The sequence below is a fragment of the Bradyrhizobium sp. SZCCT0231 genome, assembly GCF_018130245.1.
GTDB classification, from domain to species: Bacteria; Pseudomonadota; Alphaproteobacteria; order Rhizobiales; family Xanthobacteraceae; genus Bradyrhizobium; species Bradyrhizobium japonicum_F.
This window is the reverse complement of the sequence record NZ_JAFCKP010000007.1, coordinates 1-222822: the sequence shown is the minus strand read 5'-3', so window position 1 is coordinate 222822 and position 222822 is coordinate 1. Positions and strand designations below refer to the sequence as shown.

Annotated in this window: 223 protein-coding genes, 2 tRNA genes, 3 pseudogenes and 1 riboswitch (1 of these 229 only partly in view); of the genes and pseudogenes, 120 read left to right on the top strand and 108 right to left on the bottom strand. The window is 64.4% G+C overall.

Features of this window, described 5'->3' with window-relative positions; genetic code table 11:
• The 3 genes from JQ566_RS19305 to JQ566_RS19295 form a co-directional block, all read right to left on the bottom strand.
• Positions 1–1166, bottom strand: the 5' portion of a protein-coding gene (locus JQ566_RS19305) for an acyl-CoA synthetase (RefSeq protein ID WP_212374504.1). The gene continues 445 nt to the left of window position 1, outside the view; only the first 1166 of its 1611 coding nucleotides appear in the window; the start codon lies at positions 1164–1166; its stop codon lies beyond the left edge, outside the window.
• A gap of 313 nt (positions 1167–1479) precedes the next feature.
• Positions 1480–1935: a GatB/YqeY domain-containing protein gene (locus JQ566_RS19300; protein WP_128923677.1), complete on the bottom strand. Its 456-nt coding sequence runs from the start codon at positions 1933–1935 to the stop codon at positions 1480–1482.
• 58 nt (positions 1936–1993) lie between these two features.
• A complete protein-coding gene (locus tag JQ566_RS19295; protein WP_212374502.1) occupies positions 1994–2695 on the bottom strand; it encodes an alpha/beta fold hydrolase in 702 nt (233 codons plus the stop codon).
• A 146-nt stretch (positions 2696–2841) separates the two neighbouring features.
• Here JQ566_RS19295 and carA point away from each other — a divergent pair, with 146 nt between their 5' ends.
• On the top strand, positions 2842–4032 hold the full coding sequence (carA, locus tag JQ566_RS19290) for a glutamine-hydrolyzing carbamoyl-phosphate synthase small subunit (protein ID WP_212374500.1): 1191 nt from the start codon (positions 2842–2844) through the stop codon (positions 4030–4032).
• 41 nt (positions 4033–4073) lie between these two features.
• Here carA and JQ566_RS19285 read toward each other — a convergent pair whose 3' ends face one another.
• Positions 4074–4289: a hypothetical protein gene (locus JQ566_RS19285; RefSeq protein WP_212374498.1), complete on the bottom strand. Its 216-nt coding sequence runs from the start codon at positions 4287–4289 to the stop codon at positions 4074–4076.
• Positions 4290–4440: 151 nt separating this feature from the next.
• Between JQ566_RS19285 and JQ566_RS19280 the strand changes: the two genes are divergently transcribed.
• The 3 genes from JQ566_RS19280 to JQ566_RS19270 all read left to right on the top strand — a co-directional run bounded on the left by JQ566_RS19280 (position 4441) and on the right by JQ566_RS19270 (position 6253).
• A complete protein-coding gene (locus JQ566_RS19280; RefSeq protein ID WP_212374496.1) occupies positions 4441–4962 on the top strand; it encodes a cupin domain-containing protein in 522 nt (173 codons plus the stop codon).
• 107 nt (positions 4963–5069) lie between these two features.
• Positions 5070–5603: a hypothetical protein gene (locus tag JQ566_RS19275; RefSeq protein WP_212374494.1), complete on the top strand. Its 534-nt coding sequence runs from the start codon at positions 5070–5072 to the stop codon at positions 5601–5603.
• Positions 5604–5677: 74 nt separating this feature from the next.
• Positions 5678–6253 (top strand): TetR/AcrR family transcriptional regulator, encoded by a 576-nt coding sequence (locus JQ566_RS19270; RefSeq protein WP_212374492.1) that lies wholly within the window; start codon positions 5678–5680, stop codon positions 6251–6253.
• Positions 6254–6335: 82 nt separating this feature from the next.
• On the opposite strand, the pseudogene JQ566_RS19265 reads toward JQ566_RS19270, so the two are convergent.
• A pseudogene (locus JQ566_RS19265) lies at positions 6336–6641 on the bottom strand (Dps family protein); the annotation flags it as partial.
• A gap of 158 nt (positions 6642–6799) precedes the next feature.
• Here JQ566_RS19265 and JQ566_RS19260 point away from each other — a divergent pair.
• Together JQ566_RS19260 and JQ566_RS19255 are read left to right on the top strand one after the other, a co-directional pair.
• The gene (locus JQ566_RS19260; RefSeq protein WP_212374488.1) at positions 6800–7501 is read left to right on the top strand and encodes a class I SAM-dependent methyltransferase; all 702 of its coding nucleotides are present in this window, start codon (positions 6800–6802) and stop codon (positions 7499–7501) included.
• Positions 7502–7555: 54 nt separating this feature from the next.
• A tRNA-OTHER gene (locus JQ566_RS19255) sits at positions 7556–7631 on the top strand.
• Positions 7632–7714: 83 nt separating this feature from the next.
• Here the strand turns inward: JQ566_RS19255 and JQ566_RS19250 are convergent.
• A complete protein-coding gene (locus tag JQ566_RS19250) occupies positions 7715–8092 on the bottom strand; it encodes an ArsR/SmtB family transcription factor (protein ID WP_026312112.1) in 378 nt (125 codons plus the stop codon).
• Positions 8093–8208: 116 nt separating this feature from the next.
• Here JQ566_RS19250 and JQ566_RS19245 point away from each other — a divergent pair, with 116 nt between their 5' ends.
• The 3 genes from JQ566_RS19245 (at position 8209) to greA (ending at position 13673) form a co-directional block, all read left to right on the top strand.
• A complete protein-coding gene (locus JQ566_RS19245; RefSeq protein ID WP_212374486.1) occupies positions 8209–9378 on the top strand; it encodes an MFS transporter in 1170 nt (389 codons plus the stop codon).
• 143 nt (positions 9379–9521) lie between these two features.
• Complete coding sequence (gene carB, locus JQ566_RS19240; protein ID WP_212374485.1) at positions 9522–12986, top strand: carbamoyl-phosphate synthase large subunit; 3465 nt, start codon at positions 9522–9524, stop codon at positions 12984–12986.
• Positions 12987–13199: 213 nt separating this feature from the next.
• Positions 13200–13673: a transcription elongation factor GreA gene (greA, locus tag JQ566_RS19235; RefSeq protein WP_035710309.1), complete on the top strand. Its 474-nt coding sequence runs from the start codon at positions 13200–13202 to the stop codon at positions 13671–13673.
• Positions 13674–14058: 385 nt separating this feature from the next.
• On the opposite strand, the gene JQ566_RS19230 is transcribed toward greA, so the two are convergent.
• On the bottom strand, positions 14059–14538 hold the full coding sequence (locus JQ566_RS19230; protein ID WP_027534298.1) for an Lrp/AsnC family transcriptional regulator: 480 nt from the start codon (positions 14536–14538) through the stop codon (positions 14059–14061).
• Between the two features lie 267 nt (positions 14539–14805).
• On the opposite strand from JQ566_RS19230, the gene trxB reads away from it, so the two are divergent.
• The 5 genes from trxB (at position 14806) to JQ566_RS19205 (ending at position 18754) form a co-directional block, all read left to right on the top strand.
• Complete coding sequence (trxB, locus tag JQ566_RS19225) at positions 14806–15771, top strand: thioredoxin-disulfide reductase (RefSeq protein WP_212374483.1); 966 nt, start codon at positions 14806–14808, stop codon at positions 15769–15771.
• 4 nt (positions 15772–15775) lie between these two features.
• Positions 15776–16699, top strand: coding sequence for a LysR family transcriptional regulator (locus JQ566_RS19220; protein WP_027575284.1), 924 nt, complete (start codon positions 15776–15778; stop codon positions 16697–16699).
• A gap of 444 nt (positions 16700–17143) precedes the next feature.
• A complete protein-coding gene (gene dapA / locus JQ566_RS19215) occupies positions 17144–18052 on the top strand; it encodes a 4-hydroxy-tetrahydrodipicolinate synthase (RefSeq protein ID WP_212374481.1) in 909 nt (302 codons plus the stop codon).
• Positions 18053–18321: 269 nt separating this feature from the next.
• Positions 18322–18477: a hypothetical protein gene (locus JQ566_RS19210; RefSeq protein ID WP_212374616.1), complete on the top strand. Its 156-nt coding sequence runs from the start codon at positions 18322–18324 to the stop codon at positions 18475–18477.
• 130 nt (positions 18478–18607) lie between these two features.
• Entirely contained in the window at positions 18608–18754 is a 147-nt protein-coding gene (locus JQ566_RS19205) for a hypothetical protein (protein WP_212374479.1), read from the top strand.
• Positions 18755–18836: 82 nt separating this feature from the next.
• Here JQ566_RS19205 and JQ566_RS19200 read toward each other — a convergent pair whose 3' ends face one another.
• From JQ566_RS19200 to JQ566_RS34880, 3 genes are all read right to left on the bottom strand, one after another.
• Complete coding sequence (locus JQ566_RS19200; protein WP_100233799.1) at positions 18837–19514, bottom strand: ParA family protein; 678 nt, start codon at positions 19512–19514, stop codon at positions 18837–18839.
• Positions 19515–19947: 433 nt separating this feature from the next.
• Positions 19948–20298 carry a hypothetical protein gene (locus tag JQ566_RS19195; RefSeq protein WP_212374477.1) on the bottom strand — a complete coding sequence of 117 codons (351 nt, stop codon included), beginning with the start codon at positions 20296–20298 and terminating at the stop codon, positions 19948–19950.
• Positions 20299–20939: 641 nt separating this feature from the next.
• Positions 20940–21074 carry a hypothetical protein gene (locus JQ566_RS34880; RefSeq protein ID WP_283814359.1) on the bottom strand — a complete coding sequence of 45 codons (135 nt, stop codon included), beginning with the start codon at positions 21072–21074 and terminating at the stop codon, positions 20940–20942.
• A gap of 370 nt (positions 21075–21444) precedes the next feature.
• On the opposite strand from JQ566_RS34880, the gene JQ566_RS19190 reads away from it, so the two are divergent.
• Positions 21445–22941: a hypothetical protein gene (locus JQ566_RS19190; RefSeq protein ID WP_212374476.1), complete on the top strand. Its 1497-nt coding sequence runs from the start codon at positions 21445–21447 to the stop codon at positions 22939–22941.
• A complete protein-coding gene (locus JQ566_RS19185) occupies positions 22938–23321 on the top strand; it encodes a hypothetical protein (RefSeq protein ID WP_212374474.1) in 384 nt (127 codons plus the stop codon). The genes JQ566_RS19190 and JQ566_RS19185 overlap by 4 nt, the downstream gene beginning before the upstream one ends.
• A gap of 139 nt (positions 23322–23460) precedes the next feature.
• On the opposite strand, the gene JQ566_RS19180 is transcribed toward JQ566_RS19185, so the two are convergent.
• From JQ566_RS19180 to JQ566_RS19165, 4 genes are all read right to left on the bottom strand, one after another.
• Complete coding sequence (locus JQ566_RS19180; RefSeq protein ID WP_212374472.1) at positions 23461–24570, bottom strand: hypothetical protein; 1110 nt, start codon at positions 24568–24570, stop codon at positions 23461–23463.
• A 158-nt stretch (positions 24571–24728) separates the two neighbouring features.
• Positions 24729–24805: transfer RNA gene (locus JQ566_RS19175), tRNA-His, on the bottom strand.
• 69 nt (positions 24806–24874) lie between these two features.
• Positions 24875–25060, bottom strand: a complete 186-nt coding sequence (locus JQ566_RS19170; RefSeq protein ID WP_212374470.1) for a hypothetical protein — start codon at positions 25058–25060, stop codon at positions 24875–24877.
• Between the two features lie 198 nt (positions 25061–25258).
• Complete coding sequence (locus tag JQ566_RS19165) at positions 25259–25693, bottom strand: phasin (RefSeq protein ID WP_212374468.1); 435 nt, start codon at positions 25691–25693, stop codon at positions 25259–25261.
• 906 nt (positions 25694–26599) lie between these two features.
• Here JQ566_RS19165 and JQ566_RS19160 point away from each other — a divergent pair.
• Positions 26600–30034, top strand: coding sequence for a PAS domain-containing sensor histidine kinase (locus tag JQ566_RS19160; protein WP_212374466.1), 3435 nt, complete (start codon positions 26600–26602; stop codon positions 30032–30034).
• Positions 30035–30361: 327 nt separating this feature from the next.
• On the opposite strand, the gene JQ566_RS19155 is transcribed toward JQ566_RS19160, so the two are convergent.
• Positions 30362–31534, bottom strand: a complete 1173-nt coding sequence (locus JQ566_RS19155; RefSeq protein WP_212374464.1) for a thiolase family protein — start codon at positions 31532–31534, stop codon at positions 30362–30364.
• A 132-nt stretch (positions 31535–31666) separates the two neighbouring features.
• A complete protein-coding gene (locus JQ566_RS19150; RefSeq protein ID WP_212374462.1) occupies positions 31667–32596 on the bottom strand; it encodes a LysR family transcriptional regulator in 930 nt (309 codons plus the stop codon).
• Positions 32597–32718: 122 nt separating this feature from the next.
• Between JQ566_RS19150 and JQ566_RS19145 the strand changes: the two genes are divergently transcribed.
• Complete coding sequence (locus JQ566_RS19145) at positions 32719–33885, top strand: hypothetical protein (RefSeq protein ID WP_212374460.1); 1167 nt, start codon at positions 32719–32721, stop codon at positions 33883–33885.
• An 84-nt stretch (positions 33886–33969) separates the two neighbouring features.
• Here JQ566_RS19145 and serA read toward each other — a convergent pair whose 3' ends face one another.
• The 9 genes from serA to JQ566_RS19100 form a co-directional block, all read right to left on the bottom strand.
• Complete coding sequence (gene serA, locus JQ566_RS19140; RefSeq protein ID WP_212374458.1) at positions 33970–35559, bottom strand: phosphoglycerate dehydrogenase; 1590 nt, start codon at positions 35557–35559, stop codon at positions 33970–33972.
• Positions 35560–35787: 228 nt separating this feature from the next.
• Positions 35788–36960 (bottom strand): phosphoserine transaminase, encoded by a 1173-nt coding sequence (locus tag JQ566_RS19135; protein ID WP_212374456.1) that lies wholly within the window; start codon positions 36958–36960, stop codon positions 35788–35790.
• A gap of 79 nt (positions 36961–37039) precedes the next feature.
• Positions 37040–37231, bottom strand: a complete 192-nt coding sequence (locus JQ566_RS19130) for a hypothetical protein (protein ID WP_249139563.1) — start codon at positions 37229–37231, stop codon at positions 37040–37042.
• A 173-nt stretch (positions 37232–37404) separates the two neighbouring features.
• The gene (locus JQ566_RS19125) at positions 37405–37869 is read right to left on the bottom strand and encodes a GNAT family N-acetyltransferase (protein WP_212374452.1); all 465 of its coding nucleotides are present in this window, start codon (positions 37867–37869) and stop codon (positions 37405–37407) included.
• A 17-nt stretch (positions 37870–37886) separates the two neighbouring features.
• Positions 37887–38477 (bottom strand): glutathione S-transferase family protein, encoded by a 591-nt coding sequence (locus JQ566_RS19120; RefSeq protein ID WP_212374450.1) that lies wholly within the window; start codon positions 38475–38477, stop codon positions 37887–37889.
• Positions 38478–38552: 75 nt separating this feature from the next.
• Complete coding sequence (locus tag JQ566_RS19115) at positions 38553–39434, bottom strand: outer membrane protein (RefSeq protein ID WP_212374448.1); 882 nt, start codon at positions 39432–39434, stop codon at positions 38553–38555.
• Between the two features lie 167 nt (positions 39435–39601).
• Positions 39602–40432 (bottom strand): outer membrane protein, encoded by an 831-nt coding sequence (locus JQ566_RS19110; protein WP_212374446.1) that lies wholly within the window; start codon positions 40430–40432, stop codon positions 39602–39604.
• Positions 40433–40986: 554 nt separating this feature from the next.
• Complete coding sequence (gene glmM, locus JQ566_RS19105; RefSeq protein ID WP_212374444.1) at positions 40987–42330, bottom strand: phosphoglucosamine mutase; 1344 nt, start codon at positions 42328–42330, stop codon at positions 40987–40989.
• Between the two features lie 221 nt (positions 42331–42551).
• Positions 42552–42719, bottom strand: coding sequence for a hypothetical protein (locus JQ566_RS19100; protein WP_212374442.1), 168 nt, complete (start codon positions 42717–42719; stop codon positions 42552–42554).
• A 115-nt stretch (positions 42720–42834) separates the two neighbouring features.
• Here JQ566_RS19100 and JQ566_RS19095 point away from each other — a divergent pair, with 115 nt between their 5' ends.
• Positions 42835–43971, top strand: coding sequence for an alpha-hydroxy acid oxidase (locus tag JQ566_RS19095; protein WP_212374440.1), 1137 nt, complete (start codon positions 42835–42837; stop codon positions 43969–43971).
• Between the two features lie 119 nt (positions 43972–44090).
• On the opposite strand, the gene JQ566_RS19090 is transcribed toward JQ566_RS19095, so the two are convergent.
• From JQ566_RS19090 to JQ566_RS19060, 7 genes are all read right to left on the bottom strand, one after another.
• On the bottom strand, positions 44091–44717 hold the full coding sequence (locus tag JQ566_RS19090) for a hypothetical protein (protein ID WP_212374439.1): 627 nt from the start codon (positions 44715–44717) through the stop codon (positions 44091–44093).
• A gap of 56 nt (positions 44718–44773) precedes the next feature.
• On the bottom strand, positions 44774–45613 hold the full coding sequence (locus tag JQ566_RS19085; RefSeq protein ID WP_212374437.1) for a shikimate dehydrogenase: 840 nt from the start codon (positions 45611–45613) through the stop codon (positions 44774–44776).
• A 66-nt stretch (positions 45614–45679) separates the two neighbouring features.
• Positions 45680–47422: a SulP family inorganic anion transporter gene (locus JQ566_RS19080; RefSeq protein ID WP_212374435.1), complete on the bottom strand. Its 1743-nt coding sequence runs from the start codon at positions 47420–47422 to the stop codon at positions 45680–45682.
• A 112-nt stretch (positions 47423–47534) separates the two neighbouring features.
• Entirely contained in the window at positions 47535–47807 is a 273-nt protein-coding gene (locus JQ566_RS19075) for a helix-turn-helix domain-containing protein (protein WP_212374433.1), read from the bottom strand.
• A 556-nt stretch (positions 47808–48363) separates the two neighbouring features.
• A complete protein-coding gene (locus JQ566_RS19070) occupies positions 48364–50412 on the bottom strand; it encodes an elongation factor G (protein WP_212374431.1) in 2049 nt (682 codons plus the stop codon).
• A 223-nt stretch (positions 50413–50635) separates the two neighbouring features.
• Positions 50636–51250 (bottom strand): SDR family NAD(P)-dependent oxidoreductase, encoded by a 615-nt coding sequence (locus JQ566_RS19065; protein ID WP_212374429.1) that lies wholly within the window; start codon positions 51248–51250, stop codon positions 50636–50638.
• Positions 51251–51252: 2 nt separating this feature from the next.
• Positions 51253–52164, bottom strand: coding sequence for a class I SAM-dependent methyltransferase (locus JQ566_RS19060; protein WP_212374427.1), 912 nt, complete (start codon positions 52162–52164; stop codon positions 51253–51255).
• Positions 52165–52438: 274 nt separating this feature from the next.
• Between JQ566_RS19060 and JQ566_RS19055 the strand changes: the two genes are divergently transcribed.
• From JQ566_RS19055 to JQ566_RS19035, 5 genes are read left to right on the top strand one after another with little or no spacing between them, the layout of a single operon-like run.
• Entirely contained in the window at positions 52439–52891 is a 453-nt protein-coding gene (locus JQ566_RS19055) for a MaoC/PaaZ C-terminal domain-containing protein (RefSeq protein WP_212374425.1), read from the top strand.
• A 22-nt stretch (positions 52892–52913) separates the two neighbouring features.
• Positions 52914–54701 carry an HAD-IIIC family phosphatase gene (locus tag JQ566_RS19050; protein ID WP_212374423.1) on the top strand — a complete coding sequence of 596 codons (1788 nt, stop codon included), beginning with the start codon at positions 52914–52916 and terminating at the stop codon, positions 54699–54701.
• Complete coding sequence (locus tag JQ566_RS19045; protein WP_212374420.1) at positions 54701–54940, top strand: acyl carrier protein; 240 nt, start codon at positions 54701–54703, stop codon at positions 54938–54940. Before JQ566_RS19050 ends, JQ566_RS19045 begins: the two co-directional genes overlap by 1 nt.
• Positions 54941–54943: 3 nt before the next feature.
• A complete protein-coding gene (locus tag JQ566_RS19040) occupies positions 54944–56371 on the top strand; it encodes an MBOAT family O-acyltransferase (RefSeq protein WP_212374419.1) in 1428 nt (475 codons plus the stop codon).
• Complete coding sequence (locus tag JQ566_RS19035) at positions 56340–57500, top strand: hypothetical protein (RefSeq protein ID WP_212374417.1); 1161 nt, start codon at positions 56340–56342, stop codon at positions 57498–57500. Before JQ566_RS19040 ends, JQ566_RS19035 begins: the two co-directional genes overlap by 32 nt.
• On the opposite strand, the gene JQ566_RS19030 is transcribed toward JQ566_RS19035, so the two are convergent.
• On the bottom strand, positions 57497–57976 hold the full coding sequence (locus JQ566_RS19030) for a DUF992 domain-containing protein (RefSeq protein WP_212374415.1): 480 nt from the start codon (positions 57974–57976) through the stop codon (positions 57497–57499). The genes JQ566_RS19035 and JQ566_RS19030 overlap by 4 nt on opposite strands.
• 175 nt (positions 57977–58151) lie before the next feature.
• The gene (locus tag JQ566_RS19025) at positions 58152–59354 is read right to left on the bottom strand and encodes a pyridoxal phosphate-dependent aminotransferase (RefSeq protein WP_212374414.1); all 1203 of its coding nucleotides are present in this window, start codon (positions 59352–59354) and stop codon (positions 58152–58154) included.
• 647 nt (positions 59355–60001) lie between these two features.
• Here JQ566_RS19025 and JQ566_RS19020 point away from each other — a divergent pair.
• The 5 genes from JQ566_RS19020 (at position 60002) to JQ566_RS19000 (ending at position 62701) form a co-directional block, all read left to right on the top strand.
• Positions 60002–60652, top strand: a complete 651-nt coding sequence (locus JQ566_RS19020; protein ID WP_212374412.1) for a glutathione S-transferase family protein — start codon at positions 60002–60004, stop codon at positions 60650–60652.
• Between the two features lie 154 nt (positions 60653–60806).
• Complete coding sequence (locus JQ566_RS19015) at positions 60807–60983, top strand: hypothetical protein (RefSeq protein WP_167407246.1); 177 nt, start codon at positions 60807–60809, stop codon at positions 60981–60983.
• Positions 60984–61068: 85 nt separating this feature from the next.
• Positions 61069–61215 (top strand): hypothetical protein, encoded by a 147-nt coding sequence (locus JQ566_RS19010; protein ID WP_212374614.1) that lies wholly within the window; start codon positions 61069–61071, stop codon positions 61213–61215.
• A 128-nt stretch (positions 61216–61343) separates the two neighbouring features.
• Positions 61344–62156, top strand: a complete 813-nt coding sequence (locus tag JQ566_RS19005; RefSeq protein WP_212374410.1) for a PAS-domain containing protein — start codon at positions 61344–61346, stop codon at positions 62154–62156.
• An 86-nt stretch (positions 62157–62242) separates the two neighbouring features.
• Positions 62243–62701, top strand: a complete 459-nt coding sequence (locus tag JQ566_RS19000; protein ID WP_212374408.1) for a GNAT family N-acetyltransferase — start codon at positions 62243–62245, stop codon at positions 62699–62701.
• Between the two features lie 168 nt (positions 62702–62869).
• Here JQ566_RS19000 and hmuQ read toward each other — a convergent pair whose 3' ends face one another.
• From hmuQ to JQ566_RS18985, 3 genes are all read right to left on the bottom strand, one after another.
• Positions 62870–63193: a heme-degrading protein HmuQ gene (gene hmuQ, locus JQ566_RS18995; RefSeq protein WP_212374406.1), complete on the bottom strand. Its 324-nt coding sequence runs from the start codon at positions 63191–63193 to the stop codon at positions 62870–62872.
• 167 nt (positions 63194–63360) lie between these two features.
• Positions 63361–64578 (bottom strand): DUF1501 domain-containing protein, encoded by a 1218-nt coding sequence (locus JQ566_RS18990; RefSeq protein WP_212374610.1) that lies wholly within the window; start codon positions 64576–64578, stop codon positions 63361–63363.
• Between the two features lie 2 nt (positions 64579–64580).
• The gene (locus tag JQ566_RS18985) at positions 64581–66131 is read right to left on the bottom strand and encodes a DUF1800 domain-containing protein (protein ID WP_212374404.1); all 1551 of its coding nucleotides are present in this window, start codon (positions 66129–66131) and stop codon (positions 64581–64583) included.
• 114 nt (positions 66132–66245) lie between these two features.
• Between JQ566_RS18985 and JQ566_RS34630 the strand changes: the two genes are divergently transcribed.
• Positions 66246–66449 (top strand): cysteine-rich CWC family protein, encoded by a 204-nt coding sequence (locus JQ566_RS34630; RefSeq protein ID WP_249139562.1) that lies wholly within the window; start codon positions 66246–66248, stop codon positions 66447–66449.
• Positions 66450–66548: 99 nt separating this feature from the next.
• Here the strand turns inward: JQ566_RS34630 and JQ566_RS18980 are convergent, their stop codons facing one another.
• The 3 genes from JQ566_RS18980 to JQ566_RS18970 all read right to left on the bottom strand — a co-directional run bounded on the left by JQ566_RS18980 (position 66549) and on the right by JQ566_RS18970 (position 68519).
• Entirely contained in the window at positions 66549–67244 is a 696-nt protein-coding gene (locus JQ566_RS18980; RefSeq protein ID WP_212374402.1) for a glutathione S-transferase family protein, read from the bottom strand.
• Positions 67245–67512: 268 nt separating this feature from the next.
• A complete protein-coding gene (locus JQ566_RS18975; RefSeq protein ID WP_183243019.1) occupies positions 67513–67743 on the bottom strand; it encodes a hypothetical protein in 231 nt (76 codons plus the stop codon).
• Positions 67740–68519: a TSUP family transporter gene (locus tag JQ566_RS18970; RefSeq protein WP_212374400.1), complete on the bottom strand. Its 780-nt coding sequence runs from the start codon at positions 68517–68519 to the stop codon at positions 67740–67742. Before JQ566_RS18970 ends, JQ566_RS18975 begins: the two co-directional genes overlap by 4 nt.
• Positions 68520–68714: 195 nt before the next feature.
• Between JQ566_RS18970 and JQ566_RS18965 the strand changes: the two genes are divergently transcribed.
• The 4 genes from JQ566_RS18965 (at position 68715) to uvrB (ending at position 73248) form a co-directional block, all read left to right on the top strand.
• Positions 68715–69629: a LysR substrate-binding domain-containing protein gene (locus JQ566_RS18965; RefSeq protein ID WP_212374398.1), complete on the top strand. Its 915-nt coding sequence runs from the start codon at positions 68715–68717 to the stop codon at positions 69627–69629.
• 117 nt (positions 69630–69746) lie between these two features.
• A complete protein-coding gene (locus tag JQ566_RS18960; RefSeq protein ID WP_035710417.1) occupies positions 69747–69971 on the top strand; it encodes a hypothetical protein in 225 nt (74 codons plus the stop codon).
• Between the two features lie 55 nt (positions 69972–70026).
• Positions 70027–70254, top strand: a complete 228-nt coding sequence (locus tag JQ566_RS18955; RefSeq protein WP_212374396.1) for a hypothetical protein — start codon at positions 70027–70029, stop codon at positions 70252–70254.
• A gap of 93 nt (positions 70255–70347) precedes the next feature.
• On the top strand, positions 70348–73248 hold the full coding sequence (gene uvrB / locus JQ566_RS18950; RefSeq protein WP_212374395.1) for an excinuclease ABC subunit UvrB: 2901 nt from the start codon (positions 70348–70350) through the stop codon (positions 73246–73248).
• An 83-nt stretch (positions 73249–73331) separates the two neighbouring features.
• On the opposite strand, the gene JQ566_RS18945 is transcribed toward uvrB, so the two are convergent.
• A complete protein-coding gene (locus JQ566_RS18945) occupies positions 73332–73712 on the bottom strand; it encodes a hypothetical protein (protein ID WP_212374393.1) in 381 nt (126 codons plus the stop codon).
• Between the two features lie 382 nt (positions 73713–74094).
• Between JQ566_RS18945 and JQ566_RS18940 the strand changes: the two genes are divergently transcribed.
• The 5 genes from JQ566_RS18940 (at position 74095) to JQ566_RS18920 (ending at position 77672) form a co-directional block, all read left to right on the top strand.
• A complete protein-coding gene (locus JQ566_RS18940; RefSeq protein WP_212374391.1) occupies positions 74095–74541 on the top strand; it encodes a nuclear transport factor 2 family protein in 447 nt (148 codons plus the stop codon).
• 232 nt (positions 74542–74773) lie between these two features.
• Positions 74774–75214, top strand: coding sequence for a nuclear transport factor 2 family protein (locus tag JQ566_RS18935; protein ID WP_212374389.1), 441 nt, complete (start codon positions 74774–74776; stop codon positions 75212–75214).
• Between the two features lie 281 nt (positions 75215–75495).
• Positions 75496–76404 (top strand): hypothetical protein, encoded by a 909-nt coding sequence (locus JQ566_RS18930; RefSeq protein ID WP_212374387.1) that lies wholly within the window; start codon positions 75496–75498, stop codon positions 76402–76404.
• Between the two features lie 329 nt (positions 76405–76733).
• A complete protein-coding gene (locus tag JQ566_RS18925; protein WP_212374386.1) occupies positions 76734–77156 on the top strand; it encodes a hypothetical protein in 423 nt (140 codons plus the stop codon).
• Positions 77157–77534: 378 nt separating this feature from the next.
• Positions 77535–77672, top strand: a complete 138-nt coding sequence (locus JQ566_RS18920) for a hypothetical protein (protein WP_212374384.1) — start codon at positions 77535–77537, stop codon at positions 77670–77672.
• Between the two features lie 39 nt (positions 77673–77711).
• Here JQ566_RS18920 and JQ566_RS18915 read toward each other — a convergent pair whose 3' ends face one another.
• The 3 genes from JQ566_RS18915 to JQ566_RS18905 form a co-directional block, all read right to left on the bottom strand.
• Positions 77712–77858 carry a hypothetical protein gene (locus JQ566_RS18915; protein WP_212374382.1) on the bottom strand — a complete coding sequence of 49 codons (147 nt, stop codon included), beginning with the start codon at positions 77856–77858 and terminating at the stop codon, positions 77712–77714.
• 199 nt (positions 77859–78057) lie between these two features.
• On the bottom strand, positions 78058–78537 hold the full coding sequence (locus JQ566_RS18910) for a MaoC family dehydratase (RefSeq protein WP_212374380.1): 480 nt from the start codon (positions 78535–78537) through the stop codon (positions 78058–78060).
• The gene (locus JQ566_RS18905; protein ID WP_212374378.1) at positions 78537–78989 is read right to left on the bottom strand and encodes a MaoC family dehydratase; all 453 of its coding nucleotides are present in this window, start codon (positions 78987–78989) and stop codon (positions 78537–78539) included. Before JQ566_RS18905 ends, JQ566_RS18910 begins: the two co-directional genes overlap by 1 nt.
• A gap of 194 nt (positions 78990–79183) precedes the next feature.
• Between JQ566_RS18905 and JQ566_RS18900 the strand changes: the two genes are divergently transcribed.
• Positions 79184–79480, top strand: coding sequence for a DUF4282 domain-containing protein (locus JQ566_RS18900; RefSeq protein ID WP_028134403.1), 297 nt, complete (start codon positions 79184–79186; stop codon positions 79478–79480).
• A 145-nt stretch (positions 79481–79625) separates the two neighbouring features.
• Here the strand turns inward: JQ566_RS18900 and ychF are convergent, their stop codons facing one another.
• From ychF to JQ566_RS18880, 4 genes are all read right to left on the bottom strand, one after another.
• Positions 79626–80723, bottom strand: coding sequence for a redox-regulated ATPase YchF (gene ychF / locus JQ566_RS18895; RefSeq protein ID WP_212374376.1), 1098 nt, complete (start codon positions 80721–80723; stop codon positions 79626–79628).
• Between the two features lie 5 nt (positions 80724–80728).
• Positions 80729–81334, bottom strand: a complete 606-nt coding sequence (pth, locus tag JQ566_RS18890) for an aminoacyl-tRNA hydrolase (RefSeq protein ID WP_212374374.1) — start codon at positions 81332–81334, stop codon at positions 80729–80731.
• Between the two features lie 58 nt (positions 81335–81392).
• Positions 81393–82112, bottom strand: coding sequence for a 50S ribosomal protein L25/general stress protein Ctc (locus tag JQ566_RS18885; protein ID WP_212374372.1), 720 nt, complete (start codon positions 82110–82112; stop codon positions 81393–81395).
• A gap of 322 nt (positions 82113–82434) precedes the next feature.
• Entirely contained in the window at positions 82435–82686 is a 252-nt protein-coding gene (locus tag JQ566_RS18880) for an accessory factor UbiK family protein (protein ID WP_212374370.1), read from the bottom strand.
• A 197-nt stretch (positions 82687–82883) separates the two neighbouring features.
• Here JQ566_RS18880 and lgt point away from each other — a divergent pair, with 197 nt between their 5' ends.
• The 5 genes from lgt to JQ566_RS18855 all read left to right on the top strand — a co-directional run bounded on the left by lgt (position 82884) and on the right by JQ566_RS18855 (position 87595).
• Complete coding sequence (gene lgt, locus JQ566_RS18875) at positions 82884–83729, top strand: prolipoprotein diacylglyceryl transferase (protein WP_212374368.1); 846 nt, start codon at positions 82884–82886, stop codon at positions 83727–83729.
• A gap of 21 nt (positions 83730–83750) precedes the next feature.
• Positions 83751–84869 carry a class I SAM-dependent methyltransferase gene (locus JQ566_RS18870; protein WP_212374365.1) on the top strand — a complete coding sequence of 373 codons (1119 nt, stop codon included), beginning with the start codon at positions 83751–83753 and terminating at the stop codon, positions 84867–84869.
• Positions 84866–85633 carry a peptidoglycan editing factor PgeF gene (gene pgeF / locus JQ566_RS18865; protein WP_212374363.1) on the top strand — a complete coding sequence of 256 codons (768 nt, stop codon included), beginning with the start codon at positions 84866–84868 and terminating at the stop codon, positions 85631–85633. Before JQ566_RS18870 ends, pgeF begins: the two co-directional genes overlap by 4 nt.
• A gap of 184 nt (positions 85634–85817) precedes the next feature.
• Positions 85818–86447, top strand: coding sequence for a hypothetical protein (locus tag JQ566_RS18860; protein ID WP_212374361.1), 630 nt, complete (start codon positions 85818–85820; stop codon positions 86445–86447).
• Between the two features lie 194 nt (positions 86448–86641).
• Positions 86642–87595, top strand: a complete 954-nt coding sequence (locus JQ566_RS18855) for a ribose-phosphate pyrophosphokinase (RefSeq protein ID WP_212374359.1) — start codon at positions 86642–86644, stop codon at positions 87593–87595.
• 120 nt (positions 87596–87715) lie between these two features.
• On the opposite strand, the gene JQ566_RS18850 is transcribed toward JQ566_RS18855, so the two are convergent.
• Positions 87716–88276 carry a 6,7-dimethyl-8-ribityllumazine synthase gene (locus JQ566_RS18850; RefSeq protein WP_212374358.1) on the bottom strand — a complete coding sequence of 187 codons (561 nt, stop codon included), beginning with the start codon at positions 88274–88276 and terminating at the stop codon, positions 87716–87718.
• A gap of 77 nt (positions 88277–88353) precedes the next feature.
• A riboswitch (FMN riboswitch) is annotated at positions 88354–88512 on the bottom strand.
• Between the two features lie 429 nt (positions 88513–88941).
• On the opposite strand from JQ566_RS18850, the gene JQ566_RS18845 reads away from it, so the two are divergent.
• Both JQ566_RS18845 and proC read left to right on the top strand, forming a co-directional pair.
• Positions 88942–89442 (top strand): type III secretion system chaperone family protein, encoded by a 501-nt coding sequence (locus tag JQ566_RS18845; protein ID WP_128923607.1) that lies wholly within the window; start codon positions 88942–88944, stop codon positions 89440–89442.
• A 138-nt stretch (positions 89443–89580) separates the two neighbouring features.
• Positions 89581–90456 carry a pyrroline-5-carboxylate reductase gene (gene proC, locus JQ566_RS18840; protein ID WP_212374356.1) on the top strand — a complete coding sequence of 292 codons (876 nt, stop codon included), beginning with the start codon at positions 89581–89583 and terminating at the stop codon, positions 90454–90456.
• A gap of 96 nt (positions 90457–90552) precedes the next feature.
• On the opposite strand, the gene JQ566_RS18835 is transcribed toward proC, so the two are convergent.
• The 4 genes from JQ566_RS18835 to JQ566_RS18820 form a co-directional block, all read right to left on the bottom strand.
• Positions 90553–90957, bottom strand: a complete 405-nt coding sequence (locus JQ566_RS18835; protein ID WP_212374354.1) for a thioesterase family protein — start codon at positions 90955–90957, stop codon at positions 90553–90555.
• 196 nt (positions 90958–91153) lie between these two features.
• On the bottom strand, positions 91154–91402 hold the full coding sequence (locus JQ566_RS18830) for a tautomerase family protein (RefSeq protein WP_212374352.1): 249 nt from the start codon (positions 91400–91402) through the stop codon (positions 91154–91156).
• 55 nt (positions 91403–91457) lie between these two features.
• Positions 91458–92855: a histidine--tRNA ligase gene (gene hisS / locus JQ566_RS18825; RefSeq protein WP_434057828.1), complete on the bottom strand. Its 1398-nt coding sequence runs from the start codon at positions 92853–92855 to the stop codon at positions 91458–91460.
• A 177-nt stretch (positions 92856–93032) separates the two neighbouring features.
• Positions 93033–94115 carry a branched-chain amino acid aminotransferase gene (locus JQ566_RS18820; RefSeq protein ID WP_212374348.1) on the bottom strand — a complete coding sequence of 361 codons (1083 nt, stop codon included), beginning with the start codon at positions 94113–94115 and terminating at the stop codon, positions 93033–93035.
• Positions 94116–94453: 338 nt separating this feature from the next.
• Between JQ566_RS18820 and JQ566_RS18815 the strand changes: the two genes are divergently transcribed.
• The 3 genes from JQ566_RS18815 to JQ566_RS18805 are packed head-to-tail and all read left to right on the top strand — an operon-like array spanning position 94454 to position 97133.
• Positions 94454–94996 carry a MarR family winged helix-turn-helix transcriptional regulator gene (locus JQ566_RS18815; protein WP_212374346.1) on the top strand — a complete coding sequence of 181 codons (543 nt, stop codon included), beginning with the start codon at positions 94454–94456 and terminating at the stop codon, positions 94994–94996.
• A complete protein-coding gene (locus JQ566_RS18810; RefSeq protein ID WP_212374344.1) occupies positions 94993–95724 on the top strand; it encodes a response regulator in 732 nt (243 codons plus the stop codon). Before JQ566_RS18815 ends, JQ566_RS18810 begins: the two co-directional genes overlap by 4 nt.
• Before the next feature lie 20 nt (positions 95725–95744).
• A complete protein-coding gene (locus JQ566_RS18805) occupies positions 95745–97133 on the top strand; it encodes an ATP-binding protein (RefSeq protein ID WP_212374342.1) in 1389 nt (462 codons plus the stop codon).
• A gap of 114 nt (positions 97134–97247) precedes the next feature.
• Here JQ566_RS18805 and JQ566_RS18800 read toward each other — a convergent pair whose 3' ends face one another.
• Positions 97248–97778, bottom strand: coding sequence for a DUF3617 domain-containing protein (locus JQ566_RS18800; RefSeq protein ID WP_212374340.1), 531 nt, complete (start codon positions 97776–97778; stop codon positions 97248–97250).
• Positions 97779–97820: 42 nt separating this feature from the next.
• Complete coding sequence (locus JQ566_RS18795; protein ID WP_212374338.1) at positions 97821–98120, bottom strand: hypothetical protein; 300 nt, start codon at positions 98118–98120, stop codon at positions 97821–97823.
• A 183-nt stretch (positions 98121–98303) separates the two neighbouring features.
• Here JQ566_RS18795 and JQ566_RS18790 point away from each other — a divergent pair, with 183 nt between their 5' ends.
• The 4 genes from JQ566_RS18790 to JQ566_RS18775 all read left to right on the top strand — a co-directional run bounded on the left by JQ566_RS18790 (position 98304) and on the right by JQ566_RS18775 (position 101090).
• Positions 98304–98765: a hypothetical protein gene (locus tag JQ566_RS18790; protein WP_212374336.1), complete on the top strand. Its 462-nt coding sequence runs from the start codon at positions 98304–98306 to the stop codon at positions 98763–98765.
• A gap of 133 nt (positions 98766–98898) precedes the next feature.
• Positions 98899–99591 (top strand): ribonuclease T2 family protein, encoded by a 693-nt coding sequence (locus tag JQ566_RS18785; RefSeq protein ID WP_212374334.1) that lies wholly within the window; start codon positions 98899–98901, stop codon positions 99589–99591.
• 170 nt (positions 99592–99761) lie between these two features.
• Positions 99762–100622, top strand: coding sequence for a 23S rRNA (adenine(2030)-N(6))-methyltransferase RlmJ (locus JQ566_RS18780; protein WP_212374332.1), 861 nt, complete (start codon positions 99762–99764; stop codon positions 100620–100622).
• Between the two features lie 252 nt (positions 100623–100874).
• Positions 100875–101090: a cold-shock protein gene (locus tag JQ566_RS18775; RefSeq protein WP_008544396.1), complete on the top strand. Its 216-nt coding sequence runs from the start codon at positions 100875–100877 to the stop codon at positions 101088–101090.
• Positions 101091–101160: 70 nt separating this feature from the next.
• Here the strand turns inward: JQ566_RS18775 and JQ566_RS18770 are convergent, their stop codons facing one another.
• Positions 101161–101784: an outer membrane protein gene (locus JQ566_RS18770; protein WP_212374330.1), complete on the bottom strand. Its 624-nt coding sequence runs from the start codon at positions 101782–101784 to the stop codon at positions 101161–101163.
• Positions 101785–102034: 250 nt separating this feature from the next.
• On the opposite strand from JQ566_RS18770, the gene uvrC reads away from it, so the two are divergent.
• The 7 genes from uvrC (at position 102035) to JQ566_RS18735 (ending at position 108339) form a co-directional block, all read left to right on the top strand.
• On the top strand, positions 102035–104095 hold the full coding sequence (gene uvrC / locus JQ566_RS18765; RefSeq protein WP_212374328.1) for an excinuclease ABC subunit UvrC: 2061 nt from the start codon (positions 102035–102037) through the stop codon (positions 104093–104095).
• A gap of 108 nt (positions 104096–104203) precedes the next feature.
• The gene (gene pgsA / locus JQ566_RS18760; RefSeq protein WP_212374326.1) at positions 104204–104821 is read left to right on the top strand and encodes a CDP-diacylglycerol--glycerol-3-phosphate 3-phosphatidyltransferase; all 618 of its coding nucleotides are present in this window, start codon (positions 104204–104206) and stop codon (positions 104819–104821) included.
• On the top strand, positions 104818–105069 hold the full coding sequence (moaD, locus tag JQ566_RS18755) for a molybdopterin converting factor subunit 1 (RefSeq protein WP_212374324.1): 252 nt from the start codon (positions 104818–104820) through the stop codon (positions 105067–105069). Before pgsA ends, moaD begins: the two co-directional genes overlap by 4 nt.
• Positions 105070–105073: 4 nt before the next feature.
• Positions 105074–105541 carry a molybdenum cofactor biosynthesis protein MoaE gene (locus tag JQ566_RS18750; protein ID WP_212374323.1) on the top strand — a complete coding sequence of 156 codons (468 nt, stop codon included), beginning with the start codon at positions 105074–105076 and terminating at the stop codon, positions 105539–105541.
• Positions 105541–106500: a 50S ribosomal protein L3 N(5)-glutamine methyltransferase gene (prmB, locus tag JQ566_RS18745; protein WP_212374321.1), complete on the top strand. Its 960-nt coding sequence runs from the start codon at positions 105541–105543 to the stop codon at positions 106498–106500. Before JQ566_RS18750 ends, prmB begins: the two co-directional genes overlap by 1 nt.
• Positions 106501–106591: 91 nt before the next feature.
• Positions 106592–107209, top strand: coding sequence for a phage holin family protein (locus JQ566_RS18740; RefSeq protein WP_212374319.1), 618 nt, complete (start codon positions 106592–106594; stop codon positions 107207–107209).
• Positions 107209–108339, top strand: coding sequence for a YihY/virulence factor BrkB family protein (locus JQ566_RS18735; protein WP_212374317.1), 1131 nt, complete (start codon positions 107209–107211; stop codon positions 108337–108339). The genes JQ566_RS18740 and JQ566_RS18735 overlap by 1 nt, the downstream gene beginning before the upstream one ends.
• Positions 108340–108387: 48 nt before the next feature.
• On the opposite strand, the gene JQ566_RS18730 is transcribed toward JQ566_RS18735, so the two are convergent.
• A complete protein-coding gene (locus JQ566_RS18730) occupies positions 108388–109227 on the bottom strand; it encodes a class I SAM-dependent methyltransferase (RefSeq protein ID WP_212374315.1) in 840 nt (279 codons plus the stop codon).
• A 346-nt stretch (positions 109228–109573) separates the two neighbouring features.
• Between JQ566_RS18730 and JQ566_RS18725 the strand changes: the two genes are divergently transcribed.
• Together JQ566_RS18725 and JQ566_RS18720 are read left to right on the top strand one after the other, a co-directional pair.
• The gene (locus JQ566_RS18725) at positions 109574–111049 is read left to right on the top strand and encodes an EAL domain-containing protein (RefSeq protein WP_212374313.1); all 1476 of its coding nucleotides are present in this window, start codon (positions 109574–109576) and stop codon (positions 111047–111049) included.
• A 15-nt stretch (positions 111050–111064) separates the two neighbouring features.
• Positions 111065–111919 carry a TIGR01459 family HAD-type hydrolase gene (locus JQ566_RS18720; RefSeq protein ID WP_212374311.1) on the top strand — a complete coding sequence of 285 codons (855 nt, stop codon included), beginning with the start codon at positions 111065–111067 and terminating at the stop codon, positions 111917–111919.
• 139 nt (positions 111920–112058) lie between these two features.
• On the opposite strand, the gene JQ566_RS18715 is transcribed toward JQ566_RS18720, so the two are convergent.
• The gene (locus JQ566_RS18715) at positions 112059–112454 is read right to left on the bottom strand and encodes a response regulator (protein WP_008567674.1); all 396 of its coding nucleotides are present in this window, start codon (positions 112452–112454) and stop codon (positions 112059–112061) included.
• Positions 112455–112683: 229 nt separating this feature from the next.
• Here JQ566_RS18715 and JQ566_RS18710 point away from each other — a divergent pair, with 229 nt between their 5' ends.
• Entirely contained in the window at positions 112684–113655 is a 972-nt protein-coding gene (locus tag JQ566_RS18710) for a bifunctional riboflavin kinase/FAD synthetase (RefSeq protein WP_212374309.1), read from the top strand.
• Here JQ566_RS18710 and JQ566_RS34625 read toward each other — a convergent pair whose 3' ends face one another.
• The 3 genes and pseudogenes from JQ566_RS34625 to JQ566_RS18700 all read right to left on the bottom strand — a co-directional run bounded on the left by JQ566_RS34625 (position 113656) and on the right by JQ566_RS18700 (position 114502).
• Positions 113656–113826: an RES family NAD+ phosphorylase gene (locus JQ566_RS34625; RefSeq protein WP_249139606.1), complete on the bottom strand. Its 171-nt coding sequence runs from the start codon at positions 113824–113826 to the stop codon at positions 113656–113658.
• A gap of 16 nt (positions 113827–113842) precedes the next feature.
• Positions 113843–114094, bottom strand: a pseudogene (locus tag JQ566_RS34620) (RES family NAD+ phosphorylase); the annotation flags it as partial.
• Positions 114095–114103: 9 nt separating this feature from the next.
• The gene (locus JQ566_RS18700; protein WP_212374307.1) at positions 114104–114502 is read right to left on the bottom strand and encodes an MbcA/ParS/Xre antitoxin family protein; all 399 of its coding nucleotides are present in this window, start codon (positions 114500–114502) and stop codon (positions 114104–114106) included.
• Positions 114503–114767: 265 nt separating this feature from the next.
• Between JQ566_RS18700 and ileS the strand changes: the two genes are divergently transcribed.
• From ileS to arfB, 6 genes are all read left to right on the top strand, one after another.
• A complete protein-coding gene (gene ileS, locus JQ566_RS18695; protein ID WP_212374306.1) occupies positions 114768–117776 on the top strand; it encodes an isoleucine--tRNA ligase in 3009 nt (1002 codons plus the stop codon).
• 10 nt (positions 117777–117786) lie between these two features.
• On the top strand, positions 117787–118281 hold the full coding sequence (gene lspA / locus JQ566_RS18690) for a signal peptidase II (protein WP_212374304.1): 495 nt from the start codon (positions 117787–117789) through the stop codon (positions 118279–118281).
• Positions 118282–118378: 97 nt separating this feature from the next.
• On the top strand, positions 118379–119101 hold the full coding sequence (locus JQ566_RS18685) for a hypothetical protein (RefSeq protein WP_167407202.1): 723 nt from the start codon (positions 118379–118381) through the stop codon (positions 119099–119101).
• A gap of 201 nt (positions 119102–119302) precedes the next feature.
• Complete coding sequence (locus tag JQ566_RS18680; protein ID WP_434057827.1) at positions 119303–120697, top strand: M16 family metallopeptidase; 1395 nt, start codon at positions 119303–119305, stop codon at positions 120695–120697.
• Positions 120694–122082 (top strand): M16 family metallopeptidase, encoded by a 1389-nt coding sequence (locus JQ566_RS18675; protein ID WP_434057826.1) that lies wholly within the window; start codon positions 120694–120696, stop codon positions 122080–122082. The genes JQ566_RS18680 and JQ566_RS18675 overlap by 4 nt, the downstream gene beginning before the upstream one ends.
• A 545-nt stretch (positions 122083–122627) precedes the next feature.
• On the top strand, positions 122628–123044 hold the full coding sequence (gene arfB, locus JQ566_RS18670; RefSeq protein WP_212374300.1) for an alternative ribosome rescue aminoacyl-tRNA hydrolase ArfB: 417 nt from the start codon (positions 122628–122630) through the stop codon (positions 123042–123044).
• Positions 123045–123107: 63 nt separating this feature from the next.
• On the opposite strand, the gene JQ566_RS18665 is transcribed toward arfB, so the two are convergent.
• Positions 123108–123404, bottom strand: coding sequence for a hypothetical protein (locus JQ566_RS18665; RefSeq protein ID WP_212374298.1), 297 nt, complete (start codon positions 123402–123404; stop codon positions 123108–123110).
• 300 nt (positions 123405–123704) lie between these two features.
• On the opposite strand from JQ566_RS18665, the gene JQ566_RS34615 reads away from it, so the two are divergent.
• From JQ566_RS34615 to JQ566_RS18645, 4 genes are read left to right on the top strand one after another with little or no spacing between them, the layout of a single operon-like run.
• Positions 123705–123878, top strand: a complete 174-nt coding sequence (locus tag JQ566_RS34615; protein WP_249139559.1) for a hypothetical protein — start codon at positions 123705–123707, stop codon at positions 123876–123878.
• Positions 123879–124274 (top strand): VOC family protein, encoded by a 396-nt coding sequence (locus tag JQ566_RS18655; protein WP_212374297.1) that lies wholly within the window; start codon positions 123879–123881, stop codon positions 124272–124274.
• 45 nt (positions 124275–124319) lie between these two features.
• Positions 124320–124868, top strand: a complete 549-nt coding sequence (locus tag JQ566_RS18650) for a gluconate 2-dehydrogenase subunit 3 family protein (RefSeq protein WP_212374295.1) — start codon at positions 124320–124322, stop codon at positions 124866–124868.
• A gap of 27 nt (positions 124869–124895) precedes the next feature.
• Positions 124896–126464, top strand: coding sequence for a GMC family oxidoreductase (locus JQ566_RS18645; RefSeq protein WP_212374293.1), 1569 nt, complete (start codon positions 124896–124898; stop codon positions 126462–126464).
• Positions 126465–126692: 228 nt separating this feature from the next.
• Here the strand turns inward: JQ566_RS18645 and JQ566_RS18640 are convergent, their stop codons facing one another.
• Positions 126693–127010, bottom strand: coding sequence for a ribbon-helix-helix domain-containing protein (locus JQ566_RS18640; protein WP_212374291.1), 318 nt, complete (start codon positions 127008–127010; stop codon positions 126693–126695).
• A gap of 241 nt (positions 127011–127251) precedes the next feature.
• On the opposite strand from JQ566_RS18640, the gene mutL reads away from it, so the two are divergent.
• Complete coding sequence (mutL, locus tag JQ566_RS18635; protein ID WP_212374289.1) at positions 127252–129066, top strand: DNA mismatch repair endonuclease MutL; 1815 nt, start codon at positions 127252–127254, stop codon at positions 129064–129066.
• Positions 129067–129184: 118 nt separating this feature from the next.
• Here mutL and rsmD read toward each other — a convergent pair whose 3' ends face one another.
• Complete coding sequence (rsmD, locus tag JQ566_RS18630) at positions 129185–129739, bottom strand: 16S rRNA (guanine(966)-N(2))-methyltransferase RsmD (protein ID WP_211414245.1); 555 nt, start codon at positions 129737–129739, stop codon at positions 129185–129187.
• 2 nt (positions 129740–129741) lie between these two features.
• Positions 129742–131769, bottom strand: coding sequence for a pseudouridine synthase (locus JQ566_RS18625; RefSeq protein WP_212374287.1), 2028 nt, complete (start codon positions 131767–131769; stop codon positions 129742–129744).
• Positions 131770–131888: 119 nt separating this feature from the next.
• On the opposite strand from JQ566_RS18625, the gene JQ566_RS18620 reads away from it, so the two are divergent.
• On the top strand, positions 131889–132347 hold the full coding sequence (locus tag JQ566_RS18620) for a nucleoside deaminase (protein ID WP_212374606.1): 459 nt from the start codon (positions 131889–131891) through the stop codon (positions 132345–132347).
• A gap of 144 nt (positions 132348–132491) precedes the next feature.
• Here JQ566_RS18620 and JQ566_RS18615 read toward each other — a convergent pair whose 3' ends face one another.
• Positions 132492–133394: an alpha/beta fold hydrolase gene (locus JQ566_RS18615; protein ID WP_212374285.1), complete on the bottom strand. Its 903-nt coding sequence runs from the start codon at positions 133392–133394 to the stop codon at positions 132492–132494.
• 219 nt (positions 133395–133613) lie between these two features.
• Entirely contained in the window at positions 133614–134897 is a 1284-nt protein-coding gene (purD, locus tag JQ566_RS18610; protein WP_212374283.1) for a phosphoribosylamine--glycine ligase, read from the bottom strand.
• Between the two features lie 407 nt (positions 134898–135304).
• Here purD and JQ566_RS18605 point away from each other — a divergent pair, with 407 nt between their 5' ends.
• The 4 genes from JQ566_RS18605 to JQ566_RS18590 all read left to right on the top strand — a co-directional run bounded on the left by JQ566_RS18605 (position 135305) and on the right by JQ566_RS18590 (position 139786).
• Positions 135305–135733, top strand: coding sequence for a hypothetical protein (locus JQ566_RS18605; RefSeq protein ID WP_212374281.1), 429 nt, complete (start codon positions 135305–135307; stop codon positions 135731–135733).
• On the top strand, positions 135730–136290 hold the full coding sequence (locus tag JQ566_RS18600) for an endonuclease domain-containing protein (RefSeq protein WP_212374279.1): 561 nt from the start codon (positions 135730–135732) through the stop codon (positions 136288–136290). The genes JQ566_RS18605 and JQ566_RS18600 overlap by 4 nt, the downstream gene beginning before the upstream one ends.
• A gap of 120 nt (positions 136291–136410) precedes the next feature.
• Positions 136411–138189: an NACHT domain-containing protein gene (locus JQ566_RS18595; RefSeq protein WP_212374278.1), complete on the top strand. Its 1779-nt coding sequence runs from the start codon at positions 136411–136413 to the stop codon at positions 138187–138189.
• Between the two features lie 175 nt (positions 138190–138364).
• Positions 138365–139786 (top strand): DUF6035 family protein, encoded by a 1422-nt coding sequence (locus JQ566_RS18590; protein ID WP_212374276.1) that lies wholly within the window; start codon positions 138365–138367, stop codon positions 139784–139786.
• Between the two features lie 130 nt (positions 139787–139916).
• Here the strand turns inward: JQ566_RS18590 and JQ566_RS18585 are convergent, their stop codons facing one another.
• The 3 genes from JQ566_RS18585 to JQ566_RS18575 are packed head-to-tail and all read right to left on the bottom strand — an operon-like array spanning position 139917 to position 141297.
• Positions 139917–140216 carry a winged helix-turn-helix domain-containing protein gene (locus tag JQ566_RS18585; RefSeq protein ID WP_212374274.1) on the bottom strand — a complete coding sequence of 100 codons (300 nt, stop codon included), beginning with the start codon at positions 140214–140216 and terminating at the stop codon, positions 139917–139919.
• Between the two features lie 2 nt (positions 140217–140218).
• Positions 140219–140770 carry a hypothetical protein gene (locus JQ566_RS18580; protein WP_212374272.1) on the bottom strand — a complete coding sequence of 184 codons (552 nt, stop codon included), beginning with the start codon at positions 140768–140770 and terminating at the stop codon, positions 140219–140221.
• The gene (locus tag JQ566_RS18575) at positions 140767–141297 is read right to left on the bottom strand and encodes a DUF2306 domain-containing protein (protein ID WP_212374270.1); all 531 of its coding nucleotides are present in this window, start codon (positions 141295–141297) and stop codon (positions 140767–140769) included. Before JQ566_RS18575 ends, JQ566_RS18580 begins: the two co-directional genes overlap by 4 nt.
• Positions 141298–141477: 180 nt before the next feature.
• Here JQ566_RS18575 and xseA point away from each other — a divergent pair, with 180 nt between their 5' ends.
• A complete protein-coding gene (xseA, locus tag JQ566_RS18570) occupies positions 141478–143100 on the top strand; it encodes an exodeoxyribonuclease VII large subunit (protein ID WP_212374268.1) in 1623 nt (540 codons plus the stop codon).
• A 274-nt stretch (positions 143101–143374) separates the two neighbouring features.
• On the opposite strand, the gene JQ566_RS18565 is transcribed toward xseA, so the two are convergent.
• Both JQ566_RS18565 and JQ566_RS18560 read right to left on the bottom strand, forming a co-directional pair.
• A complete protein-coding gene (locus tag JQ566_RS18565) occupies positions 143375–143524 on the bottom strand; it encodes a hypothetical protein (protein ID WP_212374266.1) in 150 nt (49 codons plus the stop codon).
• A gap of 311 nt (positions 143525–143835) precedes the next feature.
• Positions 143836–144633: a dienelactone hydrolase family protein gene (locus JQ566_RS18560; RefSeq protein ID WP_212374264.1), complete on the bottom strand. Its 798-nt coding sequence runs from the start codon at positions 144631–144633 to the stop codon at positions 143836–143838.
• Between the two features lie 195 nt (positions 144634–144828).
• Here JQ566_RS18560 and JQ566_RS18555 point away from each other — a divergent pair, with 195 nt between their 5' ends.
• Complete coding sequence (locus JQ566_RS18555) at positions 144829–145053, top strand: DUF2093 domain-containing protein (protein ID WP_212374262.1); 225 nt, start codon at positions 144829–144831, stop codon at positions 145051–145053.
• A gap of 151 nt (positions 145054–145204) precedes the next feature.
• Here JQ566_RS18555 and JQ566_RS18550 read toward each other — a convergent pair whose 3' ends face one another.
• The gene (locus JQ566_RS18550) at positions 145205–145510 is read right to left on the bottom strand and encodes a hypothetical protein (protein ID WP_212374260.1); all 306 of its coding nucleotides are present in this window, start codon (positions 145508–145510) and stop codon (positions 145205–145207) included.
• Positions 145511–145586: 76 nt separating this feature from the next.
• On the opposite strand from JQ566_RS18550, the gene JQ566_RS18545 reads away from it, so the two are divergent.
• The 4 genes from JQ566_RS18545 to JQ566_RS18530 all read left to right on the top strand — a co-directional run bounded on the left by JQ566_RS18545 (position 145587) and on the right by JQ566_RS18530 (position 148443).
• Entirely contained in the window at positions 145587–146963 is a 1377-nt protein-coding gene (locus JQ566_RS18545; RefSeq protein ID WP_249139558.1) for a pilus assembly protein TadG-related protein, read from the top strand.
• A 74-nt stretch (positions 146964–147037) separates the two neighbouring features.
• Positions 147038–147478, top strand: a complete 441-nt coding sequence (locus tag JQ566_RS18540) for a TadE/TadG family type IV pilus assembly protein (RefSeq protein ID WP_349643338.1) — start codon at positions 147038–147040, stop codon at positions 147476–147478.
• Entirely contained in the window at positions 147475–147852 is a 378-nt protein-coding gene (locus JQ566_RS18535; RefSeq protein WP_349643337.1) for a TadE/TadG family type IV pilus assembly protein, read from the top strand. Before JQ566_RS18540 ends, JQ566_RS18535 begins: the two co-directional genes overlap by 4 nt.
• 411 nt (positions 147853–148263) lie before the next feature.
• Positions 148264–148443 (top strand): hypothetical protein, encoded by a 180-nt coding sequence (locus JQ566_RS18530; protein ID WP_249139557.1) that lies wholly within the window; start codon positions 148264–148266, stop codon positions 148441–148443.
• A gap of 272 nt (positions 148444–148715) precedes the next feature.
• Here the strand turns inward: JQ566_RS18530 and JQ566_RS18525 are convergent, their stop codons facing one another.
• From JQ566_RS18525 to JQ566_RS18495, 7 genes are all read right to left on the bottom strand, one after another.
• Positions 148716–149051: a GYD domain-containing protein gene (locus tag JQ566_RS18525; RefSeq protein WP_212374254.1), complete on the bottom strand. Its 336-nt coding sequence runs from the start codon at positions 149049–149051 to the stop codon at positions 148716–148718.
• Positions 149052–149388: 337 nt separating this feature from the next.
• A complete protein-coding gene (gene lpxK, locus JQ566_RS18520; protein ID WP_212374252.1) occupies positions 149389–150405 on the bottom strand; it encodes a tetraacyldisaccharide 4'-kinase in 1017 nt (338 codons plus the stop codon).
• A complete protein-coding gene (locus tag JQ566_RS18515) occupies positions 150398–151744 on the bottom strand; it encodes a 3-deoxy-D-manno-octulosonic acid transferase (RefSeq protein WP_212374250.1) in 1347 nt (448 codons plus the stop codon). Before JQ566_RS18515 ends, lpxK begins: the two co-directional genes overlap by 8 nt.
• On the bottom strand, positions 151707–152420 hold the full coding sequence (locus JQ566_RS18510; RefSeq protein WP_212374248.1) for a lysophospholipid acyltransferase family protein: 714 nt from the start codon (positions 152418–152420) through the stop codon (positions 151707–151709). The genes JQ566_RS18515 and JQ566_RS18510 overlap by 38 nt, the downstream gene beginning before the upstream one ends.
• A complete protein-coding gene (locus tag JQ566_RS18505; RefSeq protein ID WP_025033794.1) occupies positions 152417–152659 on the bottom strand; it encodes a DUF4170 domain-containing protein in 243 nt (80 codons plus the stop codon). Before JQ566_RS18505 ends, JQ566_RS18510 begins: the two co-directional genes overlap by 4 nt.
• A 61-nt stretch (positions 152660–152720) precedes the next feature.
• Positions 152721–153539 (bottom strand): 3'(2'),5'-bisphosphate nucleotidase CysQ, encoded by an 819-nt coding sequence (locus tag JQ566_RS18500; protein WP_212374246.1) that lies wholly within the window; start codon positions 153537–153539, stop codon positions 152721–152723.
• A complete protein-coding gene (locus JQ566_RS18495; protein WP_212374244.1) occupies positions 153526–154929 on the bottom strand; it encodes a TldD/PmbA family protein in 1404 nt (467 codons plus the stop codon). Before JQ566_RS18495 ends, JQ566_RS18500 begins: the two co-directional genes overlap by 14 nt.
• Before the next feature lie 262 nt (positions 154930–155191).
• On the opposite strand from JQ566_RS18495, the gene JQ566_RS18490 reads away from it, so the two are divergent.
• A complete protein-coding gene (locus JQ566_RS18490; protein WP_212374242.1) occupies positions 155192–155710 on the top strand; it encodes a DUF6101 family protein in 519 nt (172 codons plus the stop codon).
• 103 nt (positions 155711–155813) lie between these two features.
• On the opposite strand, the gene ubiA is transcribed toward JQ566_RS18490, so the two are convergent.
• Together ubiA and JQ566_RS18480 are read right to left on the bottom strand one after the other, a co-directional pair.
• A complete protein-coding gene (gene ubiA / locus JQ566_RS18485; protein ID WP_212374240.1) occupies positions 155814–156746 on the bottom strand; it encodes a 4-hydroxybenzoate octaprenyltransferase in 933 nt (310 codons plus the stop codon).
• Positions 156743–157417: a hypothetical protein gene (locus JQ566_RS18480; protein WP_212374238.1), complete on the bottom strand. Its 675-nt coding sequence runs from the start codon at positions 157415–157417 to the stop codon at positions 156743–156745. The genes ubiA and JQ566_RS18480 overlap by 4 nt, the downstream gene beginning before the upstream one ends.
• A gap of 211 nt (positions 157418–157628) precedes the next feature.
• Here JQ566_RS18480 and JQ566_RS18475 point away from each other — a divergent pair, with 211 nt between their 5' ends.
• From JQ566_RS18475 to JQ566_RS18445, 7 genes are all read left to right on the top strand, one after another.
• Positions 157629–158399: a 16S rRNA (uracil(1498)-N(3))-methyltransferase gene (locus tag JQ566_RS18475; RefSeq protein WP_212374236.1), complete on the top strand. Its 771-nt coding sequence runs from the start codon at positions 157629–157631 to the stop codon at positions 158397–158399.
• 597 nt (positions 158400–158996) lie between these two features.
• Positions 158997–159338, top strand: coding sequence for a hypothetical protein (locus JQ566_RS18470; RefSeq protein WP_212374234.1), 342 nt, complete (start codon positions 158997–158999; stop codon positions 159336–159338).
• A gap of 211 nt (positions 159339–159549) precedes the next feature.
• Positions 159550–160701 (top strand): ATP phosphoribosyltransferase regulatory subunit, encoded by a 1152-nt coding sequence (locus JQ566_RS18465; RefSeq protein ID WP_212374232.1) that lies wholly within the window; start codon positions 159550–159552, stop codon positions 160699–160701.
• 3 nt (positions 160702–160704) lie between these two features.
• Complete coding sequence (gene hisG, locus JQ566_RS18460) at positions 160705–161682, top strand: ATP phosphoribosyltransferase (RefSeq protein ID WP_212374230.1); 978 nt, start codon at positions 160705–160707, stop codon at positions 161680–161682.
• Positions 161683–161781: 99 nt separating this feature from the next.
• The gene (locus JQ566_RS18455; protein WP_212374228.1) at positions 161782–162888 is read left to right on the top strand and encodes a glycosyltransferase family 2 protein; all 1107 of its coding nucleotides are present in this window, start codon (positions 161782–161784) and stop codon (positions 162886–162888) included.
• Positions 162885–163730 (top strand): ChbG/HpnK family deacetylase, encoded by an 846-nt coding sequence (locus JQ566_RS18450; RefSeq protein ID WP_212374226.1) that lies wholly within the window; start codon positions 162885–162887, stop codon positions 163728–163730. Before JQ566_RS18455 ends, JQ566_RS18450 begins: the two co-directional genes overlap by 4 nt.
• A gap of 126 nt (positions 163731–163856) precedes the next feature.
• The gene (locus tag JQ566_RS18445; protein WP_212374224.1) at positions 163857–164678 is read left to right on the top strand and encodes a DUF2076 domain-containing protein; all 822 of its coding nucleotides are present in this window, start codon (positions 163857–163859) and stop codon (positions 164676–164678) included.
• 639 nt (positions 164679–165317) lie between these two features.
• Here the strand turns inward: JQ566_RS18445 and JQ566_RS18440 are convergent.
• Positions 165318–166130 carry a L,D-transpeptidase gene (locus JQ566_RS18440; protein ID WP_212374222.1) on the bottom strand — a complete coding sequence of 271 codons (813 nt, stop codon included), beginning with the start codon at positions 166128–166130 and terminating at the stop codon, positions 165318–165320.
• A 315-nt stretch (positions 166131–166445) separates the two neighbouring features.
• On the opposite strand from JQ566_RS18440, the gene JQ566_RS18435 reads away from it, so the two are divergent.
• Entirely contained in the window at positions 166446–167231 is a 786-nt protein-coding gene (locus tag JQ566_RS18435) for a protein phosphatase CheZ (protein WP_212374220.1), read from the top strand.
• 204 nt (positions 167232–167435) lie between these two features.
• Here JQ566_RS18435 and JQ566_RS18430 read toward each other — a convergent pair whose 3' ends face one another.
• Positions 167436–167957, bottom strand: a complete 522-nt coding sequence (locus JQ566_RS18430; protein ID WP_212374218.1) for a hypothetical protein — start codon at positions 167955–167957, stop codon at positions 167436–167438.
• 315 nt (positions 167958–168272) lie between these two features.
• Here JQ566_RS18430 and JQ566_RS18425 point away from each other — a divergent pair, with 315 nt between their 5' ends.
• The 3 genes from JQ566_RS18425 (at position 168273) to JQ566_RS18415 (ending at position 171728) form a co-directional block, all read left to right on the top strand.
• Positions 168273–168569, top strand: a complete 297-nt coding sequence (locus JQ566_RS18425) for a co-chaperone GroES (protein WP_008544107.1) — start codon at positions 168273–168275, stop codon at positions 168567–168569.
• Between the two features lie 113 nt (positions 168570–168682).
• On the top strand, positions 168683–170314 hold the full coding sequence (gene groL / locus JQ566_RS18420; protein WP_212374216.1) for a chaperonin GroEL: 1632 nt from the start codon (positions 168683–168685) through the stop codon (positions 170312–170314).
• A 202-nt stretch (positions 170315–170516) separates the two neighbouring features.
• On the top strand, positions 170517–171728 hold the full coding sequence (locus JQ566_RS18415; protein WP_212374214.1) for a hypothetical protein: 1212 nt from the start codon (positions 170517–170519) through the stop codon (positions 171726–171728).
• Between the two features lie 125 nt (positions 171729–171853).
• Here the strand turns inward: JQ566_RS18415 and JQ566_RS18410 are convergent, their stop codons facing one another.
• Positions 171854–172252 (bottom strand): META domain-containing protein, encoded by a 399-nt coding sequence (locus tag JQ566_RS18410; protein WP_212374212.1) that lies wholly within the window; start codon positions 172250–172252, stop codon positions 171854–171856.
• A 131-nt stretch (positions 172253–172383) separates the two neighbouring features.
• Positions 172384–174048: an L-lactate permease gene (locus tag JQ566_RS18405; RefSeq protein WP_212374210.1), complete on the bottom strand. Its 1665-nt coding sequence runs from the start codon at positions 174046–174048 to the stop codon at positions 172384–172386.
• A 313-nt stretch (positions 174049–174361) separates the two neighbouring features.
• Here JQ566_RS18405 and JQ566_RS18400 point away from each other — a divergent pair, with 313 nt between their 5' ends.
• Positions 174362–176119 (top strand): ABC transporter ATP-binding protein/permease, encoded by a 1758-nt coding sequence (locus JQ566_RS18400; protein WP_212374208.1) that lies wholly within the window; start codon positions 174362–174364, stop codon positions 176117–176119.
• A 284-nt stretch (positions 176120–176403) separates the two neighbouring features.
• On the opposite strand, the gene JQ566_RS18395 is transcribed toward JQ566_RS18400, so the two are convergent.
• From JQ566_RS18395 to JQ566_RS18375, 5 genes are all read right to left on the bottom strand, one after another.
• Entirely contained in the window at positions 176404–177414 is a 1011-nt protein-coding gene (locus JQ566_RS18395) for a TorF family putative porin (RefSeq protein WP_212374206.1), read from the bottom strand.
• A 402-nt stretch (positions 177415–177816) separates the two neighbouring features.
• Positions 177817–178191, bottom strand: a complete 375-nt coding sequence (locus JQ566_RS18390) for a histone (protein ID WP_212374204.1) — start codon at positions 178189–178191, stop codon at positions 177817–177819.
• 84 nt (positions 178192–178275) lie between these two features.
• Positions 178276–179598 carry a glycolate oxidase subunit GlcF gene (gene glcF / locus JQ566_RS18385; protein ID WP_212374202.1) on the bottom strand — a complete coding sequence of 441 codons (1323 nt, stop codon included), beginning with the start codon at positions 179596–179598 and terminating at the stop codon, positions 178276–178278.
• On the bottom strand, positions 179599–180834 hold the full coding sequence (locus tag JQ566_RS18380; protein WP_212374601.1) for an FAD-binding protein: 1236 nt from the start codon (positions 180832–180834) through the stop codon (positions 179599–179601).
• A gap of 52 nt (positions 180835–180886) precedes the next feature.
• On the bottom strand, positions 180887–182380 hold the full coding sequence (locus tag JQ566_RS18375; RefSeq protein WP_212374200.1) for an FAD-linked oxidase C-terminal domain-containing protein: 1494 nt from the start codon (positions 182378–182380) through the stop codon (positions 180887–180889).
• A gap of 229 nt (positions 182381–182609) precedes the next feature.
• Between JQ566_RS18375 and cycA the strand changes: the two genes are divergently transcribed.
• A complete protein-coding gene (cycA, locus tag JQ566_RS18370; RefSeq protein ID WP_212374198.1) occupies positions 182610–183005 on the top strand; it encodes a cytochrome c-550 CycA in 396 nt (131 codons plus the stop codon).
• Between the two features lie 116 nt (positions 183006–183121).
• Here the strand turns inward: cycA and JQ566_RS18365 are convergent, their stop codons facing one another.
• A complete protein-coding gene (locus tag JQ566_RS18365; RefSeq protein ID WP_212374196.1) occupies positions 183122–184078 on the bottom strand; it encodes an alpha/beta fold hydrolase in 957 nt (318 codons plus the stop codon).
• A gap of 327 nt (positions 184079–184405) precedes the next feature.
• Here JQ566_RS18365 and JQ566_RS18360 point away from each other — a divergent pair, with 327 nt between their 5' ends.
• Positions 184406–184588, top strand: coding sequence for a hypothetical protein (locus tag JQ566_RS18360; RefSeq protein ID WP_212374194.1), 183 nt, complete (start codon positions 184406–184408; stop codon positions 184586–184588).
• A gap of 91 nt (positions 184589–184679) precedes the next feature.
• Here JQ566_RS18360 and JQ566_RS18355 read toward each other — a convergent pair whose 3' ends face one another.
• From JQ566_RS18355 to ykgO, 3 genes are all read right to left on the bottom strand, one after another.
• Positions 184680–184940 carry a hypothetical protein gene (locus JQ566_RS18355; RefSeq protein WP_212374192.1) on the bottom strand — a complete coding sequence of 87 codons (261 nt, stop codon included), beginning with the start codon at positions 184938–184940 and terminating at the stop codon, positions 184680–184682.
• Positions 184941–185063: 123 nt separating this feature from the next.
• Positions 185064–185696, bottom strand: coding sequence for a tetratricopeptide repeat protein (locus JQ566_RS18350; RefSeq protein ID WP_212374190.1), 633 nt, complete (start codon positions 185694–185696; stop codon positions 185064–185066).
• Between the two features lie 120 nt (positions 185697–185816).
• Positions 185817–185942: a type B 50S ribosomal protein L36 gene (gene ykgO / locus JQ566_RS18345; RefSeq protein WP_006611362.1), complete on the bottom strand. Its 126-nt coding sequence runs from the start codon at positions 185940–185942 to the stop codon at positions 185817–185819.
• Positions 185943–186255: 313 nt separating this feature from the next.
• On the opposite strand from ykgO, the gene JQ566_RS18340 reads away from it, so the two are divergent.
• Positions 186256–187140, top strand: a complete 885-nt coding sequence (locus JQ566_RS18340; protein WP_212374188.1) for an amidohydrolase family protein — start codon at positions 186256–186258, stop codon at positions 187138–187140.
• 74 nt (positions 187141–187214) lie between these two features.
• Here the strand turns inward: JQ566_RS18340 and JQ566_RS18335 are convergent, their stop codons facing one another.
• A complete protein-coding gene (locus JQ566_RS18335; protein ID WP_212374186.1) occupies positions 187215–187949 on the bottom strand; it encodes an SDR family NAD(P)-dependent oxidoreductase in 735 nt (244 codons plus the stop codon).
• A 159-nt stretch (positions 187950–188108) separates the two neighbouring features.
• Between JQ566_RS18335 and JQ566_RS18330 the strand changes: the two genes are divergently transcribed.
• The 5 genes from JQ566_RS18330 to JQ566_RS18310 all read left to right on the top strand — a co-directional run bounded on the left by JQ566_RS18330 (position 188109) and on the right by JQ566_RS18310 (position 193791).
• Positions 188109–188480: a winged helix-turn-helix transcriptional regulator gene (locus JQ566_RS18330; RefSeq protein ID WP_212374599.1), complete on the top strand. Its 372-nt coding sequence runs from the start codon at positions 188109–188111 to the stop codon at positions 188478–188480.
• A 175-nt stretch (positions 188481–188655) separates the two neighbouring features.
• Positions 188656–189063, top strand: coding sequence for a RidA family protein (locus JQ566_RS18325; protein ID WP_249139554.1), 408 nt, complete (start codon positions 188656–188658; stop codon positions 189061–189063).
• 476 nt (positions 189064–189539) lie between these two features.
• Complete coding sequence (locus JQ566_RS18320; protein ID WP_212374182.1) at positions 189540–192038, top strand: autotransporter outer membrane beta-barrel domain-containing protein; 2499 nt, start codon at positions 189540–189542, stop codon at positions 192036–192038.
• A gap of 511 nt (positions 192039–192549) precedes the next feature.
• Positions 192550–193281, top strand: coding sequence for a haloacid dehalogenase type II (locus JQ566_RS18315; RefSeq protein WP_212374180.1), 732 nt, complete (start codon positions 192550–192552; stop codon positions 193279–193281).
• 42 nt (positions 193282–193323) lie between these two features.
• Positions 193324–193791, top strand: a complete 468-nt coding sequence (locus JQ566_RS18310) for a YbaK/EbsC family protein (RefSeq protein WP_212374178.1) — start codon at positions 193324–193326, stop codon at positions 193789–193791.
• A 6-nt stretch (positions 193792–193797) separates the two neighbouring features.
• On the opposite strand, the gene JQ566_RS18305 is transcribed toward JQ566_RS18310, so the two are convergent.
• Both JQ566_RS18305 and JQ566_RS18300 read right to left on the bottom strand, forming a co-directional pair.
• A complete protein-coding gene (locus tag JQ566_RS18305) occupies positions 193798–194145 on the bottom strand; it encodes a hypothetical protein (RefSeq protein ID WP_212374176.1) in 348 nt (115 codons plus the stop codon).
• Between the two features lie 96 nt (positions 194146–194241).
• Positions 194242–194550, bottom strand: a pseudogene (locus JQ566_RS18300) (tripartite tricarboxylate transporter substrate-binding protein); the annotation flags it as partial.
• A gap of 119 nt (positions 194551–194669) precedes the next feature.
• On the opposite strand from JQ566_RS18300, the gene JQ566_RS18295 reads away from it, so the two are divergent.
• Positions 194670–194927: a hypothetical protein gene (locus tag JQ566_RS18295; protein ID WP_212374175.1), complete on the top strand. Its 258-nt coding sequence runs from the start codon at positions 194670–194672 to the stop codon at positions 194925–194927.
• Positions 194928–195187: 260 nt separating this feature from the next.
• Here the strand turns inward: JQ566_RS18295 and JQ566_RS18290 are convergent, their stop codons facing one another.
• Positions 195188–195688, bottom strand: coding sequence for an REP-associated tyrosine transposase (locus JQ566_RS18290; RefSeq protein ID WP_212374173.1), 501 nt, complete (start codon positions 195686–195688; stop codon positions 195188–195190).
• Between the two features lie 136 nt (positions 195689–195824).
• Positions 195825–196760, bottom strand: coding sequence for a LysR family transcriptional regulator (locus JQ566_RS18285; protein ID WP_212374171.1), 936 nt, complete (start codon positions 196758–196760; stop codon positions 195825–195827).
• A 116-nt stretch (positions 196761–196876) separates the two neighbouring features.
• Between JQ566_RS18285 and JQ566_RS18280 the strand changes: the two genes are divergently transcribed.
• The 3 genes from JQ566_RS18280 to JQ566_RS34875 all read left to right on the top strand — a co-directional run bounded on the left by JQ566_RS18280 (position 196877) and on the right by JQ566_RS34875 (position 198470).
• Entirely contained in the window at positions 196877–197575 is a 699-nt protein-coding gene (locus JQ566_RS18280) for a pirin family protein (protein ID WP_212374169.1), read from the top strand.
• Between the two features lie 59 nt (positions 197576–197634).
• Positions 197635–198234 carry an NAD(P)H:quinone oxidoreductase gene (gene wrbA, locus JQ566_RS18275; RefSeq protein WP_212374167.1) on the top strand — a complete coding sequence of 200 codons (600 nt, stop codon included), beginning with the start codon at positions 197635–197637 and terminating at the stop codon, positions 198232–198234.
• 101 nt (positions 198235–198335) lie between these two features.
• Entirely contained in the window at positions 198336–198470 is a 135-nt protein-coding gene (locus JQ566_RS34875; protein ID WP_283814358.1) for a hypothetical protein, read from the top strand.
• Between the two features lie 4 nt (positions 198471–198474).
• On the opposite strand, the gene JQ566_RS18270 is transcribed toward JQ566_RS34875, so the two are convergent.
• Together JQ566_RS18270 and JQ566_RS18265 are read right to left on the bottom strand one after the other, a co-directional pair.
• The gene (locus JQ566_RS18270) at positions 198475–199359 is read right to left on the bottom strand and encodes a protein-L-isoaspartate O-methyltransferase family protein (RefSeq protein ID WP_212374165.1); all 885 of its coding nucleotides are present in this window, start codon (positions 199357–199359) and stop codon (positions 198475–198477) included.
• 115 nt (positions 199360–199474) lie between these two features.
• Complete coding sequence (locus JQ566_RS18265; protein ID WP_212374164.1) at positions 199475–199951, bottom strand: Lrp/AsnC family transcriptional regulator; 477 nt, start codon at positions 199949–199951, stop codon at positions 199475–199477.
• 122 nt (positions 199952–200073) lie between these two features.
• Between JQ566_RS18265 and JQ566_RS18260 the strand changes: the two genes are divergently transcribed.
• Positions 200074–200613, top strand: a complete 540-nt coding sequence (locus JQ566_RS18260; RefSeq protein WP_212374162.1) for an RBBP9/YdeN family alpha/beta hydrolase — start codon at positions 200074–200076, stop codon at positions 200611–200613.
• Between the two features lie 15 nt (positions 200614–200628).
• Here JQ566_RS18260 and JQ566_RS18255 read toward each other — a convergent pair whose 3' ends face one another.
• The 3 genes from JQ566_RS18255 to JQ566_RS18245 all read right to left on the bottom strand — a co-directional run bounded on the left by JQ566_RS18255 (position 200629) and on the right by JQ566_RS18245 (position 204354).
• Entirely contained in the window at positions 200629–201774 is a 1146-nt protein-coding gene (locus JQ566_RS18255) for a GNAT family N-acetyltransferase (RefSeq protein WP_212374160.1), read from the bottom strand.
• 120 nt (positions 201775–201894) lie between these two features.
• A complete protein-coding gene (locus JQ566_RS18250) occupies positions 201895–203247 on the bottom strand; it encodes an O-antigen ligase family protein (protein ID WP_212374159.1) in 1353 nt (450 codons plus the stop codon).
• Positions 203248–203250: 3 nt separating this feature from the next.
• Positions 203251–204354: a glycosyltransferase gene (locus tag JQ566_RS18245; RefSeq protein ID WP_212374157.1), complete on the bottom strand. Its 1104-nt coding sequence runs from the start codon at positions 204352–204354 to the stop codon at positions 203251–203253.
• 244 nt (positions 204355–204598) lie between these two features.
• Between JQ566_RS18245 and JQ566_RS18240 the strand changes: the two genes are divergently transcribed.
• The gene (locus JQ566_RS18240) at positions 204599–205591 is read left to right on the top strand and encodes a glycosyltransferase (RefSeq protein WP_212374155.1); all 993 of its coding nucleotides are present in this window, start codon (positions 204599–204601) and stop codon (positions 205589–205591) included.
• A 9-nt stretch (positions 205592–205600) separates the two neighbouring features.
• Here the strand turns inward: JQ566_RS18240 and JQ566_RS18235 are convergent, their stop codons facing one another.
• The gene (locus JQ566_RS18235; RefSeq protein WP_212374153.1) at positions 205601–206629 is read right to left on the bottom strand and encodes a glycosyltransferase family 2 protein; all 1029 of its coding nucleotides are present in this window, start codon (positions 206627–206629) and stop codon (positions 205601–205603) included.
• 323 nt (positions 206630–206952) lie between these two features.
• Between JQ566_RS18235 and JQ566_RS18230 the strand changes: the two genes are divergently transcribed.
• The 5 genes from JQ566_RS18230 (at position 206953) to JQ566_RS18210 (ending at position 212785) form a co-directional block, all read left to right on the top strand.
• On the top strand, positions 206953–207753 hold the full coding sequence (locus JQ566_RS18230) for a class I SAM-dependent methyltransferase (protein ID WP_212374152.1): 801 nt from the start codon (positions 206953–206955) through the stop codon (positions 207751–207753).
• Positions 207754–208032: 279 nt separating this feature from the next.
• Positions 208033–210405: an exopolysaccharide transport family protein gene (locus JQ566_RS18225; RefSeq protein WP_212374150.1), complete on the top strand. Its 2373-nt coding sequence runs from the start codon at positions 208033–208035 to the stop codon at positions 210403–210405.
• Positions 210398–211201, top strand: a complete 804-nt coding sequence (locus JQ566_RS18220) for a WecB/TagA/CpsF family glycosyltransferase (RefSeq protein ID WP_212374148.1) — start codon at positions 210398–210400, stop codon at positions 211199–211201. The genes JQ566_RS18225 and JQ566_RS18220 overlap by 8 nt, the downstream gene beginning before the upstream one ends.
• A 19-nt stretch (positions 211202–211220) precedes the next feature.
• The gene (gene galE, locus JQ566_RS18215) at positions 211221–212213 is read left to right on the top strand and encodes a UDP-glucose 4-epimerase GalE (RefSeq protein WP_212374146.1); all 993 of its coding nucleotides are present in this window, start codon (positions 211221–211223) and stop codon (positions 212211–212213) included.
• A gap of 230 nt (positions 212214–212443) precedes the next feature.
• The gene (locus JQ566_RS18210) at positions 212444–212785 is read left to right on the top strand and encodes a hypothetical protein (protein WP_212374144.1); all 342 of its coding nucleotides are present in this window, start codon (positions 212444–212446) and stop codon (positions 212783–212785) included.
• Here the strand turns inward: JQ566_RS18210 and JQ566_RS18205 are convergent.
• Both JQ566_RS18205 and JQ566_RS18200 read right to left on the bottom strand, forming a co-directional pair.
• Positions 212759–216865: a bifunctional diguanylate cyclase/phosphodiesterase gene (locus JQ566_RS18205; protein ID WP_212374142.1), complete on the bottom strand. Its 4107-nt coding sequence runs from the start codon at positions 216863–216865 to the stop codon at positions 212759–212761. The two genes, JQ566_RS18210 and JQ566_RS18205, sit on opposite strands and share 27 nt — an antisense overlap.
• 339 nt (positions 216866–217204) lie before the next feature.
• Positions 217205–217660, bottom strand: coding sequence for an Lrp/AsnC family transcriptional regulator (locus JQ566_RS18200; RefSeq protein WP_212374140.1), 456 nt, complete (start codon positions 217658–217660; stop codon positions 217205–217207).
• Positions 217661–217813: 153 nt separating this feature from the next.
• Between JQ566_RS18200 and JQ566_RS18195 the strand changes: the two genes are divergently transcribed.
• Positions 217814–221263, top strand: a complete 3450-nt coding sequence (locus tag JQ566_RS18195; protein ID WP_212374139.1) for an indolepyruvate ferredoxin oxidoreductase family protein — start codon at positions 217814–217816, stop codon at positions 221261–221263.
• Between the two features lie 58 nt (positions 221264–221321).
• Entirely contained in the window at positions 221322–222740 is a 1419-nt protein-coding gene (gene iaaH / locus JQ566_RS18190; protein WP_212374137.1) for an indoleacetamide hydrolase, read from the top strand.
• Positions 222741–222822: the final 82 nt, after the last annotated feature.

Genomic DNA, 222822 nt, shown 5'->3' with positions numbered 1-222822 from the left:
GGCTGGCGCACGCCGATGATGCCGCGCTGGCCGCGCGGCAATTCCTCGCCCTTGTCGTTGACGATGCGGACATCGAAGCCCGGCGTCGCCTTGCCCATCGAACCGGGGCGGATCGGAAACAGATTCGAGTTGCTGCCGATCACGAGGTTGCACTCGGTCTGGCCGAACACCTCATGTGCGTCGATTCCGAAGGTCTCGCGCACCCAGCCGAGCAGCTCGCCGCCGAGCGACTCACCGCCGGTGAAGATGCTGCGCAGCTTGACACCCGGATGCTTCACGCCGGCCTGCCGCATCAGCTTCAGCGCGGTCGGCGGCAGGAAGACGTTGCGCACGCCGAGATCGGCCATCATCTGCATCGCCGCCTGCGGCTCGAACTTTCGCGCGCGATGGCCGACCAGCGGGATGCCGTGATACCAGAACGCCAGCAGGCCGTTGACGAGGCCGCCGATCCAGGCCCAGTCCGCCGGCGTCCACATGAGATCGCCGGGCCTGGGTAAGAAGTTGTGGCACATCTCCACATTGGGCAGATGGCCGAGCACGACGCGGTGCGCGTGCAGCGCGCCCTTGGGATTGCCCGTCGTGCCGGAGGTGTAGATGATCAGCGCGGGATCGTCGGCCGAGGTGTCGACGTTTGCAAATTCCTCGGACGCGGTTTCGATCGCGGACCAGAACGGCTTTGCGCCGGCGTGGACGGCGCCGCTCGTGACATAGATATCCTGCAGATAGGGCAGCCGATCGCGGATCTTCGTGAGCTTCTCCCAGCCGGCTTCATCGGTGATGATCGCCCTTGCCTGCGAGTTCGACAGGCGGAATTCCAATGCGTCCTCGCCGAACAGGGCAAACAGCGGGATCGAGATCAGCCCGGAGCGGAACGCGGCCATATGTGCGATTGGCAATTCCAGCGACTGCGACAGGAACACCGCCACGCGATCGCCGCGGACAAGCCCATCCGCCTTCAGCACATTGGCGAAGCGGCGCGACATGTCGGCAACCTCGTCGAAAGAGGTGCGCGTGACGACACCATTCTCGTCGACATAAACCAGCGCGAGACGGCCGGTGCCGTCGGCATGGCGGTCGCAGCACGCTTCCGCCATGTTGAAGCGCGCGGGGATGTCCCAGCGGAAGTTATGACAGAGCTCGTCGTAGGTTGCGGCTTCGGTCAGCATGGCTCGGCGTTCCACGGTCTCGGCGTCACGGCCGGACTAGTTCCGGCCATCCACGTTCTTCTTGCTTGCAGGCAGTTTAAGGCCGTGGATGCCCGGGACAAGCCCGGGCATGACGACGGAGGCGCTCACCGCACGGCGAGGACGTCGTCGCTGATGGCGATGCGGAACGGTTTGATGGCGTCGGTCATCCTGCCTCCCCTATCTCCCTCGTCATTCCGGGGCGCGCGGAGCGCGAGCCCGGAATCCATTTCGCAACAGAGCCAGTGGCACGATAGATTCCGGGTTCGCGCTCCGCGCGCCCCGGAATGACAGCTCAGCCCGACAGCGCGGCCTTCACCAGGCCGCTGGCCTTGCCGAAATCCATTTGTCCTGCGTATTTCGCGCGCAGCACGGCGATCACCTTGCCCATATCCTTCATGCCGCTAGCGCCGGTCTCGCCGATCGCATCAGCGATCGCCTTCTTCACCTCGTCCTCGGCCATCTGCTTGGGCAGGTACGCCGAGATCACCGCGATCTCCTCGCGCTCCTGCGCGGCAAGCTCGGCGCGGCCGCCCTTGTCATAGAGCTCGACCGCCTCCTGGCGCTGCTTGATCATCTTCTGCAGCACGGCGAGCAGGTCGGCGTCCGACAGCGGCGGCTTGCCCTGCCCGCGGGCGTCGATGTCGGCGTTCTTGATGGTCGAGTTGACCATGCGCAGCGTGGACAGCTTGCGCTCGTCCTTGGCCTTCATGGCCTCCTTGACCGCATTGTTGATGTCGTCGCGCAACATGATCGTGATCCCTTCGATATAGACGCCTGATCTAGGCCGTTTGCGGCCTTCACACAACCTAGCTCGCGAGCCATTCCGTCAGCGCCCGCACTGTCGCCTCCGGCTGTTCCGGTTGCGGCAGGTGCCCACAGCGATCGAGGACCACGAGCCTCGCGCCGGCGATGCCCTCGGCCATTTCCTTCGAGAGCGCATTCGGGATGGTGTTGTCGGTATCGCCCGTCAGCACCAGCGTCGGGCATGTGATCGTCGCCAAGGTCGGCCGAGAATCCACCCGGGCGATGATCGCGGTCTGCTGCCGCAGATAGCCCTCGACGCCGACGTCCTCATCCTGCGCATGCACGAGCTTCAGAATATCGGCATCATCGCGCCGCGACGGATGCACGAGCTCCGGAAAACTCTCCTCGCGCACGGCGCGCAGCTCGCCGCGCCTGGCACGCTCCATCAGGCCAAGACGGCGCGCGGTCGCTTCCGGCGTATCGGGCCGCGCCTGGGTGTTGATCAAGGCGAGCTTCGCCACCCGCTCGGGCGCCTGGCGCATGATCTCGAGCGCGATGTAGCCGCCCATGGAATGGCCGGCGAGCGCGAAACGCGGCGGCGCTTCGCGCAGCACCCGGGCGGCGATCGCCGCCATGCTGTCGTCGCGGATATGGTTGGCGACCATGACCGGGCCGAACCGCCAGAGCGCCGGGATGACGGGGGCATAGATCCGGGCCGAGGAGGCCAGCCCCGGAACCAGCACAAGGGGGGTGATCTGGTCCATTATTGCCTCGCAAGCCCAGGAAATTGCCGGAAATTGTGCGGCCGAGCTTAGGGGCGGGAGGAGGCCTGTCAAATATGCAAAAACGCATGTGAATCGGCTCTCTCCCGCTTTGACGGGCACGCGCGGGGGGCTTATGAAGCGGGCTCATGACACAACATGACAACGATCCCGCTTGGCCGGACCACAAACCGACCGCGCTCCTCGTGCTTGCCGACGGCACGGTGCTCGAGGGCTTTGGTCTCGGCGCCGAAGGCCATGCCGTCGGTGAGGTCTGCTTCAACACAGCGATGACGGGCTATGAGGAGATCCTGACCGATCCCTCCTATGCCGGCCAGCTCATCACCTTCACCTTCCCGCATATCGGCAATGTCGGCACCAACGAGGACGACATCGAGACGGTGAACATGGCCGCGACGCCGGGCGCGCGCGGCGTGATCCTGCGCACCGCGATCACCGATCCCTCGAACTATCGCGCCACCAAGCATCTCGACGCCTGGCTGAAGGCGCGCGGCATCATCGGCCTCTCCGGCATCGACACCCGCGCGCTGACCGCTCTGATCCGCTCCAAGGGCATGCCCAACGCCGTGATCGCGCATTCCAGGACCGGCGAGTTCGATTTGCATGGCCTCAAGGAAGAGGCACGCGAATGGCCGGGCCTCGAGGGCATGGACCTCGTGCCGATGGTCACAAGCGGCCAGCGCTTCACCTGGGACGAGACGCCGTGGCTGTGGGACAAAGGCTTCGGCCGGCAGGACAAGCCGGAATTCAACGTCGTTGCCATCGACTACGGCATCAAGCGCAACATCCTCCGCCTGCTCGCCGGCGTCGGCTGCAAGGTAACGGTGGTGCCGGCAACGACGTCGTCCGAAGACATCCTGGCGATGAAGCCGGATGGCGTGTTCCTGTCCAACGGTCCGGGCGATCCGGCTGCGACCGGCAAATATGCCGTGCCTGTGATCCGGGACGTGATCAAGTCGGGCACGCCGACATTCGGCATTTGCCTCGGTCACCAGATGCTGGGCCTTGCCGTCGGCGCCAGAACCAAGAAGATGCATCAGGGCCATCACGGTGCCAATCATCCGGTGAAGGACGAGACCACCGGCAAGGTCGAGATCACCTCGATGAACCACGGCTTTGCCGTGGACGAGACGACGCTGCCGAAGGGCGCGACGCAGACCCACATCTCGCTGTTCGACGGCTCCAATTGCGGCATCCAGCTCGACGGCAAGCCGGTGTTCTCGGTGCAGTACCACCCCGAGGCCTCGCCCGGCCCGCGCGACTCGCACTATCTGTTCCAGCGCTTCGCCGACCTGATGCGGCAGAAGAAGAGCGCGTAAGGCGACCCCACCCGGCGGATGAGTCCGCCGGGGCCCGGCCGTCACGGACGCATGAACATGAAGTCCGTGTCGGGATCGCAGTTCTCGGCGATGAAGCGCAGCTCGGCCTGGATGTCGGCGACCGACCTCGTCTCCAGATATTTCGCAATCACCAAATTGAGCAAGGCCCGGCAGACGGCTTCGTGCCCGAGGCCGGTTGTCTCTGCCTCGTCGACGGCCGCCGAGAAATGACGCTGCGCAACCTCGGATGCATACATGGCGTTCCCTCTTCTTCTTCGCTTTGATTTGCGTGCCCGCCAATGGCCGACTGCGCCTTGATCTCCGTCAAGCCGGCGTATGGAGTGTCATAAGGAACAAGAGGCCTTGCGCTTTCTTGATTCGAGGTCTGTTGCCAGTGGGAGCCCTGCCATGTCCGTCGTCCGCGACAAGGCCGAGCCGCTCGCCATCGCTTTCGAGGATGACGGGCTCGTGCCGAACAACATCCTGCCGTTCCTGGTCTACCGGGGCGCGGTGACGCTCGACCCGAAGCGCCCGGAAGAAACCATCGAAAATCTCTTCGAAGCGAACGGCTGGGGCGGGACATGGCGCAACGGAGTCTTCGATTATGTGCATTATCACGCGACGGTGCATGAGGTGCTCGGCGTCGCGCGCGGCAGCGCCCGCGTCCGTTTCGGCGGCGATCGTGGCGAGGAGCTGGAAATCAAGGCCGGCGACGCCGCGATCCTGCCCGCCGGCACCGGACATCAATGCATCAAGGCGAGCGACGATTTCTGCGTCATCGGCGCCTACCCGCCGGGATCGAAGATGGAAATCACGCGGGCGACGCCGGAGAACTACGCGAAAGCGCTGAAGACGATTCCGCAAGTCGCGCTGCCGCCCGCCGATCCGGTGACGGGGAAAGATGGGGCGATGATGCGGTTGTGGCGGTAGCCAGAGGCGTAGCGCATGACGCAGTCGAATTAGATTGGCGCCTAAGGCGTAATCTGCCGCATGGTTTAGCGCCTTCCTGATCGCCTCGATGTTCAGACTGCGGCGAAGTGCTGCGCTATTTGATGTCCGGCGTTTGCCGGCATCTCTCGGAAAATTTGTCGCGGGAATTGGCAAGGCAATGCTTGATCGTGAGTGGAAAGAGCCCACCGCATACGTTCTTCATTTCCAACTGGCACATTTGGGCCGTTTCCCAAAAGGCCTGGCATACGGGAGATAGCTTCGAACGATTGTCCTGTGCGCATTCCATGATGGCGTCAGGCGTAAGCCGCCACGGTCGCAAGCAGAGCGATCTCATTTCCGCGCCGCATTGTTCTTTGACTGCAGGCGAGGGAGTGGCGGCGGATGCGGCTTGCGACGACATGAAGATAACTGCCACCGTGGCCGCCGATAGCCGTCGCAACCGTCGTGCAAAGTTGAGCGGCACGGAGGCGCATCCAGCAGCCATCAGGATCAGCGGCAGCAAGAGGCAGATCACCCTCAAGCTGGCCGCCTGCGCGCGGATGCTCGCCGGGGATGCGAGGGATCCGTCTCCTCGCAGCCTTGAAGGGGACGGTGTTGTCACATCGCGGTTCCGAGCATAAGATGCATTCACGCATCTAATTTGACCAGCGGGACCAAGTCAAGATGCATCGATGCATCTTATTGGAGCGCATGCATGGCCGAGCGACGTCGGGGCGAAGAACTGGAACGTGCGATCCTCGAGGCCGCATGGCTCGAATTGACCGCACGCGGTTACGCCGGGCTGACCACGGAGGCGGTGGCCGAGCGGGCTGGCACGAGCCGTCCTGTGCTCGCGCGTCGATGGGATGGCAAGGCGTCGCTCGCGATCGCGGCCATCCGGCAGAAATTGGCAACGTATCCGATCGAAGTGCCGGATCGAGGCAATGTGCGCTCAGAATTACTGGAGTGTCTGGACCGTTTGTCCAGTCGCGCGGCCGGAATTGCGGCCGCGTTCACGTTGTTCTCAAGCGAATATTTCGCGGAAACCTCCTCAGCGCCGAAAGATCTGCGCGCCGCACTCATCCAGGGCCAGGTGCAATCGATCCCCGTGATTTTGGAGCGCGCTGTGAAGCGCGGCGAAGTTGATCCGAAAAAGCTGGTCCCTCCCGTCGCTTCTCTGCTGAGCACTCTATTTCGGGAGTACGCTATCATGAACTTCTCGCCGCCGCCGCCTGCACTGCGGAAGGCTTGGGTCGACACCGTGTTCCTGCCGCTGGTCAAGGTCAGCTAGAAGGCCGGATTGGCCCAACGAATCCCGCGCGAAAGCGCGGCCCGATGACGAGCTCCGGCGCAATCCAATCTTCCCAACTCCCCTACGCCGCGTTGCTGCCTTCCTGCCGGGTCGCCTCGAACAGGAACCAGGTGCGGCGCTCGGTCTCGTCGATGAAGTTTTCGAGGATGCTGGCGCTGGCGACGTCGCCGGCCTCGTCGCAGACCTCGTGCGCCTTGCGCATCGCGGCTGCGACGTGCTTGTTGTCCTGCATCAGCTCGCGCAGCATCTCCCGCGGCGGGACATAGTCCTCGTTGTTGTCCTTGATGGTCTGGAGCTTTGCGATCTGGCCGATCGACTTCAGCGTGGTGCCGCCGATCTTGCGGACGCGCTCGGCGAGCTGATCGGTGGGGGTGTCGAGATCGGGCGAGACCTTGTTGTTGGTTTTGCTCACGGGAGACCTTCCTGTTAGGACGCGGACATTGACGGCGCGCCGCCGCACCCCTAACGCAAGCGGGCAGCGCCGGTTCCTCCATCGGAACCGTTTGGCCGGGACCTTCGAATACCATGGACGATTGGATCGATTATTACGACTCGACGCATACGATCTATGTCAGCAAGCTGCATCGCGACTTGCACTTCCAGATCATTGCGCGGGACATCATCGGCTACATCCCCTCGCCCGATGCGACGGTGCTGGACTATGCCTGCGGGGAAGCGCTGTCGGCGAGCCAGGTGGCAGCCGCCTGCGGCAAGCTGATCCTGGCCGAGCCCGCGCCGGGCGTGCGCGGCCGGCTGATCGCGCGGTTCGCCCCGAACACCAAGATCCGCGTCCGCTCGCTCGACGACGTCCGCAAGATGCAGGACCAGTCCATCGACCTCGTCGTGATGAACTCGGTCGCGCAATACATGACGCCGGAGGAGCTCGATGCCGCCCTCCTCAACATCCGCCGCATCCTGAAGCCCTCCGGCAAGCTGGTGCTTGGCGATATCCTCCAGCCCAATGTCGGCATGGTCAGGGACGTGACGGCGCTGCTCGGTTTCGGCCTGCGCCACGGCTTCCTGAAGGACGCGCTGATCGGCCTGATCAGCACCGCACTATCTGATTACCGTCAGCTGCGCACGCGCATCGGGCTCCAGCGCTACAGCGAGGACGAGATCGCCGCCAAGCTGAAGGCGGCGGGCTTCGCGGTCCAGCGCGCCCACAACAACATCGGCCATAATCGCTGGCGCATGACCTTCGTCGCGCGGCCGCCTTTGGTTCGTTAAGCATAACAATTAGCCGTTGTAGCTTGTCGCACCGCAATCGGTAATGTTCGCCCCGGCCCGGTGGCGGAAGCGTCTACGCGAGGGCGGTGCAACGCTCTTTATCCTGGTTCAAATCCAGGCCGGGTCTCCAGCCTTCGCTGGCTCCGCCAGCTTCGGCTAGGCAAGCCAGCCTTGCCGCGCCATAGCTCGCAGAGCGGCGGCGGGGCAACCGTCTCATTTTCGGTCAACCTCGACCAATTCGCAGCCGGACACGAGCGGAAGCCGGTCGGCATCCTTGGCTGCGGAGCTGAGCACGGCATCGAGCAGGCCCGGAAAGCGCGCCTCCAGATCCTCTCGTCGCAGCCGCATGAAGCGGTTGGTGCCGGCCACGCGGGTCCGCATCAGGCCGCAGTCGCGCAGCTTGGCGAAGTGATAGGCGAGGTTCGACTTGCCGCTCAGCGCGCTGAAGTCGCTGCAGCGCAGTTCGCTGCTGACACGTTCCTGCTGGGCGAGCTGGTAGACGATCGCCAGACGGATCGGATCGCTCAGGCAATCCAGGACCATCGGCAGCTCGATCTGCTCGCGGGTGGGATGGTGCGGCGTGCGGCTCATGGTCCGGGAATCATAGCGATGCGACCTCAATGTTCAATAGTTCTTGAACCAATTGACACCGAAATCGCTTCGTTTGATAGTTCAATAAACGTTGAACATAGACAGGGACTTTTCCAATGAGCGTGTTCTGGCTGGCCCTGGCGGCCTTTGCGATCGGCACCGAAGGGTTTGTCATTGCGGGACTTTTGCCGGCAATCGCCACCGATCTTTCGATTTCGGTCTCGGCCGCCGGGCAATTGGTCACCGCCTACGCCCTCACCTATGCCGTTGGCTCGCCGGTCTTGGCGGTGGTGCTGAACAATGTCGACCGCCGCAGCGCGCTGGCTTTGGCGCTGACGACCTTCATTGCCGGAAATATCGCGGCGATGGTGGCATCCAACTACGCCCTGCTGCTGGCCTCGCGGATGCTGATGGCGCTGGGCTCGGGGCTGTGCATGCCCACGGCGCTCGCGGTGTCGGTCGCCGTCGCCTCCCCCGAACGGCGCGGGCGCGCGGTGGCGCTTGTCACCGCCGGGCTCACGGTCGCGACCGTGGTCGGCGTTCCCTTCGGCAATCTCGTCGGCAGCCTGCTCGGTTGGCGCGCGACCTTTGCCATGGTCGCCCTGATCGGCGCGGTCGCGCTCGCCGGCCTGTTGCTCGGCCTGCCCAGAGGCCTGCCGCGCAATATGGCCTCGCTCAGCGAACGGCTGGCGGTAGCGCGCCACGGCCACGTTGTGGTCGCGCTTCTGATCACGATGTTATGGGCGCTGGGCGGCTTCACGGTGTTCACCTATTTCGCGGTCCCGCTGCGCGGCCTCGGCTTCGACGCCTCGCAGATCAGCCTTGCTTTGCTGGTGTTTGGCGCCGCGGCCGCGATCGGGAACATGCTTGGTGGCGTCCTGGCCGACCGGCTCGGCACGCTCGCGACCGCAGGCCTCGGGCTCGCCGGCATGGCGGGCGCCCTGATCCTGCATTCGCTGGTCCTGAAGCTGATACCCGGCCAGGCGCATTACGCGGTGCTGGGCGCGATCTTCCTCTGGGGCCTCTCGGGCTGGGCGTTCTATCCGGCCCAGCTCGCCAGCATCATCCGGATCGAGCCGCAGGCTTCGATGATCGCGCTCTCGCTCAACGCCTCGTCGATGTATCTCGGCTTCGCCATCGGCGGAGCGCTGGGCGGCGCGGTGCTGGCCACCCTGTCGCCGACCGACCTCGGCTGGATCGGCGGAACGAGCGTTGCGGCCTCGCTTCTGGTGCACCTCGCCCGCGGCTGGCAGGCTCGGCCAAAACCCGTCAAAATTGCCGGTTGATGGGCGTTTTTCGGGGTTTCGCCGCCCCGAAAACTGGTCTAAGACCCACCCGCGCGCGAGGGAGACCACCGCGCTCTCGGCCACAGGGACGCGCAGCAAGCGCGCCCTTTTTTTGTGCCAAATTTCCACTTCGGCGAGAGTTGATGCCCAAACGTACAGACATCACCACCATCCTGATCATCGGCGCCGGCCCCATCGTGATCGGCCAGGCCTGCGAGTTCGACTATTCGGGCACCCAGGCGGTGAAGACGCTGAAGGAAGAGGGCTATCGCATCGTCCTCGTCAATTCCAACCCGGCCACCATCATGACCGATCCGGAACTGGCCGATGCGACCTATATCGAGCCGATCACGCCCGAGATCGTCGCCAAGATCATCGAGAAGGAACGTTACGTCATTCCCGGCGGCTTCGCGCTGCTGCCGACCATGGGCGGCCAGACCGCGCTGAACTGCGCGCTGTCGCTGCGCCGGCAAGGCACGCTGGAGAAGTTCGACGTCGAGATGATCGGCGCCACCGCTGACGCCATCGACAAGGCCGAAGACCGCCAGCTGTTCCGCAACGCCATGGAGAAGATCGGGCTGCAGACGCCGAAGTCGCGGCTCGCCAATGCGTCCGAGCTGAAGAAGTCGTTCCGCGATAAACACCAGGCCGAACGCGAGAAGCTGTCGGGCGCGGCGCTCGAAGAACTCGACCGGCAATGGACTCTCGGCGAAGGCGACCGCCGCAAGCGCTATCAGGAATATGCGCTTGGACAGGCGATGATGGCGCTGTCCGAGATCGGCCTGCCCGCGATCATCCGCCCCTCCTTCACCATGGGCGGCACCGGCGGCGGCATCGCCTACAACAAGGAAGAGTTCCTCGACATCATCGAGCGCGGCTTGGACGCGTCTCCGACCAACGAAGTGCTGATCGAGGAATCCGTGCTCGGCTGGAAAGAGTACGAGATGGAGGTGGTGCGCGACAAGAAGGACAATTGCATCATCATCTGCTCGATCGAGAACCTCGATCCGATGGGCGTGCACACCGGCGATTCCATCACGGTGGCGCCGGCGCTGACGCTGACCGACAAGGAATACCAGATCATGCGCGACGCCTCGCTGGCGGTGCTGCGCGAGATCGGGGTCGAGACCGGCGGCTCCAACGTGCAATTCGGCGTCAATCCCGAAGACGGCCGCATGGTCGTCATCGAGATGAATCCGCGCGTGTCGCGCTCCTCCGCGCTGGCCTCGAAAGCCACCGGCTTTCCGATCGCGAAGGTCGCCGCCAAGCTCGCGGTCGGCTACACGCTCGACGAGATCGCCAACGACATCACCGGCGGCGCCACGCCGGCCTCGTTCGAGCCGACCATCGACTACGTCGTCACCAAGGTGCCGCGCTTTGCCTTCGAGAAATTCCCGGGCGCCTCGGCCACGCTGACCACGTCGATGAAATCGGTCGGCGAAGTCATGGCGATCGGCCGCACCTTCCAGGAAAGCCTTCAGAAGGCGCTGCGCGGGCTCGAGACCGGATTGACCGGCCTCGACGAGATCGAGATCGAGGGTCTCGGCCGCGCCGACGACAAGAATGCGATCCGCGCCGCGCTCGGTACGCCGACGCCGAACCGCATCCTTCAGGTCGCCCAGGCCATGCGGCTCGGCTGGTCGAACGAAGACATCTTCAACTCCTGCAAGATCGATCCGTGGTTCCTCGGCGAGATGCGCGGCATCGTCGACATGGAGGAGAAGGTCAGGAAAAACGGCCTGCCCGGCAACGCCTTCGGCATGCGCACACTGAAGGCCATGGGCTTCTCCGACGCGCGGCTCGCCGTGCTGGCCGAGACGACGGAGGCCGAGGTCAAGGCGAAGCGCCACGCGCTCGGCGTTCGCCCGGTCTACAAGCGCATCGATACCTGCGCGGCGGAGTTCGCCTCGCCGACCGCCTACATGTACTCGACCTATGAGGCGCCGTTTGCAGGCGCAACGGCGGACGAGAGCATGCCATCCGACAAGAAGAAGGTCATCATTCTCGGCGGCGGCCCCAACCGCATCGGTCAGGGCATCGAGTTCGACTATTGCTGCTGTCATGCCTGCTTCGCGCTGCACGATGCCGGCTATGAATCCATCATGGTCAACTGCAATCCTGAGACGGTGTCGACCGACTACGACACCGCCGACCGGCTCTATTTCGAGCCGCTCACCGCCGAGGACGTGCTGGAGATCATCGCGACGGAGCGCAGCAAGGGCACGCTGCACGGCGTGATCGTGCAGTTCGGCGGCCAGACGCCGCTGAAGCTGGCGCGTGCGCTGGAAGCCGCCGAAGTGCCGATCCTCGGCACCTCGCCCGACGCCATCGACCTCGCCGAGGACCGCGACCGCTTCAAGCGCGTGCTCGACAAGCTTCGTCTCAAGCAGCCGAAGAACGGCATCGCCTACTCGGTCGAGCAGGCAAGGCTCGTCGCCGCCGATCTCGGCCTGCCGCTGGTGGTCCGCCCGTCCTACGTGCTCGGCGGCCGCGCCATGCAGATCATCCGCGAGGAGAACCAGCTCAACGACTATCTGCTCGGCACGCTGCCGGAGCTGGTGCCGGCCGACGTCAAGGCGCGCTATCCGAACGACAAGACCGGGCAGATCAACACCGTGCTCGGCAAGAACCCGCTGCTGTTCGACCGCTATCTGTCTGACGCGACCGAGATCGACGTCGACTGCCTCTGCGACGGCAAGGACACCTTCATCGTCGGCATCATGGAGCACATCGAGGAAGCCGGCATCCACTCGGGCGACAGCGCCTGCTCGCTGCCGCCGCACTCGCTCGAGCCTGAGATGATCGAGGAGCTGGAGCGCCAGACCCGCGAGCTCGCGCTCGGCCTCGACGTCGTCGGCCTGATGAACGTGCAATACGCCATCAAGGACGATGAGATCTACGTGCTCGAAGTCAATCCGCGCGCCTCGCGCACGGTGCCGTTCGTCGCCAAGGTGGTCGGCACGCCGGTCGCGAAGATCGCCGCGCGCATCATGGCGGGCGAGAAGCTCGCCGACTTCAAGCTGAAGAAGTCGGCGCTCAAGCACGTCGGCGTCAAGGAATCGGTGTTTCCGTTCGCGCGCTTCCCCGGCGTCGACACGGTGCTTGGCCCCGAGATGCGCTCGACCGGCGAGGTCATGGGCATCGACCGCAACTTCGAGGTCGCCTTCGCCAAGAGCCAGCTCGGCGGCGGCACGCGGGTACCACGCAAGGGCACGGTGTTCGTCTCGGTGCGCGAAAGCGACAAGACGCGCATCGCCGACGCCGTTCGCGAACTGCATTCGCTCGGCTTCAAGGTGCTGGCGACGTCGGGCACCCAACGCTTCCTGACCGACCGGGGCATCCCGACCGAGAAGGTGAACAAGGTGCTGGAGGGCCGGCCGCACATCGTCGATGCCATCACCAATGGCGACGTCCAGCTCGTCTTCAACACCACCGAAGGCCCGCAGGCGCTGGCGGACAGCCGTTCGCTACGGCGCGCGGCCCTCTTGCATAAAGTGCCATATTACACCACTCTTTCCGGGGCCGTGGCGGCCGCGCAGGGCATCCGCGCCTATTTGGGCGGGGATCTTGAGGTTCGTACCCTGCAGAGCTACTTTTCGGAAACCTGATCGCTAGCGGCGGCGAAGCTTCCGCTAAGTGATTGGCAATGAAGCCACAATGGCCGCAGGAACTGTCCGGCCGGGTGGTGGTTCTGTTCCGGCGCCAAGCCCATATCTGTCAACGTTCCGGCTGTCCTTGCGTTGGACTCTGGAAACACTGACGAATCAAGGTTGCGGCGTCCATCCGCGTTTGGGGCGCACGATCGAAGGACGAGAGAGACGATGGAAAAGGTTCCGATGACCCAGGCCGGCTTTGTCGCGCTCGGGGAAGAATTGAAGCAGCGCCAGTCCGTGGACCGTCCGCGGATCATCGAGCATATCGCGGAGGCGCGCTCGCACGGAGACCTGTCGGAAAACGCGGAATATCACGCCGCGAAGGAAGAGCAGTCCCACAATGAGGGCCGCATCGCCGAGCTCGAGGACAAGCTCGCGCGCGCCGACATCATCGACATCTCGAAACTGTCCGGCGACACCATCAAGTTCGGCGCCACCGTGACGCTGGTCGACGAGGACACCGAAAAGAAGACGGTGTGGCAGATCGTCGGCGAGGTCGAGGCCGACGCCAAGAAGGGCCGCATCTCCATCACCTCGCCGCTCGCGCGCGCGCTGATCGGCAAGAAGAAAGGCTCGACCGTCGAGGTCAATGCACCCGGCGGCGCCAAGGCGTATGAGATCACCAAGGTGGAGTGGCGGTAAGCGTTTGCCGCTGCGCTGAGACGATATTTTCGAAAAGGCCGCGCAGTGCGCGGCCTTTTTGTTTTGGCGTTTTGCCTGCACATGGCGAAGCACACTCTCACCGCCCGTCATTGCGAGCGCAGCGACGCAATCCAGAATCTTTCCGCGGAGACAGTCTGGATTGTTTCGCTGCGCTCGCAATGACGGAGCGTCGAGCAACAGCATACACCGCTCTCGTGTCCCGGACGCGCTGCAACGCCCTTAGCGTTGCTGCGCAGAGCCGGGACCCATAAAGCAACACGGGAAGGCGCGGTGAGATGGGCCCCGGCTCTGCAGCGCACCGCACCGGACGATGCTTCGCATCGCCGGGAGCGCTGCGCTGCGTCCGGGACACAAGAGCAGCACCCTACCGCCGCCCCTTCACGTCCAGCGGCACCGCCGCCTCGTACTTCGAATTGTGCAGCACCAATGACGTTCGCACGTTGCGGACATGGGGCGCGGCGGTGAGGTGCGTGACGAAATCCTGGAAGGTCGCCATGTCGGGCGCGACGCATTTCAGGATGAAATCGACCTCGCCCGACAGCATCCAGCATTCCCGCACCAGGGGCTCGGCGCGGACGAATTCCTCGAACGCGCGCAAATCCGCCTCGGCCTGGCTGGACAGGTGCACGGCGGCGAACACGGTGACGTCGAAACCGAGCTTGCGCGCGTCCAAGAGGCCCCGATAGCCGTGGATATAGCCCTCCTCCTCCAGCGCGCGGACGCGGCGCAGGCAGGGGGGCGGCGAGATGCCGACGCGCTTGGCCAGCTCGACATTCGTGATTCGACCGTCGGCCTGAATCTCGGCGAGAATTTTGAGGTCGATCTCGTCTAGGTTCCGCGACACGTGATTGGAACTCCTGCCCTTTACGGCGGTATGGGGTGATTTTGTCGAAATCCTCATAGCCCAGTCCACATGTCCGGCGCAATTTTATTGCGCGCGCGGCGCAACCGACTTTTGTTCCCTGTTGGAAAAATCCGCCGAGAGGGAATGCAATTCTTGCATGGCTCACCAGAACGCTTAGATTAGCTCTGACATTTCAGCGCCTCCGCGAGGCCTCCCGGCACGTTCCGCGCCCGCGCTGCAAATCCCCCGTGAAAGGCGTCCATCGAAATGTCCGCTCCTGTTCATGCAAAGGTCGTCATTATTGGCTCTGGCCCCGCCGGCTACACCGCGGCGATCTACGCCGCGCGCGCGATGCTTGAGCCGATCCTGATCCAGGGCATCCAGCCCGGCGGCCAGCTCACCATCACCACCGACGTCGAGAACTATCCGGGCTTCGCCGACGTGATCCAGGGCCCCTGGCTGATGGAGCAGATGGAGAAGCAGGCGGTCCATGTCGGCACCAAGATCGTCACCGACCTGGTCACCAAGCTGGAGGCTGGGCAGCGGCCGTTCCGTCTCACCTGCGACAGCGGCGACGTCTATCTCGCCGACAGCGTGATCCTCGCCACGGGGGCGCAAGCGCGCTGGCTCGGGCTGCCGTCCGAGGCGAAGTTCCAGGGCGGCGGCGTGTCGGCCTGCGCCACCTGCGACGGCTTCTTCTACCGCGGCAAGGAAGTCATCGTGGTCGGCGGCGGCAACAGCGCGGTCGAGGAAGCCCTGTACCTCACCAACCATGCCTCGCAGGTCACCATCGTGCATCGTCGCGATCACTTCCGCGCCGAGCGCATCCTGCAGGAGCGCCTGTTCAAGCACCCCAAGATCAAGGTGATCTGGGACTCCGCCGTCGACGAGATCTGCGGCACCGAGACCCCCAACAAGGTCACCCATGTCCGGCTCAAGAACGTCAGGACCGGCGCGCTCAAGGACGTGAAGGCCGACGGCGTCTTCATCGCCATCGGCCATGCGCCGGCGACCGAACTCGTCAAGGGCCAGGTCAAGCTGAAACCGTCGGGCTATGTCGAGGTCGCCCCGAACTCGACCGCCACCTCGGTGCCCGGCCTTTTCGCCGCCGGCGACGTCGCCGACGAGACCTATCGCCAGGCCGTGACGGCCGCCGGCCTCGGCTGCATGGCCGCACTCGAAGCCGAACGTTTCTTGGCCCTTCGCGCCAGCGAGCGCGCGGCAGCGGAATAGAATCATGCCTCGAACACGCGACGGATTTACGGATATGGACTGGGACAAGCTGAAGGTGTTTCACGCGGCGGCGGAAGCGGGCAGCTTCACGCATGCGGGCGAGCAGCTCGGCCTGTCGCAATCGGCGGTGTCGCGCCAGGTCTCGGCGCTGGAGCAGGAGCTCTCGGTCTCGCTGTTCCACCGCCACGCCCGCGGCCTGATCCTCACCGAGCAGGGCGACCTCTTGTTCCGCACCGCGCATGACGTGTTCATGCAGCTGCAGGCGGCGCGCGCCAAACTGACCGACAGCCGCGAGCGGCCGAGCGGCGATCTCAAGATCACCACCACGCCCGGCGTCGGCATCAACTGGCTGATCCCGCGGCTTGGCGAGTTCACTGCGCTCTATCCGGAGATCCGCATCTCGCTGATCGTCACCGACGAGGAGCTCGATCTGTCGATGCGCGAGGCGGACGTCGCGATCCGCACCCGCAAGCCGACACAGCCGGACCTCATCCAGCGCAAGCTGTTCGCGATGGGCTTTCACGCCTATTGCTCGCCGGAATACATCAAGCGCTTCGGCACGCCGCGCACGCTGGAGGAGCTCGACTCCCACCGCATCATCACGCTCGCCGACGGCAACTTCGCGCCGCATCTGCAGAACCGTAACTGGCTGGTCGAGGCCGGCCGCAACGGCTCGGGTCCGCGCGAGGCTTATTTCAAGGTCAACAACATCCTCGGTCTCGTGCGCGCCTGTCAGCAGGGCCTCGGCATCGCCGCTCTGCCCGACTACCTCGTCGAGGAGCAGAGCAAGCTTGTGCAGCTGTTCGGCGAGTCGGACTCGATCCAGCTCGACACCTACTTCGTCTATCCCGAGGAGTTGAAGACGGTCGCGCGCGTGCAGGTGTTCCGCGACTTCGTGGTGAGCAAGGCGCAGCGCTGGCCGTCCTGATTTCCGCATGACTGACATGCGGCCTCGGCTGTTGCTGCATGGCACTCGGCAAGCCCATAATGTTTGCACGCTGAGCCTTCGCGTTGCGCATTTGTCCCCCTCCTCCAGTGGCGCGGGAGTTCAGTAATCCCTCTTGGAAGGTGATTGTGTCGGCCTCACGTGGCCAATACCTAAGCCGGGCCCTCGGGTCCGGCTTTTTTTCGTCAAGAAGCGGCTTCGCCTTCCGCGTGTATTGACAGTTCCAGGCATACCCCGCATCATTTCCACATGATCACGAAGTCGTGCGCAGTCATCTCGAAAAAAGGCCCCCATCCCGGGGCCTCGGATTTTTGCGCGCACTAGCTGACTTCGTCATCGCGAACAAATCCCGAAAACCCCGCCGCCTGGACGGGGTTTTTTCATGCGCCCTCCGTCTCAGGCTTTGTCCCGAGAAGGAGATGGAACATGACCGGACTACGAGATCACTTGCACGGGCTGTGGCTGCCGCTGGTGACGCCGTTTCAGGACGGCGCGCTGGACGAGAGGTCGCTGCGGCGGCTGACGCGGCACTACAGCGCGCACGGCATCGACGGCTTCATCCTGGGAGCGACATCCGGTGAAGGCATGACGCTGCGCGAGGCCGAGCTCGAACGTCTCGTCGCCGTGGTGCGCGACGAGATGGCGGCCAGCGGCCGCACCATGCCGATCTGCCTCGGGCTCTCGGGCGCGGACACCTCGCGGCTGCAGGAGCGCCTCGACGAGACCGCGGACTGGCCGATCGACGGTTACCTGATCGCCAGTCCCTATTACGTGCGGCCGTCGCAGCGCGGGCTTCTGGCGCATTTCGAGGCGCTCGCCGACCACGCCGCCTGGCCGCTCGCGCTCTACAACATTCCCTATCGCTGCGCGGTCAACATTACCAACCAGACCATGCTGCGGCTCGCCGAGCACAAGAACATCGTCGGCCTGAAGGATTGCGGCGCGAGCCGCGAGCAGTCGATCGCGCTGCTGCGCGACCGGCCGAAGGACTTTCGCGTGCTCACCGGCGAGGACGCCAGCTATCTCGAGGCGCTTACCGACGGCGCCGACGGCGGCATCGTGCTGTCGGCCCATGTCGAGACCGCGACGTTTGCAGCCGTGTATGCCGAAGCGAAGCGCGGCAACCACGATGCGGCGCTGGCGCGCTGGCACGAGGTCGCCGAGCTGACGCGGCTGTTGTTCACAGAGCCGAGCCCCGCGCCGGCGAAGTACTGGCTGTGGCGCAGCGGCCTGATCGACAGCCCCGAAGTGCGCCTGCCGATGGTGGAAGTGAGCAGCGAGCTCGCGGCGGCGATCGATCGCGAGCTCGAGCGACGGACGAAGGTCGCGGCGTAGCGCGGGCGGGGTGGGGTGACGGTGTCCCCGCGACGAACAGTGCCCGCGTGGAGAGATCACCCCACCCCGTCACGCCATCTCGCTTCGCTCGTTCGCGTGCCGACCCTCCCCCTCCAGGTCCCCGGTCTGAACACCCCTCCAGGGGAGAGTAAGACGTGCGCCATGGTTAACCGCTTCCCAACGGCCTTCGCTGTTGCCGCATGGCGCATCCACGGCTCGTTTACGCAATCGGGCCTATCGTTTCCGCAACGGACCTTCCACGGAGGGGAATGACCATGGGGCATCGCATCCGGCCGACGGCCGCGCGGCAATTCGCGCCGGCCGATCTCTTGCAGGGCATTCTGGTGGTGTCGTCGTTCGGGTTCTGGGCGGTGATGCTCGGCCTGATGCCGGTGCTGCTGTTTCGCGTCTGGCTGGTCGGCTGACGCAAGGCGAGCGCGGGATGGTTAACCCGTGGGTCACGGCTGTGCTCAAATGCGCAGGTAGCGGTGACCCGGATCTTAAAACATCCCGGCTAGCGTTGACGCCATAAGCGAAGAAATCGCGGAGGCGTTTGTGAATAGTCATAATGAACTGGCGTCGCATTGCGACGCCGGACAGCAGGGCTTTAGCACCGAGGACATTCTCTGGGCGACCGGCATCTGGTCGGTGATCCTCACCTTGTCGCCGGTCATCGTGTTCTACATGCTGTTGGTGGCGTGAGGTTCATTTCAGTTGAAGGCAGAAACGCAAAACGCGCGGCTCGCCCGCGCGTTTTTCGTATCCAGGAAATGACCAATTAAAATCAAGCCGCCTGCTTGTGCATTGCGCCGGACGCCGACGCCGTGCCGCGAATAGCCTTCACCGAACGCTCGATCGCCGCCCACAGCCTTGCAATTTCCTGAGCCGCGCGGCTCTCGGCCTGATACTCGCGCGCGCCTTCGCCGTGGCTCAGCGCCATCAGCAAATCCGAACGGTTGGTGATCTGGCCGCCCCACACCGGAGCGCGGAATTTCGCCAGCGCTTCGCGGGCGATGGTGACGATCGGACTTTCGGCATCGTCACGGCGCGCCGGCGCACCGTTGAGCACGACCGCGTAGGGCTTGCGCGCGGCGCGGCACATCTGGATGGTTTCCTGCACCGCGTTGACGTCGAACACGCCGGGCCGCGCCGGAATGATCACCATCGTCGCGTTGCGGATCGCATCGTCGACGACGGCCGACAGGTTCGGCGGCGTGTCGATCAACACCCATTCATATCCATCGCGCTTGGCAGCGGAGACGATGCCGCTGACGGAGTTCACGGCAGCCTTGATCGGCGGCTCGTTGGTGCCACGCAGCTTGTGCCACAGCGTGAGCGAGCCCTGCGGATCCGCATCCACGAGCATGACCTGCTTGCTCGCCTTGATCTGCGCGGCGAGATGTGCAGCCAGGGTACTCTTGCCCGAGCCGCCTTTACGCGATGCAAAAACAATAACGTTCATACCTTCGGCCTCCAGATTGACCCCAGGCCGCGAAAATGAATCAGCGCGGTGATTCGGGAAAGAAAAATTTATCGAAGGTTGCGCTGGAGCCACGAAATAACAAGGCGTGTTGGCTTTTGAGTCACACTGCTTCGTGTGACGTCACACACACAAGCTGCCATGAAGCGGCGCGGCAGGGGCAATCGGGCATTCTTTGAGCAATGGAAGCGGGAAAATGCGGATCGCAACCTGCCCGCGCAAAACCTGCCCCGGCTCCTTTTCATCCTGTACAGGCGCAATTGCCGCAAGCATGCGTGCGAACAAAACGAGTCCGGAGGGTTTCGCCGAGCTGATGTCGCGGCACGGAGCGAGGCGGAACGCAGCGGCCTGGCGCGATGGTGCTCACCTTCCCGGCACCACGTAGGGTTTCAAACCGGGAACGCGGCGCCCGCGCTCAGCCTTCGCTGGATTTCTTTCTGGCCACCTTCGGCGCCGGCTTGGTGGCCTTCTTGGCAGCCTTGGGCGCGATGTTGGTCGGCTTGCCGGCGCGTAACTCACCCGGCTCGGGGCCGGGGCGGAAGAACACCCGGCATTGCGGCGAGAGCTGCGCCTTCTTCTTGATCATGCAGGCGGTGATGGCATCGACGTTCGGAACGAACTCGCTGCACAGCCGCATCGCGTCCGGCGTGCAGGCCTGCTGCTCCTCCTGGGTGTAGGCGAAACCGGCCCGCGGCAGCGCCAGGACGGCCAGGGCAAGCGCGAGGCTCGCGACGGCCAATGACTTCTTCAGGCGAAATGCCGGCATCGATCCCCCCACATGACGAGTCAGGGAGATAGTGGGTGAATGGCGGTTCGTTGGCAACCGAGGGGGGTGCGAAAGCCGGCAGCTGTGCGGTCTCGGCAACAGGGGCGGCCAGCCAGCCACCTTCTCCGCTGTCGTCACCCGTATTCCAGAGACGCCGGACGTCCCCCGAGAAGCCGCGGCGTACTGGATCCCCGCTTTCGCGGAGGATGACAGCTGTGGGCGGGGAGACACCGCAGCTGACCCTTTGGCGGAACCTGCGAGATGGCGCTCAGGCGGAGGCTTGGGAGGCCTCCAACACAAAACTGCGAAAACAACCCCATGCACAGTAGCCAAGTCACGACAATCCCTCAGCATTTCACTATTTAGGATTTTTCGAATCAGAATTTGACTCGTCGGGCAAAACAGGAGCATGATGGCATCGTCGAAAGATGCGCGTGGAGTGGCTGGCTTGTCTCCTGCGCTGATCAAGAGCTGAGCGGGAGTGGAGGCGATCGCATGACCAGCGCTTCAGATAGCGCGCCGCGCAGAGATTAGTGCATTGTCAGATCATGGTGGTGGGGTAGCGCCGCGCCGACAGAAACTCAGCTGCTGGGTTTACGGTGCTCGGCATGACCAATCGAAGGCGAGCATTTTGACTCAGCCTAGGCAGCCCAGTCCATGATCGCGTCGATGAAGGTCTGAGCCTGGCGGATCGCATCGAGCCTCGACGCACAGACACCGACCGACACTGTTCGGCCCTTTCCGACAGTCCACTTCCAACCGGAAGGGTAGCTCATTTCAACGATCGAGAAGCTTACGCCGCGATGTTCCACGGAGAACCTCCGCTAACATGTTGCCGTGTCCGAGAAGGCTACTCCAAATGGCGAATTTGTCCAGCCGAACGCAGGCCCACAATTCGCTCGCGCGGCTTGGATATAAGCGTTCAGGAGAGCGCATGGAGACTTTCCGGGAAACTCAAGCGGGAATTGCGGTGACAGTGCTGTCACTGTAATTCTGAGATAATTCGCGCTGAGGAGGCCGCCCCCGAGGCGTTACGTTAGCAGTGCTGGACCAAACGCTGTAATTCCATTTCAGAAAATGCCCTTGAGATGTTCCAATTTCTACATTAAACTAGAGATTGCAATGCGCTTCTGCGAGGGAGTTGTCATGCTTGATCAGCTGCAGAGCATGAATGTCGCTTCGATCAAGCAGGTCGGATGGCGCAACTGCCCAGAACCCCTCCGACTGGCTCTTGCAGCTGTTCATACCAAAGGACCGGCTTTTCGGCGACAAATTCTCGGAAAAGCGATCAATCCAATTGCCGCGCCGCCCTTTGAGGTCGGACTAGACCCTCGTCCTGTCGTTTACCTAGCTTGGCAACTCGAAGAACGTGAGACGCGTTATCGATCTATCTGCGCGGGGCTGGTAACCGCGGCAATCGCTGCGTATTTCGCCGCCGCACCGCCATTTGCGTTTTTCGTTTTATTCATTATTGCCGCAGGCTACTGCGGATTTCACAACTCGCGGATAGATACCTCGCCCGAGCGCTTCTCAAAAGGCAGATTTAACCTAGCTACGGCCGACGAGTTGCTAAGTGAGGGGCACGCAAAGGAATTGGACTTCGGGGTGTCTCCTCCGAACCAACGGGTTATTGTTCACAAGAACTTTAATCCATTCGGATCGCTGGGCATATCAACCGGAAAATGGGCTTTCACCGTCGACGTTGGCAGACCCGCAAATACGGCCAGTGGCCGGGCAGAACTTCTGCCAATATCACTTTCTGAAATTCATTCGACTTTAGTAAGTGAGATCCCCAAGAGTGACTTCGGCGCAATTACCATAACAGATGTTATCGCAGTCAGAGGAGAAGATGCACCGATCCTCCCAATGAGACCGCGCATAATCCCCACTGAGGATATTGTTGACGAAGCGCCGCTGTCTCAGCAACCACGCGTGAATCTGGATGATATTGAGATATCCCGAGTATGTGAACGGCATCCAAATCTCTCTCGCAGATATCTGCTTTTCCACGACGTACGCTGGAACGGAGAGCTAATACTCACCCATGTCGTACGCACAAATTTGCAGGGTCGAACATTCTACATCGAGACTAGCCGGTTCGTTCTTACTCCACCCTCCAAGGAATTTAAGGCGATCGATCGAAAGACCTTCCGCTACGACTATGACCTTTTTAATCTCGAACTAGGAAAATTCCTTGCATCTGCAATCGCCAGCCCATTGATCGCTATTGCCGCAGCATACAACTTGTTCGCAAGTATCACTTTGTGGCGCTCGTCGAACAGCACTATCAGGAGCTATAATAGGAGCTTGAAGGAAGATCCGATCTATAATTATGGCTCCGACGAGAGCATTCGTCGCGAGATGATGGACGCTCAATTCGATCATTTTTCCCAAAAAGCGGATCTCGATTTTGCCGAAAAGGCCTTTGACCAAACTATCGTTGAATTGATCTTTGGATACATGGAAGAACATGGAGTCGATATATCCGACCTCCGTAATAAGGTGATGACCATCAACAATTCCGGCATCATAGTGCAGGGTGGGGACGTGACAGCTCAAGCAATGGCCGTTGGCCAAGGGGCAAGCGCACAATCCGCGCCCATCGTCAAAAACCCCCTCAACACCAAGGCTCAGGCATCATGAGCAAAGAGCATAGCGACGCAAACAAGGGGATCATAGCGGGGAGTGTCCGCTCCGAGGTCATTGCAGTTGGCGACAACGCAACTGCCGTTCAACACCGATCGTCGGTTGACGTTCAGCAGTTCCGATCGTCAGTCAGTGAGTTGCGCGGAGCGCTCGATGGACTTCGGCTACCAGAGAGCACCAGGACCGCCCTATCTGAGCATGTAAGCCAGTTAGAACATGAGGCTGAGAATCCAACTCCTGACCGGAGCCGGGTGGAAGGTGCCCTGAAGGCACTCTCTTCCTCTGTGAAGATGCTCGGCGAGTTCGTCTCTAATGCCAGCATTATTTTGGGGCCTATTGCCAAAATTGCCGGACTTTTCGGGATCACCCTGCTTTAATCGTGCCCATGTTCGTGCTCTCTACTACCGTGACAGTGCACGAAATTGAGATGGGTTAATGTTGTGGAGTTTCGTGCACTCGCCGTATTTTCTCAAAGCACTCACGTCTGAGCAGCAGAGTCGCGCGTAAGCCAAACGATCATCGGGGGGTAAGAGCGCGCTTGAAAACGGCTTCCTCAGGATTAGTCAAAGCTGACAAGATATTCTCGGCGACCTTTTCGATCAACTTCTGCCCCCAGAAGGGGTCGCTAACGTTGTAGTAGATCACCCGAATATGCTTGAGGTCGAACGGCACGTCATCTTCGTTGGATGATACGAGAACAACTGGCTTGTCGAGAGCATGAGCTAGCCCTAGCTCGTAAAAAACATTGGGATTTCGAGTCGTGAGCTCGGCTACTAGGACCTTTGCTGCGTTAATCCCTTCCCAGATCTGATCAATGATTTTTCCCGTACCGAAGATATCCGCATCCGCACGCACGGGACGTAAGCCGGCTTTCCTAATTGCAGTCTCATATATCTGCGAGTAGTACTCTCCAATAGGAGGACCGAACGGCATCAAAACAAAGCAGCTATCGCTGGCGCTCACATTCGCAGTCGTGCTCAATTTCTTTATAGTGGTAGTCGCGCTATCTTCGGACGCACTCTTCGTGTCCAAAATTCGATACTTGTTGTCCTTCTTGTCAACCAGCTGTGCGCTTTGAAGTGATGCGAGGAAGATCTCCTTGAACTCGGGCACCTTCTCAGCAGGTATTGAAAATTTGTCTTCAAGAGCGTGCTCAAAGAATCCATCGTCAGGAAGATATTCACCGCGATAGTGCTTATAAACCTCTGCGATATCAGGAGCGTCCAGCACTGCTGCACGAAATGCTTCAATATCCTCGCCAGCCTTTTGAGGCCGAATGGCTTGCCTTGCGCGATCAGTAACAGCGATCATGCCAGGGCTTGGCCGGTCCAAAAATCCGTACTTAATCGCCGAGCTTATCTCGACACGGTAGGGACCATTGAATCCTACGCCGACATAAGTGGCGCTATCCCTGTCGGAACACGCGTGTCCCGCATTCTGCTCGATAATTGCGCGTGGAATGCGCAAGGCCTTCTCGACCGAATGCCTTGGAAACTTGGCCGCAGCCCCAATAACTTCTGCTTTGCGCTTTGCGGCCCTCTTGGAGGTTTTCGCCCTTTTCTTCTTTTTCGTGGTCGTCTTCTTGGAGACCGCAGCCTCCGACTCATTCACATCCTCATCGCTCATGCACGCTCCCTCTGCCCAGACTGCAATCTACGCGGGCATGAGGCGACAATCCAGTCGAGACCGGAGCAAACCACTAATGGCCTAGTCTAATTACCGCGAACATGCCTCGGGCTCCGAGGGACGAACAGACCGACTTGGCAGTAAATAGCTGAACTTATTGGTACAGTTGGGTGGGCTCGAACCACCGACCTCCTGTTCCACAGACAGGCGCTCTAACCAACTGAGCTACAACTGCATCCTGGCGAGCCGCGCCTCGGGACGCCCTTAAGAGGGCCGGTGCCGAGGAGGCTGGACGGGGCGGAAACTAGGTGCAACGGGCGTTTTTGGCAAGGCCGCAGAGGGACGAAAAACCAGCGGAAATCACATTCGGTGCGATGAAATCGGGCTTGATGGCGACCATAAGGGTGTTGGGCTCCCTTCTTCCGCTTGCGGGCAGGGCCATCGCATATGACGCCGACGCTTCGGCCCGCTGAAGCTTCCACATCGTCATGGCCGGGCTTGTCCCGGCCATCCACGCCTTTGCCCGCGGCACCAAGACGGGCCTTAGCCGCGCCGAAGCGGCTCTCCGGCCGCGCAGGCGGGACAAGCCCGGGCATGACGACCTTCCTGGATTCCCATATGCGGGAGAGGCAAAGAAAAACCCGGGCCTTTCGGCCCGGGTTTCTTTGGCTCAAACCGGCCTCACCGCTCAGGCGGCGGGCTGGTAGAACTTCGAGGCGCTCGCCTTGATCGGCTCGGCGGTCTCATTGGCGACGCGCTGGCTGAGCTCGACCAGCTCCTTGGCCTGGGCCTGGAAGGTCTCGAGCTGCTTGCGGGTGTGGCCGGTCCACAGCTCCAGCGCTTCCGACGGCGACTTGGCGCCGAACAGTTGCTGGGCGAAGTCGAGCTGGGCGCTCGAGTTGGCCTTCATGAACTCGACCAGCTTGGCTGTGTACTCGCTCGCGCCCTTGGAGGCCGAGGTGAACACGGCCTCGACGGTGCCGTTGTGGGTTTCGGCGGCGTCCTTGAACTTGGCGTAGTTTTCGCGGGCCTGCGACACGCCCTTCTCGGCGAACGCACGCACCTGCTCGGGGACCTCGAACGGGATGATCGAGGCAGAAAACGGATCAGTCGCACCTGTCATGGTTGTCCCTCACGCTAATTGTAAAAAATGGAGTGAGCCTTCTGGCGCGCCCGCCGGCCCCGATCGTGGACCCTGGCATTGAGCGGGAACGAAAGACTGGAAACGCGAAACAATCGAGATGGCTCGCCCAGCGCCAGCACTATGGCTGCCTATCATGTCAACATTGTGCATCGCAATGCATCAGGAGGGTGCGCCGCGAAATTTAATCTCGGGGAGGGTGAAGTTCCCCGTCGGGGGAACCGGGGGTTGAGGTAGTGGGGTGCGGCACGGACCCTTTTTCTTACCCTCCCCTGGAGGGGTCCGGGACGAGCGTAGATCGCCCGTGGTCGATCGCGCGCAGCGCGAGCGGGGTGGGGTGATCTCTCCACTCGGGCACCGCCTATGTGGAGGGACTGTCACCCCACCTCGGTTCGCATTTTGCTTCGCTGCATGCGAACCGATCCTCCCCCTCCAGGGGAGGATGGGCACCGCTGATGCCGCTTGCCGCTCCGCGCCGCAAATCCTGCGGCGGAGCTGCGCTCTTACCCTCCCCTGGAGGGGGAGGGTCGATCGCGCGCAGCACGAGCGGGGTGGGGTGATCTCTCCACTCGGGCACCGCCTATGTGGAGGGACTGTCACCCCACCTCGGTTCGCATTTAGCTTCGCTGCATGCGAACCGATCCTCCCCCTCCAGGGGAGGATGAGCACCGCCTATGCTGCGCGAGCCTATGCCAACCCTTCGAATCCCTTGGATGCAACATCGGCTCGGCTTGCGGGCCTGGGCACATTAAGGTTATCGCCGCTAGGGTCGCCTTTCCGGGCTTGCGGCCGTGGACCTGCCCGCGCCTTCCGGGCGATACTAACCCTTTCTTAAGGCTGCCATTCCCGGCAGCCGCCACACCTGATGCGTGAGCGACAGCCGGCCTTATGACGCGTTCGGATTTCCAGTTGCGAGGTGTGGGCGATCCGCGGCTGGCCGTGCATGCGACCTCTCCTCTGCCGGCCTGGCTGTGGTCGATCGACGGCGCGCGCGTGCTGTGGGCCAATCCGGTCGGCGCAAGGCTGTTCGGCGCGGCGAATAGCGCAGGCCTCGCCGACAAGGTGTTCGGCCCCGCCGACAGCCATCGCCGCCAGGTCGCCCGGCTCGCCCGCCAGCTGCCGGCGAACGGCGCCGTGCGGCTCGAACGGCTGCGCGGCTTCGGCGCCCGGCTCGGCACGCTGATGACCTGCGCCTGCGCGCGGCTCGACTTTGCCGATGGCGTCCATCTCTCTGAAAGATCTGCCGTGCTCGTCATCGCGATGGACCCGACGCTGCGCACGATGCCGCTGGTCGAGCGGCTGCATCGTCTCGTTGCCGGCGCCGAGGTGCCGATGGCCGCGTTCGCGCCGGACGGACTGTTCGTCGGGGCGAGCGATGCCGCCCGCTCCCTGCTCGGCTTCCGCGATCTCTCTGAGGCCGGCCTCGACCGGGCGCGCAGCGATGCGCTGGCAACCGGCCGCGCCGCGACGCCGATCGGCATCGGCCAGATGGTGCTGCAACGGGTCGGCCTCGGGGCCGATGTCGGCCTGGTCGCGCTGATCGAGCCTGCCGCCCATGCAGCGGCTGCGGGCGCTGCCGCGCCCAAGGTCGCACCCGTCGAGCCTCCGGCTGCAGTGCCGGAGAACGCACAGCCTGCGCCGCCAGACGCGGCTCCGTCCGTGTTCGCGCTGTTCGACGCTTTCACCGATCCGGTCGAAACACCAGCCGAGACGATCGCGCCCGAGCAGCCGGCCTGCGAGGCAACACCGGACGTCGTGCCGGCCCAGAGCAGCGAAGAGACGATCGAGCAGGTCGTCCCGGTAACGGCCGACGCCGCGGCCAAAACTCCGGTTGAAAACCGCTGCTCGGCCCTTGTGTCGCCGCAGGCTGCGCCGATCACTGTCGGCATGGTCGAGCCGCCGTCGGGCCAAGGGTTGTCGGGCCAAGAGTCCTCGGACCAAGAGTCCTCGGGCCAGCAAGAGCCGCCCGCACCGCGTCAGCATCCGCTGCGCTTCCTCTGGCAGATGGATGCAGAGGGCCGCTTTGTGCTCGGCTCCGATGAATTCATCCACCTGATGGGCGCGCACACGGCCGCCGGCTTCGGCCGCCCCTGGCGCGAGATCGCCGCGGAGTTCTCGCTCGATCCGGAGGGGCGCATCGCGCAGGTGCTGGAAAGCAAGGACACCTGGGCCGGCATCACCGTGAACTGGCCCGCCGATGGCGGCGAGCACATTCCGGTCGAGCTCGCGGGCCTGCCGGTCTACGACCGGATGCGCAACTTTGCCGGCTTCAGGGGATTTGGCGTCTGCCGCGATCTCGACGGCCTCAACCGGCTCGAGGCGCTCAGGCGCTTCGAGCTGCTCGTCGAACCGCCGGCGCAGCAGGGCCTCTCCGCTGAGGTCGCCGAGCCCGATGCGGAGCCGGAGGCCGAACCCGAAGCAGCGGCGGCGCCTCCGCCAAGCGAGCCACCCGCGCCCGAGCCCGAACTGCCAGAGCCCACAAGCGACGCGACTTCACACCCAACCGATCTGGACACGCCCGTGGAAACGCCTCCCAATGTCGTGCCGTTCCGCCCATCCGGCGATACGCGCCCCCCGACGCTGACGCCGGTCGAGAACAGCGCGTTCAACGAGCTCGCGCGGCAATTGTCCGAGCGGCTCGAACGCGAGCGCGAGACCATCGCGACTGACGCGGCCGAGCCGGCGGCGGATATCTCGGCCGAACCGGCGGAGCCCGAGCCGCCGCAGGCTGCAACCGAATGGCTGACCGAGCCGGCACCGCCGCCGCGCGGGATGAGCGCGCGCGACCGCACGCTGCTCGATCTCTTGCCGACGGGCATCCTGATCTACCGGCTCGACCGCCTGCTCTACGCCAACCCCGCCTTCCTCGCGCGCATGGGCTATGCCAGCCTGAATGCGCTGGAGAATGCCGGCGGGCTGGATGCGCTCTATGTCGAGCCGGGCGTGTCGCCGGCCAGCAGCACGTCGCAAGGCGGCACGCCTGTGACGATCAGCGCAACGGTCGCCAATGGCGAAGAGCCGCTTGCGACGACGGACGCGCATCTGCACACGATCGACTGGGACGGCGAGAACGCGCATGCACTGATCTGCGCGCTGCCGCAGGCGGCCCCCATCGCCGCAGCGCCTGTCATCGCAGAGACCTTCATCGCCGAGTCTGTTATTGCAGAGTCCGTTGTCGCCGAGTCCTATCCCTACGAACCCGAGCCCGCGGCCGGCGAAGCCGAGGCGGAGGATCTCGCCGCGATCCTCGATACCACGGCCGAGGGCATCGTCATGTTCGATGCCGAAGGCAACATCCACGCCTGCAACCGCAGCGCGGAGGCGCTGTTCGGCTATGACGGGCAAGAGCTGCTTGAGCAGAACCTGATGACGCTGTTCGCGCCCGAGAGCCAGCAGATTGTCGCCGACTATCTCGAAAGCCTGAAGAGCCAGGACATTTCCAGCCTGCTCGACCACGGCCGCGAGGTGCTCGGCCGCGAGAAGAAGGGCGGCGCGATTCCGCTCGCGATGATCATGGGCCGCACGCGGCCGGACGGGCCGAACTTCTTCGCCGTGTTCCGCGATCTCTCCCAGAGCAAGAAGGGCGAGAGCGAATTGACCCAGGCCCGCCGCCTCGTCGACGGCGCGGCCAATGCCAAGGCCGACATGCTGGCGCGGATCAGCCACGAGATCCGCACGCCGCTCAACGCCATCATCGGCTTTGCCGAGGTGATGATCTCCGAGCGCTTCGGCGCGCTCGGCAACGAGCGCTATGGCGAATACATGAAGGACATCCGCGCTTCCGGCGAGCGCGTCATCGCCATCATCGACGATTTGCTGGAGCTGTCGCGGATCGAGACCGGCAAGCTCGATCTCAATTTCGCCAACCTCAACCTCAACGACCTGGTCGAAGCCTGCGTCACGGTGATGCAGCCGCAGGCCAATCGCGAGCGCATCATCATCCGCACCTCGCTCGCCCATGCGCTGCCGCAGGTGAGCGTCGACGCGCGCGCGATGCGGCAGATCACCATGAACCTGATCTCGAACTCGATCCGGCTCGCCAGCGCCGGCGGCCAGGTCATCGTCTCGACGGCGCTGACCGACCGCGGCGAGATCGCGCTTCGCATCCGCGACACCGGTCACGGCCTCAGCGAGCGCGAGGTCGCCGCCGCCATGGAGCCGTTCCGCACGCCGCCGCCCGAGGATGCCGCCGACAGCTCGGCGCTGAGCCTGTCGCTGACGAAAGCGCTGGTCGAAGCCAACCGCGCGCGGTTCAACATCAAGAGCGCCGGCCACGGCACGCTGATCGAGGTGGTGTTCGCCCCGGCTCTGGCGAGGGCGTAGAGCGGTCTTAACCTCTCCCCGCTCTTTGCGGGGAGAGGTCGGATCGCGCCCGGCGATGCGCAGCATCGTCCGGTGCGATCCGGGTGAGGGGCCAGGCAATCTGGTGCCGCAGCCGATGCTCCATCCGACATCTCCGATCGCCGTCGAGCGCGTCACACCTACGATTCAGATCGAGCCCACGGAGACAGCCCCTCACCCCACCCTCTCCCCGTAAGAACGGGGCGAGGGAGTGAGAGAGTGGTGCGTCCCTTACCGTTCGGCCGTCAAAGCTCCAAGCAAAAAGGGCACGGCTTGCGCCGTGCCCTTTCGCATTCATGCAGGCCTATCTCAGCTGTAGATCTCGAACAGGCCGGCGCCGCCCTGGCCGCCGCCGATGCACATCGTCACCACGCCCCACTTGGCCTTGCGGCGCGCGCCTTCCTGCAGCAGATGGCCGGTGAGACGGGCGCCGGTCATGCCGAAGGGATGGCCGATCGCGATCGAGCCGCCATTGACGTTGTACTTGGCGGGATCGATGCCGAGCTGGTCGCGGCAATACAGGCACTGGCTGGCGAAGGCCTCGTTGAGCTCCCACAGATCGATGTCGTCGATCTTGAGGCCGGTGCGCTTCAGGAGCTTCGGGATCGCGAACACCGGGCCGATGCCCATCTCGTCGGGCTCGCAGCCGGCGGTGGCCCAGGCGACGAAGCGGCCGAGCGGCTTGAGGCCGCGCTTCTCGGCGTCCTTGGCTTCCATCAGCACCACGGCGGCGGCGCCGTCGGAGAGCTGGCTGGCATTGCCGGCGGTGACGAACTTGCCGGGGCCCTTCACCGGCTCGAGCTTTGCCAATCCTTCCATCGTGGTCTCGGGCCGGTTGCACTCGTCGCGATCGACGACGTAGTCGACGATGCTCTCGGCCTTGGTCTGCTTGTCGACGACCTTCATCTGGGTCTTCATCGGGACGATCTCGTCCTTGAACTTGTTCGCCTGCTGCGCCGCGGCCATGCGGCGCTGCGATTCCAGCGAGAACTCGTCCTGGTATTCGCGGCTGAGCTTGTAGCGCTCGGCGACGATGTCGGCAGTGTCGATCATGGCCATGAAGATGTCGGGGGCGACCTTGAGCAGCTCCGGATCGATCGATTCCTTCGGTGTGCCGCCGCCGGGAACCGAGATGCTCTCGACGCCGCCGGCGACGATGCAGTCGGCGCCGTCCGAGCGGATCGAGTTGGCGGCCATTGCGATGGTCTGCAGGCCCGAGGAGCAGAAGCGGTTCACCGAGACGCCGGCGGTGGTCTTCGGCAGGCCCGCGAGCAGCGCGGCCTGGCGGCCGATGTTCGGCGCGCCATGGGCGCAATTGCCGAGATAGCAGTCCTCGACGTAGTCCTTGTCTACGCCGGAGCGGCTCACAGCATGCTTGATGGCGTGGGCCGCGAGCGACATCGGTGGCGTGATGTTGAACCCGCCGCGGCCGGACTTTGCCAGGCCCGTGCGCGCATAGGAAACGATGACGGCTTCACGCATTGTTCTCTCCCTTGTCGAACGATTTTGAACGGAGCGTCCTGGCCGCCATTGGTACACAAAGTTTGACGGGTGCGGGAAGGAAAAACGCCGGCCTCGATGTCGGCGGCGGCGCTCGTTCCGCAGATTGGAATATCACCGACGCGAACGCTGCTTCGCACCGTTGGGATGCACGAGCAGGCCGAACAACCATTCGATGCCCGCATCCATCATTGCGGCTTTCGGGACGACGGCGCGAAGCTGAAAACTGCGCATCGGCAGCGGGGAATCGACGCCGACGAGGCCGAAGCGAGCCCCATAGGCATCGAGAAGTCCCTTCGGCAGCGCGGCGACGAGATCGGTTTCGGCGACGACCGCGAGCATGAGCATGAAGCTCGGAACGGTCATCGCCACGCGGCGGGACAGACCTCTGCTGGCAAGGACGTCGTCCACATAGGCGCGCGTATCGCCGCCAGGCGAGACGATGACGTGCTGGATCTCGCAATAGCGCTTCAGGGTCGGGCTGTCCGCGAACGGATGACCGCAACGCGCGGCAATCTGGAAACGGTCCTCGAACACGATCTTGGAGACGAAGCGGGCGGGAACGTCGTCGATCGGCACGACGGCGATGTCGACGCTCCGTGCATCAAGCTCGGCAAATGCCGCATCGCGCAGCACGTAGCGCAAGGACATGTCGATCGACGGCGCGTGCTTCTGAACGACCGCGAGCAGTTGCGGCATCATGACAGCGGCAATCGCGTCCGGCGCGCCGAGCGTGAAGCGGCGTTTCGAGCGCGCGGGGTCGAACGGCTCTGCCGCGCCGACCACGCGCCGCGCCCGCGCCAGGACGTCGGCAATGGCATCGGCGAGCTCGAGCGCGCGCTCGGTCGGAACGACGCCCTTGGGCACCTTGAGGAAGAGCGGATCGTTGAACTGCTGGCGCAGGCGATTGAGCCCGTGGCTCACCGCCGAGGGCGTGACGTGCAGACGCGCCGCCGCCCGCGCCACGTTCCCCTCCGCCAGCACGGCTTCGAAGACCGGAAACAGGTTCAGGTCGACCCGATCGAGCTGAATTTCTCTCATCATATTCGTGAAATTATATACGGAAACTAATTTCGGAACAATGGCGACCAACCCACATGCAGCCGAAACACAGCCCGCTGCAATACGTAAAGCAATGTCAATTCAAACCCTTATGGAGTACTACAATGCCGATTACCCCACGCTTGCTGCAAAGTGCAGCGGCCTCGATCCTCCTGTTGACCGCCGCCAGCAGCGGCGCTCATGCGGCCCGCACGAACGTCACGATCGCCGGCAACGGCTTCAGCTCCACCATCCTGAAGGTCGTTTCGGAGAATGGAACGTCGTGGACCAAGATCGAGGGCAGCACCATCAGCCTGCCCGTCAAGGTCCACATCACGTCGTCGTATCCCATCGTGAATTACAAGGTGCGTCAGCTCAGCCACCCCGAAGGCATGTACTTCGTCAACGTGTCCCCCGATAAAAAACACGACGATGAGGTGAACTTCTCGACCACCTATGAAGGCTCGACCGACTTCATGACGGCGGCGGAAAAGCAGGCCGTCATTGCGGCCTGCAACAAGAAACTCAGCGAAGGGAAGGGCATTCGCGAAAGCCACAACACGTTCGGCTCGGTCGGCGTCGAGCTGATCGCCTCGTTCCTGACCCCGAGCAAGGATGTCGGTCCGCTTCCGTCGGGCGGACTGGGACCGACGGACAAGCACACCGCCAACGTGGTCGTGCCGGTGGAATGCGAAGGCAAGCATGGCAAAGCCGACGACGTCGCCGCCAAGGAGCCGAACTTCAGCGTCAAGGACATCCACCTCCGCTTCATGACCTCTGCCGGCCATGTGACGAGTCCCAATGCCGGGGCGAAATGCCAGATGACCCACGCTCGCGTCCGCGTCGGCACCAGCAAGGCGGGTGGGGTCAAGTTCAAGCTCTGGACCAAGGTCGGTAACGAGCCGATGCAGAGCCAGTTCGTCGAGGCTTGGTCGTCGTTCGTTTCGCCGGGCAAGTACGAGGCGGTCTTCACCAAGAAGATCTCGGTGTCGAAGACGACGAGCGTGCAGGCGATGGCCGAAGACAAAACCAACCCGATCGGGCAGTCGACCGGATGGAAGCAGGTCTCGCTCGACTGCACGGGTGCCGGCGGCGGCGGCTTTGCGAGCACGCCCAATCCGGTCCGCCCGTCCGACAGGCCATTGCCAGGTCGCCTCGTCGGCCACGAGACCCGCCCGGTGCCCGTCATCGCGCCGGTCCGGCCGGGGTTTGGCGAAGCCAGGCCCGCGCGCCAGGCTCATGCGACGGGCGCAAAGGAGCAGTTCTCTCGCGCCAAGCCGCACGTCAACTGAGAGTTCTGGGACGTCGATGTCCATCGCTCCCGGGCGAACCTCGACCTGATCGTCGAGGTTCGTCCGGCGTCTTGAAGCGGCAGCTCAGAACGTCAGCGCCTTGGCCTGCTTGACCTGCGGCAGGGCCAGCACCTTGGCGAGCACGTCGGCCGGCACCACACCGTCGACCTCGACCAGCGCAATGGCATCGCTGCCGGGCGCGACACGGCCGAGATGGAAGGTGGCGATGTTGATCTTGGCGTCGCCCAGAAGGCCCGCGAACTTGCCGATGAAGCCCGGCTTGTCCTCGTTGGTGACGTAGATCATCGACTTGCCGAACTCGGCGTCGACGCGGATGCCCTTGACGTCGACGAGGCGCGGCTTGCCGTCGTGATAGACGGTGCCGGAGACCGAGCGCTCCTGGCGTTCGGTCGCAACCGTGACGGTGATCAGGCTCTCATAGTCGCTCTGGGCGGCGCGCACGATCTCGTCCACCACCATGCCGCGCTCCTTGGCGACGACGGGTGCGGACACGACGTTGACCTCGCCGAGCATCGGCCGCAGCAGGCCCGACAGCACCGCGGAGGTGATCGCCTTGATCTTCATCTCGGCGACATGGCCCTCATAGGTGATCTCGACCTTGAGGATGCCGCTCTCGGTGAGCTGGCCGGCGAACGAGCCGAGCTTCTCGGCGAGCGCGATGAACGGCTTCAGCTTCGGCGCTTCTTCCGCCGTGATCGAGGGGAAGTTGACGGCGTTCGAGATCGCGCCGGTCAAGAGATAATCCGACATCTGCTCGGCGACCTGGAGCGCGACGTTCTCCTGCGCTTCGGTGGTGGAAGCGCCGAGATGCGGCGTGCAGATCACGTTGGGATGGCCGAACAGCACGTTCTGGGTCGCGGGCTCCTCGACGAAGACGTCGAAGGCGGCGCCCGCGATGTGCTTGGAATTGAGCGCATCGACCACCGCCTGCTCGTCGACGAGGCCGCCGCGGGCGCAGTTGATCAGGCGCACGCCCTTCTTCATCTTGGCGATCGCGGCTGCATCGATGATGTTCCTGGTCTTGTCGGTGAGCGGCGTATGCAGCGTGATGAAATCGGAGCGCTTCAGGAGGTCGTCGAGCTCGACCTTCTCGACGCCGATGTCCTTGGCGCGCTCCGGCGACAGGAACGGGTCGAACGCGATCACCTTCATGCGCAGGCCGAGCGCGCGGTCGGCGACGATCGAGCCGATGTTGCCGCAACCGACGACACCGAGCACCTTGCCGGTGATCTCGACGCCCATGAAGCGGTTCTTCTCCCACTTGCCGGCCTGGGTCGAGGCGTCCGCCTGCGGGATCTCGCGGGCCAGCGCCAGCATCAGGGTGATGGCGTGCTCGGCCGTCGTGATCGAATTGCCGAACGGCGTGTTCATCACGATGATGCCCTTGGCCGTGGCGGCGGGAATCTCGACATTGTCGACGCCGATGCCGGCGCGGCCGATCACCTTCAGCCTGGTCGCCTTGTCGAGGATCTTGGCGGTTGCTTTCGTCGCCGAGCGGATCGCAAGGCCGTCGTAATTGCCGATGATCTCGGCCAGCTTGTCCTTGTCCTTGCCGAGATTGGGCTGGAAATCGACCTCGATGCCGCGGTCTTTGAAGATCTGCACGGCGGCGGGCGAGAGCGCGTCGGAAATGAGAACTTTGGGTTTGGTCATGGGATGTCTTCCTTCACACCCTCCCCTGGAGGGGGAGGGTCGGCGCAAAGCGCCGGGGTGGGGTGAAGCTGCAACAAAGAAAATTGCCGGTGCGCCGTGTGGAGAGATCACCCCACCCCGCCGCACCTGTTTGTTTGAGCATGATCTTGTCGGAAAACCGGAGACCCACTTTTCCGGATCATGCTCGCCGGTGCGTCGACCCTCCCCCTCCAGGGGAGGGTCAGAACATCAGGCCGCCTTGGCGAGCTGCGCCTTGGTGTCGGCGAAGGCCCAGTCGATCCACTGCGTCAGCAGCTCGACGTCCTTCGCTTCCACCGTGGCGCCGCACCAGATGCGCAGGCCCGCCGGCGCATCGCGGTAATAGGCGAAGTCGTAGCCTGCGCCTTCCTTCTCGACCAGCGCGACCAGCTTCTTGGAGAAGTCGGCCTGCGCATCCTCGGAGAGCGAGGTGATCGCGGGGTCGGTGAACTTCAGGCACACCGAGGTGTTGGAGCGGATCGAGGCGTCCTTGGCCAGGAAGTCGATCCAGGGCGTCTTCGCCTTCCAGTCGGCCAGCACCTTGGTATTGGCGTCGGCGCGCGCGATCAACGCCTTGAGGCCGCCGATCGACTTGGCCCAGTTCAGCGCATCGAGATAGTCCTCGACGCAGAGCATGGATGGCGTGTTGATGGTCTCGCCGACGAAGATGCCTTCGTTGAGCTTGCCGCCCTTGGTCATGCGGAAGATCTTCGGCAGCGGCCAGGCCGGCTTGTAGGTCTCGAGCCGCTCCACCGCGCGGGGCGACAGGATCAGCATGCCGTGCGCGGCCTCGCCGCCGAGCGCCTTCTGCCAGGAGAAGGTGACGACGTCGAGCTTCGGCCAATCAAGAGCTTGCGCGAATGCAGCCGAGGTGGCGTCGCAGATGGTCAGGCCTTCCCGGGTCGCGCTGATCCAGTCGGCGTTCGGCACGCGCACGCCCGAGGTGGTGCCGTTCCAGGTGAAGACGACGTCGCTCTTGGGATCGACCTTCGACAGATCGGGGATCTCACCGTAAGCCGCATTCAGCTTGGTGACGTCCTTGAGCTTCAATTCCTTGACGATGTCGCTGACCCAGCCCTCGCCGAAGGATTCCCAGGCGAGCGTGGTGACGGGCTTTGCGCCGAGCAGCGACCACAGCGCCATCTCGACCGCGCCGGTATCGGAGGCCGGCACGATGCCGATGCGGTAATCGGCGGGCACCTCGAGCACTTCGCGCGTCAGGTCGATCGCGAGCTTGAGCTTGGCCTTGCCGATCTTCGCGCGATGCGAACGGCCGAGCGCTGCGTCCTTGAGATTTTGGGCGTTCCAGCCGGGGCGCTTGGCGCAGGGGCCGGAGGAGAAATGCGGCACGGTCGGCCGCGAAGCGGGCTTCGCTACAGTCATGATCTACCCTTCCAGATAGTAAGCCTCCCGTTGGGGGGAGGTGTCCCGCCGCGGCTGATACGGGAAACGGGAAGGTCCGTCAAGGAAGTTCCGGGGCCTCACGCGCCAGTGATGGCGCCTCCGGTGCAATATCAGGGGATTCGACAACAGCGAGCGCATTCAGCAAGTCCGTGGCATCGCTGATCAATTGCGCGGCCTTGCGGCGGCTGCGGACCTTCAAAATGCATTTGTCATTGGCCTGCACGACGTAGTCGTTGCCGACCTTGATCATTGAATAGCTTGTCATCGAAATCCCCGAACCGACCGAGCTCGGTGCCGGAAGCTGCCGTAGCACCGTTCGGTCCCGGTTCAACATAAACGACGGCCGGGTAGTTTATCAGCTCTTAAGATGAACGAATGCGCGATCCGAATTTGCTGATCGCGCAAGGCTTGCGAGATGCTGCTTCAAAAGCGGACAGTCATGCCGACGTGACTCGCTGTGAATCCCAGCCGCTTGTAGAAGCGCTGCGCATCTGTTCGCGTGTGATGCGTGAGCAGTTCAACCAGATTGCAGCCGCGCACCTTTGCTTCCGTCACGGCCCATTGCACCAGCTGCTCGCCGATGCCGCGGCTGCGACAATCGGAGGCGACGCGCACGTCCTCGAGCAGACCGCGGATGCCGCCTTGCGAGCTGATGCCCGGCAGGATCGCAAGTTGCAGGCAGCCGACCACCCTGCCCGCGCTCTCGGCAACCACGAGCGTGAGATTCGGATCGCGCTCGACCCGCGCGAATGCGTCGTAATAGGAGGCCGGCAACGGATCCTCCACGCGCTCGCGCGCGCGGCCGAGATGATCGTCGGCGAGCATTGCCACGACCGCGGCGACGTCCTCGCGGCGCGCGGGACGGATGAAGACGGCTTCGGCGTTCATGTCAGACAACTCCGGACTCAGCGCGCCGGCGAAAGGCCGAGAAACGCTTCGACGTCGCCGATCCAGCGGCGGACGGACGCATGGCGGCCGAGATCGAAGCCGCCTTCATGCGCAACGCGGGTATAAGCGAGCAGCGAGACATCCGCGAGCGAAACCTCATCGACCGCGAAGAAGCGATTGGCGGAGAGATGCTGCTCCATGCGGTCGAGCGCCGCATAGCCGCGCTTGACCTTTTCAGGATCGAGCTCGGATACGTCCTTGCCGAGGTAGACGATGAGGAAACGGCACACGGCAATATAGGGCTCGTGGCTGTACTGCTCCCAGAACAGCCATTCATCCATCTTCGCCGTGGCGAAGGCATCGCGTGGGATCAGCGCGCTGTCGCGGGCGAGATAGCGGATGATGGCGTTGGACTGTGCCAGCGTACGGCCGTCGTCGAACTCAACGGTGGGCACCTGGCCGGCGCCGTTCATCCTCAGGAATTGCGGCGTGCGCGTCTCGCCCTTGCTTGTGTCGATCTCGATCCATTGGTAGGGCACAGCGAGCTTGTCGCAGACCCACTTCACCTTCAGACAGTTGCCGGAATTGCTGTCGCCGTAGATCTTCATCGCTACCGCCCCGCTATGGGGCGACAGAGCATCAGGACGGCGTGAATCTGTCAACCACGGCGGGGCGCAGCGGTGTCAGAATTTGTAGCCGAGGCCGAGGCGCGCGTTGTTCAGCGTGACCTGCGTGTTCATGACAGGCGAGAATCTCACATACTCGTATTCCACGCGTGCGAACAACCCGTCCCAAATGCAATATTCGAGCCCGAGGCCCGCGGTCCAACCGACAGCGAAAGTGTTGGTCCTGTGCTGGCTCTGAGTCTGCGACTGCGCCGGAACAGCATAGGTATTGCTCGTGGTCGTCGTAACGCCGCCGACCGTTGTCGATACGATCTGCGTGAGTGTCACATCGCTCGTCACCGTGCGGGAGACGTCCATCCGCCCAACCGCGGCGCCGAAGAAGGCATACGGCATGAAATCGCCGCCATCCCAACCGACGCGGCCACGGAGCGAAATCATGTCCTTGACCTTCGCCGCGGCGGTGCCGGTCAAGGTCACGTTGTAATTGTTGGTCGTTCCCTCGGGCGGGTTATCCCCGGGCGGGTTGGTGATAACGAGCGAGTTGTAACCGCTCGTCTGAGTGTAGAGATTGTCGAAGTAGCTGTAGGTGCCTTCAAGACCGAGAATGGCATCGTACCATTGCCAGTTGCGGCCGATGAAGCCACCGAAATTGACGCCTTGCGTGTTGGCTTTGTTGAGGAGCGACCAGTTCGCGGTCGGTTGCTGCAGGACGCTGTCGCGAAAGATGTAGTTGGTGAGGCCGACCACGCTCTGGCTGAAATCGGTCGCGTCGGTCGTGTAGCCGGCGTTGCCGCCGACATAAGCGCCGTCCCAATTGCGGCTCGTCTTCGACAGACCGTCGGTGAAGCCGCCGCGCAGCACGGGCAGGTCCGGCATGTCGGCCGCTTGCGCGGCAGACACCGTCCCCAACATCGCCGCTGCCAACACCAGCCTACGCATCACCACGCTCCATCGGACTCGAACTGTTGCGATGATCATCGCCTGTTAACCTTAACCAATGGTTGCGGCAGGCGCTTTCGTCGCTGCTCGCCATGAAAAATACGCAAAGTAAAACGGCGCGGGATGATCCCGCGCCGTTAAGGGACGTTAAGCGATGAGGCTGCCGATCAGCCCTTGGTGACGAGCGGCGGCGGCACGTAGGCCGGCGGGCTGCTGAGATCCCAGCGCACGCCGAGCTTCAGGTCGTGCGAGGTGAGCTCCTTGAGCTTGATCGAGGTCGGACCGGAGGCACTGTTGTCGAAGAGCCGGTAGTTGCCGGGCGCCGCGTCGCCGAGGTTCATGTAGCTGTAGGCCAGTTCGACGGTGAACCCGGGATTGACCTTGTAGGCGAGACCGGCGTGAGCGGCCCAGGCAAAGTTCCACTTACCGTTGTCGGCGAAGTAAGCGACGCTGTTGTTGAGCGCCGGGCTGTACGACACGCCGTCGTCGCGGAAGCTGCTGATCTTGTTGTACGAGCCGCCGACACCGGCGCCGATGAACGGAGTGATGCACCACCAGGTGCCGAGATCGACGTAGGCATTCGCCATGACGACCCACTCGGACTTGCTGCCGCTGTAGTTGTTGACGCCGACGAAGCCGGGTCCGACGACGGTGTCGCTGCCGTGCAGAGTGGCTTTGCCGCGGTACTGGCCGATCACGTCGGCACGGAACCAGTTGTTGAAGCGATAGCCGACGCCGAGATCGAACAGCGGCGAGGAGTCGAAGCCGAGGCCTTCCGTCGACTTCGAATAGCCGGCCGGCAGGGCACTCTCGATGCTCTTAGCGCTCTGGTTGGTCATGCCGATGTCGCCACGGAGATACCAGCCGCCGAAGTCTGCGGGCGGAGCGGGCGGCGCGTACATGGGAGGGGGCGCGGCGATCGGCATGTCGGCGGCGAACGCCATCGAGGAGATCAGGGTTGCCGCACCCGCGGCAAGGAGAGACTTAACGCTACGCATTGGCTTCGTCCTTATGGCCGGTGAGGCAAAATGCAGACGCCTCACGTTCTGGAAACTCACGACCCGGACGATGGCAGCAAATGTTTAAGCGCCACTTAACCCTAATTTTTAAGGTTGATTTTTTCTCTACCCACACGCGCGCGTCGCGCGAGCGTTGCAGAAATGCCGCGCCAAACGAATCATCCTCGGCGCATTTCCTAACGATGTGTGAAGCCGCAAGGCGGCGGGACGGGTGCGGGGTATCACTCCGCGCGTCGAGCTAAAGCGCAATGAGATGGGGGTTGATCGCTGCGACGACGGTAATGACCCCCTCTTCCGCTCTTGTCCGCCGAAGCCTTGGCGAAGGCGGATGCGGGAGAGGGTTGGGGAGAGAGTGCTTCCGCAATGGGACAATCCCCAAGAGTCCGATATCGTAGGGTGGGCAAAGGCGCCCTTGCGCCGTGCCCACGATCCTTCCGATACGGCGACAGACGCGTGGGCACGCTTCGCTTTGCTCACCCTACGATACTGCGCGTGGGGTGAGATCACCACACCCCGCTCGTGCTTGAAAGACCTTACGCCGCCGCTTGTCCCAGCGCCAGGACGATGGTGTCGACGACGTCCTCGACCAGAATGCGGTCCTCGCCTTCGCCCATGACGCGGATCACCGGCTCGGTGCCGGAGGAGCGGATCAGGAGGCGGCCGTGGCCGTTGAGGCGCTTCTCGCCGTCGGAGATCGCCGACTTGACGTCGGAATCGTCGAGCGGCTTGCCGCCCTTGTGGCGGACGTTCTTGAGGATCTGCGGCAGCGGATCGAAGCGGTGACAGACCTCGGACACGGGGCGGCGCAGCCTCTGCACCACGGCCAGCACCTGCAACGCCGCCACGAAACCGTCGCCGGTGGTGGCGTAGTCGGACAGGATGATGTGGCCGGACTGCTCGCCGCCGAGATTGTAGCCGCCGCTCAGCATCTGCTCGAGCACGTAGCGGTCGCCGACCGGCGTGCGCACGAGCTCGAGCCCCTGCCCTTGCAGGAAGCGCTCGAGGCCGAGATTGGACATCACGGTGGCGACGATGCCAGGCCGCGACAGCCGGCCGTCTTCCTTCCAGCTCTGCGCGATCACCGCGAGCAATTGGTCGCCGTCGACGAGATGGCCCCGCTCGTCGACCAGGATGACGCGATCGGCGTCGCCGTCCAGCGCGATGCCGATGTCGGCGCGCATCTCGCGCACCTTCTTCGACAGCGCTTCCGGCGAGGTCGAGCCGCACTCCTTGTTGATGTTGAAGCCGTCGGGCTCGACGCCGATCGGCACCACGTCGGCACCCAGCTCCCACAGAGCTTCGGGCACCACCTTGTAGGCGGCGCCATTGGCGCAGTCGATCACGACGCGCAAGCCATCCAGCGACAGATCGCGCGGCAGCGTGCGCTTGGCGAATTCGATGTAGCGGTCGTGCACGCCGTCGATACGGCGGGCGCGGCCGAGGCTCGCGCTCTGCGCCAGCCGCTTGTCGAGAGATTCGTCGAGCAGCTGCTCGATCTGCCGCTCGACGTCGTCGGAAAGCTTGAAGCCCTGTGGGCCGAACAGCTTGATGCCGTTGTCCTCGAACAGGTTATGCGAAGCCGAGATCATCACGCCGAGATCGGCGCGCATCGACTTCGTCAGCATCGCGACGGCCGGCGTCGGCATCGGGCCGACCAGCAGCACGTCCATGCCGACCGAGGTGAAGCCTGCGACCATAGCGTATTCGATCATGTAGCCGGACAGACGGGTGTCCTTGCCGATCACGACCCGGTGGCGGTGGTCACCGCGCTGAAACGCAAGGCCTGCGGCCTGGCCGACCTTGAGCGCGAGCTCCGGCGTGATCAGTCCGTTGGCGCGGCCCCGGATCCCGTCCGTCCCGAAATATTTGCGACTCATATCGTCCCCCAAGCAACAACCAGGGACTCCCCTCTACAACCACGGGCTGCCCGGCTGGGCCCCGCATCCCTGATTTGCTGAGGGTCTTATAAGGCTATCGCGGCTAACTTGGCTTCAAAAAATATGATAAATCATTACGGAACCAGGCTCGCCGCCGTCCCTGTAACACATTGTTAACATTATAGTTCCGGCATGACCAGCGGAAAGCAGACGGAACTCGCCTAGCTCGAGCGCTTGACATGGCCGTCCTCGCGGCTGGGCGCCGGCTGGGTGACATTGACCGGATCGGAGCCCGGAAAGGTCTCTTCCAGTCCCTCTTCCAGCGCCTCCTCGAGATCATGCTTCTCCTTGGTCTCTTCCGGCGACGGTCCAGCGTGCGGCCTCTTCATGGCGCCCTCCTGCAAAACGTTCTGCAAACGATTTGGCTGTGCATCCAACCATGCTAGATGACCCCGAAATCTTCCGATGCAAGACTTCCACGTTAGGACGGGCCGGGGAAACGACATGAAGCACATCACCTGTATCGACGATCTTCGCACGCTGCATCAGCGCCGCGTGCCGAAGGCGTTCTTCGATTATTGCGACCGCGGCTCCTATGCCGAGGAAACGCTGCGCGCCAACCGCGAGGACATGCAGGCGATCAAGTTCCGCCAGCGTATCCTGGTCGACGTCTCCAAGCGCGATAGCTCGACCACGATCCTCGGCGAGCCCTCGACCATGCCGCTGATCCTCGCGCCGGTCGGCCTGCTCGGCATGCAGCACGGCGACGGCGAAATTTACGCCTGCCGCGCTGCACAGGCCGCCGGTATCCCGTTCACGCAGTCGACGATGTCGATCTGCTCGATCGAGGACATTGCCGCCAATGTCGAGAAGCCGTTCTGGTTCCAGCTCTACGTGATGAAGGACCGCGGCTTCATCAAGGAATTGATCCAGCGCGCCATCGCCGCCAAGTGCAGCGCGCTGGTGCTCACCGTCGACTTGCAGGTGATCGGCCAGCGCCACCAGGACATCAAGAACGGTATGACCGTGCCGCCCGAGTGGTCGCTGTCGAAGCTCCTGGACTTCGCCAGCAAGCCGGCCTGGGTCTCCGGCGTGCTGCAGGGCAAGCGCCGCACCTTCGGCAATCTCGCCGGACATCTGAAGGTCAGCGACGACATCACCTCGCTGTCGACCTGGATCAGCTCGCAGTTTGACACCTCGCTGAACTGGAAGGACGTCGAGTGGATCCGCAGCATCTGGCCCGGCAAGCTGATCCTGAAGGGCATCCTCGACGTCGAGGACGCCGAGCTCGCCGCCAAGACCGGCGCGCAGGCCCTCGTCGTCTCCAACCATGGCGGCCGGCAGCTCGACGGTGCGCCGTCCTCGATCGAGGTGCTGCCGGAGATCGTGGACGCGGTCGGTGACACGATGGAGATCATGTTCGACGGGGGCATCCGCTCCGGCCAGGACGTGATGCGCGCGCTCGCGCTCGGCGCAAAGTCCTGCATGATCGGCCGCGCCTATGCCTATGGCCTCGGTGCCGGCGGCCAGGCCGGCGTCGCCAAGGCGATCGACATCATCCAGAAGGAGCTGCTCACGACCATGGGCCTGTGCGGCATCAACCGGATCGACGAGATCGACGATCATGTCATTGCGGTGTGATTGCAGCGGTGTCGTAGGGTGGGCAAAGCGAAGCGTGCCCACCAATTTCGCGAAATGCGGATAAAATGGTGGGCACGGCGCAAGCGCGCCTTTGCCCACCCTACGAGTTCAGCGCTCGATCACATCGGCGGCGTCAGGCCGTCGCGGCCGACGCTGACGCGGTTGGTCTCGAACGAGCCGTCCGGCAATTGCTTCATGAAGGCGATGACCTTGGCGCCGGCCTTCAGGTCGGACTTGTCGCCGGGCACGAAGGTCACCACCGGCGTGTTGTCGGCGACGAACACCTTCTTCTCGCCGTCCCTGTACTTGACGAGCAGCGTGTGGCCGTCATTGCCGACCACGCTCTCGGCCACCGTCGCATTGGTCATGCTGGAGTTGGGCTTGAGGTCCCAGGGCCGCGAGCCCTCGCCGGTGCCGCGCATATCTTCCGGAAACACGTGCACCTCGACGGCGTTCTGGCTGCCGTCCGGTCCCGGCACGGTGGTCGCGCCGATGAACGAACCCGGCTTGACGTCGGCGAGTGAAATCCTGGCAATCTCCGACACGTTCACGTCGGAGGCGAGGTGAAGCCTGACCTCTTCACCACTGCGCGACTTGACCTGCATGGTGTCGCCATTGACGCTTTCGATGGTGCCGCGCACGCGCGTCGGCACCGGCGCCTTCTGGGCGAAGGCGCAGTAAGTCGAGACGGCCACCATCGCGACGGCGATCAATGGACGTGTGAAAGTTGCACGTTGAACAGTCATGACGGTCTCCGGTTGTCCCCACGGATGGAGAACTCCGAAAGACCCGCGCTATTCTCTCAAGTCTTTGTGAGATCGGCCTCGACCAATGCGCGCAGCTCGGCCGTGACCTCGGGCCGCCGGCCGAACCACAGCTCGAAGCCGCGCACCGCCTGGTGCAGCAGCATGCCGAGCCCGTCGGCGGTCTTCAGGCCTCGCGCCGTCGCTGCGGCGAGCAGCGGCGTCACCAAGGGAACATAGACGAGGTCGGCGACGACCGCCGCTTGCGGCAGCCGTGCAACATCAACATCGAGTGACGGCTGCCCGTGCATGCCGAGCGAGGTCGTGTTCACGAGAAGTCCTGCGCGCGGCAGCACGTCGTTGATCGCGTCCCACGGCAGCGCATGCACGTTCGGCCCGAACTGCTTTGCCAGCGTCTCGGCCCGCGCGACGGTGCGATTGGCGACATGCACGCACTCGATGCCGCGTTCGAGCAGGCCGAACACGACCGCGCGCGAGGAGCCTCCGGCGCCGAGCACCAGCGCCTCCTCGGCCGCGTCCCAGCCGGGCGCGCTGGCGTCGAGATTGTTGATGAAGCCTTCGACATCGGTGTTGGTCGCGCAGAGCTCGCCGTCCGCAAACCACAGCGTGTTGGCGGCACCGACGGCCTTGGCGCGCGCATCGGGCGTCGACAGCGCCAGCACGGCTTCCTTGTGCGGGATGGTGACGTTGGCCCCGACGAAGCCGCGCAGCGACAGCCGCAGCACGAAGTCGCGCAGGTCCTCGGGCGGAACCGCCTCGATGACATAGCCGCCCTCGATTCCGAGCGTGCGCAGCCAGTAATGATGAATCAGCGGCGAGCGCGAATGCGCCGCCGGCCATCCGATCAGACAGGCTGCGGGAGTTCTTGGCGCGGTCATCTTTCCCTCGGGTCGTTTCCGAGGCGATCCATTTCGCGTCGCGCCCGCTCTGTCAAGCGCACGCCGTCAGCTCGCAGCGGCCTCGTCGGCGGATCGGCCCTTGATGTCGGCGATGGCGCGCTCGAGGCTCTGGCGATAGCGTGCGCGCGGCGGCGTCACGCCATGGGTGAGCAGCGCGCGACGGACCGTGGGCGAGGCCCCCGTGATGAACAGCCTGATGCCCTGGCGGTGCGCCTTGGCCGCGACCCGGCCGAGCACGTTGGCCGCGGTCGAATCCAGGAACGGCACCGCGGCAAAGTCGACCACGAAGGCCTTGCGCCGGTCGGCGACGCCGTCGAGCACGCCGCCGATCGCCGAGGCCGCGCCGAAGAAGAACGCACCGGTGATGCGATAGACCAGCACGTCGGGGTCGAGCGCAAGCGCGGAATCGTAGGGAACGCGATCGCCGTTACCGTCGTCGGGGCGATCGGCAACCACCAGCGGCGTGCGCTCCTCGATGCCCGTCATCTCGGCCATGCGGTGGATGAACAGCACCGCGCCGAGCGCGAAGCCGACCAGGATGCCTTCGGTGAGGTCGCGGAAGATCGTGAGCAGGAAGGTCGCGAGCAGCACCACGGCATCGCCCCAGGATGAGCGCAAGAGCGTGGCGAACTCGTGCTTCTCCGCCATGGTCCAGGCCACCACGACCAGCACCGAGGCGAGCGCGGCCAGCGGAATGTAGCTCGCCAGCGGCGCCGCGATCAGCATGAACAGCAGCAGGAACACGGAGTGCAGCATGCCCGCCATCGGTCCGTGCGCGCCGGCGCGGATGTTGGTGGCGGTGCGCGCGATCAGGCCGGTGACGCAGATGCCGCCGAACAGCGCCGAGCCGATATTGGCCGCGCCTTGCGCCACCAGTTCGCAATTGGAGCGGTGACGGCGGCCGGTCATGCCGTCGGCGACCACCGCCGACAGCAGCGATTCGATGGCGGCCAGCAGCGCGAAGGCGATCGCATCCGGCAGCACGGCCCGTGCCTTCTCCAACGAGAACGCGGGCAGCGCCGGCGAGGGCAGCTCGCGCGGAATGCCGCCGAAGCGGGAGCCGATGGTCTCGACCGGGAGCGACAGCACGCTACTGGCGACCGCCGCAAACACGACCGCGATCAGAATGCCGGGCCAGGACGGCCGCCAGCGGCGCACGCCGGCGATGATGGCGATGCTGACGATGGCGACTGCGACGGCGGACGGATTGATGCTGTCGAGGCCGCCGGCGAGCGCGACGAGCTTTGGCACGAACTCGCTGGGCTCCCTCCCCGCGAGCGTGATGCCTGAGAGATCGCGGAGCTGGCTGGCGAAGATGATCACGGCGATGCCGGCGGTGAAGCCGACCGTCACCGGATAGGGAATGAACTTGATGTAGGTGCCGACCCTGAGCAGGCCCGCAGCGATCAGAAACAGGCCCGCCATCATGGTGGCGAGGATGACACCGTCGACGCCGTGACGCTCTGCGGTCGCTGCGACCAAGACGATGAACGCACCGGCAGGTCCGCCGATCTGGAACCGGCTGCCGCCGAGCAGGGAGGCGATGAAGCCGCCGGCGACAGCGGTGTAGAGGCCGCGGTCCGGCGTCACGCCGGAGGCGATCGCGATCGCCATCGACAGCGGCAGCGCGACGATCGCAACCGTCAGGCCGGCGAAGACGTCGGCGCGGAAACCCGCGAGACCGTAGCCTTCACGCCAGACGGTGACGAGCTTCGGCAAATACAGTTCGGCAAAGGTCGGCTGGCGCAACTGGTGCAGCCGGCTTGCCTGATCACTTGTGATGCTCATTTCAGCAAAGTGCTCCGCTGCCCCACAACGCTCCGAAGCATCGTGCGTCCCGTGTGGCCGAGGTGCGACGATGCGCTAGCCCATCTTGATCCCGGGCATGATCAACGCGCGATCATGCTCCGACCCGGCGCGGCGGCCCCGGCTCCTTCAGGCGAACGCCACGCCCGCCGCTGTCGCTGCGGGTCTGTTCGCCGATCAGCTCGATGCCGGCCCGGTCGAACGCCTCGACCACCTTGATCAGGGTCTCGACCACGCCACGAACATTGCCGGTAGAGGCCTCCATCCGTTGGATGGTCGGCAACGACACGCCGGCGAGCTCGGCCAGGGCTTTCTGGTCGATGCCGAGCAGCGCGCGGGCTGCCCGCATCTGGAACGACGTGATCACCTTGGCCTCACGTATCAGGGATTATAAGTGATGTATGGAGCGTATACAATGATGTAAAATACATCAATCGAGAGCGAGCGCAAGGGCTGCGGACGAAACTATGCTCCGTCATCCTGAGCCGTCAGCGCCGAAAGCGGACGCTGCACATGGAACCATGAACCACCCGTCAGACGTCGTCTGACAGGTGGTTCATGGAGAGGTGCCGGACTGGCGCTGCGGTCGCAATAACGGGGATGACGCAGTTGTGCGAGAAAACTCCGCTCTCGTGCCCCGGACACAGCGCAGCACGAAGCGATGCGCTGCTGAGCCGGGGCCCATGCAGCAGCAGACTCCGTGGCTTTCTGTTGGGTCCCGGCTCTGCGCAGCAATGCTACGCATTGCATCGCGTCCGGGACACATTGGGGGTCCAGCGCGGCCACCCACACCCCCTCATCGCGGGTTGGGACCGGCGTTGAGGAGCCGACGCGCGCTGGATGAAACTGTCCTCCCTCCCCCCGCAAGGACGGGGAGAGGAAGTGTGAGAGCGTGCGCGTCCCTCACTACGCGGGAGGCAGACTCACGCCGCGTGCTGATGCGCGGCGATGATCTGGTCGGCGGCGCGGCCGGTGACCTCGGCCATGTGGTCGAACTGGCGGGTGAAGCTGCCGGCGCCGGCGGTGGCCGAGCGCAGCTCCACGATCAGTTCGCCGATCTCGGCTTCCGGCATCATGGCGCGGACGCAGTCCCAGCCGCTCCAGCCGTCACGGGTGTCGAAGCCGAGGATCTGGCCGCGCCGCGCCGACAGGATCGCGTTGATCTTGGCCGTGGCGTCGGTCGGGCAGACGATCTCGACCACGTGGATCGGCTCCAACAGTACCGGCTGGCATTGCGGCAAGCCCTCGTTCAGTCCGACCCGCGCCGCGGTGCGGAAGGCGAGGTCGGAGCTATCGACACTGTGATAGGAGCCGTCGGTCAGCGTCACCTGCACGTCGGTGACGGGAAAGCCGAGCGGGCCGCGCGCCAATCCGTCGACGACGCCTTCTTCCACCGCCGGGATGTAGTTCCGCGGCACCGCACCGCCCACGACCTCTTCGGCGAACTTGAAGCCGTCACCGCGCGGCAGCGGCCTGATGTCGAGCACGACGTCGCCGAACTGGCCATGGCCGCCGGACTGCTTCTTGTGCCGCCCGCGCTGGGTGATCGGCTTGCGGATGGTCTCCTGATAGCCGATCGCGGGCGGATGCGAGGTGACCTTGACGCCGAAGCGGTCGCGCAGCCGCTCGCCGGCGACGCGCAGGTGCATCTCGCCCTGCCCCCACAGCACGGTGTCGTGGGTCTTGGCGTTCTGCACGACGACCAGCGACGGATCCTCCTCGTGCAGCCGCGTCATCGCCTGGCCGAGCTTGACGTCGTCCTTGCGATCGGTCGCCGCGATCGAGATCGCGAGCACCGGCGGCGTCGGCTCGATTGCAATCAATGCCGCAGGCGGCGTCTTGCCGTTCGATACCGTGTCGCCAGTCTTGACCGGATCGAGCTTGGCGAGCGCCACGGTATCACCGGCTTCCGCCGAGGCTCGCTTGGTGTCGTAGGCGCCGTTGACGGCGAGGATGCCGGAAATGCGCCCGGCGCCGCCGGAGGAGGATTGCAGCGTGGCGCTGTCGTCGAGATGGCCGGCGAGCAGCCGCGTCAGCGACAGCTTTCCGCCATGCTGCGAATGCAGTGTCTTGAAGACGTAGCCGAGCGCCTCCTGGGACTCGGGAACGCCGAGACGTCTTGCCGTCTCCGCGACACCGGGCGCCTCGTGACGCAACGCCTTCATCAGGCGCAACACGCCGTTCTCACGCGCGGCGGCGCCCAGCAGCACCGGGCAGATCAGTCCCTCGCGCAATTCGCGGGCGAGATCGTCGAACACGGCATCGCGCGGCGGCTGGATGTCCTCGAGCAGCTGCTCCATCAGCGCATCGTCGTGATCGGCGAGCTTCTCCAGCATCGAGAAGCGGGCTTCCTTCTCGCGGTCGAGATCGCCGCCTTCGAGCGCGATCACCTCGGAGGCTTTGTGCTCGCGATAGACGAAGGCGCGCTCCAGCGCGAGATCGACGAAGCCCTCGATCAACTCGCCCTTCCAGATCGGGATCTGGCGCAGCACCAGCGGCACGCGCGAGGCGGGCTGCAGCATTGCCAGCGTCTCGCGGATGCGCTGGCTGGCGCGATCGATCTTGTTCAGGAACAGGAAACGCGGGATCTTCAGCTCCTCCAGCTCGCGCAGGATGATCTGAAGCTGCGGCAGCTTCTTCTCGTCGGCCTCGCAGACCACGATTGCGGCGTCGACCGCAGGAAGCGCGGCGCGCATGTCGTGGGCAAACTCGACGGAACCGGGACAATCGAGGAAGGTGTAGCTGTCGCCCATGAAACTCGTGGTCGCGGCAGTCAGCCCGACGGTCATCTTGTGATCACGGGCCTCTGGCGTGGCATCGCCAACGGAAGTTCCGGCATCGACGCTGCCGGCGCGCGGGATTGCGCCCGTTCGCGCCAGAATTGCTTCGAGAAGTGTGGTTTTACCGCTTTGGAAAGGGCCCACCAGCGCAATGCACCGTGGACCTCGGGGACTTCTGACGTCTTGTCCCATTCGCCGCCTCCTTGATGTGGAGCTCGGCCCATGATTGGGTCGGCAAACGGTGATGCTCTGCCCCTCCCCGGGGTTTGGCAAGCATCAAACGTCGCTGCGGTGCGTCGTCAGGCCTGATTGATCTCGCTCGTCGCGACCGGCGAAGACACCGGTCAAGCGCACCCGTTCTTCGGCACGAGGCGAGCCAGCATTGGTTCCCTGCAGAGACCGCGGGTCGGCCGCCTCATCCGGCCCGATCAATCATCCAGACCAGAGTTCTCGCGACAGCCTCCGACGATCGCAATTTCCCGTCCTTCTTCAAGGCGATGAAGTCCTGCACACCGGGAAATTCGGAGCCGCGGATATGTGCTTGCATGTCCGTGTCGACCACACCCGGATTCAGATTGAACACGCGTCGCCCTTCCGTCTCCACGGCACGGACATAGCCTTCAAGCGCGGCCTTCGCAGCACAATAGAGGGACCAATGGGGTATCGGCTTGGCCGCCGCTCCGGATGTCACGTTGGCGATCTCGCCATCGGGGAAATGGCGCAGGAAGGTCGTGATCGCGATGATCGGGGAAGCCACGTTGACGGTAATTTCATGCAAAATTTCGGCCACACCAAACGAAGCCGCTGCACCTATGACTTGGGTCGCTGCATTGTTGACGAACACCGCACGATCGAACTGTTCCGAACGCAGCGACTTGAATGTGGTATCGAGCTTTTCGACATCGACGGCAGATAGATCGAACGCGGGCCGGTTCAATTCCGCCACGCGCCACCCGACCCGCTCGAATTCCTGCTTAAGGGCCCTGCCCAGTCCCCGGCTCGTGCCCGTGATGATGACGAGATTGGTCATCTTCAAAGCGGTTTTGCACAGAGGAAACCGGCGAGACTGGGCGTCAGATTGCGCGGCTTAGAACCCGGAGCGCTCTCTTCCTGGATACGCGAGATTTGAAAGCCGGCTTCGCTAAGCATCTTCTCGACCTCGACGGGATGACGAATGAGGAAGATGTGGTCGGAATGGCCCGCGTTGAGTGCGGCGGTGATAAAAGCTTGCCCTCCCGGGCGGATCATGTCGAATAGCCAGCGGCAGAACTCCGCTGGATTTTCCAGATGTTCGAGGACCTCCTGGCAAATCAGGAAATCCGCCTTGACGTCATAGCCGTAGCGGATGTCGCGGTTTTCCAACCCATACCTAGATTCGTAGCCGAACGATTTCATCACCCGGCCGGTGTAATCGAGTGAGTGCTGGCTGATGTCGAAACCAATGCCCCGAATGCCCGGCTTGTTGTCCAGGGTGATCTTGGAATACATGCCACAGCCGACGCCGACTTCGAAGAATACGCCCTCATCCTCGATCCGCGGCAAGACGCAGTTCGTGAATCCGATCAGCGTGAAGTAATGCTGCGGCCAGACGTAGTGCGAGAACCAGAGACCCGGCAGATAGTTCTGAGTCATGTGGTCAGCGTTGTCGTACAACGCCGCGCGCACCTCCTCATAATTGGAGGCACGATATTTTCCGCTTCGCTCGAACATGACCTGATGACGCATGGAATCGTTCGCGAACTCGGCGTAGCAACCCAAGGCGTCTTTCAGTCGACCCGACAACGGACTGCCGATGTCACCATACATCCCCTCGATGGCCGGCACCGCTTCCTCGACCCAACGCGGCCCGAACCGCTTTTCTGCAGCAAGAAACGGGGTCGCGAGAACCGGATAATTTTCCTGCATCTCGTCACAAATGGCGGCCCATTTTTGCAGATTGTTCAACAAATTGACCTCATCTTTCCTGTGAACTGCGAAAGTACCACCGAAATCCCGTGGCAAACAAGCTGAACAGGAACATCGGCAATTCGCCCCAGACGCACCACCGGGCTGGCACTTCGCCGCTTCACCCCCGCAGAGCTGTGGTCTGAGCTCTAACTCTAGTTGGGCTTTGACTGCCATACCCGCTTCGTGGCAATAGTCCGCAATGTCGGGCAACAGTTCGGCAATAATCAGCTATCGATCGCCATCATTGCGGCATACAGCGGACCAGCCACGAATGTTGACAGCATTTCACGTCGGCCAGACCCATCATCTGGGAATTCCGATCACCCGGGATGACCTGGCCCGATATGTCGCGCTGTCCGGCGACACTGCTCCTTTGCATGTTGACGCGGAGTTCGCAAAGGCCGCAGGCTTCGACGGCGTCGTCGTGCACGGGGCTTACCTAATGGCCCTGGTGTCACGCCTCGTCGGAACGGAATTTCCGGGCCCGCGATCAGTCCTTGAGCGAGCGGATATTGCCTTTCGCAAGCCATGCTACGCACCCTGTGACGTCACGCTGGCAGCGACGGTCAGGCAGATCAGCGAGGCTGTCGCGACGATTGTACTTGATATCGCGATCACTGACGACAGCGGGACTGTTCTGGCATCGGGCAAGACCTGGCATCGCATTCTGGATGTGGGGTCGCTCAATGACGCGACCGATAGCGATTTACCAGTGACCGTCTAGCTCTAATCGGAACTCCCGGCGTATGGATTTGCTCAACTTGCCGCAGGCGTGGGAACTGGCCGATTTGCCGTTCCATCGGTTGATTTCGCTCGGCCGGCGCATCGAACGAAAGGACGGGCAGCCGAACTTGCGTATTGCGCTGCTCGGCGACGCGGCCACCCAACATTACGGGCAGGCACTCGCCGCCACCTTGAAGTTGAGGGGATGGTGGCCTGAGATATACGAGGCCGAGTTCGATACGATACGCCAGGAGATATTGAACCCGGCGAGCGAACTCTATCGCTTCGATCCGGAAGTGGTCATCCTGTTCACGGCAACCCAGGCGCTCTACCACCGTTTTGCGCGAAGTGCCGAAAAGGCCGCGTTCGCGGGTAGTGTCAGCAGCGAGATCGTTGAACTGTGGAAGCGGGTTCGGTCGCGCAGTAACGCTATCCTGATTCAGCACAATTTCGTGGTGCCGCTCAATCGTCCGTTTGGCAATCGCACCGCGAGCGAGCGCGATACTTTGACGTCCACCGTAACCCGGATAAATCAGAGCCTTCTCGACGCCGCTTCCGAGCAGGGCGTGAAGATCGTCGATACCGAATTTCAGGCCAGCTACCACGGCAAGCGCCATTGGCTCGACGAGCGACTCTGGTGCCAGGCGAAGCAGGCATTGTCCCCGTCCTTCATCCCTTCACTGGTCAAGAACGTCAGCGATACCATACTGTTGGAACGCGGCGCCGGCATCAAATGCGTGATCGTCGATCTCGACAATACGATGTGGGGAGGCATTCTGGCCGAGGACGGCGCGGACCGGCTCGAGATTGGGCAGACCGAACTCGGACTTGCTTTCCAGCGCTTCCAGATCGCTCTGCTCGAACTGAAATCTCGCGGCGTCCTGCTCGCGGTCTGCAGCAAGAACGACCAGGCGAACGTAACTGACGTCCTGAAAAATCATCCAGACATGATCCTGCGTTGGGATGATTTCGCGGCCGTCGTCGCCAATTTCGGCGACAAGGCCAGCAATATTCTCGCGATCCGGGAAAAGTTGAACCTCGGCCTCGACAGCTTCGTCTTCCTAGACGACACAGCTTTCGAGCGGTCGCTCATCCGAACGGCGTTTCCCGCGATGCAGGTACCGGAGTTGTCGACCGACCCCGCCGACTTCATCGGCGATCTGGCCCGCTGGAATTTGTTCGAAGGCCGGTCGGCGACGGCCGAGGATCTGGCCCGGCTCGCCTATTATCAAGCGGACGACCAGCGTCAGACGATCCGGGAGAAGTTCCACGGGCTCGACGACTTCATCGCCGAACTCGGGATGGAGGCGCACGTCCTGCCGTTCGACAGCTACGCGCTGCCGCGCGTCCTTCAGCTCGTGCAGCGCAGCAACCAATTCAACCTCACGACCATCCGGCACAGCGAGGCCGATCTGCGCCAGCTTGCCGCTGATCGCGACGTCGCGGCTTTCTGCATCCGGCTCGCTGACCGGCTTGGCGACAACGGCATCATCGCAACGGTGATCTTGAGGAAGTCGGGCAGTGATGCCATGGTCGACACGTGGATCATGAGCTGCCGCGTGCTCGGGCGCCGCGTCGAGGACCTGACGGTTCAGGTTATGGCCGAAAAAGCCAGGCAGCTGGGCTGCCGCAGGCTGGTCGGGCGCTACATCCCGACTACAAAGAACGGCATCGTCGAAGATCTTTATCCGCAGCAAGGTTTCGCCGCGGCCGGCGAAGAAGGCACGACGCGCGTCTATTCGCTGGATCTCGCCCAATACCAGCTCCAGTCCATCCCGATCATCATTCACGAACCAGATCCGCAATCATAATGAGCAATTTTGAAACACGCGTACAGAACGTCTTCCGCGAGGTGTTCGACAATCCGGACTTGAACATCTATCGTGAGATGCAGGCAAAGCACGTCGTGGGTTGGGATTCGCTGAATCACATCACCCTGATCATGACGCTCGAGGAAACCTTCAAGGTGAAGTTCAGCACCCGCGAGGTGATGGGCTTCCAGAACGTCGGCGAGATGATGGACAGCTTGCGCGGGAAGCTCCCGGCGTAGCCAATGGCGTTCAGCGATCTGCGTTACCTGCTGGTTCTTGGAATTGTGACGCTGATCGTGCACGCCATTCCGCAGGGCGCGCCACGCCTGCTCGCGACGGCCTTCATCAGCCTGCTCTTCTATGTCAGCCTCAATCCTGGCACGTGGTACGTGCTGGTCGCAGTCGCCACGCTGGCCTATTTTTCCGGACTCGTCCTGTCTCGCGTGCCCGAGGGCCGGGCGCGGGGTATGCTGTTTGCGGCGCTCCTGACGGCGACCCTCCTGCCGCTGCTGTTCTTCAAGTACGCAGCAACCGCCTATCACCTGCTGCCACCCGACGGCGATCTGGCGGTCCGATGGTCGACGATGGCCAACATCATCCTGCCGATCGGCATCTCGTTCTATTCGTTTCTCGCAGCCGGATACGTCATTGACGTTTTTGTCGGAAGCCAGCCGGCCGAAAGGAACGCGATCCGATTCGGCGCAGTGATGTTTTTCTTCCCGCATCTGACCGCCGGTCCGATCGAGCGCGCCCGGCACTTGCTGCCGCAACTCGGAAATCTCGGCGTGTTCAACTACGAACGCGCGGTTACCGGCCTGCGCGCCATCCTCACCGGCCTGTTCCTCAAGATCGTCGTCGCCGATACACTGGCACCTTATGTTGACGCCGTCTATTCGGCGCCCCGTAATCACGGGGCCGTCGACCTGGCGCTCGCCACCATCTATTTTTCATTTCAGGTCTACGCAGATTTTGCCGGCTACTCGTTGATCGCGATCGGAAGTGCTCGCCTGCTGGGTATCGAACTCACGATCAATTTCATGCAACCCTGGCTTAGCCAGAATCTGCCCGACTACTGGCGGCGCTGGCACATCAGCCTGTCCTCCTGGTTTCGCGACTATGTTTTCATGCCATTGCAGTTCCAGGCGAGGCGTTGGGGGAAGTATGGTCTTGCTGGCGCACTGGTCTTTACGTTCGTTCTGGTCGGCATCTGGCACGGCGCCGGCTTCAACTTCGCCGTTTTCGGCTTGATCCACGGCGCCCTCGTCGCCTTTTCGACGCTCACCTTCGCCCGGCGCGATCGGTTCTGGCGATCCCGCGTTCCGCGTCCGGTGTTGCTGGTGCTGCGCGCCACGACGACGTTCCTCATCGTCACCCTGACGTTCATCCTGTTTCGCGCCAGCGGCCTGCGAGAAGCGCTTTGGATCTACAAGGCTCTCTTCACCGGAGCCGAGGGCGTCCGAACGGTCGCGCTGACGAAGCCTCTGATAGCAATCGCGGCAGTCATCGCATACGACCTCCTGGTCACATGGGCCAAGGACGCCAAGCCCTTCCCGGTCTGGCTCCGCTGGTCAGGCTACTACGCCGCCGTCGCATGCATCGTCTCCGCAATGATCCAGCACGTTTCACAAGCATCTTCGAATGTCCAGCAGTTCATTTATTTCAAGTTCTAGCCCGTTCACCGGCACTCACCCGGCCAGACGATTCCTCCTGCGGCTGGGTATGTTTCTGCTGCCCCTGGCGATGATCGCAGTTCCAGGACTCGGAATCCCCCTTCTGTGCGGCGAACTGCTGCCCGTCAGCACCGTCGCGTGGCTGCAGGCCCATGGAGCGTCATTCATATACCTTCCCAAGCTGTCGGATCATTCATACCGGCTGAAGGTAGATGCGGTTCTCCAGAGAAAACCGGAGGTGGTGGCGATGGGATCCTCACGCGCAAATCAGTGGCGTAGCGCCATGTTTCATCCCACAAGGTTTTATAATGCTGCGAATGCGGTTTTTGTGGTCCGTGACTTCGCTCGCATGCTCGAGGAATTCGGCGACTTCAGCCCCCGCGTTATTATCTTCTCGATCGACTATTTTCCCTTCGTTCCTACATTCGAGACAACCTACTCATCTCAATCCCGCAGCGAAATAGGCGGCTGGGCGACACCTGAACAGATCGGCATTATTCTCGGCGTATTCGAGGATCTGGTGCGCACCCGCAGATTTCCCTGGCCCTCTTACGATGGCACCCCCGCATTGGGTCTATCGGCGATACGGACCGGCTCTGGATTTCGTCTTGACGGATCCTACAATTACGGATCTCGCACGTTCGACGACGGAACGGACAGCGTTTCTGCAATCGAGGCAGGAAAGCAATGGCCTCTCGTTCCCGCCCAGCGTCTCGACAGCTCTATTCTCCGGGACTTCGAACGCTTCACCGAGTTGGCAAGACAGAAAGGTATCGCGCTGGTCGGGGTGACCATGCCTTACATTCCCAAGGTGCGCGACGCCATAGAGCGATCATCACACTACGGGGCGTGGCGACAGTTCCGATCGGCAGAAACGCAGGAATGGATCCGAAACCAGGGCGTGCTCTATTTTGACTTCAGCAGACTGGAGAGTTTCGGTGGCCGGCCGGATGAATTTGCCGATCCCTGCCATCCGAGCGAACCAGCTTACATCAGGATGCTGCTTTCGATGCTAACCGAAAAGAGATTTCGCGCTCTGTTTCCAGAAATCGATGCTCACGACCTTGAGGAAAGACTGAAACACGCTACTCGGCTAGAGGCCTACCGAGACAAATGGCCCGCGAACTAACGCCCCGGGCGCAGTTCCAGGCTTTCGAGGCCTGCGGCGATGTTGAGGCCGACCTGGCCCTGCACGCTGAGCGGCTGGAGCGCGATCGAGTTGTTGGAGCCGCCGACCAGCACGTTGCCGCCGAGGCCGACGCCGACCGAGGCGCTGCCCTGCGCGCCCGCGTAATTGCCGGAGAGGTCGCCCGGGCCGAGCCGGTCGACCGGTGCGAACACGCCCCAGGCCAAAGCCGTTTCCTGGGTGATGCCGATGTCGAGACCGACCTTGCGGATGGTTGCGACGTAGCGGTCGTCGGGCAAGCCGTCAGCGCGCAGCACGCAGCCGAGATGGGTCACCGATCCCACGATGAAGCCGACACTGGCGCCGCCGCGGCATTCGAGCACACCGACCCGCGCCACCCGCTGCTGCGCGCTGCCGCTGACGACCGAAGCAACGAGGCTGGCGACGGCGAGCCCGGCGAAGATGAACGAACGGCGCATGAATGTCTCCGGCGATAAGTATGATGCGAGCAGAGAAGGCGCCCCACCCGTGTTGCGTGATGGTCTATGCCACAACGGCCGTGGTGGTGCCAGATCGCGCACGAGGATAAGCGTGCAAACAATTAAAAAGGCCCGCCAGAGGCGGGCCTTTTCGATGTCTTGTCGCAACAGAGCCTCAGCGCAGATTCCCGCAGAAGCGCTGGATGCGCTTGCAGGCGTCTTCGAGGTCCGAGGTCTTGGTCGCGTAGGAGATGCGGAAGGCCGGGCCGAGGCCGAAGGCCGAACCCTGCACCACGGCGACGCCTTCGGTCTCCAAGAGCTCGGTGACGAACTGCTCGTCGTTCGAGATCAAATTGCCCGACGGCGCCTTCTTGCCGATGGTGCCGGCGCAGGACGGATAGACGTAGAACGCGCCCTCGGGGCGCGGGCACTCGATGCCGCTGGCCTGGTTGAGCATGGAGACGACGAGGTCACGGCGCTCCTTGAACACCTTGTTGTTGGCCGGAATGAACTCCTGCGGACCGTTCAACGCCTCGACCGAGGCCCACTGCGCGATCGAGCACGGGTTCGAGGTCGATTGCGACTGGATCGTCGCCATCGCCTTGACGAGATGCGCCGGACCGCCGGCATAACCGATACGCCAGCCGGTCATGCAATAGGCCTTGGAGACGCCGTTCACGGTGAGCGTGCGGTCGTAGAGGCCGGGCTCGACCTGTGCGACGGTGGTGAACTGGAAGTCGTCATAGACGAGATGCTCGTACATGTCGTCGGTCATCACCCAGACATGGGGATGCTTCATCAGCACGTCGGTGAGCGCTTTCAGTTCCGAGCGCGTGTAGGCGGCTCCCGTGGGGTTCGACGGCGAGCACAGGATGACCCATTTGGTCTTCGGCGTGATCGCGCGCTCGAGCGCTTCGGGCTGCAGCTTGAACCCGGCCGCGGCGGTGCAGACCACCGGCACCGGTTCGCCGCCGGCGAGCGCCACCATTTCAGGATAGCTGACCCAATAGGGCGCAGGGATGATCACCTCGTCGCCCGGATTGATGGTGGCCATCAGCGCGTTGTAGAGCACCTGCTTGCCGCCGGTGCCGACGATGATCTGGTTCGGCTTGTAGGCGACGCCGTTCTCGCGCTGAAACTTGGCGATGATGGCTTCCTTCAGCTCGGGGATGCCGTCGACCGCGGTGTACTTGGTCTTGCCGGCCTCGATGGCGCGGATCGCCGCCAGCTTGATGTTGGCGGGCGTGTCGAAATCGGGCTCGCCGGCACCGAGGCCGATGACGTTGCGCCCCGCCGCTTTCAGCGCGCGTGCTTTATCCGTGACCGCGATGGTCGCGGACGGCTTCACACGGTCGAGCGCAGCGGCAAGGAAGGACATCATCATCTCCTGGCGAGCGTCGTGAAGCCTTTCGCCTCACGACTCTGATTGTGGGAATGAGCCACCCTAAAACGTGAGCCGCTGCACCGCAAGAAACTTCGGCCCGATCCCGGAAAAGTTTACGATTTTCGAGCGTTTCGACGTGCGTTTTCCCGCAATTTTCCGCAACTTTGCCGCCCGGATCCCTCATATCCGGCAAGGCCTGTCCTCGGAGCAATTTTGCGTGTTGTATATCTCGATAAGCCGCTCGTCGGCATGCCCGGGCTTGTCCCGGGCATCCACGTTCTTCGTGCGGCAAGTCAGACGTGGATGGCCGGGCCTTCGCCTCGCCGAAGCGGCTTCGGCCGCGCAGGCGGGTCAAGCCCGGCCATGACGATGCGGAAGCACTGGCGTCCTAATCCCGATCGTCCATGCGATGGCCTACGTGCTTCACGGCCTCGTAGGGCGATGCGTCCGCAGATTGACGTACACGTGAACTGAATTGCATCATCGCGCGGAAATGATCTTCCGCAGCATTGCAGTGCGGTAGGGTTTTCGAGTTTTTCTATTGGCCGGCTCTTGCGGCGGATTCGCATCGGCATCATTGTTTAGCCGCCTCGCGGGGCAACGAGCGCCGCGCCTTCTTGTCCTCGGATTCGAACCCCAGAATGTACAAGCTCTATTCGATGCAACGCTCGGGCAACAGCTACAAGGTCCGCCTTGCGCTGGCGCTGCTCAACCTGCCTTACGAAGCGGTGGAGGTGGACATTCTGCGCGGCGAGAGCCGCACGCCGGACTTTCTGAGCAAGAACCCGTCGGGGCAGGTGCCGCTGCTCGAGGTCGGCGGGGACCGCTATCTCGCCGAGTCCAACGCCATCCTCTGGTACGTCGCCGTCGGCACGCCGCTCGCACCGGAGAATCGCATCGACCGCGCCGAGGCGCTGCAATGGATGTTCTTCGAGCAGCACGCGCTCGAGCCGAATATCGGCGCCGCTTATTTCTGGCTGTCGCTGGTCAAGGGCGGCCGCGACCTCCAGACTCATTCGCTGGAGGACTGGATGGAGCGCGGCTATGGCGCGCTCCAGGTGATGGAGAACCACCTCAAGACCAATTGCTATTTCGCCGCCCGCCAGCTCACGGTCGCCGACATCGCGCTGTACGGCTACACCCACCTCGCCGATCGCTGCGACTTCGACCTGTCGACCTTCCCGGCGATCCGGGACTGGCTGAAGCGCGTCGAAGCCGCGCCCGGCTTCGTGACGATGGACTGGCGCCCGGTCGACATCGACGACCCCGCCAGCATCGCAGCGGGCGCCTGACAGCGCGACGGCTCCGGCGAATAGCGGGCATAAGGGCCGTCCTTGCCGCAATCCCGCCACTTTCAGCGCTACGGCCGCCGCAATATTGCCGGTTGAAACTGGGAAATTTCGGAAAGTCGCGGGTGATTCGCTCGCGTGTTGAAGGATTTAGACCATGATGCGGGCGTCCGGCACGGCCGGCTTTCAGAGCCAATCCGCTACCGTCGCGTCTTCCCGGCTCACCCATGCGGTCGCGGCCTCGCTCGCCGTCGCCGCACTCTCGCTGTGCCTGATCGTCACCCTGACGGTGCTGTCGACCAAGGCGACCATGGCGATGGGCCTGCCGGTCTGATTCCCGTTTCATCCTGGACCAGCCTTCAGGGCGCCACGCGGCCCGCGCCGACCGGCATCGCGACGGGACGTCGATGAAATCACCTGTGGTAGTCGTTGCAATTACCCTGACGGCGGCCATCCTGGTCGCGGCGTCGCTGTTGATCATCGTCGGCACGCGCAAGGGCGCGGGGACGTCGACGCTGAATGCGCCGACGCTGCAACAGCACGTCAAGCACGCACACATGGTCTAAAATCATCCGAAAACCCTACGCTTGCACGCAAGCGCGCCTTAATCACGCCGCGCGAAACTGTATCGCTGTGGCGCAACAATCAGTCAGTGTGGCGGCGTTACCTCGTTCGGAAGGAGCGAGACTGGTCCATGCGGTTCGGATGGCGTGCGATCTCCGGTCCGGCGCTGACGGCAGCAGCCCTGCTGCTGGCCATGCTGTTCGACCGCATCATCCCCACTCCTTCGCCCGCGCCGCTGTTGGTCTGCATCGTGGCTCTCGCCGGCGCGCTCGCGGGTCTCGCCGCCGCCATGACGACCGCGGTCGTCGCGGTGATCGGCGCGGCGCTGTTCTTCCTCAACCGCCACGGCGTGTCCGGCTATGGCCCCGCCGATCTGGTCCGGCTCGGCCTCCTGGCCATCACGGCTGCCGGCACCGCCGGCATCACCGGCCTGATGCGCGAGCGGCTGCTCGGCACGTTCGCGGCCGAGCGCCGGAGCCACGCCACGGCCGCGCGGCTGTCGGCCGCGCTCGACCAGGTCGATATCGGCATCGTGCTGCTCGATGCCGAGACCCGGGCCGAATTCATCAACCGCGCCTTCCGCGATTATTTTGCGGTGCCGGACGAGATCGCCGACGGCAAGCCGCCCTTCATCGCGCTGATGTATCACGGCCGCGACACCGGCGCGTTCGAGCTGCCGGAGGACGAGCTCGGCACCTTCATCGCGCAGCGCATGGAGATGGTGCGGGTCGGCGATGCCACGCCGATCAACATCAAATTGCGCAACGGCGAGGTGCTGCGCTTCGTCTGCGCCGCGCTGCCCGACGGTGGACGCATGCTGAGCTACACCCCGGTGACCGACCTCGTGCGCCACACCGATGCGCCGTCGCGCGCCGACTACTACCGCTCCCTGCGCGACCCGACCAGCCGCAAGCTGATGCGGTACTTGCGCGTTGCGGAGTGACGCGAGTGCGCGATTGATCGGCAATGCGATCATCACGTATGAAGGACATCTCTTCGTCGCGCACCTCCGAGATCGCGGAAATTCACATGTCCCTCACCATTCGCGCCGTCACCAGGCAGGATTACGATCAATGGCTGCCGCTGTGGGACGGCTACAACGCCTTCTACGGTCGCTCCGGTCCGACCGCGCTCGCGCCCGAGATCACGCGCATGACGTGGCAGCGCCTCTTCGACGCCTATGAGCCGATGCACGCGCTGGTCGCCGAGGACTGCGGCGGCCGCTTGCTCGGCCTGACGCATTATCTCTTCCATCGCAGCACCACCGCGATCGAGCCGTCCTGCTATCTGCAGGACCTGTTCACGCTCGAGGCCGCGCGCGGCAAGGGCGTCGCCTCGGCGCTGATCCATGGCGTCTATGAGCGGGCAAGGCTCGCGGGATCGCCGCGCGTCTATTGGCAGACGCACGAGACCAACCTCACGGCGCAGCGCCTGTACGACAAGGTCGCGGAGCGATCCGGCTTCATCGTCTATCGCAAGATCTTCTGAGTCCTGCGCCCTGGAGTCCTGTGGATAACTCCGCCTGTCACCCGCGCGTTACATAGCAAGGCTACGCTGGCCTTGCGTCTGGTCAGGCCCCCGTCACCGATCAAGCGCCCCAAGCGGTCCCCGTCAGTCGCCGCGTCTGACAGGGGCCGCATTTTTTTTGCGGCAGCGTCACTTCGCGCCGCGCCCCACCGTCTGCATCACCTCGAAGCCTTCGAACTGGGGATGGCCAAGATAAAGCGGCTTGTTGTCGCCCGCCCGGTGATGCGCCGCGCGAAACGCCTCCGACTTGGTCCAGGCCTCGAAGGCCGCGTGGTTCGCCCACACGGTGTGCGAGGCGTACAGGGTGTGGTCCTCGGCTTCCGGCCCGCGCAGCAGATGGAATTCGATGAAGCCCGGCACCTTGTCGAGATGGGTGTCGCGCGTGAGCCAGACCTGCTCGAAGTCGGTTTCGGAGCCCTTGGCGACGCGGAAGCGGTTCATGGCGATGTACATGGGGTGGTGTCTCCTGATGTTGCACCATTATCTCGTCATTCCGGGATGCGCCGCAAGGCGCAGGCCCGGAATCCATAACCCCGATCGGGAGTATGGATTCTCAGATGCGCAATTGCGCATCATAGCTCGCGCCAAGAGGCGCGCCCCGGAATGACAGCGTCTGTGGGTTAGGTAACAAGCCCCTTCACCGGCCGCGCGCTCGCGCTGTCCGGAAACACCGTCTCCGCCAGCACACGATCGGACAGGCCGAACTGGTCCTGCAGCACGCCCTTGATCACGGAGCGCAAGTCAGTGGTCGGCTTGAGGTCGCGACCCTCATACAGGTTCGCGAGCTTGAGGCCCGGCCAATCCGAGATGACGCGGCCGCCTTTCACGGCGCCGCCGGCGAGCAGTGCGACCGTAGCCGTGCCGTGATCGGTGCCGTCGGTGCCGTTGATGCGCGCGGTGCGGCCGAATTCCGTGGCGACGACCGCGACGGTGTCGCGCCAGCGATTCCCCAGGCCGCTTTCGAATTCGGCGAGCGCGCCGTCGAGCCCGCCGAGCAGGAAGGCGAGACGCCCCACAGGGCCGCCTTCATTGGCATGCGTGTCCCAGCCGTCGAAGGCGAGCGCGGCGATGCGCGGGCCATCGTCGGCCGCCATCAGCTTGGCGGCGCCGCGCGCCACCTGGCGCATCTGTGCGACGGCGTTGCCGCGGGTCGCTTTCATGTCGTCGCCACTCGCGACCTTGTCGAGCTGAAGGCCTTGCGACAGCGCCGAGGCCAACGCGGGATCGCGGTGCCGGTAGAGCTCGACGAGGCGCATCGCGGTGTCGTCATCCGCCTGCGGCAGCGCCACCGGCGCCCAGCCGACGGTGGGCGCATTGCCACGCAGCACCAGCGGCGTGGTGGGGCCGACCGCGAGACCGCTCGACACCCGCTCGCCGCGCGGCAGCGCTTCCAGCGCGCGGTTGAGCCAGCCGGACTGCACGCGGCCCGGGCCGGCATAGCCGCTTTCGAGCACGTCCTGGCCGTCGAAATGCGAGCGGTCGCGATAGGGCGTCGCCACCGCATGGATCACCGCGGCATGCCGATCCCTGTACATGCGCGCGAACTCCGGCATCGCCGGATGCAGGGCGAAGAACGAGTCGAGCATGATCGCGGGATGCGCGCCGTCGGCCGCAAGCGCGATCGATCCGTGCAAGCCGGCATAATCGGGGTCGCCGATCGGCGCGATGGTCGAGAGCCCGTCCAGCGCGCCGCGCAGGATCACCACGATCAATCGCGGATCGCGCCCATCGGCCGCGCGGGCGAATTTCGGCAGGTAAGCCCAGGCTGCAAAGGAGGCGCCGCCGAGCAGGAGACGACGGCGCGATGTCAGGAGCCGGTTCTCGACGCAGTCGATCATCATCATCTCCTCTGCATTTCCGGCGACATCAACAGCAGCGCCAGCGCCTGCTGGCGCGACTCCGCGCGCTCGATGGTTTTGCGCGTTTCGATCGAGGCCGCGTCGGCCGCGGCGAATTCGAGCAAATCGAGCGGATCGATGTTGTTGCCGAGCCGCGCGCCCAACTGCGCGGCGATGTCGAGCCGGAGCTTCATGCCCTCGGGCGCAGCCCAGGCGGCGCTGGTGTCGGGGAAGCCGTTGGGGCCGGCCGGAGACCACAATGGCTGGCCGAGCAGGTTGAGACTGTTGAGGTACAGTCCGGGGTCCTCGGGCACGCGCGCCAGCAGCCGGCCGCTTGCGACCAGGAAATCGTACGGCGAGCGCATCTTGGTGAGCGGCGCGCGCCAGGCCTCGTCGGAATCGACGAGCGCGGTCGCCAGCGCCTTGAGATCGCCGTCGGTCTTGACGAAGACGTCTCGCAGGCGCGCAACGAGCGCCGGCGGCGGATCATCTGCGACGAAGTGACGGACGAATTTGGCGGCGATGAAATTCGCGGTCGACGGATGCCGCGCGAGATCGGCGAGCGCAGCTTCGCCCTGTGCAAGGCCGGTCGGCTCATAGGTCTTGCCGAGCAGCATTTGCGGCCCGGGCTGGTGCGCATTGGTGTTGAACACGAAGGAGCCGGGCGTGCCAAGCTGCCCCTGCCTTCCGGCAAAGGTCCAGCCGGTGATGATGCGCGCGAGCGAGGTGACGTCGCCTTGCGTATAGCCGCCGCCGACGCCGAGCGTATGCAGCTCCATGATCTCGCGCGCGAGATTTTCGTTCAGCCCGCGCTTGCGGTTTTGCCCGGCGCGCGAATCCGGCCCGAGCGATTGCTGGTTGTCCAGGAAGAACAGCATCGCCGGATGCTGCTCGACCGCCCTCAGCATGTCGGCGAAGCGCCCGAGCACGTGCGGCCTGATCGCCTCGCGCTCGAACGCGCCGGCCCAGATCCGCGCCAGCTCGCCCTTGCTGGCGGAGATGCAGAAATGGTTGGACCAGAACGCGACGAGACGCTCGGTGAAGCCGCACTCGACGAGCGTCGCGCGCTGCAGGCGCGCCAGCGCCTCGGCGCGAAAGGTCTTCTGGATCACATTGAGCGGCTGCGGCGCGGGCTTTGCGGCAGGCGGCGCGGCGTTCGGCTGCATGGCCTCGGGCCTGGCGGTGTTCTCGGCCGGCCTGGCATCGGCCATCTGGCCGGAGATCTCCGCCGCAGCGTTCAGCGAGAGATTGCGGCGCAGCCCCGGCTTCTGATCGCCAGGCGCTTGTGCCGGCGTTTCGGCGGGCGCCGCGGCCTTGGCGGCTTCGCGCGCCTGCTTGACCTGGTCCTGATAGGCAAACACGGCCTGACCGAGTTGCGGCGTCGATTGCAGTCCGGGCGCTTCCAGCAGCACGCCGTTGGGACGCGCGAGCTCGGCCTTCACGAAGCCGCGCGGATCGGAGCTTGCGTTGATGAGATCACCCGATGCACCGCCGCGGGCGCCGAAGCCGAAGCGGTTGAGCGCGACGAGGGCGGCTTGCGAATCGCGGGCCATCGATCTGTCCTTCGCGGATTGCCAACCGCTTTCCTGATGCGTGCGCGGCGCGTAATATAGCGCAGCGACAGATGAACCCGACATGAAAATGACGGCGAAGCTTCGGCGTAAATCATGACAAATCCGAAAGAAATGCCGTCACCGCCGGCACTTGCGCGCCGCCTCGTTTGTTCCCGTTGCGGCACCGAGTTCGGCTGCGACCTCTCGGGCAATTGCTGGTGCGCGGAGGAGACGGCACGGCTGCCGATGCCGCTCGAGGGCGAGGATTGCCTGTGCCGGGAGTGTTTAAGGAAAGCGGCGGCGGAGGCAGTATCGTAGGGTGGGCAAAGCGAAGCGTGCCCACCACTATCATTGCGTTTGTGAAAGATGGTGGGCACGGCGCTTTGCGCCTTTGCCCACCCTACGAAGCTACGTGCGTTACACCGCAAATCCCGGCGACTTCCGCGCCACGCCGTCGAACGCATCCAGCAGCTTTTCGCGCCAGGCATAGACCGGATCATCCGCTTCGAGCAGCTTGAACGGGCTGACCACGCGCGCCCACTGGAAACCGCCGAATACGATGTAGTCGGCGTAGTTCGGTGCCTGCCCGCCGAGAAAAGGCTGCGTCTTGAACGTCTGCCGCATGATCTCCAGCGATTTGCGGAACGCGACGATGCCGCTGTCGCGGCTCGCCTGGACCTCTTCCAGGCTCTTGCCGAACCGCGCCTCGCGCGACTTGCGGAAATAGGCGGCATCGACCTCGCCGAGATTGTTTGGAATATCGGCGATAACAAGCGGAGAGAGACCGCCGACGATGGCGATGTCGCCCCACGCATTGATCATGCGCGCCATGGCGCGGCCGCCCTCGCCGCCGAACAGCGACGGGCGATCCGGAAAATTGTCCTCGATATAGTTCGCGATGGTCCAGGAATCGACGACGGGCTTGTCGTCATGCAGCAGCACGGGGACCCTCTCCGAGCCGTGCGGCGCAATCACGCTCTTCTCGGTGAAGCGCCAGGGCAGCGATTCCGCCGATAGTCCCTTATGCGCCAGCGCCATCCGCGTACGCCAGCAATACGGGCTGAACGGGCGCGCGGGATCGGTGCCGACGAGTTCGTAGAGTTTGAGCGACATGATTGGCGGCCTCCTCATGCTCCGTCATTGCGAGGAGCCCTTGCGACGAAGCAATCCAGACTGCTTCCGCGGCGACATTCTGGATTGCTTCGCTGGCGCTCGCAATGACGATGTGGAGAGAGGTGCGCACACCAATATCCGTCGTCATGCCCCTGCGAAGGGGCATCCAGTACGCCGCGGCAGTCGTGTAACACGCCACCGCTGGTGATTACTGGATCATCCGCCTTCGCGGATGATGACAGCGAGGACGCGGGGAGAGGCGCAGAAACTACCGCCCGTTGGTTCGTAGCAACCTCTCGCCGCCTTCCGTCACCGCGATGACCAGCCCCACGCCCGGCAGCGTCTCGCGCGCGACGTAGCCGCGGTCGGCAGCGTCCTCCCAGATGGTGAGGCGCGGGCACGAGGTCTTCCAGGTCGCGATCACCTCGGCATAGGCGCGCGGCTCGCGCGCGACCCATTCGACGAAGTCCAGCACCAGCGGATCGGCAGTCTCGCTCATTGCAAACCTCCCCTGTCGAAGGCGGCCAGCACCGGGGTGCGAACCAGCAGCCAGCCGCCATAGGCGATGTAGTAGCAGGCAATGGTGGTGATCAGCTTGTTCGACCAGGCGATGAATTGCTGGTCGGTCATGGCTTCGAGGATGCGCCGCGCCAGCGTGGTGCCGAGCATCGAGGCTGCAATCGCGACGCCGGCGAGCACGGGATCGAGGCTCGCGGCCTGATCGATGATGCCGCCGAAATAGACCAGCTTGGTGAAATGGCTGACGAGCTGGCACATCGCCTTGGTTGCGACCTTCTCGCGCCGGCCGAAATCGCCGCCGAGGAAGAAGGTGTCGAGCAGCGGGCCGGAGACGCCGGTCATCAGCATCAAGCCCATGCAGATCGTGCCGTAGACCGTGCCCTGCCAGAGCCTGTCGGGATCCGGCTTGATGTTCGCGGGAAGCAGCCGCGCCATGAACGGCGTGGCGCCCAGCATCAGCAGCGCGACCGGCTTGTCCGGCACGTAGCGGGTGAGCGACCACGCGGCGAGCGCGACGGCAGCGCCGACCACATAGTTCGCCACCGGCCGCCAGCGGATATGCGCCCGCCACAGAAACGCGCGCCAGCCGTTCGAGGCCATCTGCGTGATCGCATGCAGCACCATCGCGGTCGGCAGCGGCATCAAGGCCAGAAGCACGCCGATCAGGATCAGCCCGCCCGCCATGCCGAACAGCCCCGACAGGAACGCGGTTGCCACCATCAGCAATCCGAGGGCAGCGATCATGATGGGCGTCACGAGGAGGTTCTCCGTAGCAAGTGAGGGACGCAGACTGCTCGCACTCCCTCGCCCCGCCTGCGGGGAGAGGCGAAGAAGCCGCGGCGTTCCCGACAAATCAGCGTAAAATCTACGCTGCAAGTTGTGCCTCGCTTGCCCCTCTCGCGCAAACTGAGTTATCTTGCCCTGGCATCAGCTTTCCTGAGGGTCGGGCATTTGCGGCGGCTGCTGTTTCTCAACGGCATCAAGGCGTTCGAGGCGGCGGCGCGGACCGGCAGCTTTGCTGCGGCCGGGCTGGAGCTGAGCGTGTCGGCCGCCGCCGTCAGCCGCATGGTGCACCTCTTGGAAGAGCGGCTCGGCGTCGCGTTGTTCGAGCGCAAGGCCAACAGGCTCGTGCTGACGCAGGCCGGCCGCGCCTATCAAAGCGGGCTGACCCCGATCTTCGATGCGCTGGCGAGCCTCACCGCGCAGGTGACGGCGCCCGCCAGCGTGCGCGTGCTCACCATCGGCGTCGGCCACACCTTTGCGATGCGCTGGCTGATCCCGCGCCTGTCGGAGTTTCGCAGCGAGGAGCCCGACATCGAGGTGCGCTTCACCACCGGCGGCGCCGCGGTGCCGTTCGGCGAGGACTGGAGCTGCGGCATCAAGCTCGGCACCGGCGAGTGGCCCGGCCTCGTCGCCGAGCCGCTGTTCGCCGGCGACCTCACCCCCGTCTGCGTGCCCCGCCTCGCGGGCGGCCTGAAGCGTCCGGCCGACCTGAAGGGACCGAGCCTGATCCGCGTCGCGCACTCACCCGAGGACTGGCCGATCTGGCTGAAGGCCGCGGGCGCTGCGCGGATCAGCGCGCGTGGGCCCGAGTTCCAGTTCTACGGCCAGGCGCTGCAGGCCGCCGCCGACGGGCTCGGCATCGCCATGGGCATCCGCCCCTATATCGACGACGATCTCGCTGCCGGCCGGCTGGTGGCGCCATTCGACCTCTCGGTGCCCAAGGGCATGCGCTGGTACCTGCTCTATCGCAGCTTTCAGACCGAGCAGCGCGACTTTGCCGCGTTCCGCCGCTGGATCATGCGGGCGGCGTCGGAATCAGCGGCCCGCCCGCGGCGGATCGGCCGCGCCGCGGCGCGAAGCTGAAGCCTCTTCGATAAGCCCTGGGGCAGAAAAGCCGCGTCGCTTGTGAACGGCTTCACATCCACAAATCCGCAAATGTGGTTCCCTGACCCTCCGAAAAGAAACGTGGGACCTACATTCATGACGACCCTCTACGACGGCTTTGACATCGAATCCTTCGAAGCTGGCAAGGGGCTGTGGCACGCGCGGATCCGCCGTGCCGATTTCAGCCCGGTGGCCATCGACGGCGTGCTGTTTCCTGCCATGGAAGTCGGCTTCGCCTGGCCCGATCGCGATGCCGCGATTGCCGATGCCAAGCACCACATCGATCGCTTCCGCCGGCGCGCCGACGGCGACGACGAATAGACCAACGGGTCCGCGGGCGGACCAGAGACAGGGCGGCGAAAGGGGAAAACCGGTCATGTCCATCATCGAAATCAACGCAGCGCGACCGCGGATCTACGCCCGCGCGGTGCTGTCCAACTGCCCGGAATGCGACGGCGATCTCGCGGTGCTCCGCGTGATCGGCGGTCGCGCCGGATGCGAGTACTGGACCATGCGCTGCACCGATTGCGGCGGCATCCATCTCGATATCCTCGAGCCGCATGTCACGGCCGGGGACGATGGCGGACCGTTGCCGGTGGCGTGAGGTCCCGGCCTGCTGCCAACCTGCTGTCAGCAGCCTGCATGGCAACGGGCATTCGCCCTTTATCGCGGGGCGGACTCGTCCCATATTCGCCTCATGGCGAAGAAACCTGCATCTCCCGAAAAATCCGGCAAATCCCCCAAATCCAAAGCACATCGGCCCGACGTGCAGCCGATCGGGCCGGCGCTGGCCGAATTGCTCAATCCCGCGATCAATCGCGGCGATGCCGGGCTGGGCTCGGGCACCGGGCTGCAGCCGCCGCCGGACAATTCGCGCGACCGCCGCGCCGGAGGCGAGGCCGCCGCGCACCGCGCGCGCGCTTCGACGCCGAAGGACTTCGCCGGCGACCGCCCGGCAGGACTGGAGGAGGCACCGCAGGCCAATTATGGCACCGCCGCCACGATCCCGACGCTCGATCCGGAACTGGCGCGGCAACTCGGACTGCCGACCGAGGAAGACGATGCCGAGGCGCTGGCGCGTCCGCCGCGTTCCAAGATGGAGGCGCTGGGCGTCAAGGCGACCGCCGACGCACTGGAATCGCTGATCCGCGAGGGCCGGCCGGAGTTCCGCAAGGGCGACGGCTCGATGAAGGTGTGGACGCCGCACCGGCCGCCGCGCCCGGAAAAGTCCGAAGGCGGCGTGCGCTTCGAGATCAAGTCGTCCTACGAGCCGCGCGGCGACCAGCCGACCGCGATCGCCGAGCTGGTCGAAGGCATCGAGCGCAACGACCGCTCGCAGGTGCTGCTCGGCGTCACCGGCTCCGGCAAGACCTACACCATGGCCAAGGTGATCGAGGCGACGCAGCGCCCGGCCCTGATCCTGGCGCCGAACAAGACGCTGGCCGCCCAGCTCTATGGCGAGTTCAAGAACTTCTTTCCGGACAACGCGGTCGAATATTTCGTGAGCTATTACGACTACTACCAGCCGGAAGCCTACGTCCCGCGCACCGACACCTATATCGAGAAGGACTCCTCGATCAACGAGCAGATCGACCGCATGCGTCACTCGGCGACGCGCGCGCTGCTCGAGCGCGACGACGTCATCATCGTCGCCTCGGTGTCCTGCATCTACGGTATCGGCTCGGTCGAGACCTACACCGCGATGACCTTCGCGCTGAAGAAGGGCGAGCGCATCGACCAGCGCCAGCTGATCGCCGACCTCGTCGCGCTGCAGTACAAGCGCACCCAGGCCGATTTCACCCGCGGCACTTTTCGCGTGCGCGGCGATGTGATCGACATTTTCCCGGCGCACTATGAGGACCGCGCCTGGCGCGTGAACCTGTTCGGCGACACCATCGAGACCATCGAGGAATTCGATCCGCTCACCGGCCACAAGCAGGACGAGCTCGAATTCATCAAGATGTACGCCAACTCGCACTATGTGACGCCGCGCCCGACGCTGGTGCAGGCGATCAAGTCGATCAAGTTCGAGCTCAAGCAGCGGCTGGACCAGTTGCACGACCAGGGGCGCCTCTTGGAAGCGCAGCGGCTGGAGCAGCGCACCACCTTCGACCTCGAGATGATGGAGGCGACCGGAAGCTGCGCCGGCATCGAGAACTATTCGCGCTACCTCACCGGACGCCGCCCCGGCGAGCCGCCGCCGACGCTGTTCGAATACGTCCCCGATAACGCGCTGATCTTCGCCGACGAAAGCCACGTCACCATCCCGCAGATCGGCGCCATGTTCCGCGGCGACTTCCGCCGCAAGGCGACGCTGGCCGAATACGGCTTCCGCCTGCCCTCCTGCATGGACAACCGCCCGCTGCGGTTCGAGGAATGGGACATGATGCGGCCGCAGACCGTTGCGGTGTCGGCGACGCCGAGCGGCTGGGAGCTGAACGAGAGCGGCGGCGTGTTCGTCGAGCAGGTCATTCGCCCCACGGGACTGATCGATCCGCCGGTCGACATTCGTCCCGCCCGCACCCAGGTCGACGATCTCGTCGGCGAGGTGCGCGCCACAGCCCAAGCCGGCTACCGCTCGCTGATCACGGTTCTCACAAAACGCATGGCGGAGGACCTCACCGAATATCTGCATGAACAGGGCATCCGCGTCCGCTACATGCACTCCGATATCGACACCATCGAGCGCATCGAGATCATCCGCGATCTTCGCTTAGGTGCGTTCGACGCGCTGGTCGGCATCAACCTGCTGCGCGAGGGCCTCGACATCCCCGAATGCGCGCTGGTCGCGATTTTGGATGCCGACAAGGAAGGCTTTTTGCGCAGCGAGACCTCGCTGATCCAGACCATCGGCCGCGCCGCGCGCAACGTCGACGGCAAGGTGATCCTCTATGCCGACCAGATGACCGGCTCGATGGAGCGCGCCATCGCCGAGACCAACCGCCGCCGCGAGAAGCAGGTCGAGTACAACACCGCCAACGGCATCACGCCCGAGAGCGTGAAGAAGCAGATCGGCGACATCCTCAACTCCGTCTACGAGCGCGACCACGTGCTGGTCGAGGTCGGCGGCCACGACATGACCGACGACGTCATCTCGATCGGCCACAACTTTGAAGCCGTGCTCGCCGATCTCGAAACGCGCATGCGCGAGGCCGCCGCCGATCTGAACTTCGAGGAAGCCGCGCGCCTGCGCGACGAAGTCAAGCGCCTGCGGGCGACGGAGCTCGCCGTGGTGGACGACCCCACCGCGAAGCAGCGCGCGGTGGCGGGCAAGGCCGGCGCCTATGCGGGCGCGAAGAAATACGGCGACGCCGCGAATTTGCCGGTCAGCGCGATGAAGAAGAAAACCGTGAGCTCCGCGCTGAAAGCCAGCGGCGGCGGCAGCGGCTCGAAAGTGCACAAGCCGCATCTCGACGAGATGCACGGCCCGGAATCGCTGCCCTACCGCGCCAACCCGAGCCTGCCGTCAAAACCTTTCGGCAGCACAAGCAGGATCATCCAGCCGACGGACTCGCGGCAATCAGGGCCGGAGTTCGGCCCGGCGCCGAAGTCGACGGGGGGAGCGCCGGGACGAAGGGGCGGGTGGAAGAAGAGGTAGGCGCAACCGGGCGAATGGTGGTTATGGATTCCGGGCTCGCTGCTTCGCAGCGCCCCGGAATGACGAGGAGGAGATTGCTCTTCTCACCCCACGCTCGCCGTTACCACCGCCATCACCGACAGCAGCAGCACGATGGTCACGAGCTGGAGCGAGGCGACGGGCTGGGTGCGCCATGCGGTGATCTTGTCGGAGAGCGACAAATGGGCCTCGAAGAATTTCGGCTCGTAGACGGTCTTGAAAGCGGCGGGGAAGCTCGGGCCCAGAGCCACCGCGAGCATTGCGTGCATCAGCGAGGCGATGGCGACGAAGATGGCGACGCCGGGGTCGCCGACGAGGTCGTGGTTGCCGACGAGCTTGAGCAGGAAGGCCGCAGTGGCGAAGGTCGGGAAGCTCTGCAGGGTCGCGGTCAGCGCGAGGCCTTCGAGCGCGTTGTGCAGGCGGGACTTTCTGGCGATGGCGGCCATGGCACGTCTCCCTGATGACTTGCGGATGACGGTAGCTACGATGCCGGAGCGGTGATGTGAGATGGGTCACGCCCTATTCCGCGACCGGAACCAGCGGCGAGATGGATTCCGGGTTCGCGCCAAGTGGCGCGCCCCGGAATGACGGAGAGTTACAGCTTCCCCTGCCCGTTGGTCGGGCTCTGCTGTTGCCGCTTCCACGCACCCGAATAGCACGAATTCGTGCAGCCATCCCACAGTTCAACCCGCAATTGTGCCCCATGAACCAGGTATTGCGCTCGCGCGTCAAACCGTCTGCAACATCCCTGTGATTTTGCGGATTGCCGGTGCGCGAAGCCGCGCGTTAGCGTTGCGCGACGTCACGGGCCAAACGAGGACGGGCGGAATGACGGTCGAGAAGCTGAATCGCCAGCGCGTCGTGCACCTGCTCGATGCCTTCGCGCGCGGCGATATCGAGACGGCGCTGTCCTGCTGCACCGACGACGTCGACTTCCTCACCCACGCGCCGATCGACGTGCTGCCGCACATGGTGCCGCGCCACGGCAAGCAGGAGCTGCGCGAGCTCTGGCAGACGGTCTGGTCGCGCTATTCGGAAATCCGTTACAAGGCGCCGCACATCCTCGCCGAGGGCGAGGCGGTCGCGACCTACATGCACGCCTATTTCAGGAAGCGCAGCAACGACCGCCTCGTGCAGTTCGACATCGCGGTGTTCTACAGCTTCCGCGGCGGGCTGGTGGCGGAGATCCGCGAGATCATCGATTCCTACGACCTGGTGCAGCAGGTGCTGGAACGGGAGATCGGGCCGCTGATCGTGGGCGCCAGGGCGGATTGATCCTCGCCCTCGCCTGGAACCCGCGTCGGAGACCTCGCGCCGAGCCCGGAATTTTACGGGGTTCTATTGTAAATCTCACAGAACCCGTTCAATGGTGCATTGCAAAAACGTGAATTGCGTTTTGGCCGAAACCCCGTATTTTATTCGTATACAAACGAGTTGAGCCCCGGCACCTGACTGTGCATGGGGTTGTTTTCCGTTTTTTCGCAAGCCAGCTTCAGGACCGCCCCAAATGACAGAGCACAGTCTCTGGCGTTTCTCGCGTGCGTTGCACCGCGCGATCAACGACCGGGATTTCAGGGATATCGAAGCCTTGATCGACGAGGACGTCGAGTGGGCGCTCTACGGCCCGATCGACATGTTTCCGTTCCTCGGCGCGCGCCAGGGCAAGGATGCCGTGCTCGAGGTCATCCGCCAGCTCGCCGACAATTTCCACGTCCGCCGCTTCGACCGCGAGAGCATCATGCTGGGCGTGGATTCCGCCGCCTCGATGCTGCGCTATTCGCTGACGGCTCTGGATTCCAACAAGCCGATCAGCTTGCGCGTGGCGCAATTCGCCCAGTTCAAGGCGGGCAAGCTCATCAGCATGCGGGTGCTGATCGACACCTTCGACCTGGTCGAGCAGGCACTCGGCCGCGCCATTCATCTGCCGAAGATGACCAGCGTCGGCTGAGGGGGACGCCAACGGGCCCCGCTGTTCGGGACCGATGACGAGGCGATCGCGACGTCCTGGCCTCCAGCCCCGCCGGATGCCGTCGCATCACAAGCTCGTCATCGGGCGCGCGCCTTTCGCGCGGCCCGTTGGTTCGCGTCCCGTTGGTTCGCGTCCCCTGGCGAACCGCCACAATTCCGCAACGATGAATCGGCATTTTCAGCGCCGGAATGGCGCATGGTCTTTGCGGACGGCCGATATATATTGCCGGAAAGCATGCGCCGGGGCTCGCGGGCAGGACGATGGAATTCTCGACAGGATTTGGCTGGACCAGGCTGCCATTGCTGGCGGCCGCATTCATCTTGGGCTCGGCGCTGACGGTTTCGGCGCAGATCATTCCGCCCGCAGCCGCTGCGCCTGACGACGAAGCGACCGAGACGGCGGAGGCCCCCGACGTCAACGACCCCGACGTGCTCAAGGGCATCGATGTCGACAAGCTCGACTGGAGCCAGCTCGCGGTCGATGCCGGGACTGGCATCGACCCCATGGCCGCCAAGAAGCGTGCCCAGGCCGCCGCCAAGGAGGGCCTGGACTGGTCGTCGAACCCCAATGCAAACGGCTCCTCGGCAGTGACCGTGAAGCAATCCGTGTTCTCGTTCTGGGATACGCGGGTCGGCGCCGACATGACGGTGACGAGCGAGCCCAGGACGATGTCCGAGCTGCTGGCGCAGAAGGCCGCCAATGGCGGCAGCCTGCCGCAATCCTCCGGCAGCGCCTGGGCGGCGGCGACCGCGCCCGGCGCGGGCGCGATCTGGGACAAGACCGCGGTGGAAGCCCGGGTCGATCCCGGCGCCGAGCACAGCAAGATCGGGGCGTCACTGACCAAATCGGTGCCGCTGTCGGGCGACACCTCGCTGACGCTGCAGAACGGCTACAGCGTCAACCAGCAGGGCACCACCGCAGTCCCCGGCATCGGCGGCCACATCACGCGCAATTACGAGACCGACCAGACCGCCAAGATCACCATGACCGACACCGGCACCAGCATCACCGCCGGCCAGACGCTGTCGACCACCGACGACAAATGGCTGCGCAAGTTCGGCGCCGAGCAGAAGCTGTTCGACAACGTCACGGTCTCCGGCTCGGTCGGCGAAACCTCGCAAGGCGCGATCAACAAGAGCGTGACGGCGGGTTTCAAGAAGAGCTGGTAGACCGAGCCTCCCCTCCCTCCCCTCATCCTGAGGGCGCTCCAAAGGAGCGCGTCTCGAAGGATCGAGGCCCGCGCTGCCACAGCGGGGCCTTTCATGGTTCGAGACGCGCGCGAAGGGCGCGCTCCTCACCATGAGGGGATAGAGGTTCGTCGCTGGACCAGCATTCACACTCCGCTAACCATACGCCACGGCAAAACCCCCGAATGGTCCCCCCTTGCCGCATCTCGGCCCATTTGCGGCCAAATTCGGACGCACAGATGGGGGAGCCTCACAGACGTCGTCGTGCGGGGGACACTCGCGCTGCGCTCAACGCGAACAGGGGAACAACGATGAACGCCACCCGTCCCGAAAAGGTCGAAGCCACCGAGACCGAAACGGTCGACACCAACCTCGCGGCCGTGACCGAGGTCGAAGCCGGCATCCGCGATTTCGTCCGCAACGACATCGCCTATCTGCGCCGTCCGGCATCGAGCACCACCGATGCGCCGCCGCTCGACCCGAGCGCGGAAGCCACCGTCAACAACGTCAACTCGCTGATCCAGCGCGTCGCCGGCACCTCGCTCGCCGAGATCGAGAATTTGATCTCCGAGCTCGAGAGCCTGCGCGACCTGCTGCATGCCGAAGGCCAGCGCGTCCAGCGCGAGATCTCCGGCTACGCCCAGCTCAGCCAGGCCGCAATGAAGTCGACCCGCATGATCGCCGACAACGTCGCGCAGTGGAAGCGCGCCGCCGACGGCCTGCGCAACAGCTGATCGCAAAGCACCGCATCGCCAGCCGCCGCGTTCCCGGAAGGGGCGCGGCGGTTTTGATTCTGAGGTTAGGGTCACGCCGTTTCTCCGACACAGGTGTCATCACCCGCCTAGTGCGCAATTGCGCACAGGGGCGGGTGATCCAGTACTCCGAGACAGCGAGGCTGGAGCCGAGAAGCCGCGGCGTACTGGATGCCCCGCCTTCGCGGAGCATGACAGCAGAGGGTGAGACAGCGCGGCGCAATGGGTCCCGGCTCTGCGCAGCAGCGTTGCACGCTGCAGCGCGTCCGGGACACGAGGGGCACTTTTGAACCCTCCGGCCCTCCCCGGCGACCAATGCCAAGCGCCCGTGCAGGTACGGCCGGGCTCAGGGGACATGTCATGGAAAGCATTCGGCCCGACACCACGGACCCCATACCGCTGCGGCCCGCGCCGAATCAGCTCGGCACGATCATGCTGCGCTTTGTCGGATTGCTGGCGGTTGCGATCGCGGTGCTGGCGTTCGTCTACAGCCGCTGACAGAGGGCCGGAGACCGGCCGCAAAAAATCAACGAAGCCTTACCAGGCGGCTTCCACAGTCGTGGCTTCCAGCGTGTAGGCGCCATCGGCATAGCCCTTCACCACCATGCCGGCGACCAGCATCACAGCCAGCGTCGCGGTCGCGAAGATGAATCCAACAAATTTGAGTGCGCCGCGGTCAGCCATGGTCCTCGTCCCCTGTCTTCTGCCCCATTCGTTTCAATTAGACAGCGACAGGTTCATAATTAGTTAGCAACTCACCGGTTCCGCCAAACTGCTTTGCGGTAACCATGTTGCGCAGGCTTATGGCAGCCGCCCGGAATCGCGTCCATAGCGCGCGGGCAACACTCCCGCACTCATTTGCCTCGCTTATCTTGGAACTGATCTAATCCTTCTTCCGCAGCGGCACGAAGGCTGAGGCGGTGATGGAATAGACCTCCTCGCCGCGCTGGTTGGTGCCGGTGGTGCGGGCCGTCAGAATGCCCCAGCCGGGACGCGAGGCCGAGGTGCGCTTGTCGATGACCTCATTGACGTAAGCGACGGTATCTCCCGCGAGCACCGGCCTGATCCAGCGCAGGTCGCGAAAGCCCGGCGACGGGCCCCACACGGCAACCTCCTCGCCACGTGAAGCGGCCTCGCGCGCCAGGCGCTGGCCGTCGGCGACAAGCAGGCTCATGCAGGCCGAGCCGACATGCCAGCCCGAGGCGGCGAGCCCGCCGAACAGCGAGTTCTTGCCTTCCTCCTCGTCGAGGTGAAAGCGCTGCGGATCGAATTTGGCGGCGAACGTCTTGATGGACTCCGCCGTGAACGTATAGGCGCCGATCTCGCGGCGCTGTCCGATCGCGATGTCTTCGAAGAACCGCATCAGGCCGCTCCCTCGCGCCGCTTGATCAGGATCGGCGAGGTCATCTCGGCAAGCGCCTGCCCCGCCGCATTGCGTGCGGTGCATTTGAACTTGACGATGCCGAGCTCCGGACGGCTCTTCGAGGTGCGCGCCTCCACGACGTCGACGTCGAGCGTGAGTTCGTCGTCGGGCCGCAGAGGCGACAACCAGCGCACCTCGTCGACGCCGGGCGAGCCGAGCGAGGCGGCGCCTGTGATGAAACCGTCGGCCATCATCCGCATCATCAGCGAGCAGAGGTGCCAGCCCGAGCCGGACAGGCCGCGCAGCATGCTTCTCGCCGCGGCCTCCTCGTCGAGGTGCATCGGCTGCGGATCGAACTCGGCGGCAAAGGCCAGAATCTCGTCGCGGGTGACACGGCGCGGGCCGAACGTTCCGAACCGGCCGGGCGGGAAATCTTCGAAGGTCAGGGTCATCTTGGGAAAGCTTTGCGGGAATGACAGATTGTGGCCGCACTTTGCGGCAATCTCAACCCGCCGGCCCGCATGGCTCGTGCTACATACGGGGTGGCCGCGGTGGTTTGAGTCGGATCAGCCGAGGGCCGGAATGCATCGACGCGGCCCGAATTTGACGTCCCGATTTGACGTCCCGATTTGACTTGGGGAAAGCAATGTTTTCATTCAGCGACCTGTTTCAATGGGACCGCTTCATCACGCCGACGATCATCAAGACCTTCTACTGGCTGGTGATCGCGCTGATCTGCCTGTTCGGCCTCTCCGGCATCTTCTCAGGCCTTGCTGCGATGGCGATCAGCCCGTTCGGCGGCTTCCTGGTGCTGCTGTCCTCGATCGCGAGCGTCGTCGTCGGCATCGTGTTCTCGCGCATCGTCGCGGAGCTGATCCTGATCGTCTTCCGCATCAACGAGCATCTCGGCGCGATCCGGGACCAGGGCAGCGGGATGCGGTGAGGACGGCGCAGGTGCCGTAGCCGTAGGGTGGGCAAAGGCGCGAAGCGCTGTGCCCACCGTCCTTCCGCGATTTGAGAAGAGAGGTGGTGGGCACGCTTCGCTTTGCCCACCCTACGAGGCCGACGTCCGGGGCACGAGATCCAGCTTACGTATTGAACCGGAAATGCATCACGTCGCCGTCGGCGACGACGTATTCCTTGCCTTCGAGGCGGAGCTTGCCGGCATCGCGCGCGCCGGCTTCGCCGCCGAGCGCGACGTAGTCCTCATACGCGATGGTCTCGGCGCGGATGAAGCCCTTCTCGAAATCGGTGTGGATCACGCCGGCCGCCGCCGGCGCCTTGGTGCCGCGATGGATGGTCCAGGCGCGCGCTTCCTTCGGGCCGATGGTGAAGTAGGTGATGAGGTCGAGCAGCGTGTAGCCGGCGCGGATCAGGCGATCGAGCCCGGCTTCTTCGAGGCCCAGCGTCTCCAGGAATTCCGCACGCTCTTCTCGGGAGATCGTCGCGATCTCGGACTCGATCTTGGCGGAGATGACGACGGCAACCGCGCCTTCCTTCGCAGCCTGCTCCTCGACCGCCTTGGAGAAGGCATTGCCGGTGGCCGCGGAGCCCTCTTCGACGTTGCAGACGTAAAGCACCGGCTTCGACGACAACAGGCCGAGCATGGAGAACGCGCGCTCTTCCTCCGGCTTGCGCTCGACGAGGCGCGCGGGCTTGCCCTCGCGCAGCAGCACCAAAGTGCGGTTGACGAGGTCGAGCTGCTCCTTGGCGTCCTTGTCGTTGCCCTTGGCCTTCTTGGTGAGGTTGTCGACGCGCTTCTCGAGGCTGTCGAGGTCGGCGAGCATCAGCTCGGTCTCGATGGTCTCGATGTCGGCGAGCGGGGCGATCTTGCCTTCGACATGGGTGATGTCGGAGTCCTCGAAGCAGCGCACGACATGCGCGATGGCGTCGACCTCGCGAATGTTGGCGAGGAACTGGTTGCCGAGGCCTTCGCCCTTCGAGGCGCCGCGCACGAGGCCCGCGATATCGACGAAGGTCAGCCGGGTCGGAATGATCTGACCCGACTTGGCGACGGCGGCGAGCTTCTCCAGGCGCGGATCCGGCACGGCGACCTCGCCGACATTCGGCTCGATGGTGCAGAACGGATAGTTCGCGGCTTGCGCCGCGGCCGTCTCGGTCAGCGCATTGAACAAGGTCGACTTGCCGACATTGGGCAATCCGACGATCCCGCATTTGAATCCCACGAGCGTTATTCCTTGCCGTTCTCGTCCTTGGTCAAAAATCCCTTCGCCTGCATGGCGAGATGCACCCTGTTGGCGAAGGTCGCGTCCGTGCCTTTGGCGAGCAGCGCGGCGTGCTCGGCGACCGCATCGCAGAGCGTCGCCACCCATTCGTTGTCGGCCTTGGCGAAGTCCGACAGCACGTGGCCGTGCACCATCTCCTTGACGCCGGGATGACCGATGCCGAGCCGCACCCGGCGATAGTCGTTGCCGATATGGGCCGAGATGGAGCGCAGGCCGTTGTGGCCGGCGATGCCGCCGCCGATCTTCACCCGCACCTTGCCCGGCGGCAGCTCGAGCTCGTCATGGAACACGGTGACGTCGCCCGGCGCGATCTTGAAGAAGCCTGCCGCCTCCTGAACGCTGCGGCCGGACTCGTTCATATAGGTCATGGGCTTGAGCAGGATCACGCGCTCATTGCCCAGCGAGCCCTCGGAGGTCTCGCCCTGAAAACGACGGCGCCATGGCGCAAAGCCATGACGCCGCGCGATCTCGTCGACGGCCATGAAGCCGATATTGTGCCGGTTACGTGCGTATTTCGCGCCGGGATTGCCGAGCCCAACAAAGAGTCGCATGACGCGGCGCGCCCCTCGCTCGGCGCGCGATCAAGGACCGCGCGCCAGCCTTGAGAGATTACTTCTTCTTGTCGCCGCCGGCGGGAGCCTTGGCAGCCGCCGCCGGAGCAGCAGCGGCCGGAGCAGCCGCACCAGCCGCCGGAGCAGCCGCAGCGCCCGGAGCAGCGCCACCGGCAGCCGCCGCAGCTGCGGCCTTCTGCTCTTCGGCGTAGCCGGACGGCGGCACGATGGTGACGAGGGTCGCGTCCTCGCGGGCCAGCGCCTTCACGCCGGCCGGCAGCTTGATGTCCGACAGATGCAGCGAGTGACCGATCTCGAGCGAGCCGACATCAGCCTCGATGTATTGCGGGATGCTCTCGACGCCGCATTCGAGCTCGATCGCGTGGGCGACGATGTTGACGGTGCCGCCGCGCTTCACGCCCGGCGAGCCTTCCGCCTTCACGACGTGCAAGGGAACGCTGATGCGGATGGTGGCGCCTTCGCCGAGCCGCATGAAGTCGACATGGATCGGGAAGTCCTTGACCGGATCCAGGTGGTAGTCGCGCGGAATCACGCGGTGCTTCTTGCCCTCGAGGTCGATGTCGACCAGCGTGGTCAGGAACCGGCCGGCGAGGATGCGCTGGCGCAGTTCACGATCTTCGATCGAGATCGTCAGCGGGGGCTGGTTGTTGCCGTAGATCACTCCGGGCACTCGCCCGGCGCGACGCTCAGCCCGGGCGGCCCCCTTGCCGCTCTTCGGACGTGCGGTCGCCTTCAATTCCTTGACGGTCGTCGCCATGTCGTTAAGTCCTTGTTTTTGCAAAAGTTAATGGGCCGCAGCGCGGCCCATGGCATCATCCGCAGCAAGCCTCCAGGGGTGCGGGGGCCGCGGACGTGGCGGGCTTTTACCCGGAAGATGCGGAAATGACAAGGAGAATGGGCTGGCAGGCCCGGGTTCTTACCCTCCCCTGGAGGGGGAGGGTCGATCGCGCGAAGCGCGAGCGGGGTGGGGTGACAGTCTCTCGATCGAGGCGGTGCCCGAGTGGAGAGATCACCCCACCCCGGCGCTGCGCGCCGACCCTCCCCCTCCAGGGGAGGGTAAGAGACGTTCTAGACCGGCGTCACCCGCCGAGCTTGGCCTCCAGCGCCGCGATCCGCACTTTCAGCGCCTCGTTCTCCTCGCGCGCCAGGCGCGCCATGTCCTTGACCGCCTCGAACTCCTCGCGCTTGACGAGGTCCATGTCGCGCAGGAATTTTTCGGCCTGCGTGCGCATCACCGTGTCGAACTCGCGCTTGACGCCCTGGGCCGCACCGGCGGCGTCGTTCATCAGGCGGCCGATCTCGTCGAAAAACCGGTTGCTGGTCTGGGTCATTGCGGCCTCCGATAAACTTTGCGCGAACTCTCGAAAGACAATGGCAATCCCATTGGTCCGGTTCAAGGGCCGATCGCCGGTATCCTTGTCATGAACCGGTTTGCTTGCAATCGTATTCAACGTCCCTGCATAAGAAGAATCACGGGGCGCCTGCTGGCGCTCGACCGCCGCGATCTCGCTTGGACATAGAAGGCGCGATGCCCTTTCTGCTGATCGACTTTCCCGCCTTCAAGCCGATCGCGATCGAGATCGGCCCGTTCGCGATCCGCTGGTATGCGCTGGCCTATATCTGCGGCATCGTGTTCGGCTGGCTCTATGCGCGCTCGCTGCTGAAGAACGAGCGCCTGTGGGGCGGGCCGGCGCCGATCTCGCTGGCGCAGGTCGACGACTTCATCCTCTGGGTCACGCTCGGCATCATCCTCGGCGGCCGCACCGGCTACGTGCTGTTCTACAACCTGCCCTTCTTCATCGACCATCCCGCCGCGATCTTCAGATTGTGGGAGGGCGGCATGTCGTTCCATGGCGGCTTCCTCGGTTGCGTGGTCGCGGTGATGTGGTTCGCCTATCGCAACGGCATCTCGATCCTGTCGCTCGGCGACATCACCACCGCGGTCGCCCCGGTCGGGCTCTTGCTCGGACGCATCGCCAACTTCATCAACGGCGAATTGTGGGGCCGCGCCACGGACCCGAGCCTGCCGTGGGCGATGATCTTCCCCAACGATCCGACGCAGCTGCCGCGCCATCCGAGCCAGCTTTATGAAGCGGGCATGGAGGGCATCCTGCTGTTCACCGTGCTCGCGATCATGATCCGCTTCGGCGCCTTGAGGCGCCCCGGCATGATCCTCGGCGCCTTCATCCTGATCTACGGGCTGACCCGGATCGCCGGCGAGCATTTCCGCGAGCCGGACGCGCAGCTCGGTTTCCTCTGGGGCGGATTAACCATGGGCATGCTGTTGTCGATCCCGATGCTTATCGTGGGCCTCATACTTATTGTATTGGCAGTGAGGCGCGGTGCGCCGAAGCCGATCGAGGCCGTTCGTTAGTTCATTTCGAGAAAGCATGCCGTGACCGACCAGCCGCTCCTCAACGAGATCAAGGCGCTGATCAAGTCCTCAGGACCGATGCCGGTCTGGCGGTACATGGAACTGTGCCTGATGCACCCGCGCTACGGCTATTACGTCTCGCGCGATCCGCTCGGGCGCGAGGGCGACTTCACCACCGCGCCCGAGGTCAGCCAAATGTTCGGCGAGCTCCTGGGGCTGTGGACCGCCTCGGTCTGGAAGCAGATGGGCTCGCCGCAATTTTTGCGGCTGGTCGAGCTCGGCCCCGGCCGCGGCACCATGATGGCGGATGCGCTGCGCGCGCTCCGCGTGCTGCCGCCGCTCTACCAGGCGCTCCACATTCACTTGGTCGAGGTCAATCCGGTCTTGCGCGAACGGCAGAGCGCGACGCTCGCCAACGTGCGCAACATCGCCTGGCACGACAGCATCGACGAGGTGCCGGAGGGCCCCAGCATCATCCTCGCCAACGAATATTTCGACGTGCTGCCGATCCACCAGATGATCCGCCACGAGAACGGCTGGCACGAGCGAGTGATCGAGATCGATCCCAACGGCAAGCTTCAGTTCGGCGCGGCGCCGGAGCCGACGCCGCGCTTCGACGTGCTGCTGCCGCCCTTGGTGCGCGCAGCTCCCGTCGGCGCCGTGTTCGAGTGGCGGCCCGACGGCGAAATCATGAAGCTCGCCACGCGTGTGCGCGACCAGGACGGCGCGGCGCTCATCATCGACTACGGCCATCTGCGCAGCGATGCCGGCGACACCTTCCAGGCCATCGCGCGCCACACCTTCGCCGATCCCTTGAAGGTACCGGGCCAGGCCGACGTCACCGCTCATGTCGACTTCCAGGCGCTGGCGCGCGCGGCCGAGGATGTCGGCGCCCGCGTGCACGGCCCGGTGACGCAAGGCGACTTCCTCAGGCGCATCGGCATCGACACCCGCGCCGCCGCCTTGATGCAGAAGGCGGCGCCCGACGTCGCCACCGATATTTCGGTGGCGCTCAAGCGCCTGACCGATACCGGGCGCGGCGGCATGGGCTCGATGTTCAAGGTGCTCGGCATCTCCGAGCCCCGGCTATCGGGCCTTGCCGGCCTCAGCGATCTCGAACAGGCAGGAGAGGCCTCATGACGCTTGCTTCGTCGCTGCTGTCGGCGGTGCCCGGCCTGCGCCATGCGTTCTTCACCCGCGAGGGCGGCGTCTCCGGCGGCATCTATTCCGCGCTGAACGGCGGGCTCGGCTCCAACGACGACCAGGCCCTCGTCGCGGAGAACCGCCGACGCATGGCCGAGCATGTCGGCGTCGCACCCGAACGCTTCCTCAGCCTGCACCAGATTCATTCGCCCGACGTGCTCGTCGCCGAAATGCCGTGGCCGAACGGCCCGCGGCCGAGGGGCGATGCGCTGGTGACGAAGACGCCGGGCATCGCGCTCGGCGTCTCCACCGCCGATTGCGGACCGGTGCTGTTCGTCGACCCCAATGCGCGCGTGATCGGCGGCGCGCATGCCGGCTGGAAGGGCGCACTCACCGGCGTGCTGGAAGCGACGATCTCGGCGATGGAGACGCTCGGCGCCACGCGCGGCGGCATCATCGCCGCGATCGGCCCGTTGATCCGCCAGGACAGCTACGAGGTCGGCAACGAGTTCGTCGCGCGCTTCATCGAGGCGGACGCGGACAACGCGGTGTTCTTCATCCCCTCGTTACGCGAGGGCCACGCGATGTTCGACCTCGCCGGCTTCATCCGCCAGCGGCTGGAGGCCGCCGGCATCCTGATGATCGACGATCTCGGCCTCGACACCTACGCCGACGAGCGCTTCTTCAGCTATCGCCGCTCGGTGCATCGCAAGGAGCCGGATTACGGCCGGCACGTTCACGCCATCGCGCTCGAAGCGTGAACACAAGAGCAACACGCCGTCATTCCGGGGCTCGCGAAGCGAGAACCCGGAATCCATCGTGCAGCAAATTATGCGGAGAAATGGATTCCGGGCTCGCGCCAAGTGGCGCGCCCCGGAATGACAGTGTGTTTGTGGCTCGCCCGCCCTAGACCTTAATCTATTTTAACGATATCGCTGCCCTCCAATGAGGGAAGCGTCATCTTTTCTGTGCCGCGCGGGTTCGCGCGTGCTGGCGGTCATGCTGCTGGCAGCCGCGACCGCGCTTGGCGGCTGCGCCGGTGGCGGCGGCAATGCCGCCAACTCCTATGCGATGGCACCGAGCACCGGCTCGGGAGCGACGGTCGCGTTCGAATCCATCGACGGGCCGCCGCCGCCGGTGTTCGACCGCATGGTCGGCGTGCTCGACAGCGAATCCAAGCTGCGCAGCCTGTCCGTGGTCTCCCGCGAGGGCACGGCCGCCTACCGCGTGCGCAGCTATCTCTCCGCCCAGGTGGTGCGCGGCAAGACCGTGATCGCCTGGGTCTGGGACGTCTACGACGCCAACCAGCAGCGGGCGCTGCGCCTCTCCGGCGAGGAACCGACCTCGGCCAAGGGCGGCCGCGACGCGACACGCGATCCTTGGGCCGCGGCCGACGACCTCGTGCTGCGGAAGATCGCCCAGACCGGATTCAGCGGACTTTCCAACATGATCAACGGCACGCCGGATGCCCCCGGCGCGGCTCCGGCGTTGCGGGGACCGGCGGTGGCAAGCGTCGTCAAGGACGCCCCAGGGCCGGACATGCCGGCCTCAGCCCTCGGCTATGCCGAACGATAACCCCCGCTAAACCACGGCCTCAAGTTGCGGCCAAGCCGTTGGCCCGACTCAGGATTTTCGAAGGGAAAACGTAGCATCCCGGGTTGCCATTGCAGCCCCCCGCCTGATATTTCCTCGCCCGTCGTAACCGTGCTGCCAGTGGGTATTTTCTGATGTTGAACGTCGTATCCAGCAAAGCGCGGGAGGAAGCGTCCATGTCGGCCAAAAACGGCTCCATCAAGCTCGTCGCCGGCAACTCCAATCCGGCCCTCGCCCAGGCCATCGCGCAGGGCCTCGACCTGCCGCTGACCAAGGCGGTGGTGCGGCGCTTCGCCGACATGGAGATCTTCGTCGAGATCCAGGAGAACGTCCGCGGCTCGGATGCCTTCATCATCCAGTCGACCTCGTTCCCCGCCAACGACCACCTGATGGAGCTCTTGATCATCACCGACGCGCTGCGCCGCTCCTCGGCGCGCCGCATCACCGCGGTGCTGCCCTATTTCGGCTACGCAAGGCAGGACCGCAAATCGGGATCGCGCACGCCGATCTCGGCCAAGCTCGTCGCCAACCTGATCACGCAGGCCGGCGTCGACCGCGTCATGACGCTCGACCTGCATGCCGGCCAGATCCAGGGCTTCTTCGACATCCCGACCGACAATCTCTACGCGGCGCCGCTGATGGTGCGCGACATCAAGGAGAGGTTCGACCTCTCCAAGGTGATGGTGATCTCGCCCGACGTCGGCGGCGTGGCGCGCGCGCGCGGCCTCGCCAAGCGCATCAACACCCCGCTCGCCATCGTCGACAAGCGCCGTGAGCGCCCGGGCGAGTCCGAGGTCATGAACGTGATCGGCGACGTCGCCGGCTACACCTGTATCCTGGTCGACGACATCGTCGATTCCGGCGGCACGCTGGTCAACGCGGCCGACGCGCTGATCGCCAAGGGCGCCAAGGACGTCTACGCCTACATCACCCACGGCGTGCTGTCCGGCGGCGCGGCTGCGCGCATCTCCGGCTCGAAGCTGAAGGAGCTGGTGATCACCGACTCGATCCTGCCGACCGATGCGGTGACCAAGGCGCCGAACATCCGCACCCTGCCGATCGCCAGCCTGATCTCCGACGCGATCGCGCGCACGGCCGCGGAAGAGTCGGTGTCGAGCCTGTTCGACTGATCATCAGCTGTCATTCCGGGGCGCCTCGGAGAGGCGAACCCGGAATCCATCTTTCAGCAATCCGTGTAGATAAATGGATTCCGGGCTCGTGCTACGCACGCCCCGGAATGACCATCTGCCCTACCCCACGATCCCCGCCGCGACCTGGCCGCGCAGGCGCTCCAGGCCGTGCAACGTCTCCGCACAGGCTGCCGCGACCTCCACGCCCTTGATCGCGAAATGCTTGCGGAAGAAGTCGTAGTGCACCTCGGTCTCGTGGAATTGCTGCGGCGTCAGCACGGCCGAGAACACCGGCACCTCGGTACGGAGCTGCACGTCCATCAGCGCCTTGATCACGGTGTCGGCGACGAATTCGTGGCGGTAGATGCCGCCGTCGACGACGAGACCGGCGGCGACGATCGCGGTGTAGCGCCGCGTCTTGGCGAGGACCTGGGCGTGCAGCGGGATCTCGAACGAGCCCGGCACCTCGAACACGTCGACATGGGTGAGGTGCCGCGCCTCCGCCTCCTTCAGGAAGGCGATGCGGGCCTCCGCGACCACGTCGCGGTGCCAGCAGGCCTGCACGAAGGCCACCCGCTGCGGCTTTGCGAAGCGCGGATGCTCCGTCACCGGGTCCTGTGGAACCGGCGGTTGGGTGGGCAGGGAGGTTTCGGTTTGGGGATCTTGCAACATCTGATTCATGGCTTTCCTCGGTTTAAGGACCAGAATCAGGGCACACGGAACGACAAACAGCCGCACCTTGCGATGCGTCTGCCACCGACCGTTCTCTTTCATCCGGACTTTGACCGTCGGCTTCGGAGTCGCACCGAATCTGCTGACCCTTCCCTTCGGGATAACCCTCACGGAAGGCGCTCGCGGGCTTAGACCTTTCGGCCCTTACCGCCGGTGGGGACTTTCACCCCGCCCTGAGAACATCGGCCGCTCGGGATGAACGGCCTAACAGGAAATATGCCGCCGGCGCGCCATCGCGGCAAGCGCGTTCCGCATGGGCAAAGCGCATGGTCCCATGCTGCTGCGGCGGTCCGGGCCTCGTGGGACGGAATTAGCGATGGGCGCGGGCCGCTCGAATCCGATTCCGGTTTGTTCTCTTCCGTCCGGATCGGGACCTCGACGTTAAGAATTGTGGCGGAGATGAGCTGTGGACGAACGAGTCCTGGCTTGTGGACGGACTCGGGACCCCGTTGCGCAGATTCCGCAAATCACATCACTTGATCCGCGAAAGGCCCGCGCTGATCCGAGGGGATCGCGAAAGCGACTCCAGGGATCGCGGTAGCGTCTAGGGAGCGCGCGCCGGGCCCAACCGCGTGCGTATCAAGGACAACAAGAAGGCAAGAGGTCGAGACGGCATGTCCCTGCTCGAAGGCACTATCGATTCCAGAAGCCATCCGCTCGCGGTGGTCGAGGATATCGCTGCCAGCAACAACTGGCCGTTCGAACGCTCCGGCGAAGACGAACTCACGATTGTCTCGAAGGGACAATGGACCGACTACCAGCTCTCCTTCACCTGGATGGGCGAGATCGAGGCGCTGCATCTGGCCTGCGCGTTCGACATGAAGATTCCGCTCGCGCGCCGCGGCGAGGTGCAGCGGCTCGTCGCTGCCGTGAACGAGCAGCTGTGGGTCGGTCATTTCGATCTGTGGACCAACACCGGCATGGTGATGCACCGCCAGGCCCTGGTGCTGCCGGGCGGGCTCACCGCCTCGACCGCGCAATGCGAGGCCATGCTCGCCGGCGCCATCCATGCCTGCGAGCGCTATTTCCCCGCGTTCCAGTTCGTGGTGTGGGCCGGCAAGACCACCGCGCAGGCCATGGACGCGGCGATGTTCGACACGGTGGGCGAGGCTTAGGGTCGCGCCTTCCTCTCCACTGTCGTCCTGGACAAGCGCGCCTCAAGCGCGCGCAGATCCGGGACCCATACCGCGTGATTCCGCCGTATCGCACGATGCTTGTTGCTCTGCTCTCCATCCATTAGAACCGCCTGTGTTATGGGTCCCCGCTTTCGCGGGGACGACACCTTTGCTTGGGTGATCACAGTGGCAACCAACAACCCTCTCCGAGACATCACCGGCACCATCCTGCTCGCCGGCGCCGGCAAGATGGGCGGCGCAATGCTGACCGGATGGCTGGCCGGCGGGCTCGATCCGCGCCGCGTCGCGGTGGTCGACCCGTTCATCTCGCCCGAGATCTCCGCGCTGGCCGCCCAGGGCGTCGCGCTCAATCCTGATGTGAAGACCGCCGGCGCTGTCGAGACGCTGGTCGTGGCGGTGAAGCCGCAGATGTTCCGCGAGGCCGGCGCCAGGCTGAAACCGTTCGTCTCGGACCAGACCTCTGTGGTCTCGATCATGGCGGGCACGACGATCGCCTCGCTCCAGGAGGTCTGCGGCGGCGCCGTGGTGCGCACAATGCCGAACACGCCGGCCGCGATCGGCCGCGGCATCACCGTCGCCGTTGCGGCGAACAACGTCAGCCCCGCGCAGCGCGCGGTGGCCGATGCGTTGCTGCGCGCCACCGGCTCGGTGGAATGGGTCGAGGACGAAGGTCTGATGGACGCGGTGACCGCCGTCTCCGGCTCAGGGCCAGCCTACGTGTTCCTGCTCGCCGAGGAGCTGGCACGGGCCGGCGTCGAGGCGGGCTTGCCCGAGGCGCTGGCGACCAAGCTCGCCCGCGAGACCGTCGCCGGCTCCGGCGAGCTGCTGCACCGGTCGGAGCTGCCCTCCAGCACGCTGCGCCAGAACGTCACCTCGCCCGGCGGCACCACGGCCGCAGCGCTCGGCGTGCTGATGGGCGAGCCGGGGTTGCGCGATCTCATGATCCGCGCGATCGCGGCGGCGACGAAGCGATCAAGGGAGCTCGCGAAGTAAACAGGTGCCGTAGGGTGGGCAAAGCGAAGCGTGCCCACCAACTTCATCGCGGCTCAGGAGCGATGGTGGGCACGGCGCTCCGCGCCTTTGCCCACCCTACGGCGTCGTGCCTGCGCCCAGCCGCTTGTTGAACATCTCGACATTGACGAGCCCGCGCGCGTGGCGGCCTTCGCCGAGCTTGCGCGTGCCCTCGAATGCCTCGACCTCGAAGCGGATGACGCGGCGTTCGACTGCGACCACCCTTGCGGTGGTGCGCACGGTTGCGCCGACGCGCGCGGCGGCAAGATGGCGGATGTCGACCTCGGTGCCGACCGTGACCCAGCCCGGCTGAAGCGCGGCGCGGATCGCATCGCCCGATGTCATCTCCATTTCCAGGATCATCATCGGCGTCGCATAGACAAAAGGCATGCCGGGCACGAAATGCCCGACCGTGCGCTCCACCGGCACCACCAGCGTGCGCTCGGCACTCATGCCGACCTTGATGAAGTCGCGTGCGTCCATGGACCCTCACACGGTGTCGTCCCGGACAAGCGCGCCTCGAGCGCGCGCCGATCCGGGACCCATAACCACAGGACGTCGTGATTGCGGGGACTCGGAGTTACCGCTTCGCCAGATAACCACTCCCTGGGGTTATGGGTCCCGGATCTGCGCTGACGCTTGTCCGGGACGACAGCGGAAAATGCCGCGCCAGCCGAAGCTATTTCTTCGCGGCCGCCGCGCGCTCCACGAACGTCTTGCCGCCCTTCATCTTGTGGCGGAGCGGGGCTTCGTTGATCTGGATGACGACGGCATCGGCGTCGACGCCGAGATTCTTCACCAGCGCCTGGGTGATGTCGCGCATCATGCCGGCCTTCTGCTCGTCGGTACGGCCTTCGGCCATGCTGATGGTGATCTCAGGCATTCTTCTCTCCCTTGCGGCCGAACACCGGCCATTGACGGTCGCCATCAAACAAGACGTGGATGCCCGGGACAAGCCCGGGCATGACGCGGCCTGCGAATAGCTAGCCCCAGCTCACGTCATGGCGCGCGAGAACTTCACGCACCTTGGCGATGAGATCGGCCTCGCTGCACGAGAACTGCGCCGGCCGGCTCTCGCGCCATTCCTGGTTGGAGGCGATCGCGGCCGCCGCCTTGGCGCCCTCGATCAGATCCTTGACCTGCACTTCGCCGCGCGCCTTTTCGTCCGAGCCCTGGATGATGACGCAGGGTGAGTTGCGGCGGTCGGCATATTTGAGCTGGTTGCCCATGTTCTTGGGATTGCCGAGATAGAGTTCGGCGCGGATGCCGGCGCTGCGCAAGCTCGCGACCATCTTCTGGTAGTCGGCGACGCGGTCGCGGTCGAACACGGTGACGACGACGGGGCCGAATTCGGGGCGCGTATCCAGCTTGCCGAGCAGCGTCAGCGCGGCTTGCAAGCGCGACACGCCGATCGAGAAACCGGTCGCCGGCACCGGCTCGCCGCGGAAGCGCGAGACCAGGCCGTCGTAACGCCCGCCGCCACCGACCGAGCCGAAGCGCACCGGGCGGCCCTTCTCGTCCTTGGTGTCGAGCAGCAGTTCGACCTCGTAGACGGGGCCGGTGTAGTATTCGAGGCCGCGGACGACAGTTGGGTCGATGCGCACCCGGCCTTCGTAGCCACCGGCTGTCACGAGATCCGCAATTGCCTCGAGTTCAGCAATTCCCTCATTACCGATAGCAGTGTCTGATAGCCTCTTCAGCTTGGCGATAACCTCAGCGTTCGTTCCCTCTTGCGGGCACGTGGAGTTAAGCACTCGCTCAGCAGCCTCGGAGGACAGACCTGCCCCCTTGGTGAAGTCGCCGCTCTCGTCCTTGCGACCGTCTCCCAGCAGAGCGCGAACTCCATCCGCACCCAGCCGATCGAACTTGTCGATCGCTCGGAGGACAACCAGCTTGCGACTGAAATCGTCGCGCAGGCCAATCGACTCCAGCACACCGTCGAGAACTTTTCGGTTATTTACCTTCACCACATACTGGCCGCGCGCAATCCCGAGCGCCTCCATCGTATCCGCGGCCATCATGCAGATCTCGGCATCCGCCGCCGGCGTCGCCGAGCCGACCGTATCGGCATCGAACTGCATGAACTGGCGGAAGCGGCCGGGGCCGGGCTTTTCGTTGCGGAACACGTAGCCGGCGCGGTAGCTGCGATAGGGCTTGGGCAGCGTGTCGAAGTTTTCGGCGACGTAGCGGGCGAGCGGCGCGGTCAGATCGTAGCGCAGGCTGATCCACTGCTCGTCGTCGTCCTGGAACGAGAACACGCCCTCGTTCGGGCGATCCTGGTCGGGCAGGAATTTTCCGAGCGCGTCGGTGTATTCCATCGCCGGCGTCTCCACCGGCTCGAAGCCGTAGAGCTCGTAGACGGCGCGGATCTTCTCGACCATCTCGCGCGTCGCCCGGATCGCGGCGGGATCGCGGTCCTCGAGCCCGCGCGGCAGGCGCGCCTTCAGTTTCTGGGGTTTTTTGGGTTTCTCGGCCATGCGCGGCGTTTACCAGCCGCGGCGCGGGGCGGCAACCGGGGTGTTCTTCGCCTCGCCCCGCTTGCGGGGAGAGGGAGACAATCAAAACACCTTGCGGATCCAGTTGTGCGGATCGTTGGTGCGGCCGTACTGGATGTCGACGAGCTGCTTGCGCAGGCCCATGGCGACGGGGCCGGCGGCGCCGCCCGAGATCTCGAAATCGCCGCTCACCGAGCGCACCTTGCCGATCGGCGAGATCACGGCGGCGGTGCCGCAAGCAAACGCTTCCTTCAGCCTGCCCGAGGCCGCATCCTTGCGCCACTGCTCGAGCGAATACGGCTCCTCGCGCACGGTCTTGCCGGCATCGCGGGCGAGCGTGATGATGGAGTCGCGGGTGATGCCGGGCAGGATGGTGCCGAGCGGCGGCGTCGAGAGCGAGCCGTCGTCGAACACGAAGAACACGTTCATGCCGCCGAGCTCCTCGATGTAGCGGCGCTCGACCGCATCGAGGAAGACGACCTGATCGCAGCCGTGCTGGATCGCTTCGGCCTGGGCGCGCAGGCTCGCGGCATAATTGCCGCCGCACTTGACGGCGCCGGTGCCGCCGATCGCGGCGCGGGTATAGTTCTCGGACACCCAGATCGACACCGGCGCAGGCCCGCCCTTGAAGTAGGAGCCGACAGGCGAGGCGATCACCGCAAAAATGTATTCGGACGACGGCTTGACGCCGAGGAAGGTCTCGCTCGCGATCATGAAGGGCCGCAAATAGAGGCTGCCCTCGCCGCCCGGCATCCAGGCGCGGTCGATGCGCACGACCTGCTCGACCGCCTCGATGAAGACGTCCTCGGGCAGCTGGGCCATTGCCATGCGATCCGCCGAGTCCCTGAAGCGCCGCGCATTGGCATCGGGACGGAACAGGTTCACGCCGCCATCGTCGCGCTTGTAGGCCTTCAGGCCCTCGAAGATTTCCTGGGCGTAGTGCAGGACCGCGCCGGCCGGATCGAGCTGGAAGTTGGCGCGCGCCTCGATCTTCGCCTCGTACCAGCCGCCCTTGGCCTGGCTGTAGCGGACCACCGCCATGTGGTCGGTGAAGACCCGCCCGAAGCCGGGGTCCACCAGCTTGGCGATACGATCCTTTTCGGACGTCGGATTGGATGCGGGTTGGATGTCGAATTTCATGCTCATGTCCTTGCCTCCCGCTGCCGGTGGCGGCGCTGTTTCTCGCGCCCGCCGGCCCGTTCGGGCCCGGCTGGCTTGATTGGGTTTTTGGCCGGACCGCCGCCAGCCTTGTTACGGCCGGTTTCCGTGGCCAGCATGTCTCCGAGGACATGCTTTTGCGGAAGACGGAAGTCCAGTATGTTTTGCCGAAATGCCGCTCGACAATCGCACGGTAGATCTGCTTCGGCCGTCGCCGCCTGTCCGGCTCTCTCCGGCCGCCCTGCTACGATGCCACCCGGCGCGAAACGATCTAAAATTTCGTGCGGGTTGACCGTTTTGTAACATTGAACCCAAGATACGTCAATATGCCTGACATAAATTTCGCAGCCTCTCCTCCTGACGTCGCCGAAGCTCGGCCCGCCGCGTCGGACGGAGGCAATTTGCGCTGGGATATCATCGAGCTGCTGTTCTTCGCCTATCGCGACTTCGTCGGCGATCCCGACCAGGAGCTGGAGGCGTTCGGCTTCGGCCGCGCCCATCACCGCGTCATGCACTTCGTCTACCGCTATCCCGGGCTGAAGGTCGCCGACCTGCTCGACGTCCTGCGCATCACAAAACAGTCGCTCGGCCGGGTGCTCAAGCAGCTCCTGGACGAGGGCTATATCGTGCAGAAGACCGGCGACAATGATCGCCGCCAGCGCCTGCTCTACGCCACACCGAAGGGCGAGGCACTGGTGCAGAAGCTCGCCGGGCTCCAGACCACACGGATCACCAAGGCGCTCGCGGAGATGGCTCCGCAGGACGCCGAGACCGTGAAGCGCTTCCTGCGCGCGATGATCGACCGCGACGATCCGGACAAGGTGCTCGAGACCATCTTCGCTTCCGTCAACCACGACGCCAAGGAGTGACCGTGCCGCTCGCAGCCACGCTCGCCCGCCCGCCGGTGCAACCGGCCGACGATGCCCCGCATCTGCTGCTGGTCGACGACGACCGCCGCATCCGCGATCTGCTCTCGCGCTTTCTCGCCAGTGAAGGCTACCGCGTCACCACCGCGGCGAGCGCCAGCGATGCACGCTCGAAACTACTGGGCCTGCATTTCGATCTCCTGATCCTCGACGTGATGATGCCCGGCGAGACCGGCTTCGACCTTGCCCGCTTCATCCGCACCTCATCCTCGGTGCCGATCGTGATGTTGACGGCGCGGCACGAGGCGGAGGCCCGCATCGAGGGCCTCCAGATCGGCGCCGACGATTACGTCGCAAAACCGTTCGAGCCGCGTGAGCTTGCGTTGCGCATCAACAACATCCTCAAGCGCGCCGCGCCGCCGCAGCAGGCCACGACCGTCGAGAAGATCGCGTTCGGTCCCTACGTCTACCATCTCGATCGCGGCGAATTGCGCCAGGGCGAGGAGGTGATCCACCTCACCGATCGCGAGCGCGAGATGCTGCGGATCCTGTCGGAGACACCGGGCGAGACCGTGCCGCGCAGTGCGCTGACCGGCAATGGCAGCGTCAACGAGCGCGCCGTCGACGTGCAGATCAACCGCCTCCGGCGCAAGATCGAGACTGATCCCGCCAATCCGCTGTTCCTCCAGGCGGTGCGCGGCATCGGCTACCGCCTGGTGGCCTCGCCTTGAACCGTAGTGAAGCGCGCTAGATGAGCACGATCGATACCGGCCTGACGCTTCTGAAGAGCGCCGCCGGCCGCGTCTCCGCCGTCAATGGCTGGATGGGCAACGCGTTCAAGGGCTGGATGCCGACCGGCCTCTACGCCCGCGCGCTCCTCATCATGATCGTGCCGATGGTGATCCTGCAATCGGTCGTCGCTTTCGTGTTCATGGAGCGGCACTGGAACACGGTGACGCGCCGCCTGTCGGCCGCGGTGGTGCAGGACATCGCCGCGTTGATCGACGTCTACAAGGGTTATCCGCAAGACAAGGACCGCGACCAGATCCGCCGCATCGCGCAGCAGCGCCTCGGCCTCGTCGTCGATTTCCTGCCCGCCGGCGACATGCCGCCGCCGGGGCCAAAACCGTTCTTCTCGCTGCTCGACCAGACGCTGTCGGTGCAGCTCGGGCGCCAGATCGGACGCTCGTTCTGGATCGACACCGTCGGCCGCTCCAACCTCGTCGAGATCCGCATCCAGCTCGATGATGCCGTGATGCGCGTGTTCGCGCAGCGCAGCGCCGCCTATGCCTCGAACTCGGAGATTTTCCTGTTCTGGATGGTCGGCACGTCCTCGATCCTGTTGATCGTCGCGGTGCTATTCCTGCGCAACCAGATCAAGCCGATCCTGCGCCTTGCCGATGCCGCCGAAAGCTTCGGCAAGGGCCGCGAGGCGCCGAACTTCCGCCCCAGGGGCGCGCGCGAGGTGCGGCGCGCGGCGGTCGCCTTCCTCGAGATGAAGTCGCGCATCGAGCGCACGATGGAGCAGCGCACCGCGATGCTCGCCGGCGTCAGTCATGATCTCCGCACCATCCTGACCCGCTTCAAGCTCGAGCTGGCGCTGATCGGCGACAGCCCCGAGCTCGAGGGCATGCGCAAGGACGTCGACGAGATGTCGATGATGCTGGAGGATTATCTCGCGTTTGCCCGCGGCGATTCCGGCGAGCAGTCGCAGCCGACCGACATGGCGCAGGCGCTCGAGGAGCTGCGCAGCGACGCCGAGCGCCATGGTCATACCGCGACCGTGGCGTTCCACGGCCTGCCCGTGGTCACCGTGAAGCCGGCCTCGTTCAAGCGCTGCCTCGCCAACCTCGTCACCAACGCGGCGCGCTACGGCAAGGCCATCGCCATCACCGGCCAGCGCGATCACCGTTATCTCACCGTCACGATCGACGACGACGGTCCGGGCATTCCCGCTCACTTGCGCGAAGAAGTGTTCAAGCCGTTCCTGCGGCTGGACAACGCCCGCAACCAGGACGAAGGCGGCACCGGCCTTGGCCTCGCCATCGCCCGCGACATCGCCCGCTCGCACGGCGGCGACATCACGCTGGGTGACAGCCCGATGGGTGGATTGCGGGCGAGCGTGCGGATACCGGTGTAGGCGATGGCGTAGCCCGGATGGAGCGTAGCGTAATCCGGGACCGGCCTCTCGTGACGCGCGAACCCCGGATTTCGCTTCGCTCCATCCGGGCTACGGTCTCACGACCAACTCACCCTACTTCGGCAGCAGCGCCTTCAGCTTGTCCATGTCGCGCATGTTCATCTTGAAGCCGCCGGGCATGACGATGTCGCCGGGCTTCTGGTCTGGCTTGCAGGCTCCGAGCCACTTGGCTTGCAGCGTCGTGGTGTTATCGCGCCCCGCCGCGCCGGCGACGCCGCCTTGCGCATGCGAGGTCGTCTTCATCGTGTAGGCCGAATTGAAATCGCCAGTGATCTCGGCATGCGAGGTCGTGCTGACGCCGGCGACGCTGCACTCGGAATCGCTGACATAGCCGGTCGCGGTCTTCTTGATCTCCTGCTTGGCGCAGATCTGCTTGGCCATCGGGGAGACGTTGTTGCTCATCTCCTTGTCGACGGTCTCGTCGGTGCAGTGCTGCATGGTCATCTCGGGCACGGGCGAGCCCGATGTGACCAGCTTCATTTCCCAGAGCCCGGCCTTGCGCACCGGCAGCTCGTCGGCGCCGGCGCTGCCTGCCGACAACGCGAGGCAAAGCGTCGAGCCGAGCAAAGCGAGTTTGCGCGTCATGAGAAGGCTCCCGGCTGAGAGTTGCGGCGTTACGACAACGCCTCAGTACAGCGTGCGGATCGGCCGATCGGCGGCGCCATAGGGCACCCAGCGGCAGGAGAACGAGATGTATCCGCCCTCATAGGCCTGCACGCCCAGGAATTTCACGACCTTGCCGTAGCGCGCGCAATGATCGACCGCGGCCTGCCGCGCATCGACCTGGGTCGCCATCGAATAGGCGATGATGCCACCGGTGTCGTTGCCTTTGAATGGCGGCACATAGTCGGCGCGCGCCGGCTGGCTCGCCATCAGACCCGAGACAACCAGGCCGGCAAGAAGGCCCGCGGCCGCAATGATTCGCATTCCCGTCACTCCAATTGGTTGGCGCCAGTTTACGGCGCCGGGACGGAAGTGAAAAGAACCGAGGCCTGCCGGCTGCGACGTTCTGGTCAAGTCCTGGCGAAGTGTTGCCGCGCTGCACTTGACCTGCCCCGGCCTTCGCGGCACCGTCCGACCTTCGCAAGACCTTAGCTGTCCGGATTGATCATGCGCGCCCCCTCCCCGAAACCGCTTCGCTTTGTCGCCGTGCTCGGCCTCATGTTCGGGGCACTGTCGCTCGGGGAGGCCAAAGCCGCCAATCCGCTGGAGCTGAACTTCTGGCTGAGCGGGCCGCGCTATGACGGCGCTGTCGCCGATTGCGACAGGGCGCTGCCGACGATCGCCACCCAGTTCTGGGAGAAGGAGAGCTCGTTCTGGAATTCCTCGTTGAAGATCACGGGCTTCTCGGCCGTTCGCGAGGTCGCTTTCCGGCCCTGGCAGTCCGACAACATCCCGCGCCGCTATTGCACCGGCGATGCCATGCTCACTGACGGCAAGGTGCGCAAGGTGCATTTCTCGATCATCGAGGATGGCGGCTTTTCCAGCTACGGCGATGGCGTCGAATGGTGCGTGGTCGGGCTCGATCGCAACTGGGCCTACAACCCGGCCTGCCGCGCCGCCAAGCCTTGACTCGAAAGCCCTGATTCGAAAGCCCTGATTCGGCCCGATCAAGCGGCCGAACGACCGGCGCCCGAAATTTGTTCTTGAAATGTTCTCATCCCCTGCTAGGCTCGCTTGCACAGTCTAGTTGAGGGGCGTCGCCATGTTTCATTCCAGATTGCGCTGGTTCTCCCGTCTCGTGATCTCGCTCACCCTTGCCGCCGGGCTGGCGTCGCTCGCCGGCGGCGCCAAGGCGCAGGACAAGCGGCAGAACGCGCCGGGCGAATTCGATTTCTATGTGCTGTCGCTGTCATGGTCGCCCTCGTTCTGCGAGGAGGCAGCCGAGCGCGGCGGCCGGTCGCAGATGCAATGCGGCGGACGGCCCTACGCCTTCGTGGTGCATGGGCTGTGGCCGCAATATGAGAACGGTTTTCCGGAATACTGCCAGCGGCCGGCACCGCGGCTGAATCGCAGCATCGTCTCCTCGATGCTCGACCTGATGCCGGCGCCGGGCCTGATCTTCAACGAATGGGACAAGCACGGCACCTGCTCCGGGCTCGAAGGCCGCAGCTATTTCGAGACGATCCGCAAGGCGCGCGCCGCGATCAAGATCCCGGCCGAATATCTCGATCTGTCGCAGGCCAAGACCGTGGCACCGGCGGAGGTCGAGGAGGCCTTCATCAAGGCCAATCCCGGTCTCGGCAGTGCCGCCATCTCGGTGACCTGCAACCGGACACGGCTCTCGGAGGTCCGCATCTGCCTCAGCAAGGACCTGCAATTCCGCGCCTGCGACGAGATCGAGCGCCGCACCTGCCGCCGCGACCAGGTGACGATGCCGCCGATCAGGGGCGGGTAGAGTTCGTCATTCCGGGGCGCGCGGAAGCGCGAACTATGATGCGCAATTGCGCATCTGAGAATCCATCTCGCCACATACACTGCTGACAGATGGATTCCGGGTTCGGTGCTGACGCACCGCCCCGGAATGACGGGAGTTACTTTCATCGCGCGATGTCGTAACTCTCCGTCATGAACTACCGCCACGCCTTCCACGCCGGCAGCTTCGCCGATGTCATCAAGCACATCGTGCTGGCGCGCATCCTCACCTACTTGCAGGACAAGCCGGCGGCGTTCCGCGTCATCGACACCCATGCCGGCGCCGGGCTCTACGATCTCGACAGCGACGAGGCGCGCCGCGGCGGCGAATGGCTGACCGGCATTGCGCGGCTGCTGCAGGCGCGCCTGTCGAACGAGACCGCGGCGCTGACCAAGCCCTATCTCGACATCGTCCGCGCCTTCAATCCGAAGGGCGAGCTCAGGGCTTATCCGGGCTCGCCGCTGATCGCGCGCGGCCTGCTCAGGCCCCAGGACCGCCTCGTCGCCTGCGAGCTCGAGCCGAAGGCGCGGAAAACGCTGATCGACGTGCTGCGCCGCGACGAGCAGGCCCGCGTAGTCGATCTCGACGGCTGGGTTGCACTGCCGGCCTTCGTGCCGCCGAAGGAGCGGCGCGGCCTCGTGCTGATCGACCCGCCCTTCGAGGCCAAGGACGAGTTCGTGCGGCTGGGCGAAGCCTTCTCGGCGGCCTTCGCGAAATGGCCGACCGGTATCTATGTCATTTGGTATCCGGCCAAGAACCGGCGGGCCACCGACACGCTGGCCCAAACGGTGGCGCGGCTCGCAGCCGCAGCAAAGCCGCCGGGGAAATGCCTGCGCCTCGAATTCAGCGTCGCGCCGCAAGCCGACAGCGCCGCCCTCACCTCCACCGGGCTCCTGATCGTCAATCCGCCCTATACGCTGCACGGCGAGCTCAAGACCATCCTGCCCGAGCTGGAAATACCGCTCGGCCAGGGCGGGGCTGCCAGATTCCGATTGGAGGTGCCGAGACCGTAACACTCCGGCATTCTTGGGAAAAATATGCAGGACCGGTAGTCAATCTGCAAAGAACCGTATTATGCTGTTTGGGTGACTGGCTTTACGTTCCGCTTCCGTGAATGGTTGCGGCGGAGTGAAGGCCCTAAGAAAGATCCCGCCGGACCGACGAGGTCCGTCGAAGGATGGCCAGCTCCCGGGCTCCGTGAGGCCCGGTCATGTCGTGACGTGAGTCTGCGTCGCGGCGGAGGAGCAATGAGGGGGAGTTTCCCGATGGCCATGACGGGAACGGTCAAGTTCTTCAACGGCGAGCGCGGCTACGGCTTCATCAAGCCTGATGACGGCGGTCGCGATGTCTTCGTTCACATCACTGCTGTGGAGCGGGCGGGACTGAAGGACCTTGCCGAAGGACAGCGTATCACTTTCGAAGTCGAACCGGACAAGAAGGGGAAGGGACCGAAGGCGGTCAATTTGGTGATCCTCTCCTAGCGAGCCTTGAGCAAAAAAATCCCGGCCGCGAGCGGCCGGGAGGCTGGTCCGGTATTTTCTTCTTTGGATGTCAGAAGTGATAGTTCACGCCTGCGCGGACAACGCTGGCGCTATAGCCGTTTGACACGCCCGTAATTGCGAACTGGCTCGTCGACAGATCGATGTAGAGATATTCGAGCTTGGCGCTCCAGTTCGGCGCGAGGCCCACTTCCGCGCCGGCACCGATGGTCCAGCCCGCGGTGGTGTGCGACTCGGTCCAGCCGAAGGTCTGCCCACGCAGCTCGCCGAAGGCGAGGCCGGCGGTGCCGTAGAACAGCACATTGCTGAACGTATAGCCGGCGCGGCCGCGCAGGGTGCCGAACCACGGATTGGAGAATTTCCACGGCGCGAAGGTGTCGTCGGCGCCGCTGGCCTGGATGTCGCCCTCGACACCGAACACCCACGGGCCGTTCTGGAAATTGTAGCCGGCTTGCACACCGCCCACGAAGCCCGACGGCTTCGTGGGGTTGTTGTCGACCGAGCCCCATTCATAGCCGATGTTGCCGCCGAGATAGGGACCTGCCCAGCTATAGGCATTGAGCGGCTGGTTGACGGTATAGGGCGCACGCTGCCCGTAATTGAGATCGGCGGCCTCTGCCGAAGCTGTCCAGCCGGCTGCAACCAACGCGGCTGCGCCCACAACGAGCCTCTTCATCACTCACTCCAACGCAACTGTCGCAACCCGTGCGATGCCCGCGCCGCCGCGCGAGCAAGAACCGCAGGGTTACGGAACCAAGAACCTTTCGCGTCAGATTTATCGAGAGTTTTAAGTTAAAGGGCTGTTAAGTCGGGTTACCGCCCGCTTAACAGACTTAAGGAAGCGTTACCCGGGAACTGGCCGCCATCCTGTGCGTGCCGCATGGCCGGAACTTCAAATCGGTCCCCCCAGCACCTAAATTCGCCCCATGGTTCACGATTCCTCGGACAATCCGGACGACCGCGCGCGCAAGTCGCCGCGGGCTATTGCGAGCGACGCGCCGCCCGAGCGGCTGCCAGCGCCGGACGTCGATCCCGCCGCAGCAGGCGGCGACGACGAGGACGATGCGCTGCTGCCGGATATCCTGGAAGAGAGCGGCGCGATCGGCGAAGGCCCGCTGGCGAGCGGTCACGAGGCGATCGAGCGCGCGGTTCGGCTCGCACCCACCTCGCCCGGCGTCTATCGCATGCTCAATGCGAACGCCGACGTTCTCTATGTCGGCAAGGCCAAGAACGTCAAAAAGCGCCTGTCCAGCTATGCGCGCCAGAGTGCCCCGCTGCCGGCCCGCATCCTGCGCATGATCGCCGCCACGGTCACCGTGGAGATCGTCTCGACCAACACCGAGACCGAGGCGCTGCTGCTGGAGGCCAACCTCATCAAGCAGCTGCGGCCGCGCTTCAACGTGCAGCTGCGCGACGACAAGTCGTTTCCCTACATCCTGATCACCGGCGACCATTGGGCGCCGCAGATCCTCAAGCATCGCGGGGCCCAGACGCGGCCCGGGCGCTATTTCGGCCCGTTCGCCTCCGCCGGCGCGGTCAACCGCACCATCACGGCGTTGCAGCGCGCGTTCCTGATCCGCTCCTGCACCGATTCGTTCTTCGAGAGCCGCACCCGGCCCTGCCTGCTCTATCAGATCCGCCGCTGTGCCGGCCCCTGTACCCGCGAGATCGATTTTCCGGGCTATACGACACTGGTGCGCGAAGCGACCGACTTCCTGTCGGGCAAGAGCCATGCGGTGAAGCAGGAGCTCGCTGGCGAGATGGAGAAGGCGGCCAATGAGCTCGAATTCGAGCGCGCCGCACTCTACCGCGACCGCCTCGCCGCACTGTCGGCGATCCAGTCGCAGCAGGGCATCAATCCGCGCACGGTGGAGGAAGCCGACGTGTTCGCCATCCACCAGGAGGGCGGCTTCTCCTGCGTCGAGGTGTTCTTCTTCCGCACCGGCCAGAACTGGGGCAACCGCGCCTATTTCCCACGCGCGGAAAAGACCTTTACGCCGGAAGAAGTGCTCGGCTCGTTCCTCGCCCAGTTCTACGACGACAAGCCGCCGCCGAAGAACATCCTGCTCTCGCACGAGATCGAGGAGAGCGAGCTGCTTGCGAACGCGCTGTCGATCAAGGCCGGCCACAAGGTCGAAGTCGCCGCGCCCAAGCGCGGCGAGAAGAAGGAGCTCGTCACCCACGCGCTGACCAATGCGCGCGAGGCGCTCGGCCGCAAGCTCGCGGACACCGCAACGCAGAGCCGCCTGCTCGAGGCCATGGCCACGACGCTGAACCTGCCGCACCCGCCCAAGCGCATCGAGGTCTACGACAACAGCCACATCCAGGGCACCAATGCGGTCGGCGCCATGATCGTCGCCGGCACCGACGGCTTCGTGAAGAACCAGTACCGCAAGTTCAACATCAAGTCGGAAGGGATCACGCCCGGCGACGACTTCGCCATGATGCGCGAGGTGCTGGAGCGCCGCTTCAAGCGCCTGATCAATCCGCCCGAGGACGCCGGCACCAAGGCCAAGGACGACGATTTCCCGCAATGGCCCGATCTCGTCATCATCGACGGCGGTCGCGGCCAGCTCAACGCGGTGCGCGAGATCTTTGCAAATCTCGGCCTGACCCAGGTGTCGCTGATGTCGGTCGCCAAGGGACCGGACCGGGATGCCGGCCGCGAGACCCTGTTCATGCCGGAACGCGAGGCCATCAAGCTGGAGCCGCGCGATCCCGTGCTCTATTTCATCCAGCGCCTGCGCGACGAGGCCCACCGCTTCGTCATCGGCTCGCACCGCAAGCTGCGCAAGAAGGACATCCGCGAGGCCGGCTTGCAGGAGATTCCGGGGATCGGTCCGTCACGCAAACGTGCCTTGCTGCACCATTTCGGAACCCTGAAGGAGATCGAACGGGCCTCGATTGCCGATCTCGGCAAGGTTCCGGGGGTCAGCGCCGAGAGCGCGCGCAGGATTTTCGAATATTTCCATCCCCAGCCGGGGTGAACTACAAGGGGACCCAAGGGGAGCCATGGTCATAAGGTCGTCGCATCCCGCATCGCATTTGGGAGCGGGACGGTTGACCTTCAGGCTTGAGCGGTATTGGTAGGACGGATGAACATCGCCACGACACGAGGGACGACCAGCCGCGCGATGTCCCTCCCCAACATCCTGACCTATGGCCGGATCGCCGCGATCCCGGTCGTGGTCGGATGCATCTATGCGCAATCGATTCTGGATCAGCCGCTCTGGCTGCGCTGGGTCGCGGTCGCCATTTTCATTGCGGCTGCGGTCACCGACTACCTCGACGGCTATTACGCGCGGATATGGAATCAGCAATCGGCATTCGGCCGGATGCTCGACCCGATCGCCGACAAGCTGCTGGTCGCCTCCTGCCTGCTGATGCTCGCCGCGGACGGCATCATCCACGGCTGGTCGCTGTGGGCCGCCATCGTGATCCTGTGCCGCGAGATCCTGGTCTCGGGCCTGCGCGAGTACCTCGCCGCGCTGCGCGTCAGCGTGCCCGTGACCAAGCTCGCCAAATGGAAGACCACGGTCCAGCTCGTCGCCATCGGTTTCCTGCTCGCAGGTCCCGCCGGCGATGAGGTGGTGCCGGTCGTCTCGATGATCGGACTGGCGCTGCTGTGGGCTTCGGCGATCCTCACCATGTACACCGGCTACGACTATTTCCGCGCCGGCATCCATCACCTCATCAAGGAGGACGAGGGATGAAGGTGAAGTATTTCGCCTGGGTGCGCGAGCGCGTCGGCAAGGCCGAAGAGACGATCGAGCCGCCCGCGAGCGTGCGCACCGTCGAGGAGCTGATCGCCTGGCTCTCCGGCCAGAGCGAGGCCTATGCGTATGCATTCGAGAAGCCGAAGGTGATCCGCGCCGCGATCGACCACGCCCACGTCAAATCAGACGCCGCGATCGCGGGCGCCCGCGAGATCGCGTTCTTCCCGCCGATGACCGGCGGCTAGGCTCATGACCTGCCCCGTCACCATCCGCATCCAGGAAGACGATTTCGACATCGCGCGCGAGATCGCGCTCCTGACCGAGAGCCGGACCGACATCGGCGCGGTCGTGAGCTTTTCCGGCATCTGCCGCGCCGACGACGACAGCGCCAAGATCGCTGCGCTCACGCTCGAGCATTATCCCGGCATGGCCGAGGAAGAGATCAGGCGTCACACCGACGAGGCCATTTCGCGCTGGCCGCTCAACGGCGTCACGGTGATCCACCGCGTCGGCCGCTTCATGCCCGGCCAGAACATCGTACTGGTGCTCACCGCCTCGCAGCACCGCCAGGCAGCGTTCCAGGCGGCCGAGTTCCTGATGGACTACCTCAAGACCAGTGCGCCGTTCTGGAAGAAGGAAGAGGGCGCCACCGGCACCGGCTGGGTCGAGGCCCACGCCCGTGACGACGAAGCCGCCGCGCGCTGGAAGAAATCCTGATGGCAAAAGTTGCGAAAAAGACCGCGCGCGGCCGCGCCGCGCCGAAGCTTGCGAAGGTGGGGCCCGGCGAGCTTCGCACGCTGCTCGACTTCGTCCGCTATGCCGTGAGCCGCTTCGTCGAAGCCAGGCTCGCCTTTGCCCACGGCACCACCGACCCGGTCGCGGAAGCCGCCTTCCTGGTCTGCGAGGCGCTGCATCTCAATCCCGAACAGTTCGAGATCTTTGCCAACGCGCGCGTCACCGCCGCAGAAGGCAAGGCCATCCTCGACCTGATTCATCAGCGTGTCACGACGCGCAAACCGGCCGCCTATCTCGTCAACAAGATCTATATGCGCGGCCTGCCCTTCTATGTCGACGAGCGCGTCATCATTCCGCGCTCCTTCATCGGCGAGCTCCTGGATTCGCATTTCGGCGGCGACGGCGAGGCCGGCTCGCTGATCGACGATCCCGCCGCCGTCGCGCGCGTGCTCGATCTCTGCACGGGGTCGGGATGCCTCGCGATCCTCGCCGCGCATCATTTCCCGAACGCCACCGTCGACGCCGTCGACATCTCCAAGGGGGCACTTGAAGTCGCCGCCCGCAATGTCGGCGACTACGGGCTCACGGACCGGATCAGCCTCTATCGCGGCGACCTGTTCGCCCCGCTCGGCGACAACAGATACGACCTGATCATCACCAATCCGCCCTACGTCGATGCCGAAGGCATGGCGGCGCTGCCGCCGGAGTGCCGGGCCGAGCCGAAGCTCGCGTTCGACGGCGGCGCCGACGGTCTCGACGTGGTGCGCCGCATCCTGCGCGATGCGCCCGATCACCTGACGCCGGACGGCGGGCTGATCTGCGAGATCGGCCGCGGCCGCGAGCTGATCGACGAGGCCTTTCCGGAATTGCCGCTGCTCTGGCTCGACACCGAAGATTCCGAGGGCGAGGTGTTCTGGATCGCAGCCGCCGATCTCGGCTGAGCCTCTGCGACGCGCGCTTCCCCGGAACAAGTCAAATACCGCCACGTTCATCCCCCGACGGACTTTTTTGTCGCTCTCGGAGGATGTCCGCATGCTCGCGCCATCGGGCGAATTGCTGCGCGCCGGCGTGGCGCTCAAGCTCAATCACGTCAAACGCGCTGCTCAATCCTATCTGCGTGACCAGACCAGCCAGGCAACCGGCAAGGTGACAGCTTACGCCGTGGCCGGCGGGCTGTTCGCGGTCGCGGGCCTGTTCGTCGTCGCAGCATTTTTCGTCGGGCTGATCGCCCTGTACCGCTGGCTCGCCATCACCTACGGGCAATTCTGGGGTCTTGGCGCCGTCGGCGCCGTGCTGTTGGTGTTGGCTGCGGTCTGTGCCGGGGTGGCGATGGCGCAGATGAGGCGCAAGCCCAAGCCGATCGTGCCGCTTGCGAGCCGTCTGCGCGTGGCGGTCGCGACGCCGCGGATCCCGCGCGGAACGGTCAAGCAGGCGGTGAAGGAGGTAGCGACGACGATTCCCCTCGCACCGCTCGGGCCGGGTGAACGCGGTCATGACAGCAAAGCTTATGGCAGCAAGGCTTATGGCAGCACGGCTTGGCCGGCCCGTGCCAACCGCCCCGTGCAACTTGGCCTGATGCTCGCCGCCGTCGGCCTGGTCGGGCTGACGGCCGCCCGCCGGCGGCGCCACAGGCACAGTCAGGAGGCGTGATGCTGGCGCGGCGCTCCGAACCGATCGACTCCTGGCTGCTGGTGGCGGCGACAGCCGTCTTCGTGCTGACGGCGGAGCGCTACTTTCAGGACACGGGCCTGATCCGGTCGGGGCCTCCGCAACACCACCGCAAGGGCGAAGCGAATTCACCGGAAACGCACCCGGCCGGTGCGGCGATGCAGCCCGGCCGGGGCCGTCGGGCGAAAACTCCGATCGAGATCCCCTGGTCGGGCTGGAAGGATATTTTCTGGCGGACCTATCAGCGCATCGGCGAGGATCGCCTGCTCGCGACGGCGGGCGGCGTCGTCTTCTTCGGCCTGCTCGCGCTCTTCCCCGCAGTCACCGCGCTCGTCTCCTCTTATGCCCTGTTCGCCGATCCCGCGACGATCAGCGCCAACCTCCAGACGCTTGCGACCATGCTGCCTGAAGGCTCGTTCCAGATCGTCGAAGACCAGGTCGCGCGCGTGGTGTCGAACGGCAATACGACACTCGGTGTCACCTTCCTGCTCGGCCTGCTGCTTGCGATCTGGAGCGCCAATGCCGGTGTCAAGGCGATCTTCGACGCCCTCAACGTCGCCTATGAGGAACGCGAGAAGCGCAGCTTCATCCGGCTGAACATGGTCTCGCTGGCCTTCACCGTCGGCGGCATCGTGGCGCTGCTGTTGATGGTGGGGGCCGTCGTCGCCTTCCCGCTTGCGCTCAACCATCTCGGCATGGCGCCCGAAAGCAAGCTGATCGTCGCGCTCGCACGATGGCCGCTGCTGTTTCTCATCCTGCTCGTCGCACTCGCCATCCTCTACCGCTTCGCGCCCAGCCGTGACGCGCCGCGCTGGCAATGGCTCAGCCTCGGAGCCGTGACGGCCGCGATCCTCTGGATCGCCGGTTCGGCCCTGCTGTCCTGGTACCTCTCGGAATTCGCCAACTACAATGCGACCTACGGCTCTCTGGGCGCTGCGATCGGCCTGATGACGTGGATGTGGATGTCGGCGATCGTCATCATGTTCGGCGCCGAGCTGAATTCGGAGATCGAGCGGCAGACACTGCTCGACACCACCACCGGGCGGCCGAAGCCGCTCGGCAGCCGCGATGCCGTCTCGGCCGACACGGTCGGCGCCACCGCGCCATTTTGATCGGTGGCGGTCAGGCCCGAGGCCGGCCTGACCGCATCTCAGGCGCTGTCAGCGCTTGGTGATCACGGCTTCCAGATATTCGCTGTGCACCACGATCGTGCCGTCGTCGGCGTGGTTGAACTCCCCGAGCAGCGCCAGGAGATCGCGCGTCAGCGCGGCCTGGCCGCTCTCGCCGAGCGCGGCGAACGCCTTGAGCGTAGGCCCGTAGAAGGTCTTGAAGATGTCGAGCCAATGGTCGGGCGAGCGATAGCGGAACACGAACATGCGCGGCTCGGCGGCGATCTCGGACGCCTGGCTTGCGAACATCTCTTCCAACCGCGCCGCCGTGCCCCACAGCGCCGGTGACTTCACCCCCGCCGGCGGCGGCAGATGCTTGCCGATGGTCTTGAACAGCTGGCCGATGAAACCTTGCGGCGTCCAGTTGGCGAGGCCGATCGTGCCGCCGGATTTGCAGACCCGCGCGAGCTCGGAGGCGGCCTTGTCCTGGTCCGGCGTGAACATCACACCGAAGGTCGAGAGCACGACGTCGTAGCTGGCGTCGGCAAACGGCAGCGCTTCGGCATCCGCCTCGCGGAACTCGACCATGAGATGTTCGGCCGCCGCGCGCTCGCGCCCACGCTTGAGCAGCGCCGGCACGTAATCGGTGGATGTGACGTCACACCAGCGCCGCGCCGCCGCCAGCGTCGCATTGCCGTTGCCGGCGGCAACGTCGAGCACCTTGCTGCCGGCGCGTAAGTCGATGGCCTCACAGAGCTGCTCGCCGACGATCTGCAGGGTGGTGCCGACCACGGCATAGTCGCCCGACGACCAGGCGCCGTGCTGGCGCTGCTTGACGGCGGCAAGATCAGGTTGGGTTGCGGCTGGCTTGAGCGCGGCGGATGTCGACATGGCAATCTCCTGCGGTTGAAAACGCCGGGACGATAAGGCGCATGCGGCTCGCTGGCCTTGAGAGCGGCGTGATTTTACGCTGAGAGCGCCTTGATTTCCGCACGGGAGCCGGGGAGGAGGTGTGTGACGTTTCAGTTCGAGGAGTTCCTGCCCGTCCCTGACCGCGACCGCTGCCTCGAAGGCTTTCGCCGCGCGGACCTGAGAGGCTCCGGGACAGTCACTATCCCCTCGAATCAACAATGATGTTAGGCTCATGCATGCTTGGGGGAGCATGAGGCATGACGGGTTCGGACACGGCCCGTGTTTTCCCGGGTGAGACAGTCAGCTCTTGAGGCGAACGCGCGGCATGATTCGCATTTCGACCATCTTCATCGCCATCTGCATGGTCCTGGTCGCGGCCTCGCTCGGGCTCGTGCTCTATTCGGTCGCCGGCATCAGCGGAACGGAATCGGCGATCGTGGCGCTGACCGCGCTGACCTTCCTGATCCTCTACAACGCGGTGTCGATGCGGCTGCGCGACCGCAGCGACGTCGGCGGCCAGATCGCCGACCTGTCGCGGGGCACCGCCGACCTCGCCCGCCAGGTCGCCGAGTTCGGCCGCCGGCTTGCCGCGATCGAAGGCCGCATCGCCTCGTCCAATTCGGCCAATTCCGACCGCGTCCAGTCGGTGATCGGCGAGATCAACGAGCTGGGCGGATTGGTCAGGCAGCTCGCCACCACCGTATCGGCCCATGAGGATCTGCTGGCCGGCAACGCGCCGGCGCCAGCTCCCGCCCCGGTCACGGGGCCCGAGCCGGAGGCGTCGATCGATCTGGCTGCCCCCTTCGAGGAGAAGCCGGTTGCACCTCCTCCGCTTCCCGTACCGCCGCCACGGCCGGCGCCGGCGGTTCAGGCCCAAGCCGCCAGCCCGGTCCAGACCGGCAATGGACGCAACCAGACCCAGTTGCTGGCGACGCTGCGCAACGCAATCGACGAGAACCGCATCGACATCTTCCTGCAGCCGATGGTGACGCTGCCGCAGCGCAAGGTGCGGTTCTACGAGGCGGTGACGCGCCTGCGTGACGAGCGCGACCAGCTGATCGCCGCCGAGGAGTTCATCAGCATCGCGGAGGCCTCCGGGCTGATCGGACGCATCGACAACATGGTGATGCTGCGCTGCGTGCAGGTGCTGCGGCGCCTGATGGTGCGCAACAAGGACGTCGGCGTGTTCTGCAACGTCGCGGCCTCCACGCTCGGCAATTCTACCACCTTCGCGCAATGTCTCGACTTCCTCGAAGCCAACCGCGCGCTGGCGCCCTCGCTGGTGCTGGAGTTCAAGCAATCGACGTTCCGCAATCTCGGCCCGGCAGAGACCGAGAACCTCGCGGCGCTCGCCCAGCGCGGCTTCCGCTTCTCGATCGACCATGTCACGGATCTGCGCATCGAGCCGCGCGAGCTGGCCGATCGCGGGGTACGCTTCATCAAGGTGCCGGCCACGCTGCTGCTCGACCCCAGGCAGGCCTCGACCTCCGACATCCATCCGTCCGACCTTTCGGACCTGCTCGGCCGCTTCGGCATCGACCTGATCGCCGAGCGGATCGAGGGCGAGCGCGCCGTGGTCGATCTGCTCGACTACGACGTGCGGTTCGGCCAGGGGTTCCTGTTCGCGCCGCCCCGGCCATTGCGGCCGGAGGGGGCATCTGCTACCGCCGGGGCCCCGCCGAACCAGGCGAAAGACATTCAGGGACCTCATGGCTCCGGCACACCAAGCTCAGGCGCGACGTCCTCTGCGCCTCCGCCACAACGTATCACCGGCAACGCGGCGCTCGCGCGCCGCATCTGATCGGCCGCGCGCATCATGACCACGCTGCATTTTGCCGAAGGCCTGCGCGAGCTCGTGGGCGGCGTCGACGTCGTGCTCAGCGACATCTGGGGCGTGGTTCATAACGGCCTGGAATCCTTCCCCGAAGCCTGCGAAGCGCTGCACACCTATCGCAGCCGCGGCGGTACGGTGATCCTGATCACCAACGCGCCGCGCCCGGCCGACTCCGTGCAGCGGCAATTGCGCAAGCTCGGCGTCCCGGACGAGACCTATGACGCGATCGTATCTTCAGGCGACCTGACCCGGCTCTATGTCGCCGAGCACCCCGGCCGCAAGATGTTCTGGCTCGGCCCCGAGCGCGACAACTCGATCTATCGCGGCCTCGATGCGGTGACCGCGCCGCTGGAGGAAGCCGATTACATCGTCTGCTCCGGCCTCTATGACGACGAGACCGAAACGGCGGAAGACTATCGCGGCATGATGCTGAAGGCGCGCGAGCGCAAGCTGACGCTGGTCTGCGCCAATCCCGACATCGTGGTGGAGCGCGGCGACCGGCTGATCTATTGCGCCGGCGCGATCGCGGAGCTCTACCGCGAGCTCGGCGGCGAGGTGATCTTCTACGGCAAGCCGCACCGGCCGATCTACGAGCGCGCGATGGCGCTCGCCGGCGAACGCCAGGGTCACCAGATCGACCGGAAAAAGGTGCTGGCGATCGGGGATTCCGTCCGCACCGACCTCACCGGCGCACGCGAATTCGGCATCGACTGCCTGTTCGTGACCCGCGGCATCCATGCCGAGGAGTTCGAGGGTCTCGACCAGCTCGACCCGCCATCGGTGATGGAATTGTTCGGCCACCCGCCGAAGGCGCTGATGCGCGAATTGAAGTGGTAGAAAATATCGTGCCCCGGAGGCAGCTCGAAGAGCTGCAGAGCCGGGGCCCAGAAACCGCAAGCGATGTCGTGGATAGGCTGGGTCCCGGCGCGGCGTCGCGTCACTGACGTGCCGCGCCTTGTCCGGGACACGATCGCGATTAGGCGCTCGCCATGTCCGGGAAGACCGCCTCGATCTTGGTCTTCAGCGTCGCCGCATTGAACGGCTTGACGATGTAGTTGTTCACGCCGGCCTTCTTGGCCGCGATCACGTTCTCGGTCTTGGATTCCGCGGTAATCATGATGAAAGGCGTGGTGGCGAGGTTCGGATCCGCGCGGACTTCGCGCAGGAGGTCGTAGCCCGTCATCGGCTCCATGTTCCAGTCGGAGATCACGAGCCCGTACTTCTTGCCACGCATCTTGTTCAGCGCTGCCGAACCGTCGCTGGCATCATCGATATTCTCGAAGCCAAGCTGCTTCAGCAGATTCCGGATGATACGGATCATGGTGCTGTAGTCATCCACCACCAGAACCGGCATCGACAAATCAACCGCCATCTCGACTCCCCCAACGCATACCCAGGAATATTAGGATCGGACCCACCAGGCAGGAGCCCGGCAGTTCCACGCCTCAAGGACTAGCATCAAGGCGTTAAACAGCGCGTTAACTGCGGACACCTCCGAAGGACTGAAATCGTGTTCAATGTCTGCGCTCCCCCCGCTTGACTTCGCAAGGCCGGTCGCGCCACGGTCCGGGCCGGTCCTGCCCGGTTCGAGAATTCCCCTGATGGCTCCGCCTTTTACCGTTATCCGCGACACGACGCCGGATTCCGCGATTCCGAGGGGCGCCGTGGTCGCCATGGGCAATTTCGACGGTGTTCATCTCGGCCATCGTGCCGTGATCGCAGCTGCCCTGGAGATGGGCAGGGCGCATGGCCGCCCTGCGCTGGCATTGACCTTCGAGCCGCATCCGCGGCGGTTTTTCAGCCCCAATACCCCGCAATTCCGCCTGACGGATGAGCGGGCCAAGCTGCGGCTTCTGGCCGGCACCGGGCTTGCCGGCGCCGTGGTCATGACCTTCGACAAGGCCCGTGCCGGAACCAGCGCGCAAGATTTCATTCACCATGAGCTGATCGGGCGTCTCGGGATCAGCGGCATCGCGGTCGGCTACGACTTCCATTTCGGCAAGGGACGGGTCGGCTCGCCGAGCCTTCTCGTCAACGAGGCGCCCCGGCTCGGCATCGAGGTCGACGTGCAGCCGCATGTCGATATCGACGAACGGCCGGTCTCCTCCAGCGCGATCCGGACCGCCCTTGCCGAGGGCCAGCTCGACGAAGCCATAGCCATGCTGGGCGCGCCCTGGTTCATCACCGGCGAGGTCATCCACGGCGAAAAGCGCGGCCGCGATCTCGGCTATCCCACCGCCAATATCCGCCTGGACGCCAATTGCGGCCTCAAGCACGGCATCTATGCGGTGCGGGTCGGCCGTGGGACCGAGCGTCTGGACGGGGTGGCCAGCTTCGGCCGCCGCCCGACCTTCGACAATGGCGCCCCGCTCCTGGAAATCTTCCTGTTCGACTTCAAGGGCGACCTCTACGGGCAGGCGCTCGACTGCGCCTTCATCGGCTTCATCCGCGAGGAGCTGAAATTCGACAGCCTGGAGGGCCTGATCCGCCAGATGGACGACGATTCCGCCCGCGCCCGCGCCATCCTGGCCGCCGCCCCGGATGCGTTTCCGCGGCTGGGCGCGATTGATTGATCAGACCAGCCGCGGATCGAATGGAGCCTGGATCACCTCGGCCACGCCAATGCGCGCCGCGTCTGGATGTGCAGGGTTCAGGAGAAAGTTGGATCCCTGCGCGCTGATCGCCGAGGGCACCTGCAAGAGCCGCACTGGTTGACCGATCAAGCCACCGATCACCAATTTCACGACTGACAATCGTGTGCGACTGCCAATCCGGAGGCAATTCTGATTCGACGGTTTCGACCTTGATGCCCTCAGGGGCGGAAATCCGCAGCAGCTGGTACGTCGACGGTATGAGATCGCGGTCCATGTGAACCAACATTTCCAACAATGCACTCGATGGGTGATCGGCCAGATAAACGATCCGCGTGCCCTGAGAATGCCACCGGCCTGCGGCCCTCAGGCCGCCAATCCCGGAAAGATCGACGTAGTTGGAAATTCGCCAGAGCTCCATCTTGCGAACTCAGGCAAAGATTCCGTGATCGATCCGTTCTAACAGTTCACGAACAACGGCTGCTCCCAGTTCATCCTCTAGCAAGTCGGCCGGTTTCTGACCTGATAGAGAGCGATTTGGTCGCTGCAGCCAAGTCTCCGCCTTTGCCGGATCGCCAAAAACGCGATCAGCGAGCGTCTTGATCTCCAAAGCCCTGACCAAAGATCCAGATTTCTCGAGCGATTTGAGTTCAACTATCACGACACGGAGCAGGTCCGCGGTCTCACGCTGACCAGCCTCAATCAACACCGCGTAGGCGTCTTCAAGAGATGATGCAATTTCTGAATGCGCCTGAGCATTTTGCTTCCCGCCGCGGCGGCGGATCTGCTTGAGCTCCTCAAAGACCTCAGCAAGGTGGCCTACGCTCATAGAATTTATCTCCGTTAATCAATACATTAATTGCACCATGGAATTCCGCAATAGCGTCTCGCGTCGCCGAATTGGGCCCTAGCCCTTTGCGCTTCCTCCGCCCCCCTGCTATGGAGAGCCCATGTTTGCGCGGCGCATCATAGGGATTAGCGGCCCGGCTTCCGCCTGAGCCTGAAGGCTCGGCGCAAGACCGGGATTTTGTCGTTTTCACCCCGCGATTCCGCATCGCCATCCGTTCCCGCGCCCTTCCGAGCCAGTCAGCCTCATGTCCGAAAAGCCGCAAAAGTCCCAGAAGCCTGAAGTCAAAGACTATTCGAAAACCCTGTTCCTGCCGCAGACCGAATTCCCGATGCGCGCCGGCCTGCCGCAGCGCGAGCCGGAGATCCTCAAGCGCTGGTACGAGATCGGCCTCTACGAAAAGCTGCGCGAGGGTGCGAAGGGCCGCGCCAAGTTCGTGCTGCATGACGGCCCGCCCTACGCCAACGGCAACATCCATATCGGCACGGCGCTGAACAAGATCCTGAAGGATCTCGTCACCAAGAGCCAGCAGATGCTCGGCTTCGATTCCAACTACGTGCCGGGCTGGGACTGCCACGGCCTGCCGATCGAGTGGAAGGTCGAGGAGGAGCATTATCGCAAGAAGGGCAAGCAGAAGCCCGACTTCCGCGACAGTGCCGCGATGATCGATTTCCGCAAAGAGTGCCGCGCCTATGCCACGCACTGGCTCGGCGTGCAGCGCGAGGAGTTCAAGCGCCTGGGGGTGATCGGCGATTGGGACCATCCCTACGCCACCATGAGCTATCCCGCCGAGGCCCAGATCGCGCGCGAGCTGATGAAGTTCGCCGCCAACGGCACGCTCTATCGCGGATCCAAGCCGGTGATGTGGAGCGTGGTCGAGAAGACCGCGCTGGCCGAAGCCGAGGTGGAGTACGAGGACTACACTTCCGATACGGTGTGGGTGAAATTCCCGGTGACCTCGCCCGCGCACGGTGCGCTCGCCTCCGCAAGCGTCGTGATCTGGACCACGACGCCCTGGACGCTGCCGGGCAACCGCGCCATCTCGTTCTCGCCGAAGATCGCCTATGGCCTCTACAAGGTGACGGATGCGCCCGCCGACAATTGGGCCAAGACCGGCGATCTCCTCATCCTCGCCGACGCGCTGGCAGAAGAAGTGTTCAAGCAGGCGCGGGTGACGGCCTATGAGAAGGTCCGCGAGGTCCCCGGCGACACCATGGACGCGATCGAGTGTGCCCATCCGCTCAAGGGCGTTGGCGACGGCTATGACTTCATCGTGCCGCTGCTGCCCGGCGACCATGTCACCGACGATACCGGCACCGGCTTCGTGCACACGGCGCCCGGCCATGGCCGCGAGGACTTCGACGCCTGGACGGCGCAGGCGCGCGATCTCGATGCGCGCGGCATCAACACCGCGATCCCCTACACCGTCGATGAGAACGGCGCCTACACCGACCATGCGCCGGGCTTTGCCGGCAAGCGCGTCATCACCGACAAGGGCGAGAAGGGCGATGCCAACGAGGCCGTGATCAAGGCGCTCGTCGACAGAGGCATGCTGCTCGCCCGCGGCCGGCTGAAGCATCAATATCCGCACTCCTGGCGCTCCAAGAAGCCGGTGATCTTCCGCAACACGCCGCAATGGTTCATCGCGATGGACAAGGAAGTGGCGCAGGGTGGCAAAGCCAAGAGCGGCGACACGTTGCGCGCCCGCGCGCTGCACGCGATCTCGGTGACGCAATGGGTGCCGCCATCGGGCGAGAACCGCATCAACGGCATGATCGAGGCGCGCCCGGACTGGGTGATCTCGCGCCAGCGCGCCTGGGGCGTGCCGATCGCCGTGTTCGTGCGCGAGAAGGGTGACGGCTCCGCCGAGATCCTCCAGGACGAGGCCGTCAATGCGCGCATTGGGGAAGCCTTCGAGAAGGAAGGCGCCGACGCCTGGTACGCGAAGGGCGCGCGCGAGCGCTTCCTCGGGGCGCGCGCGAACGAAGACTGGCAGAAGGTCGACGACATTCTCGACGTCTGGTTCGATTCCGGCTCGACCCACGCTTTCGTGCTGGAAGACCCCGTGCATTTCCCGGGGCTGTCAGGCATCAAGCGCAAGGTCGATGGCGGCGCCGACACGGTGATGTATCTGGAAGGCTCGGACCAGCACCGCGGCTGGTTCCACTCCTCGCTGCTGGAAAGCTGCGGCACGCGCGGTCGCGCACCTTACGACATCGTGCTGACCCACGGCTTCACCCAGGCCGAGGACGGCCGCAAGATGTCGAAGTCGCTCGGCAACACCATCGAGCCGCAGGCCGTCATCAAGGAATCCGGCGCCGACATCTTGAGGCTCTGGGTCGCGTCCTGCGACTACACCGACGACCAGCGCATCGGACCCGAGATCCTGAAGAACACCGTCGAGACCTATCGCAAGCTGCGCAACACCGTGCGCTGGATGCTGGGCACGCTGCATCACCACAAGCCGGCCGACGCAGTCGCGCCCGCCGAGATGCCGGAGCTGGAGCGATTCATGCTGCACGAGCTCGCGGTGCGTGCCGCCGCGATCGGAAAGGCCTATCGGGAGTTCGACTACAAGACCGTGGTCGCCATCCTGTCCGCCTTCCTGAACAGCGAGCTCTCCGCGTTCTACTTCGACATCCGCAAGGATACGCTTTATTGCGATCCGCCCTCGTCGCTGACGCGCAAGGCGGCGCTGACGACCATCGACCTGTTGTGCGCCTCGATCCTGAAATGGCTGGCCCCGATCCTCAGCTTCACTGCTGAGGAAGCGTGGCGCATGTACCGGCCCGACGCCGAGCCGTCCGTGCATCTGACGCTGTTCCCGACCGACCTCGAGGACCTGCGCGACGACAAGCTCGCCGCAAAATGGGAGACGATCCGCAACGTCCGCCGCGTCGTCACCGGGGCGCTCGAGCTGGAGCGCGCCGCCAAGAACATCGGCTCCTCGCTCGAGGCATCGCCGGTGATCTATGTCGCCGACCGAAACATGCTGATGACGCTGTTCGACACCGATCTCGCCGAGATCTGCATCACCTCGAACTACGAGGTGCGTGAGGGCGAGGCGCCGGCTTCGGCGTTCCGTCTCGATGCCGTGCCCGGCGTCGCGGTCGTGGTGGAGAAGGCGGTCGGCACCAAATGCGCCCGCTCCTGGAAGATTTCGCCGACGGTCGGCGAGGACCCTGAATACCCCGACGTCACCCCGCGCGACGCGAAGGCGCTGCGCGAATGGAGGGCGCTGGGGGTGAGCGCCTGATCGGACGACCATGACCCCGCTCCGCGCCGGTATCCTCGCGGCCGTGGTCACGCTCGTGGCCGATCAGGCCTCGAAGCTCTGGCTCTTGAACGTGTTCGACCTCGCCCATCGCGGCGCGGTCAGGGTGACGCCGTTCTTCGACCTGGTGCTGGCCTGGAATATCGGCATCAGCTTCGGCTGGCTCCAGAACGACAGCCAGGCAGCGCAGCTCGCGCTGATGGCCGTCAAAGGTATCGCGGTGGTCGCACTGGCGATCTGGATGGCCCGCTCGCACACCGTGCTGGCGACCGTCGCGCTCGGCCTGATCATCGGCGGCGCCATCGGCAACGGCATCGACCGCCTGGCCTATGGCGCGGTGGTGGATTTCGCCCTGTTCCACATCGAAATCGCCGGAAATACCTATAATTGGTATGTGTTTAACCTCGCGGACGTGGCGATCGTTGCTGGGGTGGCGGCGCTATTGTATGATTCCTTCCTGGGGGTACCCGCCGCAAAAGCGCCCTGATCCCGGCCGATACGGACCGGCCGGTGGAACCCGGCTTTTGCAAGAGTTAGAGCCGCGCGCGAGCGGCAATCTGCCACAATATGGGACAGGTAAAGTGATGCGCAGCGCGATGACCAGCGGTTCGATGGTGCGAGACCCCCGGTGGGGGTTCTGGCGGGCATTGAAATTGTCCGCGGTCGCACTCGGCATCGGTCTCGTCATGTCGACCGGCGCGGCCCGCGCCGGTGACGACGACGAGGAAGACGATATGACCTTCGAAGAGAGGCTCATCGACAACCTGATGTCCGGCATCGGCGCCAAGAGCATGGAGAAGAAGGGCATCGAGTACCGCGAGCGCTCGCCGCTGGTCGTGCCGCCCAAGCTCGACCTGCCGCCCCCTGCGACCGAAGCCAAGGCTGCGCCCAACTGGCCCAAAGACCCCGAAGAAAAGCGCCGCAAGGAAGCCATCGCCGCGCGCAAGAAGGCCAGCAAGGCAACGGAGAACTGGCAGGCCGCCCAGCCGCTGACGCCCGCCGAGATGAAGGCCGGACAGGTTGCCGCAGCGCCCCGCACCAGCAACGATCCCATTCAGCCGGGCACCAACGGCAACCCCTCGCTGAGCCCCGCCGAACTCGGTTTCACCGGTGGTCTGTGGAACATGATGAAGGGCGGCAACGGCACCGAAGAGAAGAAATTCACCAGCGAACCGCCGCGCCAGTCGCTGGTCGAGCCGCCGCCGGGCTACCAGACGCCGTCGCCGAACTATGCCTATGGCGCAGGGCCGGACAAGTCGCGGCGGATGTATTACGACATCATGTCCGGCAAGGAGAAGGAACAATAGCGTTCCTGCCTGTCGCGACATTCTGACAGACGCGAATCGAGGATCGGCGGCTCATATCCGCCCGACGCCGCTCAAAATTGCTTATCAGTAACTTGCCTAGAACTTGCGTTCTCTGCTTCGTGACGCGAAGCCTCAGCCGCACGGTGTAGCATGCCGTGCCTTCCGAGCCGGAGATCCGGGCTCGACCTTTCATTAGGGATCATGATGTCCTCTTACCGATCGGCTGCCTGCCTTCTTGCCGCGCTGCTTTCGACGAGTGTCCTCTCGGCCGGCGCCGCCCTTGCCCAGACCACGGTGACATCGGCCCCACCCGCCAGCTTCACGCTCAATAACGGCATGCAGGTCGTGGTGATCCCGGATCACCGCACCCCCGTGGTCACCGAGATGATCTGGTACAAGGTCGGATCGGCCGACGAGACGCCGGGCAAGTCCGGCCTCGCCCATTTCCTCGAGCACCTGATGTTCAAGGGCACCTCGAAGCATCCGGCCGGAGAATTCTCCCAGACCGTGCTTCGCGTCGGCGGCAACGAGAACGCCTCGACCTCGGTCGACTACACCAACTACTACCAGCGTGTGCCGAAAGAGCAGTTGCCGACCATGATGGAATTCGAGGCCGACCGCATGACGGGCCTCGTCCTCAAGGACGAGAACGTGCTGCCCGAGCGCGACGTCGTGCTCGAAGAGTACAATATGCGCGTCGCCAACAATCCGGACGCGCGGCTGAACGAGCAGATCATGGCCGCGCTCTATCTCAACCATCCCTATGGGCGTCCGGTGATCGGCTGGCATCAGGAGATCGAGAAGCTCGATCGCGAAGATGCGCTCGCCTTCTATCGTCGCTTCTATGCGCCGAACAACGCGATCCTGGTGATCGCCGGCGACGTCGACGCCGCCGAAATCCGCCCGCTGGTCGAGCGCAATTTCGGCTCCATTCCCGCCCAGCCCGCAATCCCGGCGCGGCGTGTCCGTCCGCAGGAGCCGGAGCCCGCCTCCCCGCGCACCGTCACACTGGCCGACCCGCGCGTCGAGCAGCCGAACATGCGGCGCTATTATCTGGTGCCCTCGGCGACCACGGCCGCGGCCGGCGAGAGCGCGGCCCTCGACGTGCTGGCGCAGCTGATGGGTAGCGGCAGCAATTCCTATCTCTACCGCGCCCTCGTCGTCGACAAGCCGCTCGCGGTCTCCGCCAGCGCCAGCTATTCGAGCATCTCGCTCGACCCGACCCAATTCGCGATCTCGGCTGCGCCGAAACCCGGCGTCAGCTTCGCAGAAGTGGAACAGGCGGTCGATGGTGTCATTGCCAACGTTGCGCAGAACCCGATCCGCGCTGAGGATCTGGAACGGGTCAAGACCCAGCTCATCGCCGAAGCGATCTACGCCCAGGACAACCAGGCGGTGCTGGCGCGCTGGTACGGCGGCGCGCTGACCACGGGCCTGTCGATCGAGGACATCAGGAGCTGGCCCGATCGCATCCGCGCCGTCACCGCCGAGCAGGTCCGCGCCGCTGCGCAGAAATGGCTCGAGAAGAAGCGTTGCGTGACGGGCTATCTGATCAAGGACACCGCCACCGCCAAGCGCGAGGAGAAGCGTTCGTGACCTATTCCTTCCTTCGCGCAAGATACTTGCCACGCACACGACATTTCGCGCTGTCCTTCGTCACCGGCGCGACGCTCGCGCTGGCTGCGGTCTCGCCGTCGCAGGCCGCCGCAAAAATCCAGCACCTGATCTCGCCGGGCGGCATCGAAGCCTGGTTCGTGCAGGACGCGACCGTGCCGCTGATCGCGATGGAGTATTCCTTCGCCGGCGGCTCGGCGCAGGATCCCAAGGACAAGCCGGGCGTCGCCAATCTGGTCGGCGATCTCCTCGACGAAGGCTCCGGCGATCTCGATTCCAAGACGTTCCATGAACGGCTCGACCGCCGCGCCATCGAGCTCTCCTTCAGCGCCACCCGCGACACCTTCCGCGGCAGCTTGCGCATGCTGCGCGACAACAAGGACGAAGCCTTCGACCTGCTCAGGAGCGCGCTGACCTCGCCGCATTTCGACAGCGCCGACGTCGAACGCATCCGCTCGCAGGTCATCTCGGGCCTGCGCCGCGAGACCACCAATCCGACATCGCTGGCGAGCCGCAAGTTCCTGGAGGTCGCCTTCGGCAATCACCCCTACAGCCGGCAGAGCAACGGCAACCTCGACAGCGTGCCGACCATCACGGTCGCCGACATGCGGGATTATGTCGGCCGCGTCCTCGCCAAGGATGGGCTCAAGATCGCGGTCGTCGGCGACGTCGATCCGGCGACCCTGGGGAAGCTGCTCGACCACACCTTCGGTAGCCTGCCCGCCAAGGCCAATCTGACGCCGGTCCCCGACGTCGAGGCTGCAAAGCCGCCGCAGCGCACCTTCGTGACGCTCGACGTGCCGCAGACCGTGATCACCTTCGGCGGCCCCGGCGTGAAGCGCAGCGATCCCAACTTCATGGCGGCCTATGTCGTCAACCACATCCTCGGCGGCGGCGGCCTGTCCTCCCGGCTCTATCGCGAGGTGCGCGAGAAGCGCGGGCTGGCCTATTCGGTGTTCGAATCGCTGCTCTGGATGGAGCATTCGGCGGTGTTCATCGGCAGTACCGGCACCCGCGCCGACCGCGCCGGCGACACCATCGATGCCATCGAGAAGGAGGTGCGCCGGATCGCCGAAGAAGGCCCGACGCAGAAGGAGCTCGACGAGGCCAAGTCCTACCTCAAGGGCTCGCAGATGCTGGCGCTCGACACCTCGTCCAAGCTGGCGCAGGCGCTGCTGCAATATCAGCAGGACAAGCTGCCGATCGACTATATCGAGAAGCGCAACGCCATCGTCGACGCAGTGACGCTGGACGATGCCAAGGCGGCTGCCAAGCGTCTCTGGGGCCAGGGCCTCTTGACCGTCGTCGTCGGCCGCGCCCCGCAGGCCGCGGCACAGCCGGCGGCCACGGCGCCGAAGTCGAACTGACCGGTTCGTAACCACCGCTCTCGCACACGGCACACTGCGCTCCCTCCTCCCTTGCGGGGAGGGCAATCGCATTTGAACCTTCACCAGAGGTCGTCATGCCCGGGCTTGTCCCGGGCATCCACGTTCTTTGTGCTGCGTGGCAAGGCGTGGATGGCCGGGACAAGCCCGGCCATGACGATGTGTGGAGACTATCGTGCCCAAAAGTGCACTGCTCATATGCGATTGCCCTCCCCTTGCGGGCAGGGCTATCGCATATGACTTGTTGCGGCGGCCTGCGCGCACGCCTCGTCCTTCGAGACGGCGCTGACGCGCCTCCTCAGGATGAGGCTCATCGGCGTCAGTGCCCGTCGAAACTGCTGCCGCGCACTCCGCCCTCATCCTGAGGAGCCCGCCTAAAGCGGGCGTCTCGAAGGATGGCCGCAGGGAAAAGCTCTCAAATGCGATTCCCCCCCCCCCCCCGCAAGGGGGGAGGGAACGGATAGAGCGCGGCAAATTTCCGCCAGAGCAGATATGTTGCGCACGCGATTCTTTTTCATGGTGCCATCATGCTGCGGATATCCCGCGATCTCGTCATCGACGAGGACGACATCGAGATCGGCTTTGTCCGCGCCTCCGGCCCGGGCGGGCAGAACGTCAACAAGGTCGCGACCTCCGCGCAGCTGCGATTCGACACGCGCAAGCTGACCTTGCCCGAGGATGCCGCGCTGCGCCTCGCCCGCATCGCCGGCCAGCGCATGACCAAGGACGGCGTCATCGTGATCCACGCCCAGCGCTTCCGTACCCAGGAGCGCAACCGCCAGGACGCCATCGACCGCCTCGTCGAGATGCTCAAGGAAGCCATGGTGCGGCCGACGCCGCGGCGCGCGACACGGCCGACCTTCGCCTCCAAGCAGCGCCGGCTCGAAGGCAAGAAACGCCGCAGCGACATCAAGGCGGGCCGCGGCGGCCGCTTCGACGACTAACCGGCGCGGCAAAGAAACTCCGGCCGCAAGGCGACCGGAGTTTTGCCGGTTTACCCGGCAGGACTAGTAGCGCTTGGACGGGGCTGCGCCGCCTGTCGTGGAATCGTCGGCCGTTCCCTTGTGCGTAGCGCTACCCGTGGTGCCTCTGGTGCCCTTGGTTGACTTCATGCCGGACTTCTCGCCCGCTGCGCCCGGCTGAGCATTCATCTCCTCATCGCCGCTGCCCATCGTACCGCCTTGCATTGGTTTGCTTTGCACCGTGCCGCCTGTCTTGGCGGGTGGCGCACCTTGCGCGAGAACAGGCGTCGCAACGAGAGCCGCCAGAGCGCATGCGATCATCGAGGTCTTCACCAACATCATCCATTTCTCCTGGATTTTTTCGCAATGAATGGCTCGGCGGCTCTCCTGCGCCGCTCGTCTGCACCGGACCATTGCATCGCGTAGAGAGTTCAAGCGGCGCAACCGTCATGCAATGCGCATCGTGTGGTGAACGTTTAGGGATTTGACGGCGGTTTCGCGGAATTGTGCTCCGCATATAAGGCAGCGCGGAACACCACACGCCACAAGCATCTCCGCGCGCAGCGAAACAGCCCGCTACTACCATCGCATGTTTGACCGCGCCTAGTGTTTGCGCACGTTGATGTTGATGGGCGGATGGAGATGCGCGGATTCTTGGCGATGCGCGTGGTCGTGCTGGGATTGTGCACCGCGATGGTGCTGGTGGTGCGGGTTGCCGACGCGCAGATGCCGTTGCCGGCCGCAAGGCCGTCGGATGGTGCCGCCAAGCCGGAGACGCGCGCCGCCATCATCACCTACCTCAAGGAGCAGAACTGAATGGCCAAGCCCGTCCACTCCATGATCCGCGTGCGCGACGAGGCGCGATCGCTCGACTTCTACAGGCGCGCCTTCGGCCTGGAAGTCGCCGACCACCTGAAATTCGCGGATTTCGCCCTGATCTATCTGCGTCACCCCTCCTCACCTTTCGAGGTCGAGCTGACGGTGAATTTCGATCGCAAGGAGCCGTATGCGCTCGGCGACGGCTACGGCCATCTCGCCGTGGTGGTCGAGGATCTCGATGCCGAGCATGCCCGCTTCGAGCGCGAGAAGCTCGCACCGGGCCCCTTACGCGATTTCAAGCATGACGGCAAAACGCTGGCGCGCTTCTTCTTCGTCAGCGATCCCGACGGCTACAAGATCGAGGTGATCCAGCGGGGCGGACGCTTCGGCTGAACACATCACAAAAATCCAAATCATAAAAATCCACGGAGGAATGCCATGAGAGAAGTCGATCGTCGAAGCAAGCACAGCCGCCGCGTCTTTCTCAAGGGCGCGGCGACCGCCGTGCCGGTCGTAACAGTTGCGACCAGCGTCGGTGTCGGCATCGACGGCGCCTGGGCCGAAGAGACGAGCGCGCTCTCGCCTGCGACGATGAAGACGCTGCTGAAGGTCGCGCGTGACATCTATCCGCACGATGTGCTCGGCGACAGCTATTACATCACCGCGATCAAGCCGTGGGACGGCAAGGCGGCGAAGGATCCCGCGGTCAAAGCGCTGATCAGCGACGGCATCAGCCGGCTCGATCAGAACGCCCGTGACCGCCACAAGGTGCCTTATGTCGAGGTGCCCTGGGAAGCCGACCGCGTGGTGCTCTTGAAGGAGATCGAGCAGAGCGACTTCTTCCAGAAGGTGCGCGGCGATCTCGTCGTCTCGCTCTACAACCAGAAAGAGGTCTGGCCGCGGTTCGGCTACGAGGGCTCCTCCGCCGAGCATGGCGGCTACATCAACCGCGGCTTCGCCGACATCGACTGGCTGCCGAAGGCTTAACGCACCCAACGGTTCAGGAGAACGCATATGGCAAAATTCGATCTGAACGATTCCAGCGTTGTGGTGATCGTCGGCTCCGGTGCCGGCGGCGGCACGCTGGGCAACGAGCTCGCGCAGAAGGGCGTCAAGGTGGTCATTCTCGAAGCAGGTCCCCGCATCGAAAACCACGACTTCGTCAACGACGAGTGGGAGAGTTTTTCCCAGCTCGCCTGGACCGATGCGCGCACCACGTCGGGGACATGGCGCGTCGCCAAGGATTTTTCCGGCCTGCCTGCGTGGATCGTCAAGGCCGTCGGCGGCTCGACCACACACTGGGCCGGCGCCTCGCTACGCTTCGACGAGCACGAGTTCAAGGTGAAGAGCACTTACGGCAACATTCCCGGCGCGAACCTCCTGGACTGGCCGGTCACGCTTGCCGAGATGGAGCCGTGGTACGCCAAGGCCGAGAACAAGATGGGCGTGACTCGCACCAACGGCATTCCCGGACTTCCCGGCAACAATAACTTCAAGGTGCTGGAAGCCGGCGCGAAGAAGCTCGGCTACAAGACCGTGCACACCGGCAACATGGCCATCAACAGCCAGCCGCGCGACGGACGCGGCTCCTGCCAGCAGATCGGGTTCTGCTTCCAGGGCTGCAAATCCGGCGCGAAATGGTCGACGCTCTACACCGAGATCCCCAAGGGCGAGGCGACCGGCAATCTCGAAGTGCGGCCAAGCAGCATGGCGGTCAAGATCGAGCATGACGCCGGCGGCAAGGTCACCGGCGTCGTCTACGCCAACGAGCAAGGTGCGATGCAGCGCCAGAAGGCGCGCATCGTTGCAGTCGCCGGCAATTCGATCGAGAGTCCGCGGCTGCTGCTCAACAGCGCCTCCACGATGTTCCCCGACGGCCTGGCTAACTCCAGCGGCCAGGTCGGCCGCAACTACATGCGCCACATGACCGGGAGCGTCTATGCCGTGTTCGAGAAGTCGGTGCACATGTATCGCGGCACCACCATGGCCGGCATCATCCGCGATGAAGCCGTCAACAACCCGAAGCGCGGCTTCGTCGGCGGCTACGAGATGGAGACGCTGTCGATCGGCCTGCCCTTCATGGCGGCGTTCCTCAACCCCGGCGCCTGGGGCCGCTCGTTCACGTCAGCGCTCGACGGTTATCCCAGGATGGCCGGCATGTGGCTGGTCGGCGAGGACATGCCGCAGGAGACCAACCGCATCACGCTCGACCCCGTCGTGAAGGACAAGTTCGGTCAACCGGTCGCGAGCGTGCATTTCGACGACCATCCCAACGACGTCGCGATGCGCGCGCATGCCTACAAGCAGGGCGCCGCGGTCTACGACGCCGTCGGCGCCACCGTGACCTATCCGACGCCGCCCTATCCGAGCACGCACAATCTCGGCACCAACAGAATGAGCGAGAAGCCGAGGGATGGCGTGGTCAACAAGTTCGGGCAGAGCCACGACATCAAGAACCTGTTCGTCTCGGACGGCAGCCAGTTCACCAGCGGCGCGGCCTGCAACCCGACGCTGACCATCGTCGCGCTGGCGATCCGGCAGGCGGATTACATTGCGGGGGCGATGCAGAAGAAGGAGATTTGAGGCCCCGATAGGCAAACCGCTCTCTCCCCCGTCATTGCGAGCGAAGCGAAGCAATCCAGACTGCCGACGCGGAAAGATTCTGGATTGCTTCGTCGCATCAGCGCAAAATTGCTACGCAATTTTGTCGCGAGCTCCTCGCAATGACGATGTGGAGGGAGTCGCGTAGCCCGGATGGAGCGAAAGCGTAATCCGGGGCTCCATCCGGGCTACGCACCTTTGTTGGAAGAGCTACTCGGCCGCGTCCAGAATGGGCGCCACCGTGGCTTTGAACTCCTGCACCGGCGCCATGCTCCTCGAGCGGTAGATCAAACACGAGCAGCGCAAGAGCGAGGCGAAATTGTTGACCTCGCCGTGATGGTCGAGCACCTCGTTGTAGAGCGTGGTCAGGAACTTGCCGAGGCTCATGCCCTCCTTGGCCGCGATCTCCTCCAGCGTGTCCCAGAACGCCATTTCCAGCCGGATCGAGGTGCAGTGCCCGCCGATCCGCAAGGATCGGGTCTGGGATTCGTAGTCGCGTTGGGGCTGGTGCGCGAAGAGATGGCACATGGCGTCCTCCCGTCCTGTTGCCATTTTTTCACGATGCTACACCGCGGCCCGGGCCCCCACAATCACGACGGTAGCTGGAAGTCGCTTCATCCGGCTTGCGCGATTTTCTCGAACGCCCAATGTCTTCAATGTGATAGGCATCCCTCTTCCCCAGGCCGCGACGCGGCTGTTGCCCAACACATGCTTTTGACGCAACACGGCCTAGAATAGCGCCGTCAGCGAATCCCAGATCGAAAGCCTCATGCCCGTCCGTCAATTGCCAGAACAGGTCGTCAACCGCATCGCCGCCGGCGAGGTGGTGGAGCGTCCGGCGAGCGTGGTCAAGGAACTCGTCGAGAACGCCATTGATGCCGGCGCGAGCCGGATCGACGTCTTCACCGATGGCGGCGGGCGGCGGCGAATCGGCATCACCGACGACGGCAGCGGCATGACCGCGAAGGATCTCGCGCTCGCCGTGGAGCGCCACGCCACGTCCAAGCTCGACGACGAGGATCTGCTGCAGATCCGCACCCTCGGCTTCCGCGGCGAGGCCCTGCCCTCGATCGGCTCGGTGGCGCGGCTCTCCATCACCACGCGACATGCCAGCGAGCCGCACGCCTGGGCGCTGTCGGTCGAAGCCGGCGAGAAGTCCGGGATCATGCCGGCGGCGCTGGCGCATGGCACGCGCGTCGAGGTTGGCGACCTCTTCTATGCGACGCCGGCACGGCTGAAATTCTTGAAGACCGACCGCACCGAGGCGGAGGCGATCCGCGAGGTGGTGCGCCGTCTCGCCATGGCACGGCCCGACATCGCCTTCACGCTCGCCGGAGAGGAGCGCGCGCCGGTGACCTGGGCGGCCGCCCTGCCCGGCGCCGCCGGCCGCCTGACGCGGCTCGGCGATATCCTGGGCGCGGAATTCCGCAGCCACGCCATCGAGGTCCATGCCGAGCGCGAGGGCATTGTCGTGTCCGGCTATGCCGCGGCGCCGGCGCTGACCAAGGCCAACGCGCTCGGGCAATATCTCTTCGTCAACGGCCGACCGGTACGCGACAAGCTGATCCTCGGCGCCGTGCGTGCGGCCTATTCCGACTATCTGCCGCGCGACCGTCATCCGGTGCTGGCGCTGTTCGTCACGCTCGACCCGCGCGAGGTCGACGCCAACGTGCATCCGGCCAAGACCGAGGTGCGCTTCCGCAATGCAGGTCTCGTGCGCGCCCTGATCGTGCACGGATTGAAGGAGGCGCTGGCACGCGAGGGCCGGCGCACCGCCGCCAACAGCGGCGAGAGCGCATTGTCCTCGTTCCGGCCGGCGTTCTCGCCGCCGCGTCCGGCAGGCTGGGACTGGCGCGCCTCGCCATCCGCCCCGGTCGCGCCGATGCCGTCCTTCGAAGGCGCCGCCGCGCCGGCCTTCGCCGAGCGGGCGCAGGCCGCCTTCGACGTCGGCGCGCCCAGCGCTGACGTGCGGATCGAGACGCAGCCGGTGGCTGACCTCGTCGACCGCCCGCTCGGCGCGGCGCGCACGCAGATCCACGAGACCTACATCGTCTCGCAGACCCGCGACGGCCTGATCATCGTCGACCAGCACGCCGCGCATGAGCGCATCGTCTACGAGCGGCTGAAGGCCTCGCTCGCTGCCAACGGCGTGCAGCGGCAGATCCTTTTGATCCCCGAGATCGTCGAGATGGACGAGGCCACGGTGGAGCGCCTGCTGGAGCGCAGCGAGGAGCTGGCGTCATTCGGCCTTGCCATCGAATCCTTCGGCCCCGGCGCCGTCGCCGTGCGCGAGACGCCGTCGCTGCTCGGCAAGACCAATGCTGGCGGCCTCTTGCGCGATCTCTCCGAGCACATGGCCGAGTGGGACGAGGCGCTTCCGCTCGAACGGCGTTTGATGCACGTCGCCGCCACCATGGCCTGCCACGGCTCGGTGCGTGCCGGCCGCAGGCTGCGGCCGGAAGAGATGAACGCCCTGCTGCGCGAGATGGAGGACACCCCGAACTCGGGCCAGTGCAATCACGGCCGGCCGACCTATGTCGAGCTGAAGCTGAGCGATGTGGAGAAGCTGTTCGGGCGGCGGTGAGTGGCGCTCCTGTAGGGTGGGCAAAGGCGCGCGCTCTTCGCGCGCGTGCCCACCATGTATCCGCGTACTCGACATCGATGGTGGGCACGCTTCGCTTTGCCCACCCTACGCAGTGACGCTACGGCCTCTTCAAGAACACGAACTCCGTGTCGTCATACGCGCGCCGCTCCAATTCCTCGAACCCCTCGGGCGTCACGAACTGCGCGGCCTTCGCTTCTTCCACCACCAGCAGCGCACCCGGCGTCAGCCAGCCGCCGTCGCGCAAGCTCGCGAGCGCCTTCTCCGCGAAACCCTTGCCATAGGGCGGATCGAGGAACACCAGCGAGAACGGCTCGACGGGATGCGCGGGGCCGAGATCGGTCGCGTCGCGGCGATAGACTTTTGTCACGCCGCCGAGGCCGAGCGACTCGACGTTGTTGCGCAGCAGCGCCCGCGCCTCGGCGCCATTGTCGACGAACAGCGTGAACTTGGCGCCGCGTGACGAGGCCTCGATGCCGAGCGCGCCGGTGCCGGCGAAGAGATCGAGCACGCGCGCATCCGCAATCGGATCGTCGTAAGCATGGACGAGGATGTTGAACACGGACTCGCGCAACCGGTCCGCCGTGGGGCGGATGTCGCGCGAGGACGGTGAGGCCAGATTGCGCCCCTTCAACCTGCCGCCGACGACGCGCAAAGCTAGTCCTCCCGCGGCGTCAGGTCGCGCTTGCCGTGATAGCCGCGCTTGGGACGGCGCGGCGGGCCGTAGCCGTTCGCGTCCATCTCGTTGCGCTCGCGCGCCTCCTCGCTGCCGGTGCGCTGCACCAGCACGCGGCGGCCCTTGCGGTCGTTGATCACGGCGCGCTTGCTGGCGGGCTTCTTCTCGCTCGGCGCGTCGTCGACGCGCGAAGATGATTTCTGCGCTACGTCGAACTGCGCGCCCGACTTCTCGATCACCTTGTCGCCGAGTTGCTCGCGCAGCACGCGCGAGCGGATCTCCTCGACCTGGCCTTCGGGAACCTCGCCGAGCTGGAACGGGCCGTAGGAGACGCGGATCAGCCGGTTCACCTCGAGCCCGAGATGGGCGCAGACGTTGCGCACCTCGCGGTTCTTGCCTTCGCGGATCGCGAACACCAGCCAGACATTGGCGCCCTGGTCGCGCTCCAGCGTCGCTTCGATCGGACCGTATTTGACGCCCTCGACCTCGATGCCGCTCTTCAATTCGTCGAGCTGCGCCTGGGTGACGTCGCCATGGGCGCGGACGCGGTAGCGGCGCAGCCAGCCGGTGTCGGGCAGCTCGAGCGTGCGCGCGAGCCCGCCGTCATTGGTGAGCAGCAGCAGGCCCTCGGTGTTGAAGTCGAGCCGGCCGACGCTGATCAGGCGCGGCAGCCCTTCGGGCAGATTGTCGAACACGGTCGGACGCCCCTCGGGGTCGTCATGCGTCGTCATCAGCCCGCGCGGCTTGTGGTAGAGGAACAGCCGCGTGCGCTCGCGCTCCGGCAACGGCTTGCCGTCGACCAGAACGACGTCGTTCTTGGTGACGTCGAGCGCCGGCGAGTTGATCACCCTTCCGTTGACGGTGACGCGGCCCTGCGTGACCATCTCCTCGGCGTCGCGGCGCGAAGCAAGGCCTGCGCGCGCCAGCACCTTGGCGATACGCTCGCCGGCCTTCTTCGGCTTCGGCGCGTCCTCGCGGCGCGGCCGGCCCTCGAAACCGCGCTCGCGATAGGCGCCGCGGCCGCCGAAGGCGGGACGCTTCTCGAAGATCCTGCTGTCGTCCTCGTTCTCGCGCCGCGGACGATCGCGAAAGCGGCCCTCGCTGCGCGGGTGCTCGTGCCAATCGGAACGGCCTTCCGGCCGCTCGCGCGGACGATCGAATTTCGAACGGTCGCGGAACGGACGATCACCCGACGGCCGATCATCGCGCGAGCGCGAAAAGCGCGGACGGTCTTCGCTGCCGCCACCTTCGCTGCGGTGGTCACGCTTTTGCCAGGGCTTATCCTCGCCGCGGTCGCGGCTGCCAAAATCCTTGCGCGGCCCGCGATCCGGCCCGCCACGCGAAAACTTCCGGTCCTCGAATTTGCGTTCGGGGCGCTCGCCGCGAGGCGCGCGATCACCGCGATCAAAATTCGGGCGGTCACCACGCGGCTTGAAGCTGCGCTCGCTACGATCCTCGCGCGGTCCGCGATCCCCACGGTCGCGTTCGCGATCCGGCCCTCCCCGCGAAAACTTCCGCTCGCCGTCGAACTTGCGTTCCGGACGATCGCCACGCGGCGAATACGGCCGCTTGTCACCGAATTTCTTGTCGCCTGACCGGCCGGCGGGGCGGGACTCGTCGCGATCCCGGCTGCGCGGCGGACGGTCGTCACGGCCATAGGACGGGCGATCACCACGCGGCTTGAAGGACCGCTTCTCGCCATCACGCGAAGAGCGATCGGAAAACGGCCGGTCGCCGCGCGGCTTGAAGCTGCGCTCACCACGGCCCTCGCTGCCGCGATCGTCGCGCTTGAAGCGCGGACGGTCGGAAAAATCGCGGCGCGGGGCATCGCCCTCCTCGCGGCGACGGAAGGGGCGGCCCTCGCGGGGCGGGCTTCTGTCGCGGTCGCCTTTGGCCTCGAAGCCGCGCTTGGCGAATTTCTTCTCGGGCCCACGCGGCTTGCCGCTACGGCCCTTGGCCGGGCCTCGCCGGCCGCGGGAGTCGTTGTCTTTGTCGCTGTCGCGAGGCATGAATGATCTCACTTAGGGGTGGCGCGATGAGCATTGTGCGCGCTCGTTCCGAGCCGCATGCTCAGGCAAAATCGGTATCCACTCTTGCTGAAGGCGGAGCTAGTAGCAGGTTTCTGGCGATGATACGAGGCATGAAAGCCCCTTCTTTCATGGATTTGGCGCTTCTGGCGGCCGAAAATGCCGGAAAATCGGGCGAAGTTCCGATCGGATGCGTGGTGGTCCGCGATCACGAGGTCATCGCCACCGCCGCCAACCGGACGCTGACCGACCATGACCCCACCGCCCATGCCGAAATTGTCGCGCTGCGCGAGGCGGCGAAAAAGATCGGCAGCGAGCGCCTCGTCGACTGCGACCTCTACGTGACGCTGGAGCCCTGCACCATGTGTGCGGGCGCGATCTCCTTTGCAAGGGTCCGCCGGCTCTATTACGGCGCCGCCGACCCCAAGGGCGGCGCGGTGGAATCAGGCGTGCGGTTCTTTGCTTCCCCAACCTGCCACCACGCGCCGGACGTCTATTCCAGCGTCGGCGAGAGCGAGGCGGCGCGGCTGCTCAAGGAGTTTTTTCGGGAACGGCGGTAGGTCAACGCACTCCGCTGTCATGCCCCGCGAAGGCGGGGCATCCAGTACGCCGCGGCTTCTCGGTTCAATCACTGCCGTCACGGAGTACTGGATCGCCCGGTCAAGCCGGGCGATGACAGTTGAATGCTTGGCGGACAGCGAGGCTCAAGCCAAGAAGAACTCGCGCAACGCCTTCGCGGTCACATCCGGGTTCTCCTCCGTGAGGAAGTGCCCCGAATCCACCGGCATGCCGTCGACGTTCGTGGCCCATTGCTTCCACGTGTCGAGCGGCGTCGCGGCGGCCTGCGCGACGCCGGCATTGCCCCACAGCGCCAGCATCGGGATCGTGATCTTCTTGCCGGCCTCGAAATCAGCCTTGTCGAGGTCGTAGTCGAAATAGGCGCCGGCGCGGTAGTCCTCGCACATCGCGTGCACCCGGGCGGGATCGCGGAACGGGGCGATGTAGTGTTCGAGCGCGCGCTTGTCGATCGCGTCCAGCGTCTTCGACTTGGTCTGGCTCGCCATCTTGAAGCGCAGGAAGAACTCGCCATTGCCCGAGATCAGCGTTTCCGGCAACGGCGCGGGCTGGGCCAGGAAGGTCCAGTGATAGATCTTCAGCGCATAGGCGCGGTTCATCCGCTCCCAGTAATTGTAGGTCGGCAGGATATCGAGCACGGCGAGCTTCGACAGCCGGCCGGGATGGTCGAGCGCCAACCGATACGACACACGGCCGCCGCGGTCGTGGCCGGCCAGCGCGAAATGCACGTGGCCGAGCCGCTCCATCGCCTCGACCATGGCCTTCGCCATCGCGCGCTTGCTGTAGGGCATGTGCAGCGCATCGCTCGCGGGCATGTCGGACCAGCCGTAGCCCGGCAGGTCGGCGATGATCAGCGTGAAATGGTCGGCCAGCTGCGGCGCCACCTGGTGCCACATCACATGCGTCTCGGAGAAGCCGTGCAGGAGCAGCAGCGGCGGGCCCTTGCCGCCGACGCGGGCGAAGATGCGGCCGAACGAGGTGTCGATCCACTCGGAGGCGAAGCCCGGATAGAGGTCGGCGAGGTCGGACATCTTTCTGCATCCTTGTCTGGTCAGTCCCGGAGCCAGCCCCGACACAACAAAATGTCGAAAACAACCCCATGCACAGTAGCGGTATTATCTGCGGGGCTGTTAACCCCAACAGCCCATTGTACATTTCTGGAATGTCGATGTGGCGACGCGGTGGCGCAAACGTCGAGATTCCGGATCGGCGCGTTTGCGCGTCGTCCGGAAGCACGAACTCAAGTCTTGTCAGCTCCTGGCCTTCTCCGCCTCCACCGCCTGCCAGCCGATGTCGCGGCGGCAGAAGCCTTCGGGCCAGACGATGCGGTCGACGGCCTGGTAGGCGCGGCTCTGCGCTTCCGTCACGGTCTTGCCGAGCGCGCAGACATTGAGCACGCGGCCGCCATTGGCGAGGATGGCGCCGTCCTTCGCCACCGTGCCGGCGTGGAAGATCTCGACGCTCTCGACCTTGGCGGCCTCCTCCAACCCCTGGATGCGCGTGCCCTTCTGGTAGTCGCCGGGATAGCCCTTCGCGGCCATCACCACGGTGAGCGCGGATTCCGGATGCCAGCGCAGATCGAAATGCTTCAACTCCCCATCACAGGCCGCAAGCAAGGCCGGCACGATGTCCGACATCATGCGCAACATCAGCACCTGGCACTCGGGATCGCCGAAGCGGACGTTGAACTCGAACAGTTTCGGGCCCTGCGTCGTCAGCATGATCCCGGCATAGAGCACGCCGCGGAACGGCGTGCCGCGCTGCTTCATGCCTGATACCGTCGGCAGGATGATCTTCGCCATGATCGCGTCGTGGATCCCTGGCGTCACCAGCGGCGTCGGCGAGTAGGCGCCCATGCCGCCGGTGTTCGGGCCGACGTCGTGGTCGAACACGCGCTTGTGGTCCTGGGCGGAGGCCAGCGGGATCGCCGTCTCGCCGTCGCACAGCGCAAAGAAGCTGATCTCGCGGCCGGGCAGGAACTCCTCGATCACGACCTCGGTGCCGGCCTCGCCGAAGGCGCCCTCGAACATCATGGCGATGGCGTCCTCGGCCTCGCGCACGGTCTTGGCGACGACGACGCCCTTGCCCGCGGCAAGGCCGTCGGCCTTGACCACGATCGGCGCGCCCTGGCTCTGCACATAGGCGCGCGCGTCGTCGGGATTGGTGAATCGCTCATAGGCACCGGTCGGAATGCCGAACTCGGTGCACAGCGCCTTGGTGAAACCCTTGGAGCTTTCGAGCTGGGCAGCCACCTTGCTCGGGCCGAACGCCTTGATGCCGGCAGCGGCGAGATCGTCGACAATGCCGGCCGCGAGCGGCGTCTCCGGCCCGACCACCACGAGCTCGACCGCGTTCTTCTTGCAGAAGTCGATCACGGCGGCATGGTCGGCGACATCGAGCGCCACGCATTCCGCCTCCCTGGCGATGCCGGCATTGCCGGGCGCGCACCAGAATTTGGTCACCAGGGGAGAGGCTGCGATCTTCCACGCCAGGGCATGTTCGCGGCCGCCGGAACCGAGCAGGAGAATGTGCATCGAAGGCTCAGAATGAGGGGTTTTGCTGGGGCGGAGGTCGCACGAATCGGGGCGGGTGTGAAGGGGGGGCCGGCGCCGAACTCCCGTCATTCCGGGGCGCCGCTTAGGCGCGAGCCCGGAGTTCGTCGGGCCGCGCCATGCGCATACTGGTCAACGATACTCAGGAATTTACCTCCGCCTTCGGCCAGCGCTTCCCCAAACCCCAATCCACCACGTGCGTCCAATTCTAAGGTGCAAGCGGCGCTGTGGAGAATTGGCTGTGATTTCAAGAATAAATCGCTTGACCGATAAGCAAATGAATTCACGACTGATTCTGGGGTTGTTTAGTTCTCAGAAGTTCACGAATCTGTTCCTATCCCCACGTTGTGCGCGTGTTGAGTTGGTTCCGAACCTATGGGGCCTGCTTCATGGAAATGATTTCCAAAGTCGCGGAGAAGGCGAAGGACATCGCATTCTTTCGTGAACTTGCTGCCCGGTTGCAGCAACTCCCCGACAACGACTGGACGGAATGGGAATGGGAATGGCTTGGGGTGATGGCCCGCAAGTCGGATGCCTATGCGCCAAGTGACAGAGAGCGCCTGAAGCTCGCTGAGATTTATTCGTACTCGGAATCGTTCGCCGGTTACGACGGTCTGAGCGTGGTGAGGATGGTTTGCATTTGCCATCGTTATCACCTCGATTTCCCCGAGGAAGATAGCGAGTTCGTCGTTGATCTACATTGCCGCCAAGCTCGGACCGTACGCAAGCGTCAGTTGCGTCGCCTCGTCAGGCTATGTGCTGAGAGCGGCGAGGGTACCACGTCGGCTTGGACTTACCTCAACGCGGAGCCTGCATGAACATGGAGCACTTCGATAGTGGTGAAACTGACGAACTGACCGCGACAAGCTTCAAGCCGTTCTCAGCATGTCTTGCTGAAGCGGTCGATTTTGCAGCTATGGCACGAGAGATTGGGCCGGGTTGCGATTCCCCAATTGAGGTCTCGCTTGGTGTAAGGATTAGGAAGGCGTTGCGCGTCATAGGCGACGAGACTTTGACGTGCCAGCCTCGGTATTTTCTTGATCGGTATATTTATGATCTAGCGATTTCTCGCAAAGGGCGGCCGTTTCCCATGATCATCGTTGAGTGTGACGGCAAGGACTTCCACAGCAGCCCTGAGCAGCGCCAGAACGATGCTAAGAAGAACAAGCTGGCTGCATCGAAGGGGATCGTGCTCCTTCGCTTCACAGGCTCTGAGATACACTGTGCGCCAAACGATTGCCTCGCGAAGATATTGCAGACGATGCGCTTTATGCGACCAGCCCAGCTGACGCAAGCACAATGCGACTTGCTCGACGCCGCAGGCATCAAACGTCATCCTCCCCTTCGCACCTATGAACCCGATTGGCAGGCTTGAGAATATCCAAAGGGCTGACCCAAAGAATAATTACGAATTACGCTCACAGTGAACAAAACTCCAAAGCCCTGCCCCCTGTTCGTGCTGCGCAAAAGAGGGTTCTGAAAAGAGAGCATGTAAATGGCATCTGAGTACGGAGTCGATACAACAAAAATTTCAACCCAAGTCGCGCAACGCGCGATTGATCGTATTTTGGACTTTGCAGAAGCAAAAGTGAAAGAGAGGTGGGCGAAACACAAAAATAAAGACAAGGCGTTGTTTGCTAGTTATATCCAGGTCCAGTCTCAGCGATGCTCGCTAGTACGAACACTGATCTATGACGTGCAAAGCTCCAATCTTTCGGATACCTATGTCCCGCTTGATGTTCGTCGATTGTCAGGAATCGGCCGAGCTAGCAGATTTGATCATCTAAACTCCGACGAGATCATCAATTTGCTTCAAGCGGAAACTGCCACGAACAAAGGTGATCGAACTACAATTGCAGTTGCTCTGTCCGCACCCGCGGGGGCAGGAAAGACATTTTTTCTAAAACACCTTTACCTCAAGCTAGCCGCCTCGGCGGCCTCAAAAATTCCCATCTTCTTCGAGGCTCGCGATCTTAACAGACTTCCACTTACTGACTTTGCGGGCATCATCACGACCGCCTTCAAAAGCTCCGGGCAGGAATTGTCGCGCGAACAAGCTCTCGATGGTCTCAAGTCTGGGATTTTCTCAATCTTTATCGATGGCTTTGATGAATTGCGTGTGTCTCACGAGACGCATTATGCAGCCGTTTTAGAGCAAGGTTGTCGAGACTACCAATTGTGCCCTCTTGTTGTCTCCGGGCGCCCCAGTGGTTCACTGCGCGTTTTAGAGCTTTTTGAGACATTCGAGTTACTTCCACTGAAACCTGATGGCTCAGCTGAGCTAGTTAGCAAGCTTCCATTCGATGAGAAAGTGAGGGATTCGTTTATTGCGCTTATGCGAAAGGAGCTATTTAAGTCGCACGCGGAGTTTTTGGAATTGCCTTTGCTGTGCGTAGTAATGCTACTGACGTACGCGGATGCGGGGCGAATATCAAATAAACGTCACGAATTCTACGAAGACGCATTCAATGCCTTGTGGAGCAAACACGACGCTCGTAAGCAGGCTGGCTATGAACGCGAAAAACATACGAGGCTTGAGAAAAGCGATTTCGTGACTCTGCTTTCCGCCTTCTGTGCGTCAAGCTATGTAAGCGAACATTTCTCCATGAGGGAATCGGAGCTAGAGTTTCATTTAGCAAAAGCGAAGAAGCTGACAGATTTGAAGGCAAGGCCCGAAGATTTCCTACGAGACATGACAAGCGCGACAAGCTTATTGATATTGGAGGGCAATGCCTATCGATTTGCTCACCGCTCGTTCCAGGAATACTTTTGCGCATTATACGTTCTGAGTTTAAGCGACAACGATTTCGCAAATGGAATTTTTGCGATATCGAGTCGATACGAAACGGACTCAGTCCTGGATTTTGTGCGGTCAATGAATACCGAGCGCTTCGAGACAGCTTGGGTCATTCCGGTATTGGGGGGCGTGATGCCCAGGCTTGAGCGCGGGCAAACAACATTCCAAACTTATCGCAGCCTAATTCGAAGCAAAGCCGGAACGCTTCTTAGAATAATTCGCTACCTCTATGAAATGAAGCCTTCGAGCGATGAGGTGCTCGGCGCTGTCGAAGCTTGGGGTGATATGAAGCTGACCAATAGAGACCGTTCGTCCGAGAAGAGCCCTCATTGGCAGACGTTCATGAAGGATGCCTCTAATTTTATCTCGCTGTTGGACAGGCTTACAAAGAAGTACAGCGCAAGAGTCGACATGCGGGAGGCTCTATTTAAAGGTGAGTATACCTCTTTAAAGTCAATCGCCAAAAAGGACGAGTGATGGTGGTTGACCGCCACTGCCATTTTTTTCGCTACTCACCTCCGCGTTCCCGCTTGAAAACACTACACTACGGTGACGGTGCACTAGATTCCAAACCCACAGCACTGATTGGCATGGTTTGGTGCACTGTAGTCTTTGAGGTTCACAGGGGCTCTATGCCGGAGGGGTGCCGCCAATGGGCGTGACAGAGCTACCGTCGCGAAACAGCTATAACGTCACTATCGATCCCTCCTCGACCGCTGAGCCGGTAAGTGATCCCGAAATTGCTGAAGTCATCGACCTAGTCACGGGAGAAATCCGGCCGACGAACGATTTCATCAGGTCATTCCGGTACGATGAGGTTATCGCGGAACGCGTGAGGATGCGCGAGAACCTCAAACAAGACACGCCAACACATATCTGCGTCCTGTGCGGTACGCCGGTTTACATAGTCGCCAGCCCGCAAAAGCGTTTCTTTTTCCGGCACACTCGCGAAGACGGCACGTGCCGGGCGCAGACCCGCGGCCGGCTTACCGAGGAGCAAATACGCGCGCGCAAGTATCACGGCCTACGCGAAAGTGAGGCCCACAAACGCATGAAACGACGGATTGAACGCAGCCTTCGTGCAGACCCGCAATTCATTCCGGACAGCGTTCAGACGGAAGCCAGATGGGTCGATCAACAGGACCCGAACGCATGGCGACGGCCCGACATACAGGCCGCCACCGCCGAACGTCTGTTTGCGTTCGAGGCACAACTATCGACGACATTTCTCGATGTCGTCGTAAGCCGTCGTCTCTTCTACCGAGATCAAGGTGCGGTCCTGGTGTGGGTGCTGGGCAGCTTTTCACCCGAGTACCGCCGCATGACGACCGACGATCTGCTGTTCTCAAACAACGCGAATGTTTTCGTTGTCGATGAAGAGACGACGACGCTATCTGAAGAGGCCAAGCGCTTCATGCTGCGGTGCCATTTTCGGCGGCCGGCTCTCGAAAACGGCTCTATCGTCGATCAATGGGATGAAGCCGTTATCTCGTTTCACGAACTGACGCAGGATTTGCTCAATCAGCGACTCTTTTATTTCAACTACGAAGGACAGAGGCGGGTTCTCGATGAACAATCTCACCAGCCCCTCCGCAACGAGCTTGTGGCATTCTGGACGGAAGCCATGACTCCGCATCTCGACGGTACGCCCGAACGCCTAGAAAATTGGCGGCAAATTCGAGAACGGTATAACGCGATTGGAATCCAGCTTCCCGACCACCCGAGCGGGGATTCGAGTTTCCGGGCAATGATGCACGGGGTTCTCAGCGCGGTGCACGGGCGTCCCATAGGATGGCAATTCGATCACCTCATCCAGGTTGCCCATCAACTGGCGCAGCTTCATACGGAAGTCCTGCTCGCGTTTGGCTACGCCCTGGAAAAATCAGGTCACAAACCATTGTTCGACAGTCAGGATGTAACCGGGAAATGGAAGCGCAAACTGAGAGAGTTCGCGCCGCTGTTGAAGTCGCGAGATCCGCGCTACATGCCGAATGCGACGTGGCTCCCCGTTCTTTCGTTTCTATACCCTGAGGTCGCTGCAGCGCTTAAGAACTTTGTTGAGCGAGGACAATAATGCGGCAATTCATTGTTTGAGCCAGGGTGTCTCGGGCCCAGTCTCACCTGATGAGAGAAGGTGCCGCGGGCGCAGCAATCAGCATTCCGATCCGCAGCAAGAGTCGCTTCGCGACATCCCGGAACGACCGCTACAACTGCTTCCCCGCGATGATCTCCTGCAAGGTCGCCACGTGCCTTGCAAACGCGACCCGGCCCGCAGCCGTGGCCGTCACGGTGGTCTGTGGCTTCTTTCCAACGAACGCCTTCTCCACCGACACATAACCCGCCTTCGCCAGGGTCTCGATATGCGCGCCGAGATTGCCGTCGGTGGCGCCGGTGAGCTTCTTCAGGCGGGCGAATTCCAGCCCCACCTCCACAGGGAGGGCGTTCAGCGCGGCCATGATCTTCAGGCGCAGCGGCTGGTGGATGATGTCGTCGAGCTCGGCCATTGCTAGCTCCGCCGCATCCAGAGCCCGCCGAGGGTCAGGCCGCCGCCATTGACGACGGCCATCCACAACAACAGCGATAGGCCAGGGACGTAGAAATAGCCGATCAGCGTCAACGCGACGATGGTGGCGCCGATGACCAGGAAGGCAGTGCCGAACCACACCCCGGCCATCATGTAGAACAGCATGATGTAGATCGGCCAGAACGCCGTCTGCTGGCGCGGCGTGAAATGGCCGAAATAGCAGCAGAAGATGCCGAAGGCGGCGATCAGCGCAAAGGTCAGAAAATAGCGGTCGTCGAATACGCGAATGCGGTTTTTCGAACGGTGGTAGGCGCTGATGATGATCAGCCCCACGGCCGAAATTGCGTATACCGCGAACCAGAAGTAGAGCCCGTAGCGCGGCCAGAACCAGCCCGAGATGTTGCCGACGAACGCCAGCACGCCCCACATCAGCAGGACGAGACTGGAGACTTCATAGATCTGCGACTGCCGCACGCGGCGGACGGTGTCCTCGATATCGGTCAGCGCTTCGGAAGCCTGCTTGCTGTCGATCACGACGGCGCTCCGCTCCGTTTCACCAGCCCGGTGGTTGGCGTCGTCACGTCCGCTGGAGGCCGGTGCCTGCGGATCACGAGATGGGCGATCGCCATCGTCGCGATCGACACGATCGACACGATCGGTGCTACCAAGCCGGCCTGCTCCCGCGTCGTCACCGGCGCCAGCCGCAACGCTGTGTTGATCGCCGCGGCCGACATCAGGGACACATAGGACCAGGCGATGAAATGGTAGTGGATCGATCTCCAGTTCGACGGCCTCGGCGTGCGCAACAGCGGAACGACCGCCAGCACGACACAGCCGAAGTTCACGATCGCGGCGACATGGAAGACGTTGAAGTGCCCTGTGAACCGGTGGATCAGAAGGGTCGTGCCGTCGGAGACCAGCATGGCGTAGACGTAGAAATAGCCGCGCGCGCGATGGCCGGCGCCACGCTTGGGACGGAGGAACTGGATGAGCCCGACGGCGCTGCAGAGCAGCGCCAGCACCACGTGGATCGCACCGGCCAGGGTCAAGTGCACCGTCATGGTCAGCTCCCCGCTGCGCCGTGTCTGGCGACGTCCTCGGCGATCGCGGAGACGCCCCCCCGAACCAAACCTCAGAGAACTCTATAATACAGAGTACTCTTCCGATCAATCCCCGGATTGGCGCTTGCCTGCGAAAATCCTTAACGTCGGGACTGACCCCAAACCCCGAATCGTTTGCCGATGCCGCCTGCGGAACAACTGCTCAACGCGCCCGAATTCACCGTCTCCGAATTGTCGCTGTCCCTGAAACGGACGGTCGAGGACGCCTTTGGCCATGTCCGGGTCCGCGGCGAAATCTCCGGCTTTCGCGGGCCGCACTCCTCCGGCCATTGCTATTTCGCGCTCAAGGACGAGAGCGCCAAGATCGAGGCGGTGATCTGGAAGGGCGTGCACGGGCGCATGCGCTTCAAGCCCCAGGAGGGGCTCGAGGTCATCGCCACCGGCAAGCTGACGACCTATCCGGGGTCCTCGAAATACCAGATCGTGATCGAGGCGCTGGAGCCGGCCGGCATCGGCGCGCTGATGGCGCTGATGGAGGAGCGCAAGAAGAAGCTCGCGGCCGAGGGCCTGTTCGACGAGGCGCGCAAGCAAATCTTGCCCTGGTTGCCGGAGGTGATCGGTGTCGTGACCTCGCCGACCGGCGCCGTCATCCGCGACATCCTGCATCGGCTGGAGGACCGCTTCCCCCGCCGCGTGCTGGTGTGGCCGGTCAAGGTACAGGGCGACGGCTCGGCCGAGCAGGTCGCGGCCGCGATCCGCGGCTTCAACGCGCTGCCGGAAGGCAGCAAGATTCCGCGGCCCGACGTCTTGATCGTCGCGCGCGGCGGCGGCTCGCTGGAGGATCTCTGGTCGTTCAACGAGGAGATCGTGGTGCGCGCAGCAAGCGAGAGCATGATTCCGCTGATCTCCGCAGTGGGGCACGAGACCGACATCACGCTGATCGATTTCGTCGCCGACAAGCGCGCGCCGACGCCGACGGCGGCGGCCGAGATGGCCGTTCCCGTGCGCAGCGAATTGTTCGTCGAGGTCGCCGATCTCGGGCGACGTACCCGCGCCTATTGGCAGCGCGCCCAGGAGAGCCGCCGCAGCGAGCTGCGTGCCGCCGCGCGCGCGCTGCCGGCAGCCGGCGATCTGCTCGCGATCCCGCGGCAGCGGCTGGATTCGGCAGGTAGCGCCCTGCCCCGCTGCCTCAAGGCCAACACGCATGCGCATTTCCGCAGGTTCACCGCGGCAGGTGCCAAGCTGACGCTGCGGGTGCTGCACGGCCAGATCGCGCAGGCCGATCATCGCCTCACCGTCTGCGGCGAGCGGCTGGGCCTGTCCGCGCGCTCGCTGCTGCGGCAGCGGCGCGACCGTTTTGCCGGGCTGGAGGTGCGCCTGCGCGCCTCGAAACTTTCGAATGCGCAGGCGCAGCGCAACGCGATTGCCCGCCAGCGCGAGCGCACCCACCGGCTGGCCGAACGGGCGCAACGCGCGCTGGCGACGCTGCTGCACCGGCTCGAGGTGAGGGTCGAGAACAGCGGCAAGCTGCTCTCCGCTTTGTCCTATCGCAGCGTGCTCGCGCGCGGCTTTGCGCTGGTGCGCGATGAGGCCGGCCATCCCCTGCATGCGGCGGAGTCGATCGGTCCCGGCGCACGCGTCGAGATCGAGTTCGCGGATGGCCGCGTCGGCGCGACGGCAGATGCGGATCGCCCGCCCCCCGCGGCAAAGCGTCCGCCGGCGCAGCCGAAGCCGGCTGCACAGGAAGCAAAGCCGGCGCCGAAGCGCGTGGCGAAGCCGGTGGATCAGGGCAGCTTGTTCTGAGGCACGAGAACGGTGCTCCACCATCGGGTGTCATTCCCCGCGAAGGCGGGGAATCCAGTACGCCGCAGCTTATCGATTCAATCACAGCCGTCTCGGCGTACTGGATCGCCCGGTCAAGCCGGGCGATGACAGCGCGTGTGTGGAACGCGCGTCGCCACAAACGCGTCATTGCGAGGAGCCCTTGCGACGAAGCAATCCAGACTGCTTCCGCGGCGGGATTCTGGATTGCTTCGCTGCGCTCGCAATGACGGGTGTGGCGACACCGCCGACGCCCCTACCGACAGGACAATCCCGCGTCGATCGTGGTCCAGAAGCCGCAATGTTCGGGCGCCAGCATTGGGGCGCCGGCGTGGGCTTCGAACAGGAAGATCGCGACGGTGAAGACGATCAGTGCGGAAGCGAAGACGGTGATGCGGTTGCGCATGTGAGATGCGTTTAATCGACATCGTGGTCGAATGATGGCACGGCCACGCGCTGAAACCGCAGCCATGCGCGGTCCGTAGATTCCCGGTCGGCCATTTTCCGTGCAGGGCGGTGGTCGATGCGGGGCTGCCCGCCTCACATTGTTCCTCGGGCGGCCCCGCTTGGGCTGGCTGCGTAGCCTGGATGGAGCCAACGGGTCGGCGCGAAGCGCCGCCCGATGACAGGCTCCGCGCAATCCGGGATCGTGCTGCAACTTCGACTGTCCCGGATTTCGCTGCGCTCCATCCGGGCTACGAAACTACGAAACCGCCATCACCGCGCCAGCCAGCGCGCGACGTCCTTTTGCGACTCCGCGCGCGCCTCAGCGTCCGCGGCGGCGTCGCTGCCGGCAGCTGCGTGCAGCGGCATGTTGGCGCGGTCGAAATCGTGATCGGCGCCGGGATAGACCACGATGCGCGCGAGTGCGCTGCGGCCGCGCGCGCCGTCCACCATCTGACGGCAGGCCGGCGGCGACGACACGTCGTCATCGGCGCCGATCAGCACCAGCGTCGGCACCCGCGTGCTCCAGCCCAGCCCGGCGGAGATCCGGCAATCCGGATAGAACGCGATCGCGGCGCGGAAATCCGGACCGAGATCGCGCGCCGCGCTCTGCGGGCGCACGGCCCAGAGCAGCGCGCTCGCACCATTGGCCCAGCCGATCAGGCTGATGCGGTCGCGCGCCACCCAGGCCTGCTGCATCAGCCAGGCACGTGAGGCCGCGATATCGGCGACGCGTTCGCGCCGCGCCTTGACATGCATCTCCCTGACCCGGCATTGCGGTCCGAGCTCGCGCGAGCCGTAGCTGTCGGGCAGCAGCACGGCGTTGCCGCCCCTGAGCAGGCGCTCGGCCCAATCGCGATAGCGCGGCAGCACCGGATCGGAATGGCCACCGAGGCCGCCGCAGCCATGCAGCGCGATCACGGTCGGAAACGGGCCCTCGCCCTCGGGCTTGTAGAGCTGCGCATGGAGGACCCCCGACGCGAGCGGAATCTCGACCGGCTGCGGCGCCGGCGCGGCGTGCGCGGCCGACATCAGCAGCGTCAGGAACAGGGCGGTCAGTCGAAGGCGCATCGGACTCTGCCGCAGGAGGCGCCGGAACCAGCGATCCTTCGGCTGAAGCACTATCACGCTAAAACGGCGGCAAAACATCACAAACCGGTGGGTTTAACGGGCGGACAAGCCACCCTATCTATGCTACATCCCGTCCGACACATCGTGCCCTCCCAAGGTTTTCCAAGGAGAGGCCTTCCGCGGAGACTTTCGACCGTGCTGAACAAGTTCGGCCCCTCGGGCCATGGCGAAGCGCAGGTGCAGTATCTCGATGGCGATTTCCGCGTGATCTCGCCGGGGACCTTCGTACGCTGCGCGATCACCGACACGCGCATCCCGCTCGACGAGCTGAAGTACTGGAGCGTGGATTTGCAGGAGGCCTACGCCACGCCCGACGCGGTGCTGCAGCGGCACTTTCCCGGAGCATTGAAGCAGCCGTGATCCCTCGGCTCTCGTAACTCGCGTAGGGTGGGCAAAGCGAAGCGTGCCCACCTTGGTCGTCTCGATTGCGAAGAGATGGTGGGCACGGCGCTTTGCGCCTTTGCCCACCCTACGAGACTTCGCTTTGCCCACCCTGCGGCATCGCACTTGTTCACTGCTCCGTGGCATCTCCGCCCACGCAATTCCTGATCGCGCTTTTGCGCGCCTCGCCGACGACCTTCTGATCGATCGCCTGCTTCAGGCAATCCACCCGCGCCTGCGCCAGGCAGAGCTGCAGCTGATCGCGCTTGTCCTGCCCTTTCAGGCTTGCCGTGGTGGCGAGACACGTCATGCGCTTGGTCGCGGGAACCACGACGGTGGCGGTCGGAGCTGAAGGCGGCGGGGCGGTCTGCGCGAGGGCGGGCAAAACCGGCAGACACATGAGGCTGGCGGTAAGAATTGCACACCGCAATTTCATCTGACTCTCCTGAACGCGGCTTCATCGATAAGATTGCGGCCATGAATGCCGGCTGAATGTTCGCCGATGTTTAAAATTGTCCGGCTTCCATTGGGGCCCATTTAAGCCGGCCCGCACCACACTACCTCGGGATAAAGTGGCAATCGGGCAGGAACGCATGGACCTCCGGAGAACTTTCAGCCGTTCGTTCGGTGCACCTTCGAGCTCAAAGGAGCATTTGCTCGAACGGTTCATCCGAGACGAGTCGGGCAGCTACGTGCTCATTTCTGCGCTGCTCATGCCGGTCCTGGTCGGCACCGCCGGCCTCGGAACGGAAGTCGGCTGGTGGTACTACAAACACAAGAACATGCAGAGCGCAGCAGACTCTGGCGCGGTCAGCGCTGCGACGGCTGCGAGTGCAGGCGCCGACCCCTTGCCCGAAGCCAAAGCGGTTGCAGCAAATTACGGTTACACCGACGGGGCGAACGACGTCGCGGTCGCGGTGAATCAGCCACCAAAAACAGGCAATCATGCGTCGAACTCGCAGGCCATCGAAGTCATCGTCAGTCAACCGCAGCGCCGGCTGCTATCGGCTTTGTTCGGCTCGGATCCCGTACGCATCACCGCACGCTCGGTCGCCCTGCCCAACTCCGGGACGGGATGCGTACTTGCGCTCAATTCGAGCGCAAGTCCCGCTGTCAACGTTAGCGGCGGCAACCAGCTCAACCTGATCAAGTGCAATCTCTACAGCAACTCGAGCGCAAGCCCCTCGCTCAACGTCGCCGGCAGCGCCTCGGTCGCGGCGAACCAGGTCGGAGTGGTTGGCGACGTCTCCGGTGCGAGCAGCATCACGGCGGCCAACGGTATCAAGACGCACATAGCACCTGTCGCCGATCCCTACGCCGACGTCTCTCCGCCTGCGAGGCCGAGTTGCAGCAATGCCAGGATCACGGTCAACGCCAACGGAAAAACAAACTCGCTCGACCCCGGCTGCTACATGGGCAGCATCACGGTCAATGCCGGCGCAGTGCTGAACCTCAATCCAGGCATCTACTATCTGGACGGGGCCAGCCTGAGCGTCGCCGGAAATGCCACCATCACCGGCAGCGGCGTCACCCTGGTGTTTACGGGCTCGGGAAGCGACTGGGGTAGCGCCTCAATCGGCAGCAACGCCACCGTCGACCTGACCGGGCCGACCAGCGGCCCGATGAAGGGCATCGTCATGTACGGCGACCGCAACATGCCGGCCGGGACGGCTTTCAATCTCACCGGCGGCAGCACGCAGAATTTCGGCGGTGCCATCTACCTGCCAAAGGCCAACCTCAGCTTCAGCGGCGGCAACGGCACCAGCACATCCTGCACCAAGATCATCGCGGATACGTTGACGTTCAGCGGCACGTCGAACCTGCAGGTCAATTGCACCGCGCTCGGCACCGCGACGATAGGTTCGCAAACCGCGCAGCTCGTCGAGTGAGGTTTGGAGCGATGCAAATCCAGAATTTCTCATCCAAGTTTGGCCGTCGATTGCTCGGTTCTCTGGCGCGGCACGTGCGCGTCGCTGCCGGCGATCAACGGGGCGTCGCGGCGGCCGAATTCGCGATTCTGATTCCCCTGCTGTCTCTGATGGTCGTCTCGGTCACGGACATCGGGCTTGCCCTCTATCGCAAGATGCAGATCGAAAATGCCGCGCAAGCGGGAGCCCAGTACGCGATTGCGCGCGGCTTCGACACGAGCGGCATCGCGAACGCCGTCGCAAGTGCCACCAGCGCGACGAACATCACCGCTTCACCTCCGCCGGTCAAGTTTTGCGGATGTCCGACGAGTGCGGGAGTCAGTGCCACCACCTGCGGAACGGTCTGCACCGGCGGCGCGCAGGCCGGAACATATACGACGGTCTCGGCGCGAGCGACGTACTATACGATCATCGACTATCAGATCGTGGCGGCAACATACACTTACACCGCGCAGTCCACTGCGAGGCTGCAGTGAAACCCACGGCATTGTGGCGCGACACTCGGGGCGCGTCGGCATTGGAATTTGCACTGACCGCTCCCGCGTTCTTCCTGTTCATATTCGGGATCATCGAATGCGGACTCTTGTTCTGGACCCAGCTGGGGCTTCAGCACGGAAGCGAAATGGCGGCGCGTTGCGCGACCGTCAACAGCACGCTGTGTCCAAGCAGCAGCGCGATAACGAATTACGCTGCACAGCAGGCGTTCGGCCTCACACTCCCGGCGGACACATTCACCTATTCCACGCCAACATGCGGCAACCAGGTCACCGCGAGTTATTCATTCGAGTTTCCGCAGATTCTCAATCTGTCCCCGCTGACGCTGACCGCCCGGGCATGCTTCCCGAGCTGAATGCGTGAACAGGCCGCTCGGCTGCCTCGACAAGACAGCGATGAGCACGTACGTGACCGCCAGGTTCACGACGAAATGATCTCCGCCGTCGCGGTCCGCTTGCACCGAACAGTGCGTGCACTCCGTAGTTATTCATTTCGCGCTGTGGTTGGATTCTTTGCTGCGGTTCGGCGCCCTTAAGTTGTTTGACGAAGTCTTGGTGAAACAAAGGGCTGCTATAGTGCATGTTAGGTCATTGGCCCTGTTCTTTTTATCGCACAGACGATCAGGTCAACCAAACAGCCATCGAGCGTTGGAATTGGCGCGGTCTGTGAACGGGCTCATATCGAAGAGCCATCTGACGGGCTACCGTCACCTTGAAAATTCGCGATGGAATATCTGTAAATCGACAATCAAGCGATGGGGGTGATCATGCCCGCCATTTTCGACCTGCTCTATCGTGAATATTGCCGCGCCCGTCTCGCTGAAATGCGCAAACAGCTTCTGATCGCAGCCGAGCGCTTCGAAACTCTCGAAGCGGATCATCATCCTGCGAAGCAGGGTGACGATGAGAGAACGGACGCACAGACCGGTCACGGCATGCCGCATTGAAGCGGCCCCAAGACCGAACGATCACTACCTAACCATCACTCCCGCGTAGCAGTGACCAAGCAATTGGCAACAGTTTGGGAGACAGCGATGAATACACCCGAATGCTACACTGTCATCGTGGCCTGCATGTCGTGCCTCACCATTGTCGGATTGATGGCCGTCGGGGCGTGGTGAGCATGACCCGTCACCTCGTTGCAGACATGGTTATGACTTTGACATGAGCGCAGCCGCCGCGTCGTCCGACTGCGGCGGCGGCGCTTTGGATCCGGATCTCAGCTTCCAGGCGGGCTATACGAAGAACGCAGCTTCACCGCATTCTGGCGGACCTGCTTGATCTCGTCCTGCGTGAACAACCGGACCAGTTTCACGTCCTGCAGGGTGCCTGCCGCGACGGTCAGGCCGGAAATGGCCGGAGCCGCACTGGGATCAGGCACATCGAAAATAACCAAGACGCCAGGGCCGTCGACCGCAACGCTGTACATCGAGACCAGCTTTCCGCCGGCCGCTTCGATGAGTTTTCGAGCTGCCTCCTGGCGATTGGTCGTGGGATTCTCCAAAATGGCATTGAGAGAGCGTGGCGTGTATTGTCCGGTGAGGCAAAAATGCATGGCATGTTCTCCTCTGAACTGTTGGCAATAGTTCTCAGTGCCGTTCCGAACTGGTCGTAACGGCCGCTGCACCTGACATGATGAAGATACGTTGCCCGCCGTGGGCATCAACGCCGTCGATGATTGCCGGGAGTTCGGCACGTCCCGGTGACGGCTCTCACGCGACGCTACATCAACTCTCCGACGCGCGGAAGAGGATTTGCCGGCAGGCATGGCTCTGACTTTGACATGAGCGCAGCGCCGTAGGGTGGGCAAAGGCGCGCTCTTCGCGCCGTGCCCACCGCCCGCGCGATTAGCAAAGACGTGGGCACGCTTGCGCTTTGCCCACCCTACGAGATCATCGCGCGGAAAACCTTCGCTCGCGCGCCTTGTACAGATGATAGCTGATCAGTTGCCGCAGCTTTGCCGGTTCATCGAATTCGAGCTGAACGGCGAACGGCACGATGCCATCAGGCACGCCTTCGCGGCCGCGCAGGCGTGCAAGGTCTTTCTCCGTCGTCACCAGCGTGAGCTGCTCGCGCTGAGCATCCGCTGCGAGCGCTGCGATCTCGTCTTGCGAAAACATGTGGTGGTCGGCGAAGGCGCGCGTGCGCGCGACCTCGATGCCGCTCGCACGCAGGGTGCGGAAGAAGCGGCCGGGATCGCCGATGCCCGCGAAGGCGAAGACCCGCTTGCCGAGCAGCTGCGCGAGCGATGCAGCAACCGGCTTCAGGCGCGCGCGCAGCTCGGGCTTGTCGCGCTTGGCAAGCTCGGCCGCGACATCGTTGGCGGCACGGCCATCGCCGATCAGCACCAGCGCGTCGGTGCGCGCGAGCTGCGCCTCGAGCGGTGCGCGCAGGGGGCCTGCGGGAAACACCTTGCCGTTGCCGAGGCCGCGCTCGCTGTCGATCACGATCAGCGAGGCGTCCTTGAACAGACCAGGATTCTGGAAACCGTCATCCATCAGGATCACGGTGGCAGCCTGCGATTTCGCGAGCACGACGCCGTCGAGGCGGTCGCGCGCGACGGCGACCGGGACGTCGCGCGCCATCATCAGGGGCTCGTCGCCGACATCGGCCGCAGTGTGACGTGCGCGGTCGACCATCACCGGGCCCTTCAGGCGCCCGCCATAGCCGCGGCTGAGCACCACCGGCGTCTCGCCGAGCTCGCGCAACAGCTTGGTCAACGCCAGCACGGTCGGTGTCTTGCCGGCGCCGCCGACATGGTAATTGCCGACGCAGATCACGGGGATGCCGGCGTCCACGCCTTGGCGCAGCATGCGCCGTGCGGTGATCGCGCCGTAGAGCGCACCCAGGGGACCAAGGACGTGCGAAAGCGGAGAACGTGGCCGGTACCAGAAGGCCGGCTCACGCATTTGCGGCCCCCATCTCGATCCGCAACTGCAACAGATACGGCTCGAGCGCGGTCATGGTGCGATCGAGCGCACCGCCAAGCTGCTCGACCACGCCCGAGGCTGCACGTTGCATCTTGTCGCGCACCGTCGGCTCGGCCAGAAGCAGACCGAGCTGCTTGACCAGCGCCTCCTGCGTGTCGGCCTGCCGCGCCCCGCCGCTCGCATCGAGCGCCTCGTAGACGTCGGTGAAATTGAACACGTGCGGACCATGGACGATCGCGGCGCCCAGCTTGACCGCCTCGATCGGGTTCTGGCCGCCATGGTGGATCAGCGATCCACCCATGAACACGATTGCCGAGAGACGGTAGAACAAGCCGAGCTCGCCCATGGTGTCGGCAACATAGACGTCGGTCGTGGCCGTCGGCAGCTCCTCGCGCGAGCGCAATGCCGGCTTCAGGCCGGATGCCGTGATCAGGCCAGCGATCGAGGAGCCGCGATCCGGATGCCGCGGCACGATCACGGTGAGAAGCTGAGGGAAGAAACCGACGAGGCTGCGATGCGCCGCGACCAGCATCTCGTCCTCGCCCGGATGGGTCGAGGCCGCGACGATGATCGGGCGCCCGCGCGTCATCGCCATCAGCCGTTCGAGCTTGGCGGGGTCGGCCGGCGGCGCCGGCACGTCGAGCTTGAGATTGCCCGTGATGACGACGTCGCGGCCGCCGAGTGCGGAGAAGCGTTCGGCATCAATCTTCGACTGCGCGAGGCAAATGTCGAACCGCGACAGCAACGCCGAGATGGTGCCATGCATGCGCCGCCAGCGCGGGAAGGAACGCGGCGACATCCGCCCGTTGATCAGCACCATCGGCACGCGGCGCGCCGCGCCGGCGAGGATCAGGTTCGGCCACAGGTCGGATTCGATGAACAGCGCCAGCGATGGCTTCCAGTGATCGAGGAAGCGCGCGACATAGCGCGGCGAGTCATACGGCACGTATTGATGGATGACGTCGGGCGGAAAACGCTTTGCCACCACCGCCGCCGAGGTGACCGTGCCCGAGGTGAGCAGGATGCGCAGGTTGAGATCGCGCAGGCGCTCGATCAGCGCCGCCGCAGCCAGCACCTCGCCGACGCTGGCGCCGTGAATCCAGACCAGCGGGCCGTGCGGCCGCACGTCGCGGGACAGGCCGCGCCGTTCGCCGACGCGCGCGGGATCCTCCTTGCCCTGCTTCAGCCGCCGCTTGATCAGCGCAGGCGCAAGCGGGATCAGGCCGGAGGCCAGGCGCCGGTACATCCGCAGCGTGATCGGCAGCGCAATGGGTAGCGATTTAGGCATCTTCCGGTCCCGGGCGGCCGAGCTGCGCATAGGCGCGCCGGGTCGCCTCGTTCAGCGTATCCTCGAGCTCCTGCCGCAGCGCTTCCATCATGGCGGCGTCGGCATCGGCGGGAACGTGGATTTCCTTGATGCCGACCAATGCGCCCCGCCCGAATGGCAAATTGATGGTGGTGCGGTCCCAGTTCTTGAGCCGGACGAAGCGGCTGGTCGCCATCGCGAAAGGCATGATCGGCCGTCCCGATTCCCGTGCCAGCATGATGATGCCGAGCCCTGCCACGCGCGAGCGCTTGGGGACATCGGCGGTCAGCGCGACATTACAGCCGTCCTGGAGCGTCCGCACCATTTCCTTGAAGGCGCCGACGCCACCTTTACGGTGAAACGCGCCGCCATGGTCGCCGGAACCTCTGATCGTGCCGATGCCGAGCCGCTCGGCGGCGATGGCGTTGAACTCGCCGTCGCGATGCCGGGAGATCAGGACCCTGGCCTTGTACCAGTCCTTGTTCTTGATGAAGGGCGTGAGGAAATGCTGGCCGTGCCAGAAGGCAAAGATGGCGGGGATCTGCGGCTCGACGCGCTCATAGACGTCGGGCGGATCGAACGTGAAGGTGTTGGTCCGCCAGACCAGACGCAGATATTCGGCCGCCAGGACCCCGACGGCACGCTGAACGAAGCTGCTTCGCAGCGTATTGCGAAGCAGTTTCTTCAACGCGCCGGTTCTTGATTCGGGTCGAGCAGCCGGTGGAGATGGACGATGAAATAGCGCATCTGCGCGTTGTCGACCGTGCTCTGCGCCTTGGCCCGCCAGGCCGCATGGGCGGCCGCATAGTTCGGGTAGAGGCCGACGATCTCGACGTCGTCGAGGTTCTTGAAGGTGTTGCCCTTGAGATCGACGAGCTCGCCGCCGATGACGAGGTGAAGCAGTTGTTGCGGGGCACTATCTGGCATGAGTTCTGTTCCTAACGGGCTGCCCGGCAAAGCAGTGTTCGAGAAGCACGACGAAAGCGCTTTAGGCTAAGGGACGGTTGCGAAAATGCGCGACAATGCCCGCATGACGATCGCGTCCCGCTGCCACCAGCACCCCGTGCGCCACTTCCCGGCGGTTATAGAGGATGGGTTCTCCGGAGAGGTTGCTCATCCTACCATCCGCTTCCTGCACGATCAAATCGGCTGCCGCAAGGTCCCAATCATGGCTGTTGCCCCCCGCAAAAGCCGCATCCAGCGCGCCATGGGCGACCCGGCACAGCCGCAGCGCCAGCGAGCCGATTCGCCGATGCAGCTTGATCTCGCCGAGCGAGGGCTTCAGCCGCTCGACCAGCGGCTTCGGGCCGGCGACGCGGGCGAAGTCGAGCTCGGATCCGGGCGTAGCCCGCACCGGCCTGTCGTTGAGCGTGGTGCCCTGGCCGCGCACCGCGAAGAAGAACTCGTCGCTGGCCGGCGCGAACACCGCGGCCAGCACCGGCGCAGCGTCCTCGACCAGCGCGACGCTGACGCACCATTCGTCATGGCCGCCGAGATAATTGCGGGTGCCGTCGATGGGATCGACGATCCAGGTCAGCCGCCGCGACAGCCGAGCGGCATCGTCGGCGCTCTCCTCGGACAGCCAGCCATAATCGGGCGTGGCAGCGCGCAGGCGCGCTTCGAGCAGATCGTTGACCGCGATGTCGGCCTCCGACACCGGCGAGGACGCGCCCTTGGTCCACTTCCTCAGCTCGGTCCGGAACATCGACTGCGCCAGCGCGCCCGCCTCCCGCACCGTGTCCTTCAGCAGCGCCGCGTCGCGGGTCAGGATAGTTTCGTCCAGAGAGTTCGCGTCAGCGTCCGCCAAGCGTCAAACCCTCGATGCGCACCGTCGGCGCATTGACGCCGTAGCGGAATTCGAGATTGTTCGCGGGCTGCATCGACTTGAAGATCTCGAACAGGTGGCCGGCGATCGTCACTTCGCTGACGGGATAGGTGATCTCGCCGTTCTCGATCCAGAAGCCCGAGGCGCCGCGGCTGTAATCGCCGGTGACGCCGTTGACGCCGGAGCCGATCAGATCGGTGACGTAGAAGCCCTGTTTGATATCCGAGATCAGCTCGGCCGGGCTCGGTGTGCCGGGCTCGAGATGCAGATTGTACGGCCCGGGCGAGGGCGAGGAGGAAACGCCGCGATGGGCGTGGCCGGTGGTGGTCATGCCGAGCTCGCGCGCGGTGGCGCAGTCGAGCAGCCAGGTCGTCAGCATGCCTTCGTCGACCAGCGCGATCCTCTTCACCGCGACGCCTTCGGCATCGAAGGTCTGCGAGCGCAGGCCGCGCTTGCGCAAGGGATCGTCGACGATGCGGATGTTCTTGGCGAACAGCTGCTGGCCGAGCTTGTCCTTGAGGAAGCTGGTCTTGCGCGCGATCGAGGCGCCGTTGATGGCGCCGACGAGGTGGCCGACCAGAGAGCCGGCGACGCGTGGGTCGAACACCACAGGCACCTTGCAGGTCTCGACCTTGCGCGGATTGGAGCGCGCCACGGTGCGCTCGCCGGCGGAACGGCCGACGGCTTCCGGCGACAGCAGATCGGCGCCATGCGGCGCCGAGGTGAAGTCGTAGTCGCGCTCCATGCCGGTGCCTTCGCCCGATATGGCGGTCGCGGAAATGCCCTGGCTGGAGCGGAGGTAAGAGCCGTGGAAACCGGTCGAGGTGACGAGCACCATGCCGCCGATGCCGGCGGAAGCCGACGCGCCGCCGGACTTGGTCACGCCTTTCACGCCGAGCGCCGCCGCCTCGGCCGCGAGCGCGCGGCGCTCGAGCACGGCGGTCGTGGGCACATCGGGATCGAGCAGGTCGAGATCGGGGAAGTCGCGCGCGAGCAGCGCGGGATCGGCGAGGCCGACATATTTGTCGTCGGGCGCGACACGCGCCATCGCCACCGCGCGTTCGGCGAGCTTGGTGACGGCATCGCCGCTGACATCGTTGGTCGAGACCACCGCCTGGCGCTGGCCGACCAGCACCCGCAGGCCGACATCGTCGCCCTCGGAGCGCTCGGATTCCTCGACACGGCCGTCGCGGACCTCGACGCCCTGCGAGACGCCGCGCACCGCGACCGCATCGGCCGCATCCGCGCCGGCGCGCCTGGCCGCCTCGACCAGCCGCTGCGCGAGATCGGAGAGCGCGGACTGATCGAACAGGTCGCGATTGGCCTGCGACGAATTTTGGGTCGAAGGCGTCGAGCTTGGTGAAGAGTTCACGAACGAAATCCTGTTGGGGCGGGGTTCGGGACCGGAACCCACAGATGTGCCCTGATAGCGCGGACTTCAAGCATTTTCAGCCCGCAAAAGCTCAGATTCGCGACGTCGGCACAACGTCTCGTCAATCATGCGCGCCAAGGTCTTGTCAATCATGAGCGGCAGTGACGGTGGGTTAACCAGGCTTTTTAAGCGGTTTCGGACGGCCGCGCGCTAAGGTCTTCGCATCGACCGGGAACATAATCCCGGCGGGGAGAACTAGGCCGTGAGGCGTCAAACAGCAACATGCGGGGCCAACCCCGCCGGGTCGAGCCGCTCCTTGCGGCTCGACCCTCTTTCCCTTCCGGTCCGCTTCGATGCGCACGATCCGCGCGCCGACGGACATGTCAGGCAGATCGAGCTTCATCGCGAGCGTGTCGTGCTGCGCCGTGCCGTCCGCGGCATGCAGATGGCGATCAACGTGCGTGTTGCCGACTTCACCGGCGTCGCGTTGCGCGGCAACGACGAAGCGCAGACGCTCGTCCTCGTGCATCGCGATCCCTCGCTGTCCATTCCGCTGCTGGTCGGCGCCGATGCCGACGAGATCGCGCAAGCCTGGGCGATCTGGAGCGAGCTCTTCGCGCTGCCGCAGCTCGACGAAGGCGCCCGCAAGCCCGCAGCCCGCCGTCGCCGCGCCAACGCAATCCGCGCCCGCCGTCCGAAATTCTTGATGCGCCGGCGCATCGGCATCGCGCGGGAGCTGCCGGTTCATCGCGGCGAGCGCGAGATCATTGCAAGGAATTAACGGTGCCGTAGGGTGGGCAAAGCGAAAGCGTGCCCACCTCTTCTATCGCAATCTTGGAAGGATGGTGGGCACGGCGCAAGAGCGCCTTTGCCCACCCTACGAATTACGCCGCCCGCATCACCGCGTCCGCCAGCAATCCCGCAAACAGCAGCAAGCCGGCGTCGCGGTTCGATTTGAACAGGCGCAGGCACAGCTCGGGATCGTCGATCTTCAGGCGCACGATCTGCGCGGCCAGATGCGCGGCGAAGGCGATCAGCCCGAGCCAGGCCGGCCAGCGCGCATCGCCGGACGCCAGCGCGACGCCGATCAGCATCACCGCGAGCCCGTAGAACAGGACCAGCGCCTGGCGCGTATGCGCGCCGAACAGGCGCGCGGTCGACTTGATGCCGATCAGCGCGTCGTCCTCGGCGTCCTGATGCGCGTAGATCGTGTCATAGCCGATCACCCATGAAATCGCGCCGGCATAGAGCACGAGCGCGGTGACGTCGATGCGTCCGAAGGTGACGGCGAATCCCATCAAGGCGCCCCAGGAGAAGGCCAGCCCGAGCACGATCTGCGGCCACCAGGTGATGCGCTTCATGAAGGGATAGATCGCGACGATCGCGAGCGAGGCGATGCCGGTCGCAATCGCGAAGCGGTTGAATTGCAGGAGCACCGCGAGACCGATCAGCGCCTGCGCGACCATGAAGGCCAGCGCCTGCTTCGTGGTCACCTGCCCTGACGGCAACGGCCGCGAGCGCGTGCGCTCGACCTTGTCGTCGAGATCGCGGTCGGTGATGTCGTTCCAGGTGCAGCCGGCCCCGCGCATCACGAAGGCGCCGATGAAGAACAGCACGATGGTGAGCGGCAGACCGCGGACGTCATGCGCCATGCCGGCAGCCAGCGCCGCCGACCACCAGCACGGCATCAAGAGAAGCCAGGAGCCGATCGGACGGTCGAAGCGGGACAGGCGCAAATAGGGTCGCGCCCAAAGCGGCGCGAGCGTATCGACCCAGTTGCCGGTGGAATCGGCAACGCGGGCGGATGAGTCGCTCATCGGGTCAGGACGTTGCCGTTGAGCGTATCGAAGGTGCTGCCGCCCTTCTTGCCGGCATTGGCTTCCGGCGCCGAACCCGAGCCCAGCACCTCGCTCAGCGACGGACCGGCCGGACGCGCCTGCTGCTGCTGCATCTGCTGCGCAACGTTGCAGACCTTCGTCGCCATGGCCTCGGTGTTCTTGTGACCGTCCTTCATCTGCGCGCCGATCTGCGGCGGGATTCCACATTTGGCGGCATGGGTGTCGATGTACTTGATCATCTTGACTTCAGCCTGGCTGAAATTGCGGATCAGCTTGCAGGCCTCGTCCGGCGGCGCGTGACGGTCGCTCGCGGCCTTGATCAGCTTGCCGCGCTTCTCGGCTTCCTCGCGCAGCGGAATGAAGGCCTTCATGCAGTCCTCGCCGGGACCGGCCTGCGTCGGCGGAGCGGCGCTGAAAGCGCCGGCGCCGCCGATCGGCGCGGCGCCGTTCACGGGAAAGGACGATTGCGGTGCCGTGCCAACGGAGGCGGTCGGCGCCGAGCCGTTCACGGGCGGAAAGGCGGAGCTGCTCGGGGCCTGGTTTGGCAGCGGTGCCGGGAAGGCGCTTTGCGCATAAGCGCCCGCGGCACCCAAGGCGACGACCATGGCGACCATGGCGGCAGTGATCGGAACCATCAGATGACGGATCATGAAGGCAGTCTCTCCGGCAGGAGCTTACGGGGTTCGGCGTCTTCCCAATTGAAGCGCAACCAGCGTGTTCGCGTTTTTACGATTCCCGCCGGCCCTTAACAACCCGTCGAATAGGGCAAGAGCGCGGCGCGGAGACGCACCAATTCGGCGATATTTACCCCCAAAAGTACTGGTTTCGGTTAAGAACGGCGGCAAATCGGACCCTTAAACGATGCCCTCCCACGATTTTCGCGCCCCCCGCCTGTTCATTGACGCACCCCTCGCCCAGGACACCAGGGTGCCGCTCGACCGCGACCAGAGCAATTATCTGGGCAACGTGCTGCGGCTGGCCGCCGGGGCCGAGGTCCTGGCCTTCAATGGCCGCGATGGCGAGTGGCAGGCCGCCATCGAGGGCCGCAAGCGGCCGGACGGCCTCGTGATCCTCCAGCAGACGCGGCCCCAGGACCGCCTGGCCGACCTCACTTACGTCTTCGCCCCGCTCAAGCATGCCCGGCTGGACTACATGGTGCAGAAGGCCATCGAGATGGGCGCCACCAGCCTGCAACCGGTCCTGACCCGGTTCACCCAGGCCTCCCGGGTCAACACCGAGCGGATGCGCGCCAATGTGGTCGAGGCGGCCGAGCAATGCGGCATCCTCAGCATTGCCACCGTGGCTGAGCCGGTGCCGCTGGAGCGCTTCTTGAGCCAGCGCGCCGCCGGCCGGTTGCTGATCTTCTGCGATGAGGCGGCGGAGGTCCAAGACCCCGTTCAGAGCCTGCAAGGCGCCCGCGAGGCCGGACACGGTATCGACGTGCTGATCGGCCCCGAAGGCGGTTTTGCCGAGGAAGAACGGGCGCTGCTGCTGCGGCAGCCCATGATCCTGCGGCTGGCGCTCGGCCCCCGCATCATGCGGGCGGACACGGCCGCCGTCGCCGCACTGGCGCTGGTGCAGGCAGTGCTGGGCGATTGGGGCGGTGGCAGCAGCCAGGCTGCGACGCGCTAGCTCGCCGGGCCATGGCTCTGTTCAAATCCCCGACCGCTCTATTGTGCTCGCAAGGCAAATCAGTCACGATTCTACCGCAGGTTGTCTTAAATCAATTCTTAGCCCTGCGTGGCGTAATGATTGCTTCGGATTGGCCCAGTGGCATCCACCGCGAGCGACATTCTTGAAGGATACGGGGTCTTCCGGGTCACGACGCAAATCTACCACACCTACGTCCTCAGCTCAGCTGGCGACGCTTGGGGGTGCCACGGATGGGCGACAGGCGGCTCGATGGTGTGTAACGGCGCCGGCAGCGCCTCTTTCGCGCGATGCATCGAGGGTGGAGACGATGCGGGCATCTATTACATGCGCACCGGTGTCTGCCACCAGATCGCAAACCGCATTTTGTCGGCAGCAGGTATTGAAATACCTGTCTCCGCTCACACGCAGGTCAGGGCCTCTCACCTTGTCTATGGCAAGTTTGGGCGCAATTATCCTTGGGTTCCTACGTCACGGCGTTGGCCTGATCGGAGACTGCTCTGTCAGGCAGCTAGCGTTGGAGCGAGTTCAGAGTCCGCGAGTTCTAGTTCGGGGCTTTCAAACGGGATCCGTCGCGCCATGAGCCAGCCCCTTTTGAACGACGACGCCTTCGAAGCGCGGCTTGAATTGTCCGCTCTGATCAAGGCTGGCCTCGGCCACACTGTCGACGACGCAACGCTGACAGCCCTTGCCGACATGCAGGCACGTCTGCAAGGCCGGATTGGCGAGCTTGGCGGCTTGCTGATGGAGCATCGGATTTCCCGCCCCCGATATATCGAGGAGCTCAATCGCGTCCTGTCCGACGCCTCCTCAATGGGCGAAACGATTCTGGGCTTCGAGGAATTCCACAAGGTGTTCGGCAATCTGAGCGCCGATCAGTTGGGCGATCCCGCAGTATTTCTTGCAGACCGGGACGAGTAGTCTCCGGTCTGCGAGGCCTCCCCGCCAAGGCTGTGGCCCGACACCGACAGGATGATCCTGGTGCGGCGAGGCTCGATCCAACTCGGGAAGCCACCCGTTAAGCGATTGATCCTTTGGAGGTCGAAACCGCTGTCGGGCCATGCTAAGGGCTGCGGCAATTCACTTGCCTCCCCTTGCCCTGCCCGGTTCCACCGGGACCATGGACCCTGTTATGACCGCGACTGCCACCTCAAACGCTGCCGGCTCCGCCGCCTGGGCGGACACGCTGCTCTTGTCGTTCGCGCAGGCCGGCTATGTCAGGGCCGAGCCCGCCATCCTGCAACCGGCCGAGCCGTTCCTGGACCTCTCCGGCGAGGACATCCGCAAGAGCCTGTACCTGACCACGGACCTCTCCGGCGAGGAGCTCTGCCTGCGCCCGGACCTGACCATTCCCGTCGCCCGCGACTACCTCGCATCCAGCCGGGCCGGCCAGCCGGCCGGGTTCAGCTATCTGGGTCCGGTGTTCCGCTACCGCAGCGGCCGGGCCAGCGAATTCCTTCAAGCCGGCATCGAATCATTCGGCCGACAGGACCGCGCCGCAGCCGATGCCGAGATGCTGGCCCTGGCGCTGGAGGCGACCGCCGCCTTCGGCGTCCGCGACGTCGAGATCCGCACCGGTGACGTTGCGCTGTTCAATGCCCTGCTGGACGCACTCAACCTCTATCCGGTCTGGCGCCGCCGCCTGGTCAAGGATTTCAACCGCAAGATCAGCCTGGAGCAGGATCTGGAGCGGCTGGCAGCCGCAGCCACCGCGACACGCAGCGAATATGAGGGCGTGCTGGCTGCGCTGGCCGGCTCCGACCGCAAGGCGGCGCTCGCCTTCGTCACCGATCTGATGTCGATCGCCGGCACCACCCATGTCGGCGGCCGCACCACGGCCGAGATCGCCGACCGCTTCCTCGAGCAATCGACGCTGAAGGGCGGCGCGCTGCCGCGCGAGGCGATCGCCGTGCTCAAGCGCTTCCTGTCGATATCGGGCAATCCCGACGATGCCATCGCCGAGCTGCGCGCACTCATGGCCGACGCGAAGCTCGATCTCGCCTCGGCAATCGACCAATTCGAGAGCCGGGTCGGATTCATGGCCGCGCGCGGCATCGACGTGAAGCAGACGCGCTTCTCGACGGCATTCGGGCGCGGGCTCGATTATTACACCGGCTTCGAATTCGAGCTTCATCACAGAGGCAACGGCGCCGAGCCGCTGGTCGCCGGCGGCCGCTATGACCGGCTGATGACCCAGCTCGGCTCGACCGCGCCGATCCCCGCGGTCGGCTTCTCGGTCTGGGTCGATGCACTGACGAAGATCGGCCGCAAGGTGGGAGCTTAAGTCATGAGCGCGCCATTCGTTCTGGCCGTTCCCTCCAAGGGCCGCCTGCAGGAGAACACCGAAGCCTTCTTCGCCCGTGCCGGGCTCAAGCTGTCGAAGGCCGGCGGCGCCCGCGACTATCGCGGTACCATCGCAGGGCTCGACAATGTCGAGGTCGCCTATCTCTCGGCGAGCGAGATCGCATCGCAATTGTCGCGCGGCTTCGCGCATCTCGGCGTCACCGGCGAAGACCTGGTGCGCGAGACTATCGCGGATGCCGACAAGCGCGTGTCGCTGATCGAAGGGCTCGGCTTCGGCTATGCCGATGTCGTCGTCGCGGTGCCGCAGGCCTGGATCGACGTCCGCACCATGGCAGACCTCGACGACGTCACCACCGGCTTCCGCGAGCAGCATCACATGCGGATGCGGGTCGCGACCAAGTTCGTCAACCTCACCCGTGCCTTCTTCCAGAGCCACGGCATCACCGATTACCGCATCGTCGAGAGCGCAGGTGCGACCGAAGGCGCGCCGGCGGCCGGCAGCGCCGAGCTGATCGTCGACATCACCACGACCGGCGCGACGCTCGCCGCCAACGGCCTCCGCGTGCTCGACGACGGCGTGATCCTGCGCAGCCAGGCCAACCTGGTCGCCTCCAGGGAGGCCGAGTGGTCGCCGCAGGCGCGCGAGACCGCGCGCGTCATCCTCGACCACATCGCCGCAAGGGCGCGAGCCAACAAATACCGCGAGGTCCGCACCCGCTTCCGGCAATGCGACGCCGCCCTGCTCGGCGAGGCCCACAGCCGGTTCGGCGTCGAGGCCCCGTTCGGCGGTCCGACCTCGTCAGGCATGCTGACGCTGCACTGCCCACCGGGGCAGCTCTACGCGCTGGCGAGCTTCCTGCGCGAGCATGGCGCCGAGACCGTCTCGGTGGTCTCGCTCGACTACGTGTTCGACCGGGAGAACCCGCTATTCGCCAAGCTCGAAGCGTTCCTGCGGCGGTGAGCCCAAAGTTTTTGAGCAGCTCCGTTCAGCGTAGCGACAGCAAACGGCAGCTACCATATGCTGTTGAGATGACCTTGATCGCCTCTGGAACCTTGATCGATGACGCTGGGCTCTGACGTTTCCGGCATGACGACCACCGCAGCTAGCGCCGCAGCGGAGGGGCTGTCGATCGTCATTCCCGTCTACAACGAGGCGGCCGGCCTCGCCGCGCTGCATCAACGCATCTGCGATCTCGCAAAGACGTTGCGGCAGCGCTACCGCCTCGGTTGCGAGGTCGTTTATGTCGACGACGGCAGCGCGGATGCGACGTTGTCGATCGCCCGCTCGCTGCCGGCCGACGCAATCGACGTCCAGGTGGTGTCCCTGTCGCGCAATTTCGGCAAGGAGGCCGCGCTGATGGCGGGCCTCGACCATGCCCGGCTCGGCGCAGTCATGTTCATGGACGGCGACGGCCAGCATCCGCCGGCGCTGATCGAACAGCTGGTGCGGCACTGGATCGATGACGGCTATGACGTCGTCTATACCGCGAAGGCGCATCGCGACAACGAGCCCTTCTTGCGCCGGATCGCGGTGCACGGCTTCTACGCGCTGATCAATTGGGGCGCCCGCCAGAAGATTCCGGAAGACGCCGGCGACTTCCGCCTGCTGTCGCCGCGCGCGGTCGCCGCGCTCAGGCAGCTGCCGGAACGCAACCGCTTCTTCAAGGGCCTCGCCAGCTGGATCGGCTTCCGCCAGATCCGCGTCGACTATGAGCCTGCGGCGCGCGCCCATGGCGTCACCACCTTCAACGCCGCAAGCCTGCTCGGTCTCTCGATCGAGGGCCTGACCTCGTTCTCGGTGGCACCTCTGCGCTTCGCCAGCCTGCTCGGCGTTGTTCTCGCAGGGGGGGCCTTCCTGTTCGGCCTGTCGATCCTCTGGGAGGTCTGGACCACCGGCAAGCAGGTCCCCGGCTATCCCTCGCTCGTGGTCGGCCTGATGACGATCGGCGGCGTGCAGCTCATCATGATCGGCATCGTCGGCGAATATATCGGAAAAATCCTGTCCGAGCTGAAGGCGCGCCCGATCTACTTCGTCGCCGAGCACAGCGAGAAGCATTTCGAAGCCGGCAAGGCCCAGGATGTTTCAAGCCGGGACGCTTCAAGCCAGGACGCTTCAAGCCAAGACGCTTCAAACCAAGACGCCGCGAGCCGGACGGCGGCCGAATGAGCACCGCCGCGAGCCCGCGGCGGATCTGGCTCTGCGCCGACGATTACGGCATCAGCCCGGGCGTCAACCGCGCCATCCGCGACCTGATCGAACGCGGCCGCCTCAACGCCACCTCGGTGATGATGGTGGGGCCAACGATCGCGCGCGGCGACGTCGAGGCGCTTCAGGCTTCGGCAAAGCAGAGCCCGCGCTGCGCGATCGGATTGCATGTGACGCTGTCGGCGCCGTTCCGGCCCCTCACCATGCACTTCCGTCCTCTGGACGGCGACATGTTCATGCCGTTTCCAAAACTGCTGCGCGCCGGAGTGATGCGGCGGCTCGACCGTGAATTCATCCGCAACGAGGTGAAGGCGCAGCTGGCAGCCTTCATGGAAGCGTTCGGACGCGCCCCTGACTTCGTCGACGGCCACCAGCATGTGCAGCTCTACCCGCAGGTGCGCGACGGCTTTGTCGATGCGGTCATTGAGGCTGCGCCAAGCGCCTGGGTGCGCCAGGGCGGCCGCAATCTGCCGTTGGCGCAGCGGCTGGCCTCACCGAAAGCCATGGTGCTCGATAGTCTCAGCGCGCAATTCCGCCGCCGCGCCGGCAATGCCGGCCTCAGCTTCAATCCCGGCTTTGCCGGCGCGTATGATTTCACGCGCGCCGCCGATTTCGGCGCGCTGATGCGGCAATTCCTGGAAGGCCTCCCCGACGGCGGCCTCGTGATGTGCCATCCCGGTTTCGTCGATGACGTCCTGGCCGGCCTCGACCCGATGACCGATGTCCGCGAGCGCGAGCGCGCCTATCTCTCGGGCGACGCCTTCGCGCGCCTGCTGGCCGACAGCAACGTGACACTGGGATGAAACCGGCGAAAAGCGCGCCGGGAGGCAGCCTGTCGCATACGGAAATTTAATCCGGCCGGCACTGTTGGGGCCACAATGGAACCCTACATCTCCTGCGCGCTTGGTTTTGCGCAAAGGAGACAGATCATGACGCCGCAGGAACGCCAGCTCGTCGACGACCTTTTCGACCGGCTTTCAAAGCTGGAAAATGCACCGCGCGATCCCGATGCGACCGCCGCAATCTCCGACGGGCTGCGCAAGGCGCCCGGCGCGGTCTATGCACTGGTGCAGACCACGCTGTTGCAGGACGAAGCGCTGAAGCGCGCTCATAATCGCATCCAGGAGCTGGAAGCCGCCCAAGCGCCCGAGCCCGCCCAGTCCGGCGGCTTCCTCGACACCATGCGCGACACGCTGTTCGGCGGGAGCCCCTCGCGCGGCTCGGTTCCGAACGTGCCGCCGCGTGAGCAGCGACCGGTCTGGAACACCGGCCAGGCGATGCAGCAGACGCAGCCGGGCTACGGCCAGCCGCCTTATGGACAGGCTTACGGCCAAGGGTATGGCCAAGGGCCGGGGCAAGGTTATGGCGCTCCGCCCGTGGGCGGTGGCGGCGGCTCGTTCCTCGGCACGGCGGCGGCGGCCGCGGCCGGCGTCGTCGGCGGCTCGCTGCTGCTCTCGAGCATCCGCGGCATGATGGGTGGATCGCATCAGCAGGCGTTTGGCGATACCAATGCGTTGGGCGACCGCAGCGCTGGTGGAAGTCCTTGGGGCGGCAGCGATCAGTCCGGCGGATCGCTCGCGCGCGACGCGGGCCTCGACGATATCGGCTCGAACCGCGATTCCCGCCAGGGCTTCTTCGACCAGGCCTCGAACGATCGCGACAACAACGACCAGAATCACGACGACAACATGGACATGGCCGACGATAGCGATTTCGACAACGGAGACGACGGCGGCAGCGATTACGCGTAAGCAATTCGCTTAGCAGATGCGAAACGGCCGCCTCCAGGCGGCCGTTTTTCTTTTGCGTCCTAACTCGAGCGCCTTCTATGCCACCGCGAACAGAGAAGCCGTTCGATATAGTATGACTAATCCGACAACACTGAGCTGAAGATTGTCGGACGCGCCTCAGTTCACCATGAGAAACGAAATCGCCTTCTCATACGCTCGGCCGTAGACTCCCGGATTTCCAAATTCGGACATGGGTGTTCAACTGGAAGAACACGTTGCTCATGCCACACACCGATGTGGCTGCCTTCTGGCTAGAGTCGGGGTTTCAAAAATGAGTCCACTTCAGCACCGCATTGCGACCTTGGCCGACGTGACGACGCATCTCATCACCGAATTGTACGAGCTGGAGGGACTGCACGAGCGCGTCAGGAAGGCGGAGCTGTCGGCACGGCAGTTGAACCGCTCTGCTCGCGCACCGCGTTCCCATTCATCGTCTCGCCGTCGCTGCTCCGTTTCGCCTCGTCTCGGGTCGACGCGGCACCGTCAGCCGGCGTAGACCGGCCGGCAGGCGGGCGCCGACGGCACGCGACGGCTTCGATGCCGCGCATCCCGAGCCGGCGCGGCACGCGGAGTTGATCGCTCCATCGAGCGCATGACGCTTCACATCACGACGACCTTGGTGCCGACATTGACGCGGCCGTAGAGATCGATGACGTCCTCGTTGCGCATGCGGATGCAGCCGGAGGAGACATTGGTGCCGATGGTCCAGGGCTCGTTGGAGCCGTGGATGCGATAGAGCGTCGAGCCGAGATACATTGCGCGAGCGCCAAGCGGATTTTCAGGGCCGCCTTCCATGTGCCGCGGCAAATCGGGCCGGCGCGCGAGCATCTCGGCCGGCGGCGTCCAGTCCGGCCATTCGCGCTTGGCCGTGATCGATTTCACGCCGGACCAGGTGAAGCCGGGACGGCCGACGCCGATGCCGTAGCGCATCGCCCTGCCGTTGCCCTCGACGAGATAGAGGAACTTGTTCGGCGTATCGACCACGATGGTGCCGGGACTTTCCTTGCCGTTATAGTCAACGAGCTGTTTCTCGAATTTCGGATCGAACGGACGCTGCCGCGGATCGATCGCGTCCTGCTGGAGCGCGCCTTGCTGAATTGCGCCTTGCATCTGCGGCTCGCCCATCGGCGGCAGGCGGCGCTGGTCGTAGTAGGCCGGCTGCTGCTGATACACCGGCTGCTCGGGCGCGTAAGCCGGGCCGCGGCCGGGACCGTCGCCGAACAGGAACTCGATGAAGCCGCCGCCCATGTTGGAATTGGAAGCGACGCGCACCGGCGCCGGCGGCACGCGCGGCTGGTAGAGCACCGCGGGCGGATCGTTCGGCACGCTGTTGTCGAAGGCGCCGGCGTCGTTCGCGCCGGCAATGAAGGTGCAAGCGCTGCCAAGCAGCGCGACGGACATTTTCTTGAACATCGACGTACTCTGTACTGTTTCGTCTAGATCACATGCGCGGTGGAAGGTGCCTGGCTGAGCGGCGTCCGCGACGTGGTCAATAAAAAGCAAAAGCCGTTTTGTTTGGTAAACGGCAAGAGCGTTTGGATTCACCACGTCGCGAGCGGCGGCGCAATTTCGCGATCAGCGTTTATTTTCCATGAATGGCGCGCGTCCATGGTTAATCGCTTCTTTGCGCAGCGTCGCGCGCGGCCGCACAGCGGTTCCGGCTGTGAACTTCGTGTTAAATCGCTTCTGCCTACAAAGACGCGTGAATGAGGTGGGGGGAGTAACCTGATGGCTGTTCACCGCAAACGTTTTCGCGTCGAGGATATCATCAGCGGCGAGATGCCGGTTCTGGACGAAACCGAAGAGGCAATCCCGATGCATAGCGAGATCATGGCCGAGCTGCGCGCGATCCGCGCCCAGATGGCGAAGGGCGTCATCGCGGCCCCGCTGTCCGGCAGCGCTGCCATGGCGGCGATCGACGCCTCGACGGCGCACGAGCTTGCCGAAGCGCGCACCATGCTCGATACCTACCGGGCGCAGATCGAGCAGTGCGAGAAGCTGAAGGTCGAGCTCGACCTCATCCACGACGCCATCGATCGCACCAAGCGCGAGATCGCGACGCTGCACGGCAAGAGCTTCGACGGCGGCGAGATGGCCAAGGTCAATGGCGAGCTCGGCGCGGTGGTCGGCGGCACCGAGCAGGCGACCCAGCAGATCCTCGAAGCCGCGGAATCGATCGACCAGGCCGCCAGCGCAATGTCCAAGGTGGACTCGATCGACCAGCAGAAGCGGCTCGCCGACGACATCCAGGAGCGCGTCATCTCGATCTTCGAAGCCTGCAACTTCCAGGACCTGACCGGCCAGCGCATCAGCAAGGTCATGACCACGATGAAGTTCATCGAGCAGCACATCAATGCGATGATGGACATCTGGGGTGGCGTCGACGCGATCAAGTCCCACGTCGTACCGCCGGTCGACAATCGCAGCGACGACGAGAAGCTCCTCAACGGCCCCAAGCTCGCCGGCGACGTCGGCCACGCCTCGCAGGACGACATCGACGCGCTGTTCGACTGAGCGGGAGCATACGGAAAAAGCAAAACGCCGGCCCTGAGGCCGGCGTTTTTGTTTTGTGCCATCCCCTCCGCCGTCATCGCCCGGCTTGACCGGGCGATCAAGCATTCCAGAGACGGCGAGGCTGGAGTCGAGAAGCCGCGGCGTACTGGATGCCCGCCCCCGTGCGCAATTGCGCACTAGGCGGGGCATGACGGAGGAAAGAAACTACGCCCTTGGCGCGCAGCGGACATAGACCATGTTGCCGTAGCGGGTGGCGGCGTCCTTGTCGATGAAGCGGGTGATCATGACCCGACCGTCGAAGGAGACGATCTCGCGGTCCTGCTCGCCGGGGGTCGGACCGGCCGGCCCGATGTAGTTCTTGCCGCTCGGCGAGCCCTTCAGCCGCAGCTCCTGCGGCGTCGCCTGGTCGGCCAGATGCATGATCACGCCGCCGGAGGAACCGGCGGTGATCACGTAGGGATTCTTGCATTGCTCGCGCGCCATCTTTTCGGTGCGGGCGCGGTCGGCCGGGTTCTGGAACGAGGCGAGGCCCCAGCGGCCGACGATCTCGTCGGAGCGGATGGTGGCGGGCATTTCGGGAGCAACGCCCGGTTCGGCCTCGGGCGGCGGCGGGGACGACGAGAAGGACGGCAGGCTCATGCCGCCGCCGCAGGCGCCCAGCAACAGCGCCAGACAAGAGGCGGCCGCCAGATTGGCAACCGTGCGCGCGTGAGCCGAACTGATCATGGCATTCCCCCGAACAAGACCATGGCCGCACCCCTCCCGCAGCCAAGCGCAAAACCGCTGCTGGAGCAATGACGTCCTTTGATACGCCTGCGCCCCGAACGAGTTTCCAATGCCACCATCCTATATCCGCCTCAACAACCGCTTAACCACCTTTGCTTGACAGGATCGCGGCCAAGCCATATTTCCGGGCCCACTATTAGCACTCGGAAAGCCCGATTGCTAAGCGCGCCGTTCTATCCTCGTGGAGAGGGTGGACGGAAGCGCCGCCCCACCGACTTCCACTACTTCCGAAGCGAGCCTCCAAAGGGAAACGTCATGGCTAAATCCAAATTTCGTCCGCTGCATGACCGTGTCGTGGTCAAACGTATCGACGCCGAGGAAAAGACCAAGGGCGGCATCATCATTCCCGACACCGCCAAGGAAAAGCCGTCGCAGGGCGAGATCGTCGCCGTCGGCCCCGGCGGCCGCGATGAGACCGGCAAGCTGATCCCGATCGACCTCAAGGTCGGCGACCGCGTGCTGTTCGGCAAATGGTCGGGCACCGAGGTCAAGATCGACAACGAAGAGCTCCTGATCATGAAGGAGTCGGACATCATGGGCGTGCTGGCCTAAGGCCATCCGCCTGAACGGCCGCTGAATGTCATGCCCGGATCCAAGCGACCCGGGCATCCATCATTCCGCCGCACAGCACAAGACACATCACGAAACACGAGGGATTGCACACCATGGCTGCCAAAGACGTCAAGTTTTCCGGAGACGCGCGCGATCGCATGCTGCGCGGCGTCGACGTGCTCGCCAACGCCGTCAAGGTGACGCTCGGCCCGAAGGGCCGCAACGTCGTCATCGAGAAGAGCTTCGGCGCGCCCCGCATCACCAAGGACGGCGTCACCGTCGCCAAGGAGATCGAGCTCGAGGACAAGTTCGAGAACATGGGCGCCCAGATGGTGCGTGAGGTCGCCTCCAAGACCAACGATCTCGCCGGCGACGGCACCACCACCGCGACCGTGCTGGCCCAGGCCATCGTGCGCGAAGGCGCCAAGGCGGTTGCCGCCGGCATGAACCCGATGGACCTCAAGCGCGGCATCGACACCGCGGTTGCAGCGGTCGTCAAGGACATCGAGAAGCGCGCCAAGCCGGTCGCCGCCTCCTCCGAGGTCGCCCAGGTCGGCACCATCTCGGCCAACGGCGATGCCGCCATCGGCAAGATGATCGCCCAGGCGATGCAGAAGGTCGGCAACGAGGGCGTCATCACCGTCGAGGAGAACAAGTCGCTCGACACCGAGGTCGACATCGTCGAGGGCATGAAGTTCGACCGCGGCTATCTCAGCCCCTACTTCGTCACCAATGCCGAGAAGATGACCGCCGAGCTCGAGGACGCCTACATCCTCCTGCACGAGAAGAAGCTCTCGGGCCTGCAGGCCATGCTGCCGGTGCTGGAAGCCGTGGTGCAGTCGGGCAAGCCGCTCGTCATCATCGCCGAGGACGTCGAGGGCGAGGCGCTGGCCACCCTGGTCGTCAACCGGCTCCGTGGCGGCCTGAAGGTGGCCGCAGTGAAGGCGCCGGGCTTCGGCGACCGCCGCAAGGCCATGCTGGAGGACATCGCGATCCTCACTGGCGGACAGCTCATCTCCGAGGAGCTCGGCATCAAGCTCGAGAACGTCACGGTGAAGATGCTGGGACGCGCGGGCAAGGTGGTGATCGACAAGGAGAACACCACGATCGTCAAGGGCGCCGGCAAGAAGCCCGAGATCGAGGCCCGCGTCGGCCAGATCAAGGCCCAGATCGAGGAGACCACCTCGGACTACGACCGTGAGAAGCTCCAGGAGCGCCTCGCCAAGCTGGCCGGCGGCGTTGCGGTGATCCGCGTCGGCGGCGCCACCGAGATCGAGGTCAAGGAGAAGAAGGACCGCGTCGAGGACGCGCTCAACGCCACCCGCGCCGCGGTGCAGGAAGGCATCGTCCCCGGCGGCGGCGTCGCGCTGCTCCGCGCCAAGAAGGCGGTCGGCCGTCTCACCAACGCCAATGACGACGTCCAGGCCGGCATCAACATCGTGCTGAAGGCACTGGAAGCCCCGATCCGCCAGATCTCCGAGAACGCCGGCGTGGAAGGCTCGATCGTGGTCGGCAAGATCCTGGAGAACAAGTCCGAGACCTTCGGCTTCGACGCCCAGAACGAGGACTATGTCGACATGGTCGAGAAGGGCATCATCGATCCCGCCAAGGTGGTGCGCACCGCGCTCCAGGACGCCTCCTCCGTGGCCGGCCTCCTGGTGACCACCGAAGCCATGGTCGCCGAGCTGCCGAAGAAGGAAGCTGCGCCCGCCATGCCCGCCGGCGGCGGCATGGGCGGCTTCTAAGCCTCCGTCCCATGACAGTGTTGCGAAGGCCGCCTCCGGGCGGCCTTCTTTTTTGCCGACCCTGCCTCCCTGGTTTCCGATTCAACCGGCGGCCAAAACCCACTACGGTGGCGCGCCGATTCTGATTGTTTGGGCATGATCCTCTCGGAAAACCGCTTCACACTTTTTTTCGGATCACGCCCGTTGCCCGAGGATGTCATCAATGCGTGCGCTTCTGGTTTGTTCGACAGCCGTTCTGGCGGCCCTGCTCACCGTTTCGCCGCATCCGGCCTCCGCCCAGATGAAGCTGTCGCCGAAGGCGACAGTGCCGGGCGGAACCGAGACGCGCTATTTCACCTCGATCGACGGGCTGATGGACGGCAATGCCGACGTGATCCTGAAGGAGACGCGCCAGGGCAAGACGGTCACCGCGGCGGTGCTCGACGTCTGTTACCCCATCGCGAAAAACTCCGACCGCAAGGACCGCTTCGTCGTCAATCTCCAGGTCGCCGGCCAGACGCTGGCGGGAACGACGCAGAGCATCAGTGAGAAGTCGCCGGTCAGCGTCAAGCTGACGCGCAAACAGTCCGGCGACACGTTCGAATTCCGCGGCCAGATCGCGATCGGCCAGGCGGTGACCGAGGTCACCTCCCCGGACAATTCCGATCTCAGCGAAAGGGAATTTCTGGACAACCAGACCTCCGACGACGGCATCACGCCGCAGCCAAAGGATTTCACCGACGTCTCGCCGGAAGCGATCGCAGTCAAGGTCAAGCTCGACGCGGCGACCGACTTCCTGAAGAGCCTGAAGGGCCAGGAGGTCGAGGTGACGCTGGCGAGCCTCACCGTCGGCTGCGACGCGCTGCGCGCGGGCGAGCAGACCATCAACATGTCGGTCGATCCCGAGCGCGCCGGCGCGCTGCTGTCGAAATTCAAGGCGATGCCCGGCGTCACGGCCGCAGGCTGGACCGCGGGCATGACCGAGATGGACCGCACCATCCGCTTCCCCGCGGCCGACTGGCGCGAGGGCGACAAGATCGGCAAGGGCAAGCTTGCGACGGCGGTGGCGAACGTGCTGAGCAGGACGCTCGCGGCAAAGCCGGTGTCGCAAGACTTCAACCCGGCCACCGGCAAGCTCAAGCTGGTGTTCAAGCGGCCGAACCAGGATTTTCCGGCGCTCGAGCTCACCGACACGATCGAGGTCGCGGGCCTAGTCTCGCCGGACAAGCCGGGCACCACCGACAAGCTCATGCTCTGGATCGGCAGCCCGGCAACCACGACCGCCGACGAGAGCAGCGGCGCCAGGCTCAATCTGTCCGACGATTCGAGCCTGGACGAAGAAGGCGATCTGCCCGACGACAACGGCTCGATCGAGGCGCTCGCCAAGGAGCTGAAGGCCCAGCGCTGGGACGCCGACAAGTCGGTGTGGAAGTAGGCGCAGACACCCACCGCTGTCATCGCCCGGCTTGACCGGGCGATCCAGTACGCCGAGACGGTAGCGATTGAATCGAGAGGCCGCGGCGTACTGGATGCCCCGCCTTCGCGGGGCATGACAGAAACCTAATTCCCCGTCGTGCGAAAGCGCAGCGGCTTGGGACCGATCAGCGTCAGCACGTCGCCCTGGCGCTTCCAGGTCTCGACGCTGCCGAGTGCGGCGACGAGCTCGTCGTCGGCTTGCGCCTTCGAAGGCGGGCAGGAGCGGTCCTGGATCTGGCCGGGGACGAAGATCACGGTGTTGCCGGCAACCGAGAACTGGCCCTTGCCGCCCTTGCACCAGAGCTCCAGCACGACCTCGCCATGGTCGCCGATCTCGATGTTCGGAATCCGCTTCGAGCCTGCTTGCGGCAACGCTTCCAGCGTCATCTCGGTGCCGAAGGGAAACCCCTCCTCGGCACGTGCGAGCGTGGACATCGCGAGCATTGCAACCGCCGCACACACCAATCGCTTGAGCGAAACCATGAGACCTCTCGTCCGACCTGATTTGCCGCACCTTCTATAAGACGACGGCGTCCTTGAGAAGGTTCGCGCAGATGCAGAAATCCCCGCGAGGCGAACCTCGCGGGGATTTGCGTCAAGGCCGATATGGCCCGCTACTTCAGGACCAGCGCCGTGAACGGCCAGACATAGGCCTGCAACGTCACGAGCACGCCGACGAGACAGGCCAGCACGATCGAGTGCCAGAACACGAAGCGCAGGATGGTGCCCTCGTGGCCGTACCAGTTGGTGGCGGTGGAGGCGACCACGATCGACTGTGCGTCGATCATCTTGCCCATCACGCCGCCGGAGGAGTTCGCGGCGCCCATCAGGATCGGCGACAGGCCGAGCTGCTCGGAGGTGATCTTCTGCAGATTGCCGAACAGGATGTTCGACGACGTGTCCGATCCCGTCAGCGCCACGCCCAGCCAGCCGAGCAGCGTGCCGAAGAAGGGATAGAGCACGCCGGTTGCGGCGAAGGCGAGACCGAGCGTCGCGTCGACGCCGGAGAGCCGCGTCAGCGTGCCGATCGCCAGCATCGCCGAGATCGTGATCAGCGAGATCGCGCACAGCCGGATGGTACGGCCATATTCAACGAGCAGCTTGCCGGGGCCGACACCCATCAGGAAGCCGGAGATGATCGCCGCGATCAGCATGCCCGTGCCAGTGAAGGACAGGTAGGTGAAGGCGAACACCGCGCCTTCCGGCGTCGGTTTCGCCGCCACCGGCGGCATCTTGTTGATCATCTTGTCGAGCTCGGGAACCGCGTAGTTGAAGGTGAAGATCGAGTTCGCCCAGGTCTTGAACCAGCCGCTTCCCCACAGCAGCATGACGACGCAGACGATGATCCACGGCAAGAGCGCGCTCCAGAGCTGGGCTTGCGTGAGCGGAGTTTTGTCGAGCGGCTTCGCCGGCGCCATGGTCGCATGCGACGCGTCGTGTCCGCGCAGTTCCGGCGACAGCCACAGCTGCCTCGGGTGCCAGAGCTTCAGAAACAGGATGAGAGCCCCCATCGAGATCAGCGAGGCGCCGATGTCGACGATCCAGGGATTGATGTGGTTCGAGATCACGTATTGCGGGACCGCGAACGACACGCCGGTGACGAGGATCGCCGGCCAGACGTCCTTCATGCCCCTCCAGCCCGCGAACGCCCACACCACCCAGAACGGCACGATCAGCGAGAAGAACGGCAATTGCCGGCCGACCATCGCGCCCAGGGTGTAGGGATCGAGCCCGGTGACCGAGGCAAGGCCCTGGATCGGCGTGCCCAGCGCGCCATAGGCGACCGGCGCGGTGTTTGCGATCAGCGAGAGGCCGGAGGCCGCGAGCGGCGAGAAGCCGAGCCCGATCAGCACCGCGCCCGTGATCGCCACCGGCGTGCCGAAGCCCGAGGCGCCCTCGAAGAACGCGCCGAACGAGAACGCGATCAGCAACAATTGCAGCCGCCGGTCCTCGGTGACGCCGCCGATCGCGCGCTTCAACAGCTCGAAGCGTCCGGTCGATACCGTGACCTGATAGAGGAAGATGACGTTGAGGACGATCCAGCCGATCGGGAAGAAGCCGGTCACGATGCCGAGCAGCGAAGCACGGAACGACATGTTCGGCGGCATGGTGAAGATGAAGATCGTGATCAGATTGGTCACTATCACGGCGATGACGGCCGCGATATGCGCCTGGACGCGGCCGCTCGCGATCAGGACCAGCAGCGTGACGACGGGCACCGCCGCCGCAATCGTCGACAGCACCGGGCTGTGCAGCGGATCATAGATCTGATTCCACATGGTCTTCCTCCCCACGCATGTTTGCGGCAGGCGGCCCGCGTGGAGAGCCGGTCCTGCTTGACGCTGGAAGCGATAACCCCCGAGTTGGACGCGAATTCCTCGCGAATGAGGCGGTTCCCATCCGCTCACAAGCTCGCGAAATCCCTGAGCAGCCCGCCCCGCGCTGTCGAACCCCATGCTAGGGTTGCAAGCTGCGACAAGCCAACGCAAATTGCAGACCTTGCGACTTTAGTCTAGGCGCGCCCATTTCCGCCATTGCCTCAAGTCTTTGGCTCCAGGCATTTGTGCACATCCCCCGAGGAGATCCTGCTCTGTGAAGAACATCAGCGCCACGCTCGCGATCGTCTGGCGAATCGCCATGCCCTACTTCCGATCCGAGGACAAATGGGCCGGCCGCGGCCTGCTCGCCGCCGTGGTCGCGATCGAGTTGGCCCTGGTCGCGATCGATGTGCTCGTGAACCAGTGGTACAGCCGCTTCTACAACGATCTCCAGGAGCGCGATTGGAACGGCTTTGTCTGGGAACTGGGCGTCTTCACCTTGCTCGCGAGTACCAGCGTGGCGTTGTCCGTCTACCAGCTCTATCTCAATCAATGGCTCCAGATACGCTGGCGACAATGGCTGACGCATCACTACCTCGGTGAATGGCTCAATAGCGCCACTCACTACCGGATGCAGCTGAAGGGCGATGCCGCCGACAACCCCGACCAGCGTATCACCGACGACGTAAAGACCTTCGTCGAGCAGACGCTCAATATCGGCATCGGGCTGCTCTCCTCGATCGTAACGCTGTTCTCATTCGTGATCATCCTGTGGGGACTCTCGAATGCGGCCCCTCTGCATGTCTCCGGCATCGACTTTCCGATTCCCGGCTACCTGGTGTGGGCCGCGCTGGTTTACGCGATCTTCGGTACGGCGCTGACGCACTGGATCGGTGCTCCCCTGGTCAATCTCAACTTCGAGCAGCAGCGCTACGAGGCCGACTTCCGCTTCAATTTGGTCCGCGTGCGCGAGAATTCCGAACAGATCGCACTGTTGAAGGGCGAAGGCGCTGAGCGCGGACGCCTGCTGCACCGCTTTGGTTTCGTGATCGGCAACTGGTACGCGATCATGAGCAGGACCAAGCGTCTGACCGCCTTCACGTCGAGCTATGCCCAAGCCGCCGTGATCTTCCCCTTCATACTCACTGCGCCTGCGTATTTTGCGGGTAAGATTCAGCTGGGAGGAATGGTGCAGACCGCGTCCGCGTTCGGCAGCGTGCAAAAAGCCCTGTCCTTCTTCGTGACCGCCTATCGCTCGCTCGCCGAATGGCGTGCGGTGGTCGCCCGTCTCGACGGCTTCGAGATGGCAGTCGGCTCGGCCAGCAACATCGCGGCGCATGAGCCAACCATCGGCATCGCATCGTCCGGCGACAGCAAGGCGGTTGCGCTCGAACAATTGCTGGTGAAGCTGCCCAACGGCAGGCCGCTGGTCGCGACCGATGCCTTCGCGATCCACCCATCGGAGCGGGTGCTGGTGACCGGGCCGTCCGGCTCCGGCAAGTCGACCCTGTTTCGCGCCATCGCCGGCATTTGGCCGTTCGGCACCGGCAAGATCGCCATTCCCGAACAGTCCAGGCTGATGATGCTGCCGCAGCGTCCCTATTTTCCCATCGGCCCACTTGGCGACGCCGTGATCTATCCAGCCGAGCGGAGCACGGTCACATCCGAGAGGATCAGGGACGCCCTGAGCGCCGTCGGGCTGCCCGATCTCGCCGAGCGGCTCGAGGAGGACGGCCACTGGAACCGGATACTGTCGCTCGGCGAGCAGCAGCGCCTGGGGCTTGCGCGCGCGCTGCTGCATGCGCCGGACTATCTGTTCCTCGACGAGGCGACTGCCTCGCTGGACGAGCCGTCGGAGGCCCGGCTGTACCGGCTCCTGGCGGAGAAGCTGCCGCAGGCCACCATCGTCTCGATCGGCCACCGCTCGACGCTCGACGCCTTCCACACGCGCAAGGTGACATTGGTGAAGGATGGTGCGATCCACGTTGTCGGCGGCGAGCGGGCTGTAGCGGAGCCGAGCGCGGCACGTTGAGGCGCAAGGGGGGCGGCGCCCGCCTCCTCTCATGTCCCGGACAAGCCGCAACGCCCTTCAGCGTTGAGGCGCAGAGCCGGGACCCAGGTGTCGTACTCCAGAAGGATGGGCCCCGGCTCTGCAGCGTACCGCTGCACCGGACGATGCTTCGCATCGCCGGGGAAGCGCTGCGCTGCGTCCGGGGCCCGAGAACGAGACGCGGTTCAAATCCTTCTGACCAGCCCCCAAAGCAAAAGGGCGGCAGATCGCTCTGCCGCCCTCGTCAAGTCGTCTCAGTTAGAAACTTACTTCAGATTGCTCATCGCCGTCAGGTCGAACGAGAGCTTGGCGACGCCGGCCGCGCTGCACCAGTTGGAGCCGAAGCCACCCGGGTTGATGGCGGTGAAGCTGCCGTCGAACTTCGCGGTGTAGTCGCTGGTGAAGGCGTTGCAGTCGCCCTTCTTCAGGTCGGTGTCGTAGTAGCGCAGGTCGAGCGTGAACACCTTGTAGGTGAAGCCGACGCCGACGTTCCAGGTGTTGTAGCTCGGCTCCTTGATGCCGTTCGCGTACACCGGATCTCCCGCGATGCCGTAGAAGATGTCGGAGGTGCCGAGCCACTGGCGGCCGAACTCACCCGACACATACATGCCGACGCCGCTGGCGCCGAAGGTCGTGCTCGGCGCGGTCCACTTGGCGGTGATCGAGGCGTAGTTGCCCCAGGCGCCGAGGTTTAGGAAGTTCGGCGAGTAGTACTCGTTGAATCCGACCGACCACTGGTCGTTGATGGCGATGTTCAGCTTGGCATAGGCTTCGAAGAAGCTCGCGTCCTTCTTGGCGAAATTGCCGTTGATGGGAAGGCCGATGGCGCCCTGGGAGTAGTCGGTGTCGGTGCCGCAATTGCCCTGGGCGAGGGTGCCCTGCGAACCGAAGCAGCTTCCGCCCGGATAGAGGTAACCCCAGACACCGAAGTCGAAGGCGAACATGCCGAAGGTCGGGCGGATACCGCCGTAGATGTCGACTTCGGCCGCAGCGCGGTTCGGGAACGAGATGCTCGCGGCAGCCGCACCGATGTAGAGCTGGAGGTCCTTGTTGACGTTGTAGCGCGGCTCGAAATAGGCCGTGACCGACGGGTTGTGGTTGGACTGGGTGATACCGCGGAAGATGTAATCGCTCATGATGCCGGCGCCGAAGGCGACATCCCACGGATCGAAGGCCGGCGGCGGCGGGGCCTTCAGCGCCTTCACGCGCAAGTCTGCCGCGAAAGCCGAACCCGTCACCATTGCCAGCGCCGTTGCCAACAAAGCTACTTTTTTCATTTCGATCCCCATCACCAGTTCTTACCCAGTCGGATCCCGGAAGCCCCCCGGGGCGAACGACCCGTGTGCAAAATTGCGTTACTGCGACAATCTGGATTGAGGGACGTGGGCCGTGAAGCAAAAAGCGCGGGCATCTGCCGACTTTTTAGGCGTTTTGACGAATTCACGAAAGGTTGTCGGCCTGTGTGGCTTCTCGATCACATTATTTGCATTCCAAAGTGCACAGAAGGCCCCGTGCAAGTCCGGGGATCGTCGGGCAGCGTGATACCGGGGCCACGAATCAGACCGCCGCCGGGAACTGTGCGACTAAAGCCGCTTGCGACGATGCAAAAAGGCCGCAGCGCCTGGCGCCGCGGCCCTTCTGTTTGCAGATCCTTCCAAGGGAGACGAGCGGCTGGGGGCCTACCCCTGTCCCTCGGCCGGTGCCGATTCCGCAGAAGACGAAGGCATCGCCCAGCTCGTCTCGGCGGCAGGCTCGGGAGCCGGAGCCTCCACCGGTGCTGACGGCTTCGGAGCAGGCGCTGCCTTCGCCTTCTTCGGTGCCGCTTTCTTCGCGGCCTTCTTGGGAGCGGACTTCTTGGCCGACTTTGCCGCAGCCTTCTTGGCGGCTTTCTTCGGGGCTGCCTTCCTGGCAGATTTCTTTGCTGCTTTCTTTGCAGCTTTCTTGGCAGACTTCTTCGCGGACTTCTTGGCTGCCTTCTTCGCGGTCTTCTTCGCTGCTACAACCTTTTTGGCCTTTTTGGCCTTCTTGCTTTTCTTCTTCTTCGCTTTCGCCATCGTGGTCCTCCTGTTGCCGCCGAACAATGGTCGATCAGGCGTCGCTCCGCCGTCACCTCCGAACGAAAGCTCAGCCTTTGAAGCTCAAGCCTGTGCGTTCAATGCCGGCCGCGACCCGCCCGTAGCCCAATCGAGAAGCTCAATCGTGTGTACGACCGGAACTGACGTGCCACTGGCAATCTGCACCATGCAGCCGATATTGCCCGCGGCAATCATGTCCGGCTTGACGCTCGCGATGTTGGCGACCTTGCGATCGCGCAACCGACCCGCAAGCTCGGGCTGGAGAATGTTGTAGGTCCCCGCCGAGCCGCAACACAAATGGCTCTCGGGCACATCTTTCACCACGAATCCATTCTTGGAAAGCAATTCTTTCGGAAGGCCTGTGATTTTCTGCCCGTGCTGCAACGAACACGCGGAGTGATAGGCGACGACGATGTTGTCCTGTCTCGTCGTTGTCGCGAGTCCGAGGCCGGCGATGTATTCGGTGATGTCCTTGGCGAGCGCCGACACCTTCGCCGCATCGGCGGCGAACGCGGTGTCCTCGCGCAGCAGATGGCCATAGTCCTTGATGACCGTACCGCAGCCGGAGGTCGTCACCAGGATGGCGTCGAGCCCCTCGCCGGCCGCTTCCTTCCCCCACGCCGCGACGTTGGCGCGAGCGCGCGCCAACGCATCCCGGTCGTTGCCGAGGTGATGGGTCAGCGCGCCACAGCACTGCTCGTCCCGGACCAGGACGACCTCGATGCCATGGCGGGTGAGGAGACTGATGGCGGCCTGGTTGATGCGCGGCGCCAGCACCTGCTGGGCGCAGCCCTGGAGCAGCGCCACACGTCCGCGCTTCTTGCCGAGCGCCGCGAACACGCTGCCCGCGGCGGGCCCTGCCGGCGGCAGCCGGTTCGGCGCCAGCGCCAGCATCGCCTTGATGCGCTGGATCAGGCCGGGCGTGGCCGAGGGCCGCGGCGTCGGCAGGAACACGGCGAGCGGACGGGCCAGCCGCGCCAGCACCATGCTCAAGCGAAAACGCCGCGGGTCCGGCAGGACGAAGGCCAGAACCTGGCGCAGCAGCCGCTCGGCCAGCGGCCGCTGATAGCGCTGCTCGATCCGGACCCGGGCCTGGTCGACGAGGTGCATGTAGTTCACGCCCGAGGGGCAGGTCGTCATGCAGGCGAGGCACGACAGGCAGCGGTCGATATGCTTGACCACCTCGGCCGTCGGCGCCTGGTCCTTCTCCAGCATCTCCTTGATCAGGTAGATGCGGCCACGCGGGCTATCGAGCTCGTCGCCGAGCAGCACATAGGTCGGACAGGTTGCGGTGCAGAAGCCGCAATGAACGCAGGCGCGCAGGATCTTGTCGGCTTCCGCGAGGTCGGGGTCGGCGAGCTGCGCGAGTGAGAATTCGGTCTTCATTCAGCAAGCGCTCCGCGTGAGCCGCCCCCGGTTGAGTATGGTCTTCGGATCGAAGCTGGCGCGCACCCGCTCGCTCAGCGCGGCAATGCCCGGCGCCTGTGGATGGAACACATCGACATCGCGCCTGACCTCCTCGGCCGCCCGGATCAGCGTGGCGTGCCCACCGACCGCGTTAGTCCGCTCGCGCACAGCCGGGGCATGCGCGTCCGGCTTCGGCGGCAACGCCGCCCAGATCAGCCCGCCGCCCCAATCGTAGATCAAATCGCCCCCGGTCTCGCGCGCCAATTGGGTGCCGAGTGCCGCGCCTGAGGCGGGCGGACAGACGATCCGCCACACCGGCCAAGCACCGAGCCCGCCGCTGGCCGCAAACGGCAGCACATCACGGATCGCGGCCCACAGCGCCGCAGATGCCATATCCTCGATCAGCGTCGCGGTTCCAAACGGCGCCAGCAATTCGCGCAGCGAGCCGGCGCGGTGCGCGGCAGATGCGGTGATGCCCTCGAGCCGCAGTGCGGTCAGCGCCTCGCCCTGGCCCACGACGTCGCCCAGCCCGTCGGCCTTGGCCCGGAATGCCGATTTCGGCAGATGCGCCGCAGCGGAGACGTCGAAGGGCGAGCCCAGTGCCGCAGTCATCGCCTTGTTGGCGGCGGCATCCTCTAACCCGCGCAGCAGCAGCGTCCGCTCGGCCTCCGGCTTCGGCATCACCTTGAGCGTGACCTCGGTCATCACCGACAGCGTGCCCCAGGACCCCGCCAAGAGCTTGCAGAGGTCGTAGCCGGTGACGTTCTTCACCACCTTGCCGCCGGTCTTGAAGCTGTCGCCGAAGCCGGAGACGGCATGCGCGCCGAGCAGGTGATCGCGCGCCCCGCCGGCCCGGATGCGCCGCGGCCCAGCGAGCCCGGCCGCGATCATGCCGCCAATGGTCCCGAGCGCCGGCGTACCGAGCAGCGGGGCGGTGTTGACAGGCTCGAAGGCGAATTGCTGGTTCTTGGCATCGATCAGCGCCAGCACGTCGGCGAGCGGTGCCCCGGCCTGGAGGGTGATGATGAGTTCGTTCGGCTCGTAGGCGGTGACGGCATTGAGCGCGGAGACGTCGAGCACGGCGTTGGTCGCCATGGCGTGGCCGATGCTGCGCTTGGAGCCATGACCGATGATCTCGAGCGGCTGCTCGTTCGCAATCGCCGCGCGCACCACCTCTTCGACGTCTTTGGCGTCTCTGACCTTGAGCGTATCCACGACTGAGCCGGTATCGAAGTTCACAAGGGAAAGCAATTCGTTCATCGCGGATCTAGAACCGCGGCAAATCCGGAAACGCGAGCTTGCCGGCATGGACGTGCATACGTCCGAGCTCGGCGCAGCGGTGCAGGGTCGGAAATACTTTTCCGGGATTGAGCAGGCCCTGCGCGTCGAAGGCACATTTCAGGCGCTGCTGCTGGTTGAGGTCGATCTCGCTGAACATGTCGCCCATCAGATCGCGCTTCTCGATGCCGACGCCGTGCTCGCCGGTGAGCACGCCGCCGAACTCGACGCAGGCGCGCAGGATGTCGGCGCCGAAGGCTTCGGCGCGCTCGATCTCGCCGGGCTTGTTGGCATCGTAGAGGATCAGCGGATGCAGATTGCCGTCGCCGGCGTGGAACACGTTGGCGCAGCCGAGCTGGTATTTTTCCGAGAGCTCGCGGATGCGGGCGAGCGCCTTCGGCAGCGCTCCGCGCGGAATCGTGCCGTCCATGCAGAGATAGTCGGGCGAGATGCGGCCCACGGCCGGAAACGCGGCCTTGCGGCCGGCCCAGAACAGGTTGCGCTCGGCCTCCGAGGTCGAGATCTGGCAGGTGGTCGAGCCGCAGGCATTGGCGATGGCATCGACGCGCGTGATCAGCTCGTCAACCTCGATCTTGGGACCGTCGAGCTCGATGATGAGCAGCGCCTCGACGTCGAGCGGATAGCCGGCATGGACGAAGGCCTCAGCGGCGTGGATCGCGGGCTTGTCCATCATCTCCATGCCTCCAGGGATGATGCCGGCGCCGATGATGCGCGCCACGCATTCGCCGGCCGCCTCGACCTCAGCAAAGCCCACCATCAGCGCGCGCGCCGTCTCCGGCTTTTGCAGGATACGCACCGTGATCTCGGTGATGACGCCGAGCAGGCCTTCCGAGCCGGTGATGACGCCCATCAAATCGTAGCCCGCGTTCTCGCACCCCTTGCCGCCGATGCGCAGGATCTCGCCGCTCATCAGCACGATCTCGCAGCCGAGCACGTTGTTGGTGGTCATGCCGTATTTGAGGCAATGCACCCCGCCGGAATTTTCCGCCACGTTGCCGCCGATCGAGCAGGCGATCTGCGAGGACGGATCGGGCGCGTAATAGAAGCCGGCATGCGCGACCGCCTGGCTGATCGCGAGATTGGTGACGCCGGGCTCGGTGACGACGACGCGGTTGTCGAAATCGATCTCGCGGATGCGCTTGAACTTGCCGAGGCCGAGCAGCACGCCGTCCTCGAGCGGCAGCGCGCCGCCGGACAGCGAGGTGCCGGAGCCGCGCGGCACCACCTTGATTCCTTGCGCCGCACAATATTTCAGGACGAGCGAGACCTGCTCGGTCGTATCGGGCAGCACTACCACCATCGGCGGCTGCCGATAGGCGGTCAGCCCGTCGGATTCATAGGCCCGCATCTCGGCGAGGCTGTCGATCACGCCCTCGCCAGGCACGATGGCGCGCAAGGCGGCGACGATTTCGCTGCGACGCGCCAGCACGGCCTGGTCGCTTGCGGGCATCATGATGGCCATTTTAAGAAGCCTTCGTCCGACGGATGGAATTGTCTCGGCAAATCAATCATGTCTTGCCGTCTTTGGGTAGGTCCTCCGAAGGTCGCATTGCATTGTTGCAGCGCAAATTCTCTCTGGGGCAAGTCTGCTATCAGGAAACCTGTCAAAGTTTCGCGGCTTGTCCACTTGCAGCGGACCTGCCAAAACCACGACCCTCCATCTGACCCGGGAAGAGACGAAGAGAACACTTATGACAAAACTGACTTTTGGCGCACTGACGATCCTCACCGTGATTGCCACCGCACCCGCCGCGATGGCGCAGGATGTCGCGGCCGGCAAGACGTCGTTCAACAAGTGCCTGGCCTGCCACGCGATCGGCGAAGGCGCCAAGAACAAGGTCGGCCCCGAGCTCAACGGCCTCAACGGCCGCAAGTCGGGCACGGTTGAGGGCTATAGCTACTCGGACGCGAACAAGAATTCCGGCATCACCTGGGACGAGGCAGTGTTCAAGGAATACATCAAGGACCCCAAGGCCAAGATCCCCGGCACCAAGATGGCGTTCGCCGGCATCAAGAACGAGACCGAGATCAACAATCTCTGGGCCTTCATTGCCCAATACGACAAGGATGGGAAGACCAAGCAGTAAGCGCGCCAAAGGCGGCCGCTGGAGCTTCGGTCTGAAAGAATCAGAACCGCAGCTCCAGCATCTTGCTTGACGCGTCTTCTCCACGCGAGCCGGTATCCACCTCGCTCGAAAACGCCTTAATCGGCGGCCGCTTGCGCCGGGACAATCCTCCCGATCATCGCCTCGATCTCCGCCTTCACGAGATCCGGCACCGCGTTCTGCACCATGTGGCCGAGATCGGGCAGCACGATCAGCTTTGCATTCGACACCGCCGCGGCGAACGGTCGCGCGTGGATGCTGGTTCTCACCGTCTTGTCGGGCTCGCCGGCGATGATCGTGACCGGCGCCGTGATCTCGCCATAGCGCGCGACTTGCGCGGCGACCGACTCTTTCAGCGTCACCAGATCATAGGCATTGGCGATGAACTCGCGCGGGCGCAGCAAGAGCGGCGTCGCCGAGTCCTGCACGAAACCATCCGGCATCGTCTGCGGCAGGAACACGTTGCGCGCGCCGGATTCAGCGAGGACATAGCCGAGCGGCAGCGTGATGGTATAGGCGAGCAGCGGACCGATCACGGGCGTTGCGATGATCTCGTTGTAGTGGCCGACACCGCCGCGCCAGGGATGCGTGACGGGGGCGAGCATCACGAGACCGGCGACGCGGTGCGGGTGATCGAGCGCGATCCGCGCGCCGAGGGCGCCGCTCCAGGAATGCACCACGAAGACCGCACGATCGATCCCGAGCTCATGAAGCGCCTCGTCGATCATCCGCGCCTGGATCTGCGGCGTCGAATCTTGCCGCCGCCCGCGCGTGCTCCAGCCATGGCCGGGCCGGTCGATCAGAATCACGCGACGGTCCCCGGCTAGGATGTCACCGAGCGGCCGGCGCATCGCTTCGAGATTGGAGCTCGCGCCGTGCAGCATCACGATCGGAGGCCCCGAATCGCGTGGGCCGATATCGACGACATGAAGCGTCGCGCCATCGACCTCGATCATCCGGCCCTGCGGTGGAAAGGCACGTTGCACGGCGACGATTCCCGCCTGGGTGACCAGCGCCAGCAGCACCAGCGCCGTCACGACTGACATCACGATCATGGGGAGAATCCGGGTGATCCTGGGCACTGGGCAGTTACGGGTCTGATTGGCGGCAGTTTCGCCGCCGGCTTCCTGCGCTTCCACCGAAAATGCCGGGGCTGTGGATATGTGCACAATTTCAGAACAAAAAAGCTCAATGGAATCAATACCGATCCGAGAGCGCACGCAAGCCCCGCACAGCTTCATGCGGTCGTCATCGCGGCTTCCATATAATCGCCATGGTCGGTTCCGCCATCTAGACGCGGGTGGGCACCGATCCTCTCGCAAGTTCGGGCAATGCGGGAAAGACCGGCAGGATTTGTCCTGGTTTGAACCGGAGAATTTTCAATGAGCTTCAGATCGAACGACACTGCGATCGACGAAATCGTCGCGAGCTGCAATGGCGACCTGCGCGGTGCCGTGCGGGCGCTGCTCCTGATCAACGAGCATCTCGAGACCGAGCTTGCAAAGGCTTACGCCGCAGCCGCCGACCGCGACCTCGTCGAGCGCGGCAGCAGCGTCCTGCACTAAAGTGCGATCGATCGCACTTTAGGCTCTCTCCTGAGCATGATCTTGTCGGAAAACCGCTGCACACTTTTCCGGATCATGCTTGGCGCGCAGGCTAGTTCGTCCCGTCCTCCTCCTTTTCCTCTTCGGGCGTGACCGGGGGACAGACGCGGATCGTCGAACGGGCAAGCTTGGCATCGGCCCTGGACTTGTAGGGACCGTCGCCGAACCAGACGTCGCCGATGATGACCGGATTGCTGGTCACGATATCGCATTTGCCGGTGGCGCGGTTGCCGACCACCCAGAACAGTCCGTCGGCGAAGCTCACCGTCCCCGACGCGAGCAGCAATAAAGCTGCGACCACCAAACACTTCATGGCTTCCGCTCCTGCCATGCAGGTAGGCCTGCAACAGGCTCCGCAATAGTCCTCGCGACGCCCGCTTCGGATCGTGGTTAATCCGGGCCGGCCGCGACCGCTCAAGAAATGATCGAGTTAGAGCTAGATGTCGCGGCCTTCGACCTTCTCGGTCAGCGCCTTGACCTGATCGGGGATCTTTTCGAGGTGCGGATTGAGGGCGAGCGCCTTGCGGTAGGCATCGAGCGCGCGCTTCTCGTTGCCGACCTCCTGCATGATCATGCCGAGGCCGGCGAGCGCGCCGAAGTGGCGGGGCTCGCGGATCAACACTTGCTGGATGTCCGCGAGCGAGCGGCCATAGTCGTTCTGCATGTAGTAGAGCGTCGCACGCCGGTTCCAGGCCTCGATGTAATCGGGCCTGAGCTTGATGATCGAATCCAGCAGCTTGATCGCGACGTCGATCTTCTTCGCGTCGACCGCGGTCTTGGCGCGTGACATCAGAAGCGCCGCGGTATCGCTCGGGGTCTGGAGCCAGATCGCCCAGATCCGCGCCTCGACATGCTTGGCGCTGGCCTCATCGGGGGCCGCCTTCAGCGCGCCGAACAGGAAATCCAGATTCTTGCTGCGATCGACCTTGGGCAGCTTGGCCGGCGCTTCCGGCAGCTTCTTCTGCTTGCCGGGTGGCTCAACCTGCTGGGCCAGGGCCGGAGCCAAGCCGGCGGTTCCCAGCACAAGGGCCAGACACAAGATACGCGCGAGGTGGAATCTGACTGCCATGGTGGAAGTCTAAACGCGCAAAGCCGCCCTTGCAAAGCAAAGGCGGCGTCAAACTGGTGTGAGACCGTGGTCTTGCGGGGCGCGCGAAGGCGCCCGGCAGGGCGTGATCAGCCGCTCAGATCAGCCCTGGCGAGCCTTGAAGCGGCGCTGCACCTTGTTGATCACATAGACCCGGCCCTTGCGGCGGACCAGGCGGTTGGCGCGATGGCGACCGCGCAGCGATTTCAGCGAGTTACGGACCTTCATGGCAGAATCCTGAACGTTCGAAAGGCCGTGTTCGGCACTACCGTTTCGGCACGCGCGAATGTGGCAAAATGAGATCTTTCCCGCCGGCGGACCAGCCGCCCGGGACGGGGCGGTTCTTAAGGCATGGGGGGAGGTGATGTCAATGTTAACCGCCCCGCGCCGGGCCAGCAAATTCGTGAAAACAACCCCATGCACAGTAGGAACGGCCGGATCGGCCCGATTTTATCGCCACGATCCCAAGGACCTTTCGACGACGCCTTGCCAAATTCGTTATATCCTATAATCAATTTGACAACCGGTCGGGAGGACACCAATGCCGAAGCTGAAGCTGCCGAATATCGACGATGTCGTCGCCATCGACATCCACACCCATGCCGAGGAGCCCTGCGGCTGCCACCCCGACGACGGCTATGACGATTTCCAGGCGCAGATGGCCGAGTATTTCAAGTCGCCGAACAAGCATCCGCCGACCGTGCCGGAGACTGCGGCCTATTACCGCTCCAAGAACATCGCCGCGGTGATCTTCCCTGTCGATGCCGAGCGCGAGACCGGCTTCCGCCGCTACAACAATTACGAGATGCTGGAGGTCGCCTCCGACCATCTCGACGTCCTCATCCCCTTCGTCTCGATCGATCCGCACAAGGGCAAGTTAGGCGCACGCGAAGCACGCAAGCTGATCGAGGAATACGGCGTGCGCGGCTTCAAATTCCACCCGACCATGCAGGGCTTCTACGCCAACGACCGCATGGCCTATCCGCTCTATGAAGAGATCAACAATGGCGGCGCGATCGCGCTGTTTCACACCGGCCAGACCGGCGTCGGCTCCGGCATGCCCGGCGGCATGGGCATGCGGCTGAAATACTCCAACCCGATGTACATGGACGACGTCGCGGCCGATTTCCCCGACCTCAAGATCATCCTCGCCCACCCCTCCTTCCCCTGGCAGGAAGAGGCGCTGTCGGTCGCGACCCACAAGCCGAACGTCTATATCGACCTCTCCGGCTGGTCGCCGAAGTACTTCCCGCCGGTCCTGGTGCGCTACATCAACTCGATTCTGCAGGACAAGATGCTGTTCGGCTCGGACTGGCCGGTGATCACGCCGGACCGCTGGCTGTCGGACTTTGCCAAGATCGACATCCGCGACGAGATCCGGCCGAAGGTGCTGAAGGCGAACGCGCGAAAACTGCTGGGGATTTAGTCGGGTCCACATCATTGCTGCACATTGAGGGCTTCGATCCCGTTGATCGAAGCCCTCACGTTCAGGCGAAGACGTCAGACCTGCGCCAGGCCTCCATCGACGAAGACCTCGCCGCCGGTCATGTAGCTGCTGTCCGCGGACGCCAGGAACGCAGCCACCGCTCCCGTCTCGGAGGGATCGCCCACACGCCCGATCGGCGTCGCGCTGCCGAGTGCATCAAATGCTTGCTCGCCCACGACCTCCAGCGCCAGCTCCGTCTTGGTCGGCCCCGGCGACAGCACGTTGACGCGGATGCCGGTGCCGCGCAGGTCCTGCGCCCAGCTGCGCGCCAGATTGCGGATCGCGGCCTTGGTCGCGCTGTAGATACTGAATTGCGGCGTCCCCATCACCCCCGTGCTCGAACCGGTGAGGATGATCGACGACCCCTTCTTCATTAGCGGCAGGGCCTTCTGCACCGTGAACACCAGTCCCTTCACATTGACGTCGAAGATCTGATCGTAATGCTCGACCGTGATCTCGCCGAGCGGCGCAAACGATCCGGTGCCGGCATTGGCAAACAGGACGTCGACGTTGCCGCGTTCGGCTTTCACGGTCGCGTACAGGCGGTCGAGGTCGGACAAGTCGGTGACCGACCCCCTGACCGCGCGCGCCGAAGACCCCAGCTGCGCAACGGCGGCATCGAGCGGCTCCTGTCGTCGCCCGAAGAGATAGACGAATGCGCCTTCGTCGACGAACCGTTTCGCCGCGCCAAATCCGATGCCGGTGCCGCCGCCGGTCACCACTGCCGTCTTGCCTTGTAGTCTGCTCATGATGTGCTCCTTCATTGAGGTTGCACTGAGCTGGCGGCGTACCCACCTATCGGCAAGTATGCACCTTTTGGTAAGTACCCAAAAATGTCGTCAGATCGTTCAGACCCAATCTCTCCGCCGGCGCAGGCCCCACGATCCGTCCAGAGTTGCACGCCGAATCTGCCCGGCTTCACTTGCGGCCTGGATGCGACCTTGCGGGTCGTCTCGGGCAAGTGGAAGCCGCTGATCCTGTACTTCGTCGCCCAGGACGGACCGACCCGCTACGGCGAGCTCCGGCGCGCCATACGCGACGTCAGCGACAAGGTGCTGATCCAGCAGTTGAAGGAGCTGGAGGCCGATGGGCTCGTGAAGCGGACCGACTACAAGGAGGTGCCGCCGCGGGTGGACTATAGCCTCACGCCTTTGGGCCAGAGCCTCGCCCAAGCTCTCGTGCCGCTCTGCACGTGGGGCACCGAGCACATGGCGGAGGTCAGCCGGGTCTTCGCCGAGCGGGCCACCTGGACGCGGCGAGAACGTCAGCCGACCGTCTAGCTTGCGCGGCTCTTCGTCCGAGGTCTGCTTCGTCGCCGATTGCGGCGCGTTGGCGCAACTCGCCTCGAGTCCGGCTCGGCCATAAACGGAAGTGCTCCCTGAGCAAGCGTTGGTTAGAATCGTCGGCTACAACGCCGTGATCTGACCCAACTAGGGAGTTGTAATGACCCGGTCTATGAAAATTCCAACCGAGCTTTTTGACAGTCGGAAATTCGGTTTTGCTCAGGTGGCCGTTACTTCCACGCCCTTAGGGCACGCGATACACATCTCCGGTCAAGTCGCGTGGGATTCGAATGGAAACATCGTCGGGACTGGCGACATTGGACGCCAGTTAGAAAAGAGTTTGGAAAATCTCAGCGCGGCCCTAGCTTCCGTTGGTGCCAGACTTGATGATGTGGGATCGCTACGGATTTATATTAGGCAAACCCACCTGCACCAAGGTGACGCCATATCTCGCGCGCTCAAGGCTGTATTTGGTGACAATCCACCGTGCACAACTTGGATCGGAGTAACGAGCCTCGCCAGGGACGAGTTCCTTATCGAGATCGAGCCGTCGGTTGTATTCCTGCCCCGAACAGTATGACTACAGACACAATCGACCCCCGAGACGTCTCCTTCGGGTCAAAGGCGCCGTTTTAGCAGTAAGTCGGGTACTTCCGGTCTACCCCAATGAACGGACATCTTCAGAGCCGGTCGCCATATCTCAAAGGTGCCACTTCCAGGATTCGCAGCACGCCTCAGAAGTAGACGTTCGCGTTACGCGGACCGGCCGCGACGCCACCTGTTATCAGGCCCTGCCGCAGGACATCGCCGCTGGTGGCAGATATGCGCCACTCACGATGAACATGCTGCCGCTCGGCGGCCCGCGCTTGAACTCCTAAGCCGTCCCTGCCGGCCAAGCTGGAGACCCAGCTTGCGTACTTTCAAGATTCCGCTCTACACTCTTAGACAGCATCGACTAACTAAAGTATCCACAAGTTGCGTCCCGCAATTAACGGGACATTAACCTGCGGCTCAAGCGCGTACCGTGGCCTTGTCGGACAGGAGTGGACCAGCCCAATGTGGAAAGACCCCATCAAGAGCACGCCTTCGATCATCCAGACCGATTTCGGGCCCTTCGGGCAGAGCCTGCCGGGGGACGGTGAAGCCTATTGCGGCCCGACGTCGATGGTCATGGGCCTTTACTGGCTGTCGGCAAACGGCTTCACGCAGGTTGCTCCTGTGGTCTACAACGGCGAGGACGACCCCGTGGCGATCAACCTGGAAAGGGTGGTCGCGGGCTTGATGCAGACGTCGAGCGAGAGCGGCAGCTTCGTGGACGGCATGACGAGCGGGATGGCCGACTATCTGTCGGCCTGCGGAATCGGGCCTGATCTCTATAATTTGACGAGCACTTCTAATCCGGACCTCGCGTGGCTCGCCGATCAATTGGCCCCGAACGTGTCCGAGAGTCCGCAGACGATCGTCTTGGCCAATTTCGCGGTTGGCTGGTATTCCGTTTCCCAGACGACGAAGGGATACATGGAAAATAACGGCGGCCATGTCCTCGCGCCGCTCACGGTGAACCTGACGGGCGGCACGATCACCATCAACAACGCTTTCCCCGCCTCGTTCGAGAACGTACCCAACCTCCCGTCCAGCAATCCGCAGACCGTCCAGATCGCGCAGATGCCCAGCGGATGGACGCTGGAAAATCTGCCGCTACCCTCCGAAGACTACAGCCAGGTCGTCACCGACGCGCTCACCGGGTGGGGCGTCTACGCCGTGCTCTGGCAGGGGCAAGCTTGGGCGATCTCGCCGTCGGCGCTGCCCTCGACATCCGGATATGAACCCAGCACTTGGACGATCAACCAGCCTAAGGTCATCAACACGAACGGCGGCACGCTGACCGTCGTCGCGCCGATCTCCGGGCTGGGCGGCCTCCAAAAATACGGCGAAGGCACGCTCCTGCTCACCAACACGAACCAGCTGATAGGATACAACACCGTAGGCGCTGGGACGCTGGCAAGTACCCGGACATCCGGCACGCCATTTGGCAGCTTCAGGGTGACGGTGACGAACGGCGGAATACTCGAGCTTCGTTCGGACGGCGCGACGGTCGATGTGCAGATCGCCTCGGGATCTCTGGCGACGTTCGTCATCGGCTCCACGGGAGGCGGCTTGCAGCTCTCCGGAAGCGGCAACTATCGCGTCGTAATCGGGGGCAATGACGACGGTACCCTGACGAACATTGTCCGCAACTCCGGCGGAACTCTTGTCATCGTGCCGGGCGGCGGCATGGCCCAGCTTGGGCTGACGCAACAGGTGTTCGTGGCAGGAACGGGAGCAAACCTGCCCATCGTCACGAACGGGATCGTCGCTCCCTACATTCTCGGAGAGGATGACGACGCGGCCAGCTCGGGCAAGTTCCTGACCTATTCGCCCTCCGAGGGCTTCGCGAGCGCGGCGACCGTGTCGTCGACGGATGTCAGCATCAACGACGTTCCGGCCGATGCCGTCTACGAGGTCGTCGACAGCCAGGCGGTCGAGAGCGGCGGTGTGCCGCAGGTGGCGGCGCTCGAAGTGAACGGCGGGGCGATTACGGGCGGCGATGCGAGCATTCTGGTCGGAAGCCAGGCGAGCGGCGACGCCGCGGGCCTCATCATGAATGGCGGCAGCATCGCTACTGCGAGCCTTTCGTTCGGCGCGGCAGAAGGCCTGATCTACACCAATGCTACCGGCGGTAGTTCGCAGATCGCAGCCGCCATCGAGGGATCGGCGGGCCTGACGATCTTCGGTCCCGGCACGCTGACCCTGAGTGCAGACAGCAGCGGCACGCTTTCCGGTCTGATCAGGGTCAATGGGGGTACGCTGATTGCCGGCGGTACCGGTGGATCAGCAACGGGTGCCGGCGAGGTGCTGGTATCCTACGCGGCGACGCTGGAGGTCGCCGGCACGGTGACCGGCGCGGTTGTTGTCGACGAGTGGGGCACACTGTTCATGAACGGCGGGACGGTCTCGGGCCCGGTCACCATTGCAGCGACCGGCACCGATTCGCCTGCTCCCGGCGGCATACTACAAGGGAGCGGAACAATCAGCGGGACCACCTCCATTAGCGGCATCATCCAGTCAGGCCCGCAGGCTGGCCTGATCACGTTCACCGGCGAAACCACTATGACCGGCGACGCGAGCTTCTATTGGCGGCTGCAAAAGCTCGTAGACGATGCTGATCCCGGAGCCGGACCTGGGATCTACTGGAACGCGTTGCAGTTCAACTCGCCGGATACGAACCTCGGCACCAAGAATGCACCTCTCTGGCTCTTCCTCGACTTCAGCGCCCTCGACGGGGACCCGGACGGCGGCAACGCGTTCTGGGAGAAGCCCCATACCTGGACGCTCTTTACCTACGCAGCCGATGCCGGCGACTTTTGGCCGGCGGGCGAGAACTTCTCGTACCAGTCCGGGAGCTTCAACACGGTCTTCGACAACTGGGTCGTGTCCCTGCAGTGGAAACCGGCCGCCTCGCCGCAGAGCCTCCCCGAGCGATGGCGCACGAACGCTCGTGCGAGAAGCCGGTAACCGACCCGCGGCAACTGGATAGCCGTGCCAGTCTGCGCCCAAAATTGCGCGCGCCGGGGGACTTCTGCTTTCCCCCGATAGCGGCCACAGAGCGGATATCGCTGGATGTCTCGAACGGGCCAATTGGCGACGTCTCCTCTTTGACCGTGATACATTCAGACGGCCCCAACTGAAGGGGATTCGAGATAGCGGATTAGATCATGCCAAGTTGGCTTTTGCCTCTGCTTGCCCTCTTCGCGATTGTGGGATTTATCGCCTTTGCCTTTCGGCAGGGTACCAAGGTGAGGCCCGACAGAAATAACAGCGACAACTGGGACCAATTTGGTGGTCCTCCTGATGGTCATACGGGGTCAGGAACGTAGTTTCAGAGCATCGCCTAAAGTCTGGATCGGGTCACAAGCCGCCGATCACACTTGCAGTGGCAAACTTCGGCTGGGCCTTGGTAAGCTGACGATGATGCGCACTCCCCAATCGGAGTTCTCGCGACCACAACGGCCTGGAAGGACAGCCCATGAGCATCAAAGCCGTCGTCTTCGATGCCTACGGGACGCTCTACGACATCCAGTCGGTCGCTGACGTCACCGAGGATGCATTTCCGGGCTATGGCGAGATCATCACGCAGGTCTGGCGCATCAAGCAGCTCGAATACACCTGGCTGCGCTCGCTGATGCAGCGCTACCAGGATTTTGACACGATCACGCGCGATTCACTCGCTTATACGCTGCGCGTGCTCGGGCTCGCCTATGACAGCGGCGCATTCGAGCGCGTGATCGAAAAGTATCTGCATCTCGATCTCTATCCGGATGCAACAAGCTCGCTTGCAGCCTTGAGGCCGCGCAAGCTCGCCATCCTCTCCAATGGCAGCCCGGACATGCTCAACGCGCTGGTGCGCAATTCCGGCCTCGATACCCTGCTCGATGCCACCATCAGCGTCGATGCGAAGAAGATCTTCAAGCCGAGCCCGCAGGCTTATGAGCTGATCGGCGAGGTGCTCGGCACCGGGCCGGATGAGGTTCTGTTCGTCTCCTCCAATCCCTGGGACGCCGCCGGGGCAAAATCGTTCGGATTGAAGGTTGCCTGGATCGAGCGGGTGACGCCCGAAGCGATGGCGCTGGCTTGCGTCGAGAACGAACTCGTGGCACCGCTCACCATGTTTAGGGCGATCCGCACCCAGATGGACGAGCTCGGCTTTGCGCCGGATCATCGTATCCGCGCACTCTCCGAGCTGCCGAGAATCGCTTAAGAGGTCGCCGCCCGCCCGTGAGATTGGAATGAGCTGCCCGGAATGAGCCTGGAATCCGTTCGCGCCTTCTTCGCCGAGAAAGCCCCCGACATCTCCGTCATCGAATCCCCGATCAGCTCCGCGACCGTGGCGCTGGCGGCCGAAGCCTATGGCGTCGAGCCGGGACGGATCGCCAAGACGCTGTCGTTGCGGATCGGCGAGCGCGTGATCCTGATCGTCGCCGCCGGCACCTCGCGCATGGACAACAAGAAGGTGAAGGCGCAGTTCGGCGGCAAGCCCAAGATGCTGGGCCTGGAGGAAGTCGCCGACATCACCGGGCACGAGGTCGGCGGCGTCTGTCCGTTCGGGCTGAAATCGCCGCTGCCGATCTACTGCGACGTCTCGCTGAAGGCATTCGACGTGGTGGTGCCCGCCGCGGGCTCGACCCACAGCGCCGTGCGCATTGCGCCCGACCGGCTGGCCGAGCTGGTCGCCGCCGAATGGGTCGATGTGTGCGAGCATCGGCCCTGAGCGAGACTAGTCATCCTCGTCATAAGGATAAGGCCGCGGCGGGGCCGGCGGCGCGGTGTTGTAGCGCGGCTGGGGCGTGAGGCGATTGCGCGGCACCGGCTGCGGCGGCTGCGCCTGGTTGTTCGACTGGAACACCGCGCGACACCCGCTCGATAGCTGTGGCGTGTTCTGTTGCAAGCAGGCCACGATACGGTTCACATCCGGAATCTGGTCGCTGCACAGTCGCCACACATCCGGCGTGCAGGCCATCTGCTGTTCCATGGTCCCGCGATATTCCTGGGCGGAGGCAGCGCTGTGGGCGACGATGCCTCCAATCGCAAGCGCCATACCCAGCGCAATCCGCTCTGTTCGCATCTTTCAATTCCTTCCCGAGCCGCTCGAATTCTCATCAAACAATGAGACGCGGGCAGGTTCTGAACCAACAACAAAACGTGAAGGCAGGGCCGGAACCTACTCCAACTTGCCGATCTTCTGCAGCGCCGCGATCAGACGCGCGCTGTCGGCGGCGATGAACTGGGCGAAGGCCGGCGCGTCCTGATAGGCGACGAGACTGCCCGAGGTCGCGAACGCCTTGAGGACGTCAGGACTCGTCATCACCTGCGCCATCGCCTCGCGCAGGCGGGTCACGATCGGCGCAGGAAGAGAACTCTGTGCAAACAGCCCGGCCCAGATGTACATCTCGACATCCTTGTAGCCGAGCTCCTGGAATGTCGGCACGTCGGGGAAGCTCGCGATGCGCTGCGCGCCGCAATTGCCGACTGTTTCGCCAGCCTAACGTGGCGACCGGCAGGGACAAGTCGTTTACCAAGCGTTAGCCATGTCCAGAGTGGTCAGGAACGCCGACGCGGAGCCGCCGTTGCCCTCCCAGGGAGTAGGTGATGCGCAATCTTGGGACCATCGACGTCGCCCTGGACGAGATGCTGGTGAATCTCGCAGCGATCGTGTTGCGGCTTTCAACGCCCGAATTGACGCGAACGCCGGAAGCGCGGCGCGCACTGGCGCAATCCGTCCATCAATATGTCGTGTGTGCGGCGCGGTCGAAGGATCCTCGCGTTCACGAATTGAAGACGCAATTGGAGGGGACGCTGAAGCCGAGCCTACGCATCGTCTCGATCGATGGCGTGAAGGTGTCGTAGCGAGATGGTGGGCACCCTACGAGCGGTCATCCCGGACAAGCGTCAGCGCAGATCCGGGATCCATAACCACAGGACGTTCTTGTTGCCCGAAGCAGGTCACTCCGAGTCCCCGTAGCCACACCTGCCTGTGGCTATGGGTCCCGGATCGGCGCGCGCTTGGGGCGCGCTTGTCCGGGACGACAACAATCGGGTGAGCGGACCACGACAGCGAGATTCCGTAGGGTGGGCAAAGGCGCGCTCTTCGCGCGCCGTGCCCACCATCATTCGCCAAACTGGCCCGAGACGTCCCGCATATCCCCTCCCCAATCCAGGGGAAGGATACCCTGGCCGAAAGACCAATCGCGCACGCGCTTGACGAGGCCGTGCTTCACCGGATTGAAATGAATGTAATCAACATGTCGCTCCAGGTCCGCGTCATCGCGAATGGCGTGCTCCCAATAGCGACGTTGCCAAATTCCCTTTTCACGCTTGAGCAGCTTGCTTGCCGAGCGTTCCTGCGGTTCTATGCCGCGCGAAAAGCCGCCTTTGATCAAATTCCACCGCGACGAAAAATTGACGTCGTGGTCCGGAAGCGACCAAATGGCATGGAGATGGTCGGGCAGGATACAGATCGCGACCGTTTCGAACGGGCGGCGTTGCTGGACAGTCCGACAAATTCGCCTCAGGCGATCAACATGATCCACGAGCAAAGTGCTTGAACGATCGGCGAGCACGACTGTGAAGAAGAACGTGCTGCCTCGTGCGCGCCGATATCGAGACACTTGCGATCCCCTCGGGCAAAGACGTGGGCACGCTTCGCTTTGCCCACCCTACGATAGCTGCGTTTGGGATAGACTAGCGAGATTCCGTAGGGTGGGCAAAGGCGCGCTCTTCGCGCGCCGTGCCCACCGACCAAAATCACGACACTCTCACACCCTTCTTCGGCCGCCGCTTGCACATCCCCGGCAGCTTCGCCGCGAGAAAATCGCCGAGCGCTTCCACGCGCGCGGGGCGCGGGCCGCCGGGCGGCGTCACCAGATGCACGGCGCCTTCGGCCTGCTTCCAATCCTTCAGGATGACCTCGACCTGCCCTGAGGAGATCGCCTCACCGACGATGAATTCCGGCAGCTCGGCGATGCCGAGGCCCGCGATCAGCGCCGGCATCACGGCTTCGCCGTTGTTGACGCGAAGCTGACCGCCCGGTCGCACGCTGGCCTGCTCGCCGGCCGAATTGGTGTAGTGCCAGACGTTGGGCGTGGAGAGATAGGCGTAGCTGAAGCATTTGTGCCCGGCCAGATGCATCGGATGCGTCGGCCGGCCATATTGCTTGAGATAGGACGGCGCGGCGACTGTGAAGCGCGGCATGGTGAAGAGCCGCCGCGCGATCAGCGATGAGTCCGCCAGCCGCGCGATCCGCACCGCCATGTCAAAACCCTCGCCGATCAGGTCGACGGTCGCATCGCTCAAGTGCAGGTCGACCGAGACCTCCGGATAGGTCTCGAAAAATTCCGGCAGCAGCGGCGCCACCGCCTTGATGCCGAACGTCATGGGCACGGCGAGCCGCACCAGGCCGCGCGGCGCCACCGACTGCGCCAGCGCCTCGTTCTCGGCCGCCTCGCCGTCGGCCAGCAGGCGCGTCGCGCGTTCGGCCAGCTTGTGGCCCGCATCGGTCAGCGCGAGCCGGCGCGAGGTGCGGTTGAACAGCCGGGCGCCGAGCCGCTCCTCCAGCCGCGTGACCGCCTTGGACACCGTGGCCTTGGACGTGACGAGCTCGCTCGCGGCCCCCGCAAACGACCGTAATTCCACGACTTTTGCGAAAATCGCGAGCGCCTCGAAATCGGGAAGTTTTGCCATGGGCCTTGGTCCAATCGGGATATTTAAGGAAACAATGTGTTTCAACAGTTTCTATTTTTATACCACAGACGGAGGCTTATCCAAGAGGTCAATCCGACAATCAAGGAATTGCACAGATGATCGAACTCAGACCTTTCGCAAAGCTCGGCGGCGCCGATCACGGCTGGCTCAAGGCCAAGCATCACTTCTCCTTCGCCAGCCATTATGACCCGAACAACATGGGCCACGGGGCCTTGCGGGTTTGGAACGACGACGAGATCGCGCCCAACACCGGCTTTCCCGCCCATCCCCACGCCAACATGGAAATCATCACCTATGTGCGCGAGGGTGCCATCACCCATCAGGACAGCCTCGGCAACCAAGGACGCACCGAGGCGGGCGACGTGCAGGTGATGAGCGCCGGCAGCGGCATCCGCCACTCCGAGTACAATCTCGAGCCGACCAGGACGCGGATCTTCCAGATCTGGATCGAGCCGACGATGCGCGGCGGCCAGCCGACCTGGGGCTCGAAGCCTTTCCCGAAGGCAGACCGCTCCAGCAAGCTCGTCACCATTGCGAGCGGCTTCGAGGACGATACGGATGCGCTGCCGATCCGCGCCGACGCGCGGGTGCTCGCCACCACGCTGAAGGCGGGCGAGAGCGCGGAGTACGAGCCGCAGACATCGCGGCATCTCTACCTCGTGCCGGCGGCGGGCTCAGTCGAGATCAACGGCGTCCGCGTCAATGCCCGCGACGGCGCCGCGATCCGCGACGAGGCCAGGCTCAAGATCACGGCGCTGGAAGATTCCGAGCTCGTGCTCGTCGACGCGGCGTGACGATCAAGCAACCAATCACCTCACCCAATCACCTCACCCAATCCCTGCGGAGACCACCCATGACCAAAGTTCTCGTCCTCTATTATTCCGCCTATGGCCACATCGAGGCGATGGCCAATGCCGTCGCCGAAGGCGCGCGCGAGGCCGGCGTCACCGTCGACATCAAGCGCGTGCCCGAGCTGGTGCCGGCCGAGGTCGCGAAAGCCTCGCATTACAAGCTCGACCAGGCCGCGCCGGTCGCCAGGATCGAGGACCTCGCGGGTTACGACGCGATCATCGTCGGCACCGGCACCCGCTTCGGCCGCATGGCCTCGCAGATGGCGAACTTTTTGGATCAGGCCGGCGGGCTCTGGGCCAAGGGCGCACTGCACGGCAAGGTCGGCGGCGCCTTCACCTCCAGTGCGACCCAGCACGGCGGCCAGGAGACCACGCTGTTCTCGATCATCACCAACTTGCTGCATTTCGGCATGGTGGTGGTCGGCATGAACTACGGCTTTGCCGGCCAGATGAAGCTCGACGAGGTCACGGGCGGCGCCCCCTACGGCGCCACCACGATCACCGGCGGTGACGGCAGCCGCCAGCCCAGCGCCAACGAGCTCGCCGGCGCACGCTATCAGGGCCGCCAGATCGCGGAGACCGCCAGGAAACTTCATGGCTGAGCTGCACGGCTGAGCTGCATTGCTGATGCGACCCGGGCGGCATTCTCATTCGGGAATGCCGCCCCATCTGTGGCTCGAATATTTGACCAAGAACGATCCGAATGGCTTTCGAACTCTTGTTGATCGCGCAGATGATCCGCAAGCCAGCACAGGCGCTGGCGCGGCGCTGGTATTGCCGCAGCCTGTTCCGCGCCTCGCGCGGGCGATTTCACTGTGCAGGCTGCACGAACTCGTGATCCGCTAGGCCTGCGTGATGTCGGCGTGGGGCCTGATTGGGTCCGTAGCAACAGGCGCCGGTGCCGTCGACAGCCACCAGCCCTCACCGGCGAACCAGCACGTCTCGTCCGGATCGCCCTCTCTCCGCAACGATTGCACGTTCTCCCATCCTCTCGCGAATGCCTCGGCCAGGCGCCGGCCGGCATCCGCATCCTGCAATCCCGCGCAGCCGATGAATTGGGCCCGGCCGAGGAATTTCGCCGGCCAGATCACGCCATTGTCCGGGCGCGTGATCATCAGCATGCCGCCGAGCACGCCTTCCGGCGCGAGCGGAAACACCAGCCGCCCGCCGGGCCGCAGCGCCTCGAGCCATTCCGCGGCCGGCTGCGCCGCGCCTGCGCAGACATAGATCACATCCGCGGCCGGCAGATCGGACGCGACGCCCGAACGGTCGCACACGTCGACATGAGCAACATCCTTGAGATTGTCGCGCGCGAGTCCCGCCAGACGTTCGTCGATCTCATAGGCGTGAACGCGGCCGCCGGGTCCGACGAGATGCGCGAGGATCGCGGTGTAATAGCCGCTGCCCGCACCGATCTGGATCACAGTCTCGTCTTCCCTCACGGCGCAGCCGCTGAGCCAGAAGGCGTGCGCACCGGGCATTCCGATGTTGAGACCGCGCGCCGGGTCCAGCGCCAACAGCGCGTTCTGGTAGATGAAGGCAGGATCGTCGTCGGGCGTCACGACATAGGGGTGACCGCCGAAGGAAATCGACCACGGCCCGGGCCCGACGAAAGGCTCGCGCCTAACGGTCCGAAAGGCCTGCTCGATACGGGGATCCACGGCCCTTGCCGCAGCGCAGATCAACTGCGCGTAGAATGCGCGATATTTTGCCGAACGATCTTCCATGTCACCTCCGGAAAACGGAGACGACGATAACACAACTCGCGCGTTAATCGGAAGCTCGGCGCAATCGCGGGCTTTGTGACGGCGCCGTGACGCGTCGATCGTCGCCGGTCACGCTTCAACTGCGTTCGATCTTCTTCCTGACGAGGTCTTTGCCGATCGGCCGCACCGGCTCGCTCCGCAGCACCAGCGAGGTCGTGACGGCGCCGAAGCCGGCAATGCGGTCCACGATCGTCTCCAGATCTTCCGGCGCCGGAACGAGCACCTTCAGCACGAAGCAATCATCACCCGTCACGCGATGGACCTCGATGATGTGCGGAATCTCGCCGAACCTCTTCAGACAGGTCTTGATGTGCTCATGCGTGGTGCGCAGGCGGACCAGCGCCATCAGGCCGAGCCCGAGCGCGCGCGGATTGATCCGGGCACCGTAGCCTTCGATGATCCCGGCTTCCTCGAGCCGCTTGACCCGCTCGGAAATTGCCGGCTGGGACAATCCGACGGACCGACCAAGCTCGGACAGCGGCACGCGCGCATTGGCTTGCAGCGCCTCCAGGATCTTCAAGTCTTTCGCGTCAATGCTCCCGAAGCGATCCAACCGAATTCTCCATTCCGCCTTGAGATCATCGGCAGATGATCGATTCCGCCGATGACTTGCCATGTGACTCAGGACCCGAACCGGCCACACTGCGATCTCACCTCAGATAGCACGGGACGATCATGCACGACATCATCACCTTGCCCGGCCTCGGCGGCTCCGGAGATACCCATTGGCAGACGCTCTGGGAGCGGGCTGATGCGCGCTTCACGCGATTTCAGCCAGCGAGCTGGGACCAGCCGGACCTCGGTGACTGGGAGCAATCCCTGGAGCGGGCGGTCAGCCACTGCGCGAGGCCGCCCGTCCTGGTCGCACACAGTCTCGCCTGCCTGCTGGTGGCACACTGGGCCGCGCGCTTCCCGTCCGCGATCGCGGGCGCATTCCTGGTCGCCGTGCCCGATCCAGGTGGTGCCAATTTTCCCAACGAAGCCGCCGCGTTCAAGCCGGTGCCCGACCGTCCGCTGCGCTTTCCTTCGCTCATCATCGCCAGCACGGATGATCCCTATGGCGGGCTCGAGATGACGCAGCGACGGGCACGCGTTTGGGAATCCGGCTCGATCGTGCTGGGCGCACTCGGCCACATCAACGCGTCGAGCAGGCTCGGCGACTGGCCGCAGGGCCGCGCATTGCTGGATGCCTTTCGTGCGGGCCTTTCGAGATGACGTCTCTCCGCCGCGTTATCGCGCTCCCTTGCCCATCGCCCTCGCCGCGAGGGAGGCGAGCCTCGGATAACGGCGCAGGCCCTGCGCGGCATGATCGCGCCAGGCGTAGGGCAGACCGCGCCAGGACAGCGCGACGCTGACATCGGTCAGCGGCACCCTCTCGGCGCCGAGGCGCCGCTTGTAGTCCTGATTGCCGATGCTGAGGTCGAAACGGCGCAGGCCTTGCGCATGCAGCGCCGCCATGGTGCGCTCGGTGACGAGCAGACCCGGCGAGCAGCTCGACCATGAATCGCCGGCGTGACTGATGCGCAGCAGGACATAGGTCGCGCCATGCTTGACGCCGAGCGCGGTGGCGACGACGCCCTCGTCGCACACCAGCGCCGAAATGATGGCATAACCTTCCGCAAGACCCTGGCGGGCGACCTCGCGATAGAATCTCGCATGGGTCTCGTCGTTGAGAACGAACGGCGAGCCGAGCTTTCGCATGCGTGCCTGCTGCTGGAGATCCATCACGTCCAGCAGCTCATGCGCACGCGCGACATCCGCGGCGATCTCGAACCGCGCGCCGGCATGGCGGCTGAACACCCGCCAGCAGCGCGGCATCTGCAGGCGCTTGATCGAGGCCTGGTAGTCGCGATAGTCATCGCCCATCAGCACGAGATTGCCATTGAGCGAGGAGGATCCGATCCGGCCGAGCGACACCAGCGGGTTCGGCTTGCCGCTGACCTCAGCCGGCATCTTCTTCAGGCGGAGCAGATCCAAACGGTCGGGCAGCGCGCGCAACGCGCCGATCAGCGCCTTGGTGATCGCATCCGTCGCCCCCGCGTCCAACGCGGCATCGAGCGCCAGGATCGGTGCGTTGTTGTCGGAGACGCCGAGGTCCGCGAACTCGACGATGCGGATGCCGCGCCTGATATGGCTGATCATCGGCACGATCGCGATATCCTTGCCAGTGGCAGCATCAGAGATCACGGCGATCAGCGGAGCGACGTCGCGAAACGCCTCGTACCAGGCGCCGAGCCAGTCGACATGCTGGAACGCGGTGCGGTGCCCGGCGTTCAGGCGCGAGGCCGCGTGCCGCCAGTCACGCAGGAAACCGACTGCGATTCCCGACGTGCTGGACACCTGGCCGTCTAATTGCTCGACGCTGAGAAACGTCATCCGCTGCGCATACGCTTACTGAATGTTTCCAGATAGATTATGTTTGTTGCAGGCCACAAGCAGCGTCGCTGCTCATCGTTAAGCCAATGCCACTCGAGACGGCCTGGCTGCGACAAGCTGTCAAGGCTTCGGCTCGATCTGCTCGACGCATTGGAACCTCGCCAGGAAGTGCAGGCCCGCCACGGCTAGCGCGAACATGAACCAGATCGGATTCTGCCGTTCGAGCAGGAAGGTCTCGGTGGCGCCGTAATACAGGCCGAACAGCCACACGGTCAGGAACAGCTTGGCCAGTGCGCCACTGCGGCTGCGAGCCTGGGCCGTCTGGAAATTGCCGAGCGGCGCGAGCACGAAGACGAGGATCACGAGCACCAATCCCGGCAAGCCGATGGTGACCGCGAGATCGAGGTAGCTGTTGTGGCTGTGCGCCGCGGACGTCGCCCATTCGGCGCCTTGGGCGGTCGCCCTCGCACTCACGTCGTCCCAGAAGGCCGCATAGCCGTGACCGATGATCGGCTTCTCGGCGAGCGCCGCGAGCGCGAACTCCCAGATCGCGGAACGGCCGGTGAAGGTGGGATCGAGCGGAAGCAGCCGCGTCATCGCCCCGAGCGCCGGGCTGAGGACACTGCCGACGGTCAACAGGTTCATCGCAACCAGCGGCACGAAGCAGATCATCCGCTTCAGCCACAGGCCTGGCGTGACATAGACCAGCGAGGCGAGAGCGTAGATCGCGAGGCACAGCACCGACGACGTCTTGCCGCCGGTGAAGATCAGGAAGGTACCGGCCAGCACGGCGATCGCGGGCCCCATCACGAACGAGCCCGCGGCGGACAGGTAGATGCCGACATAGACCAGGATGGTCATCACGGCCGAGGCAATGTTCTTGTGACCAAAGCTGCCGCGCCAGTCGCCGGCAAGCTGCGGTTCGGTGACGTCGATGGCCGTGTGGATCGAATATTGCGGCGCGAGGAAGACACCGAGATAGCAGAGCACGAGCAGCACGAGCGCGGCGGCACCCAGGCAAAGGTTGAAGCTGCGCTGCGTCGGCGGCAGCAATGGCAACACAACGGCGAGCGACGTCACGCTGGCGGCGAGCACGAATCGCTGGATCGAAACGCCGCGGCTCTCGGAGAAGACGATGTTGATCGCCAGCCAGCCCAGGAGGCAGAGATGAAGCGGCGTCAGCAGGCTCTTCAGCGCGGGCGCATCCGAGGCGGCGACGCACAGCATTGCGACCGCAGCCAGGAAGCCCCAGGAGATGTAGGTCAACGCCATTCGTCCGCCGACGATGGTGGTGACGTCGGGATTGCGCAGGTCCGGGAACGGATCGAGCGTCACCAGCACCAGCAGCAGTGCCCCGACCGCGACGAGGCAGCGCGCCGCCTGCATGGCATCGAGCCCCGCGAGGCCGTCCCGCAGGACATGGCCCAACGATCGGGCCTCGACGTCGATCATGTCAGTGGCGCTGTGGTCCATGGCTCAAGACATTTGGTGACGCCGATGAAGCTCCGCGTCCTGGCTCAACCCTTCTGAGCGTCCATCAACGGCCCTGCCGGAGGTCTGCGGCACCGCTGTCGGCCGCACGATGCTCCGCGCGATCTGATAATATTGCAGCGCCCGTTGCTCCAGCGTGAGATTGTCCAGGATGTAACCGCGCGGATCGAACTCGCCCGCGGCGCATCCGGCCCAGAAATTGTCCCAACCCGCCTCGAACCCCGCGATGTCGGTGAACTTGGCACCGCAGCGTTCGTCCCAATACGGCACCGACGATACCGGCGCGAACCTCACCCGGTGCGGATAATAATCGGGGTCGCGCCACGGCCCGCCCGGATCCCAGGCAAACACCGGCACGCCGCAAGCCAAGGCCTGCTGATAGGCGATGCCCTGGCTCTCGCTCTGGCACAGAAAGATCATCGCGCGCGAGACCGCCAGCGCGGCTCGATAATCTTCTTCCTTGTAGCTGCCATAGCGCAGCTCCGTGAACGAGCGACCTTCCTTGATGAGTCGGGCGCGAACGGGCTCGATCATCTCCGGCGCATAGCGCTCGCGGTCCCAGTGAACCTTGTCGTAGATCAGCACATCGACGGTCTTTTGCGCTTGAGCCGACGGCGCCCAGAGATCCGTGTCGATACCGACAGGCCAGGCTTCGGTATCGGGCCAATGCGGCCGATACATATCGACGTACCAGGGACCGGGCACCACGACCTTCTTCACCGGCAGACGCTTGAACAAATCGGGGTCGTCGAGCGGATGGTTGTGGGCGGCAACGCCGAGCAGGATCGGGTTCTTCCACGCGAACTTGTCGAGCAGGAAGGTGCGGCCGACGATGCAGGCGAGCTCATCGGGATGCTTGGCGATATGGCCGTAATCGTTGACGCGGTAGCGGATGCCGAGCCGGTCGAGCCCCGCACAGAGATTGAGGAACACGCGCAGCTGGCCGCTCATGCGCGGCTCGCCGAGCAGCAGCCGGCGGGCGATGCGCCGCAGATGCCGGTCGCCGGGAAACCAGCGGTCGTCCTTGTCCTCGTAAAAGAGGTTCAGGATCATCGCATCGGGGTCGTGTTCGAATGTCTTTGCGGGCACTGGATCCATCCGCGGCAGTCCGATGCGCATTCTCGCATGGGACCGGCTGCCGCACTCTTCGAAATCTGCCACAGGCTTAATGCCAGCGGCTTAACGCTATTCTACGAAACTCGCAGCCCGCGCGGCTCCGCGGCAATGATTTAACTGCAATGCGGGTATCATCCGCTGGCCTGCTCATGTTGCGATCGATCGCATCATCCATTCGACAGATGCGCCCTGGTTAACAGACTCTTAAAGGCGAGCCGTGGCTCAGATCACCGCCGAAGACGTTCTCGATTTGCCGGCCACCGCACGCCTCGTTCCGGCGGTACGCCAGCCGCTGCCGTCGAGCTCGACCTCGTCGGTGTCCGTCGTCATTCCCGCCAAGAACGCCGCAGCCTATGTCGGCGAAACTCTCGCCAGCGCACTGGCGCAACGCGAGGTGACCGAGGTGATCGTCGTGGACGACGGCTCGACCGACGAAACCGTTGCGATCGTCCGCCGCGTGCGTGACTCGCGGTTGCGCTTCATCCATAACGATTCCGCGGGTGTCTCGGCGGCGCGCAATCTCGGCGCCCGGCATGCGAACGGCGAGTGGCTGCTCTTCCTCGATGCCGACGACCGCCTGCGCCCGGGCGCTGTGGCGGCACTGCTCGCTGCAGCGCGCGGCGCGCCGCGCGCCGTTCTCGTCTATGGTGACTACAACACGATCGACAGCGAAGGCCGCCAGATCGGCCGGCGCAGCCTGCTGAAGGGGCGTCGGAAGCCGTCCGGAGACGTGCTGACCCGGCTCGCCGCCGGCAATTTCATCGTCAATGGCGGCATAGCGCTCGCACGCGCCGAAGCTTTCCGTGCCATCGGCGGCTTCGATACGTCCCTCAAATATTGCGAGGACTGGCATTGCTGGTGCCGCCTCGCTGCGATCGGCGAGTTCGAGTTCGCACCGGAGCTGCTGCTCGATTATCGTCTGCACACCGCCAACACCATGAACGCTGCGGTCCGGACGCCAAAGGACTTCTTCCCAGCCATCGCGCGGGTGTTCGACGACGGGCTGATCCTGTCGAGATTGCCCGAGCGCATGACAGCCGGGCTGCGCCTCGCCGCCGAGATCCATCTCGTCACCTACTCGGCAATGCAGGCAGTCCGCTTCGGCAGGTATCGCCAAGCGCTCGCTTATCTCGCGATGATCGGCCGGCGGTCGCTCAAATCGCTGCCACGCTCCGCGATCCGGGTCGCCCTCGCCCGTTTCGGCATCTAGTCCGCCGCATCAAGACACGATCTTCGAGGCCTCATAAGGCGTCGGCTCGAGGCCGAAGGCCGCCAGGGCGGCACCAAGCGCAACCATCACCGGATGCATCGCGACGACGGCCTTCGACGACGTCAACAAGGCTGCGGCGCGAACCAGCGACAGCGGTAGCCGTCCAAGCATCTGCGCAAATACCCGCGCCCGCGCCGCTGCGCTTCGCGCGGCCTTGTACTGCACACGATAATTGATCGCACCGATGCGTAGGCCGCGCTTTGCGATCCAGCCGAGGCTGGTGCGGTTGTGCGGCACGGTCTCGGTGATGACGGCCTCCGCCGTCCAGTGGAATAGCATGCCGGCGTCACAGCACCGCACGAAGAAATCACAATCGCCGCCGCCGAGAAAATTGAAGCGCAGGTCGAACGCGGGACGATCGAACCGTTCGAAGGCGGCACGCGTGATCAGGCAATTGCCGCAGCCGTAAATCAGCGGCACCGCACCGCTGTAATCGTAGGCGGGACAGAAGGCTGGATGACGCGAAAGCCAGGGCTTGCTGTCGTCGTCGAAGACCGGCAGCACCGGCCCGCCGACCACGTCGGCACCGGTCGCCTCCGCGGTGCGGACCATCAGTTCGAGCCAGTCGCTTGATGCGATCTCGTCGTCGTCGATCATCAGGAAACGGGTCGCGGCGGGAAACAGCCGCTGCGCCGTCTCAAATGCAGCATTGATCGCCTGGCAGTTCCCCTGCCGCTTCTCGATGAGGCAAACGCCCTGGAGCCTGCCCGCGGCCAGAAACTCTGCGGCAACCGGCGCGCTTTCGCGCCGCGCGGCATCGTTCTCGACCATGACGACGGCAAAGGAACGCGGGGTGCGCTGGTTCGCCAGCGATTCCAGCGTGAGCCGCAGGTGCTGCGGACGGCGGAAGCAGGGAATGCAGACGACGATGCCGACCGACAGGTCGATGACCGCAGAGCTCGCTACGATCTCCCGGTTGGGATCGCGCACGGCATCCGAGATGCGCGTGGCGGACAGGTCTGTCGGGATCAATGTCATGACGTTCTAGATGTCCGAGATATGTTGAAAAAGCCCTGCTTCGATCACGCGCCCCGCGACGACACATCGCCGCGGGACAGATGCGTCCCAAAATGGACGGCCGCCGAGCGGCACATCGCCGCCAAATCGACCGGGCGCGACACTGCAATTGGCGGTCCATGCACCGACGAGCCCCCAACATGGACAATGCCGTAGTTAATGCGCATGCGCATTAACCCGGCCGTAAGCACTGCGACCGGTGAGACGGCGCGGCACCGGATTTGCTCTTCGGGCAAGCGCGTTTTTTCCTGTAAATTTGAATAGAACAAGCGCGGTCAGAAAATATGAACAAGCCAGCCACGATCGATTTCGCAACAGCTACGGCGATCCCAATCCCTGCGGCCGCCACATATACCCAGGCGCTTCATGATCTCGTCCCCGGCGAAGCCCGCGACAGCCTGCTCGTGGTCCATGAGGTGCTGTGCCGCGAGCTGCCGCAGGACCGGCTCGCCATCTATGAAGCCGGCGGCGGCTCGTGCAGCGTTCTGCCGCCGGAATTGCTGAGCCGCAGCAAAGTCACCGTCGTCGACATCGACGAGGACCAGGTCCGCAACAACACCTACGCGGACGAGGCGATCCTCGGCGACGTCCAGACCTACCGCTTCGGCCGCGAGACCTTCGATCTCGTGATCTGCTACAACGTGATCGAGCATCTGCCGAACGTCGACGCCGCGCTCCTGAACTTCCGCGACGCGCTCAAGCGCGGCGGGATGATCCTGATCGGCGCGCCCAATCCGCGCTCGCTGTCCGGAGTCGTCACCAAATATTCGCCGCACTGGTTTCACGTCTGGTTCTACCGGCACGTCCGCGGCATCAAGGACGCCGGCCTGCCCGGCGAGCCGCCGTTCCCGACGTTCTTCCATCCGCTGGTGACACTGCCACGGCTCGAAGCATTCGCGGCCGCCAACGGCCTCGAGATGATCTATCGTCGTGAGGTCGAAAGTCCGCGCTATCCCGAGATGCGCCGGCGCAAGCCGCTGTTTGCGGCCCTGGTCGATGCCGGCGCCGCGGTGCTGAACGCCGTGCTGCCGCGCGGCACCGACGTCCGCCGCGGCGACTATCACGTGATCCTGCAGAAGCGCTGACAGCCATGCGCGCGCAGTTGATCGCACGACGAGCGATGCTTCGCGCGCCCGCTGCGCGCGGTAACGAACCGTTAATCTCTGGGGGATCTCGGCATCACGGCGACGCGGCGAAGAGCGGCATGCGCTTAAACGCTTTGTTTGCCATTTCGGTGAATAGTCCCTCAATGAGTATGGTTAATTTTCCCTGTTGCGTTGATTGGGTACCCATATCCCGGGTGCGTGGCGTAAAGCGAAGAGTAACCCCTCAGCCCGCGGCAGTTGGAATGAAAGCTGGGGATCATGCTTGACTATAACCAGCCGATCGATCGGGCCGGACCGGAGGCCTCGCAACGAAAGCCTCAAGCCGGCTTCAACGTGCTGGAGCTCGCCAATCTGCTCTGGCGGCGAAAGGTAGCGATCACCGCGGCCGCCCTGCTCGGCGCGACGCTCGCAGTCACCATCGGCAAGAGCGTGACGCCCCGCTACACCGCGACCGCTCAGCTCTATGTCGACCCGCGCGAGCTTCAGCTGGTCGATCGCGAGCTCACGCCCCGCGCGCAGGACGTCTCCGGCATGTCCATGGTGGTGGAGAGCCAGGCCCGCCTGATCACCTCCAACAGCGTACTGCTCCAGGTGATCCAGCAGGCCGGTCTCGACAAGGATCCGGAATTCGGCGGCGGCGAGGGCACGAGCCTGATGTCGTCGCTGCTCGGCCTGATCGGCCTGCAACCCCGCGCGCCTTCCGCCGCAGAGAAGAAGGAAGTGCAGCTCGCGGCGCTCGAGGCGCTGAACAGGCACATCACCGTCCGCAAGACCGAGAAGAGCTTCATCGTCGACATCGAGGTCTGGTCGACGGATCCCGCGAAAGCGGCGATGCTGGCCAACACGCTGACCAATGCCTACCTCGCCGAATCCCGCAACTCGCAGGCTTCGGCCGCACGGCGCGCGACCAGCGATCTGTCCGGCCGCCTGAAGGAGCTGCGCGACCGGCTGCGCAACGCCGAGACTGCGCTCGCCACCTACAAGGCCCAGAACAATTTCGTCGGCACCCAGGATGCGCTGATCAGCGACCAGCAGCTCTCCGCCAGCAACCAGCGGCTCTCGGCGGCCCGTGCGGCGACGATGGATGCGCAGGCGCGGCTCGACCAGATCGAGGCGAGCCGGCGCACCGCTGCCGATGCCGGTGCGATTCCGGAGGCGCTGCAATCGCCCACCATCGCCAATCTGCGCGCGCAATATGCCGACGCCCGCAAGAAATATGCGGAGCAAGCCGCCGAGCTCGGGCCGCGCCATCCGGCCCTGCGCCAGACCGAGAAGCAGGTCGAGGACCTCAAGCGTACCATCAACGAAGAGATCGACCGCTTCGCTCAGTCCGCCAAGAACGATCTGACGCGCGCCCGCGATTTTGAAGCCTCGCTCAACCGGGCGCTGGAAGCGCAGAAACGGCAGAGCGTCCAGCTCAGCCAGGCCGCCGTGCGCCTGCGCGAGCTCGAACGCGAAGCCGATGCCAGCCGCGACGTCTATCAATCCTTTCTCAAGCGCTCCCGCGAGACCGAGGAGCAGGAGAGCCTGAACACGTCGGCAGCCCGCGTCATCGGCGAGGCGACAGTGCCGCAGCGGCGCTCGTTCCCGCCGGCAATGAGCCTGTTCGCCATGATCGGCTTCATGTTCGGTGCGATCGCGGCGTCAAGCTGGTTCGTCGCGCTCGAGCTCCTGCTCACCGGCGCGACCGCACCGGCGCCGACGCCTGCCCGCCCACAGCGCACGCCGGCACCGGACGCAACGCGGGCTCCGCAGCGCGCGCGCCCTCCGGAGGCTTCGCCGCCTCAGCCGGCCTCGCGAGTTCCGGAAGTTGAGCAGATCCCGCCGGAGCTTGCCGCACCCCCGCTCCAGCCTGCGATGGTCGAAAAGCCTCCGATCGAAAAGCCGCTGATCGCACGCTTCCAGGAGGCCGACGTCATCCACACCCTCGGCGCCATACTCGCCACCGGCGGCGGCGTCGACCTCACACGGCTGGGTTGGCCGACGCTCCGCCCCGGCTTTCCCCTGACGACGCTGCTCAACGCCTGGCGCGACATGCGCGCCGCCGTGGCGCGGCGCGCCGGCGGCAAGGCGATGCCGGTCATTGCGCTCGTCGGTGCCGGCAAGACCACCGGGCGCAGCGTGACCGCGCTGAATTTCGCGCTGGCAGCCGCGCGCGACGGCGCCCGCGTGCTGATGATCGATACCGACCAACAGGCACGCGCGCTCTCGAACAAGGTCATCCGTCCCGGCAAGAGCGAACCGAGCAGGCTCGGCTGGCTCTCGATCGGCAGCAAGGACGCACGCGAGATCAAGACGGTCAACGGCATCTCGGTGCTGCCGGCCGGCGAGGGCGATGCCGGCAAGGCCGCTGAGGCGATCCGCAAGGCGATCGCGCAGGCCCGTTCCGCCGGCGGCTATGATCTCGTGATCCTCGACGGCCCGGCGATGCCGCTCTCGGCCGGCGGCCGCAAGCTGCTCGACGACATCGACTCGCTGGTGGCCGTGCTGCCGACCAGCCTCGACGTCAACGACAGCCTGGAAGAGATCCTGGCCGCGCTCGGCCCCGCCGAGCGCAAGCTCGTCGGCGTCGTGCTCGACGAGCTCACCCCAGCAATGCAAACGCGCCAGCGAGGCAGACAATATGCTTGAGCGCCGCGTCAACCTCGACGGACGGGCAGCAACCGCCGACGTGCCGCGGATCACCGTCGGCGGTCTTCGTATGGCCGCGCTCGACCTGGAAGCCACCGCCGATTTCATGATCGAAGCGACCGATCCCGACAATCGCATCGGCCGTCCGCTGTTCCTGACCTCGGCCAATGGCGAGGTGCTGGCGCGCTGCTCGACCGAGCCGCAGACCGAGCACCTATTCCGCGCCGCCGACCTGATCAACGCCGACGGTCAGCCGCTGGTCGCGGCCTCGAAGCTGCAATCCTGGTTCCCGCTGCCGGAGCGCGTTGCGACCACGGACCTGTTCCACGTCGTCGCGCGCAAGGCGGAAGCGGTCGGCCGCACGTTCTATATGTTCGGCGCAAGCGAGGCCGAGAACGCCGCTGCGGTCGAGAACGTCCAGAAGATGTATCCGCGCCTCAAGATCATCGGGCACAGCCACGGCTATCTCCGCGGCGAGGCGCTGCGTGCCAAGATCGAGGAGATCAACGCCCTGGCGCCGGACTATCTGTGGGTCGCGCTCGGCGTGCCCAACGAGCAGGCATTCGTGAAGGAATTTACGCCGCATCTGACCAATGTTGGCGTTATCAAGACATCCGGCGGCCTGTTCAACTTTTTGTCGGGGAGCCGTTCCCGCGCGCCGCAATGGATGCAGAAGATCGGACTCGAGTGGGCCTGGCGCACCTTGCTCGAGCCACGCCGCCTGCTCTGGCGCTATTTGACCACCAACCCCCGCGCGCTCTATCTTCTCTTCAGCCGCAACCGCCCCCTCCGCTAAGAGAAGAGCAGAAGACGACATGACCGAACGACCGACCGTCCTCGTCACCGGGGGCGCGGGCTATATTGGCTCGCATGCCTGCCGCGCACTGACCGCCGCCGGCTATCAGGCCGTCGTTTATGACAATCTCTCGACAGGTCATCGCAGCTTCGTCGCCGGCCCGCTGGTGACCGGCGATCTGCTCGACGGCGCGGCGCTGGCGCGCGCCTTCGCCGACCACAAGATCACCGCGGTGATGCATTTCGCGGCGGCGAGCCTCGTCGGGGAGTCCATGACCGACCCGCAGAAATACTACATCAACAACGTGCAAGGCACGCTGTCGCTGTTGCAGGCCATGCGCAACGCGGGCTGCAATCGTATCGTGTTCTCCTCGACCGGCGCCGTCTATGGCAATGCCGATTCCAAGGAGCTGCCGGAAGACTTTCCCTGCGCGCCGATCAATCCGTACGGCGCATCGAAGTTGATGATCGAGCGCATGCTGGTCGACTACCGCACGGCCTATGGCTTCGGCGCGTTCTGCCTGCGCTATTTCAATGCCAGCGGCGCCGATCCGGCCGGCGGCATCGGCGAGCTGCGCGACAACGAAACCCATCTCATTCCGCGCGCGATGATGGCGCTGCAGGGCCATGTCGACTTCGCGGTGTTCGGCGACGACTACGACACGCCCGACGGCACCGCGATCCGCGACTACATCCACGTCACGGACCTCGCGGCGGCGCATGTCGCGGCCCTGAGGCTTCTGGAGCAAGGGCATGCCGGCGGCAGCTTCAACCTCGGCACCGGTTCCGGCTTTTCCGTGCGCGAGATCCTCGACGCCATCAGGCAGGAGACCGGACGCGAGGTGCCGCACACCGTCAAGCCGCGCCGCGCCGGCGATCCCACCTATCTGGTCGCCGATCCCTCTGCTGCGCGCAAGGTGCTGAACTTCGTGCCGCGTCACTCCGACCTGCCCACGATCATCCGCACGGCCTGGGCCTGGCACCAGAAGGCGCATCCGTTCAGGTCGCGTTAGGCAACCGTAACATCCGTACCTTGCCTGCCGTGCCTTCAAACGGCTAGAATGAATATTCGCTGCCGCCGTTGGCGCATTGCCGACGGCCGCATTTTCCGGCATTGCCGACGACGATGTCGGCATGCGGGGCTCGGCCAAGTTGCGCGAGCCGATTTTTCCGAGCGTCCAAGGCCACGATCAATCCGCGCGTCGGCCTGTCATCAGGCGCGGATTCTGGGAGCATCGACCACATGCATCAGGCTGCACGCCTGGAATTCGAGCGCGTGATGGACGAGTTCGTCCGCTGGCATGTCGTGCCGGAGAACGAGCGCTCGCCTGCGCCCGCCTGGTGGTGGGGGCCAGCCATGGCCGTGGTCGACGACCAGGAGCCGATGAGCGAAACATGCTGCCGTGCGTTGAATGTGAGCGCGGGGGCGAGCTTCGCCGAGGGCGCGCGCAGCATTCTCGCGCTGTTCACCGAGCAGACGTCACTGACGGCGCCTCAGGACTTTCCGAGCAAGGCCGACGGGCGAGAATACGAGGTCCGCGAGCTGCACCCGCAGCCGTCAGACGACAGCGCGTTTCAGGCGTGACGCTGCGCCTCCCTCGGCCGGTTCCGGCTGGAGCGGCGGCGCGACGGGCAGCACCATCGGCCGCAGCAGCTCGGCCATCTGCTGCGCCGGCAGCGGCTTGGAGATGAGGAAGCCCTGCATCTCGTCGCAGCCATGGGTCCGCAGGAACGCCTCCTGCTCGGCATTCTCGACGCCTTCGGCGACGACGGTCATGCCGAGTGCCTTGCCCATGCTGATGATCGCCTGCGCGATCGCCTGATCCTCCGAATCCTGCGGCAGGTCGCGCACGAAGGAGCGGTCGATCTTGATAGTGTCGATCGGAAAGTGCTTCATCAGCGACATCGACGAATAGCCGGTGCCGAAATCGTCAATGGCGAGACGGATGCCGCGGCTCTGGATGGAGTCGAGCACCTTGAGCGCGCGGCCGACATTGCGCATCATCATGCTCTCGGTGACCTCGAGCTGGAGCAGCACCGGCGACATGCCGGAGGCCGCCAGCGCCTCGTCGACGTCCTGCAACAGATGGTCGTCGACAAACTGCCGCGGCGACAGGTTGACCGCCATCGACAGCGGCAGCAGGCCGCGGCGCTGCCAGGCCATGGCCTGCGCGCAGGCCTCGTTCAGCACCCAGCGGCCGATAGGCACGATCAGCCCGGTTTCCTCCGCAAGCGGAATGAACTGTGCCGGCGAGACGTTGCCGAGATCGGGATGCGCCCAGCGCAACAGCGCTTCGACGCCCGTGATCTGACCGGTCTCCATGTCCACCTTGGGCTGGTAGTTCAGCGAGAACTGCTCGCGCTCCAGCGCGCGGCGCAGCGCGCTCTCGAGCGACAGCCGCTCGATCGACTGCGTCTTCACCTCCTTGGAGAAGAAGCGATAGCCGTTCTTGCCGTCCTCCTTGGCGAGATACATCGCCATGTCGGCGTTCTTGGTCAGCGTCTGCGCGTCGGAGCCGTTGGCCGGATACATCGCGATGCCGATCGACGCCGTGGTATGGCACTCGTGGCCGGCCAGCTCGGTGGGCTCGGCAAGCGCGGCGAGCAGCTCGGTCGCGATGCGCTGGACGTCCTCGATCTCGCCGCACTGGTCGAGGATCACCACGAACTCGTCGCCGCCGAGGCGCGCCACCACGTCGCTCGCCCGCAATGAGCCGCGCAAGCGATTCGCCACTTCGAGGAGGAGCAGGTCGCCGGCCTCGTGACCCAGCGAATCGTTGATGACCTTGAAGCGGTCGAGATCGATGAACAGCACTGAAAAGCGATGATCGTGGCGCTGCGCAGCGTCGATCGCCTCGCGCAACAGCCCGTTGAAGGTCTCGCGGTTCGGCAGGTCGGTCAGGCTGTCATGCGAGGCGAGGTATTCGATGCGTTCGTCGGCCTTGTTCTTCTCGTCGGCGCGATCGAAATTCTCCGTTGCGAAGGACACGTTGTCGGCGAGGCGCTGCAACAGCTCGACGAATTCGGGCGTGAAGGTCGCCGGTTCGGTCGACATGTAGATCATGACGCCGACGGCCTGATCGTGCGCGATGAGCGGAAACGCGGCGCCCGATCGCGCGCCGTCCCCGCGCACGATGGGGTGGAAGACACGGACGCGGTCGTCGTTGAGATAGTCGTTGCTGATGCAGGGCTGGCGCGTCCGGAACGCCGTGCCGCTCATGCCGCGACCTTCGGGCCGCTCGGGATCGATGGAGAGACGGACGTTGCGCGTGGTGTCGGCGGACGGACCGGCGGCGGCGACGATCTCGAGCCGGTCCGTGCCGGGTCTGGCCAGCGCAATCGTGGTCGAGGTGAACTTGGCGCCGTTCGATGCCGCAAGGCAGACGAGGTCGAACAGCTCGGCGCGCGACTTCGCCCGCATGATCGCCTCGTTGGTGGCGCTCAGCGCCGCGAACATGCGCGTCAGGCGCTCCTTCTGCGCTTCGGTGCGGACCTTCTCCTCGGCGCGATCGAAATTGTCGAGTGCAAAGGAGACATTCTCGGCGAGGCGTCCGAGCAACTCGACCAGATCTGGCGTGAACGTGTTCTCTTCGGGCGCAAGAAAAAGCAGGATGCCGACCGGCTCCTGGCCTGCTTTCAGGAGCGGGAAGCTGGCCGCTGCCCGCGTTCCATCCTCGATCGCCTTCGCCCGCCAGTAGGCCGAACGCGGCTCGTTCAGATAGTCGTTCATGACACTGGGCCGGCGCGTCCGCAGCGAGGTGCCGATGATGCCCTGGCCCTCGGGATGGCCGGCGGAGATGATGCAGGTACGTCCAGTCATGCGCTCCTGCAGGCGCCCCTTGACCGCAACGACGCGAACGAGCTCGCGTGCTTCATCGATGATGCCGATCGTCGCCGAGGCGAACAGGTCGCCGAGCACGGCCGCCTGGCATGCCGCCTCGAACAACTCCTCGCGCGTCTTGGCGCGCATGATGGCTTCATTGGTTGCGCTTAGCGCCTCGAACATGCCGCCGAGGCGATTGCGCTGCTTGTCCGCTCGCGCCTTCTCGTCGGCGCGGTCGAAACTTTCGAGCGCGAAGGCGACGTTGGCTTGAAGCTTGCGCAGCAACTCGACGAGTTCGGGCGTGAAGGTGCCGCACTCCAGGGAGTTGAACAGGAATACGCCCTCCACGCGGTCACCGTTGAACAGCGGCAGCGCGGCAGAGGACGCGATGCCGTTGCGATGGGCGCTGGCGTGCCAGGGCGCGATGCGATCGTCGGCGAGCACGTCGTTGCTGACAGCGGGTTGACGTGTGCGGAACGCGGTGCCGGTCAGCCCGCGCCCCTCGGGCACCTGGTCGGAGGTGGAGAACTTGAAGTTGCGCACCTGGTCGGCATTCGGTCCATAGCTGGCGGCCACGCGCAGCAGTTCGGCGCGCTGATCGGCCAGCGCGATGGTGGCCGAGGTGAACTTGGCTCCCTTCGCCGTCGCCTCGCAGACGAGGTCGAACAGCTCGGACCGCGACCGTGCCCGCAGGATCGCCTCGTTGGTGGCGCTGAGCGCGGCATACATGCGCGCCAGGCACTCTTCTTCCGCGGCGATCCGGGCTTTCTCCGCCTCGCGGCCGAAATTCTCGATCGCGAACGAAACGTTCTCGGCCATGCGGAGCAGCAGCGCGACGATCTCCTCGTCCTTGGCCCAGGACCGGCTGATGAAGAACATGAGCACGCCAACGCTTTCGCCGCGCTTGATCAGCGGCGCGACCACGCAGGCGACGACGCCGGTATTGACGTTGGCCTGCTCCCAGGGCGAGCCCTTGGTTCGGCTGGCGAGATCGTCCTCGACGATGGCTTTCTGGGTCCGGAACACCTCGCCGGAGATGCCCCTGCCGTAGGGATTCTCCGGGTCGACCGAATAGCGCGCCTGGGTGACGAGCTCGAGGTTCTGCCCGGTGGCGGCGACCGGCTTCATCCAGTGCGAATCCGGCTCGCGGAGCAGCACGATGGTCGCCAGCGACTTGCCGCTGTGCACGGAAGCGTCGCAGACGAGCTGGTACAGCTCCTGCTCGGTCTTGGCGCGCAGGATCGCTTCGTTGGTGGCGCTGATGGCGCCGAACATGCGGTTGAGCCGCCGTGTCGCCCGTTCGCTGGTCTGCCGCGCGGTCTCGCGCGCGAAATTGTCCAGCGCGTAGGAAATGTTCGCCGACATGCGCTCGAACAGCGACACCATCTGCTCGTTGAGCGAGTTGGCCTCGCTCCGCGTCACGTACAATACGCCGACGCTCTTGCCGTTGCAGAGCAGCGGCAGCGCCGCGGCCGCACCGATCTGGGCCTTGGCGGCGCCTTCTCGCCACGCCAGCGAGCGCGGATCGTTCAGATAGTCGTTGCTGATGCACAGCTTCTGATCGCGAAACGCCTCGCCGCCGACGCCAGATCCTTCCGTCGTGCCGGCTTCCGTCGTGATCACAATCGAGCGGAGCCGCGGAATGTCATCGCCGCAGCCGGCCGCGAAGCGCAGCCGCCGGCCGTCCGGCTCGACCAGGAACACGGCAACGGCCAGAAAGTCCCCGCTCGAGAATCCGGCGGCGCAGACCTTCTGGTACAGCTCGTCCGGCGATCTCGCGTAGAGGATCGCTTCATTGATGGCGCTCAACGCCGCAAAGGTGCGCGCGAGTGTCGTCGGCACGATCTCAGCTCCCGGGCATTTCTGCCTATTTATCCCGGTGCCTTTATGAACGGCGATCGCCTAAACGGTCGTTATTACGCAGTGCAAACCGTCGATCAAAGTGAACGAGCAGCGAACGAGCAGCACAAAACTCCCGGAAATACCGCCGCGCGGCCGAACCGCCAACGAATGGCATGTTCCGTTTACCAATTTGCAGCCCTGAGTTGGTTTACGGGAGATTGATATCGCTCTGCCGCCGGGTGGGCAAAGCGAGCCAACCGACCTTCGCAAATCGAGGCGAGATGGTGGGCACGGCGCAAGTGCGCCTTTGCCCACCCTACGAGACCTACGAGACCTCGTTCAAAACGGCAGCGCCACGCTGGTCTTGATCTCCTTCAGCACCACGTTGCTGCGGACGTAGCGGATGCCGGGAATGCGGAACATGAACTCGTCGAGGAAGCGGTTATAGGCGGCCATGTCCTGCACGACGACGCGCAAGTGGTAGTCGGCATCGCCCGTGGTCGCGAAACATTCCAGCACCTCGCGGCGCCTGGTCACCCGCGTCACGAACTCGTCCACGAACTTCGCATCATGCCGCTCCAGCGAGACGTGGAGAATGGCGGACATCGCAAAGCCCGCCTGCTCGCGCGCGACCAGCGCCGCATAGCCCTGGATGACGCCGCTCTCTTCCAGAGCCCGCACCCGGCGCCAGCAGGCCGAGGTGGACATGCCGACCTCGTCCGCAAGCTGCTGGTTGGTCGCACGGCCGTCCTTCTGGAGGTGGGCGAGAATGCGCGTGTCCTGCTCTTCGATCATGGAAGCCCCCAATCCGATAAAGACCTACCAGAAATGGTCACGAAGCGCAAAATTCTACCGAAATGACGCTCAGATCGAGATGAATAGGTAAGACCTTCCAGCCTCCCAGGCATAACCTTCCATCGCTGGGCAGGATGCCGCGCGAGGTCCGCCATGGACGCCATTCCGTCACTCGACACGTACGATCTCTCCGACCGCTATGACCGCGAGGAGGGCCGCGTCTTCCTCACGGGCACGCAGGCCATCGTCCGCATCGCGCTCGATCAGGCCAAGCGCGACCGCGCGAACGGACTCAACACCGCGGGTTTCATCTCCGGCTATCGCGGCTCGCCGCTCGGCGGCGTCGACCTCGAACTATGGCGCATCCAGGAACGCCTCAAGCAAGACCGCATCGAATTCCTCCCCGCAGTGAACGAGGACCTCGCCGCGACCGCAGTGCTGGGCTCGCAGCAAGTCGAGACGCAAGGAGATCGCGAGGTCGATGGCGTGTTCGGCCTCTGGTACGGCAAGGGCCCGGGCGTCGACCGCTCCGGCGATGCGCTCAAGCATGGCAACGCCTATGGCTCCTCACCGCATGGCGGTGTGCTGGTGGTCGCCGGCGACGACCATGGCTGCGTCTCCTCCTCGATGCCGCACCAGTCCGACGTCGCCTTCATGAGCTGGTTCATGCCGACGCTGCATCCGGCCGACGTCGGCGAATATCTGGCATTCGGCGAATATGGCTACGCGCTGAGCCGCTTCTCCGGCATGTGGGTCGGCTTCAAGGCGATCTCCGAGATCGTGGAATCAGGCGCATCCGTCGCGCTGCGCGCGCCGCGCCTCTTCCGCACGCCCGACTTCACGCCGCCGCCGGGCGGCCTGCACTATCGCTGGCCCGACTTGCCGGGCCCGCAGATCGAGGAGCGGCTCGAGGCGAAGAAGCACGCGGTCTACGCCTTCGCCAAAGCCAACCCGATCGACCGCCACATCTACGATATCCCGGGCGCCACCTACGGCATCGTCACGACAGGCAAGGCGCATCTCGACTTGATGGAAGCGCTGCGGCTGATGGGCCTCGATGAAGCGGCCTGTCGCAGCATCGGCATCGACGTCTACAAGGTCGGCATGGTCTGGCCGCTGGCGCTGCATGACGCCATGGATTTCGTGAAAGGCAAGCGCGAGATCCTCGTGGTCGAGGAGAAGCGCGGCATCATCGAGAGCCAGTTCAAGGAATACTTTTACGACTATCCCGGCAGCAAGCCCGAGCGCATGGTCGGCAAGCACGACGAAACCGGTGCACGGCTGATCTCCTGGATCGGCGAATTGTCGCCGCGCGCACTCGCGAGCGTGCTCGCGCGGCGGCTCGATCCGATGTTTCCCGGGCTCAATCTCGCCGCTCGCGCCGCCGCCTTGATGCCGGAGGCCGCGCGCACGATCAACGTCCCGGGCGCAACGCGCACACCCTATTTCTGCTCGGGATGTCCGCACAACATTTCGACGAAAGTGCCCGAGGGATCGAAGGCACTGGCCGGCATCGGCTGCCACTTCATGGCGAGCTGGATGGACCGGGAGACCTCGTCGCTGATCCAGATGGGCGGCGAGGGCGTAAACTGGGCGGCATCGTCGCGGTTCACCGGCCACAAGCACGTGTTCCAGAATCTCGGCGAAGGCACCTATTATCACTCGGGCTCGATGGCGATCCGGCAGGCGATCGCGGCAGGCGCCAACATCACCTACAAGATCCTGTTCAACGATGCCGTGGCGATGACCGGCGGCCAGCCGGTCGACGGCCCCGTCAGCGTCCATGCCATCGCCCACAGCGTCCGCGCCGAAGGCGTGGCACGCATCGCACTCGTCTCGGACGATCCCGCGCATTTCAGCCCGGCGGACCTGCCTAGCGGCGTGACCATTCATCCCCGCGAGGAAATGGACACCGTGCAGCGTGAGCTGCGTGACGTTTCCGGCGTCTCGGTGCTGATCTATCAGCAGACCTGCGCCACCGAGAAGCGGCGCCGCCGCAAGCGCGGCCAGCTGGCCGATCCCAAGCGCTTTGCCTACATCAACGATCTCGTCTGCGAGGGCTGCGGCGACTGCTCGGTCGAATCCAACTGTCTCAGCGTCGAGCCGAGGGAGACGCCATTCGGCCGCAAGCGGCAGATCAACCTGTCGGCCTGCAACAAGGACTTTTCCTGTCTCAACGGATTCTGCCCGAGCTTCGTCACGGTCGAAGGCGCCACCCGGCGAAAGAAAAGTGCCAACCAGATCGACGCGGCCGGCCGCGCCGCCACGCTTCCGTTGCCCGCACCCGCCACACTTGATCGGCCCCATGACCTGCTGGTGACCGGCGTCGGCGGCACCGGCGTGATCACGGTCGGCGCGCTGATCGGCATGGCTGCGCATCTCGAACGTCGCGGCGTCTCGGTGCTCGACTTCACCGGCTTTGCGCAAAAATTTGGGCCCGTGCTTAGCTATATCCGCCTCGCCGCGAGTCCTGAAGCGCTGCACCAGGTCCGCATCGACCAGGGCGCGGCGGATGCACTGATCGGCTGCGACCTCGTCGTCAGCTCCTCGCCAAAGGCCTCAGGCACTTATCGCCGCGGCACGCGTGCCGCCGTCAACACCGCGGAGATGCCGACCGGCGACGTCGTCCGCTTCCGCGACGCCGATCTCGCTTCGCCAGCCCGCTTGCGCGCAATCCGTCAGGTGATCGGCAATGACAATCTCGACACGATCAACGCCAATGCGCTGGCCGAGCGCCTGCTCGGCGATGCCGTCTACGCCAACATCATCATGCTGGGTTTTGCCTGGCAGCACGGCCTCATCCCTGTCTCGCTGTCAGCGCTGCTGCGCGCGATCGAGCTCAACGGCGTCGCGGTCGACCGCAACAAGCAGGCCTTTGCCTGGGGCCGGATCGCGGCGGCCGATCCGGGCTTTCTGCCGAAGGCGGACGATGCACTGGAAGCTGAGACGCTCGACCAGCTCATCGCCCGGCGCGCTGAGTTCCTCACGGCCTATCAGAATGAAGCCTATGCGGCACGTTACCGGGCGATCGTCGCAGGAGTCCGCAATGCCGAAGCCGGCCTGAACAGCGAGGCGCTAACCGAGGCCGTCGCCCGCGCGCTGTTCAAGCTGATGGCCTACAAGGACGAGTACGAGGTGGCGCGCCTGCACATGAGAAACGGCTTCCTCGACGAATTGAAGCGCGAATTCGAGGACGGCTTCAGCGTCCAGTATCACCTCGCCCCGCCGTTCCTCTCGTCACGACGCGACGCCCGGGGCCGGCCGCGCAAGCGCGCCTTCGGCCCGTGGATCCAGATGCCGCTCACCCTGCTCTCACGATTGAAGGGTTTGCGCGGGACGCCGTTCGATCTATTTGGCTACACCGCAGAACGGCGCGCCGAACGGGAGCTGATCGCCTGGTATGTAGGGCTGATCGAACGGATGCTCCGGGAGCTCGACGCGACGCATCTGCCAAATCTCGTGGCGATTGCCAAAGGCCCAATGGATATTCGCGGCTACGGGCCGGTGAAAGATGCCGCGATCGTGAAGGTGAAGGGCGAGGTCGAACGGCAATTCGCTGAGCTCGACACGCCATCACCGGCCGGGATGCGCGCTTACGGTTGACGCGGCGCTCGTGAGGCTTCAGCTTCCGGATTGGACCCCTGCAATCGGGTGATGCATCATGGATTTCGACCAGTTGACACTGACCGAGGCCGCCGCCGGCCTCAGCGCCGGGACAATCACAAGCGCCGCGCTCACCCGGGAAGCCCTGGCCCGCGCCAAGGCCAACGCCGAGCTCAATGCCTTCGTCACGCTGGACGAAGTCGGTGCCTTGAAGGCCGCCGCGGCGTTCGACGCGACGGGTGACAAGACAAAACCGCTCGGCGGCGTTCCGATCGTGATCAAGGACAATATCGAGGTGGCCGGTCTGCCCTGCAGCGCCGGCACCCCCGCGCTGAAGAACTACATTCCGAAGGCCGATGCGCCTGTTGTGGCAAAGCTGCGCGACGCCGGAGCGATCATCATCGGCAAGACCAGCATGCACGAGCTGGCCTTCGGCATCTCCGGCTACAACACCGCATTCAAGACCGGCAGCGAGTTCGGCGTGCGCAACGCCTATGATCGCGCCTTGATCGCCGGCGGCTCCTCGTCAGGTACGGGCGCGGCGATCGGCGCACGGATCGTCGCCGGCGGGCTCGGCACCGACACCGGGGGATCGGTGCGGGTGCCTGCCGCCCTGAACGGATGCGCCTCGCTGCGCCCGACCGTCGGCCGCTATCCGCAGGACGGCATCGCGCCGATCTCGCACACCCGCGATACCGCCGGCCCGATGGCCGCGACGATGGCGGATGTCGCGCTGCTCGATCGCGTGATCGCGGGCGGCGACGCGATTGCGGCGGCTGATCTGAGGCAGGTACGGATCGGCATCGTGAAATCGATGCTGATCAATCTCGACGCCGACACCGACGCCGCATTCCAGGAAGCCGTGGCGAAAATGAAGGCGCAAGGCGTCACGGTCGTCGAGATCGAGATGCCGCAACTCGCCGAGCTCGACGGCCAGGTCAGCTTTCCCGTCGCGCTGTACGAGGCCTATGACGATCTGGTCGCCTATCTCAAGCACACCGGCACCGGCCTCACCATCGAGACCGTGGCGGAGGAGATCGCCAGCGCCGATGTGAAGGGCACCTATGATGGCCTGGTGATCCCGCGCAAGCTGCCGGCTCCCGATGGTACGCTGGTGGACGCCAAGCCGATCTACGACGCCGCGATCAAGACCGCACGGCCGGCGCTCCAGGCGCTGTACGCCAAGAGCTTTGCCGGCAACCGGCTCGATGCGATCGCCTTTCCGACCACGCCGCGCGTGGCAATTCCCTCCAATCCGGAGTCCAGCAGCCTCGAGAATTTCGGCCTGTTCATCCAGAACACCGATCCCGGCAGCAATGCCGGCATTCCCGGGATCCAGATCCCGATCGCGCTTGGCGCCAGCAGCCAATTGCCGATCGGGCTCGAACTGGATGGCCCCGCGGGCAGTGATCGCCGCCTGCTCGCGATCGGAATGGCGCTCGACAGCGTGTTTGGACGATTACCGCCGCCACGCTGACGGAATCGTAGATTCCATGGGCGGTGAGCGTGGCCTTTCCGATAGGTTTGGGTTTCCACACTCGAACCCACGGAGAGTCAGA

Excerpts from the sequence above, each read along its gene's own strand:
- JQ566_RS19300 (WP_128923677.1), bottom strand. The coding sequence starts at position 1,935 with ATGTTGCGCGACGACATCAACAATGCGGTCAAGGAGGCCATGAAGGCC.
- JQ566_RS19295 (WP_212374502.1), bottom strand. The coding sequence starts at position 2,695 with ATGGACCAGATCACCCCCCTTGTGCTGGTTCCGGGGCTGGCCTCCTCG.
- carA (WP_212374500.1), top strand. The coding sequence starts at position 2,842 with ATGACACAACATGACAACGATCCCGCTTGGCCGGACCACAAACCGACC.
- JQ566_RS19285 (WP_212374498.1), bottom strand. The coding sequence starts at position 4,289 with ATGTATGCATCCGAGGTTGCGCAGCGTCATTTCTCGGCGGCCGTCGAC.
- JQ566_RS19280 (WP_212374496.1), top strand. The coding sequence starts at position 4,441 with ATGTCCGTCGTCCGCGACAAGGCCGAGCCGCTCGCCATCGCTTTCGAG.
- JQ566_RS19270 (WP_212374492.1), top strand. The coding sequence starts at position 5,678 with ATGGCCGAGCGACGTCGGGGCGAAGAACTGGAACGTGCGATCCTCGAG.
- JQ566_RS19260 (WP_212374488.1), top strand. The coding sequence starts at position 6,800 with ATGGACGATTGGATCGATTATTACGACTCGACGCATACGATCTATGTC.
- JQ566_RS19250 (WP_026312112.1), bottom strand. The coding sequence starts at position 8,092 with ATGAGCCGCACGCCGCACCATCCCACCCGCGAGCAGATCGAGCTGCCG.
- JQ566_RS19245 (WP_212374486.1), top strand. The coding sequence starts at position 8,209 with ATGAGCGTGTTCTGGCTGGCCCTGGCGGCCTTTGCGATCGGCACCGAA.
- carB (WP_212374485.1), top strand. The coding sequence starts at position 9,522 with ATGCCCAAACGTACAGACATCACCACCATCCTGATCATCGGCGCCGGC.
- greA (WP_035710309.1), top strand. The coding sequence starts at position 13,200 with ATGGAAAAGGTTCCGATGACCCAGGCCGGCTTTGTCGCGCTCGGGGAA.
- trxB (WP_212374483.1), top strand. The coding sequence starts at position 14,806 with ATGTCCGCTCCTGTTCATGCAAAGGTCGTCATTATTGGCTCTGGCCCC.
- JQ566_RS19220 (WP_027575284.1), top strand. The coding sequence starts at position 15,776 with ATGCCTCGAACACGCGACGGATTTACGGATATGGACTGGGACAAGCTG.
- dapA (WP_212374481.1), top strand. The coding sequence starts at position 17,144 with ATGACCGGACTACGAGATCACTTGCACGGGCTGTGGCTGCCGCTGGTG.
- JQ566_RS19210 (WP_212374616.1), top strand. The coding sequence starts at position 18,322 with ATGACCATGGGGCATCGCATCCGGCCGACGGCCGCGCGGCAATTCGCG.
- JQ566_RS19200 (WP_100233799.1), bottom strand. The coding sequence starts at position 19,514 with ATGAACGTTATTGTTTTTGCATCGCGTAAAGGCGGCTCGGGCAAGAGT.
- JQ566_RS19195 (WP_212374477.1), bottom strand. The coding sequence starts at position 20,298 with ATGCCGGCATTTCGCCTGAAGAAGTCATTGGCCGTCGCGAGCCTCGCG.
- JQ566_RS34880 (WP_283814359.1), bottom strand. The coding sequence starts at position 21,074 with ATGAGCTACCCTTCCGGTTGGAAGTGGACTGTCGGAAAGGGCCGAACA.
- JQ566_RS19190 (WP_212374476.1), top strand. The coding sequence starts at position 21,445 with ATGCTTGATCAGCTGCAGAGCATGAATGTCGCTTCGATCAAGCAGGTC.
- JQ566_RS19185 (WP_212374474.1), top strand. The coding sequence starts at position 22,938 with ATGAGCAAAGAGCATAGCGACGCAAACAAGGGGATCATAGCGGGGAGT.
- JQ566_RS19180 (WP_212374472.1), bottom strand. The coding sequence starts at position 24,570 with ATGAGCGATGAGGATGTGAATGAGTCGGAGGCTGCGGTCTCCAAGAAG.
- JQ566_RS19170 (WP_212374470.1), bottom strand. The coding sequence starts at position 25,060 with ATGACGATGTGGAAGCTTCAGCGGGCCGAAGCGTCGGCGTCATATGCG.
- JQ566_RS19165 (WP_212374468.1), bottom strand. The coding sequence starts at position 25,693 with ATGACAGGTGCGACTGATCCGTTTTCTGCCTCGATCATCCCGTTCGAG.
- JQ566_RS19160 (WP_212374466.1), top strand. The coding sequence starts at position 26,600 with ATGACGCGTTCGGATTTCCAGTTGCGAGGTGTGGGCGATCCGCGGCTG.
- JQ566_RS19155 (WP_212374464.1), bottom strand. The coding sequence starts at position 31,534 with ATGCGTGAAGCCGTCATCGTTTCCTATGCGCGCACGGGCCTGGCAAAG.
- JQ566_RS19150 (WP_212374462.1), bottom strand. The coding sequence starts at position 32,596 with ATGATGAGAGAAATTCAGCTCGATCGGGTCGACCTGAACCTGTTTCCG.
- JQ566_RS19145 (WP_212374460.1), top strand. The coding sequence starts at position 32,719 with ATGCCGATTACCCCACGCTTGCTGCAAAGTGCAGCGGCCTCGATCCTC.
- serA (WP_212374458.1), bottom strand. The coding sequence starts at position 35,559 with ATGACCAAACCCAAAGTTCTCATTTCCGACGCGCTCTCGCCCGCCGCC.
- JQ566_RS19135 (WP_212374456.1), bottom strand. The coding sequence starts at position 36,960 with ATGACTGTAGCGAAGCCCGCTTCGCGGCCGACCGTGCCGCATTTCTCC.
- JQ566_RS19130 (WP_249139563.1), bottom strand. The coding sequence starts at position 37,231 with ATGATCAAGGTCGGCAACGACTACGTCGTGCAGGCCAATGACAAATGC.
- JQ566_RS19125 (WP_212374452.1), bottom strand. The coding sequence starts at position 37,869 with ATGAACGCCGAAGCCGTCTTCATCCGTCCCGCGCGCCGCGAGGACGTC.
- JQ566_RS19120 (WP_212374450.1), bottom strand. The coding sequence starts at position 38,477 with ATGAAGATCTACGGCGACAGCAATTCCGGCAACTGTCTGAAGGTGAAG.
- JQ566_RS19115 (WP_212374448.1), bottom strand. The coding sequence starts at position 39,434 with ATGCGTAGGCTGGTGTTGGCAGCGGCGATGTTGGGGACGGTGTCTGCC.
- JQ566_RS19110 (WP_212374446.1), bottom strand. The coding sequence starts at position 40,432 with ATGCGTAGCGTTAAGTCTCTCCTTGCCGCGGGTGCGGCAACCCTGATC.
- glmM (WP_212374444.1), bottom strand. The coding sequence starts at position 42,330 with ATGAGTCGCAAATATTTCGGGACGGACGGGATCCGGGGCCGCGCCAAC.
- JQ566_RS19100 (WP_212374442.1), bottom strand. The coding sequence starts at position 42,719 with ATGAAGAGGCCGCACGCTGGACCGTCGCCGGAAGAGACCAAGGAGAAG.
- JQ566_RS19095 (WP_212374440.1), top strand. The coding sequence starts at position 42,835 with ATGAAGCACATCACCTGTATCGACGATCTTCGCACGCTGCATCAGCGC.
- JQ566_RS19090 (WP_212374439.1), bottom strand. The coding sequence starts at position 44,717 with ATGACTGTTCAACGTGCAACTTTCACACGTCCATTGATCGCCGTCGCG.
- JQ566_RS19085 (WP_212374437.1), bottom strand. The coding sequence starts at position 45,613 with ATGACCGCGCCAAGAACTCCCGCAGCCTGTCTGATCGGATGGCCGGCG.
- JQ566_RS19080 (WP_212374435.1), bottom strand. The coding sequence starts at position 47,422 with ATGAGCATCACAAGTGATCAGGCAAGCCGGCTGCACCAGTTGCGCCAG.
- JQ566_RS19070 (WP_212374431.1), bottom strand. The coding sequence starts at position 50,412 with ATGGGACAAGACGTCAGAAGTCCCCGAGGTCCACGGTGCATTGCGCTG.
- JQ566_RS19065 (WP_212374429.1), bottom strand. The coding sequence starts at position 51,250 with ATGACCAATCTCGTCATCATCACGGGCACGAGCCGGGGACTGGGCAGG.
- JQ566_RS19055 (WP_212374425.1), top strand. The coding sequence starts at position 52,439 with ATGTTGACAGCATTTCACGTCGGCCAGACCCATCATCTGGGAATTCCG.
- JQ566_RS19050 (WP_212374423.1), top strand. The coding sequence starts at position 52,914 with ATGGATTTGCTCAACTTGCCGCAGGCGTGGGAACTGGCCGATTTGCCG.
- JQ566_RS19045 (WP_212374420.1), top strand. The coding sequence starts at position 54,701 with ATGAGCAATTTTGAAACACGCGTACAGAACGTCTTCCGCGAGGTGTTC.
- JQ566_RS19040 (WP_212374419.1), top strand. The coding sequence starts at position 54,944 with ATGGCGTTCAGCGATCTGCGTTACCTGCTGGTTCTTGGAATTGTGACG.
- JQ566_RS19035 (WP_212374417.1), top strand. The coding sequence starts at position 56,340 with ATGTCCAGCAGTTCATTTATTTCAAGTTCTAGCCCGTTCACCGGCACT.
- JQ566_RS19030 (WP_212374415.1), bottom strand. The coding sequence starts at position 57,976 with ATGCGCCGTTCGTTCATCTTCGCCGGGCTCGCCGTCGCCAGCCTCGTT.
- JQ566_RS19025 (WP_212374414.1), bottom strand. The coding sequence starts at position 59,354 with ATGTCCTTCCTTGCCGCTGCGCTCGACCGTGTGAAGCCGTCCGCGACC.
- JQ566_RS19020 (WP_212374412.1), top strand. The coding sequence starts at position 60,002 with ATGTACAAGCTCTATTCGATGCAACGCTCGGGCAACAGCTACAAGGTC.
- JQ566_RS19015 (WP_167407246.1), top strand. The coding sequence starts at position 60,807 with ATGATGCGGGCGTCCGGCACGGCCGGCTTTCAGAGCCAATCCGCTACC.
- JQ566_RS19005 (WP_212374410.1), top strand. The coding sequence starts at position 61,344 with ATGCGGTTCGGATGGCGTGCGATCTCCGGTCCGGCGCTGACGGCAGCA.
- JQ566_RS19000 (WP_212374408.1), top strand. The coding sequence starts at position 62,243 with ATGTCCCTCACCATTCGCGCCGTCACCAGGCAGGATTACGATCAATGG.
- hmuQ (WP_212374406.1), bottom strand. The coding sequence starts at position 63,193 with ATGTACATCGCCATGAACCGCTTCCGCGTCGCCAAGGGCTCCGAAACC.
- JQ566_RS18990 (WP_212374610.1), bottom strand. The coding sequence starts at position 64,578 with ATGATCGACTGCGTCGAGAACCGGCTCCTGACATCGCGCCGTCGTCTC.
- JQ566_RS18985 (WP_212374404.1), bottom strand. The coding sequence starts at position 66,131 with ATGGCCCGCGATTCGCAAGCCGCCCTCGTCGCGCTCAACCGCTTCGGC.
- JQ566_RS34630 (WP_249139562.1), top strand. The coding sequence starts at position 66,246 with ATGACAAATCCGAAAGAAATGCCGTCACCGCCGGCACTTGCGCGCCGC.
- JQ566_RS18980 (WP_212374402.1), bottom strand. The coding sequence starts at position 67,244 with ATGTCGCTCAAACTCTACGAACTCGTCGGCACCGATCCCGCGCGCCCG.
- JQ566_RS18975 (WP_183243019.1), bottom strand. The coding sequence starts at position 67,743 with ATGAGCGAGACTGCCGATCCGCTGGTGCTGGACTTCGTCGAATGGGTC.
- JQ566_RS18960 (WP_035710417.1), top strand. The coding sequence starts at position 69,747 with ATGACGACCCTCTACGACGGCTTTGACATCGAATCCTTCGAAGCTGGC.
- JQ566_RS18955 (WP_212374396.1), top strand. The coding sequence starts at position 70,027 with ATGTCCATCATCGAAATCAACGCAGCGCGACCGCGGATCTACGCCCGC.
- uvrB (WP_212374395.1), top strand. The coding sequence starts at position 70,348 with ATGGCGAAGAAACCTGCATCTCCCGAAAAATCCGGCAAATCCCCCAAA.
- JQ566_RS18945 (WP_212374393.1), bottom strand. The coding sequence starts at position 73,712 with ATGGCCGCCATCGCCAGAAAGTCCCGCCTGCACAACGCGCTCGAAGGC.
- JQ566_RS18940 (WP_212374391.1), top strand. The coding sequence starts at position 74,095 with ATGACGGTCGAGAAGCTGAATCGCCAGCGCGTCGTGCACCTGCTCGAT.
- JQ566_RS18935 (WP_212374389.1), top strand. The coding sequence starts at position 74,774 with ATGACAGAGCACAGTCTCTGGCGTTTCTCGCGTGCGTTGCACCGCGCG.
- JQ566_RS18930 (WP_212374387.1), top strand. The coding sequence starts at position 75,496 with ATGGAATTCTCGACAGGATTTGGCTGGACCAGGCTGCCATTGCTGGCG.
- JQ566_RS18925 (WP_212374386.1), top strand. The coding sequence starts at position 76,734 with ATGAACGCCACCCGTCCCGAAAAGGTCGAAGCCACCGAGACCGAAACG.
- JQ566_RS18920 (WP_212374384.1), top strand. The coding sequence starts at position 77,535 with ATGGAAAGCATTCGGCCCGACACCACGGACCCCATACCGCTGCGGCCC.
- JQ566_RS18915 (WP_212374382.1), bottom strand. The coding sequence starts at position 77,858 with ATGGCTGACCGCGGCGCACTCAAATTTGTTGGATTCATCTTCGCGACC.
- JQ566_RS18910 (WP_212374380.1), bottom strand. The coding sequence starts at position 78,537 with ATGCGGTTCTTCGAAGACATCGCGATCGGACAGCGCCGCGAGATCGGC.
- JQ566_RS18905 (WP_212374378.1), bottom strand. The coding sequence starts at position 78,989 with ATGACCCTGACCTTCGAAGATTTCCCGCCCGGCCGGTTCGGAACGTTC.
- JQ566_RS18900 (WP_028134403.1), top strand. The coding sequence starts at position 79,184 with ATGTTTTCATTCAGCGACCTGTTTCAATGGGACCGCTTCATCACGCCG.
- pth (WP_212374374.1), bottom strand. The coding sequence starts at position 81,334 with ATGCGACTCTTTGTTGGGCTCGGCAATCCCGGCGCGAAATACGCACGT.
- JQ566_RS18885 (WP_212374372.1), bottom strand. The coding sequence starts at position 82,112 with ATGGCGACGACCGTCAAGGAATTGAAGGCGACCGCACGTCCGAAGAGC.
- JQ566_RS18880 (WP_212374370.1), bottom strand. The coding sequence starts at position 82,686 with ATGACCCAGACCAGCAACCGGTTTTTCGACGAGATCGGCCGCCTGATG.
- lgt (WP_212374368.1), top strand. The coding sequence starts at position 82,884 with ATGCCCTTTCTGCTGATCGACTTTCCCGCCTTCAAGCCGATCGCGATC.
- pgeF (WP_212374363.1), top strand. The coding sequence starts at position 84,866 with ATGACGCTTGCTTCGTCGCTGCTGTCGGCGGTGCCCGGCCTGCGCCAT.
- JQ566_RS18860 (WP_212374361.1), top strand. The coding sequence starts at position 85,818 with ATGAGGGAAGCGTCATCTTTTCTGTGCCGCGCGGGTTCGCGCGTGCTG.
- JQ566_RS18855 (WP_212374359.1), top strand. The coding sequence starts at position 86,642 with ATGTCGGCCAAAAACGGCTCCATCAAGCTCGTCGCCGGCAACTCCAAT.
- JQ566_RS18850 (WP_212374358.1), bottom strand. The coding sequence starts at position 88,276 with ATGAATCAGATGTTGCAAGATCCCCAAACCGAAACCTCCCTGCCCACC.
- JQ566_RS18845 (WP_128923607.1), top strand. The coding sequence starts at position 88,942 with ATGTCCCTGCTCGAAGGCACTATCGATTCCAGAAGCCATCCGCTCGCG.
- proC (WP_212374356.1), top strand. The coding sequence starts at position 89,581 with ATGGGTCCCCGCTTTCGCGGGGACGACACCTTTGCTTGGGTGATCACA.
- JQ566_RS18835 (WP_212374354.1), bottom strand. The coding sequence starts at position 90,957 with ATGGACGCACGCGACTTCATCAAGGTCGGCATGAGTGCCGAGCGCACG.
- JQ566_RS18830 (WP_212374352.1), bottom strand. The coding sequence starts at position 91,402 with ATGGCGACCGTCAATGGCCGGTGTTCGGCCGCAAGGGAGAGAAGAATG.
- hisS (WP_434057828.1), bottom strand. The coding sequence starts at position 92,855 with ATGGTCGAGAAGATCCGCGCCGTCTACGAGCTCTACGGCTTCGAGCCG.
- JQ566_RS18820 (WP_212374348.1), bottom strand. The coding sequence starts at position 94,115 with ATGAGCATGAAATTCGACATCCAACCCGCATCCAATCCGACGTCCGAA.
- JQ566_RS18815 (WP_212374346.1), top strand. The coding sequence starts at position 94,454 with ATGCCTGACATAAATTTCGCAGCCTCTCCTCCTGACGTCGCCGAAGCT.
- JQ566_RS18805 (WP_212374342.1), top strand. The coding sequence starts at position 95,745 with ATGAGCACGATCGATACCGGCCTGACGCTTCTGAAGAGCGCCGCCGGC.
- JQ566_RS18800 (WP_212374340.1), bottom strand. The coding sequence starts at position 97,778 with ATGACGCGCAAACTCGCTTTGCTCGGCTCGACGCTTTGCCTCGCGTTG.
- JQ566_RS18795 (WP_212374338.1), bottom strand. The coding sequence starts at position 98,120 with ATGCGAATCATTGCGGCCGCGGGCCTTCTTGCCGGCCTGGTTGTCTCG.
- JQ566_RS18790 (WP_212374336.1), top strand. The coding sequence starts at position 98,304 with ATGCGCGCCCCCTCCCCGAAACCGCTTCGCTTTGTCGCCGTGCTCGGC.
- JQ566_RS18785 (WP_212374334.1), top strand. The coding sequence starts at position 98,899 with ATGTTTCATTCCAGATTGCGCTGGTTCTCCCGTCTCGTGATCTCGCTC.
- JQ566_RS18780 (WP_212374332.1), top strand. The coding sequence starts at position 99,762 with ATGAACTACCGCCACGCCTTCCACGCCGGCAGCTTCGCCGATGTCATC.
- JQ566_RS18775 (WP_008544396.1), top strand. The coding sequence starts at position 100,875 with ATGGCCATGACGGGAACGGTCAAGTTCTTCAACGGCGAGCGCGGCTAC.
- JQ566_RS18770 (WP_212374330.1), bottom strand. The coding sequence starts at position 101,784 with ATGAAGAGGCTCGTTGTGGGCGCAGCCGCGTTGGTTGCAGCCGGCTGG.
- uvrC (WP_212374328.1), top strand. The coding sequence starts at position 102,035 with ATGGTTCACGATTCCTCGGACAATCCGGACGACCGCGCGCGCAAGTCG.
- pgsA (WP_212374326.1), top strand. The coding sequence starts at position 104,204 with ATGAACATCGCCACGACACGAGGGACGACCAGCCGCGCGATGTCCCTC.
- moaD (WP_212374324.1), top strand. The coding sequence starts at position 104,818 with ATGAAGGTGAAGTATTTCGCCTGGGTGCGCGAGCGCGTCGGCAAGGCC.
- JQ566_RS18750 (WP_212374323.1), top strand. The coding sequence starts at position 105,074 with ATGACCTGCCCCGTCACCATCCGCATCCAGGAAGACGATTTCGACATC.
- prmB (WP_212374321.1), top strand. The coding sequence starts at position 105,541 with ATGGCAAAAGTTGCGAAAAAGACCGCGCGCGGCCGCGCCGCGCCGAAG.
- JQ566_RS18740 (WP_212374319.1), top strand. The coding sequence starts at position 106,592 with ATGCTCGCGCCATCGGGCGAATTGCTGCGCGCCGGCGTGGCGCTCAAG.
- JQ566_RS18735 (WP_212374317.1), top strand. The coding sequence starts at position 107,209 with ATGCTGGCGCGGCGCTCCGAACCGATCGACTCCTGGCTGCTGGTGGCG.
- JQ566_RS18730 (WP_212374315.1), bottom strand. The coding sequence starts at position 109,227 with ATGTCGACATCCGCCGCGCTCAAGCCAGCCGCAACCCAACCTGATCTT.
- JQ566_RS18725 (WP_212374313.1), top strand. The coding sequence starts at position 109,574 with ATGATTCGCATTTCGACCATCTTCATCGCCATCTGCATGGTCCTGGTC.
- JQ566_RS18720 (WP_212374311.1), top strand. The coding sequence starts at position 111,065 with ATGACCACGCTGCATTTTGCCGAAGGCCTGCGCGAGCTCGTGGGCGGC.
- JQ566_RS18715 (WP_008567674.1), bottom strand. The coding sequence starts at position 112,454 with ATGGCGGTTGATTTGTCGATGCCGGTTCTGGTGGTGGATGACTACAGC.
- JQ566_RS18710 (WP_212374309.1), top strand. The coding sequence starts at position 112,684 with ATGGCTCCGCCTTTTACCGTTATCCGCGACACGACGCCGGATTCCGCG.
- JQ566_RS18700 (WP_212374307.1), bottom strand. The coding sequence starts at position 114,502 with ATGAGCGTAGGCCACCTTGCTGAGGTCTTTGAGGAGCTCAAGCAGATC.
- ileS (WP_212374306.1), top strand. The coding sequence starts at position 114,768 with ATGTCCGAAAAGCCGCAAAAGTCCCAGAAGCCTGAAGTCAAAGACTAT.
- lspA (WP_212374304.1), top strand. The coding sequence starts at position 117,787 with ATGACCCCGCTCCGCGCCGGTATCCTCGCGGCCGTGGTCACGCTCGTG.
- JQ566_RS18685 (WP_167407202.1), top strand. The coding sequence starts at position 118,379 with ATGCGCAGCGCGATGACCAGCGGTTCGATGGTGCGAGACCCCCGGTGG.
- JQ566_RS18680 (WP_434057827.1), top strand. The coding sequence starts at position 119,303 with ATGATGTCCTCTTACCGATCGGCTGCCTGCCTTCTTGCCGCGCTGCTT.
- arfB (WP_212374300.1), top strand. The coding sequence starts at position 122,628 with ATGCTGCGGATATCCCGCGATCTCGTCATCGACGAGGACGACATCGAG.
- JQ566_RS18665 (WP_212374298.1), bottom strand. The coding sequence starts at position 123,404 with ATGATGTTGGTGAAGACCTCGATGATCGCATGCGCTCTGGCGGCTCTC.
- JQ566_RS34615 (WP_249139559.1), top strand. The coding sequence starts at position 123,705 with ATGCGCGGATTCTTGGCGATGCGCGTGGTCGTGCTGGGATTGTGCACC.
- JQ566_RS18655 (WP_212374297.1), top strand. The coding sequence starts at position 123,879 with ATGGCCAAGCCCGTCCACTCCATGATCCGCGTGCGCGACGAGGCGCGA.
- JQ566_RS18650 (WP_212374295.1), top strand. The coding sequence starts at position 124,320 with ATGAGAGAAGTCGATCGTCGAAGCAAGCACAGCCGCCGCGTCTTTCTC.
- JQ566_RS18645 (WP_212374293.1), top strand. The coding sequence starts at position 124,896 with ATGGCAAAATTCGATCTGAACGATTCCAGCGTTGTGGTGATCGTCGGC.
- JQ566_RS18640 (WP_212374291.1), bottom strand. The coding sequence starts at position 127,010 with ATGTGCCATCTCTTCGCGCACCAGCCCCAACGCGACTACGAATCCCAG.
- mutL (WP_212374289.1), top strand. The coding sequence starts at position 127,252 with ATGCCCGTCCGTCAATTGCCAGAACAGGTCGTCAACCGCATCGCCGCC.
- JQ566_RS18625 (WP_212374287.1), bottom strand. The coding sequence starts at position 131,769 with ATGCCTCGCGACAGCGACAAAGACAACGACTCCCGCGGCCGGCGAGGC.
- JQ566_RS18620 (WP_212374606.1), top strand. The coding sequence starts at position 131,889 with ATGATACGAGGCATGAAAGCCCCTTCTTTCATGGATTTGGCGCTTCTG.
- JQ566_RS18615 (WP_212374285.1), bottom strand. The coding sequence starts at position 133,394 with ATGTCCGACCTCGCCGACCTCTATCCGGGCTTCGCCTCCGAGTGGATC.
- purD (WP_212374283.1), bottom strand. The coding sequence starts at position 134,897 with ATGCACATTCTCCTGCTCGGTTCCGGCGGCCGCGAACATGCCCTGGCG.
- JQ566_RS18605 (WP_212374281.1), top strand. The coding sequence starts at position 135,305 with ATGGAAATGATTTCCAAAGTCGCGGAGAAGGCGAAGGACATCGCATTC.
- JQ566_RS18600 (WP_212374279.1), top strand. The coding sequence starts at position 135,730 with ATGAACATGGAGCACTTCGATAGTGGTGAAACTGACGAACTGACCGCG.
- JQ566_RS18595 (WP_212374278.1), top strand. The coding sequence starts at position 136,411 with ATGGCATCTGAGTACGGAGTCGATACAACAAAAATTTCAACCCAAGTC.
- JQ566_RS18590 (WP_212374276.1), top strand. The coding sequence starts at position 138,365 with ATGGGCGTGACAGAGCTACCGTCGCGAAACAGCTATAACGTCACTATC.
- JQ566_RS18585 (WP_212374274.1), bottom strand. The coding sequence starts at position 140,216 with ATGGCCGAGCTCGACGACATCATCCACCAGCCGCTGCGCCTGAAGATC.
- JQ566_RS18575 (WP_212374270.1), bottom strand. The coding sequence starts at position 141,297 with ATGACGGTGCACTTGACCCTGGCCGGTGCGATCCACGTGGTGCTGGCG.
- xseA (WP_212374268.1), top strand. The coding sequence starts at position 141,478 with ATGCCGCCTGCGGAACAACTGCTCAACGCGCCCGAATTCACCGTCTCC.
- JQ566_RS18565 (WP_212374266.1), bottom strand. The coding sequence starts at position 143,524 with ATGCGCAACCGCATCACCGTCTTCGCTTCCGCACTGATCGTCTTCACC.
- JQ566_RS18560 (WP_212374264.1), bottom strand. The coding sequence starts at position 144,633 with ATGCGCCTTCGACTGACCGCCCTGTTCCTGACGCTGCTGATGTCGGCC.
- JQ566_RS18550 (WP_212374260.1), bottom strand. The coding sequence starts at position 145,510 with ATGAAATTGCGGTGTGCAATTCTTACCGCCAGCCTCATGTGTCTGCCG.
- JQ566_RS18530 (WP_249139557.1), top strand. The coding sequence starts at position 148,264 with ATGCCCGCCATTTTCGACCTGCTCTATCGTGAATATTGCCGCGCCCGT.
- JQ566_RS18525 (WP_212374254.1), bottom strand. The coding sequence starts at position 149,051 with ATGCATTTTTGCCTCACCGGACAATACACGCCACGCTCTCTCAATGCC.
- lpxK (WP_212374252.1), bottom strand. The coding sequence starts at position 150,405 with ATGCGTGAGCCGGCCTTCTGGTACCGGCCACGTTCTCCGCTTTCGCAC.
- JQ566_RS18515 (WP_212374250.1), bottom strand. The coding sequence starts at position 151,744 with ATGCGCAGCTCGGCCGCCCGGGACCGGAAGATGCCTAAATCGCTACCC.
- JQ566_RS18505 (WP_025033794.1), bottom strand. The coding sequence starts at position 152,659 with ATGCCAGATAGTGCCCCGCAACAACTGCTTCACCTCGTCATCGGCGGC.
- ubiA (WP_212374240.1), bottom strand. The coding sequence starts at position 156,746 with ATGAGCGACTCATCCGCCCGCGTTGCCGATTCCACCGGCAACTGGGTC.
- JQ566_RS18480 (WP_212374238.1), bottom strand. The coding sequence starts at position 157,417 with ATGATCCGTCATCTGATGGTTCCGATCACTGCCGCCATGGTCGCCATG.
- JQ566_RS18475 (WP_212374236.1), top strand. The coding sequence starts at position 157,629 with ATGCCCTCCCACGATTTTCGCGCCCCCCGCCTGTTCATTGACGCACCC.
- JQ566_RS18470 (WP_212374234.1), top strand. The coding sequence starts at position 158,997 with ATGAGCCAGCCCCTTTTGAACGACGACGCCTTCGAAGCGCGGCTTGAA.
- JQ566_RS18465 (WP_212374232.1), top strand. The coding sequence starts at position 159,550 with ATGACCGCGACTGCCACCTCAAACGCTGCCGGCTCCGCCGCCTGGGCG.
- hisG (WP_212374230.1), top strand. The coding sequence starts at position 160,705 with ATGAGCGCGCCATTCGTTCTGGCCGTTCCCTCCAAGGGCCGCCTGCAG.
- JQ566_RS18455 (WP_212374228.1), top strand. The coding sequence starts at position 161,782 with ATGACGCTGGGCTCTGACGTTTCCGGCATGACGACCACCGCAGCTAGC.
- JQ566_RS18450 (WP_212374226.1), top strand. The coding sequence starts at position 162,885 with ATGAGCACCGCCGCGAGCCCGCGGCGGATCTGGCTCTGCGCCGACGAT.
- JQ566_RS18445 (WP_212374224.1), top strand. The coding sequence starts at position 163,857 with ATGACGCCGCAGGAACGCCAGCTCGTCGACGACCTTTTCGACCGGCTT.
- JQ566_RS18440 (WP_212374222.1), bottom strand. The coding sequence starts at position 166,130 with ATGTTCAAGAAAATGTCCGTCGCGCTGCTTGGCAGCGCTTGCACCTTC.
- JQ566_RS18435 (WP_212374220.1), top strand. The coding sequence starts at position 166,446 with ATGGCTGTTCACCGCAAACGTTTTCGCGTCGAGGATATCATCAGCGGC.
- JQ566_RS18430 (WP_212374218.1), bottom strand. The coding sequence starts at position 167,957 with ATGATCAGTTCGGCTCACGCGCGCACGGTTGCCAATCTGGCGGCCGCC.
- JQ566_RS18425 (WP_008544107.1), top strand. The coding sequence starts at position 168,273 with ATGGCTAAATCCAAATTTCGTCCGCTGCATGACCGTGTCGTGGTCAAA.
- groL (WP_212374216.1), top strand. The coding sequence starts at position 168,683 with ATGGCTGCCAAAGACGTCAAGTTTTCCGGAGACGCGCGCGATCGCATG.
- JQ566_RS18415 (WP_212374214.1), top strand. The coding sequence starts at position 170,517 with ATGCGTGCGCTTCTGGTTTGTTCGACAGCCGTTCTGGCGGCCCTGCTC.
- JQ566_RS18410 (WP_212374212.1), bottom strand. The coding sequence starts at position 172,252 with ATGGTTTCGCTCAAGCGATTGGTGTGTGCGGCGGTTGCAATGCTCGCG.
- JQ566_RS18405 (WP_212374210.1), bottom strand. The coding sequence starts at position 174,048 with ATGTGGAATCAGATCTATGATCCGCTGCACAGCCCGGTGCTGTCGACG.
- JQ566_RS18395 (WP_212374206.1), bottom strand. The coding sequence starts at position 177,414 with ATGAAAAAAGTAGCTTTGTTGGCAACGGCGCTGGCAATGGTGACGGGT.
- JQ566_RS18390 (WP_212374204.1), bottom strand. The coding sequence starts at position 178,191 with ATGGCGAAAGCGAAGAAGAAGAAAAGCAAGAAGGCCAAAAAGGCCAAA.
- glcF (WP_212374202.1), bottom strand. The coding sequence starts at position 179,598 with ATGAAGACCGAATTCTCACTCGCGCAGCTCGCCGACCCCGACCTCGCG.
- JQ566_RS18375 (WP_212374200.1), bottom strand. The coding sequence starts at position 182,380 with ATGGCCATCATGATGCCCGCAAGCGACCAGGCCGTGCTGGCGCGTCGC.
- cycA (WP_212374198.1), top strand. The coding sequence starts at position 182,610 with ATGACAAAACTGACTTTTGGCGCACTGACGATCCTCACCGTGATTGCC.
- JQ566_RS18365 (WP_212374196.1), bottom strand. The coding sequence starts at position 184,078 with ATGATCGTGATGTCAGTCGTGACGGCGCTGGTGCTGCTGGCGCTGGTC.
- JQ566_RS18360 (WP_212374194.1), top strand. The coding sequence starts at position 184,406 with ATGAGCTTCAGATCGAACGACACTGCGATCGACGAAATCGTCGCGAGC.
- JQ566_RS18355 (WP_212374192.1), bottom strand. The coding sequence starts at position 184,940 with ATGAAGTGTTTGGTGGTCGCAGCTTTATTGCTGCTCGCGTCGGGGACG.
- JQ566_RS18350 (WP_212374190.1), bottom strand. The coding sequence starts at position 185,696 with ATGGCAGTCAGATTCCACCTCGCGCGTATCTTGTGTCTGGCCCTTGTG.
- ykgO (WP_006611362.1), bottom strand. The coding sequence starts at position 185,942 with ATGAAGGTCCGTAACTCGCTGAAATCGCTGCGCGGTCGCCATCGCGCC.
- JQ566_RS18340 (WP_212374188.1), top strand. The coding sequence starts at position 186,256 with ATGCCGAAGCTGAAGCTGCCGAATATCGACGATGTCGTCGCCATCGAC.
- JQ566_RS18335 (WP_212374186.1), bottom strand. The coding sequence starts at position 187,949 with ATGAGCAGACTACAAGGCAAGACGGCAGTGGTGACCGGCGGCGGCACC.
- JQ566_RS18325 (WP_249139554.1), top strand. The coding sequence starts at position 188,656 with ATGAAAATTCCAACCGAGCTTTTTGACAGTCGGAAATTCGGTTTTGCT.
- JQ566_RS18320 (WP_212374182.1), top strand. The coding sequence starts at position 189,540 with ATGTGGAAAGACCCCATCAAGAGCACGCCTTCGATCATCCAGACCGAT.
- JQ566_RS18315 (WP_212374180.1), top strand. The coding sequence starts at position 192,550 with ATGAGCATCAAAGCCGTCGTCTTCGATGCCTACGGGACGCTCTACGAC.
- JQ566_RS18310 (WP_212374178.1), top strand. The coding sequence starts at position 193,324 with ATGAGCCTGGAATCCGTTCGCGCCTTCTTCGCCGAGAAAGCCCCCGAC.
- JQ566_RS18305 (WP_212374176.1), bottom strand. The coding sequence starts at position 194,145 with ATGCGAACAGAGCGGATTGCGCTGGGTATGGCGCTTGCGATTGGAGGC.
- JQ566_RS18295 (WP_212374175.1), top strand. The coding sequence starts at position 194,670 with ATGCGCAATCTTGGGACCATCGACGTCGCCCTGGACGAGATGCTGGTG.
- JQ566_RS18285 (WP_212374171.1), bottom strand. The coding sequence starts at position 196,760 with ATGGCAAAACTTCCCGATTTCGAGGCGCTCGCGATTTTCGCAAAAGTC.
- JQ566_RS18280 (WP_212374169.1), top strand. The coding sequence starts at position 196,877 with ATGATCGAACTCAGACCTTTCGCAAAGCTCGGCGGCGCCGATCACGGC.
- wrbA (WP_212374167.1), top strand. The coding sequence starts at position 197,635 with ATGACCAAAGTTCTCGTCCTCTATTATTCCGCCTATGGCCACATCGAG.
- JQ566_RS34875 (WP_283814358.1), top strand. The coding sequence starts at position 198,336 with ATGGCTTTCGAACTCTTGTTGATCGCGCAGATGATCCGCAAGCCAGCA.
- JQ566_RS18270 (WP_212374165.1), bottom strand. The coding sequence starts at position 199,359 with ATGGAAGATCGTTCGGCAAAATATCGCGCATTCTACGCGCAGTTGATC.
- JQ566_RS18260 (WP_212374162.1), top strand. The coding sequence starts at position 200,074 with ATGCACGACATCATCACCTTGCCCGGCCTCGGCGGCTCCGGAGATACC.
- JQ566_RS18255 (WP_212374160.1), bottom strand. The coding sequence starts at position 201,774 with ATGACGTTTCTCAGCGTCGAGCAATTAGACGGCCAGGTGTCCAGCACG.
- JQ566_RS18250 (WP_212374159.1), bottom strand. The coding sequence starts at position 203,247 with ATGGACCACAGCGCCACTGACATGATCGACGTCGAGGCCCGATCGTTG.
- JQ566_RS18235 (WP_212374153.1), bottom strand. The coding sequence starts at position 206,629 with ATGACATTGATCCCGACAGACCTGTCCGCCACGCGCATCTCGGATGCC.
- JQ566_RS18230 (WP_212374152.1), top strand. The coding sequence starts at position 206,953 with ATGAACAAGCCAGCCACGATCGATTTCGCAACAGCTACGGCGATCCCA.
- JQ566_RS18225 (WP_212374150.1), top strand. The coding sequence starts at position 208,033 with ATGCTTGACTATAACCAGCCGATCGATCGGGCCGGACCGGAGGCCTCG.
- JQ566_RS18220 (WP_212374148.1), top strand. The coding sequence starts at position 210,398 with ATGCTTGAGCGCCGCGTCAACCTCGACGGACGGGCAGCAACCGCCGAC.
- galE (WP_212374146.1), top strand. The coding sequence starts at position 211,221 with ATGACCGAACGACCGACCGTCCTCGTCACCGGGGGCGCGGGCTATATT.
- JQ566_RS18210 (WP_212374144.1), top strand. The coding sequence starts at position 212,444 with ATGCATCAGGCTGCACGCCTGGAATTCGAGCGCGTGATGGACGAGTTC.
- JQ566_RS18200 (WP_212374140.1), bottom strand. The coding sequence starts at position 217,660 with ATGATCGAAGAGCAGGACACGCGCATTCTCGCCCACCTCCAGAAGGAC.
- JQ566_RS18195 (WP_212374139.1), top strand. The coding sequence starts at position 217,814 with ATGGACGCCATTCCGTCACTCGACACGTACGATCTCTCCGACCGCTAT.
- iaaH (WP_212374137.1), top strand. The coding sequence starts at position 221,322 with ATGGATTTCGACCAGTTGACACTGACCGAGGCCGCCGCCGGCCTCAGC.